Raw genomic sequence first — 224,670 nt, 5'->3', positions numbered from 1 at the left:
GTGTTCGACAATCGCTGAACGCTTGAGAAGCTACATTGCGTTTATGAATCCGTCAATGCCGGGTGAGGGTCTCTATGGCCGTTCAATTAAGGCAACTTGGCCTTTTATTGCAATGAGTATGGCGCTGAACGCAATGGACGATCGGAACTCATGTTGCAATGAGGTGCGAGTGAACGCATACTGCGAAGACCGACAGGGAGGGGCGAGTGCCGATGCCCGGGGGCAGACTCACCGGCGAGGACCGCCGGCTCATCGCCGAGGGACTGGCCGAAGGGCTCGGCTACACCGAGATCGGCCGACGCCTGGGGCGGCCCGCCTCGACCGTCATGCGGGAGGTCACCCGCAACGGCGGGCCGGAGGAGTACCGGGCGAGCCGGGCGCAGGAAGCCACGCGGCAACGCGCGCGCCGTCGGAGGCAGGACCGGCCTCCGACGTCGACCGTTCCCGCCGGCGGCGATGGGCGCGACCCCCAGCAGGTCCAGGAGTTCACGGAGTTCTTCACGGTCCTCGTCGAACAGCAGGGGCTGCCCAGGATGGCGGCCAGGGCGCTGACGTGCCTGTGCGTCACCGACTCCGGCACCCTCACCGCCGCCGACCTGGTCCAGCGCCTCCAGGTCAGCCCGGCGTCGGTATCACAGGCCGTCAACGTCCTGGAGCAGCAGGGAATCGTCCGGCGCGAGCGGGCACCCGGCGAGCGCCGCGAGCGCTACGTCATCGACGACGACATCTGGCTCCGCTCCGCCCTCGCCGCGATGCGGATGAACGGCGCCCTGATCACCGCATCGCAGCGCGGGGCGGAGATCCTCGGCGCCACCACCCCGGCCGGTGCCCGCTTCGGCGCCTCCGCGGAGTTCCTCCTCCTCATGAGCGAGGCCCTCCAGCAGGTAATGGACCGCTGGCGCCAGCGAACGGACGCCCGGAACGCTGAGCGGGAGCGGTGACCGGCCGGGGTCCTCCACCGGCCGGGCGGGAGTACCTCGCGTAACACAACGCCCGGTCTTCCTCATCTCCTCCTGGGGGCAGGCCGATTGACGGCCCGCCGACTCCGACGAGATGCGAGGGGACCGAACGATGAAGCGAATACTGCGCCGGGCGGCAGTGGCATTGGCGGTTGCCGCGGTGACGGCGCTGGCGGCCCCGCCCGCCCTGGCCGCGGACGGTCCGGACGCCTCGAACGCACCGGATGCGTCCGAGGCGGCCGTCGCCGGCGGATTCACTCCCGGCAAACTCCCCGTGTCAGGAGCGGTGTTGAGTTCCGGAGTGCAGCTGGACAGCCACACCACGTGGGCCACGGGCTACCAGGTCACCGTCACCGGACCGCACGTGCGCTTCACGCCCGTGGTCGTGAGCCACGACGACCGCCGGGGTAAGCAGTGGACGGAACTGCCTCTCCCTGCACCGGACTTCAAGATGCGCTCCAACACGATCGCCGGCAGCTCGACGCACGATGCCTGGGTGTTCGGCGACCGCGAGCCCACCACCGGTCGGATCCTCGCCGAGCACTGGGACGGCGCCCACTGGGCGTCCACCCCGATCGAGCCGCCGCCCGGTGAGCTCTACGACCTCAACCTTCTCGGGTCCTCGGCGCCGCGCCCCGACAGCGCCTGGGCCGTCGGTGCCGCGAGCATCGTCACCGGCCGCACCCCCGGCCCCAACGGCGGCACGATCATCAACACCCGCACCGCCGGGCTGATCGAGCACTGGGACGGCTCCGCCTGGCACCGCATGAGCGCCGACGGGATCGACGGCGACTGGTGGCTCAACTCCGTCACCGAGATCGCCCGCGACGACGTCTGGGCGGTGGGCAACACCGCCGCCCCCGACGACAAACCGGTGCTCCTGCACTACGACGGCCAGGCCTGGAGCCGCGTCGCCGCTCCCGCCTTCACCGGCCTGGCCGGCGAGTACCAGAGCGTCGCCGCGAGCGGGCCGAAGGACGTCTGGGTCGTCGGTCGTACCATCCTCGCCGACAAGGACCGCGGCCATCCGCTGGTCGCCCACTTCGACGGCCGCACCTGGACGACCGTCCAGGCCCCCGAAGGCGTCGCCGGCAAGCTGTGGTCGGTCACCGCCGTCCCCGGTGGCATGGCCACCGTCGGCTGGGACCCGAGCGGTGCTCAGGATCGCCCGATCGGCTTCCGCTACACCCACGGCCGCTGGCAGAACCTGGACCTCTCGGTGACCGGCTACGAGGACGTCTCCTACCTGGCCGTCGTCGCCGCCCCGGACAACCGCCTCACCGCCCTGGGCACCGGCAGCACGCCCAAGTCCCAGGACTACCAGCCCCTGGCCCTCACCGGCCGGGGCTGAGCGGAAGGGCGACACCGGGTAGCGGGGCCCGCCGAGCTTCCGTGAGCCGTTCACCTGGGAGTGCAGGAGGAGTGGGAAGTCGGCCTGTCCGACTTCCCACTCCTCTCGTTTTCACGGGCCGCTGTCAGTCCTCGATCGCGGTTCCTGGAGATGGCCGATGACCTGCTGAACGCGGGGGGTCTGCTGAGGCTCATCGCGGATGACGTGATGAAGGCCAAGGTCCGGATGAGTGAGCGGCACCCGGCATTCTCCAAGGCCTTCACGTCCGAGGAGGCCAAGGCCTTGGAGGTCCACGAGTACAGCATGTTCGCCATTCCTGGGCTGCTTCAGACCGCGTCGCACGCCCGGGCTCTGTATGAGGTGCGCAGGCCGTGGCTCTCCACTGAGCAGATCGACAAGTGGGTTGCCGCCAGATTGGGGCGTCAGGAGATTCTGGCCAAGTGGCCTATGTCATCGATCAGTTGGGTCGTGGACGAGAGCGTGCTTCGGCGCCCCCTCGGCGGATGGGATACGCATCAGGAGCAGTTGCGTCACCTGCTCAAGGTTGCGGAGATTCGAGGCTTGGAGCTGCAGATCATGCCCCTCGCCAAGGAGCAGAACGCGGGGATGGGCGGACCCTTCACGCTCCTCACTCCGCCCGGCCGCCATGTCTGAGCTGGCATGGTTCAAGAGCAGTTAAAGCACCAATGAGGGCGCCCAGTGCGTCGAGGTCGCCGAAACCCCCGGTGTCGTCCACGTGCGTGACTCCAAGGACAAGAGTGGTCCGCAGCTGGCCTTCGAGCTGGCCGCGTGGGAGGCGTTCGTGAAGTTCGCCGCCACCGCCGAGGTCTGATCGGATCTCCCTCAACGGCCCACCGTCTCCCCGGCGGCGGGCCGTTGGCGTACTTTCAGCCCGAAATGCCCTACCCTTCCGCCATGCTCTCTGTTGTAGTTGCCCCCTGGGCGGGCGAGGCGGAGCCGGTCTTCATGCGTGCGCCGGATGAACTGCACGACGCCGCGAGCACGATGAAGATCGCGGTGCTCGCCGCGCTCACCCGCAGCGGGGCGAACCTCGATGCCGAGGTGCCGGTGGTGAACCGGTTCGAGTCCGTCGTGGGCGGCGACTTCGGCAACGATCCCGACTGGGACAGCGATCCGCTGCCCTGGGAGCTCCTCGGTACCCATGTCCCACTCCGCCTGCTCGCCGAGCGGATGATCACCCACTCCTCGAACCTCGCCACCAACCTCTGCCTGGGCCGCACCGACCAGCGGGCCGTCGCCGAGGTGTGGCGCCAGGCGGGAGCCACCCACAGCGCGAGCCCGCGTGGGATCGAGGACTACGCGGCGCGCGCTGCGGGCATTCACAACCGGGTCAGCGCCCGCGATCTCGTGCGCCTCCTGCACTCGCTGGCCGACGAGCCGGAGCTGCTGGGGCTACTGGAGCGAAACGACTTCCGGGTGGACCTCGCCGCAGGTCTTCCGCCGGGCACCCGGATCGCGTTCAAGAACGGCTGGATCCCCGGCGCCCGCCACTGCGTCGGCCTGGTCCACCCCTACGACTGCCCGCCGTACCTGATCGCGGTCTGCTACACGGGCCCGCTCGCCTCCGGCGCGGACCGGGGTGACCCGGCGGCCCGCCTGCTGGCCCGCGTCTCGGCGGCGGTGTGGAAGCGCCGCGAGGAGATCACTCCTCGCTGATCGCGGGCATCGCTGCGCCGTCCGGGTTCCAGGCGGCCAGGAAGTCCGACTGTCGCGCCAGGTCCACGAGTTCGACCTGCGCGCCGATGCTGTCCAGCCGGTGATAGACGAAGGGGCGACCGTACGGGCAGCCCGAGAACGCCTCCGGGAACCCGGCCGCGTCGAGCCGAGCCGCGCCCGCCGTGACGTCCGAGGACCAGAAACCCAGGTGATGGAAGCGGGCCCCAGAGGCGTCACCCCAGGGCCCGCCCGCCGGCGCCTCGATCAGCTCGATGTACGGAGCGTCCCCGGCGGTGAACACGATCCGGTAGTCCCACTCGCCGATCCGCCCGGCCACCGGCTCGCGCCATTCCACCCCCGCCGCAGTGGTGAGGTCGGCCATGGCGACCGAGAGGTCGGGGACGGTGAAGCAGACGTGGTAGAAGGCGGTCATGATCGCCAGCCTGCAACGTGGTCCCGCGCAGGCACAACCCCGCGCGGGAACGGACACCGCCTCAGTACGGCTTGACCAACACGTGGGCCGCGCCGGGGATGCCGATCTTCAGCAGCTCGTCCTCCTCCGCCGTGGTAGGGCTGCCGGTCTCCTGCTTGAGGATCGCCCGGGACATCGCCTGTACCCACATGGCGCGCGGCCGGCGCCGCTCCTCCCAGACGGCGAGCGCGGCCGGGACGTCGGAGCCGGCCTCCAGGCTCTCGGCCAGCACCAGGGCGTCCTCGACGGCCATCGCGGCGCCCTGGGCGAGGTGCGGGGTGGAGGCGTGGGCGGCGTCACCGGCGAGGACGACGCGGCCGACGTGCCAGGGCTCCTCGACGGTGACCTGGGAGATGCGGGAGTAGACCACCGCGGCCGGGTCGGTGACCTGGGCGAGGGCCTCGGCGATCGGGCCGCCGAAGCCGGCCAGCCGCTCGCGGAGCTGCTCGTGGGCGGTCGCCGGGTCCGGGCGGAAGTCCTCGGCCTCGGCGAACACCGAGCCCAGGTACATGAGTTCCTCGCTGATCGGGGTGAGCAGGGCCTTTGCCCGGAGGTTTCCGGCGGACATCACCACGCCCTTGACCTCGGGCGAACGCGGCAGCGTGACACGCCAGTTGGCGAAGCCGGTGTACTCGGGGGCGTACTTCTCCCCGTACAGGTGCCGGCGCAGCGGCGAGCCGATGCCGTCGAAGCCGACGACCAGGTCGTAGCGGCCGCCGTGGCCGTCGGTGAGGGTGACGTCTACCCCGGAGCCGTCGTCGGTGAGCTCCGAGATGGACGTCCCGAAGCGGATGGTGGCGCCCGCCGAGGTGGCGGCGGCGGCCAGCACCCGGGCCAGGGCAGGGCGCGGTATTCCGTTGTTGGAGGGGGCGTCGCCCATCCGGGGCTGGGGGATCTGGGCGAGGGTGGTGCCGGCCGGGTCGCAGATGGTCAGCACCTCCCACCCGAAGCCGACGGCCAGGCACTCGTCGAGCACGCCGATCTCGCGCATCACGTGCAGGGCGTTGGAGGGCTGGATGATGCCCACGCCGAGGGCCTCCAGCCGGTCGCGCAGCTCGGCGACCTCGACGTGGTGGCCGCGCCGGGCGAGGGCGGTGGCCAGGGTGAGGCCGCCGATGCCGCCGCCGTGGACGAGGACGCGAAGGGGTGCGGTGGTCATGAAGGGGCACTCCAAGGGGGGTTGAGGCCGTCGGGTTCAGCCGCTGGGTTTCAGCCGTCGGGTTTTCAGCCGACGGGCGCGGCGGCGAGGTCCATCAGGTGGTCGACCAGGGCCAGCAGCAGGTCGCGGCCGAAGCCGCGCTCGCGCACGTCGCCGATCAGCATCGGCACCTGCGGGTCGAGGTCGAGGGCGGCCCGGATCTCCTCCTGGGTGCGGGTGTTGTGGCTGTGGAAGCAGTTGATCGCGACCACGAACGGGATGCCCCGGCTCTCGAAGAAGTCGATCGAGGCGAAGCTGGTGTCCAGCCGCCGGGTGTCGGCGATGACGATCCCGCCGAGCGCGCCGTTGACCAGGTCGTTCCACATGAACCAGAAACGCTCCTGCCCGGGCGTGCCGAACAGGTAGACCACCAGCTCGGGGCTGACGGTGATCCGGCCGAAGTCGAGGGCGACGGTGGTGGTGTCCTTCTGGTCGACGCCGGCCAGGTCGTCGACCCCGACACTGGCCGTGGTCAGGTACTCCTCGGTGCGCAGCGGCGCGACCTCGCTGACCGAGCCGACCAGGGTGGTCTTGCCGACGCCGAAGCCGCCCGCGATCAGGATCTTGACGGCGGCCGGGGCGGCGGCGGGCTCGTCGACGGAACTGCGGGAGTGGGGTGTCGCCATCGTTCAGAGTCTCCGGAGTCCTTCGCGTACGGCCGTGAGCAGGCCGAGGTCCACGCCCCCGGCGGCGCGGGCCACCGAGAGCGGCGCCCGCGCCTTCAGCAGGCCCTGGGCGACCAGGTCGCCCAGCAGGATCTTGGTGACCGAGACCGGGAGGTCCAGGCCGGCCGCCACCTCGGCGACGGCGGCCGGGCGCCGGCAGCGGTCGAGGATCAGCCGGTGCTCGGGCTGGAGGCCGCGGGCACCGGCGCGGCTGCCCCGCGCCAGGGCCGCGTCGGCCTCGGCCCCGGCGGTGGTGAGCACGGTGATCAGGGTGAGGTCGTCGCGCTCGGGTGCGGTGCGGCCACGGGTGATGGTGTACGGGCGCACCATGACGCCCGTCTCGTCCTCCGCGTCCGGATCCTCCAGTTCGCTCCAGTGCGGCACCCGGCCGCGCGCCCGGGCGTCCCCCTCGCCGCTGACCGGGCCACTGCCGTGGCGGCTGCCGTGGAGGGCGTCGCCGTGGGGAACGCCGCCGTACGGGTCCTCGCCGTAAGGGGCATCGGTGTACGGGCCCACCCGGGTCAGCCCCGGTTCCGGGAGGAGAAGGCGTCGAAGGAGGCCGGGGCGCCCCCGGCGCGGGCCGGGGTGGTGAGCTTCTGGCCGACCTGCTGCACCAGGGTGTGCATGGCGACGGACATCACCTCGGCGTCCACCTCCTGGGAGGCGACCACGGCCAGGTGGGTGCCCTGGGCGGCGGCGATGACGAACAGCCAGCACTCGGCGAGCTCGACGATCACCTGGTGCACGGGGCCGCCGTCGAACAGCTGGCCGACTCCCCGGGCGAGCGACTGCTGTCCGGTGGCCACGGCGGCGAGGCGCTCGGCGTCGGCCCGCTCGATGGTGCGGGAGTGGCTGACCACGAGGCCGTCGTCGGAGAGCAGGACGGCGTTGCGGGTGCCGGGCACCGAGTCGACGAGCCCGTCCAGCAGCCAGTCCAGGTCCTGGTGGGTGGCGGTCGTGCGGTTCATGGCTGGTCATCCGTTCGTGTGGTTCGGGGTTCCGCGGCCGGCAGCGCCCAGGGGGAGGGGGCGGACGCGGGGGCTGGGGGGCCGGCGGGCAGAGCGGGGGGAGCCGGCGGGGTGGCGGAGGCGGGCAGCGGGTGCTCGACGCTGTCCTGGGCCCGGGCCGCGCGGGACTGGCGCTGGAAGGCGCCGATGGTGGCGCCCGAGCGCCGGACGGGCCGCCCGTTCCCGGGCGGTACGGGCTGGTGGGACGGGCCGGCGGGCTGTCCGGCGGTCGGCTCGACCCACTGCTGGCGGGCCGGCGGCGGCACCCGCAGCTCGGCGGCCAGGCTGGCCTGCCGGACGCGCTGCGGCAGCGGCGGCTGCCCGCCCTCGACCGGGCTCAGCGGCACGGCGGAGGGGTACTCGCGTCCCCGGCGCCGCTCGGCCAGCCGGTAGTGGTCGGCCGGGCGGTACTGCTCGTCGGCGTACGGGGCCTCGGCCTCGGTGACCCGGGCGTAGGCGATGTCCGGGTAGGCCGGGGCGGGGGCGTCGGGGGCAGGAGCCGGTGCGGCGCCCGGGCCGGGCGGCGGGCCGGCCTGGGTGTTCGGGGCAGCGGGGACGGGCGGGCCGGCCGGGGTGCTCGGGACGCCGGGCGCGCCGTGGCCGGGCGGGGCGACCGCGTACACCGGGGGCGGGTCGGCGGGGGAGCTGTGCTGGATCGGCTGCTCGGCGAGGCCGGGCGGGTAGGGCTGCTGCTCCTGGTGGTACGCCGGGTCCTGGAACGCCTCGGCGACGCACTCCACCGGCCCGCCGTTCGCGACGGCCGTGCCGTTCGTGAGGGCACCGCCGTTCCCGACGGTGCCGCCGTTCACGAGGGCCCTGCCGCTTCCGAAGGCCTCGGCCTGCCCGAAGGCCTCCACCGGCGCGACCGGCGGTGCGAGCGGCCCCGTCGGCTGCGGCGCCTCGTCGGAGGCGGAGCGCACCGCCCGGCGCGAGCGGCGGACCAGCGGGATCGGTTCGGCGGGCGCGGCGTCCGGGAGCCCGGCGTCGCCGTCGATGACCAGTTCGTCCGGCACGAGTACGACGACCCGGGTGCCGCCGAAGGCCGACGGCCGGAACTCGATCTTCAGGCCGGTGAGCGCGGCGAGCCGGGCGACGACGTAGAAGCCGAGGCGGATGTCGTCGGCCCGGGCGAGCACGTCGGTGCGCGGCGGGCGGCTCATCAACTCGTTGGCCGCGTCGTACTGTTCCGGGTCCATGCCGAGGCCGCGGTCCTCGATCTCGACCGCGAGCCCGCGCCCGACCATGGCGGCCCGGACCTCGACCGGGGTGGGCGGCTTGGAGAAGGTGGTGGCGTTCTCCATCAGTTCGGCGAGCACGTGGGCCACCGGCCCGACGGCCCGTTCGGAGAGCCAGGGGTGGCCCTCGACGTCGATCACGATCCGCCGGTAGTCCTGCACCTCGCCCTGGGCGGAGCGCAGCACGTCCAGCAGCGGTACGGGCTTGCGCCAGCGCCGCTGCGGCTGGCCGCCGGCCATGATGACGAGGTTCTCCTCGTAGCGGCGCAGGCGGGCGGTGAGGTGGTCGAGGTCGAACAGGCCCTCCAGCACCTCCGGGTCCTCGTGCCTGCGCTCCAGTTCGTCGAGCTTGCGCAGCTGGCGGCCGATCAGCAGCTGGGTGCGGCGGGCGATGCGCTGGAGGAGGCGTTCGAAGCCGCGGTGCTGGTCGGCCTGCCGGACGGCGGCCTCCAGGGCGGCGGAGCGGGCCAGGTTGAGGGTCTGGCCGAGGCGGGCGAGTTCGTCGGTGCCGTTGCCGTGCTCGCCGGTGGTGACTTCCCGGCTCTCGGCCGCGGCGTCGACCTGCTCGCCGCGACCGAGGCGGTCGACCACCTCGGGCAGGGTGCGCTCCATCTCCTCGGCCTGGGTCTGGAGTTCCTTGATCCGGCGGCGCAGCGAGCGGCTGATCCGCCAGGAGGCGATGACGACGGCGACGACGGTGATCAGGCCGATGACGGCGGTCAGCACGACGCGGGTGAGCAGGTCGAGGATGGTTCCCTTGCCGACCTCGACGATGGCGCTGGTGCGGGTCTCGATCGCCTTGACCAGCTGCGGGTTGAGCTGGTCGACGGCCTGGCGCCACTGGTCCTGGGCGGCGGGCAGTCTGACGGTGCCGTTGGACTCGGCGGCGGTGGGCCGGGTGAGCTGCTGCTCGACGGCGGCCTTGGCCTGCCAGGCGGGGCCGTTCATCAGGTCGTGCCAGGCGGCCGCCTCGCCGTCGGGGACGTACGGGACGACCTGGACGGTGAACAGGTGGTCCTCGGCGCCGATCAGCTGCTGGACCTGCTGGTAGTCGGCGGTGCTGAGCCGGCCGCTGGGCCAGCCGCGGGCCAGCACGGCGTCCTCGCGGGCCAGCATCTCCTTGGCCCAGAAGGAGTTGACCAGGGTCTTGGACACCCAGGTGACCTCCCCCGCGTCGACGTGGCTGAGCGCGGTGAACAGCCGCAGGTCGACGGCGATCAGGTCGGTGTAGTAGGCGAAGACGGTCTGCTGGTCGACCGAGCCCCTGTCGACGGCGGCGCGCTGCTCGGCGAGCTTGCCCATCGCCTGCCGGGCCTCGGCGACGGCGCTGCGGACGTCGTCGGGGGCGTTCTCGGTGCTCTCCCCGGACAGGGCCTGGAACTGGCGGACCGCGTCGTCGGTCAACTGCCGCTGGTGGCGCAGCTGGTCGGTGTTGGCGCCGGGCCGGGCGAGCGCCTCGGCGCTGAGCCGGCGCTCCTCCTGGAGGTTGTAGTAGACGATGTTGGACGGCTGGCCGGCCTTCTGGGCGAGCATGCCCTGGGCGGCCTGGCGTTGGAAGTCGAAGACGGTGGCGCCGCTGGTGACGGCCCAGAGGGCGACCAGGGCGAGGCTGGGGACGACGGCCAGGACGAGCAGCGCCGACCGCAGGGACAGGCGTGGACGCCTGCGGGGGGCCTTCGGCGTCGGGGGCCGCCGATTCGCACGCGCGCGCAGAGCAGACTCCTTGGGGCTGGCGGCCGACCGGTGAAGGGCGGGCCGTCCGGGCACGGGCTTTTGACGATGCGATATTAGTCATACCGTGTGATTGGAGTGAAAGCCCGTTCGCCACCTCGGCCGCAATTGTGCACGGACCGGACACAATGTCACCCGCACGTTGACCGTTTGCGCCCGAAGCAACGGGGCTCCGCCCTGCCTGACGCAGTGTCGCTGCCGCCCGCGACCGCTGGATGGCAGCCGTGTGAAAACTGTGTGACGCTCCGTCGCCCGGCGGAGTCAGGGGCTGAGCAGCCGCGCCCGGGTCGACTCCAGCTCCGTCGCCAGTACCCGCCCGGCGGCCGCCGGATCACCGTCGTGGAGTGCCCGGACGAGCTCCGCGTGCGAGGCGTACCCCTGGTTCGGATCACCCTCCCGCAGTCCGAACAGGCCCACCAGCGCGACCAGATGCTCCCTCAGGACCGGGGCGAACTGGGCGAACAGGTCGTCCAGGACGGGGTTGTGGGCGGCGGCCACGATCGCCGTGTGCAGCGCGATGTCGGCGTCCACGAAGGCGGTGTCGTCCGCCCCGCCCGCCGCCAGGCGCGCGGCCAGTGCCGCGTCCACGGCGGCGAGGTCCGTCGCCGTGCGCCGCTCGGCCGCCAGTCGGGCCGCCTGCACCTCGACCATCGTGCGCACCTCGTAGACGTGCGCCAGCTCGGCGGCGCGCAGCCGGGTGGTCCAGTCCCCGGCGGCCGGGCGGTCGGCCGTCACGAACACCCCGGAACCCTGGCGGCTGTGCACCATCCCGGCCGCGGCGAGCGTGCGCAGCGCCTCCCGGACGGTCGAGCGCCCGACGCCCAGCTCCTTGGCGAGCGCCACCTCGCCGGGCAGCTTGCCGCCGACCGGCCACTCCCCGGCCCGGATCCGCTGCTCGATCAGGTCGGCGGCCTGTCCGGCGAGGGGGGAGGGGCGGAGCGGGGTCATCGTCGTCACCTGTCAGGTTGTCTGAGTACTTGTGGCGTGGTTACTCTACCCGCCATGCAGCCGTGGAGCGCACTCCTTCTTGGCGGCCGCAGCGGGGCGTGACCGGACCGGCACCCCGCTGCGGGGCGCCGTCCTGCCGGTCTCCGGTACTCCACCCGAGGACATCCCCATGCGGTTCCCGACCCTGCAAGCCCCCGCCGGCCCCGTCCCGGCCGACGCCCCCGCCTGGAACCCCCAGCGCGGCGGCGCCATGCCTTTCCACCGCTACCGCCCCGCCCACGAGCGGGTCCACGTTCCCGCGCTGCTGCGCCGCTGGCCCGGCCACCGGATCGAGCGGGCCCCCCTGTGGGTGCCCGTCGACCTGCGCGACGGCAACCAGGCGCTGGCCGAGCCGATGGACCCGGCGCGCAAGCAGCGGATGTTCGACCTCTTCCTGGCCATGGGCTTCAAGGAGATCGAGGTCGGCTACCCCTCCGCCAGCCGCACCGACTTCGACTTCGTCCGCCGGCTCGCCGAGCAGCCCGGGGCGGTTCCGGAGGACGTCACCGTCGTCGTCTTCACCGCCGCCCGCGCCGACCTCATCGACCGCACCTTCGAGGCCGTCGAGGGACTGCCGAACGTGGTCGTCCACCTCTACACCGCCACCGCGCCGCTGTGGCGGGACGTCGTCCTCGGCAAGGACCGGGACGAACTGCGGGCGCTGATCACGGCGGCGGCCGAGCGGATGGCCCGGCTGGGGGAGGGAAGGGACGGCCTGCGCTTCCAGTTCTCGCCCGAGGTGTTCAACCTGACCGAGCCGGACTACGTGCTGGAGGTCTGCAACGGCCTCACCGCGCTGTGGGACGCCGATCCCGACCGGCCGGTGATCCACAACCTGCCGGCCACCGTCGAGATCGCCACGCCCAACGTGTACGCCGACCAGATCGAGTACGTCGACCGGCACCTGGACCGGCGCGACGCGGTGATCCTCTCCGTCCACCCCCACAACGACCGGGGCACCGGTGTCGCCTGCGCCGAACTGGCGGTGCTGGCCGGCGCCCAGCGGGTCGAGGGCTGCCTGTTCGGCAACGGCGAGCGCACCGGCAACGTCGACCTGGTGACCCTGGCGCTCAACCTCCACACCCAGGGCGTCGACCCGATGCTCGACCTCTCCGACATCGACGAGATCCGGCGCACCGTCGAACACTGCAACCGGCTGCCGGTTCACGAGCGGCACCCGTACGCCGGCGACCTGGTGCACACCGCCTTCTCCGGCACCCACCAGGACGCCATCAAGAAGGGCTTCGCCCGGCACGCCGGTACCGCCGCCGAACTGGGCCTGCCCGAACGGGAGGCGCCCTGGTCGGTGCCGTACCTGCCGATCGACCCGGCCGACCTCGGGCGCGACTACGAGGCGGTGATCCGGGTCAACAGCCAGTCCGGCAAGGGCGGCATCGCCTACCTGCTGCAGACCGGCGCCGGGCTGGAACTGCCCCGGCGGCTGCAGATCGAGTTCGCCGGGGTGGTGCAGGAGACGACGGACGACAGCGGGCTGGAGATCACCGGCGAGGAGCTGTACGGGCTGTTCCGGGCCGAGTACCTGGACGCGGGGGCCGGGCGGGAGTGGCGGGTCGGCGACGACTGGGCCGAGGTGGACGGCCGCCGGGGCACCGGCGCCGGGCCGGTGGACGCGGTGGCGGCGGCGGTGGGGGCGGAGATCCTCTCCTTCAACGAGCATGCCGTCGGATCGGGGCCCGACGCGGTCGCGTACGTGGAGGCCCGGATCGGCGGCACCGTGGTCTGGGGCGCCGGGCGGGACGCCTCGGTGCTGACGGCGGGCGTCCGGGCGGTGCTGAGCGCCGCCGCGCGGGCGGGCGTCGGGCGGGCCGGAACCGACCGGGTCGCCGCCGGGCGGCTCACCTCCGGGCGCGGAAGGGCATGATGGGGCGATGAGTCCATCCCTTCCCGTGCGCAGCCTCGCGGTCGCCGAGGCGCTGGCGGCGGCCGGTGTCGCCGGTGAGATCGTCGTCCTTCCCGACTCCGCCCGGACGGCAGCCGAGGCCGCCGCCGCCCTCGGCTGCGAGGTCGGCGCGATCGCCAACAGCCTGGTGTTCAGCTGCGACGGCGAGCCGCTGCTGGTGATGACCAGCGGTGCCCATCGGGTCGACACCGCCTTCCTGGCCGGGCAGTTGGGTGCGGTCGAGATCACCCGGGCCTCCGCCGCCCAGGTCCGCGAGGCCACCGGCCAGGCCATCGGCGGCGTAGCCCCCACCGGTCACCCGGTTCCGCTGCGCACGGTCGTCGACACCGCGCTGCGGCAGTACGAGGTGCTGTGGGCGGCGGCCGGGCACCCGCACACCGTCGTGCCGATGACGTACGAGGAACTGCTGCGGGTCACCGGCGGCGTGCAGAGCACCGTCGTGTCGACGGACTGAGGGGCTCCGGCCGACGGCCCACCACCGGGATGCCGGCGGTGGGCCGTCGCGGGTTCCGGGCCGTCGTGGGTCCGGGGCCCGCCGTTGCGGGCCCGGGGGGCGTGGGTTCGGGACCGTGGTGGGTTCGGGGGCGCCCCCAGCGCGATTCGCCGTCCCAGGGACGCCGGGAACGCTAGAGGGACGCCGTCCGGCTCTCCTAGCGTCTCCTCTCGGCGGCCGGTGCGGTGGACGGACAACCTTCCCGTGCCCGTGCCTCCGCTCCCCTCTCCCGCACTCAGTCCCACCAGTGAGGAACCGCCATGAAACGCATCCCGGCCCTCGTCGCCGCGATGTTCGCCGCGCTGCTCGCGGCCGTGCTCGTCGCCCCCGCCGCCCAGGCCGCGAGCTGGCCGATCGTCCGCAACGGCGACCGCGGCGACAACGTGACCACGGTCCAGTACCTGCTGTCGGCCCGCGGCTTCGCGACCGGTGTCGACGGCGCCTTCGGTCCCGGTACCGAGGACAAGGTCAAGAGCTTCCAGAGCGCCAGCGGTCTGACCCCGGTGGACGGCGTCGTCGGCTCCGACACCTGGTCCAAGCTGATCGTCACCGTCCGCAGCGGCGACAACGGCGACGCCGTGAAGGCGCTCCAGGTGCAGCTCAACGCCCACGGCGCCGGCCTGGCCGTGGACGGCGCCTTCGGCCCCGGCACCGACTCCAAGGTGCGCAACTTCCAGCAGTCCGCCGGCCTGAACCCGGTCGACGGCATCGTCGGCCCGGCCACCTGGGGCGCCCTGCTCGGCGGCGGTGGCAGCACCGGTGGCTCCGGCGGTTCCGGTGGCGACACCCTGAGCCAGTCGCAGGCCGCCTCGATGCTCTCGTCCGCCGGGATCACCTGGTCCTCCTCGGGCAACTGCTCCGACCGCAACAGCAGCAGCTGCACCTCCTTCGACGGCATCCGCCGTGCCACGGTCGACGGCGCCATCAACCTGAAGCACGCCGTCGGCAGCTGCCCGCTGAACATCACCGGCGGCACCGAGACCGGCCACGCCAGCGGCACCTACAGCCACGGCACTGGCTACAAGATGGACTTCGCCATGATGAGCTGCCTCACCAACTACATCCACGGCACCTTCACCCACAGCGGCACCCGCGGTGACGGCGCCGACCTGTGGACCGCCCCCTCCGGCAACATCTACGCCAACGAGGGCAGCCACTGGGACGTCACCTTCATGAACTGACGCCGGCCGCGGCGAGCGGAACGCGAGGGCGGGGCCACCGGACACTCCCGGTGGCCCCGCCCCGTGCCGTTCCCGGGGAGCCGGGAGCCGGGAGCCGGGAGCCGGGAGCCGGGGAGCCGGGAGCTGGGAGCCGGGAGGCGGTCTGCCGCTACACGAAGTTGAACGTCTGGAAGTTCATGCGCTGTAGGTGATGCCGTTCAGGCTCTGCGGGGTGTCCCGGCCGGTCTCCGCGGCGCTCGCGGTGCCTGCGGCGGAGATGCCGAGCCCGGCGGCCGTGAGAACCGCGGTCGCGGTGGCGGCCACGATACGCCCGGTGCGACTGGTGCGGCCGGTACGACCGGTGCGGCCTCGGAGCAGGGTCGAGATGTTCAACGTTCCTCCTGAGGAGCGGAGTTGACTCGCGCCTGGCCCGCATGACGCTAGGGCCTTTGTCATGCACATTGAAGAGGAGGAGCACATTCCCCGGTGTGATCAGGATCATGGCCGCTTCGGGTGTCGACGACGGTCGCGGGCTCGTGGCCGAGATCCACGGCCACCGTCCCGTGCGAGGGGAACCGGCGGCAGGCAGTGGCGTCCGGAGGGTAAATCGGGAAGGCTCGGGGGCATGGTCTCGGTACTGCGGAACGTGGCGATCGACTGTGCGGACGCCTATGAGCTGGCCCGCTTCTGGAGCCGGGTGACCGGTCGTCCGCTGGGCCCGGGTGATGGGCCGGGGGACCGGGAGGTCGCGGTGGTGTTGGCGGAGGGACCGGTCCTGTACTTCAGCCAGGTGCCGGAGCCGAAAACGGTCAAGAACCGGGTCCACCTGTGCCTGCGGCCGGAGACCTCGCGGGAGGAGGAGGTGGAGCGGCTGCTGGGGCTCGGGGCCACGATGGTCAGCGATCTGCGGAACCCCGACGGCTCGGGGTGGGCGGTGCTCGCCGACCCGGAGGGCAACGAGTTCTGCGTGCTGCGCAGCGAGTCCGAACGGGCTGCGGTGCCGTCGTAGCGGTGCTGAGGGGGGCGCGGAACGGAGTGGGAAGTCGACCCGGCCGACTTCCCACTCCTCCCTCCTGACCCTCGTCCTCGGCCTGGGGGGCAGGCGCCGCCGGGTGGACTACCCGAGGTGGGCGGCCGGGTCGACGCCGGTCAGGTCGCGGCTGGCGTCCCACAGGCGGGCCGCGACGGTGGTGTCGGCGAGGTTGGCCCACACCGGTTCGCGGTGGGGCTCACCGCGCAGGCCGAAGGCGCGCGGGCCCCACAGCTGGCCGCCGCGTACGGCCGGGTCGAGCACCGCCCGGACGGCGGGCCAGGCGCCGGCGTGCTTGCCCTGGAGGAGCAGGGCGGCGGGCGCGGCGCCCAGGCGCGCGGCGGCGGTCTTCGTGTGGACCCCCGGCCGGGAGGGGGTGAGGGAGTCCAGCGCGCCGCCGGGGTGGACCACCACGCTCGCCACCGTGCTGCCGGCCGCGCGGAGGCGGCGGTCGAATTCGAGGCCGAAGTGCATCTGCGCGAGCTTGGAGCGCCCGTAGGTGCGCTTGGGCCGGTAGTCCCTGCGGGACTGCAGGTCGTCCAGGTCCAGGCGCTCGGACTTCGCGGCGAAGCTGCCCATGGTGATGACACGGGCCGCCGGGGCGGCGGACAGCAGCGGCATCAGCCAGTGGGTCAGCGCGAAGTGCCCGAGGTGGTTCGTGCCGAACATCAGCTCGTGACCGTCCCCGGTCTCCTGGCGCGGCGGGTCGTCGAGCGCGACACCCGCGTTGTGGACGACCGCGTCGAGGCGTTCGACCCCCAATGCGTCCGCCACCGTTCGCAGCGACCCGAGGTCGGCGACGTCCAGCCGTACGGCGCGCACCTGTGCGCCGGGCACGCGGGCCCGGATCGAGGCCATGGCGTTCTCGGCCTTCGCGGGGTTTCGGCTGCCGAGCACGACGGTCGCCCCGGTGGCAGCCAACTGCTCCGCGACGAAGTACCCGATCCCGGCGTTGCCGCCGGTGACCAGGACGACGCTGCCGTCGGCACGCGGCAGCCGTCGGACGTTCCAGGGCGAGGTGGGGGGTGCGGAGGACATGGTGGCGGGACTCCCTTGCTGGTCAGGCGGCAGCGACTGCCTATGGGCTGCGCGGAACCCATGATTTCGGCCTGCCGCCTGCACGTCGCTCACAGATCACTGCCAGTCCTGTCAGCGGCCCGGCATCCCACCGGCACGGCCGGGGCGCGCTCAGAACCAGTACGGTTCGCCGATGATCTCCGCGCCCGCCTGCGCGGCGAGCCAGGCCGCGTGTTCTTCCACGTAGGTGTGGAGGTAGAGGACGTGCTCGGGCATCCACGGGTGGTCCAGGTCGTCGGCCTCGTGGTGGGTGTTGACCTGGAGGCGGGCGTGTCTGCGGGTCCAGGACAGTCCGAGCTCGGGGGCTCCCGGCCACCACAGGTCGCTCCAGTGGACCTGCAGCCGGTCGTGGACGCGGAGCGCCGAGCTCACGGCGCTCCGCGCGTGGTGCCGACTGGGGAGTTCCAGATCGACGGTGTAGATGTCCGCGTACGGCAGGGGTGCGTCGCCCGGGGTTTCCGCATCCTTCCTGATCTGCTCGTGGACCTTCGCCTCGGGAACCGCCGCCAGCAACTGCCTGAGACGGGCCCGGCTCGGCACCCTGGCCCGGATCTCGGTGCCGCCGGAGGAGGCCACCTCTCCCACTGCGAGGAGTCGGTCGGCCACGGCGAACACCGCGTGGAGGTCGGGGGTGCGGAGCACGGGAAAGACGAGGTTGTGCGACATGGGCGTCAGTACTACCGCGAGGACTGTCGGCCCACATCTGGTTTTCTGGCAGCTGTCTTCACAGCGGCTGCGGTTACTGCGCCTGTAGTCACGACAGGTGCAGTAACCGCAGGGTGCCGTGACTGCAGGTGTAGTTACGACAGGTGTAGTTACGGCAGATGTAGTTACTGCCGGTGTAGTTACTGCGGGTGCAGGAATTACACCCGCAGGCCCGCCAGTTCCTCCGCCGACAGCGTCAGCCCGGCCGCCGCTGCCGAGTCGCGGATGGAGGTGGGCCGGCGCGCGCCGGGGATCGGCAGGACGGCCGGGGACTGCGCCAGGTGCCAGGCGAGGCAGACCTGCTGCGGGCTGACGCCTCGGGCACGGGCCAGGGCGTGGAACGGGGTGTCCGTCCTGGGTGCGCCGCTGCCGGGGTCGTCGACGGCGCTGAGCGAGATGCCGCCGAGCGGGCTCCAGGGCAGGAAGGTGAGGCCGAGGTCGGTGCACAGGTCGAGGGTGTCGCGGGTGGCCGTGTGCGCAGGGGAGAAACGGTTCTGCACGGACACCAGGTACTGGCCGAGGATCTCCCGTGCGGTGCGGATCTGCTCGCAGTCCACGTTGGAGAGGCCGACCATCCGGACGGTGCCCGCCTCGGCCAGCTCGCGCAGTGCGCCGACGGATTCGGCGAACGGGACGGCCGGGTCCGGCTTGTGCAACTGGTAGAGGTCGATCGCCTCGACGCCGAGTCGGACGGCCGAGGCCCGGGCCGCCCGGCGCAGGTGGCGCGGGTCGCCGTCGACCGTCCAGCTGCCGTCGCCGGGGCGGCCCCGGCCGCCCTTGGTCGCCACCAGGACGCCGTCCGCGTCGTGCCCGTAAGCCGCCAGGGCGCGGGCGATCAGGTGCTCGTTGTGGCCGACTTCGTCCGCGTGCCAGTGGTAGGAGTCGGCCGTGTCGATCAACGTCACGCCCGCGTCCAGGGCGGCGTGGACGGTGGCGATCGCCTGCGCCTCGTCGGGGCGGCCCTCGACGGACAGCGGCATCGCGCCGAGGCCGATCGCGCTGACGGTGCTGCCACCGATGACGCGGGTGAGGGCAGTTGTCGAGGTGGCGGTCATGCGCTGGCCTCCTTGACGGCCTGGGGAAGCCAGTCGGTGACGGCGGAGAAGCGGTAGCCCAGGCGGGCCGCCCGTCCGGTGTCCATGGCGTAGCAGCGGTCGAAGGAGAACGGCGAGGGCGCCTCGCCCCCTCCCGTGGTCAGCCGCGGCTCGGCGCCGGTGGCCCGGCCCACTGCCGCGCACAACTCCCGTACGTCCATCGGCCCTTGCGAGGCCGCGTTGACCGGTCCGGTGAAGTCGGCCTTGGCGGCCCAGGCCAGGAAGCGGGCGATCTCCGCCTCGTGGACGAAGGAAGCGCGCTGCGGTGCGGCGTGGACGGCCACCGGGATGCCGCGTCCGATCCGGTCCACGTAGTGGGCCAGCCGTCCGGTGAAGTCGGCGCCGCCGAGGACGTGCGCCGTACGGACGGTGGCGAGGTCGAAGGCTGCCTGCCGGGTGAGCAGTGCCTCCGCCTGGCGCTTGCCCTCGGCGTAGTGGTCGGCGACGAACTGAACGTCGTCCCAGAGAAGTTGCAGGTCCACCGGCTCGGCCGAGAGGTCGAGCTCCGGTTCCGCGAGAGGTGGGCCGCCGGGCTGGCCGAGGTGGGCGTACACCTCGACGGTGGAGGTGAGCACGTAGCGCGGGGTACGGCCGGCGAACACCCGGGCGGCGACGGCCGCCTGGACGGGCGTGTAGCAGACCTGGTCGACGACGGCGTCGAAGCGCCGGTCGGCGAGCGCGGCGCGCAGCGAGGCCTCGTCGTCGCGGTCGGCCCGCAGGTGGGTCACACCGTACGGGGCGGGGGTGGAGCCGCGGTTGAGGACGGTCACCGCCGCACCCGAGTCGCGGAGCTCCTCGACCACCCGTCTGCCGAAGTAGCGGCTCCCGCCGATCACACACACGTCCACGCCCTCGATCCCTTCCCATCGCCTGCCGGTGGGGTCAGCCTGCCCTGGTCCCGTCGTCAGCAGTAGTGTTGAGATCGAGGCATCATCATTAGGAGAACTATTGATCGACGTCCAGCGACTCGCGGTGCTGCGGGAGGTCTCCCGCCGGGGCAGCTTCAACCAGGCGGCCCTGGCGCTGCACTGCACCCCCTCTGCCGTCTCCCAGCAGGTCGCCGCGCTGGAACGAGGCCTCGGCGCGCCCGTGGTCGAGCGCTCGACCCGCGGCGTCACGCTCACCGACACCGGCCGGCTGCTGGTCGAGGCCGCTGACGCCATCGCCGCCGAACTCACCGACACCCAGCAGCGCATCGCCCGCCTGACGGCCGAGCGGACCACCCTGACCGTCGCCACCTTCGCCAGCGGCGGGCGCCGACTGCTGCCCGCAGCGCTCGCCCGGTTCGCCGCCGAACACCCGGAGGTCGAACTGACCATCCTGGAGGCGGAACCGGAGGAGAGCCTGCCCGCCGTCCGCGAGGGCCGCGCCGACCTCGCCCTCGCCTACCACCTCGAAGGCCCGCCGCCCGCCCGCCCCGGCGACCGCTCCGGGCTGGACTGGACGCGGCTCGGAGAGGACCCGCTGCGCGTCGTGCTGCCGCGCCACCACCCCGCCGCCGCCCGCTACCGGTCCCGGCCCGAGGCGCCGCACCTGGCCGAACTCGCCGACCAACGCTGGATCCTGGGATGCCGCAAGTCCGCCGACCAGCTCGCCCGGTACGCCGACCTGGCCGGCGTCGAGCTGCGGATCTCGTGCACGGCGACGGACTACGAGTTCGCCCAGTCCCTGGTCCGCGCCGGGATCGGCATCGCCCTGATCCCCGAGATCGGCCTGGCCCGGCATCCGGAACTGGTCGCCCTCCCGCTGGCCGAACCCAGCCCCCGCCGCTACCTCGGGCTGGCCCTCGCCCGGCGCCGCCGCGGACGGGTCGCCCGGCTGGCGGAGGAACTGGCGTCCCGGCTGGCCGGGGGAGCGGAAGAGGAGGCGAAGGCCGCGCCGGGCTCGGACGGCTCTGGCCCGACCGCCTGTTGATGGATCCACCCGCAGGGCCGATGGTAGGTACTTCGGGTACGTGGTACGTCAACAGGAGTGGCACATGGGCATATTCGGGCGGAAGAAGAAGCAGCCCGCCGGGCTCGACATCGGCGGCGGGACGCGCCTGCACATCGAGGCCTCGCCGCAGGAGATCAAGCGGATGGTCAAGGACCTGCGGGGCCGGGCCGAAGCAGGGGACGTCGAGGCGATGGCCGATCTCGGCCGGATGCTGGAGTACCAGGGCAAGGTGGAGGAGGCCATGCGGTGGCACCAGCAGGCCGCCGTCGCCGGCGACGTGGACTCGGCCGCCTGGCTCGCCGACCGGCTGCTCAAGAACGGGCAGATCACGACGGGCCTCGACTACCTGCGCCTCGCCGCCCGTGGCGGACACCTCTCGGCCACCTTCAACCTCGGTGCCATCCTGCTGAGCCAGGACGAGAACAGCGAGGAGGGCGCCCGCTGGATGCTGCGCGCCGCCGAAGCGGGTCACCAGAAGGCGATCGACCACCTCGGCATCGACATGGCGCAGGTCCGGGCCGCCCGCGAGGAGGTCGCCCGGGACGTCGCCAAGGCCGAGCAGGGCGACGCCGAGGCCGCGCACCGAGCGGCCTCGGTGCTTCTGGACCTCGGCGAGGTCGAGCAGGCCGAGTACCTGCTGGAGCTCGCCGCGAACGGCGGGATCGCCGACGCCGCCTGGGAGTTGGCCCTGCGGGTGCACGACCGCGGCGACACTCCGCGCGCCGTGGAACTGCTGGAACAGGCCGGCCGCAACGGGCGCCCCGGGGGTGCCAAGCTCGCCGGGATCTGGCTGTACACCGAGGGCGAACCGGCGGCCGCGGTCCCGCTGCTGCGCCGGGCCGTCGCAGAGGGGGAGGAACTGCTCACGCCGGTGCTCGGCGCTGCCCTCAGCGCCGCGGGCGACCTGGACGGCGCGGAGGCGGTGCTGCGCCCGGCGGCGGAGGCGGGCGACTGGCAGGCGCAGTACAACCTGCTGGCGGTCCTCCAGCAGCGGGCGGCGCGTACGGGCGGTGACCGGTCGACCGAGGAGATGTGGAGCCTGCTCTCACGGGCCACGGCCGGTCTGCACGCCCAGGCCCAGGAGCGGCTGGACGCCGGAGAGCCGCAGCGGGCCGCCGACCTGCTGCTGATCGGCGCCCGGGCGGGCGACCCGGCGGCGCAGCGCTCCCTGGGCGAGCTGCTGTTGGCGATCGACCCCAAGGACCCGGAGGGGCAGGAGTGGCTGCGGCGCTCGGGCGCACGGCGCTGACGGCGGCCGGAAAATCAGCAGGTCGGCCCGGCCGACTTCCTGCTCAACGGCCCCGACCCGCCGCGCCCGGAATCCGCTGGCCCGGCGCCCGCCCAGCCGCCAGACTTCCCGTCATGCAGGCGATCGACGAACACATCGAGGCCATGGCGGCCCGACTCGCGGACGTACCGGGCATGGTCGGCGTGATGCTCGGCGGAAGCCGGGCACGCGGGGAGCACCGGCCGGAGTCGGACTGGGACCTCGGCCTCTACTACCGCGGCGAGCCCGACCTCGCCGCGCTGCGGGCGCTCGCCGGGCCGGAGGTGGAGGTGGCCGGCCCTGGCGGCTGGGGGCCGTGGGTGAACGGCGGTGCGTGGCTGCGCATCGACGGGGTCGCCGTCGACTGGATCCTGCGCGACCTCGACCGGGTCGAGCGGGTGTGGGCGGACTGCCGGGCCGGCCGCTACGAGGTCGGCGTGCAGGCCGGTCACCCGCTGGGGTTCTGGTCGCCCTGCTACCCCGGCGAGGTCGCGCTCGGCCGCGTACTCGCCGACCCCGCGGGCGAGTTGGCGGCGCTCCAGGCACAGACCGCCCGGTATCCGGAGCCGCTGCGCGACGCCCTGACGGGTGGGGCGTGGGAGGCGGAGTTCCTGGTCGGCGTCGCGGCGAAGGGGGCGGCCCGGGGCGACACCCTGTACGTCTCGCTCTGCCTCTCCCGGGCGGTGGGCGTACTGGTGCAGGCGCTGTACGCGCGCGAGCGGCGCTGGTGCCTCAACGAGAAGGGAGCGCTGGCGATCGCCGGGCAACTTCCGGATGTGCCAGCCGATTTCGGTGATCGTGCGCGTCAACTGCTGGGCGCCACCGGGGAGACGCCGGGCGCACTGGCAGCGACGGTGGACCGGGCGCGGGTGCTGGTCGGTGAGGTGATGGCCGTCCTACGCGGATGACAACACGCGCTTTCCCCGCCGGTCTCACGCTGTAGCGCACGGGGGCCCTTGCCGCAAGGCCCCGGTCATGCCACACGATCGTCAACTCCAGGGCGGGGCCCGGCGAAGACGGGAGGAATGACGACATGTGAGTTCTGGCTGAGGAGCGGCGGGAGTGGGAAGTCGGCGCTACCGACTTCCCACTCCCGCAGCCCCCGCCGCGCGCCTCCACGGAACACCCGGACCAAGTGGCCAGGCGTCAGACCACGGGTGCGGTCGACGCGTCGGGCGACAGGTGTGGTCAGCCCGTCAGGAACTGCGCCCCGGAGTCCGGGACCTTGTTGCCGTTCCGGTCGAAGTACTCCCAGAGCCTGGCCGTCCTGCCCTCCGGCCGGGCCACCACCGCCTCGCGCAGCGGCGAGTCGGCCACCGTGACGAGCGGCGGCTCGGTGACCGTGCCGTCCGTCCAGGTCACCTTCACCCGGGCGATGTCGGGACCCAGGCTCAGCCCGACGATCTCACCCGGGGCCACCGTGTCACCCTTGCCCCGGGCGCCCAGCAGGCCGCCGCCGATGTACGTGCCGTCGCGCGGGCCCAGCTTGCCCGGCGCCGGGCTGGTGCCCGCGGCGTCGTGGCTCAGGCGCACCCCGTCCACCGTGAAGTAGGTGTTGACGACGTCGGAGTCGGGATCGTAGTACCGGTCGACGAACTCCTTCGTCGGCTTGCTGACCGCCGAGTCGTACGGGCTGCGCTCCTGCCACAGCGCCAGCGCCTGCTCGTACGCCCGCTCCCTCGGGGCCGTCGGCCACACGGCCCGCCACAGCTTCCACTGCTTGCCCTCGGGCGTGGTGCCCTCGCCGACCACCACCCGCACCGGGGTGAACGGGTCCCGTGCGGGCGGGGCGGCGGTCGTGGGAGTCGGGCTCACCGGGGCAGCCGCGGCCGTCGGCGGGCCGCCGGTGCCGGAGCCGTGACCGGGACCGGCCGGGACCAGCGGGTGGGAGACGGCCGGCCCGGGGCGCAGCTCGGAGACCGCCCCGCCCGCCAGCACCACCACCGAGGCCAGCGCCAGCGCGCCGACCACCGTCCGGCGGCGGCGCCGGATCCGCCGACCGCCCGCCAGGATGTCCGCCACCGGCGCCGGGCCGATCCTCGCGGTCGACGCCGCCTCGGCCAGGCCCAGCCCGACCCACAGGTCGGCGTCCCCGTTCGCGTTCGTGCTCATACCGCCCCTCCGATCTCGGTCCTGTCCTTCAGCTCCCCCAGAGCGGACACCTGTCGCAACCGCCCGATGCCCTTCGCCGCGTGGCTGCGCACCGCGCCCACCGAACAGCCCATCGCCGTGGCCGTCTGGCTGTCGCTCAGGTCCTCCCAGTACCGCAGCACCACCGCCTCCCGCTGGCGCGGCGGCAGGGTGGCGAGCGCGGCCAGCAGTGCCCCGCGCTGGTCGGACCGGGCGAAGCCGTCCTCCGACCCCGCCGTGTCCGGCACCGCGTCGACCAGCAGCTCCGGCGGCCGACGGCGCCAGCGGCGGGCGTGCTGGTTCACCAGGATCCGTCGCACGTAGGCGTACGGATCGTCCGCCCGGCGCACCTTCGACCAGGCCGCGCAGGCCTTCTCCGCCGCCGACTGCACCAGGTCCTCCGCCGCGTACTGTTCCCCGGCCAGCAGGAACGCCGTCCGTAGCAGCCGGGGCCAGGACGCGACGACGAACGTCTGGAACTCCTCGTCCCGAGCGCTCTTCGCTTCTCCCATGAGTACCTCCTCACCCACCCAGAGCCCGGACGGGGCCGGAAGCGCTTACTCCCCGGCGGCCTCCGGTCGGAAGAGGTCCAGGCCGCGGAGGTACCAGTCGTGCAGCGTCCCGTGCCCGTCCCGCGCCCGCCCGGCAGGCCGGAACCCGGCCCGACGGGCCACCGCGGCCGAAGCGGCGTTCTCCGGCTCCACCCGGATCACCGCCTCCCGCGCACCTACCCGCGCCCCGTACCCCGAGGCCAGCAGGACGGCCCGGGTTGCCAGGCCCCGGCCGCGCCACGGGGGATAGAGGCCGTAGGCGACGTTCACCTGGCCGGGGGCGAGGTCGGCGTGCCCGAACCGCAGGTCGATCGTCCCCGCCAGTACGCCGTTTCCGCCCTCCTCGTCCGCCCTGATCCCGAACGCGCGCAGCGGACCGTCCGCCTCCCACTGCTCGCGGCACTGCCGGAAGTACGCCGCGACGCCCTCCGGAGTGCTCGGGCCGCCGCTCAGCCACCGCACCAGCTCGTCATCCTCCCCGGCCAGGTGGGCCGCCGCGTCCTCCGGGCGCAGCGGGGACAGCGTGACCACTCCGTCGGACAGCTCCAGTTCGCGCATCCGGACATTCTCGGCGCGCCGCCGCCGGTCACGCCATCGGATTGCCGCCCGAACTGCCTCGCGGGCGACCGGCCTGGCTGGCTACCATCCACCGGGTGATCCTTTCTCATGATGATTCAGGAACCGGTCCGGCTGTTGTCCTGCTGCACTCCTCGGTGTGCGACCGGCGGATGTGGGACCCTCAGTGGCAGGCCCTCCTCGACGCCGGCCACCGCGTCGTCCGCTGCGACTTCCGCGGCTTCGGCGACACCCCGCTGCCCACCGGCCCCTACGGCGCCGCGGCTGACGTGCTCGCCCTCCTCGACCACCTGGGCATCGGAACCACCGCCCTGGTCGGCGCCTCGTACGGCGGCCGCATCGCCCTCACCGCGGCCGCCCTGCGCCCCCACGCGGTCACCGCACTCGCCCTGCTCTGCGCAGGCCGCCCGGGCCACGAACCCTCCGGAACCCTGCGCGCCTTCGGCGCCCAGGAGGACGAACTGCTGGAGGCGGGCGACATCGAGGCCGCCGTCGAACTCAACGTCCGCACCTGGCTCGGCCCGGAGGCCGACGAACCGACCCGCGACCACGTCCGGCGGATGCAGCGCCACAACTTCGACGTCCAGCTGGAGGCGACCGGCGGCCCGGAGAAGGAAGACGTCGACCTCACCCGGATCACCGCCCCCACCCTCGCCGTCTCGGGCGCCCACGACCTCCCGGACTTCCGCCACATCGCCGCCGGACTCCCCACCATCCTCCCCAACGCCCGCCACCTCGAACTCCCCTGGGCCGGCCACCTGCCCAACCTGGAACGGCCCGCCGAGGTGACCACCCTCCTCACGGACTTCCTCCGGGACCCGTCAGCGCGGGGCTGAGAGGCGCCAACGGAGCCGGCGCGTCGAGCCGGTCATCGCAGACCGCGAGTACGGCGACATCGACGCCTACGCCCGGGGCTTCCGCGCCGCCGGGGTGCGCGACCCGACGACGGCCGTCGTCGCCGGTGCAGGGCACTTGGCCCAGGAGGAGGAGCCCGCCGAAGTCTGGTCGACCGTCCGGGAGTTCGCCGTCAGCGGGCCCTGGAGGACTGCACGGTCGGGGAGGGTCGGGTACCAATCGGGGCCCCGGCGACTTCGGCCAGGCGGGACAAAGGCCGGACTCGAACGTGTGTCGGGCGCCATGATGGATGGGTGCACTTCACTTCGGAGACCAGTGCGGACGGCGTCTCGGAACGCCGCTTCGTCCATGACGGCGTGCCCGGCGTGCTCTGGCACCCGGCCGGATCGGCCCTCGGCGGGCGGCCGTTGGTGCTGCTCGGGCACGGTGGCGGGCAGCACAAGCTGGGGTCGCGGGACCGGGCCCAGGCGTGCGTGGCGCGGTACGGGTGGGCGGCGGTGGCTCTCGACGCGCCCGGGCACGGCGAGCGGGAGCGCACCGCGCAGGACGAGCGGTTCGCCACCGAGATCGGGGAGTTGCTGGCGGCCGGGCGGCCGATCAGTGCGTGGGTGGCGCGGCACACGGCGGCGCTCGCGGAGCGGGCCGTGCCCGAGTGGCGGGCGGTGCTGGACACTCTGGACGCCCTCGAGGGGCCGGGCAGGGGCCCCGGGCCCGTCGGGTACTGGGGGTTGTCGCTCGGGACGGTGATCGGCATCCCGCTCGCGGCGGCCGAACCGCGAATCCGGGCCGCCGTGTTCGGGCTGGCGGGCCATGCCTCGCTGCTGGAGCCGGCCGGGCGGGTGACCGTTCCGGTGGAGTTCGTCCTGCAGTGGGACGACGAACTCTCGTCGCGTGAGGCCGCGTTGGCACTGTACGGCGCGCTGGGCTCGCGGCAGAAGACGCTGCACGCCAATCCCGGGGGCCACCGGGCGGTGCCCGAGTTCGAGCTCGCCGCCTCGGAGCGCTTCCTGCTCGGGCACCTCGGTCGGACGGCTGCCGGGACCGAGGCCGGAGCGACCTCCCCTGCGGGCCCCGGAGCGACCCCCCACGCAGGGCCCGGGGCGGCCTGACCGGCCGCGTGGAGCCCCGTCCACGCATTCCGGTGCGATCGCACCCCGAAGAACTCACATTTCCGCCACATCGGCCCCGCGCCCCACAGCATTCCCGCGGCTTTCCCACGGCTCCGCGTGTCCGGATTGCCGGGATAGCCAGAATTTGTCGCGGATTACTTGGCATAGCCATATTCCGGCGCTTGTCTGCCGCGAGTAAAACTTCGCAAAGAATTGCCCTCTTCAGTCACTTCGCCGCGCCGTGGCTTCAACAGAATGTTGCAGCTCAGCGCCCACGTCGTGACTGTCGGTCGATTTGACGTAACGCCAGGTGCCCATCCCGTTTCCGAATCCGCAGGAGTACGGTTCCCCACGAATCGCCGAACGGGCTCCCGGGCAGTCTCCCGAGCCCCCTCGGCCGTACCGGGGAATTGGTGCGACGTATGGGCCGTATGGGTCAACAAAAGGGTGGGGGAGGGGCCCCGAAAAGGGCTTCCGCCGCCGCCCGTCCGATATCCGTCGAGTTAGTCGTCGAAGTCCTGCGCGATGGCGCCCAGGTCGATTTCATGCGGTCCACCGCGTACGGTTTCGGGCTGCGGCGGGACGCCGTCGAGGCCGGGCTGACCGGGTACAACGGGTGCCTGGTCGCGCTCGGGTGCGCGGTGCTCCTCGGCCCGGGCCACCCGGCGACGGTCGCGGTCGCGGTGCTCGGCGCCGTCGTCGCCGTGGTGGTGACCGCGGCACTCGGAGCCCTACTGGAAGGGCGCGGGCTGCCCGCGCTGACCGCGCCGTTCTGCCTGGTCGCGACGGCCGCCGCGGCCGCCACGGCCGCCGCGACCGTGCTGACCCCGGCGCTCGGCGCGAGCACCGCGCCGTTCGGCGGCCACGCCTTCACGTGGCCGTTCGTGCTGACCACCATGCTGTTCCTGGCCGCGGTACCGGTGATTCCCCGGCTGCGCCGGGTCTGATCCCGCAGGCGGCCGAACCCGGTATTCCGCCCCACGGTGGCCCAACTGATCTGCTTTTCATCGGACTTGCATTCCGTCGGTTTCTCGGAAAGGAGGAGTGGTTCCCGTGAATCTCTCCCCGCGTGAGATGGACAAGCTCTACATCTACGTCGTGGCCGATCTGGCCCGCAAACGCCGCGACCGCGGCGTCAGGCTCAACTACAGCGAGGCCTGCGCGCTGATCAGCGAGGCCATCATGGAGGGCGCCCGGGACGGCCGCACCGTCGCCGAGTGCATGGAGATCGGCAAGCAGGTCGTCAGCAACGCGGACGTCATGCCCGGCGTGCGCGAGATGCTGCCGCTGCTCCAGGTCGAGGCCGCGTTCCTGGACGGCACCAAGCTGGTCTCCTGCCACGACCCGGTCGGTGCCTGAGCGATGACCGCCCCCCAGCCTGCGGTGGTCGTCCTGGCCGGCGGGCACGAGAGTGACGGCGGCCGCGACCTGGTGGGCCTGGTCACCCCGAGCGGCGCGCCCGCCGGGCGCGGGCCGGTCGTCCACGCCGCGGCAGCCGCGGGCCGACCGCTCGCCGAAGCCGTCCGCTCGGCCCTGGCGGCCGGCGACGGACCGGTGTGCGTCGTACCGATGACCCTCGGACGGGACCCGAAGCTGGTCGCCGACACCGCCCGCGCCCTGCGCTGGCTCGCCGACGACGAGGGCCGCGGACGGCTCGCGCTCACCGCGCCCTTCGGCGCGGCCGAGCACCTGATCGGCTGGCTGCGCGCCGCCGCGGCCTCGGCCGGCGGCGGGGACGCCGTACTCGTCACCGCCCCGGCGGCCGGGCCGTTCGAGGACGCCGAACTGTTCCGGATCGCCCGGCTGGTCCGCCAGTACGGGCGGCACCGGTTGGTCGAGGTGGCCTTCGCGGGCGGCGACCCCGGCTCGGCCGAGGGCGCCGAACGCTGCCGACTGCTCGGCGCCGACCGGGTCACGGCCGTCCCGGCCTCCTTCGGCCCGGCCCTGCCGGCCGACCTGCGGGACAGCGACGTACGGGACGGCGGCCCGCTGCTGCGGCCGTCCGCGATCGCCGGCGTGGTCGCGGCCCGCACGGCGGCGGCGCTGCACCTGCTCGGCCACGGCGAGGACGGCATCCTGGCCGGCCTCGACGCCGAGCACGGCCACGGCTACGCCCACAGCCACGGCCCGGGCGGGGGCCACCACAGCGACGGCCACGGTCACGGTCACGGTCACAAACACAGTCACAGTCACAGTCACCCCCACACCCCCGCACACACCCCCCACTGAACCGGCAGAGAGGAAGGCCAGCCATGTCTGGTGGCGCCGCATACCTGTACGGCGACGACCCGGTGGAGATCAACGCCGGCCGAGCCAAGGCCACGATCACGGTCAGCAACACGGGCGACCGGGCGATCCAGGTCGGTTCCCACTACCACTTCTTCGAGGCCAACCGGGCCCTCGACTTCGACCGCAACGCCGCCTTCGGCAAGCACCTCGACATCCCGGCCGGCACCGCCGTCCGCTTCGAGCCCGGCGACACCAAGGACGTCACGCTCGCCGAGTTCGGCGGGCACCGCCGCCTGGTGGGCTTCAGCAACCTCGTGGACGGCGGCACCACGGCGCGGGACACCCGCGCCCGCGCCATCGACCGGGCGATCGCCCGCGGTTTCAAGGGCACCAACCTCGACCACAAGGACGACGAGCCCCGCGCGGGCTTCCGGAACGAAGGCGACCGCTGATGGCCATCCTGTCCCGCAAGCAGTACACCGACCTCTTCGGCCCCACCGTCGGCGACCGCTTCCACCTCGCGGACACCAACCTCGTGGTCGAGGTCGAGCAGGACTTCAACCAGGGCCACTACGGCGACGAGGCCGTCTACGGCGGCGGCAAGGGCATCCGCGACGGCATGGCCCAGGACCCGGCCGCCACCGCCGTCCAGGGCGCGCTCGACCTGGTCATCACCAACGTCGTCGTGATGGACCCGGTGCTCGGCGTCGTCAAGGGCGACATCGGCGTCAAGGACGGCTTCATCACCGCCGTCGGCAAGGCCGGCAACCCGCACACCCAGAGCGGGGTGCACCCGAAGCTGGTGATCGGCCCCGGCACCGAGGTGATCTCCGGCGAGCACCTGATCGCCACCGCCGGCGGCATCGACACCCACATCCACTTCATCGCCCCGCAGCAGGCGCAGGAGGCGCTGAGCAACGGCATCACCACCCTGATCGGCGGCGGCACCGGCCCGTCCGACGGCACGAACGGCACCACCTGTACGCCCGGGCCGTGGAACATCGGCCGGATGTACCAGGCCGTGGAGGACCTGCCGGTCAACGTCGGCCTGCTCGGCAAGGGCAACGGCTCGCTGCCGGGCGCGCTGCGCGAGCAGGTCGAGGCGGGCGTGTGCGGCCTCAAGGTGCACGAGGACTGGGGCAGCACCCCGGCCGCGATCGACAGCGCGCTCGGCGTCGCCGACGAGTACGACGTGCAGGTGGCCATCCACACCGACACCCTCAACGAGTCCGGCTTCTTCGAGGACACCCTGTCCGCGATCGACGGCCGCACCATCCACACCTTCCACACCGAGGGTGCGGGCGGCGGCCACGCCCCCGACATCATGCGGATCGCCGGCGAGCCCAACGTGCTGCCGTCCTCCACCAACCCGACCCTGCCCTACACCGTCAACTCGGTGGACGAACTGCTGGACATGGTGATGGTCTGCCACCACCTCAGCCACGACATCCCCGAGGACGTCTCCTTCGCCGACTCCCGGGTGCGCGCCGAGACCATCGCCGCCGAGACCGTGCTGCACGACGAGGGCGTCATCTCGATCTTCTCCTCCGACTCCCAGGCCATGGGCCGGATCGGGGAGTCCTTCACCCGTGCCTTCCAGACCGCCCACCACTGCAAGGAGCAGCGCGGCAAGCTGGCCGGCGACAGCGAGCGCAACGACAACTTCCGGGTGCTGCGCTACCTCGCCAAGCTCACCATCAACCCGGCGATCGCCTCCGGCACCGCCGAGCACATCGGCTCGCTGGAGCCCGGCAAGCTGGCCGACATCGTGCTCTGGCCGATCAACTCCTTCGGCGCCAAGCCCAAGATGGTCATCAAGGGCGGCATCATCAACTGGGCCCTGATGGGCGACCCGAACGCCTCGCTGCCCACCCCGCAGCCGGTCTACTACCGCCCGATGTACGGCGCGCTCGGCCGGGCCAGGCAGGCCACCCGGATCAGCTTCATGTCCCGGGCCGCCGTCGACCTCGGCGTTCCCGCCCAACTGGGACTGGAAAGCCGGGTGTTGCCGGTACGGCACTGCCGCTCGGTCGGCAAGCAGCACATGCTGCGCAACGACGCCCTGCCGAAGATCGCGGTCGACCCGGAGACGTACAAGGTCACCCTGGACGGCGAACCCGCCACCATCGAGCCGGCCCGCGAACTGCCGCTCAACCACCTGTTCTACCTGGCATGAGCAGCCCCACGGGAGACGGGCTGGACGCCCTGCTGGTCAGCCTCCAGCTGACCGACTCCGCCTTCCCCAGCGGCTTCTACACCCTCTCGCACGGCCTGGAGGGCTACGCCCAGGCGAAGGCCGTCACTCCCGACACCGTGCCCGAGCTGCTCGCCGACCTGCTGCGGCACAGCGTCGGACCGTCCGACGCGACGGCGCTGGCGCTGGCCCACCGGGCCGCGTCGGAGGGCGACTGGGAGCTGCTGGTCGAGATCGACCAGCGGCTGCACGCCACCAAGCTCAACCGCGAGCTGAGGCTCGCCGCCGCCCGGACCGGCCGCCAACTCCTGGACATCGCCCGGGAGTCGGTGGGCGGTGAGCCGCTGGAGCGGTACGCGGAACTGGTCGCCGACAAGCGCGCCCCCGGCTGCCAGGCGGTGGCCGCCGGGGTCGCGTACGCCTCGGCCGCCGTACCGGTCGAACAGGCCGTCGCCAGCGACCTGTTCGCCTTCTGCACCAGCTTCGTCGGCGCCGCGCTGCGGCTGCGGCTGACCGACCACCGCAGGGCGCAGGTCGTCCTGCGGGCCGCCGCCCCGGTGATCCGGGAGGTGGTGGCGGCCGCACTGGTACGGGAGTCGGCCGACCTCGGGGGCTGCGTACCGATCGCGGACGCGATGTCCGGGCGGCACGAGCGGGCCGAGGCCCGGCTGTTCGCGAGTTGAACACACCTACGATCGAAGGGAATCGCATGACCGACAACGTGCTCAGGGTGGGCATCGGCGGACCGGTCGGCTCGGGCAAGACGGCGCTGATCGAGGCGCTGGTGCCGGTGCTGATCGCGCGCGGCCACCGCCCGGCGGTCATCACCAACGACATCTACACCCAGGAGGACGCCCAGCACGTCCGCCGCACCCTTGCCGGGGTGCTCGACCCCGAGCGGGTGGTCGGCGTGGAGACCGGCGCCTGCCCGCACACCGCCGTGCGGGACGACCCGACGATGAACCTCGCCGCCGGGGCCGAGATGCTGGAGCGCTTCCCGGACGTCGACACCCTGCTGTTCGAGTCCGGCGGTGACAACCTCACCCTGACCTTCAGCCCGGTGCTGGTCGACCTCTTCCTGTTCGTCCTCGACACCGCCGAGGGCGAGAAGATGCCCCGCAAGCGCGGCCCGGGCATCACCGAGTCGGAGCTGCTGGTGATCAACAAGATCGACATCGCCCAGTACGTCCGGGCCGACCTCGGCATCATGGAGTCCGACGCCCGGCGGGTGCGCGAGGGCGGGCCGGTGGTGCTCACCAACTGCCTGACGGGGGAGGGGCTGGAGGACATCGCCACCTTCCTGGAGACCTTCCGGAAGGTCCCGGCGTGACGGCTCCACCGGTCGCCGAGCGGGCGGCTGCCGAGGCGGAGGCCGTCGCGGGCGAGCGGGAAGTGCCCCGGCTCGACCCCCGGCACTACGAGCCGGCCCGCGTCCCGCACCAGGTCCGCCGGTACGCCGGGACACCCGACACCCTCGCGGTCGGGCGCCCCGGCAAGGTCGGGCTGCTGGAGCTGGCCTTCGAGCGGATCGGCGGGCGCACCGAACTCACCGGCCACTACCAGAAGTCGCCGCTGCAGATCATGCGCCCGCTCTACTTCGACCCGGCCCGCCCCGACCTCGCCGTCACCCTGCTGATGTCCACCGGCGGCGGCATCCTCCAGGCCGACCGGCTGCGCACCGACATCCGCTGCGGCGCCGACACGGCCGTCCACCTGACCACCCAGGCGGCCACGAAGGTCTACCGGATGGAGCACGACTACGCGACCCAGCTGGTCAACCTGGAGGCCGGGCCGGGCGCCTACGTCGAGTACCTGCCCGAGCCGGTGATCCCCTTCGTCGACTCGCGCTTCTACCAGCGCACCGTCCTGACCGCGGACGCCGGGGCGACGGTGCTGGCCGGCGAGACCGTCCTGGCCGGCCGGCTGGCCAGGGGCGAGCGCAACGCCTACCGGGTGTTCGCCTCAGACCTCGAAGTGCGCCGCCCGGGCGGAGAGTTGGTCGCCCTCGACACGGTACGGCTGGAGCCCGCCGACGGCGGCGTGGCCGGCCGGGCCGTGCTCGGCGGGCACGACGTGATGTCCAGCCTGTACGTGCTCAGCCCGCTCGCCCCGGCGGCCCGGATCGCCGACGTGCTGCACGAGGCCCTGGCGGAGCGCGGGCTGCTGTACGGGGTCAGCGTGCTGCCGCAGGACAGCGGCGCCTGGCTGCGGCTGCTCGACTCCGACACCAGGGCCTGCGCGGCCGCACTGCGGGCGGCCTGGGAGGCGGTGCGGCGGCTGCTGATCGGGGCGCCGGCGCCCGACCTGCGGAAGACCTAGAGGCCCTTCTCCGCCAGTCGGGCGATCTGCCGGTGGCTGAGCTCGACCGTGCGGTTCATGTGCCGTAGCAGGAGAGCGAGTTCGTCCTCGCTGTCCTCGGCGAAGAGGCCGTCACAGGTGCCACCGGCGCCCAGGGCGGTGCCGTTCGGAACGGACCTCGCCACCGAGGTCCGACAGGGCACCGCCCTGCTCGACGCGGCGGCCGCCACCGGCGTGGGGCACGTGGTCTTCACCTCCGCCACCAACGCCGACCGCTCCACGGCCGCCCTGTACGCGGAGTCCGAGGACGGACCCTAGGCCTGTCGCTCGACGAACTTCCGCTGCCAGGGCGTCTCCACCGCGTGCCGGCTGTAGTGTTCCCGGACGTACGCGACCGCCTCCTTCGGCGGTACGCCGTCCAGCACCGCGATGCAGGCGAGCGCCGTACCGGTGCGGCCGCGGCCGCCCGCGCAGGCGAGTTCGACGCGTTCGGTGGCGCAACGTTCCCAGGCCTGGCGGAACGCGTCGGCCGCGTCCGCGCGGTCGGCGGGCAGTCGGAAGTCGGGCCAGCGCACCCACCGGCTGTCCCAGGGCAGCGGGCGCGGCGGGGCGGAACCGGTTCAGGATGCCACGTGCAGGCGCGTGGGGCCGGGCATCCCGGCCCGGTGGGCCAGGGCGGCCGCCTCGCCGCGCGAGCTGACGCCCAACTTGGCCAGGATGTTGGCGACATGGAACTTCACCGTGGACTCGCTGATGTGCAGCGCCGCGGCGATGTCCCGGTTGCGGCGGCCCTGCGCGAGCTGGTCGAGCACCTCCAGTTCCCGCGGCTGGAGTCCATCGAGGGGGTCGGTGGTGACGGTGGGCGAGCGCAGGCCGAGGGGCAGGTCGACGGTCACGGTGGTCCCCCAGCCGGGGACCGACTCGACGTCGTAGCGGCCGCCGAGGGCGGCGATCCGTTCGGCGGTGCGGTGGACGGTGAGGGCGTCGGCGGCGAGCAGGCCGAGGCCGTCGTCGCGCACCACCGCGCGCAGCTGGGAGTCCGCCGTGAACTGCCAACTCAGGTGCAGCCGGGTGGGCTTCTCCTGTTCCAGCATCAGCATCACGGCGACCCGGACGGCGTCCCGCGCGGTGTGGGCGGTGTCCGCGGGGACGGGCCGGGAGGCGTCCGCCGGGGGCGCGAGGTCGAGCCGGACCCGGGTGTGCCGCAGCAACGGGCGCAGTTCGCGGCCGAGCCGGGCGAAGGCGGCGTCGGCGGGTTCCTCGCTGAGGGCGCGGTCGAGGTCGGCCGCGTGGCGCAGGTCGAGCAGGGCGGTGACGGCGAGTTCGGTGGCGGCGCGGCGGGCGGAGGCGTCGTCCAGGTCGGCCGAGCGCAGCGGCGCCAGGACCGCGGTGAGTGCCGCGCTGTGGGTGCCGGTGAACTCGGCGATCGCCCGGGCACGGGCGTTGGCGGCGGCGCGGGAGACCGCCGCGCTGGTGGGTGAGGCGTCGGTGACGCGGTGGTCGGAGTGGGCGACCGCCAGCTCCCAGAACCGCTGGAGCAGGGTGAGCGCGCGCGGGTCCACCGGGTCGGCGTTCGCCCGGACCAGGACCAGGACGGCGCTGCCGCCGCTGCCCGGGCCGGTCGCCACGGTCACCACCACCGGCCGGAGGCCTCCGGCGAGTTCGGCCTCACCCTGCCAGGGGCCGGTCGCGGTCGCCCCGGCGGTGCGCTCGGCCAGCCGGGACAGGTCCAGGCCGGTGATCTGCTCGGCCAGCTCGGGCCGGCCGTGGGCGTGCGTGGGGGAGACCGTGCAGATGCCGTTGAGCTGCGCGATCACCTCGTACGGGACGAGGGTGGAGATCATTTCGCTGAGCGTGCGCAGGCAGTCCGGTCGGGGGGCGCGCAGCACCTCGAGGGCCCGCGCCAACGCGTCCTCGGGGCGGCCCCAGTGCTGCTGCCAGTTCTCGTCCATGGTGTCGACCCTAACCCCCGGCGCCCGACGGCGGCCCGTCCGTTCGGCCAGGTCGAACCGCCCGAAAGAACGGCGGAACGCCCGGCCGCGGCGCCGCAGTATGGAAGGCGTCGGAAGCAACCACCTCCCGGGACAACTCCCGGAAACCCCAAGGAATCCTGCCATGACCAAGGCGATCGCCTTTCCCCGGTACGGCGGCGCGGACGTGCTGCGCACCATCGACATCGAGCTGCCGGCCCCCGGCCCCGGCCAGGTCCGGGTCGCGGTCCGCGCGGTGGGCGTCAACCCGATCGACCGCAAGCAGCGCAGCGGCGAGCTGCACGCGCTCTTCCCGGCCGTCTTCCCCGCCGTCCCCGGCTACGAAGTGTCCGGCGTGGTGGAGGCCGTCGGCGCGGAGGTGACGGGCTTCGCGCCCGGCGACGAGGTGTTCGGCGGCCTGATGGGGGGCGGTTACGCCGAGCACGCGCTGCTCGACGCGGACATGCTGGCGCACAAGCCCGCCACGCTGAGCTGGGAGGAGGCCGCCGCGATCCCGGTGGCGGCCGAGACCAGCGAGCGGGTGCTGGACATCCTCGGCGTACGGCCGGGGGAGACCCTGCTGGTGCACGGTGCGGCCGGCGGGGTCGGCACCGTGCTGCTGCAGTTCGCCCGCGCGCGGCATCACCGTGGTCGGCACCGCGAGCGAGGCCAACCACGCCTACCTGCGCGAACTCGGCGCGATCCCGGTGACGTACGGCGAGGGCCTGGCCGAGCGGGTGCGGGCGGCCGCCCCGGACGGGGTGGACCGGGCGCTGGACGCGGTCGGGAAGGGGGACGTGCTGCCGCTGTCGATCGAGCTGACGGGCAGCGCGGAGCGGGTGCTGACGATCGCGGACTTCGCGAACGCCGCGCAGTACGGCGTCCGCTTCGACGGCAGCACCGACAAGGCCGAGGCGTACCACCGGCGTGCCTTCGCGGCCGCGCTCGCCCTGCACGGGGCGGGCGACCTGCGGCTGCCGCTGCACCGGGTGCTCCCGCTGGCGCAGGCGGCCGAGGCGCACCGGATCAGCGAGCAGGGGCACCTGCAGGGGAAGATCGTGCTGACCGTCTGACCCCGGCGCTGATGGCCGCTGGTCGTACGGGCTGACCACGCACCTCGCCGTCGAACGGGCGGGTCGCGGCATCCGGATCACCGCCGTCGCCCCCGGCACGACCGGCACGACCGGCACCGAACGGATCGCCCGGCTGCGGGAGGAGCCGGCAGGGCCCGAGTACCTGGAGGCGATCGAGAAGCTGCACCCGGTGAGCCGTCTCGGCGATCCGGCCGAGGTCGCCGCCGCCGTCCTCCTCCCGGCCTCCGGCGACGCCTCCTTCGTCACCGGGGTCGTCCTGCCGGTCGACGGCGGTTACTCGGCGCAGCGGCGGGACCGGTAGTGGCGGGACCGGTGCTGGAGGCCGTGGCCTGCCGGGCGAACAGCTCGACCAGGCCCGACACGCCGTCCGAGCCGTGTCCGGCCTCGACCGCACGGCGGGTGACGGCGAGGGCGGCGTCCAGGACGGTGGTGTCCAGGCCGCGGGCCCGGGCGGTGTGGGCCACGTGCGACAGTCCGGCCTCGGCGGAGGCCAGGCTGCTGTGGTCGCCCGGGTGGCGGCGTTCGTCAGCACGCCGGGCGAAGTCCTCGATCAGTGGCGGCAGGAGTTGGGGCAACCCCTGGGCGTACGGGGTGAGTTCGGTGCCGCTGATCCCCTCGGCGCGGGCCAGGGCGAGGGCGTGGACCAGGCCGTGCACGGTGGTCCAGAAGAGGTCCAGCAGGGCCGCGTCGAAGGCCGCCGCCCGTCCGGGGTCCGTGCCGACGTGACGCACGGTGCCCAGAGCGCGGAGCGTCGGCTCGTGGGCGGTGAAGGCCTCGGGGTCGCCGCTGAGCAGGACGGTGCCCTGCGGGCGGCCGATGGTCGGGGTGGGGGTGAGGATCGCGGCCTCGAGGAGGCGGAAGCCCCGGGCCCGGGCGTCGGCGGCGTTGGCCCGGGCGTCCTCGGGGGTGATCGAGGTGGCGTTGACGACGGTCCGGCCGCGCAGCGCCGCTCCGGCGGCGTCCAGCACTGCCCGGGCGGCCGACTGGTCGCGGACGCAGAGCAGGACGAGCGGGGAACCGGCCGCTGCGGCGGAACTCGCAGCCGAAGCCGCGGTGGCGGTCGCGGTCGTGGTCGCGGTCGCCACGGCCTCGGCGGCGCTCTCGGCGGGCCGGGCGCCCTGCGCGAGCAGCGCGCCGTCCCGGCCCGGTGTGCGGTTCCAGACGGTGACGTCGTGGCCGGCGGCCAGCAGCGCCCCGGCCAGAGCCCGGCCCATCGGACCCAGGCCGAGGACGGCAACGGCGTTATCGGAGAAGGGGGTTGGGAAAGAGGATTGGTTCGGCACGGCGGTTACGCTAGACCTTCACGCCGACGGCAGAGTCAAGCCAACCGAGCCCGTCGGCCGGTCGATCGGAGGTGCCGCGATGCGGATCGGAGAGCTCGCCCGGCGGACCGGGGTCACCCCGCGCGCCCTGCGCTACTACGAGGAGCAGGGCCTGCTCACCCCCGAGCGCCGCCCCAGCGGCTACCGCGAGTACGGCGACCGGGACGTGGACGCCGTCCACGGCATCCGCACCCTGCTCGCGGCCGGTCTCAACAGCGCCGCGATCGCCGAGATCCTCCCGGGCCTGCCGCTGCCCGGGCAGCGGCAGGCCGGCCCGACCTGCCCGGAACTGCTGGACGGCCTGGCCCGGGAGCGGGCCCGGATCACCCGTCAGATGGACGAGCTCGCCGCCGCCCGGGCGATCCTGGACGCCATCATGGGCGCGGAGGCGCCGAGCGAGGTGATCCGCACGCCCAGGGCGTGAGCCGAGGGGCGGAAAACCGCTGGCGTGCACCTCCAGGACGTGCTGAGGTGGCCGGATGGATCGTGATCACGTACTCGCCCTGTTCGACCAGCGGATCCGGCGCGACGCGCAGCCGGACGGCCCCGGCGTCCGCGTCGAGCGCGACGGCGCCGTGGTGCGCCAGGTGGGCGGGGAGCGCGCCTGGAACGGCATCGTCTGGTCCGCTCTGGACGAGGCCGGAGCGGACGCCGCTATCGCCGCCCAGGTGAGCCACTTCACCGAGCTGGGGCTGGAGTTCGAGTGGAAGACCTACGCCCATGACCGCCCCGCCGACCTCGGCCGGCGGCTGCTCGCGGCCGGGTTCACCGCCGAGCCGGACGAGGCGCTGATGATCGCCCGGATCGAGGACCTGCACACCGATCCGGTGCTGCCGGAGGGCGTCCGGCTGGAGTCGGTGGCCGACCCGGCCGGGGTGGACCTCGTGGTCGCGGCCCACGAGCAGGCCTTCGAGAGGCACATGCCCGGCCTGCGCGAGCGGATCCTCGACCACCTGCGGCACAGCTCGGACACGATCAGCCTGGTCGTCGCGATGGCCGGCGACCAGCCGGTCAGCGCCGCCCGGATGGAGCTGACGCCGGGCACCGGGTTCGCCGGCCTGTGGGGCGGCGGCACCGTCCCCGCCTGGCGCGGCCGGGGCATCTACCGCGCCCTGGTCGCCCACCGCGCCCGGCTCGCCGCCGAGCTCGGCTACGAGTACCTGCAGGTCGACGCGAGCGACCAGAGCCGCCCCATCCTCGAACGGCTCGGCTTCGCGCGGCTGAGCACCACCACGCCGTACGTGTACCGGCCCTGAGGGAGGCGGCATCCAGGGGCCCGGCCTCCTCCTCCGGGGCGGCAGACGGACCCGGGGCGCGGGCGCGGCTGCCACTAGGCTCTCGGCCGTGTGGAGACGAGCGGTTCAGGAGATCTTTCCCGAGGCGGGCTTCCGGGCGCCGGCGGCGGCGTCCGCGATCGCCGAAGCCGAGGAGCTGCTGGGGCGGAGGCTGCCCACCGACCTCGGGCAGGTGCTGCTCGAAAGCGACGGGGTGATCGGGCGCAGCTCGGTGGACACCGTCTGGACCGTGGAGCAGATCGTCGAGCAGAACCTGCTCTTCCGGTCCGACGAGTCCTTCGCCCGGCTGTACATGCCGTTGGACCCTTTCCTGTTCTTCGGGGACAACGGCGGCGGTGACCTGTTCGCCTTCGTGCAGAAGCCCGAACGGCCGGACGTCTTCGTGTGGGAGCACGAGAGCGACAGCCGCCGGTGGGTGGCCAACGATCTGCGGGACTACCTCGGCCGTTCGCTGCGCACCGGCGGGGACGACTGGTACCAGCGGTAGGCCGCCCGGCTCGCGGGAGCCTTCTACCCGCTCACCGACCGGGTCACCGCCTGGCGGACCGAGCGCCCCGCCGTCCTGCTGAACCACCTGCGCCGCGACCTGCTCACCCACGTCGGCCACCGGCTGGACGACGGCGCGGCGATGGTCGTGGTCGAGCGGCTCCCGTAGGAAGGCCGCGCCCGCAGAAGGCCGCTCCCCTGGCCCGGTGATCCGGACGATCAGCGCGAGCGGCAGCGCCGTCATCACGCGGGGATCGGGCCGCCAGGAGGGCGGGCGAACGTGCGGACGCGGCTCATCGGGACGCTGCCGGAGGGGCACCCCTCCTCTGTACACCGCGCGGGCGGTGGGACGCACCCCGAACGGTCCCGGGCCGGTCCCCTGGTCAGCCCTCCTCGCCGTAGCGGGCGAGGTAGGCGGCGAAGCGGGCGACGTCCTCGTCGGACCAGTCGGTGAAGCGGGTGGTGAAGGCCGTCCGGCGCTGCTCGTTGGCGTCCCGCAGCAGGCTGAGCCCGGCCTCGGTGGCGCGCAGGATCTGGCCCCGCTGGTCGTCCGGGTCGGCCTCGCGGCGCAGCAGGCCGAGCCGCTCCAGGGCGGTGACCTGGCGGCTGACGGTCGACTTGTCGAGCATGAAGTGCGCGGCCACGTCGGCGGCCCGGCAGCCGCCGCGCTCGGTGATCAGGTCGAGGATGCTGTAGGTGACCAGGGAGAGGTCGGGGTGCAGCTGGGAGGCCTTGTGCCGGGCACGGCGGGCGAAGGCGGTCAGCTCGCGCTGGATGGTGTCGATGGACGACTGGCGGCCGGGCACGGCGTTCCTACCTCCTTGGGGCTTGTCGGCTTCTTGCTGTGTTGCGTTGTTGCCTTGACGGCTTGTCGCGCCGTCTGTTGCGGGCTGTCGCCCGCAAATTTGTTGCACTATACAACGGATTTGCCCGGAGTGGCGCGCGGCCCCGCCGCTGCCCCACCGGCCGAGGGCGACGTGCCCGCCGACCGTTCCCGTTCGGCCCGCCAGGCGCGGGCCGCCGCGATCCGGCGGGTCGCACTCGGATGAGTGGCGAACAGTAGCTCAAGCACCCGCGGCGGGTCGACATCCGAGACGTTCACCACGGCCAGTCTGCGCTGCATCGCCATGAACTGCTCGGGGTCCCTGGTCAGTTCGAGCGCGTGCCGGTCCGCCCTGGCCTCGATCCGGCGGCTCACCGCGCACTGCACCGGGCCCGACAGGGCGCCGATCAGCGCCGCCAGCGCGGCCAGCAGCGGCAGCGCCCGGGGATCGGCCGCGTCGTCCGCCCCGGAGGCCGACAGCAGCGGGTGCCAGTCGGCCAGCAGGCCCAGCGCCGCCACCGCCACGGCGGCACCCACCGCCCCGAGCGCCGTGCCGACCGGCACGTCCCGGTGCTTGACGTGCCCCAGCTCGTGCGCCACCACCAGCTCCACCTCGCGCGGCTCGGCCGCCGACAGGAGGGTGTCGTACGCGACGATCCGGCGGGTCGCCCCGAACCCGGAGACGTAGGCGTTCAGCGCGGTGGTCCGCCGGGAGGCGTCCGCCACCAGGACGTCCCGGACCCGCACGGCGTCCCGCTCGGCCAGCGCCAGCAGGGCGGTGCGCAGCTCACCCTCGGGCATCGGCGAGAAGCGGTTGAACACCGGCTCGATCAGCAGCGGGTGGAGGAAGGACAGTGCGGCCGTCAGCAGCGCCGCCGCTCCGGCCGCCGGGAACCACCAGTGCCGCGGCGACCAGGCGGTGAGGGCGAACAGGCCCAGCACCAGCGGCAGGACGAGCAGCAGGGTCAGCGCGAGCGACCGCACGGCGTCCATCGCCCAGCCGGTCCAGCCCTGGGTCACCAGCCCGTACCGGGCCCGCACCGCGCGCGCCCCGGCGCCGAAGGGCAACTGCAGCGCCTGCCCCAACAGCACCAGCGCCGCGCCACCGGCCAGCACCTCGGCCGTCCGGGAGCCGCCGAACCAGCGGCCGGTCGCCGTCACCAGCGCGGCGCCGGCCGGGGTGAAGCCGAGCGCCAGGGGCAGGGCCAGGCCCGCCAGGCGGCCGCCGAGCGCCCACGGCAGCTGGGAGCGGCGCAGCGCGCGGCCGCGGGCACGCTCGGCGGGGGTGAAGTCGGCGGGGGTGAAGTCGGGGGCGGCGTCGGTGTCGGGCGTGTTCATCGGCGGGTGGACTCCGGCGAGGGGTGGTGGGCTCCGGGCGGGGAGCGGGGGAGGCGTCGCGGTTCAGCATGTCCTACCGCGCACGGTCCGTGCGCACTCCTCCTGCTCATTCCTCCGCCGGGTCGGTGGCGCTGTGGACGCCGGCGCGCAGCAGCTGGTGGCCGAGGTCGACCAGGGCGCGGCCCACCGCGAAGTCGTCGCCGACCGCAGGGGCCGGGGTGTCGCGGGGGTTGCGGCGGGACAGCGCGTCGCTGTGCAGGACCTTGCCGTCGGCGTCCAGCACGGCGTGCACCCGGGTGGTGTCCCGGTCCTCGACCACGTGCAGGCTGAGCTGCCAGTCCTTGGTGCGGACGGCCTGTGGAGCCTGCTCCCCGGTCGTGCTCGCGCCCGCGGTTGTGGTCACGGCCGCGCCTGTGGTCGCGGTGGTGCCTGCGGTCGAGGTGGTGCCTGTGGTTGCGGTGGCCGGGGGCGGAGGGGCGGAGGCCGTACCGTCGGTGCGGACGATCACCACCGGGCAGGCCCCGTGCACCGCGCAGCGGGTGGACACCGAGCCGAGCAGCGTCCGGGCGAAGGTGCCCCGGCCCCGGCTGCCCAGGACCAACAGGTCCGCGTCCTCGGCCGCCTCCAGCAACACCTGGGCGGCGTGGCCGAGGACCAGGCTCTCCCGGACGGCCACCGGGTGCTCCGGCCCGATGACGTCGTCGACCTCGGCGGTCAGCGTGCGGCGGGCGGCCTGCTCGAAGCCCTCGTCCACCATCGGCGCGAACCAGCCGTACAGCGACGGGTACTCCCAGGCGGCCACCGCGTGCACGACGGCCCCGGTGAGGACCGCCTGGCCGACCGCCCAGCGCAGCGCCGCCTTCGACGGCTCCGATCCGTCGATCCCGACCACGATCCGGCGTTCCAGGCCGGGGGTGGGTTGGTTGCTGGCCATCACGTGCCTCCTCCGGCGTCCAGGCGTGACCGCACACGCTGCCACCTCCTCTCCACGCTGCCGCGCCGCCCGGCCACGGCGCCAGGGACGCGGTGGCCGGGTGGGGGAGGGGATTGGGACGGGCGGGCCCGGTGGCGCGCGATGTTCGCGTCCAGCTTCGTCCCCGGCTTCGTCCCTGCCTCCGTGCCCGCCTCCTTGTTCGGCTTTGTGTCCGGAATGTTGCGGGTGCGGGCTCAAGTGGTGGCGATTCGGTGGCGTAGGCTGACCGCTCTTGCATCGACCTCCGGGGGGAACCACTCATGCGCCGTGCCGCGGCCGCCGTCGCCGTGTTCGTCGGGCTGACCGCCGTCGCCGCCTGCGGGCCGGACGACCCCGCGCCCGCCCCGGCGAAGTCCGCCCCGCCCGCCGCGGCGCCCGCCTCCTCCGCCGCACCCTCCGGTACCGCCGCCCCGGCCCCCACCAAGGGTGGCGCGCCCCGCCCGGACGGCACCATCACCGTCGCCTTCGCCGGGGACGTCCACTTCGAGGGCCGCACCCAGCCCCGGCTCACCGTCCAGTCGCCCGAGACGGCGCTGGGCCCGCTCTCCCGTACCCTCGCGGACGCCGACCTGTCCGTGCTCAACCTGGAGACCGCGATCACCGGGCGCGGCGCGCCGGAGCCGAAGACGTACACCTTCCGCACCACGCCCAAGGCGCTGTCCGTCCTCAAGGACTCCGGCGTCGACGTCGTCTCGATGGCCAACAACCACGCCGTCGACTTCGGCGCCGACGGCCTCGTCGACACCCTGGCCGCCAAGGACTCCTCGCCCATCCCGGTGCTCGGGGTCGGGCACAACGCCAAGGAGGCGTACGCCCCGTACGTGACGACCGTGCGCGGGGTGAAGGTCGCGGTGGTCGCCGCCAGCCAGGTCGAGGACATCACCAACCAGAAGTGGCGGGCCGGTGCCAACAAGCCCGGCATAGCCTCGGCGCTGGACGTCCCCGCGCTGGTCTCGGCGGTGCAGGCGGCCAAGCAGCAGGCCCCGGTGGTGCTCGTCTACCTGCACTGGGGCGAGGAGGGCAAGGCCTGTCCGACGGCCGCGCAGACCGCCATCGCCAAGAAGCTCGCCGCCGTCGGAGCCTCCGCGGTGGTCGGCACCCACGCCCACACCATGGTCGGCTCGGGCATGCTCGGCAACACCTACGTCGGCTACGGCTTCGGCAACTTCCTCTGGTACGGCACGTCCAACTACGCCTTCTCCAACGAGACCGGCGTCACCACCCTCACCCTCGCCGCCGACGGCAAGGTCACCGGGGAGGCCTTCGCCCCGGCCACCATCGACGACAAGGGCATCCCGGAGCCGGTCACCGGCGCCGCCGCCGAGGCCGCCCTCAAGCGCCGCGACGGCCTGCGCGGCTGCGCCGGTCTCACCCCGCCCCCGGCGGCGCACTGAGGCCGCCGTTACAGTCAACGGGTGAGTGAACACGAGGAACTGACCACTCGTCGGCTCTCCCTGAGCCGCCCGACCGAGGGCGACATCGACGCCCTCCTCGCCGTCCACCGGGACCCTGCCGCCTGCCGCCACAACCCCTCGGACGCCCTCGACACGCGGTCCGAGGCCGAGGACCGGTACGGCCGTTGGGACGCCCTCTGGCAGGCCCGGGGCTTCGGCTACTGGACGGTCCGTTCGCGCGGTGCCGTGCCCGTGCTCGGGTTCTGCGGCGTCAAGCCGATGGAACTGGCCGGCCGACCGGTTCTCAACCTCTTCTACCGCTTCGCCCCCGCCGCCTGGGGCCGTGGCTTCGCCGGTGAGGCCGCCACCGCCGTCGTCTCCTGGTCCGCCGCCCACGTCCCCGAACTGCCGCTGATCGCCCGCATCCGCCCCGACAACCTGCCCTCCCAACGCGTCGCCCTGCGGGCCGGCCTCCAGCGGGCCGAGCACCTGGACGGACCGGGGTACGACGGCTTCGACTGGATCTACACGGCCGGTGTCGTCGCCACTGGAACGTCACTTTGACCCGCCCAGTCGAGAGTCGCCGGCGCCCACACTTCGCCGTCCGGGTGAGCCCGCCGGCGCCCTCCTCACCCCGCGCCTGCCGGCCCGCACCGCCACCGACTGAGGCTCACCCCGCCCGGCCGGGCGCCACCACCGCCCGGCCGGACCACCACACCGACCCGAGCAGCATCGCACCGGGCGCGATCCCGGCCACCAGTGCGACCACGGCCGCGGCGGCCCCGCAGAACGCCAGCACCAGCCCGAGCGCCCCGCAGGCCGCCAGCCCGGCGCCGAGGGCGTGCATCGCGGGCCGCCGCCAGGCCACCGCGATCCCGAAGAAGTGCACCCCGACCACCAGGGCGATCCACCCCGCGGTCGCCTCCGGGGTGTGCAACACCTTGTTGATCACCGCCAACCCGGCGACGATCGCCACCACCTCGGCCATCACCACCAGCCAGTACCGACTCCCGAAGCTCGCACCCCCGGGCTCGCTCCCGGACTCGGCCACCTGCGGACGGCGCCGCCCGAGCAGCACCAGGGCGAGGAACGCCGCCACCCCGACCACCCGCAGCAGGACGGCGACCGCCGTGGGCAGCGCGCCCGCATTGGCCTCGATGAAGACGAGCCCGAAGCCCGAGCCGATGAGTCGGCCAAGTTGATCTCTGTTCATGGCGGTCACCATCCCAGCCGAATGTCCGTTCGGTCCAGCGGGATGGGCTGCTGATCGGCCGTTACTCTCGTACTTGTGGCAGGAGCACTGGAGGAGATCGCATGAATCCTGAGCACTACCGCCTTCTCGAAGAGGCCCGGCGCAGCCTCCCGGACGGCTTCAAGGTCGAGCTGTCCGGCGATGTCATCGTCATGCAGGCGTCGCCCTCCTCGATCCACCAGTTGAACCTTTCGATCGTGCAGCGCCAGTTCGACGTGCACTGCCCGGTCGGCTACTTCACGAGTGGAAATAGCGACCTCTCGTCGCCTGGGGTCGGCGCCGTTCGCAATCCGGACCTCACCTACCTGCCCGAGGACGTGATCGACCTGGCAGGACACAACATCCCTGCCGAGCTTGCGTTGATCGCAGTCGAGGTCGTGTCGCCGTCCAACCCCGACAACGACTGGTCGGGAAAGGTCCGCGACTACCCCCGCATGGGCTTTCCGCTCTACCTGATCATCGACCCACGGCAGAAGTCGGTCACCCTGTTCTCGGAGCCGAACCACGACCGCTACCACACCCGGACCGACCGGGAGTTCGGCGAGACGATCCACATCCCCGAACCGTTCGACTTCGATCTGGACCTGTCGCGCCTCGTCCCCTACCGGGACTGAGCCGCCTCAGTCGCTCGGCCAGAGGATGAGGTCGTCCAGCGGGTATCGGCGCGGCCGGTCGCCCAGTTCGGCGACGGCCGCGCGGATGCGGTGCAGATGGTCGACGGTGAGCTGGAGCGGGGGCTCGTCGGGCTGGTAGGTGGTGCGGATCGGGTAGTCGACGCCCGGGGTGCGGGTCATCTCGATGTGGCAGCCGAGGACGTGCGTCACCGGGCGGCTGTCGGCGAACGCGATCAGCCGTTCGACGGTGCGGCTGAAGGCGGGCCAGTCGTTGATGTAGAGCCGGCCCGGGTAGACGGTGTCGCCGGTGAGCAGGAAGCCGGTCCACGAGTCGTAGTAGGTGACCGCCGCCTCGTGGTGTCCCGGGGTGGCCAGGCATTCCAGTACCCGCCCGCCGCCGAGGTCGACCCGGGCGATGGTCTCGGCGTCCCGGTCGAAGCCGAAGTACGGCCAAGCGGAGGGCAGTTCGGCGCCGATCAGGGTCGTGGCGGGCCGGTCGGCGAACTGTCCGTCGGCCGCGATGTGGTCGCCGTGCGGGTGGGTGTGCAGCACCAGCAGTCGGTAGTCGTCCCGGGGGTTTCGGGCGAGCCAGTCCGCCATCAGGTTGTCGACGGTCGCACGCAACGGGAAGTACTCGGCCTCCGCCGTCGCCCCGGTGTCGATCAGGACGGCCCGCTCGGCCCCGAAGAGCAGGAACAGGAACGGCGCCTCGTAGTTGACCGCCTTGTTCTGCCGGAGGATGACGGTGTGCTCGTCGTACGCGTGGGCCTGGATGTCCGGGTCCGTGTTGTGCTTCGCGGACGGCGAGCCGTGGATCCACGGCACGCCCAGCGGACGGGCGATCGGTGTACCGGCAGCCATGACGTCTCCCTGGTGCGTCGTCTTGGCGGGCCGGGTACGGCGCACATCTCGTCCGGGGCCGGCGCCGGTGCGCTGCCACGGGGACGCTAGCACGAGCGGCGTAGAGGCTCGTATCGGAACCCCACGGCTCTACCGGTGGATTCAGCGGTCCAGAGGAGAAACCTCTCGGGCGAACTGGACGAAGTCGGTCCACGCCTCAGGGGTGAAGCAGAGCTGTGGCCCGGTCTTGTCCTTGGAGTCGCGGACGTGGACGGTGTCCGGGGCGAGGGCGATCTCGACGCAGGCGCCACCTTCGGTGCCGCTGTGGCTGGACTTGAACCAAGCCAGTTCGCTGTTCATAGATCCTCCGCCAGCTTTCCGATGAACTCCGCCGAGGCCTCGGGACTGAGGGCCCGCTGGAGGATCATCGCATGGCGTTGGCTCAGGAGGCTGACCTTTCCCGGGTCGGAATGGAGTAGCCCCATGGCCTGTCCTTCCTCATAGGCAAGTCGCTGATGCTCATCACTGTCGAGCAGGATGAACGGGCCGTTCAGTCCTGTGTGTGCGCCCGAGCCAGGTACGACCTGGATGACGATGTGGCGTGCTGAGCCCACAGCCAGGAGGTGAAGCAGTTGACACTTGTGGACGACCTCCGAAGCGAGCGGGTTTCGTAGCGCTGCTTCGCCGATGAGGAAGTTGAAGGACTTGGTCTGTGTCTTCAGCACTTCCTGACGTTCGAGACGCGCTGTGACGCGTTCCTCGATGGTGTCGTCATCGAGCGGAGGCCAGTTTGCGTGGAGTAGCGTTCTCGCCGTTTCTTCGGTCTGGAGAAGCCCAGGGATGAGCAAGGTCTCGTACCAGTGGATGACCACGGCCTCAGCCTCGTAGCGCATGTAGTCCTCGGCGAAGTGAGGGTACTTCTCCGGCTTGAGGAACTGCACTCCCGCTACCAGAATCCCCTTCGCGTCACACATTTCGTCCGCCACCTGCAACAGGTGCGGTGAGGGCTTCCGCCGTCCCGCCTCCATCGATCGCAGGCTCTCGTAGCTGTACCTGGCCTCTGCCGCCAGGTCCTCGCGGCTGACGCCGGCGCGCGCCCGCCACAACTTGATCTGGTTGCCGCAGTACTGCCACGACATCGGTGGCGGCGTGGCGGACGAGGACGCGTTCATCGCTGACCCCCCAAGGTCATCCGGTGTGGGCTCCCGACGTTAGGCGTCCGGCGGCTGGGGGGTGTGCGAATCGATCGAAACCGTCCATGTGGGTGAATCGGCTCCTCGCGGGGTCGGTCAGCCCGGCAGGTGGGCCGGCCCGTCGGCGAGCCCGCCGCGTCAGCAGGCGCAGTCGTGGCCGCCGTTGAGCTCGCGGTACTCGACGTCGTAGCCCCGCGCGGTGCGGGCGGCCGCCTCACCGTACGAGGCGGCGGACCGAGCCATCCCCAGCTTGATCGCTCACTCGTTCGAGTGGTTTCAAAGCCCCTGCCCACCGAGAGCCTCCCCCGCCCGTCGCGTTGTCAGTACCCCTCGCTACGTTCCTCGCATCGCTGGTCAGCAGGCGTTCCGCTGGCCGGCCGGTGATCAGAACGACGTTCCCCGGTGGGAGGAGTACGGCCGTGGCATGGGTGGAGACGGACGCGGGAGGGTACCGCGTCGCGCTCGACGAGGAGGGCAGGGTGGTGTGCCGCAACGCTGCGGGGCGCGCGCTCAAGTCCGTGCCGTCGAAGCTCGGTGACGACCCGGTGGTGACCCAGCTCAAGCAGCTCGCCGAGTGGCTGGCCGCGCACGAGCGGCGCTGCCAGGAGGACGTCGAGCGCTGGATGGTGCGCTCGCTGCCGGTGCCCGCCGCCGTGCTCGCCGCCGTCTGGCCGGACGAGGCCTGGCGGGCCGTCCTGCGCGATGTCGTGGTCACCGGTCCGGACGGCGCCGTCGCCGGCTTCCTGCGCGACGCGGACGCCGAGCGCGGCCTCGGCCTGGTCGACCTCGACGGCGACACCGTCCGCCTCACCGACGGCGAGGTCCTGATACCCCACCCGGTGCTGCTCCCGGACCTCGACGACCTGCGCGAGTTCGCCGTCGAGCTCGGCGTCTCCCAGCGGGTCCAGCAGCTCTACCGCGAGGTCTGGCACCGGCCCGACGAGCCGTCGGCCGGCACCGAGGTCACCACCTACGCCGGCGGCCGCTACCGCGAACTGCGCGAGCTGGTCGGGCGCTGCACCCGGCTCGGCTGCCGGGTCCGCGGCGGCTCCGCGGTCCAGCCGATCACCGAGGGCGGCCGCACCGTCGAGGCCCGGGTGTGGGTCGGCGACTACTACGAGTACGACGCCTGCGAGACGGGTGCGCTCAGCTGGGCCGGCCCCGACGGCCGCGCCCTGCCGCTCGCCGAGGTCGGGCCGGTCGCCTGGTCCGAGGGCATGAGGACGGCCGCCGCCCTGTACGCGGGCCGCACGATCGAAGGGGAGGAAGCCGCATGACCATCACCGTCCCGAACCAGGGCGCCACCACGCCCGAGGCACTGCTCGACGCCGGAGCCGTCCTCCCACCCGGCACGCTGCCCGGCGCCGGCCGCCCCGACAGCGCCGCCGACGTGCTGACCGCCCGCGGCTACGCCCACCCCGCCCTGGACGGCCGCCGGATCGTCCGGCTGGTGCCCGGTGCCCTCGGCCGCGCCGAGGACCTCGCCCTGGAGTTCCTCGGCCTCACCCCCGAGGGCGAGCCCGCCGAGGTCGGCCAGGTCCGCCAGGAGGCCCTCGGCTTTCCGGCCTGGGCGCTGGTCCACGACCCCGCCAACGGGCACCACGCGCTCGCCCTGGTCAAGGACCTGGAGCGGCTGGCCCGCCAGGCCCGCTCCAAGCCCGGCGCCGCCAAGGACGGCTTCGACGCGCTCGCCACCCGGCTCGGCCGCGCCGTGCCGCACTTCCTGCCCACCTTCTGCGAGGAGGTCGGTCGGATCTTCCTCGCCCACGACAACCGGACGTACGCCGCCGCCTGGTTCGGCAGGGCCCGTGAGGCCGAGCGCACCCACAACCTGGCCGTCGACGAGGAGCGGCTGCGCGCCGTTTTCCTGGAGTTCGCCCTGGCTGGCGCGCTCACCGTCAAGTCCCTGCGCCAGTACGTCAAGGAGCTCGCCCAGCGGCTCGACCCGCTGACCGCCTGGCAGCGCTTCCGCCAGCTGTGCACCGAGCGCTCCGCGGCCGGCATGGCCCCCTACGCCGGCGTCGCCGAGGACGCCCGCGCGCTGATCCGGGCCGCCGGGCTGGACCGCCCCGAGCACGAACGGGCGCTGCTCGCCGAGCTGCTGGACTCTCCGGCGGTCAACCGGGCGCCCGCGGCGTTCTGGAAGTCCTGGCACGGCGCACTGATCGACCTGGGCCGGCGCGAGGCCGCGGTCCGCACCCGCCTGCTGGAGCTGCTGCCCGACCCGGCCGCCTCCGGCACCGACTCCACCGCGTACGACACCGCCTGGCTGGCCGTCCTCGCCGAGACCGGCGCGGAGGAACTGCTCACCGGCGCCCGCCCCGAGGGCGCCGAACCCGCCGCCGCCTGGCTCCAGCGCTGGTGCCACCACCTCGGCCGCGGCTGGCGCAGCCGCCCCAGCTGCCCGGCCACCCTCGCCCTGGCCGGGCGGATGGCCGAACGGCTGCGCGCCGACGCCGTCCCGGTCGACCTGTTCACCGGCATCCGCGCCAGCCACACCCGACTCGACCTGCTGAACCTGCTGCTGGCCGCGGGCGTGCCGGTCGCCGACCCGCCGGCCGACCTGATGGGCTTCGACCTGCGCGAGTGGGTCGGCCAGAGCGGCCAGGGCGCGGACGCCCTCGCGGCCGTCGCCGCCGACGAGCGCTTCCGGCCGCTGCTGCGCCGCTCCGCCCCGTCCGCCTGGGACCCGGCCGTCCAGCGCGGGGCGGCCGTCCTGCCGCTGCTGGAGGAGCTGTTCACGGAGTGGGCCGAGGAGCGCGCCGACGAACTCGCCGCCGTCCGCGGCCTGGCCGGCGCCGACGACCTGGTCCGCTCGCTGACGCAGTTCCGCACCGCCATCCGCACGGTCGCCCCGGCCGCCGCCGAGCGGATCGCCGCGCTCGACGTCACCGGGCTGCTCACCCGCGCCCTCCGCGCCGGCATCCTGGACGAACTCGGCTGGCCCGCCCTGGAGGAGGCGCTTGGCAGGCTCGCCGACCCGCCCGCCCCCGACGCCCTCCCGGCGACCGCCCCCGGCCACCGCACCCGCGGCCTGAACGACCTGATCATCGAGGACGCCTGGCCGTACCTGATCCTCGCCCGCCGCGACCAGGCCCTCGTGGTCGGCCCGCAGGGCATCCTGCTGGAGCACACCCTGCGGGTGCCCCCGCTGCCGGGCGTCCGCAACCGGCCCCGGCTGCGGTTCGTCGACGGCGAACTCCTCGTCGTCTGGTCCGAGGCGGGGAAGCAGCAGGCGTACTGGTCCAACCGGCCGGACCGGACTTTCGAGCTGGAGGGCCGGACCATCGCCGGCTACCACTACGGCGACCGCCACCCGGAGGTCGCCTCCCTCCCGCTGCCCGGCGGCGGCCGCACCACCGGCACGCGCCCGCTGCACCCCGGCGACACCCGGCTGCCCGAGGAACACCCCGTTCTCGGCGACGGCACCGGCTACTGGACGCTGCGCCACGCGCCGGACGGCGGCCCCGTGCTGCGTGAACTCGACCCGGCCACCGGCACCCTGGGCCGCACCGCCGAACCGCCCGTGATCGCCGCCACCGCCGAGGCCGGCCCGCTCGTCCTCGGCAGCACCGGTCTGCTGCCGATGCAGCCCGGCCTGGCGGGCACCCCGCTCGGCACCGACGGCACCGTGCTCGGCAGCTGGGTCCGGCGCGACGCCGGACGCGCCGTCACCACCTTCACCGCCGACGGGCAGCGCATCGTGCTGCCGCTGAACGACCGCAACGACACCCACATCCTTCCGGTCGGCCGACTCGCCCTGCCCGGCGCGCAGGGCCCGGTGGTCAGCCGCACCGGCGAGTTCCTCGAACTCGGCCTGCCCGACCTCGCCGAACGCGCCGACCGCACCGCCGGGCTGCGCTCCTGCCGCGCGGGTGAACTCGCCGCCGCCGGCACCGCACTGGTCCCGCCGTACGACCACTGGCACTCCCTGCGGCCCCGCGACGAGGCCGGCTCCCGGGTGCTGCGTGCCCTGACTACCGACCAGGCCGCCCGACTGATCGACCTCGCCTGGCCCACCGACAGCGAACCCGTCCCGGCGGACGAACAGCGCTGGCTGACCGTGCAGGGGGTCCGGCGCCCGCTCGCCCAGCGCGGCGAGGCCCGCAACAGCCTGCCGGTCGAGGCGGTCGGCGCCGCCCTGCCCGGCATCACCCACCCGCTGCTGCTGGCCGGCGTCGCCGGGCTCGCCCGCGCCGCCGCCGACCTGCTCGACCGGACCGCCCGCTTCCTCCCGCAGCCCGACGCCGAACGGCCCACCAAGGCCGAGGCCGCCGAGTGGCGGCCCCCACACGGCCACGACCACGAACTGCGCGACGCCGTCGGCGCCGTGCTGCCCGGAATCGGCGGCTTCGGCGGCGGCTGGGGCAGCTCCGACCGCTGCTGGACGCTCAACAACCTGCGCGCCGTCAGCACCGTCCTCGCCGATCCGCCCGCCGCCGGCGGCGAAGGCTGGAGCACCCCGGCGACCGTCGCCGTGCACGGCGGGGACGCGAACCACGGCTGGCTGCACCTGCTCGGCCGGCTGGACGTCCTGGCCCACGCCGTTGCCGCGCCGCTCACCGACCCGGCCCACCGCTCCTCGCTGGTGCTGCTGCTCGGCGAGCTCACCAAGGGCCCGCTCGCCGACCGCGGCGCCACCCTGCGCGAGATCGTCCTCGCCGAACCGGCCGACCGCACCAACACGAGCCGGCCGGCCACCCACCGCCAGGGCGAGGTGCTGCGCCGCGGCGACCGCACCGTGATCATCCTGGGCCACCGCCGCCAGTACACCGACGGCACGGTGCACTGGCTCGCCGTCGACCACGACCCGAGCGGCGAGTTCGGCCCCGTCGCCCACTTCACCACCGTCGAGGAGCGCGGCACCGAGGAGCGGGTCGGCGCCGCCTGGACCGCCAAGTTCTGTCGGATCGCCGCCCTGCGCAAGGCCGTCCCATGGGACGCGGCCCGCGCTGCCGCCTTCGCCGGACTCACCGGCATCGGAACCACCCGCGCCACCCTGCTGCTCAGCCCGCCGCCCGGCCTCCTGCACTGGGGCAACGCCCAGGTGCCCGCCGAGTACGACCTCAAGCCCGCCGAGGTCAGGGCCGCCCAGAACTGGCTGCGCGGACACGACCACGACGGCATCGCCGACGTCTGGGCCGCCCTGCTGCCCACCGACGACCCGAAGCGGCTGTGGACCGACGGCCCCGACCTCGCCGCCGGCGCCGAGGCCTGGATCCGCCACTTCGGACGGCTCGTCACCCTTCCCGAAGAGGCCCAGGCCACCGTCCAGGGCGTCCCCATCACCACCATCGAGGCGGTGCTCAACCCCGGCCACACCCCCTGGCTGACCGGCACCACCACCTTCCGGCTCACCGGCGACGGCCACGGCACCCCCCAACTGGCGCCCGAGGACGCATCCGCCGTCCCCGCCTCCGGCGCGCTGGGCACCACCATCCGCGCCCTGCGCTGGCTGGCCTACCACCTGCCCGCCGACAGCCCGCTGCGACCGCTGATGCCCCGGGCCGCCACCGCGCTGCGCGAGCGGCTGGCCGATCCGGAGCTGCTGCTCGACCTCGACCTCGTCCGGACCGCCAAGGGCGCCTCGCTGGCCGCCGTGCTCCGCCCCCACTTCGGCCTGCCCGCCGAGGGCGGGGCCGACCCGGACGGCCTGGTCCGCTGCGGCCCGGCGCTGGTCCTCACCCCGTACCACGCCGAGTTCGAGCGGGTCTGGCTGCGCCCGGCCGCCCTCACCGGCCCGGACGACCCCCTGCTCGAACTGCTCGACGGGCTCTCCGACAGCTACTGGTTCGGCACCGAGCGGGCCGCGATCCAGTCCGTCCTGCGCGGCGAACCGGAGCGCCTGGCCGCCTCCGCCGCCGCGGTGACGGCCACCGGCGACGGGGCGGCCTGGCTGCAGAACCCCCAGCTGTCCGCCCCCGAGCTGGTCGCCGAAGTGGCCCGCACCCACGGCATCGGCGAGGACGCGGCCGCGCTCCACCTCCAACTGCTCGCACTGCCCGACCCGACCGACCGCAACACCGCCCGCTGGACGGGCTGGAAGCCCGCCCGGCTCAAGCGCGCCCGCGCCGAACTCGCCGCCGCGGGACTGGTGCTGGAGGCCAAACGGGCCCGGGCCGGCCGCAGTCTCTTCCTGCCCGGCGGCTGGCAGGAGGCCAAGTCGCCCGCCCTGCCGGTGGAGACCTGGAAGGCCGCCCTGTACGAACTGCCCACCCACCAGCCGGTGCTGCCGCACCTGCCCGTCCCCGAGCTGTTCGCCCTCGCGTGGCAGCGCACCGTCGACGGCGACGCCCCCGGCTACGAAGAGCTCCAGACCGGCAAGCGCAGGAAGGCCTGCCGATGACCGCCACCGAGACCCCCACGACCGCCGCGAACACCGTGACCGCCGCGAGGACCACGACCGCCGCAAACACCGCGACCGCGGAGCGGCAGATCGTCCCGCCCGAGGAGAAGCACGCCGCCGAACTGGAGTTCCTGGCCGCCCACGACAGCGGCCCGCGCCCGCCCGGCTGGCGCCTCACCCCGCGCGCCGTCGTCACCTTCGTCATGGGCAGCGGCGGTGAGAAGCTCAAGGCGGGGCGCCGCAGCCTGGTGATCGAGCCCAAGTTCGTCGGCGAGCGCGCCCTGGTCGAGCGCTGCGTCGTCACCCTCGCCGGGGAGCGCGGCCTGCTGCTCGTCGGCGAGCCCGGCACCGCCAAGTCGATGCTCTCCGAACTGCTCGCCGCCGCCGTCTGCGGCACCAGCGCGCTCACCGTCCAGGGCACCGCCGGCACCACCGAGGACCAGCTCAAGTACGGCTGGAACTACGCCCTGCTGCTCGCCAAGGGCCCCAGCCGCGAAGCCCTCGTTCCCTCCCCGGTGCTCACCGCGATGACCACCGGGGCCGTCGCCCGGGTCGAGGAGGTGACCCGCTGCCTGCCCGAGGTGCAGGACGCCCTGGTCTCCCTGCTCTCCGAACGGCGCATCGCCGTCCCCGAGTTGGCCGGCACCCCGGACGGGCAGCTGCACGCCGCCGCGGGCTTCACCCTGATCGCCACCGCCAACCTGCGGGACAAGGGCGTCAGCGAGATGTCCGCCGCCCTCAAGCGGCGGTTCAACTTCGAGACGGTCGGCCCGATCGGCAGCCTCGCCGCCGAGGTCGAACTGGTCCGCCGCCAGTCCACCACCGCCGTCGCCCGGGCCGGCGCCGGCTACGCCGTCGACGACGCGGTCCTGGAAGCGCTGGTCACCGCCTTCCGAGACCTGCGCACCGGCCGCTCCACCGAGGGCTGGGACGTCGAGCGCCCGTCCACCGTGATGAGCACCGCCGAGGCCGTCTCCGTGGCCACCGCACTCGGCGTCACCGCCGCCTACCTGCCCGACGGCGGTGACCTCCTCGGCCGCCTGCCTGGCCAACTCCTCGGCGTCGTCCGCAAGGACGACCCGGCGGACGCGGCCCGGCTGCTCGGCTACTGGGACGGCCCGGTCCGCCGCCGCGCCGAACAGGGCGCCGCGACCTGGCGCACCCTGTGGGACCTCCGCTCGGCGCTGGAGGCCTGACGATGACGAGCAGCGCGGTGAAGCCCACCCCGGACGGCCGCCTCGGGGCCGGCGGACAACCTGCCACCGACCTCGACGTCCGCGTCGAGACCGACCGGCTGGCCGGCTCCGGCACCGACCGTCCCGGGCCCTACCTGATCGGCGTGCGCCACCACGCGCCGTCCCTCAGCGCGGTCCTTCCCGCGCTGCTCGACGCCGCCCGTCCCGAGGTGGTCCTGGTCGAACTGCCCGCCGAGTTCCAGCCCTGGCTCGACCGGCTCGCCGACGAGGCCACCGAGGCCCCGGTCGCCCTGGCCGCCGCCCCGGCCGGTCCGGACGACTCCGGTCGGCTCGCCTTCTACCCGTTCGCCGATTTCTCCCCGGAGCTCGTCGCCCTGCGTTGGGCGCGGCGCAACGGCGTCGAGGCCATCGCCTGCGACCTGCCGCTCGCCCACCGTACCGCCCCAGGGGGCGCCGCCGGCGACGGTGCCCGCGATCATGGCCCGGCGGAAGGCACGGTGGAAGGCCCGGCGGCCCCCGGTGTGGCGGACGCCCTGCGCCACCGCCTCACCGGCCGCGACTGCGACGAGGACCTCTGGGACCGGCTGGTCGAGACCGCCGCCCCCGGCTCCACCCCGGAGGCCGTCCGGCGCGCTGCCCTCCTGGTCGGCTGGGCCCTGCGCCACGACGCCGAGACCGGCCCCGGCGTCGACCCGTACGACCTGCGCCGCGAGGCCTGGATGCGTGCCCGCATCCGGGCCGCCTCGGCCGGCGGGCGCCGGATCGCCGTGGTCGTCGGCTCCTTCCACGCCGCCGCCCTGCTGGACGGCCCGATCTCTCCGGAGGAACCGCCCGGCCCGGACGACCCCGGGCACGTCCTCTCGCTGATCCCGTACACCTACCCGCTGCTCGACGCCCGCTCCGGCTACCCGGCGGGCATCCGCGACCCGGAGTGGCAGCACACCGTCCTGGACGCCGGCGGAGACCCGGAGCGCCTCACCGAGGCGCTCACCGCCACCGCCGTCCGGATCTGCGCCGCCCTGCGCACCCAGGACCACCCCTCCGGTCCGGCCGACGCCCGGGAGATCGTCCGCCTCGCCGGTGACCTCGCCCGGTTGCGCGGCCACGCCGCCCCCGGCCGCGGCGAACTCGTCGAAGCCGTCCAGACCGTCCTCGCCCAGGGCGAACCCCTCGGCCGGGGGCGGGCCGTCGCCCGTGCGCTCGAACAGGTCCTGGTCGGCACCCGCACCGGGCGCCCCACCCCCGCCGCCCCGCGCAGCGGACTCGCCCCCGCCGTCGAAAACCTCCTCGCCGAGCTCGGCCTCCCCGGCCCCACCGAGCCGGGCCCGCGCGAACTGCGCCTCGACCCGCTGCGCAGCCCCCTCGACCGCCGCCGCGAGATCCTCCTCCACCGGCTCACGGCCTGCGGCGTCCCCTACGCCGAGCCCGTCGCCACCACCGGCCCGGGCGGCACCGAAACCCTCGGCACCCGCTGGCGCCTGCACTGGACCCCCACCGTCGCCGCCCTGCTCACCGTCGCCGGCACCCGCGGCGTCACCCCGGCCCAAGCCGCCGAGGGCAGCCTCCGCACCCGCCTCAGCGACGACCCCACGCCCCGCGAGATCATCGACGGCCTCACCGCCGCCGCCTCCTGCGCCCTCCCCGCCCTCACCACCACCCGCCTCACCCAACTCACCGCCACCCTCCCCACCACCGCAACCCTCCCCGACCTCCTCGACGCCCTCACCCTTCTCGACCGCCTCACCGCAGGCCACTTCCCCGGCCTCACCCCGGACACCCCGCCCCCACCACCCACCGGGGCAGCCGTCCCGAGCGTTCAAGGTGACGTCGGGCCGGGCGATCCCGAGCCTGCCGACGCGCTACCGCCCGTCGGTGTGGTCGTCCCGGGTGGCCGGGGTGATGCCGGGTCTGCCGCAGGTCTGCTGTCCGCCGGAGCGATCGGTTCGGGCAGTCCTGGCGATGCCGGACTGGTCACCGCGCTACCGCCCGCCACCGGGGCGCGGCCTTCCACCGATTCGCAGGTCGTGTCGTGTGAGGGAGGTCGAACGCCTCGTACCGGCACGGTTGTCAGGGAGCCCGCGGCCATCGTCTGCCCAATCGCTCCCGAGCCGTACCGCCCTGCCACCGCCCTCCCTGCTGCCGTGGAGCTGCTGACCGCCGCTGCGGTGCGGCAGGTGGAGGGGTTGGGTGGGTCGGACGATCCGGCGGATGCGCGGGCGCTGGTGGAGCTGGCGCGGCGGGCCGATCGGCTGGGCGGGGTGCGGCTGGGGTACGTGCTGGGCGAACTCGCGGAGCGGGGGAGTCCGTTGGTGCGGGGTGCGGCCGGAGCGGTGCGGGTGCTGCTCGGGCAGGAGCCGGCCGGGGTGTTCGGCGGCCGGGCCGCGTCCTGGGTGGACGGGGCGACCGACGTACGGGCGCGGCAGCTGCTCGGACGGGCGCTGGTCGGGTTGTTGACCGCGGCCGAGGGGCTGTTCGACAGCGCGCCCGAGGCGCTCGAACCCGTGCTGGAGCGGGTGACGTCACTGTCCGACTCCGCCTTCCTGGACCGGCTGCCCGCGCTGCGCGGCGGTTTCGACACGCTGAGCCCGGCGGCCCGCGACCGGCTGCTGGCCCTGGTCGAGGAGCGGCTCGGCACCCGTCTCGCCGCCCTGCCCGAGGCTGCCGATCCTGCCGTGGTGGCGAGTTGGGTGCGCGCGGACCTGGCCGCGCGCGCGGTTCTGGCCCGTCGCGGCCTGGCACCGCAGGCGACCCCGGACCCGGCCCCCACCCCTCAACCAGCACCCACACCCACACCCACCGCCCAGCCCCCGGGCACCGGACCGCACACCCTCACTCCCGCCGAGCGCTGGCGCCTGCTGTTGGGCCGTCCCGGCAGCGGCGGCCTGTCCGGTCGCAGCGCCCGACTCGCCACTGCGCTCGACGAGTTGTACGGCAGTGGACGCGGTGAGGGCTCCGGCCCGGGCCTGGGCGACCGGGGTGGACGCGAGGCGCCCTTCCCCGGAGTGCGCGAGTGGGCCGAGGAACTGGAGGCGCTGTTCGGCCCGGGTCTGCGGGAGGAGGTGCTGGCGGCCGCCGTCGCCCATGGCCGGACGGATGTCCTGGAGGCGATCGACCCGTCCGCCGTCCGCCCGTCGGTCGACCTGTTGCGGACGGTGCTGGACCATGCGGGCGGCCTGCCCGAGGCCCGGGTGGCGCGGCTGCGCCCGCTGGTGCGGCGGCTGGTGGACGAGTTGAGCCGCGAACTGGCGACCAGGCTGCGCCCCGCGCTGACCGGCATCAGCGTGCCGCGCCCGTCGCGGCGTCCGGGCGGCGGGCTGGACCTCCAGCGGACCATCCGGGCCAACCTCGCCACCGCCCGTCCGGCACCGGACGGCGTCGGCACCCTGATCGTGCCGGAGCGTCCGGTGTTCCGGACCAGGGCTCGGCAGGCCAACGACTGGCGGCTGATCCTGGTGGTGGACGTGTCGGGCTCGATGGAGGCCTCCACGGTCTGGGCGGCGCTCACCGCCGCGATCCTGGCCGGGGTGCCGTCGCTCACTACCCACTTCGTCGCCTTCTCCACCGGAGTCCTGGACCTGACGGAGCAGGTGGCGGATCCGCTGAGCCTGCTGCTGGAGGTGCGGGTCGGCGGCGGTACCAGCATCGCGACCGGGTTGCGCTACGCGCGCGAGCTGGTGACGGTGCCGTCGAGGACGTTGATCGCGGTGGTCAGCGACTTCGAGGAGGGCGGCCCGGTCAACGGGCTGCTAGCCCAGACCCGGGCACTGGTGGATTCCGGCGTGCACCTGCTCGGCTGCGCGGCATTGGACGACACCGGGACGGCCCGGTACTCGAAGTCGGTCGCGGGCCAGCTGGTCGCGGCCGGTATGCCCGTGGCGGCACTGAGCCCGCTGGAACTGGCCCGCTGGGTGGGGGAGAAGGTCCGATGAACGCGACGACGCAGGAGAACGGCTGGCCGGGCGTCCGGCCCGAGGTGGTCGCCGAGGTGGTGTCCGGGCTGAGCGCCCGGCTGCAGAAGCGGCTGGACGGCGCGGCGGCGAAGCTGGCCCAGCGGCCGCTGAGCCGGGAGGGTGACGAGTGGCGGGTGGGGGTGGACGAGGAGGCCCTGCTCGTCCTGCACGCCCCGGGCGGAGTGATCGCCGACCCGGCCTCCGTCCGCTGTGGCTGCCTGCTGGCTCCGGCCTGCGTCCACCGCGCCGCCGCCGTCACCCTCTGCCCGCTGGCGGAGGCGATCGAGGGCGGCGCCGAATCCTCCGATGCCGATGCCCCTCGAGTCGATGCCCCTCGAGCCGAGGGCCCCGAAACCCCGTCAGCGCCGGAACCCGTGCTCCGACCCGAACCCGCTGCCCTCACCCCGTCCGAACTCGCCGCCGCCCGGCACCTCCACCGGGCCGCCTGTGCCCTGCTGGCCGCCGGGGTGAGCGGCGCGGGCGCCGTCTCCCAGGCCGAGCTGCTGCGTGCCGCGCACCGGGCGCGCCTGGCGGGGCTGTATCGTCCGGCCGCGGCGGCGGTCACGGTGGTCACCAGGGTGCGCGCGGCGCGTTCCGGCGCGCCCGACCACCGGCTGGTGGACCTGGTGTCGGGCCTGCGCGAGTTGCTCGGCCTCACCGTGGCCCTGAGCGCGCCCGTCGATGCCTTCGGCGCCTCCGGCGCCCCCGAGCCCACCCCGCTCGGCGAGCTGCGAGGCAGCGCCCGCCAGGCCTATGCCGAGGAGGGCGGCCTGCGGCTGTACGGGCTGTTCGCCGAGCCGGTGCTGACCGCGACCCACGCCGGCGCGGTCAGCTGGGCGGTGGACGCCGGAGGCCGACTCAGCACCGTCGCCGAGGTGACCCCGCATGGTGACGCCGCGACCGCCGCCCCGCTGGCCGTCGGCGCGGGCAACCGTACGGTGCGGCTGGGCGATGCCGCGCTCAGCCACCGCGAGTTCAGCCGTGCCGGACTGGCGGTCCAGGGCGCGACGAGGTCGGCCGGCGGGCGGCTGGGTGCCGGGGCCTCGGTCCGGGCGGTCCGCGCGGCCGGGGCCGACTGGACGGCGGAGCCGGTGGACGGGCTGTGGTCCGAGCCGCCCGGTGCGCAGGTGGCGCGGGCCCTGGCGGCGCAGGAGCTGCCGTACGAGAGCCGCCCGGCCGGGAGTGACCTGCTCTTCCTGGACGTCACCCTGCTGGGCGCGGCCCCGACCGCGCCCGGCGGAGCCGCCCAACTGCTCGCCCGCGTCGCGGGGAGCGACCTGGTGATCGCGCTGCTCCCGGGGCACGAGCACCCGGACCTGGCCTTCCGGGCCAACCTCGCCCTGCTCGCCACCGCGCACGGCCTGCGGCTCCGGCTGATCGGCCGCCTGGAGCGGGCCGACCGCCCGCAACTGCGCCTGCTCGCGATCGGGACGCCCCCGGACGGCTCCGACCAGCCCGGGCCCGTCCGCCTCGCCCTCGCCGCCGACCGGGCGGGCCGGGCCAACCTCGGCCTGGAGCGCCTCCAGGCCGCCGACCTCCAGGCCCCCGCTCCCCGGGCCGACCACCCAGTCGGGCCCCTACCCGAGCTCCCCACCACACCTCCGGACGGTCCACCCGTGCACGTGCTCGCCCGCCGGGTGGCGCAGGCGGTGACCACCGGGCGCTCCGCCCTCGCCCCGAGCGCGGCCACGGCGGCGGCCGACCGGAGCCTGCTGCGCGTCGCCGGACTGTCCACCGCCGCCCAGCTCCTGGACGGCCTGCGGGCGGCCGCGGCGGACCATCGGCGGGATGTGTTCGGCCGGGTCGTCCCGGATGACCACGACGCCTTCGCCACGGCCTGGCTCGCCGCCGCCGTCTACACGGAGGCGCTGGCCACCGCGCTCTGCTACGCCGCCTGGGCAGCCGACGGAACAGCCACCGACCGCACCCGTCAGCCGGCGCGGATGTGAGCCGAAGTATTTGCAGAGACTGATAATCGGCGCAAACTGGCATACTTGTGGGAGAGGAGATACCAGAGGCGCACGGAGCAACACGAAGGGAAGGCGAGCCATGTCCATCCGCGACGACGCGGCCGAGGTCCGGTCCAGTGGCTGGCGGACGCTCGCCGCACTGCACGGGCTGATCGACGCCGCGTTGGAGAAGGCGCTCCAGGCGGAGCACAAGCTCTCGGTGGTCGAGTACACGGTGCTGGAGGCACTCTCCCGGCAGGACGGCTGGCACATGCGGATGCAGCAGCTGGCCCGCGCCGCGGCGCTGAGCAGCAGTGCGACCACCCGGCTGGTCAGCCGCCTGGAGGACCGCGGCCTGCTGGGGCGCTATCTCTGCGCGGACGACCGGCGGGGCATCTACACCGAGCTGACGCCGGCGGGCCGTGCCCTGCTGGAGGCCGCCCGCCCGGTGCACGACGCGACCCTGGAAGCGACCCTGACGCAGGCCGCCGAACTCCCCGAGCTGGCCCCGCTGGTGGACGCGCTCGCCGAGCTCGCCCCGGCGAAGGCACAGCCCCCGGTACCGGATTAACCGGATTAACCGAATTGGCGGTCCGGTACCGGGGTGCTGTGCCCTCGCCGATGCCGGGAGGCGGTGGCCCTCACCGCCGCCCGGCGGCCAGGGCGTCCCGGTGCACCCGGTCGAGCAGGGCGAGCAGCAGTTCCTTGCTGGACGCCCGCTCCCGGACGTCGCACAGCACCACCGGCACCTCCGGCCCGAGGTCGAGGGCGCGGCGGACGTCCTCCGGGGTGGCCTCCCGGCGGCCGTGGAAGCAGTTGACCCCGATGGCGAACGGGATTCCGCGCTGCTCGAAGAAGTCGACGGCGGCGAAGCTGGATTCGAGCCGCCGGGTGTCCGCGAGGACGATCGCGCCGAGGGCGCCGAGGGCGAGGTCGTCCCACATGAACCAGAACCGGAACTGCCCGGGCGTGCCGAAGAGGTAGAGCACCAGGTCCTCACGGACGGTGATCCGGCCGAAGTCCATCGCCACGGTGGTGGTGGACTTGTCCTGGACGCCTTCGAGGCTGTCGACCCCGATGCTGGCGCGGGTCATCCGCTCCTCGGTCTGCAGCGGTTCGATCTCACTGACCGAGCCGACCATGGTGGTCTTGCCGACGCCGAAGCCGCCGGCGACGAGGATCTTGACCGCGCCCGGCACCAGGCTCTGGGTCGTCACTTCGGGTCTCCTGGAAGGGAACTGGGAGTTTTACGAGGCGGGGAGGAGCGGGGCCGGGCCGTCGCCGTCCGTCAGAGCCGGCGGACACCCTCGATCACCGCCTGGATCAGCGAGATGTCCGGCGCCTCGGCGAGCTGGACCGGGGCCCGGGTGAGGATCAGCCGGGCCTCCGCCAGATCGTCCAGAAGCACCTTGACCACGCTCACCGGCAGGTCCATGCTGGCCGCGATCTCGGCGACGGCCAGCGGGCGTTCGCGGCACATGTCGAGGATCGCGGCCGGTTCGGGGGTCAACCGGCTGGTGTCGGCGCGCGGGTCGGCGGTGACCACCAGGGTGATGAGCGCGAAGCCGTCACGGACCGGGCCGGTGCGCCCGTTGGTGATCGCGTAGGGGCGGACCAGGTGGCCGGCGTCCTTGTCGTAGAACCAGCCCTCGTCGGCGTCGGCGGTGGTCACGCACCGCCACCCGCGCCGACCTGGCCCGCGTCGCTGCGCGGCGCCGCGGTGAGGTACTGGCCGACCTGCTTGACCAGCATGTTGATCTCGTAGGCCATCAGCCCGGCGTCCACCTGCTCGCTGGTGAGCACGGCGAGGCGGGCCCCCTGTCCGGCGGTGGTGACGAACAGGAACAGCTGGTCCATCTCGACGACGGTCTGCCGGACCCGCCCGCCGTTGAAGCGGTGCCCGGCGCCGCGGGCCAGGCTCTGCAGGCCGGAGGCGACGGCGGACAGGTGTTCGGCGTCGGCACGGTCGAGGCCCTGGGACATGCCGACCAGCAGGCCGTCCTCGGAGAGGACGATGGCGTGGCGGGTCTCGGGTACCCGCGCCACCAGCTGGTCCAGCAGCCAGTTGAGGTCGCGCTGGGTTTCGGTCTGCTGCTGCGTCATCACTGCTGTTCCTTGGCTTCCTGAACGGCGGAGGCTTCCGCGGCTTCCTCGGGGGCGGAGGCTGCGGCCGGCTGGGGGGCGATGGCGGGCGCGTCCGGTTCGGAACCGGCCGCGCGGGCGCTCCGGGTGCCGCGCTGGATGGCGGCCATGGTGGCGCGGGAGCGCGCCGGCGAGGGGGCGTCGGCCTCGCCGAACCGCGGGCCGCTCGGGGCGGCGTGGGCCCCGTGCGGCGCCGGAGTCCCGTGCGGCGCCGGGGCTCCGTACGGCGCTGCGGCTCCGTACGGCGAAGGCGGAGCGGCCGGATCCGATGGCGACGGGATCATGCCGCCGGGGGCGTTGGCCTCGCGGAGCTGCTCGGCGAGGCTGGCGTTGCGGACCCGCTGCGGCAGGACCCGCGGGGTGCGCAGTTCGCCGTCCGGGCCGTGCTCCACGTGGTCCTCCTGCGGGCGTTCGTGGGTGGGCGTCGACCGGTCGGCGGGAACCCCGTCGAACCCGGCGGCCGAGTCCGCGAGCGGCCCCGGCACGCCGCCGTGGACGCCGACGTCACCGGCGGCACCGGGCACCGGTCCGGCTACGAGCCCCGGTGCGAGTCCCGCCACGGGCTCCGCCGACGGATCGGTCGGCAGGTCGTAGGGACGCGGCAGCGCGGGCCGGGGGACCACCACGGCGCCGGGAAGGCCGGGGATCTCGGCGCCGACCGGCAGTCCGGCGTTCTCGGGAGCGGCCCCACCGGTCCCACCGTCCTGTCGCCCGAGCAGCTCGCCGATGGTCACCCCGCCGTCCTCCTCCCCGGAGGCGACGGAACCGGGGGCGACGTCCGCGGTCGTCCCGCCATCGGCAGCCGCAGCACCAGCCGCAGCCGCATCAGCGCCCGCAGCCGGTCCGGCCGATCCACCGCCGAGCAGCCCGCTGAGCACTCCCGACAGCGCGCCCGACAGTTCCTCGTCGACCTCGCCCAAGTCACCGTCCGACGGCCGTGGTTCCGACACCGGGGTGCGGGTGACCCGGGCGCCGGACGGCAGTCCGGGTACCGCGGCCGGGTGTTCGGCCTGCTCCAGCAGCACCGAGGGCACCAGGACCACGGCCCGGGTGCCGCCGTACGGCGAGGGCCGAAGGGTGACCTGGATGTCGTGCCGGGCGGCCAGCCGCGCGACGACGAACAGGCCGAGCCGCAGGTCGTCGCCGAGCGCGGAGACGTCCAGCTCGGGCGGGTTGGCCAGGTACTCGTTGAGCCGCTCGTACTCCTCCTCGGTCATGCCGAGGCCGCGGTCCTCCACCTCGACGGCCAGGCCCTTGGGGACCTCCTGGGCGGAGACCTGCACCTGGGTGTACGGCGGGGAGAAGGTGGTGCCGTTCTCGATCAGCTCGGCGACCAGGTGGATCACGTCGGCGACGGCCTGCCCGCTGAGGGAGGCGCGCGGCACGCCCTGGACGACGACCCGGGCGTAGTTCTCGGTTTCGGAGACGGCGCTGCGCAGCACGTTGACCATGGGCACGGCGTTGCGCCAGCGCCGGGCGGGCAGCGCGCCGCCGAGGATGACCAGGTTCTCGGCGTTGCGCCGCATCCGGGTGGCCAGGTGGTCGACCGCGAACAGTTCGCGCAGCAGCTCGGGTTCCTCGTGCTCGCGCTCCAGCGCGTCGAGCATGCTGATCTGGCGGTGGATCAGGATCTGGGTGCGGCGGGCGATGTTGAGGAAGACCTTCTTGGTCCCCTCGCGGCCCTGGGCCTGGTGGACGATGGCGGCGACGGCGGCCTGCCGGACGGCGGCCAGGCCGTCGGAGGTCTGCTGGACCTCGTCGCCGACCCGTCGCGAGGGCGTCCAGGTGGGCGGGGTGGGCACCGGCTCCCCGGCGCGCAGCCGCCCGACGACGTCGGGGATCTCCTGCTGGGCGAGCGCGAGGGTGTCGGTGCGCAGTACGGCCAGCCGGGCGGACAGGGCCCGGGCGGCCCGGACGCCGCGGATCAGGCTGACCAGCAGCACCACGGCGACGACGGCGGTGCCGGCCACCAGCGCGGTGCGGTTCCCGGCGTCGCGCAGCAGGTAGGCGGCGTAGCCCCAGGCGGCGGCGAGGCCCAGGCTGGGGACCAGAACGAGGGCGAGGAGCGAGCTGCGGAGGGAGCCGGACCGGCCGGCGCGGTGGCCCGTGCGGGGGGCCGATATGCCTGGCATCTGATTCCTTGTTGCAGGGCCGAGTTGCAGGCCGGGACTCGGGCCGAACGGCGGATCGGCCCGAGCGGACCGGACCGGGTTTCAGGGCGCCGAGGCCGGGGTCGCCGGACGGGGTGACGCGGTGTCACCGTCCGCGCGGGGTGCAGCACGGCCGCCGACGGCAGGAAACCTATCAGTCCCAGGTGGCCTCATCGCAACATCAACTGACGATATGTGAACGGGTGATGGCACCGCCGACCGGTTCCGACCGGAGTGTTCGCCAACGGAACGCCGCAGCTCAGTACAGGTGCCGTGAAGCGCGAACGGCTCCCGGGGAGGCCGGGCAGGCCTCTCCGGGAGCCGTCAGGAACAGGTCAAACCATCCAGGTCGGACCGTCGCTGTGCCGAAGGTTCGCCACCGCCCGGGCGGTGGTTCCTCCGCCGGATCAGCTCGCCGCGGAGAGCGGCACGACCCGGCCGTACCGCCGGTACCGGCCGTCCACCGCGGAGGCCGCGGAGGCCGCGGAGGCCGCGGACGCCGCAGACCCCGCGGAGGCCGCAGGAGCCACGGAGCCCGCGAAGCCCGTGGAGACCGTGGACGCCGCGGCGGCCCCGGACTCCAGCTGGTTCAGCTCGGTCCACGCCCAGCTCGTCAGGTCGGACAGCTCGTCCGACCACTGCTTGCCGTACGTGCCCGCCGCCACCTGTCCGAGCCGCAGCTTCTGCACGTCCGAGGTGCCGGCCGGGGCGTAGATGTGGGTGGCGTCCCGCAGGTAGCGGATGATGTTGTGCTCCTCCTGGGTGCCGCGCGCGGCGAAGATCTCCATCGCCTGGCGCGCCGAGTCCATCGCGTACTCGGTGTTGATGAGCTTGGCGTTCATCAGCTCGGCGTCGCAGGCCTTGCCGCGGTCGAGCAGGTGCGAGGCGTGGTACGCGGCCAACTTGGCGGTCATCAGCCGGGACTGCATCTCGCCGAGCTTGAGCGCGATGCTGTTCAGCTGGCCGATCGGCTTGCCGTAGAGCACCCGCTCCTCCGCGTAGCGCACGGTGTCCTCCACCACGGCGACGTGGATGCCGAGCGCGACGGCGCCGAGGTTGAGCCGGCCGTACAGGGTGGAGGAGGAGTACGCGACGTCGAGGCCCTGGCCCTCCTCGGCGAGCCGGTTGCCGACCGGGATCCGGCAGTCCTCGAAGACGAGCTCGCCGAAGCTGAAGCCGTGGAGGCCGCCCTGGGTGCCGACCGCGCCGGTGCGGAAGCCGGGCCGGTCGCTCTCGACGAGGAAGGCGGACAGGCCCTTGCTGCCCCGGTCGGTGCGGAAGACCACCCCGTGGACGTCGCCGATGTGCGAGTTGCCGACGAACACCTTGCGGCCGTTGAGCACGTACTCGTCGCCCTCGCGGCGGGCGGTGCCGGCCATGCCGAGCACGTGGCCGCCGGACTCCGGCTCGGTGACCGCGATCGTCGGCAAGCACTCGCCGGACGCGAACTTCGGCAGCCAGGCGCGCCGTTGGGCGTCGGAGCCGAAGTGGATGACCTTGGCGACACCGAGCTGTGAGGCCTGCGCCATCGCGCCCATCGCGCCGCTGACGCGGGCCAGCTCCTCCACGATGATCGTCTTGGCGAGGTGTCCCAGGCCCAGACCGCCGAACTCGCGCGGGATCGTGACACCGATCCAGCCCCGGCGGGCGATCTCCCGCGAGAGCTCGAACTCGATCTCCCGGTCGGCCTCCATTCTGGCCACCTGAGGACGTACCTCCTTCTCCGCGAACTCACGGACCTCCGCTCGGAGGCTCTCGTGTCGCTCGTCGGTGAAGTAGTCCATCGCCATGCTGGGTCCTCTCGTTCCGGTGGGTGTCGTGCCTCCGTTCACGCCGTAGATGCCGCTCCGGCCGCGCCCCCTGCGAGATGAGGGTGGGGGTGTGGAGGTGTGGCGGTGCCGATCGCGTCGAAGCCATCGGTGCATGCGGACCTTGGATCGGGTCTCCCGTGGGGCAGGGAAACTACCGTCCGTGTCTTCGGCAGGGCTCATTGTCATATGTGTACATGGGCTCCACACATAGTCGATCTTGGATTGGCGGAATTCGGCCCGTCACGCCGGCGACTGGTTTTGCGGGCGTGCCGGGTGGGGATTGACCTTGCCCCGCTTCTGCGCCCACCACGGGGTCGCTCACATGCCGCTTTGACTGTTCATCAGCAAGGAAGACGATCGGTCCCGGTAGCACCGCGACGCCCGGATGTCTGATTACATGTGCGCCATGACTGATGTGATGAGCACTCAAGGCCAGTTCCCGGGTGCTGCCGGGGAGTCCGAGCGGACCCGCAGGCTGCGCAGCCTGGGTCTCAACGAACCCTCCGCGGACGAGGCCTTCGACCGCTTCGCCCACCTGGCAGCCAGCATCACCCGCGCTCCCATCGCGATGGTCAACTTCATCAACGACGAGCGCCAGATGTTCCGGGGGCTCTACATCCCGCCAAACACCGCCGAAGTCGCGGCCGAAGAAGGCGCGTCGTGGGCGGATCGGGGCATCGCCTTCGACCTTCCCACCCGGCAGATGCCGATGAGCCACGGCTTCTGCCCGCACGTGGTCGCCCAGCGCTCGCCCCTCGCACTGGACGACATCCTCGCCTACCCCCGGTTCGCCGGGAACCCCGTCGTGGACGAACTGGGCGTCCGGGCCTACCTCGGAGCCCCGCTCGTCGACGACACCAACACCGTCATCGGCACCGTCTGCGTCCTCGACCGGGAACCCCGGCAGTGGGGGCGCGAGCGCCTGCGCGACATCCAGCACCTCGCCGAGGCGCTGCTGTCCGAGATCCGGCTGCGCGACAACCTGCTCGCCCAGCAGCAGGAGATGTTCGCGGCCTTCGACGGCTCCCCGTTCCCCATCATGCTGACCGACGGCCCCGGCCAGGAGATCCGCTACGCGAACGCCCAGCACGCCGACACCTTCGGCCCCCCGGTGGCGTACGGATCGATCGGCACGGCCTACCCGCAGCTCGGCGCGGCCGGCCTCCAGCAGGCCGTCTCGGAGGCGTACCACACCGGTCGCGCCACCGTCCTCAACGACGTCCGGATCCAGTCCGGCCGCCCCGAGGTACAGCGCATCCAGCAGATCTTCAGCTTCACCTGCACCCCGCTGCGGGTGGCGCGCACCGGCCAGGTCAACGGCGTCCTCACCGTCGGCATGGACGTCACCGCCCAGTCCCGCACCGAGGAGGAACTCGGCACGCTGGCCGCACTGCTGGTCGACCGGCTCCAGCAGAACGGCGCCGTCACGCCGACCGCTCGACCGGGTGCCGCCGGTGGGTCCGGACTCGTCCTGCCGAGCTGAGCGGCCGACCGTCGCCCGTGCGCGGCAGCGCGGCCCGCGGCCGCACCAGCCCTCCGCACCATCCGTACCGTCCACCACCGTGGCGGGGCGCCTCTCACCCCCGAGGAGAGGCTCCCCGCCACGCTGCCGTTCGGGGCCAGCGGCTCACGGCAGTTCACCCGCTGCTCCGGCTGCCCGCTGCTTCGGGCGCCCCGCTGCTCCGGCCGAGCGGGTGAACCGTCCGCCGCCCCCGCCCCTGCCGGACCCCGCGGCGGGCCGCCGGTGGTAGGCATGGGCCGCATGGACTGGATGGACTGGTTCGCCGCCCCCGACTACTGGCTGAGCCGACTGCTCGTCCAACGCCTGCTCGCCGGCCTCTACCTGATCGGATTCGTCGCCGCCGCCGCGCAGTTCCGGGCGCTCATCGGCACCGACGGCATGCTGCCGGTGCCCCGCTTCACCGCCCGGGTCCCCTTCCGTCGGTCGCCCGGGCTCTTCCACCTCCACTACAGCGACCGCTTCTTCGCCGCCGTCGCCTGGAGCGGCGCCGCGCTGTCCGCCGCCGTCGCGGCCGGGCTCGGCGACGCCGTCCCGCTCTGGGCCTCGATCCTGCTCTGGGCGGCGCTCTGGCTCCTCTACCTCTCCATCGTCAACGTCGGGCAGACCTGGTACTCCTTCGGCTGGGAGTCGCTGCTGCTCGAAGCGGGCTCCCTGGCCGTCTTCCTCGGCAACGCCGACACCGCGCCGCCCACCCCCGTGCTCTGGCTGATGCGCTGGCTGGTCTTCCGGGTCGAGTTCGGCGCCGGACTGATCAAACTCCGCGGCGACAGCTGCTGGCGCGACCTGACCTGCCTGCGCTACCACCACGAGACCCAGCCCATGCCCGGACCGCTCAGCTGGTTCTTCCACCACCTGCCCGATCCCCTGCACCGGGTCGAGGTGGCGGCCAACCACTTCGTCCAACTCGTCGTCCCGATCGGCCTGCTGCTCCCGCAACCGGTCGCGACCTACGCGGCCTGCGCCGTCGTCGCCACCCAGCTCTGGCTGATCGCGTCCGGCAACTTCGCCTGGCTCAACTGGCTGACCGTCGTCCTCGCCCTCGCCGCCGTCGAACCGGGCCGCCTCGGACTGCCCCGCCACGCCCACGACTTCCCCGGAGCCCCCGTCTGGTACCAGGTACTGGTGACCGCCGTGACCGCCGCCGTCCTGGTGCTCAGCTACTGGCCGGTGCGGAACATGCTCTCGCGCGGCCAGGTGATGAACCGCTCCTTCAACCGGCTGCACCTCGTCAACACCTACGGCGCCTTCGGCAGCGTAAACCGCCTCCGGCAGGAGGTCGTGGTCGAGGGCACCGACGAGGCCGTCCTCACCCCGCACACCGTCTGGCGCGAGTACGGCTTCAAGGGCAAACCCGGCGACGTGCGCCGCCTCCCGCGCCAGTACGCCCCCTACCACCTGCGGCTGGACTGGCTGATGTGGTTCGCCGGCATCTCCCCGGCCTACGCCCGCCCCTGGTTCCTGCCCTTTGTCGCCCGCTTGCTGACCGGCGACCGGGCGACCCTGCGGCTGCTGCGCCACAACCCCTTCCCCGACGCCCCACCGACCCACGTCCGGGCGACCCTCTACCTCTACCGGTTCACCGGATGGCGCGAACTACGGGAAACCGGCGCGTGGTGGAACCGCACGGCGCTCCACGAGTACCTCGCGCCGGTCGACCTGCCCACCCTCGGCCGGGCCGGCTTCCGTCCGCCGCTCGGCCGCCAGGCTCGCGGCGTCCGTGACGTCCCGCTGGACCGGCTGCGGCGGCGCCCACGCCCACCGCGGGCGGAGCGCCCTGGTGACCAGCCCGGCGAGCGGCCCGGCGGTCCGTCCGGCCACCCGTACGGACCAGCGCCGGACCACCCGGGCGGACCTCCCGGGTAGCGGCCAGGCGGGCGGTATGGCATACGACACCGGCCCTTCCGGCGGTGGGTGCGTGCAAGGCTCGAACGGGCACCCGTATTCTGGGCCTCCACAACCGGCAGCCCGACCGCGCGCCCCCGTGCCCCGCCCCCGGGGCAACCCCGCGCAACCGGTCCGCCGCCCCCTCGCCGCCAGCCCCGCCGTCGTCGCCCAGAACCGGACCTCACATGACAGTGCTTCACTCGCGCAACGCCGACGCAGCCGACCCGGCGGACGTCGCCGACGCCGCAGACGTCAAGGACCCCCAGGACGCCGCCGCGGAGCCCGACCTCCGCGAAGACCTCGGCCGCTACGCCGACCTCGGGGCCTTCACGCTCAGCGCCGACACCCACGCCTGGTACGCGGCCGTCGACACCGTCGCCACCCCCGAGGACGCCCGCGCCGCCTCCACCGCCCTCGCCGAACTTCGCGGCCGTGACCTTCACCAGACCTGGGAAGCCGTCACCGCCCTGGCCGCCGAGGCCAAGCTGGACGAGCCCGACACCGTCGCCAAGGCCGCGCTGCTGGTCGAGATGCTCCAACGCGTGCACCGCACCTCCGCCACCCTCAGCACCGCCGCGTACGACGCCGACCTCGTCGCTCTCGCCGCCGCCACCGCCGACAGCACCTGGCGCCGCGAGAACGGCGTCAAGCTCTCCTGGCTGCGCGCTCGCTCGCTGCGCAAGCAGGCCACCGCCCTCGCCCACGACCGTAAGGTCCGCCGCGAGGACCTGCACGAGGCGCTCACCTCCGCCGAGATCGAGCGCCGCGCCTGGGCCGCCCTCGCCCCTGCCGGCAGCCTCCCGAGCGTGCCCGCCGACGGTGACCTCGTCGACCGCACCGCCCAGGCCTTCGAGCCGATCAACACCGGCCTGCGCGGCCTCGCCTGGCTGCTGCCCGACCACGACCTGGACGGGCTCGCCTTCGCGGAACTGGCCGACCTGGTCGAGCGCCTGGCCGCCGACGAGGGCACCCTCTACCGCCTGCCGACGATCCGTGGCCTGCGCGCCACCCTCGAGGAGGCCGGCCTCGCCGACCTGCTCGCCGAACTCACCGCGGCGAAGGCCGACCGCCGCGCCGCCGAAGCCGCGTACGCGGCGCGCCAGGCGCTGGTGGCCGGGCAGCGGGACGGACTGGCGGCGGCGCCGGTCGTCGAGGACGCCGGGACCGCCGATGTCGAGGCCGAGGCCGCCGCGCGTCAGGCGCTGGCGGGCGGGCAGCGGGACGGGCTGACGGAGGAGCCGGTCGTCGAGGCCGTCGAGGCCGTCACCGAGGAGCCGGTCGCCGAGACGGCTGACGACGCCGAGGCCGAGGCTGAGACCGATGTCGAGGCGTCCGACGCCGAGCTGACCGACGCGGAGGCGGAGGCCGCCGCGCGTCAGGCGCTGGCGGGCGGGCAGTGGGACGGACTGACGGAGGAGACGCCGGTTTCGGTTACGGCTCCGGTCGAGGAAACCGCTGAGGCTGAGGCCGATGCCGAGGTCGTTGAGGCGGCGTCGGCATCGGGCGTCGATTCCGCCGGGACCGAGTCGGTTGTGGAGGAGGCGGTGACGGAGGAGGCCCCGGCTGCGGTGGTGTCCCTCCCGGCACCTTCCCCGGCCGCCGACGACCTGGTGGCCGCCGCGACCGCCGCGCTCGCCGAGGCTGCGGCTGCGGACGAGGTCGCGGTTGAGGCCGAAACGGCCGAGGCCGAGGAGCCCGCCGTCGAGGTCGAGGCCGAGGTCGAGGCCGTGACCGGCGCCGAGGTTGAGGCCGATGCGGAGGTCGAGCCGGAGGCCGTCGAGGCCGAGGTCGCGGTGGAAGCCCCTGCCGCTGAGGCTGTCGAGCCGGTGACCGACGCGGAAGCCGTCGAGGAGGCTCCGGCCGTGACGGTGGAGGAGCCCGTGGCCGCTGTCGAGGAGCCGGTCGTCGAGGATGCGGAGCCGGTCGAGGCAGTGACCGCCGAGGCTGAAGTTGAGGTCGAGGTCGAGGTTGAGGCCGCGGAGCCCGCCGCGGAACCCGAGGCCGTCGTCGAGGCCCCCGCCACCGAGCCGGAGCCCGAGCCCGCCGTCGAGGTCGAGGCCGAGGTCGAGGCCGTGACCGGCGCCGAGGTTGAGGCCGATGCGGAGGTCGAGCCGGAGGCCGTCGAGGCCGAGGTCGCGGTGGAAGCCCCTGCCGCTGAGGCTGTCGAGCCGGTGACCGACGCGGAAGCCGTCGAGGAGGCTCCGGCCGTGACGGTGGAGGAGCCCGTGACCGCTGTCGAGGAGCCGGTCGTCGAGGATGCGGAGCCGGTCGAGGCAGTGACCGCCGAGGCTGAAGTTGAGGTCGAGGTCGAGGTTAAGGCCGTCGTCGAGGCCCCCGCCACCGAGCCGGAGCCCGAGCCCGCCGCCGAGGCCCCCGTTGCAGCCGAGGAGCCCGCCGCCGAACAGCCCCTCGCTGAGACGCCCGTGGCCGAGGAGCCCGCCGGCCGTCCCGCGAAGCCGGACTTCACCCCCGGCCGCCCCGTGACCGCCTACTCCGGCGACGAACTGCTCGCCGTCGTCCGCTGGATCGACACCGACGGCACCGAGCGGAGCGACGAGGAGCTGCTCCGCGCGGCCATGAAGGAGCTGGGCTTCGCCCGTCTCGGGCCGCGGATCAAGGAGGCGCTGGGCGCCGCCGTCGCCGCCGCGCGCGGCTGACGCCCGGCCGACGGCCGTACGGAACAGGGCCCGGAACGCACTCGCGTCCCGGGCCCTGTGTCATGCGGCTGTGGAAGCCGCAGCGCACGGAAGCGTCAGCCGGCCTTGTTCCACGGCTGGCCGGCCATCAGCGCCTTCACGTTGGAGACGTACTTCGGGTTCGGGATGTCCAGGCTGCCGACGACCTCGCTCGTGGTCGGGTCGGTGACGGCGTTGTAGTGCACGTTGCCCGCGCCCGCGTTGTACGCCGAGATGACCAGGTCGAGCAGCGGGGTCTTGCCGGTGGCCGGGTCGGGGGAGAGGTCGTACTTGCCGCCGAAGGAGGAGTCGCCGTAGTAGGCGACCAGCCAGTCGAGCAGCTGGGTGCCGAGCTGGACGTTCCCGTTGAGCGTTTTGGGGTCGGAGTTGGTGCCGTACTTGCCGTTCATCCAGCTCACGGTGTTCTGCATGATCTGCATGGTGCCGATGCCGCCGTCGCAGGCGAGGATGCCGGACTGCCAGCCGCTCTCCTGCCAGGCGATGGCCTTGACCAGGTTGACCGGCAGCGACGGGAGCTTGTCGGTGCCGCCCGAGCTGAGGTTGAGCACCCGGGGCTGGCCGGCCGCCGCCGTGAGGGCGGCGCCCACGGTCGCCTTGGGATCGTCGGGCTGGGGCTTGCTGGGCTGGCAGCCGCTCTGCAGCGGGGGCACGTGCGGGACGGGCGGCGCGGGCGGCGGCGGGAGGGCCACGGCGCCGGGCTTGGCGGTGGGGACGGGCGCGGGAACGGCGGGCTTCTCGACCGGCGGCTGGGTGGTGGGTGCGGCGGCCGCGTTGCCGCCGCCGCTCTTGGCGTTTCCGCTCTGGGCGCCGGGCGTGGCCTTCGCCGACTTGCTCGGCCCGGCGCTCGGGCTGTGCGAGGAGCCGGCGGACGCCGAGTCGGTGGGCGCCGGGGTCGCGCTCGCGGACGGGCCGGCGCCGGCCGTCTCGCCGGGTGTGGCGCCGGCGGCCGTGAGCGTCGTGCTCGCCGCCGCGTTCGGGTGCTTGTCGGCGCTCTCGGTGCCGCAACCCGCCAGTACGGCGGTCGAGACGGCGACGGCGGAGACCAGTACGGTTGTCCGCCGGGTGGTGCTCAACTTCATGGTTCGTCCCCCCACTTGTCGCCGGGAGTCCCATCAGCCCGGCGAGTGGCGGTCATCCTACGATGTGGTCTCCCCGCCGAATGTGAACGGGTGGTCGATTGCCTGCCGGAGGACGGTCGGAGCGGTCACCAGGGAGGGGCCGTACCAGGTCAGGTGCCGTCCGTCGGCCAGCACGACCGGGATGCCGGGGAACGCCTCCGGGCCGTCCTCGGCGGTGAAGCGGTACGGCTCGTCGGGCAGCACCACCAGCTCCGGTCGGCTCGCCAGCAGTTCGGGCAGCGGCACGGTCGGGTAGCGCTCGGGGTGGTCGGCGTGGACCAGTCGCAGGCCGAGGCGGTGCAGCAGGTCCCCGGCGAAGGTGTCGCGGCCGAGCACCATCCACGGGCGGCGCCAGATCGGCACGATCGTCCGCGGGCCGTCCGCCGTCGGCCGTACGTCGCGCCAAGCCGCCTCCGCCCGGTCCAGCCAGGCCGGGCGCGGCAGCCGACAGGCGACGGTGAGCAGCCGGTCGAGCGAGCGGAAGGCGTCCTCCAGGGTGCGGATGTCGGTGACCCAGACCGGCACCCCGGCGGCCCGGAGCGCGTCGAGGTCGGGGCGGCGGTTCTCCTCGTCGTTGGCGATCACCAGGTCCGGGGCGAGCGCGAGGACGCCCGGCAGGTCCGGGTTCTTGGTGCCGCCGATCCGGGCCACGGCCAGGTCCGCGGGGTGGCTGCACCAGTTGGTGGCGCCGACCAGCAGACCGGGCGCGGTGGCGGCGACCGCTTCGGTCAGCGAGGGCACCAGCGAGACCACCCGGCGCGGCGGGAACGGACCGAGTGTTACCGGCAGGTCGAGATCGTCGCGCGGGTCGGTGGGGTCGGCCATCCGGCCACCCTATGCGGGCTGTGCCGCGCATGTCCGCTCCGCTGCGCCGCGCACGGGCGCTCCGCTGTGCCGAGTACGGGCGGTCGGGAAGGACCGGAAATCGCCGGGCGATCCCCGGGAACCGGGCGCGGACCCGGCCCGACTACCTGGTCCGGGTCCGCAGCGCGGGCCCACGGGCTACCCCGTCACGGTCGCCGACTGCGCGGGCAAGGAGACGACCATCGCCAAGGCCCCGACCAGGATCGTCACCAGCAACGCGGCGAGCCTGGAAATGCTGCTCCAACTCGGCGCGGGTGACCGGGCCGCACCGTCTACCGGCACTTGCGGCCGAGCGCGGGGCGCGTGCTGCTGGCCGGGCAGGACCTCGGGGCGCTGCGGCCCGCGCAGTCCGCCCGGCACATCGGCGCACTGCCCCAGGAGCGCGGCGGCGACTTCGAGTTGAGCGTGCGCGAGGTGGTGGCGATGGGCCGCACCCCGTACAAGCGGGCCTTCGCGGCCGACGACCCCGAGGACCACCGGATCACTGCGGAGGCCCTGCTCCGGGTCGGCATGGCCGACGCCGCCGAGCGCCGCTTCGCCCAACTGTCCGGCGGCGAACGGCAACGGGTGCTGCTCGCCCGGGCACTCGCCCAGCAGCCGGACGTCCTGGTGCTGGACGAGCCGACCAACCACCTGGACGTCCGGCACCAGGTCGAACTCCTCGCGCTGCTGCGGGAACAGCGCCGCACCACGCTGGTCGCGCTGCACGACCTCAACGCCGCCGCGTCGGTCTGCGACCGGCTGCACGTGCTGCACCGCGGCGCCCTGGTGGCCTCCGGGGCGCCGCGCGAGGTGCTGACCGCAGACCTCCTGGCCGAGGTGTTCGGCGTCCGCGCCGCGGTGGTCGAACACCCACTCACCGGCGACCCGTTGATCGCCTTCGACCACCGCTCCCCGGCGGGCGTCCCCGGGCAGCTCGGGTAATCCGGCGCGGGGGCGGCCCGGCCTCACCGGCTCTGCGGTACGGCGGCTCTGCGGCCCGGCCGCTCCGCAGCTCTGCGGCTCTGCGACTCAACGGCTTTCGTAGTGGCTCGGCCGGCCGTCCCGCTCCACCAGTCGGCCGAGCCGGGCGGCCTCCTCGTTGCGGAGCAACTCCCATCTGCCGTCCGGGCGGTGGAGCACCGCCGAGTGCCAGGGCGTCATCCAGGCGTCGGCGGCCGCCAGCAGTCGGATGCCGAACTTCGCCGCGCCGACCGGCTGCGGGTGGATGGACAGCCGCACCGCCCGCGGATGCTGCTCGCCGATCAACTCGCCCCAGGCCCGGCTGCGTTGGATCACCCCGTAGGCGCGGCGTCGGCACTCCCGCTGCAGGGCGGACCTGGTGCCGGGGAAGCCCGTGGTGTCCTCGGTGAGGAAGCGGGTGATGCCGCGGTAGAGCCGCAGCGTCTCCTGCTCGGTCAGCACCTGCTCGCGCAGTTCCTCGACGCTCGGCGCGTACCGCTCGTGCACCCGGGCGCGCTTCTCGTCGTACGGCAGCTCGCCGAGCACCGCCCGCAGGTCGAAGGTGTCGAGGTGGCGCAGGCCCTCGCGGTCGATCATCGCGGTCAACTCGTCCGAGTACGCGTCGATGTGGGGGTCGGCGACGTTGATCAGGTCGCCGAAGATGTGGCCGTCCGAGCAGATCAGGATCCGTGCGCCGGGCGGGTGGATCCGGCCTATCCGGGCGCACAGCTCGTCGAGGAAGGTCAGGGACAACCGTTCCCCCTCGTCGGGCAGGTGGCCGAGCACCTTCGCGGGGTTCGGCGACTTGCACGGAAACCCCGGCAGGGTGAAGACGACGGGCTCGCCCGCGTCGATGTAGCCCGCCAACTGGGCCAGCTGGAAGGGGAAGTGCTCCGGGCGAGCGTCGAACTCCGGGTCGGCGGCGCGGCGGTGCGGGAGCAGCAGTCCGAGGATGCGGGCGGCGAGCCGCTCCGTCGACCGCTGCTCGGGGGTGCTGGTGATGCCGGTGACGAAGGAGGCGGCGGGGGTGAGGGGGGCGGCGCCGACGGGCGGCATGATGGATCTCCTCCACGGATGGGCGGGCGTACGGGCTTCGGGCAGGCCGGAGCCGTGGGCGGCTGGCTGGCTAGTCGGGTGGCTGGGCTCAGTCGCGCCGGTCGTAGACCACCGGTAGCCGGTTGACGCCCCGGGCCAGGACGGCTGGGATCCAGGCGAGTTCGTCCAGGCCGTCACCGGGCGCGGTGGCCGGGCGCAGCCCGGGCAGCCGGGCGAGCAGGGTGCCCACGGCGATCTGGAGTTCGGCCCGCGCGAGGGCGGCGCCGGGGCAGTAGTGGATGCCGTGGCCGAAGGCGAGATGGGCGTTCGGCGTGCGGTCGAGGTCGAGGCGGTCGGCCTCGGGGAACTGCTCGTCGTCGCGGTTGGCGGCGCACAGCGAGGCGATGACCGAGTCGCCGACCGGAACGGTGGTGCCGAACAGGTCGCTGTCCTCGGCGAAGAAGCGCCAGGTGGTGAGCTCGAAAGCGGCGTCGTGGCGCAGCAGTTCCTCCACCGCCCGGGCCAGGCGGCCCGGTTCGTCGAGGCCCGCGCGCAGTTCGGCGAGCTGTTCGGGGTGGCGCAGGAGTGTGATCACCATGGTGGTGATCTGGTTGGTGACCGGCTCCTGCCCGGCGACCAGCAGCTGGAAGACGATCGAGTCGAGTTCCTCGCGGCTCAACCCGCCCGTGTCGTGGGCGGCGACGAGCCGGCCGAGCAGGTCCTCCCGCTCGTCCCAGCCGGGGGCGCGGTGGTCCTCGCGCTTGCGGGCGACCACCTCGGCGATGTACGTCTGCAGGCCGCGCAGCCGTGCCTCGTACGCCGGCCGCCCCGGGTCCCGGGGGCCGACCGGCTGGACCACCTTCCCCCAGTCGCGGTCGAAGCGGGCGGCCAACTCGGCGGGCAGACCGATGACTTCGGCCAGCACCCGGAAGGGGTAGTGGGCCGCGAAGCCCGCCACCGGGTCGGCGCCGCCGGTGGCGGGCAGCTCGTCCACCAGGGCGTCGGCGAGCTCCTGCAACCGCGGGCGCAGCGACTCCACCCGGCGCGGGGCGAAGGCGTCCAGCACCAGGCGGCGCATGGCGGTGTGCTTGGGCGGGTCCTGGTGCAGCAGGTGGACCTGGAGCTGGGAGTGCTGGGGCTCCGGCATGATCGAGGCGCGTCGGCGCCAGTTGTCGTTGCCCAGGGCGTGGTTCTTGCCGAGCCGGGGATCGTTGAGGGTCGCGTGGGCGGCCTGGTACCCGGTGACCAGCCAGGCGTGGATGCCGCTCGGGAACTCCACCCGGTGCACCGGCCCGGCCTCCCGCATCCGGCGGTAGAGGGGGTACGGGTCGGCCTTGTAGTCCGGGCCGTGCAGCGGGACGGGGTTCGGGATCCGGTCGTGGCCGTACGGGCAGCGCGGCGCCCCGGGCGCGGGCTCGGTCCGGGGCTCCGGCCCGGTCCCGGTCCCGGCCGTGGTCGTGGCGTCGGCCGTGGCCGTGGCCGTGGCCGTGGTCGTGGCGTCGGCTGGGGGCGGGGTGCGGACCGTGTTGGTCATGTGGTTCCTCCGAAGGGGGCGGGGGCGGGCGGGTCTCGGGCGACTGTCAGGTCTGCGGGCGGCGGTACCGGGCGAGCAGGACCACGGCGGTGGCCGCGACCAGGGCAGCCACGGCGATGCCGGCGTGAGTAGCGGCGCCGGGTCGGTCGCCGGCCACCGCGGCGGCGGTGCCCAGGGCCGGGCCGAGGGCGAAGCCCAGGCTGCGGGACAGCTGGACGGCGGAGCCGGCGGTGGCGAGCTTCCCGGGCGGAGAAGCGGTCATCACCAGCGCCTGGGTGGGGCCGCCGTTGAGGCCCATCCCGGCACCGGCCAGGGCTAGCCGCGCGGCGACGCCGAGGGTGGACCAGCCGGAGTCCACCGGGACGAGCAACGCCAGGCCGCAGGTGGTGACGACGGCACCGGTGAGTGCGGTCGGCCGGGCGCCCCAGCGGTCGGCCAGCCGGCCGCCGACCCGGCCGGCCAGCACCATGCCGAGCGGGAAGGCCAGCATGGTCAGCGCGGTGGCGGTGGCGCTCTCGCCGTGCGGGCCGCGCAGGTACTGGACGAGCAGGTACTGACAGGCCGCGAAGCCTGCGGCGAGCGCGAGCACCGAGGCGTTCACCCCGGCGGTCCCGGCGGCCCGCAGCACCTCGGCGACCGGCCGACCACCCGGGCGGCGCAGCCAGAGCAGCACCAGCGGCGCGGCGGGCAGCGCGAGCAGTAGCCACTGCGGGGCCTTCGGCGCCAGAGTGAGCCCGAGCAGGACGGCGGCGACCGCCGCGCCGATCAGGGCGGCCTCGCCCAGCGAACCCCGGTCGGGAAGGCGGAGCCCACCGCGTCGCGGCGCGTTCCGGTGCACGATCAGGACGGCGGCCAGACAGACCGGCAGCTTGACCAGGAAGATCGCCCGCCAGCCGAGGTGGTCCAGCAGTAGGCCGCCGACCACCGGGCCGGTGACGGCACCGAGCGGTCCCAGCGTTGCAGGCACGCTCATCGCCCGACCGCGCAGCTCCGGCCGGACGGAGGTCGCGGCCAGTACCGGCATGAGGACGAACAGGACGGCCCCGAAGGCCCCTTGCAACAACCGTGCCGCGATCAGCCAACTCGCCCACGGGGAAAGGGCGGCAAGCACGCTGCAGGTCGCGAAGCAGCTGACCGCAAGCAGAAGCGCGGACCGGGTGCCGACCTGGTCCAGCCACCGCCCTGCGGGCAACAGCAGGGCGACCAGGGGGAGTTAATAGCCGAGGACGGCCCACTGGGCGACCCCGGCGGAGACGTGCAGACCGGAGGACATGTCGGTGAGCGCCAGGTTCACCACGTTCATGTCGAGCATCGCGACGAACGAGAGCAGTCCGGCGGCCACGACCAGGCTCCATCGTTCGACCTGCTTCACCTGACCTGTCGTCGGGTCGGTGTGGTGCGAAGGTCCTTGCGTCCGCACGAACTTTCTCCGTTCCCCGCTGCTGCACCGAGCACCGCCTCGGCGGCGGTGTCCGGTACAGCAGTCGGGGGCGCGGGGGTCGTGGTTCCGAACATTTGGGGGAATTTTTCCGGACGAGCAACGAACAACTTTCAGCGAACGGATAACAGATGACAGATTTCGAAATCTGTCATCTGTTCGCTGACATCTGTCAGCTGTTATCCGTTCGCCGCCCGCCGCTCAGCAGGCCGCCGCGAGCTCCCCGGCCTCGGCTGCCCGCAGTCGCGCCATCAACTCCTCGCGCGCCCGGGCGACGCGGGAGCGGACGGTGCCGACCGGGCATCCGGCGACCTCGGCCGCCTCGGCGTAGGTCAGCCCGACCACCTGGGTCAGCACGAAGGCCTCCCGCCGCTGGGCGGGCACTCGTTCGAGCAGGTCCCCGAGGGCGATCCCGTCCTCGAACCCCGCCGTCGGGGTGCTGCTCTGCCGCTCCGCCGCCTCCTGCCAGTCGGGCAGCGCGGCGCAGCGCGGCCGGGCGGCGGCCATTCGGTAGCGGTCGATCACCGTGCGCCGGGCGATCGACAGTAGCCAGGTGCGGGCCGAGGACCGCCCGGCAAAGGCGGGGAGGCCGCGCAGTGCCCGCAGGAAGGTCTCCTGGGCGAGGTCGTCGGCGGACTGCACGTCGGTCAGGTGGGCGACGAAGCGCCAGACGTCCCGTTGGGTGGCCCGGACGAAGGCCTCGACGTCGGCGGCCCGGCCCGACCGGGCGGTCAGCGCGAGCGCCGTGAGCTGGTCGTCATCCACGGCGGCCTCCGACCTTGCCGCTCCCGATCCGGCGGGTCCTACAGCTCCCGCGGGTCCCGCAGGCCCTGCGGGACCCGGTGCCGGACGTGACCCGTCCGTTCCCGGCCGGGCAGCCGTGCGGGACGATGGCCGTATGAGATGCGCGCAGTTCCGTACCGCTCTGTCCGCCCGGCTCGACGGCGAACCGAGCGGCCTGCCCGGCACCCGGCTGGACAAGCACCTGGCGCGCTGCACCGGTTGCCGGGACTGGCTGGAACGCGCGGAACGACTGCGCGACCAGGTGTCGGCGGCCGCTGCGGACGGTCCGTCGGAGGCGTGGGCGGCCGGGCTGTCGGCCCGGCTGGGCGGGGACGCTGCGAGCGGTCGGGCGCCGGAGGGGCGGCAGACCGCCGAGCGGTAGGACGGTGGCGCCGGTGCTGACCGGTGCGCCGTCGAAGTGAGGCATGGGAAGGTCCCGAGGGGAGGGCTGGAGCGGCGCCGCGCACGGCGGCACCGCAGTCGTCCGTGGCCCCTGGCCGCGCGGCACACCGCACCTCCCGCGAGGGAGGCCGATGGACGCGGACGCGGACGAGGGCCGGAGCCCTGACTGCGCGGCGGCACGGCGCGCGACGGCACGGGGCGTGACGGCGCAGGGCAACGGCGGCGCGACAGGGCGACCTGCCCGACGCGAGGGTCCCGGAAGCGGCCGGAGTCCGGCCGGAGGGGGAGGAGCGCGGCGGGCGCGTCAGCAGGCGAGCGCGAGCGCCGGCGGCCCACGCCGGACGACGGCGTGCGTGAGCAGCACCGACCGGAGCGGCCGGGCCGGCCGGTCGGCGGGCCGGAAGGCGGCGGGCGGCCGGTACCCGAGGGGGCGGGCGAACAGCGTCAGCAGCGGGAGCAGCAGCGCTCCCGCGACCACCGTCCCGAGCGCGGCGAGCAGCTCGAAGACCCGGACCAGCGCGGCGTCACCGCGCCAGAGCAGCAGCGCGCAGGCGAGCGCCGCCAGGACGTGGGCGAGGGCCATCCCGGTCGACATGCCATGAGTCATTGCGCTGGACATCTGACCGGACATCCCGCCGGACATCTGGTGCGTCATCCCCGGGGGCATGCCCGGCATTCCAGCCGCCCCCGACAGGCCCATGTCCATGGCCACCCCGTCGACCGACCCGGCCGCCCCGTGGTGCATCCCCGCCATCGGCCGCAGGCTGCCGGCGGGCGGTGGGACGTCCGGGTCGATGCCCGCCATCCGCGCCAGCTCGACGGGCGAGAGCCCGCCGCCGGCCCGGTCCGGGTTGCAGAGCAGCAGGGCGGCCCAGTCCGGGGTGGCGAGCCGACCGAGACCGGAGCCCCCGCGGCCGGCCGCCCCGGCCTGTTGGAACAGCAGGTGCAGCGCGCTCTGCGCCGCGACCATCCAGACGCTGATCACACCGATTCCGCGCCGCGTTCCGGCCAGCAGCCAGGTCAGCCCGAGGACGGCCCCGAACGCGCCGAGCAGCACCGGGGGCGAGACCCCGGCCCCGGCCATGGCGACGTGCGCCGTGGCGGCCATCGCCACGCACAGCGCGGCGAAGACCGCGGCGCGCATCAGGCGGATCCGGTCGGTCATCACGATGGCACTCATCGTCGCACCCGCTGCGCCCCGGCCGTGCCGCACCCTCCGGTCATGGCCGGTTTCCGCCCGTGAGACCATGCCCGGCCGTCGGATCGGCCGATCAAACGGTTTTAGCTCGATTTCACCCGGTCGTCGAACCGGCTTGACACACGCGCCTTCCGCTCACTACATGTGCACACTCCAGCACGGAACGTACGTGTCGGAACGGATCCGATCGGAAGCAGGAGGCGCGGCCATGAACACTCCGACGGAGGTCCCCACCCCGACGGTGGGCCCCCCGGACCTCGCCGACCCCCGCTTCTGGCGGTTGCCGGCCCCCGCCCGCGCCGAGGCCTTCGCCGAGCTGCGCCGCAGGCCCGCCCCGGTCTACTTCGGTGACCGTGCCACCGGCCGAGGCTTCCACGCCCTGGTCCGGCACGCCGACGTGGTCGAGGCCAGCCGGACCCCCGCCGTCTTCCGCTCCGGCCCCGGCGTGACCACCCCGGAACCGCCCCGCTGGGTCCGGCTGCTGTTCGGCGACTCGATGGTCAACCTCGACGACCCCCGGCACGCCCAACTGCGCCGGATCGTCTCCAGGGCCTTCACCCCGCGCCTGCTCGGCCGGATCGAGGAGGACGTTCGCCGGATCGCCACCGCCCTGGTGGACGAGGTCGAACGCGACCGGCCCGAGGATTTCGTCGGCCCGGTCGCCGCCGAGCTCCCGTTCCAGGTGATCTGCTCCATGATGGGCATCCCCGAAGAGTCCCGCCGCACCATCCTCGGCCTGGTCAACCGCACCTCGGCGGGCACCGGGGTGGCCCGGACCCGACGCGGCCGACTCCGGGTGCCAGGGCGCGGGCTGGCGGCACTCGCCCGGATGCAGGGCATCGTCGCCGAGATCGGCCGCGAGCGCCGCCGCCGTCCCGCCGAGGACCTGATCTCCGCGCTGGTCACCGCCGACGTGGACGGCCGCCGGCTGACCGGCCGCGAACTGGGCGCGTTCTTCAGCCTGCTGCTGGTCGCCGGGGTCGAGACCACCCGCAACGCGCTCGCCCACGGCCTCCACCTGCTGACCGTCCACCCCGAGCAGCGCGCGCTGCTGCTCGCCGACCTGGACGGTCGGCTCGACGGGGCGGTGGACGAGATCGTCCGCCACGCCACCCCGATCGTGCAGTTCCGCCGGACCGTCGCCGTCGACCACGAGCTCGGCGGCCCGGGCGGTCCACTGCTGCGGGCGGGGGAGAAGGTCGCGCTGTACTACGGCTCGGCGAACCGGGACGAGACGGTCTTCCCCGACCCCGAGGCCTTCGACATCACCCGCACCCCCAACCCCCACCTCGGCTACGGCGGCGGCGGACCGCACTACTGCCTCGGCGCCCACCTGGCCCGGCAGGAGATGACGGTGCTGTTCCGCGAACTGTTCACGCGGCTGCCCGGGGCACGGTCGCTCGGCGAGCCGGTGCTCGTCCCGTCCAGCTTCGACCACCGGGTCCGCGCGCTGCGCTTCACCTTCTGAACCCCTCTGTACCGTCCCTGAGCCCCGCCCCGCCGCCCGTCGCCCATCCTCGGGGGCCGGTCCGTCAGGCGGGTTCCCAGACCGCGTGGTCGTGCGCGAAGAGCACCCGGCGCGGCGCGTGCTCCGCCACCCGGTCCAGCCAGGCCCGGTACCCGGGCAGCGGCGCGGCCACCCCCTCGCGCGCGGCCCGCCGGGCCAGCAGCGCCTGCCCGTACTCGGTGGCGAAGTCGTACGCCTGCCCGGCCAGCAGTACGGTGCAGTCGCCCAGCCGCTCGACCAGCATCGACTGGTGGCCGTCGGTGTGTCCGGGCGTGGGCAGCACCCGGACGCCCGGCCAGATCTCGGTCTCGCCGTCCAGCTCGCGGTACACGGCACCGGGGAAGTCGACCAGGGCGTCGATGGTGTAGTCGCCGCGCCGGGCGGTGGCCAGCTCGTTCGACTGGACGAGGACGGGAGTCCCGGCGAACAGCGGATTGCCGCCGCAGTGGTCGAAGTGCAGGTGGCAGTTGACCACCAGGTCGACGTCCGAGACCGAGACGCCGGCCGCGGCGAGCGCCTCCGGCAGCGGGCGGCGGACCGGGCGGTAGTGCGCCTCGGTCTCCGGCGAGCCCGCGCCGATCCCGGTGTCGAACAGCAGCAGCCCCTGCGGGCCGCGGACGAGGTACGCGAGCACCGGCTCCACCCGCGGCTCGGGGCCGCCCACCTCGGAGGCCGGCCGGACGAAGTAGCCCAGGTCGAGACGGCGGATCGTGTGCATGCTTCCCCCTTGTCACTCAGCCCCCGTGCGTCGGCCGAGGCGGCCGCTGCTCCGCACCCTAACCCGTCGGTCGAAGGGCGTCGGTGGGGCATCCGGCTGCCGGTCCGTCAGGCCTGCCGTGGCCTGCGGTCATCAGGGCAGGCCCGGGCGGCGTGCGGTCGGGCGGCGCGCGGCCCGATGCGTGAGCGGTTCGGGCGGTGGCCTGCGTCACGGCGAGCGGACCGGATGGGGAGCACAATGCCCGGCATGACCGAACGTCCGACACTGCCCGAGGTCGCGCCCGACGTCGCCCCCGAGCCCGCGCCCCGGCTGGAGCCCGCGCCCCGGCCCACGCCCGGCCCCGCCGACCGCCCAACCGCCGACGTCTGGGCCGCCCTCGGCGGACCGGCCGAGCTGCTGGACCGGGTGGGCTTCCACGGCCCGCCGGACGGCCTGCCCTCCGGCCTGCCGGTCCGACAGCTGGCCCGGGCCACCGTCGCCGCCTGCTCGCTGGCCGCCGCCGAACTCGCCGCGCACCGCAGCGGCGGGCCGGTTCCCGCGGTCCGGGTGGACGAGGGCGCGGTCGCCACCTCCTTCGTCAGCGAGCGGCACCTGGAGGTCGACGGCCGCAAGCCCGTCAGCTTCGCCCCCCTCTCCGGCTTCTGGCGCACCGCCGACGGTTGGGTCCGCACCCACGCCAACTACCCGCACCACCGCGCCCGGCTGCTCGCCGTCCTCGACCTCGCCCCCGACGCCGGGCCCGAGCAACTCGCCGGAGCGCTCGGCAAACTGCCGGCCGAGCAGGTCCAGGAGCGTGCGTACGCGGCGGGGGCGCTGGCTGTGGCGGTCGCGCCGGTGAGCGGGGACGTGCACCCCCTGATGGAGTGCCGGGAAGTCGGCGCCGCGCCCGTTCGTCCGCTGCCCGCGGCCCCGGTGGACCGGCCCGCCACCGGGATCCGGGTCCTCGACCTCAGCCGGGTGATCTCCGGACCGGTCGCCACCCGCACCCTCGCCCTGCTCGGCGCCGACGTGCTGCGGATCGACTCGCCCCGGCTGCCCGAGGCCGACGACGCCCACACCGACACCGGCTTCGGCAAGCGCTCCACCCGCCTGGACCTCGCCGACCCGGCCGACCGGGCCGCCTTCGAGGGCCTGCTCGACACCGCCGACGTGGTCGTCAGCGCCTATCGCCCAGGGGCGCTCGACGCCCACGGCCTCGCCCCCGACGCGTTGTTCGCCCGCCGCCCCGACCTGATCCTCGCCCAGCTCTGCGCCTGGGGCTGGACCGGTCCGCGGGCCGGGCGCCGCGGCTTCGACAGCCTGGTCCAGGCAGGCGTCGGCATCGCCGCGCACGAGGCGTCCCCCGACGGCCGGCCCGGGGCGCTGCCCGCCCAGGCCCTCGATCACGGCACCGGCTACCTCCTCGCCGCCGCCGTCCTGCGTGCCCTCACCGAACAGCGGACCCGCCGCCCCGGCGGCCGCCACCTGCGCTTCTCCCTGGCCGGCACGGCCTCCTGGCTGCTGCACGGCATCCGGCCCGAGCCGGCGGACGCGTCGGGCCCGGACAGTCGGCCGTACGACGCGTCTCACTGGCTCACCGAGACCGACTCGGCGTACGGGCGGTTGCGGTACGCCCTGCCGCCGATCGGCTACGACGGTGCGCCCGCCGACTGGGCTCGACCGCCCGGGCGTTGGGGGACGGACGCGCCGGTCTGGCTGTGAGCGGCCGGGGTGTGCGGCGGGCGTTGTCGGTGCGGTCCGGCAGCATCTGGGCATGACCGCCGCACACGCCACCGACTACACCTGGTTCGAACAGCGCTACCCCGTCCTCGGTGAGGCGTACTGCCTCACCCAGGTCGAGGGGATCGGCGCCGAGGAACTGCTGCGCCGCTTCGACGCCCCGGCCGGCCGGGAGGTGACCGGCCTGGACGCGGTGATCGCGGCGTGGGAGACCTTCGACGACGGGGAGGACGAGGAGGCCGAGGCCCTGTTCGACCTGGACGAGGACCGGCTCCTCGTCGCCGTCACCGAGCTCGACGGCTGGGCGCTGGCGATCGAGCCGTACGGCTACCTCGGCAGCCTGCACGACGTCATACCGAGGCTCGCCGAGGGCACCCGGCTGGTCTCGCACTTCCGCAACGCCAACGCGGTGGACCACTTCAACTGGTGGGAGCACGGCTCCTGCCGGCTGCAGTTCGAGCCGCTCTTCGCCGACCAGCGGCACGGCTCGGACGCCGACGCCCCCGGCATCGTCGGACTGCTGGCGGCCTGCGGCTTCCAGCCGGACGGCGGGCGCCACCCGCTGCACACCGAGGCGGCGTTCGCGCTCGCCGAGCGGCTGACCGACGTCCGCCTCGGACCGGAACGGCTGGAGGCCGCCACCTTCCGGCTCGGCTACGCTCCCCGGCCGTAGCAGGGGGCGGAGACCCGGGCGGTGACGGCCGCCGCGGCGTCGGCGCCGCGTTCAGACTCCGGAAGGGATCTGTTTCGCCCGTCCGCGCACCTGGAAGGCGGTCGCGATCTCGACCAAGCCGAGGATCACCAGCCAGCACCCGGCCAGCACGGTCAGCGCGGCGATCGAGCCGACCGGCCAGACCATCAGCAGCACGCCCGCGAGGGTGTTGGCCACACCTGCGAAGGCCTGCCAGCCGCGGGCGGGCATCAGCGGGTCGGAGATCGCGGCGGCGAGCTGGGTGATGCCGCGGAACAGCCAGCCGATCCCGATCCAGAGGGCGAGCAGCAGCAGCGACTGCGCCGCGCTGCGGAAGCAGAGCAGCCCGAGCAGCACGCTGATCGCGCCGCTGATGAAGGCCAGCACCCGTAGTGCGGTGGTGACGTGGGTGCCGAACGCGGCGACCAGCTGCACGACGCCGATGACCAGCAGGTAGAGGCCGAACAGTACGCCCACCACCAGCAGGGTTTCGCGCGGCCACACGAAGACGACGATCCCGAGGGCGAGCGAAGCCACGCCGGCGGCCAGCAGGACCTGCCAGGCGGCCTTGGCGAGCTGGCCGAGCGGACCCTGGACCGGGGTTCCTTCGGGGGTGATGATCGGAGGGGCCACGACGGCGTACTCCTCGGGTCGGGGGCGGAGAACGGACTCCAGCCTCTTCGCACCGTCTCCGGACCGCACGGCGGGTACGTCCGTTCGAGTCATCCCGGCTGCCGGAACGACATCCTCCGGCCACCTGTCGTCGATACCATCCGTCGGTATGACTTCTGAAGGGTGGGGGACCCCTCCGGTCGAGCCGATCAGCCAGCACTACATCGTCTGCGGGGGCAACGCACTGGCCCACCGGCTGGTCCTGGAACTCGTCGAGCACTACGAAGTCCCGGTCGTCGTCCTGGTCACCGACCGCACCCGCGACCACGCACCGCAGATCGAGCAGATCACGGGCGTGGCGGCCGTGGTCGAGTACCCGAACCTTACCGAGGAGGCGCTGCGGGCGGTGTCCATCGACACCGCGCGCGGCCTCGCCCTGGTCGAGGGCAGCGACCAGGACAACATCCATGCCGCGCTCAGCGCCCAGGGCCACAACCCGGACATCCGGATCGTCTTCCGGATGTTCAACCAGCGTCTGGGCGAGAACATCGAACGGCTGCTCAGGAACGGCGCCGCGCTGTCCGGTTCCGCCACCGCCGCCCCGGCCTTCGCCGCCGCCGCGCTCGGCCGGCCCAACTCGGTGGAGATCGACGGCCGTTACCTGCACATCGCGTTCGACGACGCCATCAGCTCGGACCGGATCTGCGTGGTCGCCGACCACATCGACCGGCAGGACCTCAGCAAGATCCGCCTGCTGCCGGAACAGGAAGGCGACTCGGCCCAGTTCGTCCGGCTCGCCCGGGAGTTCGGCGACGACGGACCGGTCCGGCAGGGCGGGTTGCGCCGCGCACCGGAGCCGGAGCCCGAAGCCGGGCCTGATTCCGAGGGCGAGCCCGAGCGCGGGCACGAGCCTGCGGTTGGGCCCGAGGTCGAGCCCGAGGTCGAGCCTGAGGTCGAGCGTGCGGTCGAGCCCGACCCCGGGGCCGAGCCCGAGGAGCCGCCGGGTGGGATCGCGGCGCTGCAGGCGCTGCGGATGGAGCCCCGGGAGCCGATCAGCTGGGCGCGGCGGCTGCGCTGGCGGGTGCTCGACACCATGCGCTTCCTCACCAACGCCCGGCTGCGGGTGGTACTGCTCATCGCGCTCGCCGCAGTGCTGATGGCCTTCGCCGTGCTCTGGTACCTCAACCGGGACTTCGGCTGGACCGTCTACATCTCACTGCTCGACCTGGCCGGCGCCGCCCAGCCCGACCAGCAGGCCGACATCGCCGCCGGGACCGGGACGGGCGGGCTCTGGCAACGGGTCGCCCAGGTGGTGATCACCATCTGCGGGATCACCTTCGCGCCGGTCGCCACCGCCATCGCGGTCGAGGTGCTCGGCTCCGGGCGGCGAGGGCTGCCGCGCAACCCGAGCGCGGGCACCCGGGACCACGTGATCGTGGTCGGACTCGGCAACGTCGGTACCCGGGTCGCCACCCAGCTGCACGAGATGGGGGTGCCGGTGGTCTGCATGGAGCGCGACCCGCAGGCCCGCGGCATCTCGGCCGTCCGGGCGCTCGGCATCCCGGTCGTGCTGGGCGACGGGCCGTTCGAGGAGCAGCTGCGCCGGGCCCGGCTGAAGCACAGCCGGGCGGTGATCGCGCTCAGCGGGGACGACGCCACCAACCTGGAGGCGGCGCTGGAGGCCCGCCACGGCAACCCCGACGTGCGGGTGGTGGTCCGGCTGTTCGACGACGACTTCGCCGGCCACTTCTACCGGACGCTGGACAACGCGGCCTCCCGCTCGGTCTCCTACCTGGCCGCGCCCGCCTTCGCCGCCGCCCTGATGGGCAGTGAGGTGCGCGGGACGCTGTCGGTGTTCCGGCACGTGCTGTTGATCGCCGAGCTGACGGTGGAGGACGGCAGCGGACTCATCGGCCTGAACCGGCACGACCTGGAGGACCCGGGCGGCGTACGGGTGATCGCCGCCCGCTTCGCCCGGAGCAACCAGCTGCACTGGGGCTTCGCGGACCGCACCCGGCGACTGGCCCCGGGCGACCGCATCGTGGTCGCCGCCACGCGGAGCGGCCTGGCCCGGCTGAACACGGTGCTGGTGGAGGAGGTCTGACGGAGGCGAGGAACGGCGGACGGGCAACGGATGCCGGCCGACGGATGGCAGCTGACAGAAAACAGATGACAGAAGACAGATGACAGCTGACAGATTTCATCATCTGAAATCTGTCAGCTGCCATCTGTCATCCGTCGCCCGTCAGCGGTTCTCGAACTTCGCCGCCCGCTTCTCGGCAAAGGCCGACATGCCCTCCTTCTGGTCCGCCGTGGCGAACACCGAGTGGAACAGCCGGCGCTCGAAGCGGACGCCCTCGGCGAGCGTGGTCTCGAAGGAGCGGTTGACGCTCTCCTTGAGCATGATCGCCGCCGGGGTGGACATCGCCGCGACGGTCTCGGCGGTGGCCAGTGCCTCGGCCAGCAGCTGGTCGGCCGGGACGATCCGGGCGACCAGGCCGGCCCGCTCCGCCTCCTCGGCGCCCATCATCCGGCCGGTCAGGCACAGGTCCATCGCCTTCGCCTTGCCGATCGCCCGGGTCAGCCGCTGCGAGCCACCGATGCCCGGAAGCACACCGAGCTTGATCTCCGGCTGCCCGAACTTCGCGGTGTCCGCGGCAAGCAGGATGTCGCACATCATCGCCAGCTCGCAGCCGCCGCCCAGCGCGAACCCGGCCACCGCCGCGACGACCGGCTTGCGCAGCGCGCCGATGCGGTCCCACGGGCCCAGCCAGTCGTCCAGGTAGACGTCCGGGAAGCGGTTGTCCTGCATCTCCTTGATGTCGGCGCCGGCCGCGAAGGCCTTCTCCGAACCGGTGATCACCAGACACCCGATCTCCGGGTCCCGGTCGAAGGCGGTGGCGGCGGCCACGACCTCGTTCATCAGCTGGGTGTTCAGCGCGTTGAGCGCCTTGGGCCGGTTGAGCGTGATCAGCCCGACCCGGCCCTTGCGCTCGACCAGGATCGTCTCGTAGGTCTCGGTCTCGGTCATCGCCGTTACTTCCAATCCGCTGCTCGGCCATTCCACTGCTCGGCGCCGCGCGGGCGCGCCCTGACCACCCAACGATCTACGACGCGCCCCGCCTCGCGCCAGTCTTGGTATGCGAGACGCCGGTCACCAGCCGGCTGTCCAGCCGGTCGCCGAAGCAGCGGGAAGGTCAGAACCGGACGCCGTGGCGCTCGGCCGCCAGCCGTACGGTCCCGGCCTTGACCTCCCCCCGGTGGGTCAGGGCGGTCAGCGCTGCGACGGTGACCGACTCGGCGTCCACGCCGAAGTGCCGCCGGGTCACCGCCCGGCTGTCCGAGAGGCCGAAGCCGTCGGTGCCCGGGGACGTCCAGTCCTGCGGGGCCCGGTCAGGCCAGGCCCAGCTCGTCGCCCTCACGCGGGGCGAGGAAGCGCGCGACGTCGGCCTCCGTCACGTCGCTCAGCGTACGCGGCGACCACTGCGGGCTGCGGTCCTTGTCGATCACCTGCGCGCGGATGCCCTCGATCAGGTCGCGGCCGTCCAGTGCGGCGCAGGAGATCCGGTACTCCTGGTCGAGCACCGCCTCCAGCGTGGTCAGCGCACGGGCGCGGCGCAGTGCAGCCAAGGTGACCTTGACGGCGGTCGGGGAGTTCCCGAGCACCAGCTCGGCGGACTCCTTCGCCTCCGGCACACCGGAGTTGAGCAGCCGCTCGACGATCTCCTCGACGGTGTCGGCCGCGTAGCAGGCGTCGATCCAGTCGCGCTGTCCGGCGAGTTCGGCGGGCGGCGCGGGCTCGGCGTGGGCGGCGACGGTCGCGGCCGGGTCGGAGCTGCGGGCGAGGGCGTCGAGCAGCTCGGAGACGCGCTCGGACGGGACGAAGTGGTCCGCGAAGCCGCACAGCAGGGCATCGCCGGGGCCCATCGAGGCGGAGGTGAGGCCGAGGTGGGTGCCCAACTCACCTGGGGCGTGGGCGAGCAGGCGGCTGCCGCCGACGTCCGGGACGAGGCCGATCCGGGTCTCGGGCATCGCGATCGTGGAGCGCTCGGTGACGATCCGCACCGCGCTGTGGGCGGACAGCCCGATGCCGCCGCCCATGGTGATGCCGTCCATCAGTGCCACGAAGGGCTTCGGGTAGCGGGCGATCAGGGCGTTCAGCCGGTACTCGTCGCGGAAGAAGGCGCGGGTGCCGGCCCCGCCGGCCCTGACCTCGTCGTGCATCGCGCGCAGGTCCGCGCCCGCGCACAGCCCGCGCTCACCGGCGCCGGTCAGGACGACGGCGCGCACCCGGCCGTCGGCGATCCATTCGTCCAGTGCCGCGCGGATGGTGGTGATCATGCCGTGGGTGAGCGAGTTGAGCGCCCGCGGGCGGTTCAGCACGATCCGTCCGAGACCGCCGTCGCCGTCCAGGACCGTCCGGACCTCCGCCACCTCTGCGCCCATCGGAACCGCTCCCGCTCCCTCGGTGATCTCGCCTTCCGCTGTCCACCGTACCGGGGCGGACCGGTGGTGGTGATCGCGAGGCCGGTGTGTGATCGCGGTCCCGCGCTCGGGCGGCGCGGTCGGGGTCCGTGGGCGTTCCTCGCCTCGGACGACGCGCTCTGGGCCACCGGGCGGGTCATCGACGCCACCGGCGGCGCGGGGCTGTAGGCGGCGGGAGTGGGAAAGCAGACAACAGCTGACAGATTTCAGATGATGAAATCTGTCAGCTGCTATCTGTCAGTTGTCACTTGTCGGCTCAGCCGTCAGCCGTCAGCCGTCAGCCGTCAGCCGTCGGTCACGAGCCACGAGCCATGAGGCGCTCCCTCAGCCCCGCACCTGGCCCGAGACCTCGCCGAACCCGACCACCACGCCGTCCGGCCCCGGGGCCGTTGCCGTGATGACGACCTCGTCGCCGTCCTCCAGGAAGGTCCGGGTCGTCCCGTCCGGAAGCTTGAGCGGCTCCTCGCCGTTCCAGGTCAGCTCGATCAGCGCACCGCGGGTGTCCGGCTCGGGCCCGCTGACCGTGCCCGAGGCGAAGAGGTCGCCGGTGCGCAGCGAGGCGCCGTTGACGGTCATGTGGGTCAGCTGCTGCTGCGCCGTCCAGTACATGCCGGCGAACGGCGGGCGCGAGACGAGGTGCCCGTTCAGCCGGACCTCCATCGCCAGGTCCAGGCCCCACGGCTCGCCGCCGCGGTCGTCCAGGTACGCGAGCGGCTCGACGTCGCGCTCCGGCGGAGAGACCCGGGCGTGCTGCAGGGCGTCCAGCGGCACGATCCACGGCGAGACCGAGGTCGCGAAGGACTTGCCCAGGAAGGGCCCGAGCGGCACGTACTCCCAGGCCTGGATGTCGCGCGCCGACCAGTCGTTGACCAGGCAGACGCCGAACACGTGCTCGCGGAAGTCGTCCAGTGTGACCGGTCGGCCCAGCTCGGACGGCACGCCGACGACGAAGCCGACCTCGGCCTCGATGTCCAGCCGACGCGACGGCCCGAAGCTCGGCACGGCGTCGGCGGGCGCCTTGCGCTGTCCGTGCGGCCGTACCACCGGGGTGCCGGACACCACCACCGTGCCCGCCCGGCCGTGGTAACCGATCGGCAGGTGCTTCCAGTTGGGGGTGAGCGGCTCCGAGCCCGGGCGGAAGATCCGGCCCAGGTTGGTGGCGTGGTGCTCGGAGGCGTAGAAGTCGACGTAGTCCGCGACCTCGAACGGCAGGTGCAGCTCGACCTCGCCCACCGGCACCAGCGCGGGCGAGATAGCCTCGCGGAAGGACTCGTCCGTCAGCCAGGTGGTGAGGTCGTTCCGTACCTGCGTCCAGACCGAACGCCCTGCCGCCATCAGCGGGTTGAGCGAGTCCGCGGCCAGCAGCGCCGACGCCGCGCCGGCCGCGCGGGCGGCCGCCCCGGCGTCCAGTACGAAGTCCCCGACGCGCACCCCGATCCGGCGCTGCCCGGGCCGGTCGGCCGCGGTGAAGACGCCGTACGGCAGGTTGTGCACGCCGAACGGCGAGTCCTGGGCGCTGGTGAGCCAGCTGCGGGGGGTGCTCAACGGTCCTCCTGGACAAGTGGACTGGGCGACAGCAGGCCGAGCGCGGCCAGGTCGTCCAGGGGTTCGGTGATGCTGCAGGTGCCGAACGCGGTGAACGAGTTGCGGATCACCGTGACCTGGTGCCCGCTCAGCGCGCGGACGGCCTTGGCCAGCACCTCGCCGTCGCGCTCGGCGAGCACCTCGGCGGCCGCGGCGCGGTCCGTCTCCTGTGCGGCCAGCAGCACGTTGAGGAAGCCGTGGTGCTCGAACCCGGTCTCAGGGTCGGTGTGCCGGGCGGCGTTGTGCAGCCCGGCCGTGCACTTGTACGGCAGGCCGCGCCGGGCGCAGCCGGTGAGGAAGGCGGCCAACTCGTCCTCGTCCGGGAACGCCTCCGCGACGACCCCGCCGGTGCGGAACTTCGCCCGGTAGGCGCTGTCGACGAGGACGTCCAGCGTCTCGTCCAGCCCGTCCCCGCGCAGGAGCTCGCGCGGCAGCTCGACGGCGGCGGGCACGTCCGGGGGCAGCAGCCGGTCCAGCTCGGCGACCGCCTCGGCAGTGTCCCGGGTGGCCAGCTCGACCCCGGCGAGCTCGAAGGGCGCGGTGGCGGTGAGCGCCGGCCCGAGCTCGGCGCTGCCCCCCGGCAGCACGAGCCCGACCCTGAGCGGCCCGGTGCCCTCCACCGCCGCGGCCAGCTCGCCCAACCGGCCCGCCCCGCAGAGGAGGGGGCCGACCGCGTCCGCGTACCAGGCTGTGCGGTGGGCGCGGTGCGCGGGCACCGCCTCGACGACCGGCAGGTTCCCGGGTGGGAACACCGCCGCGTCGTCGAAGAGCCCGCGGAACAGCTCCGGGACGGCGAAGTGACTCGCGGAGGTGCCCGCAGAGGTCTCCGCGGAGGGGACTGCGGGAGTGCCGGAGCTCATCGCCCGGGCCCCCGACCCGCCCACGTCCAGGCGTAGTTGGAGTCCTCGCTGGCCCGTCCGCCCTCGCCGAGCTCCAGCGGCCGGAAGGTGTCCACCATGACCGCCAGCTCGTCGAAGAAGTCCACGCCGATGCTGCGCTCGTACGCGCCCGGCTGCGGCCCGTGGGTGTGCCCGCCCGGGTGCAGCGAGATCGAGCCTTGGCCGATGCCCGAGCCCTTGCGGGCCGCGTAGTCGCCGCCGCAGTAGAACATGACCTCGTCGCTGTCCACGTTGGCGTGGTAGTACGGCACCGGGATGGACAGCGGGTGGTAATCCACCTTGCGCGGAACGAAGTTGCAGATCACGAAGCCGTTGCCCTCGAACACCTGGTGGGCCGGCGGCGGCTGGTGGATCCGGCCGGTGATCGGCTCGAAGTCCCGGATGTTGAAGGCGTACGGGTAGAGGCAGCCGTCCCAGCCGACCACGTCGAAGGGGTGGTGCGGCACGGTGTAGCGGGTGCCCGAAACGCCGTTCGGGCCGCGGTGCTTGACCAGTACGTCGACGTCCCCGGGGGAGTCGACCACGAGCGGCCCCACCGGTCCGCGGAGGTCGCGCTCGCAGTACGGCGCGTGCTCCAGCAGCTGCCCGTACTTGGACAGGTAGCGCTTGACCGGGGTGATGTGGCTGTTCGCCTCGATGCAGTAGGCGCGCAGCGGCTCGTCCCCGGCGGGCACCCAGCGGTGGGTGGTGGCGCGCGGAATGATCACGTAGTCGCCCTGACCGACCTCGATCGAGCCGAAGACCGTCTCGACCGTGCCCGAGCCGGACTCCACGTACACGCACTCGTCGCCGAGCCCGTTGCGGTACAGCTCACTGGGGGCCCCGGCGGCGACGTACGAGATCCGCACGTCGCCGTTGCCGAGGACCAGACGGCGGCTGCCCACGACGTCCGCGGACTTCCACTCCTGGTCCGCGAACAACTCGTGCAGCTTGAGGTGGCGGGGGAGCAGGGGATGGTTGGGCACCGTGGACTGGTCGGGCAGCTCCCAGGGCGCCGCGTTGACCACCGCCGAGGGGATGCCCCGGTGGTAGAGCAGCGACGAGTCGGAGGAGAAGCCCTCTTCGCCCATCAACTCCTCGTAGTACAGCCCGCCTTCGGGTGTGCGGTGCTGGGTGTGCCGCTTGGGCGGGATGCTGCCCAGCTGCCGGTAGTACGCCATCTCCGTGCTCCTCCTCGACCGTCCGTGAGCCGACCGTCCGTGAGCCGACCGTCCGTGAGCCGACCCGACTGTGGGCCGACCGCCCGTCAGGGTGTTCCGACGCTACAGGTTGCCGCGACGGTCCTGCTCACGCTCGATGGACTCGAACAGCGCCTTGAAGTTGCCCTTGCCGAAGCCCAGCGACCCGTGCCGCTCGATGAACTCGTAGAAGACGGTCGGACGGTCGCCGATCGGCTTGGTGAAGATCTGCAGCAGGTAACCGTCCTCGTCGCGGTCGACCAGGATGCCGCGCTTCTTCAGCTCCTCGATCGGCACCCGCACCTTGCCGATGCGCTCGCGCAGCTCCGGGTCGTCGTAGTAGGCGTCCGGGGTGTTGAGGAACTCCACGCCACGGGCGCGCAGCACGTCCACGGTGGTGAGGATGTCATTGGTGGCGAGCGCCATGTGCTGGCAGCCGGGGCCGGTGTAGAACTCCAGGTACTCGTCGATCTGGGACTTCTTCTTGGCGATGGCCGGCTCGTTGAGCGGGAACTTCACCCGGTGGTTGCCGCTGGCGACGACCTTGGACATCAGGGCGGAGTACTCGGTGGCGATGTCGTCGCCGACGAACTCGGCCATGTTCACGAAGCCCATGACCCGGTTGTAGAACTGGACCCACTCGTCCATCCGGCCCAGCTCGACGTTGCCCACGGCGTGGTCCAGGGCCTGGAACAGGCGCTTGGGGGAGCCCTCCGGGTGGGTGACGCCGCTCTTCGCGGCGACGTAGCCCGGCAGGTACGGGCCGTTGTAGCGCGAGCGGTCGATCAGGGTGTGGCGGGTCTCGCCGTAGGTGGCGATGGCCGCGCGGCGCACGGTGCCGTTCTCGTCCGAGACGTCGTTCGGCTCCTCCAGGACGGTGGCGCCGCTGGCGCGGGCGTGCTCGATGCACTTGTCGACGTCCGGGACCTCCAGGGCGAGGTCGACCACGCCGTCGCCGTGGCGGCGGTGGTGGTCCAGCAGCGGGCTGTCCGGCTGGACGCCGCCCTTGATCACGAAGCGGCAGGAGCCGGAGCGCAGCACGTAGGACTTGCGGTCGCGGCGGCCGGTCTCCGGGCCGGAGTAGGCGACCAGCTCCATGCCGAACACGACCTGGTAGAACTGGGCCGTCTGGGTGGCGTTGCCGACCACGAACACGACCGCGTCCTGGGCGGTGACCGGGAACGGGTCGGAGGCCTGGTCGTGCTCGACGAGACCGACCAGGCGGCGCAGCTGGTCGGCGTCGAGGCCGGCCTCGCGCTCCTCGGGGGTCAGCTCAAGGGCGTGGGACTGCGTGGTCATCGCTCGTTCCTCCACTCAGGGCCTCGGCGTTGAGGCTTCCGGGGGTTGCCGGGGGCTTTGGGGCTTCCGGTCGGATCGCGTGGATCGCTGCCGCACGGCGAACGGGTGGGCGGTGCGGTTGCGCAGAGCTTGCTCCTGTCGTGAGGGTTGGGCAACAGGTCGTTTTTTCACTGCTCAATGTGTACAAGCTGATCAGGAATTCCGGGTCTTGGCTGCACAGAATGTGCTGCCTCCGGGCGGTCGTCGCACGAAATCTGCGCAACCGGCGCAACCGGCGCAAGCGCCGCTACCGGCCGTCGGCGTCCCGACGGTCGGTGGCCGGGCCGGTGGTGGGCGAGCCGTCGGTGACCGGGAGGTGGCGCAGGAACCAGTCCCCGGCCAGCTCAGCGGCCTGGTCGAGGGTGCCCGGCTCCTCGAACAGGTGGCTCGCGTGCGGCACCACCGCCAGCTCGTTCGCGCCCCGCAGCCGGGCCCGCGCCTGCCGGTTGAGGTCGAGCACGGTGGTGTCCAGGGCGCCGACCACGAGCAGCGTCGGGGCGTCGACCCGGCCGAGGACGTCCGGCCCGGCGAGGTCCGGGCGTCCGCCCCGGGAGACCACGGCGCGCACCGCCGGGCCCAGCTCGGCGGCGGTGTACAGCGCGGCGGCCGCGCCGGTGCTGGCACCGAACAGGCCGAGCGGCAGCCCGCGCGCGCCGTCGGTGCGCTCCAGCTCCCGCGCGACGGCGGTCAGCCGGGAGCCGAGCAGGCCGACGTCGAACACCTTGCGCCGGTCCGGCTCCTCGGCCTCGGTGAGCAGGTCGAACAGCAGCGTGCCGAGCCCGGCCCGGTTCAGGTACCGGGCGACGTGCCGGTTGCGCGGGCTGTGCCGACCGCTGCCGCTGCCGTGCGCGAACACCACGATCCCGCGTGCCCCGGCCGGCACCGTCAGCCGGCCCGCCAGACGGACCCCGGCGACGGACAGCAGCAGCTCGCGGTCGACGCCGTCCGGTGGCTCCTCCTGCCGTCCGTTCCCGTGCCCGACCCGGCCCCGGGCCTCGGCCAGCAGCCGCAGCACCTCCTCGTCGCCGGTCTGCGAGAAGTCGGCGTAGAACTCGCCGATCGCGAAGAACGGCGACGGCGTGTCGACGCAGACCAGCTCGTCGGCGACCTCGCTGAGCCGGTCCGTCCAGTCCAGGGGAGCCACCGGTACGGCGAGCACCACCCGGGCCGCGCCGCGTGCCCGGACGATCCGGCAGGCCGCCTTGGCGGTGGAGCCGGTGGCGATGCCGTCGTCGACCACGACCACCGTGCGCCCGCGCAGGTCGGAGGCCGGACGGTCGCCGCGGTAGCGGCGGGCCCGGCGCGCCAGCTCGGTGCGCTCGCGCCCCTCCACCCGCGCCAACTGCTCGTCGCTGACCCCGGCGAGCCGCAGGACCTGCTCGTTCAGCACCCGGACGCCGTCCTCGCCGATCGCCCCCATGGCCAGCTCGGGCTGGTACGGCACACCGAGCTTGCGGATCACGCAGATGTCCAGCGGCGCGTCGAGCGCGGTCGCCACCTCGGCGGCCACCGGCACCCCGCCGCGGGGCAGGGCGACCACCACGGTGTCGGGGCCGGCGAGATGGGCGAGGCGGGCGGCCAGCCGGTGGCCCGCCTCGGTGCGGTCGGTGAAATGGGTTCCGGTGACGTGCATGACACGGCCTCCGAGTTCCACCGTACGCCGGTCGGGCGGGTCGGTCCCGGCGGGCCCGGCGGGCCGGCGTGCCTGGGCGCCTGCCGGGCCACGGCCCGGACGCACGTCGGGACGCCTCCCGGACGTGGTCCCGGGCCTTCTCGTCAAGGGCCGGGACGGCCGCGGACACGGAGACGTGGTCCGGGAGTGCCGGTCCGCCGACCGGCACTCCCGGGGTCTTGCCGGATCTACCGGACCTACGGCTGCATCTCGTACGAGCCCGAGAGCGCCTCGACCCGGGCCCACACCTTCGCGGCGCGCTCGGCGTCGGCCACCGGGCGGCGCACGTTCGCCAGCGCCCAGGCCGCCTGCTCCTCGGTGGTGGAGGCCTTGCCGTGCAGCTCGGTCGCGTGGGCGGAGAAGTCGCGGACCAGCGCGTCGAAGATCTGGTCCAGGACGTCCGCGTCCAGGCCGGTCAGCTCCGCCTGCTCCAGCACCAGCTGGCCGTAGACGATCAGCGCGAACAGCTGGCCGATCTCCAGCAGGAAGTCCAGGTCCGCCTGCTGCTCCTTGCTCGGCGCGTGCTTGAGCAGCAACTCGCAGAAGCCGTCCGCCTGTTCGCGGAAGCGGGCGACGTTCGCCAGCTGCGCGTGCCGGTCGTACGGGGCGCGCCAGTCGTGGAAGCGGATCGCGCCGAGGCCGCGGGCCGGGCCCTGGCGGAACAGGAAGGCGTCATCGGCGGCGTCCAGCCTGGTCGGCACCGGCGCGTAGTCGGCAGGTGCGAACAGGTAGTTGCCCATGAACTTGAGGATCAGCGCCAGGTTGACGTGGACGGTGCCCTCCAGCTTCGGCAGGCCGCGGATGTCCTTGGCGGCCTTGTCGAAGTAGGTGTCCGCCTCGAAGCCCTTGGCCGCGATGACGTCCCACATCAGGTCGATGACCTTCTCGCCCTCGGTGGTGACCTTCATCTTGGTCATCGGGTTGAAGAGCAGGTAGCGGCGGTCCTCGGGGGAGGCGGTGCGGAAGTAGTCCACGGCCCGCGCGCTGAACAGCTTCATCGCGACCAGGCGGGCGTACGCGTCGGTCAACTCGCGCCGCACGTGCGGGAAGTCGGTGACCTTGCGGCCGTACAGCACCCGGTTGTGGGCGTGCGTGACGGCCTCGTACATCGCGTGCTCGCAGATGCCGACCGAGGCGGTGCAGAGGTTGAACTTGCCGACGTTGACGGTGTTCAGTGCGGCGTCGAAGGCGGCCTGGCCGGTGTGCAGCACGTCCTCGGCCCGGACCGGGTAGTCCTCCAGGCGGAACTCGCTGACGTACATCTGGGCGTTCACCACGTTCTTGACCAGGTGGTACGCCTCGTGGCGGCTGTCGGCGGCGAAGAAGACGTAGCCCTCGGGGCCCTCGACGTCCGAGCGGCGGCCGAAGACCGAGACCAGGCCGGCCACGTTGCCGTTGCCGATGTAGTACTTGGAGCCGGTCGCGGTGAAGCCGCCCTCGCCGTCCGGGGTGAGGATCATGTCGGTGGAGTAGATGTCGGCGCCGTGGGTGCGCTCGGACAGGCCGAAGGCCATCACGTGGCCCTCGGCGAGCAGCTTGGCGGCGCGGGCGCGGACGGCCTCGTTCTCGCTCTGCCAGACCGGGCCGAGGCCCAGGATGGTGACCTGCCAGGTGTACCAGTAGCCGAGGCCGTAGAAGCCGAGGATCTCGTTCAGCTCGGCGATCCGCGCGGTGTCCCAGCGCTTGTCCGGGTCGGCCGCGGAGGGCGTCAGGAACTCCGCGAAGAGTCCTTCCCGGGCGGCGAATTCGAGGAAGTCGGCGTACCAGGCGCGGTCGATGTAGGTGTCGATGAGCGCCTTCTTGCCGCGGGACTCGAACCAGTCGACGGTCGCGCGCAGCAGTCGGCGGGTCGGCTCGTCGAACTGCGCGGGGTCGTAGGTGCGCGGGTTGAAGAGCATCAGGGGCTCCCTGGGGTCGAGGGTGTCGAGGGTGTTGAGGCGCCGGGCGCCGGGCGTCGGAGGCGTCAGGGCTGCCAGGGCACGGCGAAGCGGGTCGGCCGACGGGTTTCGGGCGAGCGGGGCTTCGGATGACGGAGTTCAGCGAACAGATGACAGAATTCAGCGTTCAGCCAACAGATTTCAGACTCTGTCACCTGACGTCTGTTCGCGGTCTCCCGTCCCCCGCCCCCGCCCGTCCGCGAGTCGGCGCAGAGTGGTGAGCACGTCGTCCAGCCAGGCGAGGTTCATCCGCTCGAACTCGATGCCGCCGCGCAGCACCACGTGCTGCAGCTCCTGCTGGACGTCCAGCGCGCCGAGGTCGGGGAAGTCCCGCTGCTCGCCGTGCAGGTAGCGGGCGAGCAGGGCGGAATGACTCTCGCGGTGCCGTTCGACCTCGGCGATCAGCACCGTCAGCGCGGCCGGGTCGTCGAAGGCGGCGGCCCGGATCTTGACCGCGAGTTCGTGCCGCACGGTCTCCGGCTCGACCGGTTCGCGCAGCCATTCGGCCAGCGCGGCCCGCCCGGGCCCGGCCGCCGAGTACACCTTCTTGTCCGGGCGGCCGTCCTGGGCGACCTCCTCTGCGGCGACCCAGCCGTCCGCCTCCATCCGCCGCAGCACCCGGTAGATCTGCTGGTGGGTGGCAGTCCAGAAGCGTCCGATGGAGCGGTCGAAGCGCCGGGCCAATTCGTACCCGGAGCCGGGCTGCTCCAGCAGCGAGACGAGGATCGCGTGCTCCAGTGCCATGCCCGCATCCTCCTATGCAACGAGTTGCATAGGCAACGTTCTCCCGGAGTGTTGAGACGCAGGTCACCGGCGTGATCGGATGGTTATCGGCCAATACGGACAATCGGGTGTAAAACCTTTGGGAAGGGCAGAATAGGTACGGGACGCGCCCCATTCCATGGTCCGGAACCACAGGAGGTGGTATCGGTGGCAACCCATCTGCCGACAGGCATGGAGCACCACCCGGACATCGTCGAACTCCGGGAACACTACGAGCGGGTCACCTCGACCCCCCGCGCCCAGGGCATCGAAGCCCTGGCCGTACTGGCCGGACTCTTCCTGGCGGCATCGCCTTGGATCGTCGGCTTCACCGCGTTCAGCACCCTGACCGTGACCTGCCTGATCGTCGGTCTGGCATACACGGCACTGATGGCCGGCTACGGGCCGGCCTACGAGCGCACCCACGCGCGGGCTTGGGCCGCCGCCGCGCTCGGTGTCTGGACGATCATCTCTCCCTGGGTCGTGTCCGGTTCCGTCGCGCACGGCAAGAACATCGTCACCTGCGTCATCGTCGGTGCGGTGATGTTCCTGCTCGGCCTCGCGGCGATCTCGATGGCCACGATCACGGCGAACGGGGCAGCGATGCGGCTCGGCCGGGCCGGCCGGGCTGACCGAACCGGCCGCGCAGGCCACGTCAAGGGCTGATCTTTCCGGTAGCCCGCGTCCGGGGCGCGGAGGGCACGTGTGCCCGCCGCGCCCCGGCACGCGTCGACACGTCCAGGGAAGTCCCGATAGGTACCGGGCCCGATAGGTACCGGGTTACGGATGCGTCATCCGCAGCACGTCCAGTGCCCGGTCCAACTGCTCCTCGGTGAGCTCGCCCCGCTCGACGTACCCGCGCTCCAGGACCACCTGACGGATCGTCTTCCGCTCGGCCAGCGCCTGCTTGGCGACCTTCGCCGCCTCCTCGTACCCGATGTACCGGTTCAGCGGCGTCACCACCGACGGCGAGGACTCCGCGTACTCGCGGGCCCGCTCGACGTTCGCGGTGATCCCGTCCACCGTACGGTCCGCCAGCAGCCGGGCACTGTTGGCCAGCAGCCGCACCGACTCCAGCACGTTGCGGGCGATCACCGGGAGCATCACGTTCAGCTCGAAGTTGCCGCTCGCGCCGGCCAGGGTCACCGTCGCGTCGTTGCCCACCACCTGGGCGGCGACCATCAGCACCACCTCGGGCAGCACCGGGTTCACCTTGCCCGGCATGATGGACGAACCCGGCTGCAGGTCCGGCAGGTTGATCTCGCCCAGGCCGGTGCGCGGGCCGGAGCCCATCCACCGCAGGTCGTTCGCGATCTTCGTGAACCCGACTGCCACCGTACGCAGTTGGCCGCTCAGCTCGACCAGCGCGTCCCGCGCGCCCTGCGCCTCGAAGTGGTCGCGGGCCTCGGTCAGCGGCAGTCCGGTGGTGCGGGCCACCTCCTCGATGACCGCCGCCGGGAAGCCGGGCGGGGTGTTGATGCCGGTGCCCACCGCCGTTCCGCCGAGCGGCAGTTCGGCGACCCGCGGGAGCGTGGCCAGCAGCCGTTCCCGCCCGTGCCGCACCTGCGCCGCGTAGCCGCCGAACTCCTGACCGAGGGTGACGGGCGTGGCGTCCATCAGGTGGGTGCGGCCCGACTTGACCACCTGCGCGAACTCGACGGACTTGCGCTCCAGCGCCTCCGCCAGGTGCTCCAGCGCCGGGATCAGGTCGTCGGTGACGGCGCCGGTGGCGGCGATGTGGATCGAGGACGGGAACACGTCGTTGGACGACTGGCTCGCGTTCACCTGGTCGTTCGGATGGACCGGCCGCCCCAGCCGCTCGCCGGCCAGGGTCGCGATCACCTCGTTGGCGTTCATGTTGGACGAGGTGCCCGAGCCGGTCTGGAACACGTCCACCGGGAACTGGTCGTCCCAACGGCCCTCCGCCACCTCCTCGGCCGCCGCCGCGATCGCCCCGGCCGTCTCCTCGTCCAGGACCCCGAGGCGGGCGTTCACCCGCGCCGCGGCAGCCTTGATCCGCGCCAGCGCGGCGATGTGCGCGCGCTCCAGCCGCTGACCGGACACCGGGAAGTTCTCCACCGCCCGCTGCGTCTGCGCCTGCCACTTCGCGGCGGCCGGCACCCGTACCTCACCCATCGAGTCGTGCTCGATCCGGTACTCCTGCGGCTTCTCCCGCTCGTCACCCATCGTGCGCTGCACCTCCTGTACGGGCCCGCTCGGCCCGGTCACGGGTCTTCCGATCACGACAGCCGCGCACGGGCCCCGGGTATTTCCACCGAGGCCGGCGATCCCCGATCCGGAGGACGCGCGGACCCCCGGTGCGGCGCGGTTACGGCCGGGGCAGCTCGGCGCGGACCAGCTCGCCCGGCTCGGTACCGGCCTGGGCGACCGTCGACCCGTCGGGCGCCCAGATCCCCGAGCCGCCCGAGCTGTCCGGGAACACGCCGGTGGGCCCGGCGGAGGTGGACAGCACGACCCAGACCCCGTGCGCGGTGGCTCGGTCCCGGCAGTGGCCGTCCCGGCGCTCGGCCTGCGTGGTGCCCGGGCCGTACAGGGTGGAGGCGACGTAGGCGTCGATGCCGAGCGGGGCGGTCTCCTCGGCGTGCGTCGGGTCGGCGACGTCGGCGCAGACCGCGAGGCCGAGCCGCAGGCCGTCCAGCTCCAGCACGACGGGCTTCTCGCCCGCGGTGAAGCGGTCGGGCTCGCCTTCACCGTGCAGGCGCATCTTCCGGTAGACGACGGCGGCGCCCTCGCCGGTGACCGCGACGGTGGCGATGGACTCGCTGCCGTCGGCCTCCGCGACCGGTGCGCCGACCAGCGCCAGGGCGCCGGTGGCGGCGCAGGCCTCGACCAGCGGCGCGAGCCGCGGGTCGGCCGGGTCGACGGCGGGGGCGGCCAGGTCGTAGCCGGTCAGCGACAGTTCGGGGAACACCACCAGGCGGGTCCCCGCCGCCCGGACGGCCTCGGCGTGCCGCTCCACGTTCACGGCCAGGGTGTCCGGTCGGCCGCGGTCGGCGCAGAGGGGCTGGGCGACCGTGACGGTCAGCGGCGTGGACGAGGGCATGGCGGGGCCTCCGGTCGGTGGGGGGCGGTGGTCAAGATCAACCTATGTGGCCGCCGAGGAGCCGGGCAAGCGTCGGTGACCCGGTCCCGGGTGCACTGGCCGACCGCCCCACCAGGCGCCACCACGGCGGCATGACCAGCGACGATGCCGCCACCGCCCGCTACGCGGAGGCCGCCCTCGCCGCACCCCGCCGAATCCGGCCCGGCCGCGCTTCAGCGGGAAAGCGGAGAGAGGTAGAGAGTGGACGGCTTTCAGTCGTTCGAGTGATGATCACCCGAACGAGTGAGATCCCGGCCGGATCGCTTCAAACGGTCGTGCGGCACTTCGTACGCTCCTCACCGGGTCGGGTGGACACCGACCGCCCCGGAGTGCCGCGGCCCGGCCCGGCCCGGGGAACCGACGCAGGGGGCGGACCGGATGACCACAGAACGCGACGACAGCCGTACGAACGGCCCGACCAGCCCGACCGGCGCGCCGGACCGCCGGGCGAGCGGCCGCGAGGCCGGACGGGCGCTGACCAGGCGACAACTGCTCGGCGCCTCCGCGGCGCTCGGCGGCGCGGCCTGGCTGCTGCGCGGCACCATCGGCCCGGACAGCGCGGAGGCCGCCACGCCGGTGCCGCCCGGCCTGCCCGCCGGCACCGAGCTCTACCAGCGGGTCTTCGAGAACTGGTCCGGTGAGATCCGCACCGACCAGCTGTGGACCTGCGCGCCGCGCACCCCCGAAGAGGTGCCGGCCCTCGCCGACTGGGCGCACGCCAACGGCTGGCGGCTGCGCGCCTCCGGCTACCGGCACACCTGGGCGCCGCTCACCGTCGCCAACGGGACCCCGGACAGCGCCCGCGTCCTGATCGTCGACACCAGCCGCTACCTCACCGCGATCACCGCCGACTCGCCCACCACCGTCCGGGCGCAGGCCGGCGCCGGCATGGAGGCGCTGCTCGCCCACCTGGCCGACCGCGGTCTCGGCCTGACGGCCTGCCCGGCGCCCGGCGACCTCACCGTCGGCGGCGTGCTCGCCATCGGCGGCCACGGCACCGCCGCCCCGGCGCACGGCGAACTGCGGCCGGACGGGCACGGCTACGGCTCGGTCAGCAACCAGGTGGTGCGGCTCACCGCGGTCGTCCTCGACCCGGCCACCGGCCGCTACGCGCTGCGCACCTTCGACCGCGCCGAGGCCGACAGCGCCGCCTTCCTGGTGCACCTGGGCCGGGCCTTCGTCACCGAGGTCGTGCTGCGCGCCGGGGCCGACCGACCGCTGCGCTGCGTCAGCCGACTGGACATCCCGGCGAGCGACCTGTTCGCCCGCCCCGGGACCGCCACAGGCGGTGGCGGGCTGCTCGGGGGACTGCTGGGCGGCGGTGACGGCCTGCGCACCCTCGCCGACTTCGTCGAGCGCGACGGCCGGGTCGAGGCGATCTGGTTCGCCTACACCGACTACCCGTGGCTCAAGACCTGGACCGTCAGTCCGACCAAGCCGCTCGCCGCCCGAGCCGTCGACCAGCCCTACAACTACCCGTTCTCGGACAGCGTTCCGGAGCCGGTCGCCCGGCTGGCCGGTCAAATCGTCTCCGGCGCCTGGGGATCGGCTCCGCTGTTCGGCCAACTCCAGTACCTCGTCGCCAAGGTGGCGCTCACCGGTGACCTCACCGACGTGCTGCTCTCCGGCGGGCTGCTGCGCGACCTGCTCTCCGGCGACCTGATCACCCACCTGCTCGCCGGCGGACTGCGCTCCGACCTCTGGGGACCCTCGCGCACCCTGCTGCAGTACGTGCGGCCCACCACGCTGCGGGTCACCGCCAACGGCTACGCGATCCTGACCAAGCGTGCCGACCTGCAGTGGGTGGTCAGCGAATTCGCCGCCTACTACCGGCAGTTGCTCGCCGAGTGCCAGGCGCGGGGCGAGTTCCCGGTGAACGGTGCGGTGGAGATCCGGGTCACCGGCCTCGACGACCCCTCCTACTCCGGGGTCCCCGGCGCCCGGCCCCCGCTGCTGTCCGCGCTGCGACCGCGGGCGGACCGGCCGGAGTGGGACACCGCGGTCTGGCTCGACGTCCTGGCCTTCCCCGGCACGCCCGGGCTGGAGCGCTTCGCCCGGGATCTGGAGCAGTGGCTGCTGCGCACCTTCGACGGCACCCGGGCGGGTATGCGGGTCGAGTGGTCCAAGGGGTGGGCCTACACCGCCGACGCGGCCTGGTCCGACCAGGACCTTATCGGCCGGGTCATTCCCGACAGTCTGCGCGCCGGGGGCGGTCCGGGCTGGGATGAGGCGGTCGCCGTACTGGACCGCTACGACCCGCACCGGGTGTTCGGGAATCCGTTCCTGGACGGGCTGTTGAAGTAGCGCGCTCCGGAGTGGAGGAGGGCGGCGAACAGATGTCAGCGAACAGGTTTCATCATCTGTTCGCTGACATCTGTTTTCTGTCCGCTGTTATCTGTCACCTGACGTCTGACGCTTCGCCCCCCGGCCCCCGGCCCCCGGCCCCCGCCCGGCCCCCGCCGCCCGCCATCCGGCGGCGCAGTGTCAGATGTGCTCCATCACGATCACCGCCAGGGTGTCCGCCGCCAGCGCACGGAACACGTGCGGGGCGTCGCCGGGGTAGCTGATGTAGTCGCCCGGGCCCAGTTCGACCGGCGCCTCGGTCGGACCGACCAGGGCCCGACCCGAGCCGATCATCACGTGCTCGACGGTGCCGGGCATGTGCGGGTCGGAGGCCCGGGTCTCGCCGGGCTGGGCCTCGATCCGGTAGATGTCGCGCCGGGCGTTCGGCGGGCAGGAGGAGAGCACGGTGGCCGCGTAGTTGGCCTGCTCGGAGTGGGTCACCGGGCCCTCCCCGGCCCGCAGCACCTTGACGGTCGGGCGCGGCGGGTCGACCAGTCGACTGAACGGCACGTTCAGCGCCACCCCGAGCGCCCAGAGCGTCTCGACGCTGGGGTTGCCCGCGCCCGACTCCAGCTGCGAGAGCGTCGACTTGGCGATGCCGGCGCGTCGGGCCAGCTCGGTCATCGACACTCCGCTGCGTTCGCGTTCGCGCCGGATGGACGCGGCGATCTGGCCGATCAGCTCCGCGCCGGAGCCGTTGGCTCCCTCGGGCCTGGCGGTCCGGTCACTCATGCTCGCCACTCACTCTTTCCCCAGGCTCCCTCGGTCGGCTTCCCGCTGCTGGTGCCGTTCATGCTGCCACGCCCGGCCATCCGGGTGTCGTCGCGATCGCCGCTCACCGTTCGGCCTACCGGTCGTTCCGTTCGCCTTGACGAACCCTGCCCTGCGGGTTCACTCTGATGGACATGCGTTCGCTGCTTCGAACACTGGAACATGCCACCCTCCGCGACATCGCCCTGGTGTGCGTCGCCGACGCGCTGGTCGGCGCCTCCTTCGGCGCGATCAGCGTGTCCGGCGGCCTGCCGCTGTGGGTGCCGATGGCGCTGTCCCTCCTGGTGTTCGCGGGCGGCTCGCAGTTCGCGGCCGTCGGCGTGGTGCTGTCCGGCGGGAGTGCGCTCGCGGCCGTCGCCACCGGACTGGTGCTCAACGCCCGGCTGCTGCCCTTCGGGTTCGCCGTCTCCGACGTGCTCCAAGGGCCCTGGTGGCGGCGGCTGTTGGGAGCGCAGCTGCTCACCGACGAGAGCGCGGCCTTCGCCCTGCAGCAGCACGACCCGCGGCGGCGCCGGGCAGCGTTCTGGATCTGCGGGGTCGCCCTGTTCGTGATCTGGAACCTCGCGGTCCTGCTCGGAGGCGTCGCGGGCGGGCTGATCGGCGACACCGACGTGCTCGGCCTGGACGCCGCCTTCCCGGCGGTGCTGCTCGCGCTGGTGCTGCCCTCGCTCAGGGACCGCGGTACGCGTACGGCGGCGCTGACGGGTGCGGCGGCGGCCGTCGCGGTCACCCCGTTCGTCCCGGCCGGGCTGCCGGTGCTGTTCGCCCTGGTCGGGCTGCTGTTCGCCGGACGGCCGGGGGCGACGCCGCACGCAGGGAAGGCGGGGAAGGCGGCCGGGACGGATCCGGCCGGGCCGGAGGCCGCCGTCTCGGCCGTGAAGCAGGAGGCCCGATGATGCCGCTGTACGCCGTACTGCTGCTGGCCGCCGGGACGTACGCCTACCGCGCGGCCGGACCGCTGCTGGGCCACCGGCTCGCACTCTCGGACCGGCTGCGGCACCTGCTGGCCGTCGCGGCGGCGGTGCTGCTGGTCGCTCTGGTGGCCACCGGCGCACTGACCCAGGGGCACGGCTTCGCCGGGTGGGCCCGACCGGCGGGCGTACTCGTTGCCGGGGTGCTCGCCTGGCGCCGGGCGCCGTTCCCGGCGGTGGTGGTCGCCGGTGCGGCGGCCACGGCGGTGCTGCGACTGTGCGGAGTGGGTTGAGACGACGGCGGGCGGCCAGCTGCCGTCACCCGGCACCCTTCAGCCGTTACGGCCGCCCGCCACGCGCCGCCCCCCGCCCGTGACTCGTGACCCGTCAGCCGTGACCTGTCACCCGTCCTCGGTCAGCCGCTCCGCCTGCACCTCGGGCCGCTTGCTGTCCCACAGCATCTCCCACACCTTGAACACGCAGTGGTAGTCCCGCATGCTGCCCTGCGAGATCAGCAGGTAGGTGTCCCCGTCCCGGAGGAGGGTCTGCCGCCGACTGTTCATCGGGTGCTCCGGCGTGTAGGTGGGGACGATCCTCCGCAGCTCCGCGACGGCCTCCTCGCGGGTGCCCTCGACCTCGCCGAGCACCTTGCTGCCCCAGGTCCGGTCCCTGCCGACGCCCACCGTCTCCTCGACGACCAAGGCCCAACGCGCCATGCTCCCCTCCCCGTTTCCGTTCCGGTTGTTCCGCCACCGCGCCACGCTCCCGCGTGGCACCACCGCATACCCCTACCCGACCAGCGACTTGAAGAAGATGGTGGTCGGCCGCAACGTGCCCATCGGGTCGGCCGCGTAGTCCGGCACCGTACCGACCCGGCTCCAGCCCGCCGCCTCGTACATCCGCTCGGCCGGGCTGCCCGTCTCGGTGTCCAGCACCAGCAGCCGGATCCCCGACGCCGCCGCCCGTTCCTCCAGTGCCGCCAGCAGCCGCCCGGCCAGCTGGTGCCCGCGGTCCGCCGGGTGCACCATCAGCTTGGCCACCTCTCCCCGGTGCCGGCCGTTCGCCGTCGCCGCCGGTCGCAGCTGCACCGTCCCGGCGAGCCGCCCGTCGTCCGCTGCCCGGGCCGTCCACACCAGCAGCCGTCCGGCCGCGAGCTCCGGGACGAGGGCCCGCCACCACGCCGAGGACTCCTCCGGCTCCAGCGGGGCCAGGAACCCGACCGAGGCGCCGCAGTTGACGGTATCCGCCAGCAGTCCGGCGAACTCCGCCACCGAACCGTCCAACTCCTCGGCGGTCAGCTCCTCGACCACATAGGCCGTGCTGGACATGTCGCCTTCCTCACTCGCTCCCGTCGGTCCCAGGCCGGGCGGGTTGCGGAATACTCGCCGGTGTCCCGCCGAGACTACAAGGAGCTTCAATGTCGAAGCCGACCCGGATCGACCCGTCCGACCTGCTCGCGGTCGGCGACCTCCTCTCCGACGAGGAGCGGCTGATCCGCGACACCGTCCGCCGGTTCACCGAGGAGCGGATCCGCCCGCACATCGGCGACTGGTTCGAGCGCGGCGTCTTCCCGGCCCGCGAACTCGCCCCCGAACTCGGCGCCCTCGGCGTGCTCGGCATGCACCTCGACGGTTACGGCTGCGCGGGCGCCGGCGCCGTGGCGTACGGGGCGGCCTGCATGGAGCTGGAGGCGGCCGACTCCGGGCTGCGCAGCTTCGTCTCGGTCCAGGGCTCGCTCGCGATGCGCTCGATCCACGCCTTCGGCTCGGAGGAGCAGAAGCAGCGTTGGCTGCCCGGCATGGCGGCCGGCCGGCTGATCGGCTGCTTCGGCCTCACCGAGCCCGACTTCGGCTCGGACCCGGCGAACATGCGCACCCGGGCGGTCCGCAAGGGCGGCAAGGGCGGCAAGGGCGGTGACTGGGTGCTGTCCGGCAGCAAGATGTGGATCACCAACGGCAGCATCTCCGACGTCGCCGTGGTCTGGGCGCAGACCGAGGACGGCGTGCGCGGCTTCCTGGTCGAGCGCGGCACCCGCGGCCTGACCGCGACCGACGTGCACGGCAAGCTCTCCCTGCGCGCCTCCGTCACCAGCGAGCTGGCCTTCGACGAGGTGGTGCTCCCCGCCGACGCCGTACTGCCCGGCGTCACCGGCCTGCGGGGCCCGCTCTCCTCGCTCAACGAGGCGCGCTACGGCATCCTCTGGGGCACCGTCGGTGCGGCCCGCGACTGCTACACCGCCGCCCTCGACTACGCCAGGACCCGGATCCAGTTCGACCGCCCGATCGCCGGCTTCCAGCTCACCCAGCAGAAGCTGGTCGAGATGATGCTGGAGGTCGAGAAGGCCTACCTGGTGGCGCTGCGGATCGGCCGGCTCAAGGAGCAGGGCGAGGCCCGCGCACCGCACATCAGCTTCGGCAAGCTCAACAACGTCCGCGCCGCGCTGGAGATCGCCCGCAGCGCCCGGACCGTCCTCGGGGCCAACGGCATCACCACCGAGTACCCGGTGCTGCGGCACGCCAACAACCTGGAGTCGGTGCTCACCTACGAGGGCACCAGCGAGATCCACACCCTCGTCCTCGGCGAGGCCATCACCGGCGAGGCGGCCTACCGCTGACGGCCCGCCCGGCCCCCTCGGCACGGTGACACCGAGCCGAGAGCGGGCCGAGAGCCGGCCGGGACCGGATCGGCGAAATCCGGTGGCCGGGCCCGTCGCGGCCCGGCTACCGTCCCTGCCATGACCAGCCAGTCCGTCCAGCCGCCGCCCCCGACCACCACCCTCTGGCGCCCCACCGGCCCGGAGGAGCTGGCCCTGGTCGAGGCGGCCGGCTGGCGCGCCTGGCCGCCCCGGCTGCCCGAGCAGCCGATCTTCTACCCCGTCCTCAACGAGGACTACGCGATCCGGATCGCCCGCGACTGGAACGTGCCCGCCTCCGGCGTCGGCTACGTCACCCGTTTCGAAGTGGAGACGGAGTTCGTCGCCCGCTACCCCGTGCAGCGGGCGGGTGGCCGGACGATCCTCGAACTCTGCGTGCCCGCCGACGAGCTGGCCGAGTTCAACCGACACATCGTGGGCCGCATCGAGGTCGTCCACGCGTTCCGGCCGGAGCGGTGAACGCGGTGCACGAGCCCGTCCTGCTCACCTCCGCCCAGGCGACCAGCACCACCGGCCTGCTCACCGCGGCCGCCACCCGGCGCGGGCTGGCCACCGCCGTGCTGACCGGCCCGGGCACGGTCGAGGAACTCACCGGGCGGCCCGTCCACTGGTACGGCGGGCCGCTCGCCGCCGCCCGGATCGCCGCGCCGCTCGGCCTCGCCCTGCTCGAACCCGAGGACGACTGGCTCGCCCGGCTGCCGGAGGAGTTCACCCGCCGCCGGATCGAACTCACCACCCTCGCCGAGGCCTGGACGCTGCGCCACCCGGCCTTCGTCAAACCGCCCGCCGACAAGTCGGTCCCGCCCGCGGTCTACCCGGACGGCTCCCGGCTGCCCCGCACCGGCGAGCGGATCGGCCCGGACACCCCCGTCCTGGTCAGCGAGCCGGTGACCTTCGCCGCCGAGTACCGGCTGTTCCTGCTCGACGGCGAAGTGCTCACCGGCAGCCGCTACGCGCGCTTCGGCCGGCTCGACCCGGCGCCGCTGACGGCAGCCGCCACCGCCTTCGCCCGCCGCCTGCTCGACGCCGTCGGGGACACCCTGCCCAGCGCCGTCGCCCTGGACGTCGGCCCGATCGCCGACCCGTACGACCCGGCCGAGCACTGGGCCGTGGTCGAGGCCAACCTGCCCTGGTTCGCCCACTGCTACGCCGCCGACCCGGACCGGGTCCTGGACATCGTGCTGCGCGCAGCCGGGCCGAGCGCCCAACTCGCCGGGCCGGACCGCCGTTTCGTCCGTACGCTCCGTACGATCGGCTGACGACGGGCGGGTGCCCGCGACCGGTCGGCCGCCCGACACCTCACGGACACCCGCCGTTCGACGGCCGGACGCCGAACGGTACGGCGGGCCGTGAAGCATGGCGCGGTCGGCAGCGCCCTCGGCGGGCGCGGCCGGGTGTGCACGACCGAAAGGAAGCCCCACCATGTCCGCAGCCCAGTGGCCCCGCCCCCGCGTGCTCGTCGTCGGGATCGACGGAGTCCGCCACGACTTCCTGGCGCAGGTGCCGATGCCGCGCCTCCGGGAGGTCGCCGAGGCCGGGTTCCTGGTGCCGGTCACCGTCGCGGAAACCACGCCCACCATGTCCGGGCCCTGCTGGGCCACCATCGTGACCGGCGTCGAGCCCGCCAAGCACGGCGTCTGGGGCAACCACCTGGGCGGCAACCGGCTGGACGTCTTCCCCGACTTCGCCACCCGCCTCAACCGCGGCGACCGCCGCCGCACCTTCGTCGCGGCCGGCTGGGACCCGCTGATGATCAACGAGTCCGGCGGCCCGCTCTTCCGTGCCCCCGGACGGCTCTCGTACATAGCCCCGGCCGAGGACACCCCCGAGGCCTGGGAGACCGTCGACGAGGAGGTCACCCGGGAGGCCGTCCACGTCCTCGGCACCGCCGACCCCGAGGCCTCCTTCGTCTACCTCGGCGCCGTGGACGAGACCGCCCACTTCCTCGGCTGCGGCGAGGAGTACCGCGCCGCGATGCGCACCGCCGACGAGCGCCTCGGCCGCCTGCTCGACGCCGTCCGCGGCCGGGCGACCCACGCCGAGGAGCAGTGGACCGTCATCGTGGTCACCGACCACGGCCACGTCGACGCCGGCGGCCACGGCGGCCGTACGGTCGAGGAGCGGACCGCCTGGGTCGCCTGCGCCGGACACGACATCCCGGCCAGCCCGCCCACCGGCGACATCCGCCACCCCGACGTCGCCGCCCAGGTGTACGCCTCGCTGCTGCGCCCGATCGACCCGCACTGGACCCTCGACGGCCGCCCCTTCCCGGTCGCCCGTCCGGTGCCCGCGGCCGTCTGACACGCGCTCTGTTTCCGCTCTCCGTGTCGTTCCTCCCGTACCACCCCTCCCGTCCCGCCGCTGCTCCGGGTGCAGCAGGCCGGGCTGCGGCGGAGCGCCGGTTGAGTCAGGCTCGATCGGGGCCCGGAGCGGACTCGGGACGGGGCGTGTCGCCGCGGGCGCCGTGACGGTACCTACCCCGGGGACCGGGGCCGCGGACATACGCCTGAAGGTGGAGACCGTACCCCGTGGGTTGGATGCAAGATCGCGACCTCGTGGTGACGCTCCGGCAGGGCGGACCGGGCCACGATGGTTACACCCGGCCGGCGGAGCGCTCCGCCAGCCGGGTCGCGGGAGGCCCGCGGACGCACCGGTAGCGGACGCACCGGTAACGGTCGCATCGGCAACGTACACGGAGAGGGCAGTCAGGCATGAAGGGCATCGTGAGCAAGGTCGCGCTGGGAGTCGCGGGCACCGGCATGGCCGTCGCCGTGGCAGCCGTGGCAATCGGCCCGCGGGTGTCCGAGTGGTACGACGGGCGCCACCAGGAACAGGCCTCGTACGACAGCGGCTCGCAGGCCAAGGCCGAGCGCCGCTCGGTGCCGGCCTGGCTGCCCGACAACGCCTCCTCGGTGAAGTACCTGATGTCCACCACGGGCGACGACCGGCTGCTGCGGGCGACGCTCCCCGAGGGCCGGCTGCCCGCCGGCTGCAGCACCGGGGTGTCGGGCCGGGGCCCGCACCCGCTGCCGGTCTCGCTCAAGGCGGGCTGGTTCCCGGAGGGCGTCGCGGCCAAGGCCGTCGGCACCTGCGGGCACTACAATGTGACGCTCACCGGCAACCAGCTCTACGCGTGGCAGGACGGCGCGACGCTGCAGGCGGCCCTGCGGGCCGAGCACGTCGCCAAGCACTGAGGGTGCTGATTCGGGCGCTGACCGCGGATCAGCCGTCCTGACCAGGGAACGAACGGCCCGCCGGGCACCGGAAGGTGCGGGCGGGCCGTCGTCGTACGCGTGCTGTGGATCGGCCGGTGGGCGGATCCGTCCCGCTGTGCCCCCGCCGTAGTCGGCGCCCACCGGGCTGCGATAGGACGGATCACGAACGAACACCACGTCACCGCGTCCGTGAGGAGACCCATGCCCGGCCCGACCGTCGGCCCTACCGACGACACGTCGACCGCTTCACCCCAAAACGCTTCCCCCCAGACAGCTTCGGCTCAGACCGCTGCCGCCGAGACCTCCTCGACCGCCGCCTCGGCCGGCGCCGCCCCCCTGGCCGGTTCCGGCCGGGCCACGATCGCCGTCCTCGGCGGCCTCGCCGCGCTCGGCCCGCTCACCACCGACCTCTACCTCCCCGGCCTGCCCGCGATCGCCGACGACCTGGTCGCCGAACCGGCCGCCGTGCAGCTCACCCTGACGTTCTCGATGTTCGGTGTCGCCGCCGGCCAACTGCTCTTCGGACCGCTCAGCGACCGCTTCGGACGCCGACCGCCGCTGCTCGTCGGACTGGCCGTCTACACCCTGTCCAGCGTGGTGTGCGTGGTCGCGCCGAACCTTCCCGTGCTGACCGCCGCCCGGTTCGTCCAGGGCGCGGCCGGGTCGGCGGGACTGGTCATCGGACGAGCCGTCGCCCGGGACCGCTTCCAGGGCGTCGCGATGCTGCGCTTCCTCGCCTCGATCGCGCTGATATCCGGGCTGGCTCCGATCCTCGCCCCGATCATCGGGGCGCAGTTGCTGCGGTTCACCTCCTGGCGCGGCACCTTCGGGGCGCTCACCGCGCTCGGACTGCTACTCACCCTGGCCGCGTTCGGAGCCCTGCGCGAGACGCTGCCACCGCGGGCCCGGAACGGTGGCGGGGTGGGCGCGGCGCTGCGTACGATCGGGCGGCTGCTGCGGCACCTGCCTTTCCTCGGGCTGGCGTTGACCAGCTCGCTGGCCTTCGGCGCGCTGTTCGGCTACATCAGCGGGTCGTCGACGGTGTTGCAGCACGTGTACCAGGTCTCGCCGCAGACCTACAGCCTGCTGTTCGGGCTGAACTCGGTGTCCATCGTGGTGATGACCCAGCTGAACGGGAGGGTGCTGGCACCGCGCTTCGCGGCACGGTCGCTGATGCTCGCCGGGCTCGGGGCAGCGGTTGCGGCCGGGGTGGCGCTGGTGCTGCTGACGGCGGTGTGGGACTTCGGGCTGGCCGGGTTCTGCCCGCCGCTGTTCGTGCTGATGGGCAGTCTCGGGGTGGTGCTGCCGAACACGGCGGCGCAGGCGCTGAGCCTGGTCGAGCCGCAGACGGCCGGGACGGCCTCGGCGCTGCTGGGGACGGGCAACTTCCTGTGCGGCGCGGTGGTGGCGCCGCTGAGCAGCCTCGGCGGTCGGCCGTCAGCGGTGCTGCTGGCGGTGGTGGTCCTTGGCTGCGGGATGCTGGCACTGACGGCGTACGTGACTCTGTGCCGGCCGGGGCGGCTTCGGGAGGCGGCGGGGTGAGGGTGACGGCCGCCTGACGACGAACGGATAACAGCCGTCAGATGATGAAATCTGTCAGCTGTTATCCGTCATCTGTTACCTGTCAGCTGTCAGCTGTCAGCTGACAGCTGACAGCTGTGATTCGTCGGCCCTCGGCCGTCACCGTCCTCAGGCGATCGAGAAGTCGTCCCCGTAGACGCTGCCCTGCCCGTACCAGCCGTGCAGGTACACGGTGACGGTGCCGGAGGAGCCGGTGGTGAAGGGGACGGACAGCTGGGTCCAGTTCGAGGAGTTGGTCCAGGTGCTGGCGGTGGCGCCGCCGCCGACGCCCAGATAGGCGTAGTTGCCCTGAACCCAACCGCTCAGGGTGTAGCTGGTGTTGGGCTTCAGTGTCACCGTCTGGGTGCACTCGCCGGTCTGGCTCGCGGAGGCCGCGGCCTGCAGCGCGTACGAGCCGGAGTGGACCGGGGTGGTCACCACGTTGCCGCCGCTCTGGCAGGTCCACGGGGCCAGGCTGCCGGTCTCCAGGCCGCCGTTGACCAGGCCGGTCGACGGGGTGGTGCCGGTGACGGTCAGCGAGTAGGTCGCGGTGTGGGTGCCGGAGGGTGCGGTGGCGGTCACCGTCAGCGGGTAGGTGCCCGCCGCGGCGGCCGAGGTGGTGGCGATGTTCAGGATCGCGCCGTTGCCCGCGGTGACGCTGCCCGGGGTGACGGTGGCGGTGACCCCGGCCGGAGCGCCGCTGACCGAGAGGCTGACGCTCTGCGCCGAGCCCGCCGTGACCGCCGTCGCGATGGCGGCCGAGGTCGACGAACCGGCCTTCACCGTTGCCGAGTTCGGGTTCACCGCGACCGAGAAGTCGTTGGTCACCGTCGAGCCGCTGGTGAACGGCGCGAAGCTGTGGGTGAAGTCCCAGGTGTTCTGGTTGATGCCGGAGCAGGAGTCGTCCCCGCCCTTGCCCGCACAGTTGCCGTTGTCACGCTGGAGCGCCCAGAAGGACAGCGTGTTGATGCCCTTCGAAACCGCCCAGTTGTACACGGTGGTGGCGTTGGCCACCGTGAAGGTCTCGGCCGCGCCGAAGTCGTCGATGCCGACCATCTCGGTGATGCCGATCGAACCCCACAGCTGCGCGGGGGTCTTCGACGGGTAGAGCCTGGCCAGCTGGTTGTACAGGCCCTGCGCCGAGGTCTGGGTGTCGGCCGCCATGTCGTGGGTGGCGTTGTCGTAGTAGTCGAAGGTCATCATGTTGACGACGTCGATCCGCGCGTTGTTGCTGACCGCGTTGCGCAGCACCGCGAGGCCGCTGTCGGCCAGCCCACTGGTGGTGGTCGGCAGCGTGTAGGAGAACTGGACGGTGCGCCCGCTGGCGGCGGCCCAGTCCTGGACGGTCTTGATCGCCTTGTTGCGGCGGTCGATGCCGGCCGTGTTGGTCAGCGAGTTGTCCTCGATGTCGAGGTCGATGCGGCTGATGTCGTAGGTGGTGATCAGGTTCTCGTAGGCGGCCGCGATCTGGCTGACGTCGGTGCAGCTGTCGGCCAGTTCGGTGCCGGTGTTGTCCGCGGTGTAGCCGCCGAAGGAGGGGATCACGTCCCCGCCGTTGGCGCGGATGGTGGCGATGTCGGCGCCGAAGGTCGAGGAGGAGACCGGCTTGGAGGTGTCGCCGTTCCAGTACGGGGTGCAGGAGCCCTTGGTGGCGGCCTGGAGGAAGGCCATCGTGAGGTACTTGGCGCCGGACTGTGCGGCCAGGGTGGCGGGGCTCTGGCCGGTCCAGGACTCGAAGTAGGGTGCGAAGACCCGGGTGGGGAGCGGGGTGGCGGCTTGGGCGGAGGCCGTCCCGGCGGCGACCAGACCGGCCGAGGCGACCAGCGTGGCGCAGGCCGTCAACGCGGCCTGGACGGTTCTGCGAAGACGCATGGATTCTCCAACAGACTTGGTGAGGAAGGACGTTGGGGAGGTGCTGGGCGGTCCGGGGTGTCGGCGGCCGTGTGGGGTCGGCCGCTCGGGCCCCGGTCCGGAGCGTTCGGTGCGGATAGAGGGGCGTGCGGAACCCACCGACTCGCGTGGAGGCGGGCGACGGTGCGAGCGTGCGCACGCTGTACGGAGCGGGGGTGGTGCGGAGCAGGGCAGGGCGGTGCCTCAGCCGCCGGTGGTCACACCCCCACAGTGCATCCCGGTCGGATCGACATGTTTATGTTTGGACTAGACCACTTGTCTGTCAAGGGTCCTAACTGTTCGTCAGCATACGGCCCCGGTCGCCGAAGGGAAGTGATCGGAGGCCGGGGCGCGGCGAAGCGGTGTGCTGCGGGCGGATGCTGCGGGCGGTCGGCCGGGGGTCCTCAGGCGGGGCGGCGGCGCAGGTCGCCGAGCGTCTCCTCGACCATCCGCAGGGCGGTGGTCTCCTGGTAGCAGCGCAGCGGTGCGAGCTTGCCGACGGCCCAGGTCAACCAGGTGTCGTCGCCGAGGAGTTCGGGGTGGTGCTCGCAGGAGACGTGCATGAGCATGAAGCGGAGCAGCAGGATGTGGCGGAAGGAGTACAGGGCGCGGTGGTGGGTGTAGTTCGCGCGCCAGTCCTCCTCCGGGTCGCGCAGTCTGGATCCCAGCTCGGCGCCCGCCCAGGGGTTGCTGGGGCGCAGGGTGAGGAGGGCGAAGGTCCTCGTGGCGGAGACGGGGTCGCAGGCGACCTGGAGGTGGATGCCCCGGAAGCGGCTCCAGGCGACCAGCTCAGGTTCCTCGCCGACGACGCGGTGCTCCATGCCCTCGGGGAGGAGGGCGAGATGGGCCTTGCGGGTGTGGTCGCCGATCACCCAGTGGTCGTCGGTGCGCACCAGCGGGCCGAGCTGCAACGGACGGGCGGCGTCGACGGTGGTCGGGGCGGTCCCGTCGACGCTCACGGTGGCTCCTCGGGGCAGGGTTCGGCGCACTGCCGACCAGTCTTCCCGGCTCACCTCCGCTGACGTTACCCGACTCCCGTCCCTCTCGTACGGGAGTTCGGTGAATCGTCGCCCGCGGACGCCGATGGCCGCGCACCCGGCGGGCGGGGCGCGGCCACGGCTGCCCGGCGCTCAGGACACCGGGCGGTTCGGGGATGCGGCGGAGGGCGTCAGCGCTGCGGTGGGCAGAGGGTGGCGCGCAGAGCGTCGTTGATCTTCGCGGCGGTGTCCGGACCGAAGCCCTGGGGGTGGTCGGGCGAGGTGAAGTGCTGCTCGGCGAGTTGGACCAGTTTCGCCGAGTCCTTGGGGAACTGGTACATCGCCTGGCACTGCTTGCGAGCCTGTTCCACCACCTGGTCGGGCTTGCCGCCGACGATCGCCGGGTCGACCGCGTTCAGGGCGGCGACGACCTTGCCGGTCAGGCCGGCGTCCGGCTTGGCGGGCAGTCCGGCGTCGGCGGGCGGGGCGGGCTTGGCCGGGCCTGACCCGTCCGTGCCGGGCGTCGAGGGGTCGGCCGGCGCGGACGTGCCGGGCGCGGTGGTCGCCGGAGTGGTCGAGCCGGGTGTGGCGCCGCCGGACGCGGTGGCGGCGGCGTCGGTGGGGGAGCCGGCCGCGGCGGTGACCTTGTTCGAGTTCGAAGCGGAGCTCGAAGCAGAGCCGGAACCGGAACTGGAGCAGGCAGCGAGGCTCACCGCGGCGAGTGCCGTGAGGGAGGCGGCGAGGAGACGAGTGCGCATGGCGCCACACTGTCATGTTCGCGGCGTGGAAGGGAAGGTCCCCTGCGGCGGGCGTGACGCGGCCCCGAACGCGGCGAACGGCGGTGCGCGGAGGACTCCTCTCCGCGCACCGCCGTCTGCTGCCCGCCCGGCTGCCGGCGAGTCGGTGCCCGCTGCCCGGCTGCCCGGTGTCCGCCGTGGGCGCTCCGGCCGTCAGGCGAGCCCGTTGGCCTTCAGCCAGTCCCTGGCCACCGTCGACGGGTCCTCCTTGTCGACCGAGACGCGCTTCATCAGCCCTGTCAGCCCCGCCGTGTCGAGCTTGGCCGACACCGCGTTGAGTGCCGCCGTCGCGGTGGCGTCCAGGCCCGCCTTGTTGACCAGCGGGGTGATGTTCTGCGCGCCGAAGACGTTCTTCGGGTCGCTCAGCGCGACGAGCTTGTACTGGACGATCTTCGGATCGGTGGTGAACACGTTGCCCACCTGGATGCTGCCGTCCTTGAGCGCGTTCGCGGTGGTGTCGGCGGTGGGCTTCCACTCCTTGAAGGTCAGCCCGTAGACGTCCTTGAACTGCTGCTCCCGGCGGGACTTGAACTCCGGAGGCCCGCCGATGGTGAACTCGCCCGCCTTGGCGGCCAGGTCGGAGATGCTCTTGAGGTTGTACTTGTCGGCGGTCTCCTGGGCGACGCTGAGCGAGTCCTTGTCCTCGGCGGGGGAGGAGTCGAGGACCGCCAGCGAGGAGGGCAGCGCCTTGGCCAGCGCCGCGTTCACGTCCTGAGTGGTGACGGCGGTGTTCTTGGCGTCCAGGTAGGCGAGCAGCGAGCCGTTGTACTCGGGCAGGACGGTCAGGTTGCCGCTCTGCAGCTGCCCGTAGATCACCTCACGGCTGCCGATGTTGAACTTCTCCTCGACGTTGACGCCCTTGGCCTTGAGCGCCTGCGAGTAGATCGAGCCCAGCAGGACGTTCTCCGGGAAGTTCGCCGAGCCGACGACCACCGTCCCGCCGGAGCCGCCTCCGGCGGTGGAACCGGCCCCGGAGGCCGCGGCGCTCGACCCGCCGCCGAGCGGGTTGCTGCTGCTCGCGGAGGAGCCGCAGGCGGTGGCGCCCAGGGCGAGCGCGGCGAGGGTGCCGAGGAGTACGGCGCGCCTGCTTCTGTTCATTGTCGACATGGTGACAGTTGTCCTTCCGGAACGGATGGGAGAGGAACGGCCTCAGCGGGCCCGGCGCTGGGCGCGCACCCCGGGCGGGAGCGCGAACCGGGCGAGCAGGGCGAAGAACAGCTGGGCACCGACCGCGAGCAGCACCACCAGCAGCGCACCGCCCACGGTCACCGCGTACTGCCGGGTGGCCAGCCCGTCGATGACGTAGCGGCCCAGGCCGCCCAGCCCGACGTAGGCGGCCACCGTGGCGGTGGCGATCACCTGGACGGTCGCGGTGCGGAAGCCGGCCAGCAGGGTCGGCGCGGCGGAGGGCAGGCAGACCTGGAGGAGCACCTGGGAATGGGTCAGCCCGATCCCGCGCGCCGCGTCCCGGACGTCCGGGTCGGTTCCGCGCACCCCCTCGACGGCCGCCACCAGCAGCGGCGGCGCCGCCAGCGCGACCAGTGGGAACAGCACGGCGGTGTCGCCGACCCCGGCGAGCAGCACCGCGAGCGTCACCAGGCCGAGGGTCGGCAGCGCACGGGCGGCCCCGGCGAGCGCGGTGACCACGTTGACGCCGCGCCCGGTGTAGCCGATCAGCAGCCCGAGCGGGACGGCGAGCAGCGCCGCGTAGAGCAGGGCCTCGCCGGAGAGCGTCAGGTGTTCGGAGACCCGGTGCAGGATCGAGTCCGGACCGCTGCGGTGGTCCGGGTCGGAGAAGAAGTCGCTCAGCCAGTTCAGCCAGTTCACGAGCCCGCCCCCTGTTCCCGGACGGCCCAGGGCGCTAGCAGCCGGCGGGCGGCCACCAGCAGCAGGTCGACCGCCAGCGCCAGGACGGCGATCAGCGTGATCCCGGCCACGATCGGGGTCGGGAAGGTGCGCTGGAAGCCGTCGACGAACAGGTAGCCGAGCCCGCCGCGCCCGACCAGCGCGCCGACGCTGGCCAGCGAGATGCTGGACACCGCGGCGACCCGCAGCCCGGCGATCAGGTACGGCACGGCGGCGGGCAGTTCGACGGCGGTCAGCCGGTGCCACGGCCCGTAGCCCATCGCGGTGGCGGCCTGCCGGACGGAGTCCGGGACGGCGCGCAGCCCGTCCACCGTGGTCGGCAGCAGGACGGCGAGGGCGTAGAAGGTGAGCGGGAACATCACCGTCGCCTGGGTGGCGAGCCCGGTGTACGGGATCAGCACCACGAAGACGGCCAGCGAGGGCAGCGCGTAGACGATGTTGAAGACGGCGGACAGCGGCTGGTACAGCCGGGGGAAGCGGGCACAGGCCAGCCCGAGCGGGACGGCCAGCAGCAGGCCGATGAGCACCGGGACCAGGGCGATCACCGCGTGGTCGGCGAGCAGGTTGCCGAGGTAGCCGAGGTGGTCGCCGATCCAGTACCAGCGGACGATCGGTTCATCGTCCACCGTCGGCTCCGTCCGCCGTGCCCACCACGTCGGCTCCGTCGGCCGTGCCCACCGTGTCGGCTCCGGCGGGGGTGCCCATCGCGTCGGCCGGGTCGGGCTTCCGTACGCTGACGGGCCCGCCGCCGGCCGGCGTGAGCGCGGCGAGGACGGCCTCGCGGCTCGCCGTGCCGATCGCCCGGCCGTCGGCGTCCAGCGCGACCGCGACCCCGGCGGGGGAGAGTACGGCGGCGTCCAGGGCGGCGCGCAGGGTGTCGGAGTCCGGGCGGTAGCCGGCCGACGGCTGCAGTTCGGCGGTGCCGGCGCTGCGGTCGATCCAGCCGATCGGACGGCGTTCGTCGTCCAGGGCCAACTCCCAGCCGCCGTAGCGGAGTCCGTCGTCGACCGGGCGCAGCTCGACCGCCTTCGCGGGCCGCAGGCCGAGGCCGCGCAGGCCCCGGTCGCGGCCGAGGAAGGCGGCCACACCGTCGTCGGCGGGGGAGGTCAGCAGGGTGTGCGGGTCGGCCAGCTGGGCGATCCGGCCGTGCTCGCGCAGCACCACGACCTGGTCGCCGAGCCGGACGGCCTCCTCGATGTCGTGGGTGACGAACAACACCGTCTTGTGCAGCTCGGACTGCAGCCGCAGCAGCTCCTCCTGGAGCCCGGCCCGCACCACCGGGTCGACGGCGCTGAAGGGTTCGTCCATCAGCAGCACCGGCGGGTCGGCGGCCAGCGCCCTGGCCACGCCGACCCGCTGCTGCTGGCCGCCGGACAGTTGGAACGGGTAGCGCTTGGCGGTTTCGGGCGCGAGCCCGACCAGTTCGAGCAGTTCGGCGGCCCGGGCACGGGCCTTCTTGCGGTCCCAGCCGAGCAGGTACGGGACGGTGGCGATGTTGTCGATCACCTTGCGGTGCGGGAAGAGCCCGGCCTGCTGGATCACGTACCCGATGCCTCGGCGCAGCTTGGCGGGCTCCAGCTCGGCGACGTCGGTGTCGTCCAGCAGCACCCGGCCCGAGGTGGGCTCGACCATCCGGTTGACCATGCGCAGCAGGGTGGTCTTGCCGCAGCCGGACGGCCCTACCAGGACGGTTATCCGACCGGTCGGGACCTCCAGGTCCAGGCCCTCGACCGCGACGGTGCCGTCGGGGTGGCGCTTGCCGACGCCCTCGAATCTGATCACGGAGTGTTTCCTCGTCAGGGCGCCCCGGGGAGGCGGCGCCTGTGTCTGTCGGTCGTTCGGCTCAATCTGAGCGTTCGCGTGTTCGGCTTGTTCGGTTGACGGCGGTTGCACCGCCCGGGCGTTCTTCCGCCCGCGTGGCTGCCCAGCTTGGGACCGGCGGAAACTCTGATCAGACTATGACCTGCATCATCTCCTGTCCCTGATTTACGGCCCGGCACGCGGTGTGACCCCGGCTCAGCCGCCGGAGCGGGCACTAACGGGTCGGCAGTCCCGCCGCCGCCCATCCGACGAATCCGCCGTCCAGGTCGGTCGCCCGGTGCAGGCCCAGTTCGCGCAGCGAGGCCGCGGCCAGACTGGAGGCGTAGCCCTCCGAGCAGACCACGATCACCTCGATGTCGTAGCCCGAGGCCTCGGGAATGCGGTGACTGCCCGTCGGGTCGAGCCGCCACTCCAGGACGTTGCGCTCGATGATCAGCGAGCCGGGGATCTCGCCCTCGGCCGCCCGCTGCGCCGCCGGACGGATGTCCACCAGCAGCGCGCCGTCCAGCTGGGCCTGGTACGCCTCCCGGGCGCGCGGGCGGTGGACGCCCTCACGGGCCCGCTCCACCAGGTCGTCGATCGTGGTCACCACTGTTCCGGTCCTTCCTCCGAGGTGCGGACGAGCCCGCCGGCCCGCAGGTCGTAGTGCGCCATCGAGCTGAGCGGGGGCGAGTAGGCGTGCAGGGTCACGGCCGGGCCGGAGGCGGTGTTGCGCACGTCGTGCACGTACTCCGGTCCGAAGGCGCGGGCGGTTCCGGCCGGGACCCGGCGGATCAGCAGGCCCTGGTCGGGCCCGCCGAGGGACAGCTCCTCCAACTCGCCGAGGGCGACGGCGAACGCGCCGCGCGAGCCGCCGTGGTCGTGGAAGCCGGTCGACTGGCCAGGCAGCCAGCTGATCAGCCAGACCTCGTGGTCGTCCTCGGCCACCAGCCGCTGGTACCAGCGCTCATCGGTGGAGAGCCGGACCAGGTGGATCCACTGCTCGGGCTGCTCGGCCAGCTCGCGGACGACGGTCCGCAGGGCGTTCGGACTGAGCGGGGCGTGTGGGGCGTCCGGAGTGAGCGGGCTGAGCGGGCTGAGCGGGCTGAGGGGGGCGTTCAGGGCGTTCGGGGCGTGGAGGCTGTGCGGTGGGGTCTCGGAGACGAGGTCCGGGCTCATGGGGCGTCCTCGGGTGCGGCGGGAACGTCGGCAGGGGTGCGCCCGGGCCGGTGGCGTGGCTGCGGAGCGACCGGTCGCGGCACGTACGGGTGCCGCCGGGCGGGCGGGGTTCAGAACTGCGAGTGCGGGTGCGCGGTACGGGCCCTGGCAGAGGTCACAGGGGGGTGCCGGCGGTGCGGAGCAAGGTCAACAGGCACAGATGGAACTCGCCTGGCGTCGCAGATCGACGTGCAGGCGGCAAACCAGAGTGGTGCCGGAGTCCATGCACCGGATCCTTTCCGAGCCGGTCGGACGAAGTCAAGCCGGGGCGCCCGCCTGTTGCGCCCTGTTAACTCCCGCGCGTCAACGCCCGACGTCGACCCCCGGCCCGCCCGCCGGCCCACCGCCCCGGCCCGACCGCGACGTGAAGCTCCGGCTCACCCCTCCGCAGGACGGCGCGGCACCGGCGGGCTGTCTGCCGACCGGTCGGACGGCGTCGGGGCCGAGCCCCCCGGCGGCTGCGCGGGGACGGGCGCGGCGTATCCGTCGGTGGCGGATCCGGCCCGGGCGGATCCGGCCGGGGCGGCCGCGAGGGCCTGCTCGATCACCGGTCCGGCCTGCTCACCCAGGTAGCGGCCGAGGGTCTGGTAGGCGTCGAACTGCTGGTGGTCGAACCACTGGTCACTGGTGCCGTCGTTCGGGAAGGCGCGGTTGGCCACCGCGTAGGAGTGCAGCTCGTAGGGCATGTCGGCGGTCAGTACCGCCTGGAGGACGATCAGCGTGCCGTACCGTTCGGAGTCCGGCTCACCGTCGACGGCCGGGTAGTGGATGTCCCCGGTGATCACGCCCCGGGCCGAGAGCCGGTCGGCGAGCTGGACCGCCAGCCCCTGCAAGGGCGTGCCGCCCGCGCCCCGGTCGGCGGTGGTGCCGCCCGGGATCAGCAGCTCCGGCTGGTGCAGGGTGATGACGATGCCCAGCTCCTCCCGGGCCAGGGTGATCGCGGCGGCCAGGTTGCCGGCGTAGCCGGAGTCCCCGCTGGCGTCGATGCTCACCGCCGTCCGCACCCGGTGCCGCAGCAGTTCGACCAGGCCGAGGTTCTCGTAGTGCCCGCCGTCGGTGGTGAGCAGGAAGCGGTCGTGCACGGGGAACCGGCCGGTCAGCTCCCGCAGTTGGTACGGGAGCCGGCGGACGGCGGGCTGCTCGGCGCGCCGCCAGTCCGGTGTGCCGGACCAGGACGGTCCGAGCTGGGCCGGGTTGGGCAGCCACGTCCCGAGCCGGGCGTTGGTCACCGCGAACAGCCCCTGGTACACCCGGGACTGGCGGCCCATCGCGGAGGAGAAGGCGGCGCCGGAGACGGCCATCGCCGACTGCACGGTGAGGTCCCGGGCGATGTGCCGGCGGGTGCGCCGCTCCAGCAGGTCGGTGCGCGCGTACCCGACGTCCGGACCGCCCACGTAGTCGTGGGAGAGCGAGAAGGAGACGGCCCGACGGCCGGGCGGCGTGCGGGAGTTGCCGGACAGGTTGGCCGCGGCCGAGAAGATCACCTGTGGGAAGTCGGGATGCCGGGCGGCGTAGTGGCTCAGCCAGGTCTGCTCCCGGTAGAAGTCGTACCGGCGGGCCAGCGTGCGGCCGCCCTCGGTGACCCGGCGTACGGCGAACGCCGAGGCCAGGCGCAGGCGGTAGAACGGGTGCAGGCTCATCCAGGTCTGGTCGAGGTTGAGCCCGACGGCGCCGAGCACCAGCGGCAGCAGCACCTGGACGGCCGGCGGCCAGGCGTACCCGGTGGCGACCGCCCAGCCGAGGGACAGCAGCGCGCCGGCCGTCAGCGTGGCGAGGGCGGCCCACACCACGAGGTACTGGGGGAGGTTGACGGTCAGCGCGCCGCCGAAGCGGCCCGCCCCGCGCAGCGCCCCGCCGAGGACGCCCACCCCCCGGCCGATCGCCCGGCGGTCGCGCCAGAGTATGCCGAGTAAGAGGGCGAGGTAGCTGAGCACCACCGTCAGACTGAGCCCGGCGCCGGTCAGCTGGGGTCCGGCCGCCAACGCCTGCTGGAGCCGGACCGCGCCCCAGGCCAGGCCCGGCACCGCCAGCACCCCGACGGCCAGCAGTCCGGCCAGCGAGAGCGCGGCGTAGTTGAGCCGGCGCAGGGCGCGCGGCAGCAGCGCGTGCCAGCCGAGCGGCGGGAAGGCAAGCAGCCACAGCAGCCAGCACCCGGCGGCGGCCGCCAGTGACGTGCCGAGGGCGGCCAACGCGGGTGTCCGGAACGCCAGGGAGCCCGGCACGGCGCCCGGGTGGCGCAGCCCCGCCGCCGCCAGGGCGCCCAGATCGGTGAGCGGGACGGCGTGGTAGAAGCGGCTGAGGCCGAGGCCGAGCACCAGGACGGCGGCCAGCAGCAGGGCCAGCGCGGAGAGCACGCCGCGCAGCAGCGTTCCGAGGGCGACCAGCCATTCGCCCGCGCCGTCGGCGATGTACTTGCTGTGCCTGCGGAGGTGGTCCTCCTCCGGGGAGCCGGGCTCCATCACGGTGTCGGCGGTCAGGCCCGAGACGGCGTGCACCGGACTGCCGGGGGCGGAGTCGCTGAGCGCGAGTTGCAGTGCGCCCACGGTGTAGCCGCCGCCCGAGACGGAGACCAGGTAGCGCGCGCGTTTCAGCCAGGGGCGCAGGGCCTGGAGCGCGCCGAGCGTGACGCAGGCCGAGCGGATGCCGCCGCCGGAGGCGCAGAAGCCCAGCTCGGCGGGCTCACGGCCGGGCGGCACCCGGCCCGCGTCGCGCCAGTGGGTGTGAGCGCCGGGGGCGTCGGCCGCCGGCGGTTCCTGCTGCGGTGCTCCGCGCGGCGGCCCGCCGTGTCGCGGGGCCACCGGCCACGGTGGGATCAGTGCCGGGCGCTGTGGGTCGGCGTCGTCGGCTTCGTCGGCGGATTTCGCGGCCGCCCGCCGGAGGCCGCGTACCGCCCGGGCGGCCGTCACGGCGAGCAGGCCTGCGGCGGCCACCCCGGCGGGCAGGAGCAGCAGCCGGGCGACGATGGCGAGCGCCGCCGCCACCGCGAAGGGCGCGTCGGAGCCGCCGTGGCCGAGCCCGAGGCGCAGCAGGACGTTCGCCCCGAGGTCGCAGGCCGCTGCGAGCAGCCCCGCGGCCCCGACCGCGAGCGCCGGGCCGAGCCGTAGCCGCCGCCCCAGCACGTAGCCGCCCAGCAGTGCGGCGGCCGCCAGCGTCAGTCCGTAGCCGGCGATCAGCCAGGGTTCGGCGCGCAGGGCGGCCCGGTAGGCCGCAGAGCGGTCGCCGACGACCGCCTCGGCGGACGCCCGGGAACCGGCCAGTTGCAGGGCGGTCAGGCCGGTCCGCGACACCGGCGACCGGCTCAGCAGGAGGCCGAGGGCGAGCGGCAGCAGGGCCGCGAGGGCGAGTACCAGGCCCGCCCAGGCGGGCAGCGCCGGTGGCCGGCCCGCCGGGCCGTCGCCCCCGGCCGACGGGGTCGTCCCGGCTGTCCCGGGCGTCCCGGCTGTCCTGGGCGTCCCGGGCGTCGCGTTCGGCGTCGATGTGCCCGTCGTCGCCGTGGTGTCCGCCGTACGCTCCTCGTGCCCCTCGACCGCTGCCATCCGTACACCCCCCGTTCGGCCCCGTACCGACCGTCGCTGCCTGGACCTGATCCGCGAAGTCGCGCCACAGGGACGTCAGATGACGGTCCGTTGGCGAGCCCAAGCGCGTTCTACCCTGCCGTGGCCGATTCCGCACCCTCGGGGTCCGCTTTCACTCGAATGAGTAAGGAGGTCACTTGCGGGGTAGATGAGCGTTTCATCCCGCACGGGACCGTCCGCGTGTCCGCTCGACGAGATCGCCCCAGACGCGTTTCCGCCAACGTATTGTCAGGCCACCGAGGACCGGCCTACCGTCTACAGATCGCTTTCTACGCACGTAGACCCATCACGTAGACCCCTGCGGTTCCCCGAGCGGACCCGCAGGGCGAGACCGCCCCGTCAACCCTCAGACCGCGGGCCCGACCGCACGGCCGGGACGCGGAGTTGCGGAGGTACCCATGTCGCAGATCGTCCGTGCCGCGCTCGTCCAGACCCGCTGGACCGGCGACCAGGAGAGCATGATCGCGCTCCACGAGCGGTACGCCCGCGAGGCCGCCGCCCAGGGCGCCGGGATCATCGGTTTCCAGGAGGTCTTCAACTCCCCGTACTTCTGTCAGGTCCAGGAGCCCGAGCACTACCGCTGGGCCGAGGCCGTCCCGGACGGCCCGACGGTGCGCCGGATGCAGGACCTCGCCCGTGAACTCGGCCTGGTGATCGTCGTGCCGGTCTACGAGGAGGAGCAGACCGGGGTGTACTACAACACCGCCGCGGTGATCGACGCGGACGGCAGCTACCTCGGCAAGTACCGCAAGCACCACATCCCGCAGGTCAAGGGCTTCTGGGAGAAGTACTACTTCAAGCCCGGCAACCTCGGCTGGCCCGTCTTCGACACCGCCGTCGGCAAGGTCGGCGTCTACATCTGCTACGACCGGCACTTCCCCGAGGGCTGGCGCGCCCTCGGCCTGGCCGGTGCGCAGATCGTCTACAACCCCTCCGCGACCAGCCGCGGCCTGTCCGCCTACCTGTGGCAGCTCGAACAGCCCGCCGCCGCCGTCGCCAACGAGTACTTCGTCGCCGCCATCAACCGGGTCGGCACCGAGGAGTACGGCGACAACGACTTCTACGGCACCTCCTACTTCGTCGACCCGCGCGGCCAGTTCGTCGGCGACGTCGCCTCCGGCAAGGAGGAGGAACTCGTCGTCCGAGACCTCGACCTCGGCCTGATCGAACAGGTCCGCCAGCAGTGGGCGTTCTACCGCGACCGCCGGCCCGACGCCTACGGACCGCTCGCCGAGGCCTGAGGAGCACCGCGATGACCACCCGCGACCCGCAGCAGCGCACCGTCGTCCGCGGCGGCCTCGTCATCACCGCCACCGACGAACTCCACGCCGACGTCCTGATCGAGGGCGAGCGCGTCGCCGCCCTGGCCGCCACCGGCAGTGCCGCCGCCGAGGCCTGGACCGCCGACACCGTCATCGACGCCACCGGCCACTACGTCATCCCGGGCGGCGTCGACGCCCACACCCACATGGAACTGCCGTTCGGCGGCACCGCGGCCTCCGACACCTTCGAGACCGGCACCCGCGCCGCCGCCTGGGGCGGCACCACCACCATCGTCGACTTCGCCGTCCAGCCCGTCGGCGGCGCGCTGCGTGAGGGCCTGGACGCCTGGCACGCGAAGGCCGAGGGCAACTGCGCGATCGACTACGCCTTCCACACCATCGTCTCGGACGTCAACGACGCCGTCCTCAAGGAGATGGACGCGCTGGTCGACTCCGGCGAGTCCACCTCCTTCAAGCTCTTCATGGCCTACCCCGGCGTCTTCTACAGCGACGACGGCCGCATCCTGCGGGCCATGCAGCGCGGGGCGGCCAACGGCGGGTTGATCATGATGCACGCCGAGAACGGCATCGCCATCGACGTCCTGGTCGAACAGGCCCTCGCCGCCGGGCACACCACTCCGCGCTTCCACGGCGAGGTCCGGCGTGAACTGCTGGAGGCCGAGGCCACCCACCGGGCGATCAAGCTCGCGCAGGTGGCGGGCAGCCCGCTCTACGTCGTGCACGTCTCCGCCGCCTCGGCGCTCGACGAACTCGCCCGGGCCCGCGACGCCGGGCTCAACGTCTTCGGCGAGACCTGCCCGCAGTACCTCTTCCTCTCCACCGACAACCTCGCCGAGCAGGGCGCGGACGGCTTCGAGGGCGCCAAGTACGTGTGCAGCACACCGCTCCGGCCACGCGAGCACCAGAAGGCGCTCTGGCGGGGCCTGCGCACCAACGACCTCCAGGTGGTCTCCACCGACCACTGCCCGTTCTGCTACGTCGGGCAGAAAGAACTCGGCCGCGGCGACTTCTCGAAGATCCCCAACGGGCTTCCGGGCGTGGAGAACCGGATGGACCTGCTGCACCAGGCCGTGGTGGACGGGCACATCAGCCGGCGCCGCTGGGTCGAGATCGCCTGCACCACCCCGGCCCGGATGTTCGGGCTGCACCCGCGCAAGGGCACCGTCGCGCCGGGCGCGGACGCCGACCTCGTCGTCTACGACCCCACCGCCGTGCAGACCGTCTCCGCCGCCACCCACCACATGAACGTGGACTACTCGGCCTACGAGGGCCGGCGACTCACCGGCCGGGCCCGGACGGTGCTCTCGCGCGGCACCGTGGTGCTGGACGGCGGCCGCTGGCTCGGTCGGGCCGGGCACGGCACCTTCCTACGCCGCGACACCTGCCAGTACCTGACCTGATCCCTCTCCCCGCGTTTCCCTTCCCGATCCGGGCCCGGGGCCCTGCCGCGCGCCGTGCGTGCCGGCCCCGGGTCCGCCCTCCCACCCCTCTCCCCGGAGCCACCCATGGACATCGGCCTCGTCCTGCAGACCGACCCGCCCGCCCGCCTGCTCATCGACCGGATGATCCGCGCCGAGCGGGCCGGGTTCAGCCACGGCTGGACCTTCGACTCCTGCGTGCTGTGGCAGGAGCCCTTCGTCATCTACAGCCGCATCCTCGCCGAGACCGAGCGCCTGACCGTCGGCCCGATGGTCACCAACCCGTCCACCCGCACCTGGGAGGTCACCGCCTCCCTGTTCGCCACGCTCAACGACATGTACGGCAACCGCACGGTCTGCGGCATCGGGCGCGGCGACTCCGCCATGCGGGTCGCCGGGCGCCGCCCCGCCACCCTCGACCGGCTCTCCCAAGCCATGCACGCCGTCAAGGAGTTGGCCGAAGGGCGCACCGTCGAGGTGGACGGCACCGAGATGCACCTGCCGTGGGTCGGCCCCGGCGCCTCGCTGCCGATCTGGATGGGTGCGTACGGGCCGAAGGCGCTGGCGCTGACCGGCCGCCAGGCGGACGGATTCATCCTGCAGTTGGCCGACCCGTACCTCACCGAGTACATGGTCAAGGCGGTCCGGAAGGCGGCCGTCGAGGCGGGCCGGGACCCGTCCTCGGTCGCCATCTGCGTGGCCGCGCCCGCGTACGTCACCGCGGACGACTCGCCGGCCGCGCTCGCCCACGCCCGCGAGCAGTGCCGCTGGTTCGGCGGGATGGTCGGCAACCACGTCGCCGACCTGGTCAGCCACTACGGCGAGCACTCCGACCTGGTGCCCGACGCGTTGACCGACTACATCAAGAACCGCCAGGGTTACGACTACAGCCACCACGGCCGGGCCGGGAACCCCGACACGGCGTTCGTCCCGGACGGGATCGTCGACCGCTTCTGCCTGATCGGGCCGGTGGAGACCCAGCGCGCCCGGCTCGCCGAGCTCCGTTCGCTCGGCGTCGACCAGTTCGCCGTCTACGCCATGCACGACGCCGTCGAGGCCACCATCGACGCGTACGGAACGGACGTCATCCCTCACCTCTGACACCCCCTGCGGCAGACGGGAGTCGCCCATGGCCGACACCGCGACCGGCGGCGGAAGACAGCGGCAGCACCCCGACGGCCGGGTCGAACTCGACCCGGCCGAGGGGGCGTTGCCGTCCAACGGCTTCACCAGTGACGACCTCCGGCCGGTCCCGGTGCGGCGGCGCACCTGGACCACCTACAACTTCCTCGCACTCTGGGTCGGCATGGCCCACAACATCCCGTCCTGGACGCTGGCTTCGGGCCTGGTCGCGATCGGCATGGACTGGAAGCAGGCGGTACTGACCATCGCGCTCGCCAACCTGATCGTGCTCGCGCCGATGCTGCTCACCGGGCACGCGGGCACCAAGTACGGCATCCCCTTCCCGGTGTTCGCCCGGGCCTCGTTCGGACTGCGCGGTGCCAACCTGCCCGCGCTCATCCGGGCGTCGGTGGCCTGCGCCTGGTTCGGCATCCAGACCTGGATCGGGGGCGAGGGGATCTTCCTTCTGGCGGGCAAGCTGTTCGGCGAATCCTGGCGCACCGCGACGGAGTTCGGCGGGTACCCGTGGACGCAGTGGGCCTCCTTCCTGCTGTTCTGGCTGGTCGAGATGGTCATCATCGCCCGGGGGATGGAGACGCTGCGGCGCTTCGAGAACTGGGCGGCGCCGTTCGTCATCGTCGGCGCGCTCGCCCTGCTGGGGTGGATCGCGGTCAAGGCGGGCGGGCTGGGGCCGCTGCTCGACCAGCCGTCCCGACTGGGCTGGGGCGGCGGGTTCTGGAAGGTCTTCTTCCCGTCGCTGATGGGGATGATCGGGTTCTGGTCCACGCTGTCGCTCAACATCCCCGACTTCACCCGCTTCGGCGGCAGCCAGCGGGCCCAGATCCGCGGCCAGGCGCTCGGCCTGCCGACGACGATGACGCTCTTCGCCCTGCTGTCCGTGCTGGTCACCTCCGGGTCGGAGGCGGTGTACGGCGAGCCGGTGTGGGACCCGATCAAGCTCGCCGCGAAGATGGAGAGCCCGGCGGCCGTCCTGTTCGCGCTGCTGACCGTCCTGGTCGCGACGCTGTCGGTGAACGTCGCCGCCAACGTCGTCTCACCGGCCTACGACCTGACCAACCTGGTGCCCCGGTTCATCAACTTCCGTACCGGGGCGCTGATCACCGGCGTGGTCGGGATCGCGATCCTCCCCTGGAAGCTGACCGCCGACCCGCACGTCTACATCTACGTCTGGCTGGGCGTGGTCGGCGGCCTGCTCGGAACGGTCGCCGGGGTGCTGATCGCCGACTACTGGGCGCTGCGCCGCACACGCCTTCAACTCGCCGACCTGTACCGCCCGTTCGGTGCCTACTGGTACGCGGCCGGCTGGAACTGGCGGGCGGTCGCCGCCCTGCTGGTCGGCGGCCTGCTGGCGGTCGGCGGCTCGTACTCCGGCGTCGACTCCCACGGCGCCGAACAGGGACCCTTCCCGGTCGACGGCATGATCCCCTTCCTCAAGCCCCTCGCCGACTACGGCTGGGCGGTCGGCTTCGCCTCGGCCTCGGTGGTGTACCTGGCGCTCAGCGGGCTGCCGGTGGCGGGCGGGGGTCGGCGAACACCTGACAGGTGACGGATGGCAAAGGTGCCGGGTGCGGTGAGTCGCGCGGACCAGAAGGGGGCGTCGAGCAGGACGGGCACGGTCGGAAGGACGGCACGTGCGGACCGGTCGGATTCGGGTGGCCGGATCGTGCCGCTCGGCCGGCCCGGTCGGAACCGGGCGGGTGGGAAGGGCGTCCTTCGGAGCAGGGCGCGCGGGACGGGGCCGTCGCGCCACGGACGGGAGGGAAGGGTCGGATGAGCATCATCGCGTGGATCGTGCTGGGTCTGGTGGCCGGAGCCCTGGCCAAGCTGCTGCTGCCGGGGCGGGACCCGGGCGGCCTGATCGTGACGACCCTGATCGGGATCGCCGGTTCCTTCGTCGGCGGCTGGATCGCGTCGCACTTCATGCACCGGTCGATCACGGCCCGCTTCTTCGACGGGCCGACCTGGGTGTCCGCGATCGGCGGTGCGCTGGTGCTGCTGATCGCCTACCGGCTGCTGTTCGGCAACTCGCGCCGCTGACAGCGGGGCCGGAGCGGTTCGACGGGCCGGTGCAACCGGGGGGATTCCAGGGGCCGGCCCGTCGGCGTGCCGCGGTCCGGCCGGGGCCTGGTCGCCAAGATCCGCCGGACGGGCCTCAGCGGGTGGGCCACGCCGCGGCGACCCAGCCGGGCAGGTCCTCGCAGGCGGTGAGCCAGGGGGCCGGGACGTCGGCGAGCCCGGTGCGGGCGGCGACCACGCCGGCGGCGATGGCGCAGGTGGTGTCCATGTCGCCCCAGCCCTCCAGGGTGTGCCAGATCGCCTCGGGCAGCGAGTCCAGGTGCCCGGCCGCAGACCAGAGGGCGAACGGGACGGTGTCCGGGGCCGAGATCAGCAGTCCCGAGCCGAGCACGGTGGCGGCGTGTCGGACGCTGGTGTGCTCCGGCAGCCGGGCGGCGATCCGCAGGCCGGAGCGTACGTCGCTGTCCGGCAGTCGGTCGGCGACCTCGGTGAGCAGTTCGGCGCGGCCGGGCGGACGCCCGCCCCGGCTCCGGGCGGCGAGCGCCGCGGCGAGCGCCACCGCCACCGACCCGGCCGTCGCCTCCGGGTGGAAGTGGGTGGCGAGCGCCTGGAGTTCGGCCTGCCGGGCGACCTCGGCGAGGTCCTCGGCGAACCAGGCGCCCAGCGGGGCGACCCGCATCGCGGCGCCGTTCCCGTACGAGCCCTGGCCCTCGAACTGGCCCGAGGTGATGGCGCGCCAGTCCCCGCCGGCGCCGATCGCGCGCAGCACCCGGTGCATGGAGGGGCCGTACTTGCGCTGGTACTCGCGGGCGTACTCGGCCGCGAACTCCCCGGCCAGCGCGTCCTGCCGGACCTCGCCGTGGACGGTGAGGTGGCGGACCAGGACGAGGGCCATCGCGGTGTCGTCCGTCCAGTGCCAGGGCGCGGGGCGGACCAGGCGGGCGGCCAGGTCGACGGGGGCCTCGTCGACGGGGGCGGAGAACCAGCGGTCGCCGAAGGCGTCGCCGAGCGCGAGCCCCCGCAGGCTGTCCAGGACCGGGCCGGTCGCACGCATGTCATCCTCCGATCGAGATCAACTGTGCGCGCAGTCTGCCGGAGATGCCGGGGCGCCGGCGACCGGAATACGCCCCGGCCGCCGACGCCCCGACGTGACGGCTGTGGCTCACTTGGCCTTCAGGCCGCCGAGGACGAGCTTCCAGACGGCCCTGAAACGCTCGTCCGCGGTCGGCTCGGCCCAGGTCGACGCGTAGGCGGGGTCGTGGAAGGGGGCGGTGGCGTCGAAGACCGCGCGGGCGGTGGTGAGGACGTGGGCGGGCTTGAACTCCCTGCCGTCCACGCCGTCCTGGAAGATCTCGGCGATCTGCGTGACCAGCGTGTCGATGTGCTCCTCGACGGTCCGGCTGTTCTCCTCGACCAGCACCATGTAGGTGGCGAACAGCTCCGGGTCGTCCAGCGCCTTCTTCCGCTTGGCCGCGAACAGCGTGGTCAGCCAGCGTTCGAGGCGCTCGGCGGCGCCGCCGGAGTCGTCCATGACGGCCTTCAGCTCGAAGTGCGCCTGGTCGAGCCAGCGCTGGGTGACCGCCTCGCGCAGGGCGGCCTTGCTGGGGAAGTGGCGGTAGACGCTGCTGTGGCTGACGCCGAGCTCCCGGGCGACGTCCACGACGGTGGCCTTGGCCGGGCCGAACCGCCGGAGGACTTCCTCCGCCGCGATCAGGATCTGTTCGGCGGTGAGTGCGGTGTCCGTGGTCACGGGGGCCGTCCTTAGGGTCGTGCGGTCGGGGGTGGCGCGGGGGATTTCCGCTGGTCGGCGGGGGCTCGGTCAGCTTGGGTCGGTCAGCGTTCGCTGTCCAGGCGCGCCATCTGCGCGGCAGCGTACCGGTCGCCGGCGGCGGCACCGGCGGGGACGGCCGCCTCGATGGCGGTGAGGTCGGCCGGGGTCAGGGTGACGTCCAGCGAGCCGAGCGCCTCGGCCAGCCGGTCCCGGCGGCGGGCGCCGACCAGCGGGACGACGTCCTCCCCGCGGGAGGCGACCCAGGCGATGGCCACCTGGGCCACGCTGGCCCCCTTGGCGTCGGCGACCTCGCGCAGCGCCTCGACCAGGGCGAGGTTGTGGGCCAGGTTGTCGCCCTGGAAGCGCGGGCTGTCGCCGCGGAAGTCGGTGCCGGCGAGCGGGCGGTCCGGGTTCCAGTGGCCGCTGAGCAGGCCGCGCGAGAGCACGCCGTACGCGGTGATGCCGATGCCCAGTTCGCGCGCGGCGGGCAGGATCTCGGCCTCGATCGAACGGGTGAGCAGCGAGTACTCGATCTGCAGGTCGCTGATCGGGTGGACGGCGGCGGCGCGACGCAGGGTGTCGGCGCCGACCTCGGAGAGGCCGATGTGGCGGACGTAGCCGGCCTTGACCAGGTCCGCGATGGCGCCGACGGTCTCCTCGATCGGGACCTTCGGGTCGAGCCGGGCCGGGCGGTAGACGTCGACGTGGTCGGTGCGCAGGCGGCGCAGGGTGTAGGCGAGCGCGCTCTTGGTGGCGGCCGGGCTGGAGTCGTAGCCGAGCCACTGGCCGTCCGGGCCGCGCTGGGCGCCGAACTTCACGCTGATCTGCACGCTCTCGCGGTCCCGGCCGCGCAGGGCCTCGTGGATCAGTAGCTCGTTGTGGCCCATGCCGTAGAAGTCACCGGTGTCGAGCAGGGTGATCCCGGCGTCGAGCGCGGCGTGGATGGTGGCGATGCTCTCGGCCTCGTCGGCGGGGCCGTAGAGGTCGGACATGCCCATGCAGCCGAGGCCGAGGGCGGAGGTGACCGGGCCGGAGGCGCCGAGGCGGCGCTGGGCGGGGCGGGGAGAGGTCGAGGCCATGGGAACTCCAGGGGCGGATGCGGCGCCGGGCGGCGGAGGGCGGTGTGACCCGGGTCTCACTATGGCATGACAGCGAACAGATTTCAAAATCTGTTCGCTGTCTTTTGTCATTTGTTCGCACCGGAGCTCTCAGCGGGGCGGGATCTCCACCCTGTCGCGGGCGGCCTCCGCCGCTTCCCGGGGGCTTCCGCCAGGCGTACGGCCCCGGCGAGCGCAGCAGGTGGGCCCGGGCGGGCGGCAGATTGCGCCACACCGTGCGCTCGCCCAGCCCGTAGGTGGCCTCGAAACGGCGTAGCAGTCGCACCACCGCCCGGTGGCGGGCGCCCCGGCGGGGGCCCGAGACGAGCGTGCGCGCCGTGCTGGTGCCGAGGTAGCCGAAGTAGGTCAGCTCGCCTCCGGGGGCCAGCAGCCGCAGGTAGAGGGCGAGGACCTGCCGGACCAGGGCCGGCTCGAAGTTGGTGAACGGCAGTCCCGACACGATCACGTCGTACCGCCCGGCGCCCCCTGGCTGTCCGGGCCCGGACCGTCGGCCGCCTCCGGTAGTTCCTCCACCCGGCACACCGACAGCCGCAGCCCGACCTCCGGGCGGCGGGCGGCCAGGACGGGGTCGTCACGCAGCCGCTCGGCGAACCGCGGGTTCGCCTCGACCACGTGCAGCCGGTCGCCCGGGCGCAGCACCCGGGCCAGCCGGCGGGTCACCACGCCCGTCCCGGCGCCGACCTCGAGCACCGAGATCGGGCGGTTCGGACGACTGGTGACCGAAACCACCAGGGCGTCGACCAGATCGGGCCCGCTCGGCGCCAGCGCGCCGGTGTCGTGGAAGGTGCGCAGCGCCTCGGTGAGGAACAGCAGGCGGTCCCCGCCGTACGGCGAGGGGTGCGAACTGCGGTTCTGAGCAAGGGAGCCGGAGCCCGGGCGGAGTTGTTCGGTCGTCATGGCGTCGACGCTAGGGAGACCGCGACGCCCCGGAACCGGCCGGTGAGCGGCGCAGACCCCCGACGAAAGTCGAGGGAGCGGCTGCCCGGGAGAAGGGGGCGAAGGGCCGGTGCCCGCCCGTAGCATCGAGCGAACGGACGCGAACGGATACGGGGGGCGGGAACGGATACGGGGACGCGAACGGACCCGAGCGGATACGGATACGGGGAAGCGAACGGGCGTGAACCGGCGTCAACGGACGGGTGGAAGCGGACGGGAGAGCTCGATGCGCACAGGCCTGCTCGGCTGGCACGGCCCGGACCACCGCCCCTGGGTCGACAGTCTGCTGCTGCTCGGCATCCTCGTGCTCACCGCCGAGGAGGGCCTCTTCCAGTGGCTGCACGCCGACGGGCCGCTGCGCCCGTACCGGATCGTGGTGGCCGCGCTCTCCGCGCTCTCCCTCCTGTTCGCCCGTCGCCACCCGGCCGCCTCGGCCGTCCTGCCGGTGCTCACCAGCAGTCTGTTCAACCGGGCCTTCCCCGGCCTGTTCGGCGTCGCCCCCCTCGCCTCCCTCGGCCGGACCGGTCCGGCGGTGGCCGCAGGTGCGGTCATCGTGCTGGCCAGTGCGGCCAGGGCCGACTCCCTGGTCGGCTGGGCGGGCACCACTGGGTCCCAACTCCTCCTCCAGGTCGCCGTGTTGTCCTTCGGTCTGTGGCTGCACGGTCGCCGGGCGCTGATCCGCGCCCTGCACGCCCAGGTCGAAAACCTGCGCCGGGAGCGGGAGTTGCGGGCCGAGCAGGCCCGGTCCGCCGAACGGGCCCGGATCGCCCGGGAGATGCACGACGTGCTGGCCCACCGGTTGAGCCTGCTGGTGCTGCACGCGGGCGTCGCCCACCCCGCCCGTGCGCGTCCCGGCGCCGGCCCTGTGCGACCTCTGGTGGGGCTCGGCGAACGGGTCGGCGCGCTCGGCGGGCACCTGGACGCGGGCCCGGACGCCGTCGGCGGCTTCCGGCTCTCCGCCCGGCTGCCCGCGCCGGACCGGCCGCGGCCCTCGCGCCCGACGGCCGCGAGGTCGGAGTCTCCGGGCCCGCGGGCTCCTCACCCACAGCCCTCTCAACCCCCGCAGCCGGAGGACGCCGCATGATCCGCACGATGGTGGTCGACGACGACGCGCTGGTGCGCCTCGGGCTGGTCGACCTCCTGGACCAGGACCCGGAGCTGACCGTGGTCGCCGATGCCGTCGACGGACTGCAGGCCGTCGAACTCGCCCGCGGGCACCGGATCGACGTCGCGCTGATGGACATCCGGATGCCCCGGCTCGACGGGATCGCCGCCACCCGCCGTCTGCGCCAACTCCCCGACGCGCCCCGGGTCATCGCGCTCACCACCTTCGACCTGGACGAGTACGTGTACCAGGCGCTCGCCGCCGGGGCGGACGGCTTCCTGCTCAAGGACACCCCGCCCGCCGAGATCGCCCGGGCCGTGCACGTGGTCGCCTCCGGGCAGGGGATGCTGCACCCGGCGGCCGCGCGACGGCTGATCGATCGGTACCACCGGGTCGGCGCGCGCCGGGCGGTGGCCGCCCGGAGCCGGATCGCCGGGCTCACCCCGCGCGAGGGCGACGTGCTGCGTGAACTCGCGGACGGGCTCTCCAACGCGGAGATCGCGGGCGTGCTGGGGATGCGGGAGAGCACCGTCAAGGCGCATGTCAGCCGGATCCTGACCGCGCTCGGCGTGGCCAACCGGGTCCAGGCCGCGCTGCTCGCACGCGATGCGGGGCTGGTCGGTGACGGCGGGTGACGGCGGGCGCTCGCGAGGGCAGGGCGGGGCGCAGCGTCGGACGGTGTTCACGCGGACGTTCCCCGGAGGACCGTTCGGCCCGTGCCGCGGGCTTCCCTGAGCCGCCGCGTGCCTCCGGTTGGTACCGCTCGCTGAGCCGATGTCACCCATCCGGCGTGGAAATGCCGTGCCTTGCCGGTTTGCGCTGCCGAACCCGGGCGGCGGGTCCATGGTGGAGATGGGCGTGATCCGGCGACCGCGCCCGCGCGCCGATCCAGGCCCGCGCGCCGACCGCCCGCCGCTTCCTCCGACGGGTGACGGAGGCCGGGGCCCGTACCGGCACGCTGGGACCAGGGCCACCTCGCAGGAAACCGAACGGTTCTTCTAGGCTCACATCTCGGCTTCCCTGCGGCGGTTCGGCCACTGCGCCCGCCGCGAGGAAGCCGCCGTGCACGGGGCTCCGGGCGGACCGGGGCACCGGATCGAGCGAGGAGGACGCAATGCCAAGCACGCCGCCCAGCCGTTCCACCGTACTTGGGCCAGACGGGCCGTTCCGACGGGCCGTCCGGCCTCCGGGCCGAGCGGTGCGGTCCGGCCGGGTCTGGTACCCGGGCGGGAGCGGTCGGCCGATCCGGCCGCTGAGTACCGGCTGCGGCCGCGGAGGCGAGCGTTGAGTCCCCAGATCGTCGGGTCGCCGGCCGCGTCGGGTGCTGCCGCGGAGCCCGATCGCGTACCCGTGACGGTCCCGGCCGCCCCCGACGGTGAAGCCCCGACCTCCGCTTCCGCTGCTGCCTCTGCTGCTACTGCCGCTGCCGGTGCCGCCGCGGGCCCAGCTGCCGCGTCGGCTGCGGGCGCCGTCGCCTCCGGCACCACCGCGGCGCTGCCCGGACTGCCGCAGGCGCTCAGTGCCCGGGCCCGCACGCTCGCGGGTGCCGTCCGGCGGCGCTGCGCGGACCTGGCCCGGATCGAGTCACCGAGCGGCGACGCGCCCCGACTCGACGCGCTCGCCGAGGAGTTGGCCGCCGGGTTCCGCGCTACGGGGGCCACCGCACGCCGTGAACCCGGGCCGGCCGGTGACCACCTGGTGATCGAGTGGCCGGGCCGGGACGAGTCCCTCCCGCACCTGCTGGTCGTCGGCCACCACGACACCGTCTGGCCGGTCGGCACGCTGGCGGACTGGCCGGTGGCGGAGCACGACGGGCGGCTCACCGGCCCCGGCGTGGTCGACATGAAGGGCGGACTCGCCGTCCTGGAGGGCGCGTTGGCGCTGCTCGCGGACCTGGAGCAGCGGCCGCACCGCAGCGTGCGGCTGGTCGTGGTGTCCGACGAGGAGGTCGGCAGCCCGGACGGGCGCCGCCTGGTCGAGCGCCAACTGCGCGGCGCGGCAGCCGTCCTGGGGCTGGAGCCGCCGCATCCGGACGGGCGGCTGAAGACCGCGCGGCGCGGCAGCACCCGGGTGCGCCTCACCGTCACCGGGCGGGAGGCCCATGCGGGCAACGACGCCCACGACGGGGTGTCCGCGGTGGACGAGCTCGTCGACCAGCTGGTGCTCGTCCGCGGACTCGCAGGCCAGCCCGGGACCGAGCTCAATGCCGGTCGGATCAGCGGGGGTTCGCGGGCCAACGTGGTCGCCGGACGGGCCGAGGCCGAGCTAGGGCTTCGGTTCTCCACCGTGGAGGCGCAGCGCCGCACGCTGGACAACCTCGCGCGGTTGACCGCGCTGCGGCCGGGTGCGCGGGTGCGCACGGAGGTGCTGTCCAGTCGGCCGGCCTGGCCCGAGCGGACCGGCAATCCGCTGCTGCGGCACGTGCGTTTGCTCGCGGCGGTGCTCGGGCAGCAGCTGGACGGCGCTCCGGCGGGCGGGGCCGGGGACACCAACCTGCCCGGGTCGCGCGGGCTGCCGACGCTGGACGGCTTCGGCGCGGTGGGTGCCGGTGCGCACGCCCGGCACGAGTACATCCGGCTGGACCAGCTCGCTCCGAGGATCGCCCTGCTCGCGGCGCTGCTCGCCGTTCCGCTGCCCCGGCTGCGGGATCGTGGGGAAGGGTGAGTGGGGCAGCCGGGCGGAGGGTGGCTGACGGCTGACGATGGATGGCTGACGGCTCGCAGTGACAGCTGGCAGAAAACAGAAGACAGTCAGCAGGTAACAGCGGACAGATAACAGCGGACAGATGACGGATAACAGCTGACAGATTTCAGATTCTGTCAGCTGTTATCCGTTTTCCCACTCCCTTGCCATCCCTCCGCTCCGCCGCGCAGAATGGTACCGACCGAACGGTCAGTCGGTTGGTGCCCGGCGTCACTGCACAGAGCCGGCGCAGGGACCAGGGCAGGAACACGAGAGGGGACCGTGGTGACAGCAGAGGTGGCCGAGGCGGTCCCGGCGCAGACGCCGGAGGACCGTTTCGACGCGGTGATCGCCGCCGAGCAGCGGATCGAGCCCAGGGATTGGATGCCCGACGCCTACCGGGCCACCCTGATCCGCCAGATCGCCCAGCACGCCCACTCCGAGATCATCGGCATGCAGCCCGAGGGCAACTGGCTCACCCGGGCCCCCTCCCTGCGCCGCAAGGCCATCCTGCTGGCCAAGGCCCAGGACGAGGCGGGGCACGGCCTCTACCTCTACGCGGCCGCCGAGACCCTCGGCGTCGACCGCGCCGAGCTCACCGAGAAGCTGATCAGCGGTCGCCAGAAGTACTCCTCGATCTTCAACTACCCCACCCTCACCTTCGCCGACGTCGGCGTGATCGGCTGGCTGGTGGACGGCGCCGCGATCTGCAACCAGGTCCCGCTCTGCCGCTGCAGCTACGGCCCGTACGCCCGCGCGATGGTGCGGATCTGCAAGGAGGAGTCCTTCCACCAGCGCCAGGGCTACGAGCTGCTGATGACCCTGATGCGCGGCACCGATGCCCAGCGCCGGATGGTCCAGGACGCGGTCGACCGCTGGTGGTGGCCGTCGCTGATGATGTTCGGCCCCTCGGACGCCGAGTCGCCGAACACCGCCCGCTCGATGGCCTGGCGGATCAAGCGCCACACCAACGACGAACTCCGTCAGCGCTTCGTCGACATGACCGTCCCCCAGGCCGAGCACCTGGGCGTCACCCTCCCCGACCCCGAACTGAGCTGGAACGAGGAGCGCGGCGGCTGGGACTTTGGCGAGCCCGACTGGTCCGAGCTGACCAGGGTCATCCACGGCCAGGGCCCGTGCAACGCCCAGCGAGTCGACCGCCGCCGGGCCGCCCACGAGGACGGCGCCTGGGTGCGCGAGGCGGCCGTCGCCTACGCGGCCAAGCGCGCCGCCGAACAGGCTGCGCCCGCCGAGCGGCCCACCCCCGAACAGGAGAACTGAACGTGACCGAGTCCAAGGCCGGCTGGCCGCTGTACGAGGTGTTCGTCCGCCCCCGGCGCGGCCTGAACCACGTCCACGTCGGCTCGCTGCACGCCTCCGACGACCGGATGGCCCTGCTCGCCGCCCGGGACCTGTACACCCGTCGCAACGAGGGCGTCAGCCTCTGGGTGGTCCGCTCGGACGCGATCACCGCCTCCACCCCGGACGAGCGCGACCCGTTCTTCGAGCCCAGCGGTGACAAGGTCTACCGCCACCCGACCTTCTACGACATCCCCGAGGATGTCCCGCACATCTGACGGGGGAGCCACCGTGCACGACCACACCACGTCCACCACCGAGGACGACCACGTCTACCTCAGCCTCGCCGGAGCCACCCCCGGCCCCGAGGGCGAGGGCCGCTGGGCGTACGGGACGGGCTTCGCCGACCCGCTGCTCGGCGTGGACACCGCCCTGCCCGCCGGCCTGGACGGCGCCGACCTCGCCGCCTACTGCCAGATGCTCGGCGACGACGCGCTGATCCTCGCGCAGCGACTGATCGAGTGGTGCACCCGGGCGCCCGAACTGGAGGAGGAGGTCGCGCTCGCCAACCTCGGCCTCGACCTGCTCGGCCAGGCCCGGCTGCTGCTCACCCGGGCCGGTCAGGCCGACGGCTCCGGCCGCACCGAGGACGACCTGGCGTACTGGCGGGAGGAGCACGAGTTCCGCAATGTCCGCCTGGTGGAGACCCCGAACGGCGACTTCGCGTACTCGATCGCCCGGCTGCTGCTGTTCTCCACCGCCCGCGGCGCACTGTACGAGGCGCTGGGCTCGCACCCCGACCCGGTGCTGGCCGCGGTCGCCGTCCGGGGCGTCAAGGAGCTGGCGTACCACCGCGAGTACGCCACCGCCTGGACCCTGCGGCTCGGCGACGGCACGCCGTACTCGGCGGAGCGGATGCAGGCAGGGCTGGACGCGGTCTGGCCGCTGCTGGAAGAGCTGTTCACCGCGCACCCGGTGGAGCTGCGGGCCGGCGTCGATCCGGCGCAGCTGCGCGAGCCGGTGCTGCGCGAGCTGGCCGCCGTGATCGCCGAGGCCGGGCTGACCGTGCCGGACGTCCCGCCGCTGGCCACCGTGCTGGGCCGGGCCGGCCGGGACGGGGTGCACACCGAGGCGCTCGGCCCGCTGCTCGCCGAGCTGCAGGTGCTGGCCCGCGCACACCCGGGGGCGACGTGGTGACGGGCACCGCCGGGACCATGGGCGCCGCTGGGACCGCTGGGACCGCCGGGAGCACCGGCACCGCCGGGACGGCCCGCGACCTGGCCTGGTCGGTCGCCGCGGCCGTCCCGGACCCGGAGCTGCCGATGCTCACCCTGGCCGACCTGGGCGTGTTGGCCGGGGTCGAGGTGGACGGCGGCAGCGGCGCGGTGACCGCCTGGCTGACCCCGACCTACTCGGGCTGCCCGGCCGTCGCCGAGATGGCCGCCGACGTCGACCGCCGACTGCGCGCCGCCGGGTACCCGGAGGTGCGGGTGCGGCTGCGGCTGGACCCGCCGTGGTCCACCGACCTGATCACCGCCGAGGGCCGCCGCAAGCTCGCCGAGGCGGGTATCGCCCCGCCGCGCCCGACCTCGGCCGTCGCGTCCACACCAGGGCCCGGGCCCGTCCCGCTCGCCCTCGGCCCCACCCGCACGGGAGCCGCGGCCCCCGTGCCCTGCCCGCACTGCGGCGGCACCGACACCGAGGAGCTGTCCCGCTTCGGTTCCACCGCCTGCAAGGCGCTCTGGCGCTGCCGCGCCTGCCGCGAGCCGTTCGAACGCGTCAAGGAGATCTGAGAATGCCCGCCGCCTCGCCCGCCTCCGCCGCCTCGCCCGCCGCAGCGACCGGTTCCGCGGTCTCCGCCGGTTCCGCGGCGTCCGCCGATCCCGCGGCTTCCACGGAGGCCGTCCGCCCGGCCCGCCGCCCGACCTTCCACTCGCTGCGGATCGAGCGGGTGGAGCGGCTGTGCGAGGACGCCGTGGCGGTGACCTTCGAGGTGCCGGAAGGCCTGGCAGCCGCGTACGCGTTCCGGCCCGGCCAGACCCTGACCCTGCGCAAGGTGGTGGACGGCACCGACGAGCGCCGCTCGTACTCGATCTGCGCCCCCGTCGGCGGCCCGCTGCGGATCGCCGTCCGCGAGGTGCCCGGCGGGCTGTTCTCGCGTTGGCTGGTGCGCGAGGCCCGGCCCGGCGAGGAGGTCGAGGTGCTGACCCCGTCCGGCCTGTTCACCCCCGAACTCGGCGTCCCCGCCGACCACGTGCTGCTCGCGGCCGGCTCCGGGATCACCCCGATGCTGTCGATCGCCGCCTCGGTGCTGGCCGCCGACCGCCGCTCGACCGTCACCCTGCTCTACGGCAACCGGCGCAGCGACACCGTGATGTTCGCGGACGAGCTGGCCGACCTGAAGGACCGCTACCTCGGCCGGTTCCAGCTGGTACACGTACTCTCCCGGGAGACCAGGGACGCCGAGCTGCTCAGCGGACGGCTGGACCCGGAGCGGGTTCGGGCGCTGCTGACAGCCCTGGTGGACGTCGGAGGCGTCGGCCACTGGTGGCTGTGCGGCCCGTTCGGCATGGTCGCCGGGGCGAAGGAGCTGCTCGCCGAACTGGAGGTGCCGGGCGAGCGGGTGCACCAGGAGCTGTTCCACGCCGAGGACGAGCCGCTCGCCGAGCGCGACGAGGACTGGGACCGAGGGGACCGCGCGGACGGCGGCACCGAGGACGCGCCCGGCGAGCGCAGCGAGGTCACGGTGGTCCTCGACGGTCGGGGCAGCACCCTCACCCTCCCGCGCGACCGCTCGATCCTGGACGGTGCCCAGCGCTCCCGGCCCGACCTGCCGTTCGCCTGCAAGGGCGGTGTCTGCGGCACCTGCCGGGCCCTGGTCACCGAAGGCGAGGTCGAGATGCGCCGCAACTTCGCGCTGGAGGAGAAGGAGCTGGCCGCCGGCTACGTCCTCACCTGCCAGGCCCGCCCGCTCACCGACCGGGTCACGGTCGACTACGACCGCTGACCTTCCGCGGACGACCGCCGGCCTTCCGCGGTTCAGACGGGGACGGGGATCGCGGCGCTTTCGGCCGCGGTCCCCGTCCCCGTGGGCCCGGTCGCCGTGGGCCCGGTGGCGGTCGGTTCGATCGCGGTGGGACCCGTCGTCGCGGTCTCCGTCGCCGGGTCCCCGAGCAGCTTGACCAGGTCGTTGACGGCGGCGCGGCCGGCCCGGTTGGCGCCGATGGTGCTGGCGGACGGGCCGTAGCCGACCAGGTGGACGCGCGGGTCGGCGGCGGCGCGGGTGCCGGTGAGTGCGATGCCGCCGCCGGGGGAGCGCAGGCCGAGCGGAGCGAGGTGGCCGACCTCGGGGCGGAAGCCGGTCGCCCAGACGATCGCGTCCACCGCCGACTCCTCGTCGCCCCAGGCCACCCCGTGCTCGGTGAGCCGGTCGAACATCGGCCGGCGGTGCAGCGCGCCCAGTTCCTGCGCCCGGCGGTAGGCCATGGAGGGGCCGAGGCCGGTCACGCTCACCACGCTGCGCACCGGCAGCCCCCGACGGACCCGCTCCTCGACCTTGGCGACCACCGCGCGACCGTACTCGGGGGTGAACGGGCCCTCGCGGTAGACGGGTTCGGAGCGGGTGACCCAGATCGTCTCGCCGACTGCCGCCACCTCCGACAGGACCTGGATCGCCGAGGCGCCGCCGCCCACCACCAGGACGCGCTTCCCGGCGAACTCCTCGGGGCCGCGGTACTCGGCGTAGTGCAGCTGGCGGCCCGCGAAGTGCCCCGGGTAGTGGGGGAGGAAGGGGCGGGTCCAGGTGCCGGTGGCGTTGATCAGCGCCCGGGTGGACCAGGTGCCGTGGTCGGTCTCGACCAGCAGCCGGGAATCGGGGCGCTCGGACTCGGCGCGTACGGTGCGAACCGCGACCGGGCGTACGACCGGGAGCGCGTGCCGGGCCTCGTACGCCGTGAAGTACCCCGGCACCACCTCGCGCGCGCGGGCCTCGGGGTCGGGCGCGGGGAGCTCGGCGTCCGGGAGGTCGTGGAAGCCGTGCACGGTGGCCATCCGCAGTGACGGCGAGCGGTGCGCCCAGGCGCCGCCGGGGGTGGCGTTGGCGTCGAGGACGACGAAGCCGCCGTCGACGCGCTCCCGGTAGGGGGCGAAGCCGCGACGGCCGAGGTGGTAGGCGGCGGACAGTCCCGCTTGTCCGGCGCCCACGACCAGGACGTCCACACGCCGCGGCCGGCCCGCCTGGTTGGTTGCACCGTAAACAGTCACGCCCACGAAACATCGGGGACCGGGTGGCTGTTCCCCGTGACGGGCGGGCCCCGGTGCCGACGTCCGCCGCCCAGGCCAGGTCGAAGCGCACCACCGGCGCCGCGTTGCCGCCACGGGCGGAGCCTCAGCCGATCGGGGAGATCACCGCGGCGGTGCCGTACGCACACACCTCGGTGCCGGCGTCCGCCGCCTCGGTCACGTCGAAGCGCATCATCAGGACGGCGTTGCCGCCGCGCGCCTTGGTCTGCTCGACCAGCCGCTGCATCGCCTCGTTGCGGCTCTCGACCAGGGTCTTCGTCAGGCCGCGCAGCTCGCCGCCGATCAGGGACTTCAGCCCGGCGCCGATCTGGCTGCCGATGTGCCGGCTGCGGACGGTCAGTCCGAAGACCTCGCCGATCACGTGGTCGACCCGGAAACCCGGGATGTCGTTGGTGGTCACGACCAGGACGTCGGCGTTCGGGCTCTGCCCGCCGCCGTACTCGTTGATGTCAGCCATGGGGCCCATCCTGCCGGGGTGGTGCGTCCGAGTGACAGAGGCGCGGCGGCGAGCTGGCCGAGAAGGTCTCGGGAAGCTGGTTCAGACCGGTGATCGGGCGGCGGAAAAGCCGTACCGTAGCTCCATGGGCGAGCGAAGCGATCATCCGCAGGGGCCGGGCGCGGCGGAGTACTCCGGCGCGCCGGAGATCGAGGCGACCGTGGTGCTGGGCCTGCGGATCACCGACTGGCCGGCGTTGCGCGCGGCCGCGATCAGGGCTGTCGAGGAACTGGACTTCGAGGGCATCGACCCGGCCGGCCAGCGCCGCGAACTGCTGCGCGAGGTCGCCGAGGACGCCAACGCGGCGCTGGGCGCGCTGCTGCACCCCGACCGGCTGGTCGCCGCGATCCCCGGCGTCGAGGCGATCGGGGGCACGCTGGAGATCAGCGTCACCGAGGACTTCACGCCGGACTTCGCCGAACTGTTCCCGCTGGACGGCGAGGACGAGGATGGCGGCGCGGGTGCGGACTGGACCCTCACCCCGCGCACCGCCTGCCTGCTGCACGCCCAGCTGCTCGGCCTGGCCGACGCCGCCTACGACGACCTCGACGAGCACGGGGACGACCCGGTCGTCGACGGCGAGGACGTGGACTGGACGGTCTTCGCCCGGCTGCCCCAGCGCACTTGGCGGCTCCACCGGGGCTGGCGGCGTGCGATGGCCCGTGCCTTCGACGACCTGGCCGACGACCTCGCCCTCGGCGAGTGGCCGCTGCCGCGCTGCCTCGCCGAGGAGATCGCGCTGCGGATGGCACTGGTGGACGCCCGGACGCTGCTCGGCTCCCAGCCCGAGTCGGTGGCCGACATGATGGGCGACCTGCCGGCCGACCTCTACGACTACGACTGGGACGGCTGCCACGACGAACTGTTCGGCGTGTACGGGCCCGACGACGGGGACCCGGAACTCGGCGCGGAGCAGCGCACCGAACTGCTGCTGGCGGCCACGCACCCCGAGGGGTGGTTCCTGATGTACGAGGACGCGGAGGAACGGGACCCGCAGCGCGGATACCGGCGCTGAACGGGCGTCGGGCCCTCCTGCGCCCCGAAGTCCGGGCGGGGTGGTGGGCGGGCGGTTAGGCTGCGGACATGTCCGATGTGTCTGGTGTGAGAGGTATGTCCGCGGGGGAGTCCGCGCAGCCGGGAGGGGGGCCGAGGGGGTCGGGGGACTCGGTGGAGCCCGGTTCGGACGAGCCGGCGCTGGGTCGGATCGAGCTGGGCCTGGAGGGCGTGCGGGCGGCGCAGCACGGGCGGACCGCCGAGGCGCGGGCCAGCTTCGAGGCCCTGTGGGAGGAACTGGGGGAACGGGACGTCTTCCACCGCTGCGTCCTGGCGCACTATCTGGCCGACCTGCAGGACGACCCCCGGGCCGAGTTGGAGTGGGACCGTCGGGCCCTCGCGGCGGCCGACTCGCTGACCGCCGAGCGGGCCGCGACGTACGAGTCCGCCCTCCAGGTGCGGGCGTTCTACCCCTCGCTGCACCTCAACCTGGCCTCCGACCACCTCAAGCTCGGAGAGCCCGACCTCGCGCGCGAACAGCTCGAACGGGCGGTGCGGAGCCTGGACGCCCTGCCGGTGGACGCGTACAGCGCGGGGATCCGGGCGGCGGTGGACGAGCTGCGGCAGCGGCTGCGCTGATTTACCGCCGTCGGGGTGGGGCGACGGCGTGGGGGCGGTGATGCGGGCGGTGGTGTGTGGGGGGCGGAGTGTGGGGGCGGAGTGGCCGGGGGTGGGCCGGGTCGGTGGGGGCGGGGCTGGCATGCTGGACGGGTGACTTCTCCGTTCGATGCCCCGGCCGCCGTTCCCGCCCCCACCGACGCACCCGACCCCGCGGACCGCGACGCGCTGCCCCAGTACGTGCTGCCGCTGGTCGTCCGGCTGGAGCGGGCCACGCCGCCGGGACGGACGGACGCGCTGGAGACCTCGGCACGGGCGGTGCTGACGCTGCTCGCCGATTCCCGGGTGACCGAGGTGGACGGGGAGTGGGCGGAGCGGGTCGCGGCCTGGGAGGATGCCCGGATCCGCAAGGTGGTTCGACGGGCCCGGGGCGGGGAGTGGCGCCGGGCCGGGGAGCTGCCCGGCATCACGGTGCGGGGCCGGGAGGCGGAGGTGCGGGTGTTCCCGCCGATCCCGTTGGACGGCTGGCCGAAGGAGCTGGCCAAGCTGCAGGTCTCCGGGACGGACCTGGAGGAGACCGCAGAGGTCGGCGAGCCCGGGCCGGGGCTGCCGGTGCTGTGGCTCAACCCGGACGTGGAGATGAGCGCGGGCAAGACGATGGCCCAGACCGGACACGCCGCGCAGCTCGCGTGGTGGCGGCTGGACGGGGCGCAGCGCAAGGAGTGGGCGGAGTCGGGCTTCGCGCTCGCGGTCCGCACGGCTGCGCCGGAGGCGTGGGAGGACCTGGTCCGCAGCGGGCTGCCGGTGGTCCAGGACGCGGGCTTCACGGAGATCGCGCCGGGCAGCTGCACGGTGATCGCGGAGCACCCGGCGCTGCGGTGACGGCCGGCTGCCGGGGTAACGGCTGACAGCTGACAACCAACAGATCACAGCGGACAGATGACAGATTTCGAAATCTGTCATCTGTCCGCTGTTCGTTGTTCGTTGTTCCCCCGCGCCCCGCCGTTGCCGAGCAGCCTGTCCCGCCCACGCCCCCGCCCGCTACCCGCCCGAGGCCTGGTAGCGCCGCATCGCCCGGAGGCCGCCGAACACCGCTGCGGCCGTCCAGAGCGCCATGATCAGCAGTCCCGTCCAGTGGCCGTAGTGGATACCCGCCTCCGTCTGGGTGCGCATGGCGTACAGCCCGGCCCGGTCGGGCAGGAACTGGCCGACCTCGCGGACGCCGGGGATCGCCGCCAGCCAGGTGGTGCCGAGGAACACCATCGGAGTGAGCAGGCCCAGCGCCACGCTGAAGTTGCCCAGCATGGCGGTCAGTCCGAGGCAGATCAGCACCATCATCGGGTGGTAGAGCACACCGGCCAGGAAGCTGCGGGCCAGCCCGGGGGTGGAGAAGTCCAGGCCGACGGTGGCGTCGACGGTGAGGAAGCAGCCGGCCGTGGAGGCCAGTCCCACCAGCAGGCCCAGCCCGGCGCCGAGCGAGACCTTGGCGCCGTACAGTCGGCCGCGCCGGGGCACGGCAGTGAGCGAGGTGCCGATCATCCGGGTGTTGAACTCCTGCCCCACCAGCAGGATCCCGAGGCAGGCCACGGCGACGTGTCCGAACAGCAGGCCGTAGTAGATCCCTCCGGCCGGGTCCTCGCCGGGAGTGTGGTCCTTCGCTCCGTAGGCCGCGTTGACGGCTGCGGTGACGCCGACGGTCAGCGCCACGGCGGTCAGCGGTGCCGCCCACTGCGAGGGCAGCGTGGAGAACTTGATCCGTTCCGCGCGCAGCGCGTTTCCGAGGCTCATGCCCATCTCTCCTTCGCTCAGGGTCACTTGGTGCGTCGTTGCATCGCGCGCAGTCCGCCGTACGCCGCCAGCGCCGTCCACAGCGCCATGATCGCCAGTCCGGTCCAGTGCCCGTACACGAGGTGCGGGTCGTCGGCGTAGTGCAGTGCGTACTGGCCGGCCCGGTCGGGGAGGAACTGGAACACCTCGCGCAGGCCGGGCACACCGCCGAGCAGCGGGGACAGCAGGAAGACGGTCGGGGTCAACAGGCCCATGGCGGCGGTGAGGTTGCCGAACAGCGCGGTCACCCCGAGGCAGAACACCACCAGGAACGCCGGGTACAGCACCCCGGCGGTGGCCGCGCGGGCGAAGGCCGGGCCGTGCCAGTCGGCGGGGACGGTGGCCGCGTACCCGGCGTAGGCGCCCGCGGTGCCGACCGCGCCCGCGCCGAGGCCGATCAGGGCGGCCAACGCCAGCTTGGCGCCGTACAGTCGGCCGAGCCGGGGGACGGCGGTTCGGGAGACGTCGATCATCCGGGTGTTGAACTCCTGCCCGATCAGCAGGACTCCGAAGGCGACCATGGCGGCCTGGCCGAAGTTGAGCCCGTAGAAGACGCCGACGCCGGGATCGTCGGTGAGGTTGCGGTCCTTGTCGCCGAGTGCCGCGCCTACGGCCGCGGTGGCCCCGACGGTGAGCAGTACGGAGAGCAGCGGCGTGACCCAGAGCGAGCGGAGGGTGGTGAGCTTGATCCGCTCGGCACGGAAGGCCTGCGGCACGGCGCTCATGCGGCGGCCTCGGCCCGGTACTCGACGCTGTCCGCCGTCATCCGCATGAACGCCTCCTCCAGGGAGTCCTGTTGGACCGCGATCTCGTACAGCACCACGCCGTTCGCGGCGGCCAGTGCGGCGATCCGCTCGGGTTCGGCGCCGGTCACCTCCCAGGCGCCACCCTCGGCCTCGACGGCGTCGAGGCCGTGACCGGGCCCGCCGAGCAGTGCGGCCAACTTGGCGGCGTCCACCGCCCGGACCCGGACCCTGGTACGGCCGTGGCGGTCGATGAACTCTGAGGTGGCGGCGTCGGCGAGCAGCCGGCCGCGGCCGATCACCACCAAGTGGTCGGCGGTGAGGGCCATTTCGGTCATCAGGTGGGAGGAGACCAGCACCGCCCGTCCCTCGGTGGCCAGTTCGCGCAGCAGGGTGCGGATCCAGCGGATGCCCTCCGGGTCCAGGCCGTTGACCGGTTCGTCCAGCAGCAGCACCGGCGGGTCGCCGAGCAGTGCGGCGGCCACTCCGAGGCGCTGGCGCATCCCGAGTGAGAAGCCCCTGATCCGCCGCCCGGCGACGTCCGCCAGCCCGACCTGGGCGAGCACCTCGCCGACCCGTCGCGCGGGCAGGCCGTTGCTCGCGGCGAGCCAGCGCAGGTGGCCCTGGGCCGTCCGTCCGCCGTGCAGGGCGTGGGCGTCCAGTAGTGCGCCCACCTGCCGTAGGGGCTCGGTGAGTTGGGCGTACGGGCGGCCGTTGACCAGGGCCTGCCCGGCGGTGGGGCGGTCCAGGCCGAGGACCAACCGCATGGTGGTGCTCTTCCCGGCGCCGTTCGGGCCGAGGAAGCCGGTCACCACGCCGGGCCGGACCTCGAACGACAGGGCGTCGACGACCCGCCGGCCGTCGTACTCCTTGGTCAGACCCTGGATCTCGATCACGGCCGCCTTCCCCTCCTGGTAGCTGGTCGCCGTCCGTGCTCCGGACGCTGGTTCCATTCGACCGGAAGGGACCGGGTGGGCGGATCCCGCCACAGCGGGGACCGGTCTCCCTCCCGGGAGGGAGACGACGACGATCCGGCGGGGGAGCCGGAGCGGCCCGCAGAGCTGGCAGGATGGAGCGGTGCCAAGAATGACCGCGTTCCGGATCCGGGGCCGAGTGACCACGATCCTCGCGCCGCTGGTGGCCGGTGCCAACTACGCCCGGCTGCTGCACCTGCTGGTCGGGTGGATCTTCGCGGGCGTCATCCTGATGATCTACCCGGGGACGTACCGGAAGGGCCTCGGCGAGATCCTGACGAACGCCGTCTCGCTGGACGTCGTGCTGCTAGCGCTGGTCGCCCTCATTCCGGCTGCGCGCCGCGCGGAGGGCGTGCAGGCACGGCTGCTGCTGGTGCCCGACCGCGAGGAGGACATCGGCGTCGAGCCCTCCGGCACCTGGGCTGACCGGCGTCGTACGGCGGGCTGGTTGATCGGGCGGGTGGTGCTCGGTTCGACGGTCGGCTTCGCGACGGTCTTCGGCCTCACGCCGGTCTTCGACCTGTTGACCGGTCCGCGCGCCCTGCGGTACCTTCCGCTCGTCCCGGTGTTGGCGCTCGGCTACGGCTGGCTGGTGGTCTGGGCAGGCCGTCTCCAACTCGCCATGGCGGTAAGGCTTCTGGGGCCATCCCCGGCGGATCGGTTGGCGGAGGCGGAGCTGCGGGCCGAACGGCTGCTGGAGCGGAACCGGTTGGCCCGCGAGCTGCACGACTCCATCGGCCACGCACTGACGGTGACGGTCCTCCAGGCCGGAGCGGCACGCGAGATCGCCGACCCGGCCTTCGCCGCCAAGGCGCTGGAGGTGATCGAGGAGACCGGGCGGCAGGCGATGGAGGACCTCGAACGCACCCTGGTCCTGCTGCGCGAGACCCCCGCGGGCGGCCCTTCGGCGGGCGGTACCTCGGCGGGCAGGACCTCGGGGAGCGGGGCGGCGACCGAGCAGCCCGGCATCGACCAGCTGCCCGCGTTGTTCGACACCGCCCGCGCCGCCGGCTGCCCGGTCGAGGCGAACATCGAGGTGCCAGCCGGAGCGCTGCCCGGGGTGCTCTCGCGCGAGTCCTACCGGATCGTCCAGGAGGGCGTCACCAACGCGCTCAAGTACGCGCCCGGCCAGCCGGTCGACGTCCAGGTCGCCGTCCGCGAAGGGCAGTTGGAACTGCGGTGCGCCAACCGCCTGGTGGCGGCGCCGGGTCGGGCCGGTGCCGGCCGCAAGGGCGGCAAGGGGCTCCGCGGCATCCGCGAGCGAGCCGTGCTGCTCGGCGGCGCGGCCTCGGCCGGACCGGCCGAATCCCCCGGACCGTCCGCCGAGGGCGGCGGGGAGTGGGTGCTCGACGTCCGGCTGCCCCTACGCTTGGGCTCGTGACGAATGATCTTGCAGACGGCGGCCGGACCGCAGGAGGCACGGGCGTGACCGACATCCTGCTCGCCGACGACGAGGAACTGGTCCGCGCCGGGATGCGGGCCGTCCTGGAGGCCCAGGGCGATCTGCGGGTGGTCGGCGAGGCGGCCGACGGCGCGCAGGCGGTGGCCCTGGCCCGCGCCCTGCGCCCGCACGTGGTGCTGATGGACGTCCGGATGCCCGTCCTGGACGGCCTGGCCGCCACCCGCGAACTGCTGCGCCCCGGCGCGCCGGGGGAGCGGCCGCCGCGGATCCTGGTCGTCACCACCTTCGAGAACGACGACTACGTCTACCAGGCGCTGCGCGCGGGCGCCGACGGCTTCCTGCTCAAGCGCTCCCGCCCGGCCGAGATCGCCCACGCCGTACGGCTGGCGGCGGCCGGCGAGTCGTTGCTGTTCCCGTCCGCGATCCGCCGCCTCGCCGCCGGGCACGGCAACCCCGCTGCCCGCGCGGCCCTGGACCGGGCGGCCCTGACCGGCCGCGAGGCCGAGGTGCTGCGGCTGATGGCGCGCGGGCTCAACAACGGGGAGATCGCCGAGCAACTGGTCCTCGGCGTGCAGACGGTGAAGACGCACGTCAGCAGTGTGCTGGCGAAGCTCGGCGCGCGGGACCGCACCCAGGCGGTGATCGCCGCGTACGAGTCGGGGTTCGTCGGGCCGTCGGAGGAGTAGGGCCGCTGGAGCAGTAGGGCCATCGGTCGGACGTTCCCGGCACATCGGGCGGTGCGGGTGGCTGCTGTGGCAGGCCCGGTCGTCAGGCCGGGTAGGCGTGGGTTTGGGTGGCCTTGACCGAGGCCCAGACCGCCGTGCCCGGTGCCAGTCCCAGTTCGGCGACGGCGGCCGGGGTGAGGTCGGCGGCCATCGGGAGGGCGCCGGAGAGTTCGGCGCGCACCTGGTCGCCGTGCAGGTCCAGGCCGGTGACCTCGGCCTGCCACAGGTTGCGGGCGCTGGACTGCGGCCGCTCCCGGTACAGGGTGACGGCGGAGGGCGGGAAGGCGACGAACGCCGGGCCGGACAGCTCCTCGGCGGTGGTCAGGACTGTCCCGTCCGGCAGGGTGACCCGGGTGCCCTCGGCCCGGCCCCGGTACAGGTTGAGGCCGACCAGGCGGGCGATGTAGTCCGTGCGCGGCCGGCGGGCGACCTCCGCCGGGCTGCCGGACTGCACCTCGTGGCCGTCCTCGATCACCACCAGCCGGTCGGCCAGCACCATCGCGTCCAGCGGGTCGTGCGTCACCAGCACCGCCACGGCCTCGAAATCGGCCAGATGACGGCGCAGTTGGGCCCGTACGTCGAGCCGGGTGCGGGCGTCCAGGGCGGCCAGCGGCTCGTCCAGCAGGAGCAGCCGGGGGCGGACGGCCAGGGCCCGGGCGAGTGCCACCCGCTGGGCCTGGCCGCCGGAGAGCCGGCCGGGGCGCACCGAGGCGTACTCGGCCAGGCCCATCCGTTCCAGCCACGCCGCCGCCTCGGCCCTGGCCTCGCGCCTGGGGCGGCCCTGGCAGCGCGGGCCGAAGGCGACGTTGTCGAGCGCGCTGAGGTGCGGGAAGAGCAGGTAGTCCTGGAAAACCACGCCGACCGGCCGCTGTTCGGCGGGGGTGTGCAGGCGCCGGGCCGGGTCCTCCAGGACTCGGCCGTCCAGCCTGAGGTGGCCGCCGGTGAGCGGGAGCAGGCCGGCCAGGGCGCGCAGGGCGGTGGACTTCCCGGCGCCGTTCGGGCCGAGCAGCGCCACCACCTCGCCGGGGGCGGCGGCGAGCGCCAGGTCGAGCGCGAAGGCGGCGCGGTCGACCCGGAGGCGGGCGTCGAGGGCGGCACCGGCGGTGGCAGCGGCCGTGACGGCGGGGGGTGTGCCGCCCGGGGCCGTGTCCGGGGTTGTGGTGCCCGGGGTGGTGGTGTCCGGGGTGGTGGGGCTCGTGCGGTGCGGGGAGTTCATCGGCTCGGCATCCTCGGTCACGGGGTCGACATCCAGCGGTCGCGCAGCCCGACGAGGACGGCGACGGAGACCACCAGCAGGACCAGCGACAGCGCGATCGCGGCCTCCGGGTCGGACTCCATGGCGAGGTAGACGGCCAGCGGCATGGTCTGGGTACGGCCCGGGAAGTTGCCCGCGAAGGTGATCGTCGCGCCGAACTCGCCGAGCGCCCGGGCCCAGGCGAGGACGGCCCCTGCGGCGATCCCCGGGGCGATCATCGGCAGGGTGACCCGGCGGAACGCGGTCAGCCGGGAGGCGCCCAGGGTCGCGGCGGCCTCCTCGAACCGGGGGTCGGCGGCCCGCAGTGCGCCCTCGACGCTGATCACCAGGAAGGGCATCGCCACGAAGGTCTCGGCGATCACCACCCCGGTGGTGGTGAAGGGCAGGGTGATGCCGAAGGCCGAGTCCAGCCAGGAGCCGACGATCCCGCGCCGCCCGAGCACCAGCAGCAGTGCCACACCGCCCACCACCGGCGGCAGCACCAGCGGCAGGGTGACCAGTGCCCGGATCAGCCGACGGCCGGGCAGTTCGGTACGGGCGAGCAGCCAGGCCAGCGGGACGCCGAGGACCAGTGAGACCCCGGTGGCGGCCGTCGCGCAGATCAGTGACAGCCGCAGGGCGTCCCAGACGGCGCTGCTGGTGAGCTGTTCGGACAGCCCGCTCCACGGCGCCCGGACCAGGAGCCCGATCAGCGGGAGGACCAGGAACGCCAGGCCGAGCAGTGCCGGGAGCAACAGCGTGACCGGGACGCGCTGCGAGCCCGGGTGGCGGCGTGTGCCCCGGAGACGCGTGCCCCTGCGGCGCGGTGGGGCCGTCGCGGGTCCGGCCGACGCCTCGTTGGCCCCGTCCGGGCCGGCCCCGGCGACACCGTCCCGGCCGGGGCCGGTGGTGCGGCTCCGGCCGCGTGCGGTGGTGCGGTCCTTCACGGCGCCTGGAAGCCCGCCGCGGTCAGCACCTGCTTGGCCTCGGGCGACTGGATGTAGGCGACGAAGGCGGCGGCGCCGTCCTTGTTCGGCGCCTTGGCGAGGGCGGCGATCGGGTAGTCGTTGACGGCCTTGTCGGCCTCGGGGAAGTCCACGCCGTCGATCTTCGCAGCATCGGCCCGTACATCGGTCCTGTACACCAGGGAGGCGTCGACCTCGCCGAGCTCGACCTTGGTCAGCGCTCCCTTGACGTCCTGCTCCAGGGTGACCGGGGTGAGGTCGAGGCCTGCGGCCTTCAGCGCGGTGAGGGCGGCGGCGCCGCAGGGCACCTCCTTCGCGCACAGCGCGACCTTCACGCCGGAGCCGGTGAGGTCCTTCAGGCCCGCGATGTGCTTGGGGTTGCCCTTGGGCACGGCGATGGTGAGGGTGTTCTTGACGAAGGTCTTCGGCGAGCCACTCGCACCGCCCCCGTCGGTGACGGTCTTCATGGTGGCCGGGCTGGCGGCGGCGAACACGTCCGCCGGGGCACCGGAGTTGATGCTGGTGGCCAGGGCGGAGCTGCCGCCGAAGTTGAAGGTGACCTTGGTACCCGGGTTCGCGGCCTCGAACTTCTTGCCGAGGTCGGTGAAGGTCTCCTTGAGCGAGGCGGCGGCGAACACGGTGATCGCGCCCTTGGCCTTCGGCGCGTTCCCGGTGCCGCCGTCGCCGCTCGCGGTGGCGGCGGTAGCTGCGGAGGAGACGGAGGAGGCGGAGCCGGAGGACTTGCCGCCGTTGCTGCCGCAGGCGGTGACCCCGACGCCGAGGGCGAGCGCCGCCGCGGTGGCGACGGCGAGTCTGCGGGTGGCGGTGGTGCGGGTGCTCATCGGTGCTTCCCCTCCAGGGTTCGCGCCGGACGGGGGCGCGAAGGCGTGGCCGCAGGTGCGGCCATTACAGCGATCATAGTGCCGCAGATGCGAGCACTAAATCCTCTGTCGCTTTGCACAGGCGGGGTGCGGCGGGAGCCTCGGAGCCGCTGTGCGAAGGCTCAAACGTGCACGGACGGTTCCGGTGCGGACCGCTGGGGGTCGTGCTGGGGCGGTGGTGGGATCGGGCGCTGGGGCCGGTGGTGGGGGCGGCGCTGGGATCGGTGTCGCGGGTGGTGCGAGGAGAGGTGCGAGAGGGCGCGGCCGTGGACCGCCGGAAAATCCGTCGCACCCGGGCAGGGGGAGAGGCCAGAGTGGGGGCAACCCGCAGGTGGAGCCGACCGTCGGCCGCCCGGGCCCAACGGTCGATCCACACGGATCCACGGGGAGGAGTCCGTCCATGTCCACGCTGAGAGTCACCGCCGAGAGTCTGGTCATCCTGGAGCACCCGAACGCCGATGCCCTGGAGCTGGCACAGGTCGGCCTCTACCGGGCGGTGGTCGCGAAGGGCGTGTACCGGACCGGTGACCACGCCGTCTACATCCCCGAACAGGCCGTCCTCCCGGACGGGTTGATCGACGAGCTCGGACTGACCGGCAAGCTGGCCGGCGGGGCGGCGAACCGGGTGAAGGCGGTGCGGCTGCGCGGAGAGCTGTCGCAGGGCATCGTGTGCCGGCCTGCCGCGCTCACCGGCACCGACCTGGCCGGTGCCGCCGAGCGGGGCGAGGACTTCGCCGAGCTGCTCGGGATCGTCAAGTGGCAGCCGCCGGTGCCGACTTCGATGAGCGGCGAGGTGGTCAGCGCGCCGGACCTGCTGCCCTGGGTGGACATCGAGAACCTCAAGCGCCACCCCGACGTCTTCGAGCCCGGTGAGCCCGTGGTGCTGACCGAGAAGCTGCACGGCAGCTGCTGCCTGGTCACCTACACCGCCGCCACCGGCGAGGTGAAGGTCTCCTCCAAGGGGATCGGCGCGCAGGGCCTGGCCCTGGTCGAGGACGAGCGCAACCTGTACTGGCGAGCCGTGCGCGCGTACGACCTCCCGGCGGTGGCGGCCCGGCTGGCCGAACGGCTGGGCGCCGAGCGGGTCGGCATCTTCGGCGAGGTGTTCGGCGAGGGCGTGCAGGACCTCACGTACGGCGCCTCCGCGCTTACCGATCGCCCCGGGTACGCCGCGTTCGACGTGTCGGCCGTGGTGGACGGGCAGCTGAGCTGGCTGCCGGCCGCCGAACTGCTCGAGGGCGAGCTGCCGTTGGTGCCCGAACTGTGGCGCGGGCCGTTCGACGCCAGCACGGTGCTGGCGTACGCGCAGGGCAGGGAGACTTACTCCGGGCGCGAACTCCACCTGCGCGAGGGCGTGGTGGTCCGGCCTGTGGTGGAGCGCTGGAGTCCGCTGCTCGGCGGACGGGCGATCGCCAAGGCGGTCAGCGACGCCTACCTGACCCGCAAGGGCGGCACCGAGTACGAGTGAGCGGCTTCCTCGGCTGAATACCCGTCAGTAAGGTTGGGGGTCACCACGCGCAGCCAGCGCCGAGGAAGTCCAGAAGGAGTGCCGATGGCCACCGCAGCCGCCGTACCCGGACCGGCCGGGAACCCCCTGGTCGGTTCGCTCTTCGACCTCACCCGCCGTCCGCTGCGCACCTACCTCGCGGCCCGGCGCGACCACGGGGACGTGGTGCGCTTCCTGGCCGGGCCGCCCGGGCTGCGCGTCGAGTTCTACGGGGTGTTCTCGCCGGAGGGCGTCCACCAGGTGCTGGGCAGCGAGGTGGCGAACTTCCGCAAGGAGAACAACTTCTACGACGAGCTGCGGACCAGCGTCGGCAACGGGCTGCTGACCAGCCAGGACGAGGTCTACCAGCGCCAGCGACGGCTCATCCAGCCGCTGTTCACCCGGCGCCGGGTGGACGGGTACGCGGACGCGCTCGCGCAGGAGGCGCAGGCGCTCGCCGAGCGCTGGCGGGCGGTGCCGGACGGGGTCGTGGACGCGGCGGAGGAGATGTCGCGGTTCGCGCTGCGCGCGGTCGCGCGGATCCTCTTCGGGGCCGACGTGGAGGAAGCGGTGGAGGTGGTGAACCGCAGCTTCCCGGCGGTCGGCGAGTACATCATGGAACGCGGCTTCGCGCCGGTCCGCCTCCCGCGGACCTGGCCGACGCCGGGCAACCGGCGCGGCCTCGCGGCGCAGCGGGCGCTGTACGAGGTGTGCGACCGGATCATCGCCGAGCGGGCCGCGCGCGGGGGCGGCGACGAGGACGCGGACGACCTGCTGACCCTGCTCGGGCGGGCGCGCGGCGAGGACGGCGAGCGGCTGGATCCGGCCGAACTCCGGGATCAGGTCCTGGTGTTCCTGCTCGCCGGGCACGAGACCACGGCCACCTCGCTGGCCTTCGCGCTGCACCTGCTGGCCAAGCACCCGGAGCAGCGCAAGCTCGCCCAGGAGGAGGCGCGGACCGTCCTGGCCGGGCGGGCGCCGACGGCGGCGGACCTGGAGCGGCTGCCCTACATCACCCGGGTGCTCAAGGAGGCGATGCGGCTCTTCCCGGCGGCGTCGCTGGTCGGGCGGCGGGCGGTCGAGGAGACGGTCATCGACGGGTACGTCATCCCGGCGGGGGCGCAGCTCGTGGTGGCGCCGCTGGTGACCCACCGGCACCCGGACCACTGGGCGGAGCCGGAGCGCTTCGACCCGGACCGGTTCCTGCCGGAGGCCGAGAAGGCGCGCCACCGGTACGCCTGGTTCCCGTTCGGGGGCGGGCCGCGGGCGTGCATCGGGCAGCACTTCTCGATGCTGGAGTCGGTGCTGACCCTCGGGGTACTGCTGCGGGACTTCGAGGTGGAGGTGGTGGACCGGCGGGTCGCGCTCGCGCAGGGGATCACCCTCCGGGCGGCGAGCGCGATGCGGGTGCGGGTTTCGCCGGTGGGGTGACGGAGGGGGACTGCGGGCTTCAGCGTCCGGGGTTCCGCGTTCAACTTTCAGATGACAGCTAACAGATGACAGAGTTCGAAATCTGTCATCTGTCATCTGTCATCTGTTCGTTGTTCGCCGTTCGCCGGCGGACGACCGGCTCCCCGGGCACACGACCGGGCCATTCGAACACATCGCCCCGGCTGCGTGTGCAGCTTTTCAGATCTTCGTCTGGGCGATTCCAGTCGCTCGATAGCGTCCCACGCACCCCAGGTCGGAAGCGCACATGCGCCACGCATATGCCTGCCGCATGCAGTCCGCCCGACCGGGGTGCCCGGGCGCACCGCTGACCGCCCCGGGCCCGACCGGTCGACCGGAGGTCCCATGGGCACCCTCAACCACTTCAGTTTCGGGTGGCTGACACCCGTCCTCTCGTACGCGATGGCCTGTGCCGGCGCCGCCCTCGGTCTGCGCTGCACCCTGCGCGGCCTGGCCGCCACCGGCGCCACCCGTCGGAACTGGCTGCTCACCGCCGCCGCCGCGATCGGCTGCGGCATCTGGACCATGCACTTCGTCGCCATGTTCGGCTTCGCCGTCGACGGCACCGAGCTCCGCTACAGCGTGCCGCTGACCGTCGTGAGCCTGCTGGTCGCGGTGCTGGTCACCGGCCTGGGCCTGACCGTGGTCTGCTACGGCCGGCACCGCGGCCTCGCCCTGCTGGGCGGCGGAGTCACCACCGGTGTCGGCGTCGCCGCGATGCACTACCTGGGCATGGCCGCCGTCCGCATGCACGGTGGGCTGCGCTACGACGCGGGAACGGTCGCGCTGTCCGTGCTGGTCGCGGTCGGCGCTGCCACCGCCGCACTCTGGGCCGCCGTCACCATCCGCAACGTGTACGCGGCCGCCGCCGCCTCGCTGGGCATGGGGCTCGCCGTCAGCTGCATGCACTACATCGGAATGGCCGCCGTCCACGTCCAGCTGGATCCCGCTCGTACCGACCTCGACGGGGTCAGTCCGATGGAGTTCGTCTTCCCGCTCGCCGTCGGCCTCGGCTCGTTCCTCTTCCTCGCCTCCGCCTTCGTCGCGCTCTCCCCGACCGCCCAGGAGCGGGCCGGTGGCCCGGCGGCGGGGGAACTGGCCGTCGAGGAGTTCCCCGTCCCGGCCGTCGGTCCGGAGGCCGACCTCCCGGGCGCGGCGCCCGCCGACCCGCACGGCCTCGACTCGTACGGACAGCACCCGTACGGACCGGACCCGTACGGCCACGACCGCGCCGCCTGAGCCCTGCGCCGCCTGAGCCCTGCGCCGCATGGGCCCCGTGCTGCCTGTCGGCCCGGCCAGCCCGAACCCCGTCTTCTACCCACGCCCCCACGCCCCTGCCCGAAAGGCCCCACACCCATGCGAGAAGACCGCGGTACCGCCCCCGGCGCCCGCCGGGGTGCCCATGCCGGACCGCCCGCCCGTCCACCGCGCCCCGGCCCCTGGTTGCGCGGGCTGCGTCCTCGGACCGTCCGCGCCCGGATCATCGCCCTGCTGATGGTGCCGGTCGTCTCCGTCATCGCCCTCTGGGGCTTCGCCACCGTCACCACGGCCCAGGGCGTCTGGGATCTGCTGCGTCTCCGCGACGCCCAGCGCACCCTGCTCACGCCCGTCGCGGACACGGTCGCCGACCTGCAGGCCGAGCGTGCGGCCGCCGGGCAGCTGCTGGCCGGGCCGGGTCTCGTCCCGGGGACCGTGCCCGCCGCAGGCCGGGAGAGTGCCCTGCGCGAGGCCGCGGCCGCCACCGACCGGGCGCTCGCCCCGCTGTTCCCCGACCCGCGCCACCCCGGCGAGGGCTACAACCGTGCCGACGCCCAGGGTCTGGGCGCCGACGCCGCCGCCCGGCTGGACGCCCTCGGCGAATCCCTCGCCGCCCTGCCCGGGCTGCGCGGCAGGGTGCTCGCCCGGAGCGTCGGCTGGCCCGAGGCGTACGCGGCGTACAGCGAGGCGGTGGACCGGGCGCTGGCCGTGTCCGGTGCCGTCGCGCCGCTGCAGGACGGTGGGGCCGGTGCCGACACCCGGGTGCTGCCGGACCTGGCCCGCTCCCGTGAACTCCTGGCCCGGGAGGACGCGTTGCTGCGCTCCGCCCAGCTCTCCGGCGGGCTCGGCGACGACCAGCTGCGCGAGTTCTCCGGTGTGGCGTTCGCCCGGCGTGAGTTCGAGCAGGGTGCGGTCGCCGACCTGGGATCCGCCGATCGGGACGCACTGCTCGCCCTGACCGCCGGGCCGGACCACCGAGAGCTGGTCGGCTACGAGGAGAAGGTCCGTACCGCCGCCGACGGCCGGGCCGCCGTCGCCGCGGTCCCGGCGGACCGGTGGGCGGTGGTGGCCGGGAACGTCACCGACGGGCTGCGCGGCGTAGAGGACCGGGCCGGACGGATCGCCGCCGAGCGCCAGAACCCCTATGCACTGGGCCTGTTCACTCCGGCCGGGATGGCCGTGCTGCTCGGTCTGCTCGGAGTGGTCGCCTCACTGGTGATCTCGGTGCAGATCGGCCGCGGCCTGGTCACCGAGCTGACCGGCCTGCGCAACGCGGCGCTCGACCTGGCGGGCCGCAAACTTCCTGCCACCTTCCGGAAGTTGCGCGCCGGGGAGGAGGTGGACATCGAGGCCGAGGCGCCTCGGCCGGTGGGTCGCGACGACGAGATCGGCCAGGTGCACCGGGCGCTCGGCACCGTGCAGCGGGCGGCCGTCACGGCGGCGGTGGAACGGGCCGAGGTGCTGTCCGGGGTGTCCGGGGTGTTCGTCAACCTCGCGCGCCGAAGCCAGGTCCTGGTGCACCGCCAGCTCACCCTGCTGGACACCATGGAGAGGCGGACCGAGGACCCGTCCGAGCTGGCCGACCTGTTCCGGCTGGACCACCTCACCACCCGCATGCGTCGCCACGCCGAGGGCCTGATCATCCTCTCCGGCGCCGCGCCCGGCCGGGCCTGGCGCCGGCCCGTCCCACTGGTGGACGTGGTGCGGGCGGCCGTTTCGGAGGTCGAGGAGTACGCCCGGGTCGAGGTGCACCCGCTGCCGCGCGCCGCCGTCGTCGGCCACGCCGTCGCCGACCTGACCCACCTGGTGGCCGAACTGGTCGAGAACGCCACCGGGTTCTCCCCGCCGCACACCCGGGTGCACATCCGCGGTGAACAGGTCGGCAACGGCTACGCGCTGGAGATCGAGGACCGCGGCCTCGGGATGGGCCCGGCCGCGCTCGCCGCCGCCAACCGGCGGATTGCCGCCGCCGAGCAGACCGACCTGTTCGACAGCGACCGGCTCGGCCTGTTCGTGGTCAGCCGGCTGGCCAGGCGGCACGACGTGCGGGTCTCGCTGGTGACCTCCGCGTACGGCGGCACCACCGCGGTGGTCCTGCTGCCCACCGAACTGCTGGCCGACGGGCGGGAGGGGCAGGGGCAAGGCTTCGAACTGCCAGCGGAGTTGGACGCCTCCTACGTGCCGGACGAGCCTGCCGGGGCCGCGGCTGCGGCTCCGGCTCCGGCTCTGACCTCGGCTTCTGCCCCGACCCCGGGTCCGGCTCCGACCCCGGCCGCAGCGCCGGTTCCGGCTCCGGCTCCGACTCCGGCTCCCGCTCCGACGCCGGGGCCGACGCCGGTTCCGGGACCCGCGGCGTGGCCTCAGTCCGGACCGGCCCCGGCCTTCCCGGCCGGCGGAGTGACGGAGATCGAGCTTCCGGCGGCGGGTGGGCCGTCGCCGGAGGGCGGGGCGCTGCTGCCCTTCGGCACCCGGGGCGGCGACCCCGGGCCGGTGCGCCGCACCCCCGTCCGGGCCTCGGGCGCCCGGACGGCCGGACCGGCTGCGGACGGGGGCCCGGGTGCCACCTCGCGTCCGCAGCCCGGTTCGCCGCCGCCGTACCGCACGGCAACCGCGGCACCGCCCGGCGAGCGGCAATCTGCAGACGCCCCTGAGGAGTTGCCGCGGCGGGTGCGCCAGGCGAGTCTCGTGCCGCAGCTGAGGGAGGCCCCGGCCGAAGCCGCCCCGCGCAGCCGTCGTACCGCCTCCGGCCGGGCCGGCGCGGGGCCCGCGACCCGCAGCCCGGAGGCGGCGCGGGCCGCGTTGTCCGCCTTCCAGAGCGGGTGGGCGCGCGGCCTGCGGCCCGACCGGCGGTTCGACGGGGGCCCCTCCGGCGGACCGGGCGACCGATTCGACCACCGCCCTGACCACCGACCCGACGACCCACTCGTCCACCGATTCGACCACCGATCCGGTGTCCGACCCGATTTCCGACCCGACGCCCGACCCGAAGGAGACCAGCCGTGATCGGCACCACCCACCGCACGGGGGAACTGAACTGGCTCCTCGACGAGTTGGCCCAGCGCGCCCCCGAGGTCCGCTTCGCCGTGATGCTCTCCGCCGACGGCCTGGCCATGGGCACCTCGGCCGGTCTGGAACGTGAGGACGGCGAGCACCTGGCCGCCGTCGCCTCCGGCTTCCACAGCCTCGCCAAGGGCGCCGGTCGGCACTTCGGCGCCGGTGAAGTCCGCCAGACACTGGTCGAGTTGGAAGGGGGCTACCTGCTGGTCGCGGCGGCCGGGGAGGGTACCTGCCTGGCCGTGTTCGCCACCGCCCGGGCCGATCTCGGGCTGATCGCCTACGAGATGGCCAGACTCGTCCGCCGGGTCGGCGAGCACCTGAGCGCCCCGCCCCGTACGGTGCACGGCGGGTGAGGACGGTGTCCCATCCGGACCGCCCGTACCGGTCGGAGCCCCCGTTCCATCCGTACCACCAGCGACATCCGGAGCATCCGCGGGCCGATCCCGGCCGACCGCCCCGGAACCCGCTCGCCGCCGCTCACCGGGCCCGCTGGTACGACGACGAGGCCGGGCCGCTGGTCCGCCCGTACGCCGTGACCGGGGGGCGGACCGGTGCCGGTGAGCAGCAGTTCGACCTGATCGCCGTGGTCGTGTCCGAGCTGCCGGACCCGGAGCTCTCTCCGGACGCGCCCGAGCCGCCGGTCGGCCCTGAACAGGCGCGCATCCTCGGCCTGTGCCGGGGCACGCCGCTGTCCGTGGCCGAACTGGCCGCCGACCTCGACCTGCCGGTGGGGGTCGTGCGGGTGCTGCTCGGCGACCTGCTGGCGGCCGGGCTCATCCGGGTCAGCCGCCCCGTCCCGCCCGCCCTGCTCCCCGACGAGCGCATCCTCCAGGAGGTCCTCCATGGGCTCCGTGCACTCTGACCACCCGTCCGACCGCTGGCCGTCCGATCCGGTGGATCCGGCCGACTCCGTGCTCGCGCTCAAGATCCTCGTGGCGGGCGGGTTCGGGGTCGGCAAGACGACGTTGGTCGGCGCCGTCAGCGAGATCCGCCCGCTGCGCACCGAGGAACGGCTGACCGAGGCCGGGCGCGAGGTGGACGACCTGGACGGAGTGGAGCGCAAGACCACCACCACGGTGGCCATGGACTTCGGCCGCATCACCATCCGCGAGGGACTGGCCCTCTACCTGTTCGGCACCCCGGGCCAGGACCGGTTCTGGTTCCTCTGGGACGAGCTGGCGCAGGGCGCGCTCGGGGCGGTGGTGCTTGCGGACACCCGCCGACTGACCGACTGCTTTCCGGCCGTCGACTTCTTCGAGCACCGCAGCATCCCGTTCGTCGTCGCGGTGAACCGTTTCGCCGGGACGAGCGAGTACGGCCCGGAGGAGGTCGCCCGCGCGCTGGACCTGGACCCCGGTACGCCGGTGGTGCTCTGCGACGCCCGGCAGCGCGCCTCCGGCAAGGAGGTGCTGATCAGCCTGGTCGAGCACGCCGGTCGGGTGCACGCGGCCCGGCTGCTGGCGGAGGTCTGACAGAGGACACACGACGGAGGGCATGCGACGGAGGACAGAAACGGATGACAGATGACAGCTGACAGATGACGGATTTCGAAATCTGTCAGCTGTCATCTGTTCGCCGCCGTTCCCGCGGCGCCGCGGGCGTTACCCGCTCAGCTGTGCCACTGGAACACGATCTTCGTCCAGGTCGACCCGGGGCAGTTGCCCCAGACCGCCCACGCGTCCGGCCGGGCGCCGATCCACAGTCCGACGGTGTAGCTGCCGTTGGCGCAGTAGGTGATCGTGCGCAGCTGGCCGGAGTAGACGTTGCAGTATCCCTCCCAGCGCCAACCGTAGTTGGCCGTGATGACGCAGTGGTAGGGCGCGGCGGCGACGTGGGGCGAGGCCGCCGCCGCGCTCGGGGTGATGGTCTGGTCGTCTGCCGGCGCCGCGGCGGCCGGCAGGGTGGCGGTCCCGAGCATGCCCAGGGCGGCCGCGGCGGCCATCCCGAACGTGGCGATCTTCCTGGTGATACAGCCTCGCATGGCGGTTCTCCTCGCTCGACGGTTCCCATCGGGTGGAATGCCCCCCGGTGGCCCCGGCCGGGGCGGTGTGGTCGACGGAGGGTGAATTCCCGCCTCCCGCCCCGCCGTTGACGAATTGCACACGAATGACTGCGCAGAGTAAGAGGACGACCTATGATGTGATCTGTGTCACACTATGTCCGGTTGGGGCTGGGGCCAGCCCCAACTGGGCGTTCGGAATGCCGATTTCCGGGGAGAACGGCATGGCGGAATGCAGCGGACGGTCTGCGGGCGAGCGGCGGAAGGACTTCGGTCCGGAGCCGACAGAAGCCCAGTCCACCGATTTCAACCGGATGTTCACGGCCTTGCTGCCCAGACTCCAGCAGGCGGCTGCGATGCTCACCGGCAGCCCGCTCGCGGCCGGCGACATCGTCCACGACGCGTACGTGCGGATCGCCCGCCGCCCCGAGCGCTTCCTCAGTCACCCGCAGCCGTACGCCTACGTGTTCACCACGATGACGAACATCCTGCGCGACCAGTGGCGCCGCGAGCGCCGCCGGGTGGCGCTGCCCGAGGTGCCCGAGCTGGCCGAGGCGGTGGAGCGCGGCCGCGCCGCGCTCGATCCGCCGCACGGCGGGACGGCCGAGCTCCAGGCGCGCTGGGAGGTGGTCCGGCTGCTCGGCTTCCTCACCGTCAAGCAGGCCCGCGCCGTGGTGCTGGTGGATCTCGACGGCTACTCCGTCGACGAGGCCGCCGAGCTGCTCGGCCTGCACCGCAGCACCCTGGCCGTCACCCGCCGCCGTGCCCACGGCCGACTGCGCGCCGTCCTGGAGCGCGAGCGACGGCACGACCCCTGACGACCGGAGCCCAGCTAGCGGAGACCGGAGACCAGCTACCGGCGACCGGCTACCGCCGGAGGTCGAGCCCCGACGCACCGAGCCGACGGCAAGTCGGCTGATGCGCGACCCCGGCCCGTACGCTGAAAATCGTGATCGCGTACGAGGACCACAGCCTCCGCGCCTTGGCCGAGGACGGCCGCTGGCCCGAGCTGCTCGCCGCCTACCGGCAGGGCCGGGCGGCCGCCGTCGTGCAGGCCGGGGAGCAGGCCGCGGTGGCCCTGACCGCGCCGCTCGGCCACCTGATCGCCTATGCGGCGCCGCCCGAACTGGCCGTCCGACTGTTCGACGCGGACGGTGGTGAGGGAACGGTCGCCGGGGTGGACGACCACGACGCCGGTCCGCTCTGGGAGGTGCTGGCGACCCGCCACTCCTGGCTGCGGCTGGCGCCGCTGCTCGGGCCGGCGCCGGTGCGCCGCCTGGTCGCCCACACCCGGGTGCTGCTCGGCGAGGACCTCTCGTACGGGGCCGAGCCCGATCCCGACGGCGTGCCGCTGAGTCTGGAGCCCTGGGAGAAGGCGGGCTGGGGCGAGGCCTCGCGGGTGCGCGAGTACCTGCCGGGCGGCGGAGCGCGCAGCGCGGTGCTGACCCTGCCGGCCAGCCGGGAGGGCCTGGGCGAGGTCGAACTGCCGAAGGCGGCGGCCCGGCCGGGCCGGCAGCGGGTCACCCGGGGCCTGGCCGAGCTGGCCGCGCTGGTGCCCTGGGCGGAGGTGGTCTGCGTCCGCGGCCCGGCCCCGCAGGCGGCCGCCGTGCTGGCCCGGGGGCGACGGGTGCTCGGCGGCTTCCTGCCGTTCGCGCTGGTCTATCCCGCCCTGGTGCAGGCCGCCGCGGTGGGCCGGACGCACGGTTGCGCGCACGGGCGGATGCGCCTGTGGCGCGCGCTGGGCGCGATGGCCGGCGCGAACGTTCCGGACCGCTCCGAGGTGGACGCCCTGGTGGCCCGGATGCGCTGCTTCACCTGGCAGGAGCCTGCCGCCGGGCTGCACCATCTGCACGTGGCGCTGGAGGATCCGGCCAGTGGGGTGGCCTGGGCGGTCAGCGGCTCGCAGGAGCTGTGAACAGCGGTCGGGCGGACGGGAGTCCTGGGCCGAGCGGGGAATTCCGGCCCAGGACTCCCCTGGTTGAACGGGAACCCCCGGCCCGGCGCCGTTTCCGGGGTTGGTGACAGGCGCCGGACCGAGGGAGTGCGGGAAGGGGTCGCTCAGCCGGCGGTCGTCGCTGCGGCCGGGACGGCCTCAGGTGCCGGGTCGGCTCCCGGCGCGGGATCGGCTCCCGGTGCGGGGTCGCTTTCCGGTCCGGGGCGGGCGGGGCCGTGGGCGTCGACCAGCGTCAGCTCGTCGAACGGCAGCTCGCCGTTCAGCACCCGGCCGGCCCGTTCGGCGTCCAGTTCGCCGGTCCAGTGCCCGATCAGCACGGTCGCGACGGCGTTGCCCGCGAAGTTGGTGAGCGCCCGGGCCTCCGACATGAAGCGGTCGATGCCGACGATCAGGCCGACCCCGTCCACCAGCGCAGGCTTGTGCGACTGCAGTCCGCCCGCGAGGGTGGCCAGCCCGGCGCCGGTGACCCCGGCCGCGCCCTTGCTCGCGATCACCATGAACACCAGCAGCGAGAGCTGCTCGCCGATCGACATCGGCTTGTCCATCGCCTCGGAGATGAAGATCGAGGACATGGTGAGGTAGATCGCGGTGCCGTCCAGGTTGAAGCTGTAGCCGGTCGGCACGGTGATGCCGACGACCGGGCGGCTGACGCCGAGGTGTTCCATCTTGGCGATCAGGCGGGGCAGCGCGCTCTCGGAGGAGGAGGTCGAGAGGATCAGCAGGAACTCGCGCCCGAGGTACTTGAGCAGCGCGAACACGTTGACCCCGGCGACCAGGCGCAGCAGTGCGCCGAGCACCACGACGACGAAGAGTACGCAGGTCACGTAGAAGCCGATCATGATCACGGCGAGGCTCTTCAGTGCGTCGACGCCGGTCGCCCCGACCACCGCGGCCATCGCCCCGAAGGCGCCGACCGGCGCCACCCACATGATCATCGACATGATCCGGAAGACCAGCCGCTGGAGGTGCTCGACCCCGCGCAGCACCGGGGCGCCGACCGGGCCCATCGCCTGCAGTGCGAAGCCGGCCAGCAGTGCGACCAGCAGGGTCTGCAGCACCTTGCCCTGGGTGAGGGCCGAGAACAGGGTGTCGGGGATCATCCCGAGCAGGAAGTCGGTGGTCGACTGGGCGCCGCCGGCGGCTGCCTGGGCGTGGCCGGACTTGGCGAGCGCGGCGGTCAGGTGCAGGCCGCCGCCGGGCTCCAGCAGGTTGCCGACGACCATGCCGATGGCCAGTGCGATGGTCGACATGACGAGGAAGTAGCCGATGGCCAGGCCGCCGACCTTGCCGACCTTCGCGGCCTTGGTGACCGAGCCGATGCCCAGCACGATGGTGCAGAAGATCACCGGGCTGATCATCATCTTGATCAGATTGACGAACCCGGTGCCGATCGGCTTCAGCTCCACGGCGAAGCCGGGGGCGGCCAGCCCGACCACCACGCCTGCGACCACCGCGGCGATCACCGCCAGATAGAGGTAGTGGGTCCGGTCCTTGCGTCTGGGTCCCCCCGCCGTGGCGGTCTCGGTGGTCGTCATCTGCGGCTCCTTCGCCCTGCAGTCCTGGCGGCCCCGGGTGGTGGGCCGCTCCGACTATGGGCTTCGGGCGTGACGGAGGTCACGTTTGCGTTCATAGAGTTCACGGCGCGACGGGAACGGGCGCGGCTCCGTGGGCGCGGTTCCGCCCCCCGTGGGCGCGCTCCGGCCCCTGGGGGGCGGCCCGGGCCGTGGTGCACACTGGGAGGCATGTCCGTGAGCACCGCCCCCACCCGCTCGCGTCACCGGTGGTTCCCCCTGCCGCACCGGCTGGTCCGCAGCCTGGCCGGGCAGCTGTTCGTCGTCCAGGTGGTCATCGTCGCCGCCGTGGTCGCGGGCGGCGCGGTGCTCGCGTACCTGTTCACCGCCGAGCGCACCGAGGACGCGGCCCGCCGCGAGGTCACCTCGGTCGCCCATGCCGTCGCCGACTCGCCCACCGTGCGCTCCGCCGTCGGCGGGCCCGACCCGACCGCGGTGCTCCAGCCGTACGTCGAGCAGGTGCGCCAGGACGCGGGGGTCTCCTTCATCACCGTCATGGACACCGACGGGGTGCGCTGGACCCACCCGCTGCCCGAGCAGATCGGCAAGCAGTACCTCGGGCACATCGACTGGGCGCTGGCCGGGCAGACCCGCAGTGAGACGTACACCGGCACGCTCGGCCCGTCCGTGCGGGTGGTCACCCCGGTCTGGGACGACCGGCACCGGGTGGTCGCGCTGGTCAGCGTGGGCCTGACGCTGGAGTCGATCTCCGCCCAGCTGAGCGGACCGTTGCTCGCCCTGGTCGGCGTCGCGGCGGGTGCCCTGGCCCTCGGCGGGCTGGGCACCTACCTCGCCAACTCCCGGCTGCGGCGGCACACCCACGGCATGGGGCCGGACGAACTCAGCCACCTGTACGAGTACCACCAGGCGACCCTGCACTCGGTGCGGGAGGGGCTGATCCTGCTCGACCGCGCGCACCGGGTGGTGCTGTGCAACGATGCCGCCCGCGAACTGCTCGGACTGGCAGGCGAGTTGGACGGCCGACCGGTGGACGGACTGGGGCTGCCCGAGGCGCTGGTGGCGGCCGTGCTCGGCGAGGTGCCGGCGCGGGACGAGGTGCACCTGACCGCCGAGCGGGTCGTGGTGCTCAACACCTCCACCATCGGCACCGGCCTCGGCCGGGTGGTGACCCTCCGCGATCACACGGAACTGCAGTCACTCAGCGGAGAGTTGGACTCGGTTCGCGGCTTCACCGAGGCGCTCGGCGCCCAGGCCCACGAGGCCGCCAACCGGCTGCACACCGTCGTCTCACTGATCGAACTCGGCCGCCACGAACAGGCGGTGGAGTTCGCCACGGCCGAACTCGCCCTAGCCCAGCAGCTGACCGACCGGGTGGTAGCGGCGGTCAGCGAGCCGGTGCTGGCCGCGCTGCTGCTCGGCAAGGCGGCCCAAGCCGCCGAGCGGGGCGTGGAGTTGACCCTCACCGAGGACAGCCGGATCGATGACGGGGTGCTGCCGCCCGGGCTCGCCCCCCGGGACCTGATCACCGTCCTCGGCAACCTGATCGACAACGCGGTGGACGCCGCGATCGCCGGGGCCGCGCACAGCCCGGTGGCGCCGGAGGTCACCGTCACCGCGCGGATCGAGGATCCGCGACGGGGTGACGGGGGTGGCGCCGGGGCTGGTGTCGTGGGTGGTGTCGGGGGAGCCGGGGAAGCCGGCCGGGGGGACGCCCGGGACGGCGCCTGCCTGCTGCTGCGGGTTGCCGACACCGGGGCGGGCATCGATCCGTCCGCCGTCGAGGACGTGTTCCGGCGCGGCTGGAGCACCAAGCAGGACGGCCGCGGGCACGGCCTCGGGCTGGCGCTGGTCGCCCAGGCCGCCCGGCGCAACGGCGGCACCGTCAAGGTCGGGCGCGAGCGGGGTGCGGTGCTCACCGTACGGCTGCCGCTGGCCGGCCGGGTGCGGGAGTGCGAAGGGGCCACGACGTGACCGGCGACGCGGCCGGGGCCCGCGGCGGAATCTCCGTCCTGGTCGTGGAGGACGACCCGGTGGCCGCGGCCGCGCACACCCTGTACGTCGAGCGCGAGCCTGGCTTCCGCGCCGTCGGCACCGTCCACAGCTGCGCGGACGCGCTGCGTTTCCTGGAGCGGGCGCGTGCGGCCGGGGCACCCGTCGACCTCACCCTGCTCGACCTCTACCTGCCGGACGGCCACGGCCTCCAGCTGTGCCGCACACTGCGCGCCGCCGGGCACGGGACCGACGTCATCGCGGTGACCTCGGCGCGTGACCTCGCGATGGTCCGGCAGGCGGTCTCGGCAGGGGTCGTGCAGTACCTGCTGAAACCGTTCAGCGCGGCCGCCCTGCACGACCGGCTGGAGCGCTACGCCCGCTACCGGGACAGCCTCGGGCGCACCGGCGAGGCGACCGGCCAGGACGAGGTGGACCAGGCGCTGGCCCTGCTCCGCACGCCCGAGCGCAGCTCGCTGCCCAAGGGACTGAGCGCGCCCACCCTGGACACCGTCGCCTCGGTGCTGCGGGAGGCCTCGACCGGGCTGTCCGCGGCGGCCGCCGGTGCCGCCGCCGGGGTGTCCCGGATCACCGCGCGGCGTTACCTCGAACACCTGGTGGACACCGGGCTGGCGGTCCGCGAGCCGCAGTACGGGAGCGTCGGGCGGCCGGAGCTCTGCTACCGGTGGAAGGGGCGGTGACCTGCCTGACGGGGTGACGTTCCGGACTGGTCGGGGCGGATCCGATTTCGGACTCGCCGGGGCGGATTCGGTCGGGAGTGGTCGGCGCCATGACCTTTCGGGGGGTCGGTCGTTGGGCTGGCCGAGGGGCGGCGCACACGGGTACGGCGGAGGTTCACTCGCTCGGGTGGTTCTGGGTGCCCCCGACCCGTTCCGCCAGGTCAAGAGCGATAAGGTTAGGCTTACCTAACTTCTTTTGGGGGTTCGCCTTGTCGCCTGCCGCCGTACCCGCCCGGGCCGTCTCCGGGGCCATCGCCACCGGGGCCACCGCCGCTGCGGCCCCGCCCCCCGGGGACGCCATCCTGCGCCGACAGTGCGTCCGTGAGTCCGCCGCCCGGACGTACGCCCGCTCCTTCCCGATCGTCCCGGTCCGGGCCCACGGCATGACCGTCGAGGGCGCCGACGGACGCCGCTACCTGGACTGCCTCTCCGGCGCCGGGACGCTCGCCCTCGGCCACAACCACCCCGTCGTGCTGGAAGCGATCCGCCGCACCCTCGACAGCGGTGCCCCGCTGCACCTGCTCGACCTCGCCACCGCCGAGAAGGACGACTTCACCAGCGCGCTGTTCGAGAACCTGCCCGCCGAGTTCGCCGCCCGCGCCCGGGTGCACTTCTGCGGACCGGCCGGCACGGACGCCGTCGAGGCCGCGCTCAAACTGATGCAGACCGCCACCGGACGGTCCGGTTCCCTGGCCTTCACCGGCGCCTACCACGGCATGACCGCCGGCGCACTCGCGCTCACCGGCAACGTCGCCGTCAAGGAGCCGCTGCCCGGCGGCGGCGAGGTGGTCCGGCTGCCCTACCCGTACGGCTACCGCTGCCCCTTCGGGGTCGGCGGCGAGACGGGCGCCCAACTCGGCGCGACCTACGTGGAACGGCTGCTGGACGACCCCTCGGGCGGGGTGGTGCCGCCCGCCGCGATGATCCTGGAGGCCGTCCAGGGCGAGGGCGGGGTCGTCCCCGCGCCGGACGGCTGGCTGCGCGAGATGCGCCGGATCACCGCCGAGCGCGGCATCCCGCTGATCGTGGACGAGGTGCAGACCGGCGTCGGCCGCACCGGCGCGATGTGGGCCGTCGAGCACAGCGGTATCGTCCCGGACGCGATGGTGCTCTCCAAGGCCATCGGCGGCAGTCTGCCGCTCGCCGTTGTGGTCTACTGCGAGGAATACGACGGCTGGCGCCCCGGCGCCCACACCGGCACCTTCCGCGGCAACACCCTCGCCATGGCCGCCGGCGCCGCCACCCTGCGGTACGTCGCCGCGCACGGACTGGCCGAGCGGGCCGCCGTGGCGGGGGCCCGGATGGCCGCCCGGCTGCGCGAGCTCGCCACGGAACTGCCGGCGATCGGCGACGTCCGCGGACGAGGGCTGATGATCGGGGTCGAACTGGTCGACCCGGCCGCCGAACCCGACGCCTGCGGCGCCCGGCCGGCCGATCCGGCGCTCGCCGTACGGGTCCGGGAGGCCTGCCTGGCGCGCGGGCTGATCGTCGAACTCGGCGGGCGGCACGACGCGGTGCTGCGGCTGCTGCCGCCGCTCACCATCACCGACGAGCAGGTCGCCGCGGTTCTGGAACGGCTGGCGGACGCGGTCGCGGCGGCTTCGAGGCCGGGGTCGGCGTCGGCGGTGGCTCCGTCGGCGTCCGCACCAGCCGCCCGGGAAGGCGCATGACCGACGACCCGTCCGGGCCGGTGCCCGAACTGCCCGGCGAGGAGGTCCCGTTGGACGCGCTCGCGGGCGGCGCCGGCGGGCCCGGATCGCTCGGCCCGCTGCTGGCCACCGTCCTCGACGCGCTGGAGGCCGGCACCGCCCTGCGCTCCGGGCCGCTGCCCGCCGGGAGCCCGGCCGAGATCGCCGCCCTGGTCGCGGAGGGGCTGTCCGGAACCCGCGGGCGCGGCGCCCTGGCCCGGCTCACCGAGCTGCTCGCCTACGGCGCCGCCGACCCGGCCGACCCGGCCTGCGCCGCCCACCTGCACTGCCCGCCGCTCGCCGTCGCGACCGCCGCCGACCTCGCGGTCAGCGCACTCAACCCCTCGCAGGACTCCTGGGACCAGGCCCCCGCCGCGACGGCCCTGGAGACCGCGCTGATCGCCGAACTCGCCGCGCTGGTCGGCTACGACCCGGCCCGGGCGGCCGGGGTGCTCACCTCCGGCGGCACCGAGTCCAACCTGATGGGCCTGATGCTGGCGCGCGACCAGAAGCTCGACGGCATCGTCGAGTTGGACGGGATCCCGGCGGGCGTACGGCCGTGCATCCTCGCCTCCGCGGCCGCGCACTTCTCCGTCCAGCGCTCGGCCGCCCTGCTCGGCCTCGGTGAACGGGCCGTGATCGCCGTCCCCGTCGACCGCCAACTCCGAATGTCCCCCGAGGAGTTGGAACGGGAGCTGGCCGAGGTCAGCTGGGCCGGGCGAACCCCCATCGCCGTCGTCGCCACCGCTGGCACCACCGACACCGGAGCGATCGACCCGCTCGACGCCGCCGCCGACCTGGCCGGACGCTACGGCGCCTGGCTGCACGTCGACGCCGCGTACGGTGGTGGCGCGCTGCTCTCCGACCGGCTCGCCCCGCTGCTCGACGGCATCGCCCGCGCCGACTCGGTCTCCCTCGACTGGCACAAGCTCGGCTGGCAGCCCGCGGCCGCCGGGGTCTTCCTGGTCCGACGGGCGGAGACGTACGTCTCGCTCGCCCGGCGCGCCGAGTACCTCAACCCGGTGGACGACGAGCAGGCCGGCTACCCCAGTCTGCTCGGTCGCTCACTGCGCACCACCCGGCGGGCCGACGCGTTCAAGCTCGCCGTCACCCTGCGCACCCTCGGTCGCGAGGGACTCGGGCGGCTGGTGGACACCTGCCACGAACTGGCGCTGGCGGCGGCCGCCGCCGTCCGCGCCGAACCCTCGCTCGAACTGCACTCCGAGCCGGTCCTCACCACGCTGCTGTTCCGCTACCGGCCGCCCGGGCCGGCGGACGAGGCCGCCGTGGACGAGCTGAACGGGCAGTTGCGCCGACTGCTGCTGCGCACCGGGCGCGCGGTGGTCGGGCGCACCGAGCTGCCGGGGGAGGGGGCGGGGCGGGTGCGGCTGAAGCTCACGCTGCTCAATCCGCACACGACGGTGGGGGAGGTGGGCGCGCTGCTGCGGGAGGTGGTCGGTGCGGGGCGCAAGGTCGCCGGGGAGCGGGCGGGGTAGGGCGGCGGGCCGTCGCCGGGGCGCCTGTCGCTGGGGAGCCCGTTGCCGGGCAGCCCGTCGTCGGGCAGTCCGTCGTCGGGCAGTCCGTCGTCGGGGCGGGCCCGCAACCGCCGCCGCCGTCGGCGTGCGGTTCGGGCAGGTCACGCGTTCAGCAGGATGCCGCGGGTGCGTTCCCACGTGTCGGGGTCGGCGGCGACCAGCAGACCGTCCACGCAGCCGGGGGCCTCGGGCTGGTAGGGGGTGCCGTCCAGGCGGGCCGCGACGCCGCCGGCCTCGGCGAGCAGGAGCGAGCCCGGGGCGTGGTCCCAGGGGAGGGTGCGCCAGTAGAAGATGAAGTCGGTGCGGCCCTCGACGACGTCCGGGTACTCGATCCCGGCGGCGCTGCGGCCGGGGGAGATCTCGCCGAAGGCCGAGCAGCCGGCCTCGAGGCGGTGGCGGTCGACCGGGTCGAGGAAGCGGCTCTTCAGGACGCCGGTGAGCTTCCCGGCGTCGGCCGGTGCCGGTGGGCGGGTGAGGCGTTCGCTGTCGCGCCAGGCGCCGGAGCCCAGCTCGGCGCGGTAGCCGGTCGCGGTGGCGGGCTGCCAGATCCACGAGGCGACCGTCCGGCCGGTGCGGACCAGGGAGCACATCACGGCGTAGTCGGGGCGTCCGGCGACGAAGTTGGAGGTGCCGTCCACCGGGTCGACCAGCCAGACGGCGGGCTCGTCGTGGATGGCGTCGGCGAGCGACGGATCGGCGGCCACCGCCTCCTCGCCGACCACCGGGACGGGGAGCAGCTCGTGCAGGCGGCGGGTGATGATCGCCTCGGCCTCGCGGTCGGCGATCGTGACGACCTCGCCGGGTGCCTTTTCCATCACCTCGCCGGCGGCCAATGCCCGGAAGCGCGGCTCCACCGCCTGGGCCGAAGCCTCGGCGAGTATTTCCGCCACCTTGTCCATCAGCACGCTCGCGCTCCCTTCGCCGTTACCACTTTCGCACGAGTGCGCGAATGGGGTGTCGACGGACTGGTGACAACAAACAGATTTCAGCGGACAGATAACAGATTTCGAAATCTGTTATCTGTCCGCTGAAATCTGAGATCTGAAATCTGTCAGCTGTTCGCCGTTCGGGGCCGGGGGTTCGTCGTCAGCCTCCGGTCCGGTTCGTCAGCCACCCAGGTAGTGGAATCCCGGGCGGGGGTGCATCAGGAACTCGTGGTGCGAGATGTTCCACGCGTACGCGCCGGCCATCGCGAACAGCACCCGGTCCCCCGCCCGCAGGCCGGCCGCGCCGGTCGCGGCCCGGGCGAGCACGTCCTTCGGGGTGCACAGCTGCCCGGCCAGGGTCGCCCGGCCGCTGCCGACGGCGGGGCGCGCCCAGGGGTGCGGCCAGGCGTCCACCGGCAGCACCGTGAAGGGCTGGGAGTGCCCGCGGGTCGCGGGGGTGCGCAGGTGGTGGGTGCCGCCGCGGACCACCACGAAGTCCTCGCCGTGGCTCCGCTTCACGTCGAGCACCTCGGTCGCGTACCAGCCGCAGTACGCGGTCAGTGCCCGCCCGGGCTCGATCCGCAGGACCAGCCCGGGGTGGGCGTCGAGGAGCTCGGCGAGGCCCTCGCCGAAGGCCGTCCAGTCGAAGCGCCGCGCGGGGTCGTCGTAGTCCACCGCCATGCCGCCGCCGATGTTGACCTCGGTGAGCGGGAAACCGGTGCGCTCGGCCAGCTCGGCGGACCAGGTGACGATCTGCTGGGCGACCGCCAACTGCTCCGCCGCCGCCAGCCCGCTGGCCAGGTGGGCGTGCACCCCGCGCAGACGCAGCTGTCGGCCGAGCGGACCGCCGTCGGTGAGCAGTCGGACGCACTCCTCGGCCCGGTCCGGGTCGAGCCCGAACGGGGTCGGGCGTCCACCCATGGCCAGCGGCACCGCGTCCAGGGCGTCGGTCACCACGGGCAGGTTGACCCGCAGCAGGACGTCCACCGCCGCCCCAGGCCGCTCCGCCAGCACGGCGGCGAGCCGGTGCAGCTCCTGCTCGCTCTCGACGTGCCAGCGGTGCACCCCGGCGTCCACGGCGGCGGCGATCTCGGCCGGGGTCTTGCCCGGCCCGCCGAAGGCCAGCGGCGCGTCCGGCACGGCGGCCCGCACGTGCGCCAACTCCCCGCCGCTGGAAACCTCGTAGCCGTCGACGGCGTCGCTTAGCGCGGTCAGCAGCGGCGCCTCCGGGTTGGCCTTGGCGGCGTAGTACAGCTCGACCCGCTCGGGCAGCGCGGCCCGGACGGTGGCGGCGTGCTCGCGCAGCGCGGCCAAGTCGTGGACATAGGAGGGAAGTTCGTCGGCCGCGAGCGAAGCGACCCGGCGGTGGACGGGGTTTCCGAGGGTGCTGTTCGCGGTGCTGTCCAGGGTGCTTTTCACAGCGCTGTTCACGGTGCTGTTCACGGTGGTGCTCATCGGGCGGCGCTCCCGGCGGGACGGTGGTGGGCGGTCATGCGGGTGGCCTCGGCGAGCACCGAGCCGGCCAGCGGGGAGGGCAGTCGGACGTATCCGGCCTCGCGGTCGGCCTTGCGCTCCCAGCGGGTCAGCAGGTTGGCCTTGGCGGGCAGTGGGACGCCGGCCAGCAGTGCCCGCAACCGGGGCGGGCGGCCGTGCGCGGCGGCGTACTCCTCCAGGGCGTCCCGGACGGCCTGCCAGAGCGCGCCCTCCAGCTCGGGGTGGCGGTCGGCGAGGGCGGCGAGCAGTTCGGCGACGTGGTTGACCAGCAGGCAGTAGACCACCCGGTCCCAACCGCGTTCGGCGTCGTACGTCATCGGGCCGGCCACCTCGGGAGGCAGGGCGGCCAGGATGTCGGCGTTCTGCTCGGGGACGAGCTTGGTTCCTTCGAGGTCGCGGAAGAGCACCTGTGCCGGACGTCCCTCGGCGTCCACGCCGATCAGCACGTTCTGCAGGTGCGGCTCCAGCACCACGCCGTGGTCGAAGTACGCGGCCAGCACCGGCGGGAGGAGCAGGCGCAGGTAATCGCGCCACCAGTCGAGCGCTGCCGCTCCGTCCGAACGCCCGCCCAGCAGGCGGGAGATGTGCGCCGAGCTGGTCGGGTGCTCGTCGGCGACGGCCGCGGCGAGCAGCGGGGTCACGCCGGGTCGCAGCAGGCCGCCGAACCCCTCGCGCAGGATCAGGCCGAAGCCCTCGTACAGCGCCCGGTCGGGGCGGCCGTCGGCGCCGGGCAGGGCGAGGGTGCGGAAGGCTGGCTCGCGCAGCATCGCCGCCCCGGGGAAGCGACGGGCGAGGTCGGTGAGCGCGGGGTCGAGCAGCCGGGTGAGTGCGACCGCGCCGGTGAGCTCGTAGGCGGCGTTCTTGCGCAGGCAATTGGTGATGCGGACGTTCAGACTGAACTTGAGGAAGGCGTCCGCGCCGTACAGGGTGCGCACCGAGGCGGTGGCGGCGAAGTCCTCGCCGCGCGGGCCGAGGTCGAGGACGTCCCCGCTGGCCAGCGCGGCGCGCAACAGCGGGTGGTCGCCGATGAGTTGGTACTGCCAGGGGTGGGCCGGCAGCAGCCGGTAGCCGTCCGGCACCTCGCCGAGGCCGTCCAGTACGGCGCCGGCGCGTTCCTCCAGGGACTCCTCGGCCAGCAGTTCGGCGCGGACGGCGAGGTGGCGCAGCGGGAAGGCCGCGCGGGACTCGGGCGCGTAGTCGCGCCAGTCGCCGCGGGCGGCGGAGCGGGACTTGGGAGCCGGGTGGAAGCGGTGGCCGAACAGCAATGCCTGCTCGGACTCCAGGTAGCGGTCCGCTCCGGGAGCCGGGCGTCCGGCCAGGCCCGCGCCGACGCCGTGATGGCTGGACGCCACCTGGTCGAGGAACTCCTCGTTCACCGTACCGGTGCGCAGCTCCAGTTCGTCCTGGGCGTACCCGGCCAGTTCGCGCCACCCCAACTCGCGCCAACCGTCGGGGGTTTCCTCGTGGACGGGGCCGGTGAAGCGGTGCGCGCCGAGCAGTGAGGTGCGGCGCAGCGCGACTCGCAGCAGGGTGCCGCGGCGCGGCAGGCGCAGCAGCAGCCGGCCGTCGTCGACGGCGGTCTGGTGCTCGGGCGCGGAGACCTCACGCAGCAGGCAGTTGAGCAGGGTGTGGGCCACCGCCTCGTCGGTGCCGGGGAGTTCGGCGGTCGCTTCGAGCGAAAGGGCGGCCGGGAGGGTGGTGGGGAGGGTGGTGGGCCGGGCGGTCATCGGGGGCTCCTACGGGTCAGGAGGGCGAGCAGGGCGGCGGCCAGTGCGGCGACGGTGCCGATCACGACCGGGGCGGCCGGGCCACTGCTGCCGTTGGCGAGCGCGGCGGCGAGTCCGGCGGCGACGGCACCGCACTTGGAGACGGTTTCGCGGGTGCCGAACATCCGGCCCGGCGCGCGGCCGCGGGCGGCTTCGGCGGCGAGGACGGCGAGGCAGACCAGGCCGAAGGTCATGCCGAGTCCGAGCACCGCCCGGGTGAGGGCGAAGGTGAGCAGGGAGTGGGCCGGGGCGTGGCCGGCCAGTCCGAGGGCGACCAGGGCGAAGCCCACGGCCAGTCCGGTCCGGGGGCGCGCCTCGACAGCGGAGTGCACCCGCCCGGCGCCGACCAGGTAGACCAGGTGCGGCAGTGCGAACAGGAGGCCCGCGACCGCGCCGTTGACGCCCGGCAACCGCTGCTGGACCAGGGTGATCAGGTACGGGAAGGAGATGATGGTGGCGAAGACGAAGGCGAACTCGAAGGTGTAGAGCAGCCTGAGCGAGCCCGGAGGGTCGGCCTCGGCCGCGTCGCGGCCGGTTCGGGCCGCGACCGGACGGACGGGCTCCGGAAGGAAGTTGAGCAGCACGGCGGCGGTCAGCGGCAGCACCGCCAACACCAGGTACTGCCGGTGCGGGTCGATCCACGGCGACAGCGTGCCGACCAGGATCGGCGCCGCGACCAGGGCGGCCCGGGCGCTGCCCTGCATCAGGGTCAGCGCCCTGGACAGCTGGGAGCCGTCCAGGGCTGCTGCGAGGTAGCCGTTGGTGGCGGAGAAGGTGCCGCCGAGGAATCCCTGGAAGACCAGCGCGACGGTGAAGGCGGGCAGGCTGTCGGCGGCCCCCGCGAGGAGGAAGGAGACGGCGAGGCCGAGTTGGGCGCGCAGCAGCAGCCGCTTCTGGCCGAAGCGGTCGGCCAGGCGGCCCCACAGGGGCGCGCCGAGGGCGGTGAAGACGGTCGGCACGATGTAGAGCAGACCGGCCCAGTGCCCGTCCCGGTCGCCGAGGCCCGGGAGGATCTCGGTCAGGTAGGGCGGCAGGCCCAGGGCGGCGAAGGAGGCGACGAAGTAGCAGGCCGCCACCGCGTGCACCTGGCGCCGGTCCAGCCCGACCGTTCCGGCCGTCCTCGGCAGCGGCTCGGCGGTCGTCATGAACCGCTTCCCGGCAGCAGGTAGTTGGGACCGTCGGTGTAGTGCTTGTTGATGTCGGCGGCGCCGCTGCGCTCCTTGCTCAGCAGGGTGCCGGCGCTCACCATGGCTTTGACCGGGAGCCGTTGGGCGTCCAGCAGGGCGGTGCGCAGCGGTCGCCCGGCCTCGCCGAGGCGGTCGACGGCCTCGGCGAGGGTGATGCGCAGTACCTCCAGGCTCCGATCCAGCGGCACCCGGCCGTGCGCGGCGAGGCCGAAGGCGAGCGAGGCGGTGCACAGATGGCCGGTGATCGTGGTGAACAGGTCGGTGAGCGCGCGGTCCTGTTCGCCGATAATCCTGGGATCCCGGAACTCGGCTGCCAGTGACGCCAGTTCGCCGATCCGGGTGGTGTTGATCCGCGGGCCGTCGTTGTCCTTGTAGAGCAGCCGCAGGCCGGATCCGTCCATGACCAGGGAGGTGTTCTGCTGGTGCGACTCCAGGGCGATGCCGTGGCGGAACAAGGTGGTCTGCCAGTCGACCAGCAGCCGCAGCAGCTCCTCGTACAGGGCGAGGACGGAGCCCCGGTGGAAACGGTCCGCCAGGTGGTCGATCACCAGTCGTCCGTCGGGGGCCTCGGCGAGCAGGGCGGCCAGCGGTACGGTGACGGACCCGTCCGGGCCGTCCGGGTAGCGGCGCAGCAGGACGGCGAGCAGCTCGTCGTCGGCGTGGGCGTAGCGCTGCTCGTCGGCGTGCAGCACCCGCCCGGTGAAACGCGGTTCGCGGGCGACCACGGCCTCCACCAGGCGCTGCCCGACCGCCCCGTTGACCAGGGTGACCGGCTTGATGGTGCGCCGGTTGCGAAGGCCCAGGGTCGCGGTGGCCAGCGGCAGCTTGAGGTGGCAGACCGGATCCTCGGCGACGGCGACGGTGCGCATGGACAGCGTCGGCAGCACGTCGAGGTACGGCTCGGGCGCGAGCACCGCGCCGGGGGCGATCCGGCTGAAGTCCTCACCCGCGGTGAGTGGATGGACCGGGAGGGTCAGGAACTCGCCCGGTGCGCCAAGCCGTACGCCTAGCTGTTCGGCGCTCGGCCACCAGGCGGGCAGCGGACCGTCACCGCGTACGGTCAGGTGTCCGGCCGGGACGGCGAGCCAGCGCAGCTTGAAGGTGGGGTGGAACTCGGGTGCGTAGGAGCGCAGTTGCGGCTCGGCCAGGCCGGAGCGGCCGCGTGCGGTCGGATAGACCGGGTGGTCCAGGAAGGCGGCCAGGGCCTCGAAGCCGAGCGAGGCGCGCGGACCGGTCCAGTCGGCCACGTCCTTGCCGTAGCGCTCGGCGAGCTCGGCGTGCACCTCGGGCCGCACCCGGTCGTGCAGTTCCATGGTGGTGAGGGTCTGCCGGCACTCCTCGGCGAAGGCCAGGTGGCCCGGGCGGTCCAGCGGGTCGGCGCGTTCCGCCAGGTGGGCGAGGACGGCGGGCAGGCCGGTGAGGCGGACGCCGTTCACCTCAAGCACCGGTAGCCGGGCGGCGTGGTCGGCCTGGAACCCGTCGGGGGCGACCGGGAGGGCGAGCGTGCCGTCGGTCAGCCAGGGGCCGTCGGGCCGCTGCTCCAGGACGCCGTTGGTGCGCAGGCCGAGCACGTCCTCGCGCAGCAGGGCGGACAGGACCCGCAGGGTCAGCCGGTCGGCGGCGGTTCCGTCCGAGGGCGCGATGCCGGGGGCGGTGCCGCGTGCGCTGCCGGGGGCGGTGGCCTCGGCCGGGGTCGGGGTCATGAGGCGATCTCCCAGCGGTTGGCGGCGATGAACTCCGCCACGGCGGCGTCCACCGCGCCCTGGTCCGGGCCGACCGCCCAGACGACGCCCAGGTAGTCGCGGTTGGTGCGGTAGAGCTCGTGGTGGGCGCCGAGTTCACGGACCGGGCGGTAGGAGAGCACGACGCCGTCGGCGCGCCGCTCGAAGTGCGGTTCGGGGGCGGCGGTCAGGGTGCCTGCCTGTTCGGCGCAGACGCGCTCGTGGCGGGCCCGCTGGTCGGTGCGTGCGCCGAGGTCGGCGGGCAGCGGTTCGCCGACATGGGTGCGCAGCACCAGCTCGAAGTAGGGGAGCCGGAGGATCTCGGCGAGCATCAGGTCGCACTGGTCGCCGATGGCACGGTAGTTGACCTCGATGAGGCGGGCGCGGCCGTCCGGCTGGAGGACGAACTCGGTGTGGCAGGCGCCGAGTCCGACGCCGAGGGCGTCGAGCTGGTCGAGTACCTGGTCGACCACCGGCCGGGGGTGCGCCGGGACGAAGGTCAGGACCTCCTCGATGAAGTCCGGGGGCGGGGAGAGCCGGGTGCGGAAGCCGCCGAGGACGTGCCGGTCACGGCCGTCGCCGAGGGTCTCCAGGGTGCACAGCTCGCCGTCCAGGAACTCCTCCACCACCAGCGTGGCGCCGGGGCGGCGGCGCTGGATCTCCCGGACCCGCCTGGCGAGTCCGGCGGCGTCGGCGACCAGGGTGACGTCCTCGCTGGCGACGCCCTCGCGAGGCTTGACGATGCACGGGAACGGCGGGGCGAGGCCGGCCGGGTCCTGCCCCGGCACCAGTTCGGCGGACCAGACCCGGTCCAGCCCGCACTCGGCGAGGTGGCGGCGCAGCTCGCCCTTGTTCTTCGCCCGCAGTGCGGCCTTCCAGTCCTTGCCGGGCAGACCGAAGTACTCGGCGACCAGCGCGGTCTGGGTCTGCAGATGGTCGCTGTTGCTGAACACCGCGGCAGGCGCGTGGTGTTGGGATATCAGCCCGATCACCTCGCGGAAGTCCTGGACGTCGCACTCCACCACCTCGCAGGCGAATTCCGCTTCGGAGTAGGCGCGTTGGTGGGCCTCGACGTGGTCGGTGAGAACGGTGACGTCGAGCCCGAGCCGGGCGGCGGCGGGTAGGAAGCCGAGGGTGACCGAGTCGGTGGGGTTGAGGGCGAGCAGGTAGAGCCGCATGGGAGTTCCTTGGGGGCGGGGTGGCGGACGAAGGACGGCGAACGGATAACAGATGACAGATGACAACTTTCGAACTCTGTTATCCGTTCGGTGTCAGTTGTTCGTTGTGCGTTGTTCGCTGCTCCTCCTCAGCCGAGGGCGGGCGAACAGCGGGCAACGGCTACTCGGGCGCGTCCACGCCCGCCGCCTTCGCGATGTCGACGAGCATCGCGTCCGCGGCCTGGACGCCGATGCCGGACATCCAGGTCTCGTCCGGCACGGTGAAGACCTTGCTGTCCTTGACGGCGTTCAGGCCCTGCCAGACCGGGGTCTGCTGGACCTCGCTCTCCTTGGTCTTGGACGGGTCGTCGGCGGTGGTGACGAACACCAGGTCGGCGTCGGCCTGGTTGATCTGCTCCGCGCTGACCTCGATGATGTTCTTGTCCACGTCCTGCGAGGTCGGGCGGGCCAGGCCCACGTCCTTGAGCACCACACCGCTGTAGGAGGCCTTGGCGTACAGGCGGGTCGGGCCGGCCACGAAGCGGACCACCGAGGCGGTCGGCATCTTCCCGTTGTACTTCGCCTTGATCGCCTCGCCCAGCTTGTGCGCCCGCTCCTCGTAGTCGGCGAGCGCCTTCTTCGCCTCGTCCTCCTTGCCGAGCGCCTGGGCGTACAGCGCCAGGTTCTCCTTCCACGGGAACCCGGTGGTCTCGGCCAGCACGGTCGGCGCGATCGCGTTCAGCTGGTCGTACACCTTGGCGTGCCGGACCTTGGAGGAGAGGATCAGGTCGGGCTTCAGGGAGGCGATCAGCTCCAGGTTCGGCTCGTTCATCGGGCCGACGTCCTTGGTGTCCTTGATCCTGTCCTTGAGGTAGTTCGGGAACCCGCCCTCGGTTTTCATGTGCGGGGACACCGCGCCGACCGGCGTGATGCCGAGCAGCGTGACGTCGTCCAGCTCTCCGCTGTCCAGCACCACGACGCGCTTGGGCTGCGACTTGATCTGGGCCGTCCCGGCGGCGTGCTTGACGCTGCGCGGGAACCCGGCGGCGGTGCCCGACGGGGCGGCGGAGGACGCGGAGCCCCCGCCCGACGTGGACGTGTCCCCGCTGCTGCCGCAGGCGGCGAGGAGCGTGGCGGAGAGCGTGACGGCGAGGACGGCGACGGGGAGTCGGCGGTTCATCGGGAATTCCTTGGATCGGGTCGAACGGGGGGATGGGAAAGGGGGGTTCACGCGGGAACGGAGGCGGAAGCAGCCGCGGAGGCGGGAGCAGTGGCAGAGGCGGAGGCGGGAGCAGCGGCCGCGGCCCGGGTGCGCGCCCGCGGCACGACCAGCGGCGTACCGGTCTCCGGGTCGGGCACCACCCGGCACGGCACGCCGAACACGGACTCCACCAGCTCGGCCGTCAGCACCTCGGTGGGCGGACCGGCCGCCGCGAGCCGCCCGTCCTTGAGCACCACCAGGTGGTCGGCGTACCGCGCGGCCTGCCCGAGGTCGTGCAGCACCATGACGACAGTGCGCCCGGCCTCGGCGTGGAGGTCGGCGACCAGGTCGAGCACGTCGAGCTGGTGGCGCAGGTCGAGGAAGGTGGTCGGTTCGTCGAGCAGCAGCAGGTCGGTCTCCTGGGCGAGCGCCAGCGCGATCCACACCCGCTGGCGCTGCCCGCCGGAGAGCCGGTCGACCTGCCGGTCGCGCAGTTCGGCGGTGCCGGTGCGGGTCAGCGCCTCCTCGACCGCGGCCTGGTCGGCCTTGGACCAAGGGCTGAGCATCCGCTGGTGGGGGTAGCGTCCGAGCCGCACCAGCGCCTCGACGGTGACCGCCTCGGGCGTGACCGGTTGCTGCGGCAGCAGGCCCATCCGCTTGGCCAGCGTCCGGGCGGGCATCCGGTGGATGTCGGCGCCGTCCAGGGTGACGGTGCCGGCGGCCGGGTCGAGCAGCCGGACGAGGCCGCGCAGCAGGGTCGACTTGCCGCAGGCGTTCGGTCCGACGATCGCGGTGACGGCGCCGCCGGGCAGTTCGAGGTCGAGGCCTTCGAGGATGGTGCGGTCGCCGTAGCGCAGCCCGAGGCTGTGGGCGGCGAGCCGGTTGACGTCGGTGGTGCTGGTCATCAGCTGCTCCTCTGGGGAAGCCGGCCCTGGCGGATCATCAGCACCAGGAGCCAGGGCGCGCCGAGGGTGGCGGTGACGGCACCGACCGGCAGGCCGTGGACGGGGATCACGTGGAGCACGAGGAGGTCGGCCGAGAGCAGCAGCACGGCGCCGGTGAGCGCGGTGAGGCCGAGCGTGCCGAGGGTGGGCGGCCCGGCGAGCAGCCGGACCAGGTGGGGCACGGCGAGCGCGACGAAGGCGACCGGCCCGGTGAGGGCGGCGGCCAGCGAGGCGAGCGTGATGGTGAGCAGCAGTAGCCAGAGCCGGTCCCGGGCGGGGTTCAGGCCGAGGCCGCCGGCCGAGTCGTCGCCGAGGTCGAGGACGGCGACCCGCCGCTGGCAGAGCAGCAGGGCCGCGGCGGTCAGCGCGATGGCGGTGCCGCCGATCCACACCTCGGTCCAGTTGCGTCCGTACAGCGAGCCGGTGGTCCACTGCATCGCGGAGGAGGCCAACTCGGCCGGGAACCGTACGATCATCAGGTTCACGGCGGCCGCCAGGCCCTGCTGGACCGCCAGGCCGACCAGGACCAGCCGGGTGACGGCCATCTTCGACCGCCAGGCGAAGCCGCCGAGCAGCATCGCGGCGAGCAGTCCGCCGCCGACGGCGGCCAGCGGGATCAGCTGCTGCGAGGCGCCGGTGGCGAGCATCAGCACCGCGCCGAAGGAGGCGCCGCCGGTGATGCCGATGGTGTCGGGGGCGGCCAGCGGGTTGCGGAAGAGTCGCTGGAGCATCGAGCCGGCCATCGCCAGTCCGGCGCCCGCGATCAGCGCGGACACCACTCGGGGTGCCCGGAACTGCTGCACCACCAGCACGTTGCCGGGCTCGCCCTGACCGAACAGGGCGCGCAGCGCGTCCCAGGCGGAGATGCTCACCTGGCCGGTGCCGAGCGCGACGCCGGTCAGCAGCACCAGCAGTGCGAGGGCGAGCAGTGACCAGGCGGCGGTCCGGGCCCGGCGACGGGTGATCGCGCCCGTCCGACGGGTCCGTGCGGTCGGCGCGGTCGGTGCGGTGAGCCTCGTCGGGTCGGTCGGCGCGGTCACTTGGCCACCTTCCGGGCCAGCACGGCGAGCAGCGGAGCGCCGAGGAAGGCGGTCACGATGCCCACCTCGATCTCGGAGGGCCGCACCACGAGCCGGCCGAGCACGTCGGCGGCGAGCAGCAGCAGCGGCCCGGTGATCAGACAGCCGGGCAGAAGCCAGCGGTGGTCGTTGCCGAGCAGCGGACGGACCAGGTGGGGTGCCGCCAGTCCGATGAACGCCACCGGTCCGGAGACGGCGACCGCGCTGCCCGCGAGCAGGACCACGGCCAGTCCGCCGACCACCCGGATCCGGGCCACCGGCACGCCCAGCGACTGGGCGGTCTCGTCACCCAGGGCCAGCGCGTTGAGCGCGGGCGAGATCGCGAAGGCGGCCACCAGGCCGAGGACCAGGAACGGCAGGACCGGGGTGAGGGTGTCCAGGTGCCGCCCGGCGATCGAGCCGGCCAGCCAGAAACGGGCCTCGTCCAGGGTGCGGTGACTGGCCAGCATCAGCGCGGAGGTCCAGGAGGTGAGCACCACGGTGAGCACGGTGCCGCCCAGCGCGAGCCGGACCGGGTCGAGGTCCCCGCCGCGCCGGGACATCGCGTACGCGGCGACGGCGGCGACGGCCGCCCCGGCGAAGGCGAACCAGACGTACTCGGCCGGGCGGGAGAGGTCCAGCGTGTAGATCGCGGCGACCACGGCCAGGCTCGCGCCGGCGTTGATGCCGAGGGTGATCGGTGAGGCCAGCGGGTTGCGGGTGACGCCCTGGGCGACCGCCCCGGCGACACCGAGCGCGGCGCCGACGGCCAGCCCGATGAGGGTGCGCGGGACCCGAAGGCCCGTCACCACGTCGGCGTCACCGCCATGGGCGGCACCGGTGAGGGCGTCGACGACGGTGGCCAGCGGGACGGATCGGGAGCCCAGCGCAAGGCTCAGGGCGGCGCACAGCACGAGCGCGCCCATACCGGCGACCAGCAGCAGGGGCCGCCGGACCGCCGAGGAACGAGGCGTGGCCGGGGTTGTCGCGGGCGGCGGTTCGGTTCTCAACACGAGTCGATATCTTAGGTTAGGTTTACCTAAGTTCGTCAAGGCGGGTTCGCCGGTCGAGGTGGATCGCCCGTTCCGGCGGAAGGGTGGTTGGTGCACACTCTGAGGCATTGTAAGGTGAGCCTCACCTTAATCGATCACTCGGAGTCGATCTCGGGAGCGCCGATGGTCCCCGGAACACCCCTGCCCGTCCTCTCCCGGCGGCGGCCCGTCGCCCTGACCGGCGACTACGAGCGGCTGCGCGGGCTCTGCCCGGCGCTCCGGCTGCGCCTGCTCGACCCCGCCGCGCCCGACCCGTCGGCTGCCGACGGCTGGTACTCCGGGGCCCAACTCGCCACCCACGAAGGGGCGCTGGCCGCCGCCCTGGCCGGCGAGGAGTCCCGGATCACCGCCGAGCACGGCCGCGCGCCGCGCCCGCACGTCACCGCCTCACGGCTGCTCCACCACTACGTCTGGTCGGTCTGCCTGCTCATCGCCGGCCCCTGGCACCTCGGCCGACGGGTCCCCGCCCTCGGCCTCGCCGACCTCTGGCTGCACGCCCCCACCGGCGAACTCGCACTGCGTCCGGGCGGGCACGTCACTCGCCCCGGCGAGGACGAACTGCGCGCCGAACTGCGGGCCGCCGTGGTCGGCCACCTGGAACCGGTGCTCGCCGCATTCGCCGGCCCGACCCGGCGCCGCGACCGGGCGCTCTGGGGCATGGTGACCGACGACCTCGCCTCCGCCGTCTGGTACCTCGGCCGGATGCTCGACACCCGGAGCCGGGTTGCCGAGGCCGGGGAGGCCGGGCGGCGAACGGCCGTCGAAGGGCTGGCCGTTGCGGAGGACGCCGCCGTTGCCGCCGCCGGAGCCCTGCTGCCCGGCGGCACCCTGCCGCTGCCCGGAGCGGCCGACTTCCGCCGGTTGCGCTCCCCGGACGGCCGCGACCACCACACCCGCACCCGGCTCGGCTGCTGCCTCTACTACGCCGTCAAGCCCGAGGCCCTCGCCTGCCTGACCTGCCCGCGCACCGGCGACGAGGAGCGGCTTCGGCGGTTCTGACGGCGGTGCCTTCTCTACACCCGGGCGTCTGCGCTGCTCCCGCCGATGCCGCTGCTCCCGCTGCTCCCGCTGTTCCCGTCGCTGCTGTCATGGCGCAGCACCGCGACGCCCCGCTCCAGGTCCACCCCGAAGTGCGGCGGCGCCCCGGCCTGCGTGTCGTCCCGGCGTGTCGCCTGCTCCCGCCGCTGCTCGACCTGGATCCGCTTGCCCGGGCTGAACAGCGCGTACAGCTCGTCCAGTCCACCGCCGCCGCCCACCCCGACCCCCGGCGAGCGTTCGTGACGGCGCGGTGAGGACTCCGACCGGAGCTGCCAACTCGCCAGCGCCACCAGCCCGATCACCGCCGCGACCACGCACCCGACACCCACGATGAACCCCATGTCCAGCCCAACGCCGCACGGTCGCCCGGGCGTTCCCGGATGTTCGGGCCCACCGGCTAGGCTGCCCGCGGACCCTAAGGAGAGCTCTCACCCATGACCGTGCGCGGAACCCTCGTGGACATCCCGACGGCGGACGGCACCGCCGACGCCTACCTCGCCCACCCCGACGACGGCCGCCCCCACCCCGGAGTGCTGCTGTACCAGGACGCCTTCGGCCTCCGGCCCCACCTCCAGGCCATGGCCGACCGGATCGCCGAGGCCGGGTACACCGTCCTCGTTCCCAACGCCTACTACCGCAAGGGCCGCGCGCCGCTGGTCGAACTGCCCGAGCTGATCGACGTCGAGCAGTGCGCCGAGATCTACGCCCAGCTCGGCCCGCTGCTCGTCACCGCCACCGCGCCGGACGTGGCCGCCCGCGACGCGGACGCCTACCTGGCCTGGTTCGACGGCTCCCCGCTGGTCAAGGACGGCCCGATCGGCGTCACCGGCTACTGCCTCGGTGCCTTCCTCGGCCTGCGCACCGCGACAAGCCACCCGGACCGGGTCGCCGCAGCCGCCTGCTTCCACGGCGGCCACCTCGCCACCGACCGCCCGGACAGCCCGCACCTGGACGCCCGACGGATCACCGCCGAGGTGTACTTCGGCCACGCCGACCGGGACGACGCGATGCCGCCCGCGCAGATCGCCCGGCTGAGCGAAGCCATGACCGCGGCCGGCGTACGCCACCGGGCGGAGGTGTACGAGGGTGCCGGGCACGGCTTCACCCAGGCCGACACCACGCGCTACGACGCAGTCGGCGACGCCCGGCACTGGACGGCGCTGTTCGACCTGCTGAAGCGCAGCCTTCCTGCGTAACACCGGGCGGGTACCGGTCTGTTGGGCCCCGTCCACGCCCCCGTAAAGTGGGGCCGGGGCCCGCAGGCGCGGCCGGGAGGCGACGCCGGTCATCCGGTCGCTCGGCCGCCCGGTCGCACCGGATCGGCGGCCCCCGTCGACGCAGCACCGGGGGGACCGAACATGCCGAACCAGGGGAACAGCCGAACCGGCCGCGCGGTGGGCGGCGTTCGGGAGCTCATCGCCGAGGCGCTGGCCGAGCGCACTCCGGGCGGGGTGCGGCCGGGCGAACTCGACCGTGGCGGACGGGCGTTGCGCTGGGTGGAGACGGGCCCGGGCGAGGGCGTGCCGATCGTCCTGGTCGCGGGCTGCGGCGAATCCTCGCTCACCTGGGCGCCGCTGCTGCCCGAACTCGCCGAGCTGGGGCGGGTCGTGGCGTACGATCGGGCCGGGCTCGGTGCCAGCGCACCTGACCGCGCCCCTCGCCTGACGCTGGATGCGCAGGTCGAGGACCTGGCTGCTCTGGTGCGGTACCTGGACGCCGGACCGGCCGTACTGGTCGGGCACAGCTGGGGTGGTCAGCTGGCCCAACTCCTCGCTCGGCAGCGGCCGGAGCTGGTGGCCGGTCTGGTCCTGGTGGACCCGGCGCACGAGGAGTTCAGCCCGCGCGCCATCGCTCTCGCCGAGGTCGCCCTGCTCCGGTTCTCGCTGCTCCGGACGGCGATCGCACCCACGGCACCCGACCGCGGCGACGCCCTCGCCCGGGCCGGCGCGGCGGCCGTCGCCCGCCCGTACCAGCGGCGGGCGGTGCTCGCCGAGCACCGGCTGACCGGTCGCGCCGTTCCGGCGCTGCGCCGTCGGCGGGCCGCCGCCCCGCTGCCCGAGGTGCCGGTCACCGTGCTGAGCGCGACCGAGGGACTGCCGCGCTCCCTGCGCGCCCGGTTCACCGCCGCGCAGGCGGGGATCGCGGCGGGGGCCGACCGGGGCGTCCACACCGTCGTGCCCGGTGCCGGCCACTACGTCCACGCCGACCGGCCGCACGTGGTCGCCGCGGCCGTCCGGGAGGTGTCCGCCCCCGCCCGAATCGCCCGGAACGCCGGACATTGAGCTTCAACAACCACCTGCACAAGGCCTGCTGGGCCTGCGGCACCCTCTGGCACACTGTGTGCCGACGACCCGACGGGGAAGGGTCATGACACCTGGGGGCGGGGCGGATGAGTAGCGCGGGCACTGTGCTCGGCGGGCGGTACACGCTGGTCGAGAAGATCGGCGGCGGGGGGATGGGCGCGGTCTGGCGGGCCGATGACGAGGTGCTGGCACGACCGGTCGCCGTCAAGATCCTCCGCGCGGACCTGTTCGAGGACGACACCGCCGTCCAGCGCTTCCGCCGCGAGGCCCAGCTGGTCGCCGCGATCGACCACCCGGGCATCGTGGACGTCCACGACTACGGCGAGAGCGGCGGCGGCAGCAGCGGCCACGGCGACGGCGGCGAGGACGGTGACGAGCGCTGCGCGTACATCGTGATGGACCTGATCGAGGGCCGTCCGCTGGACCGGGTGCTCAAGGACGACGGCCCGATGAGCGCCGAGCGCGCCCTCGGCCTGCTCGCCGACGCCCTGGACGCGCTGCACGCCGCCCACCGGCGCGGGATCGTGCACCGCGACCTCAAGCCCTCCAACCTGATGGTGCGCGAGGACGGCGGGGTGGTCATCACCGACTTCGGCATCGCCCGGGCCGTCGCCAGCACCAAGCTCACCGCACCGTACGCGATCATCGGCACCGCGGCCTACATGTCCCCCGAGCAGGCCTCGGGGGAGGCCACCGGCCCGGCCTCCGACCTCTACTCGATCGGCGTGGTCTGCTACGAGCTGCTGGTCGGGCGGGTCCCCTACCTGGGGGAGGGGCCGCTGCAGGTCGCGCTCAAGCACGTCAACCAGCCGGTGCCGGAACTGCCGGAGACCTTCCCGGCGGCGGTGCGGGCGCTGGTCGCCACCGCGTTGGCCAAACGGCCCGAGGACCGCTTCGCGAGCGCCGCCGGGATGGCGGCGGCGGCCCGCGTGGCGATCGGCCTGCCGGGGGCGCCGCGCAGGGCGGTGGACAGCGGGACGATCGACCTGCGGCCGGGGGCGGGAGCGGTGCCCGCGGGTGCGGGGACTCCGGGCGCGCCCGACCAGGTCGTGAAGGCGGACCCGCGGGCGGACACCGAGCCGGGCGGACGCCGCTCGCGCCGCGCCCTGCTGCTGCCGATCGTCGTCCCGGTCGTCATCTCGATGGGCACGGCGACCGCGCTGCTGATCGACCGCAGCCCCGGCAACTCCGCCGCGGCCGTGCCACCCGCCGCCCAGCCGACCGTGGTGGTGACCGTCCCGGCGGCCCCGAGCACCACCACCCCGGCCGCCACCACCCCCGCGTCCGCGAGTGCGCAGCCGACGGACACCCCCTCGGGCAATCCGGCCGCCGACCAGCCGTCCGGCGGCCAACTGCCCGCACCGGTAACGGCCCAGGGCGGGAACGGCGGGAACGGCGCGGCCCAGGGCCACGGCGGCGGGGCCTCGAACGGCGGCTCCTCGGGCGGTTCGAGCGGCGGCTCGAACGGTGGCTCCTCCGGCGGGCAGGCCAACCAGCCCGCGGGTGGGGGCGGTGCGGCGAACCAGCCACCGGGCCATCCCGGCAACTCCACCTCGCAGGGCGGCACTTCCAGCGGTTCGCCCTCCGGCGGCAACCCGCCCGCCCCGCAGTCCCCGGCCCGGCCGGCCTCCTGCGGCGGCGACAGTTGGACCCGCATCGTCAGTGTCCAGTACGGCCTGCCGATCGGTATGGCCAGCGACAGCCTCGCGGCCTCCACCCCGATCGTCCTGGGCGGGGCCTCGCAGTACGGCTGGGTGGTAACGCCCGGCAACTGGTACCAGTACAACGCCTGCAACGCCAACGGCCCCCAGCTCGTCCAGGTCTTCCAGAGCGACGCCGTGACGCTCAGCCCCGGCATGACCTTCCTGAACAACTGGACGGTACAGAAGACCGCCTCGGGGACCTACACGCTGGCGGCGGGTCAGAGCTGCATGACCGCCAACGGTGAGGGCCGCAACATCACCATGCAGACCTGCACCCCCGGTCTCAAGGCACAGGAGTGGCGGTTCCAGCAATGACACGGAACGACGGCGTGGTGCTGTACTGGCGTCCCCTGTGCACCTACTGCATGAAGCTGCGCTTCGGCCTGCTCTTCACCCGGCTCCGCTACAGCCGGCGCTTCACCCGGGTGAACATCTGGAAGGACCCGGACGCCGCCGCCTTCGTCCGCTCGGTCGCGGACGGTAACGAGACCGTCCCGACGGCAACCGTGGGCGGCCGTCCGATGGTGAACCCCTCGCTGCGCCAACTGCTGGACGCGGCAAGGCAATACAGCGAGTAAGCGCCCGCTCACCGGGCGGCCGGCGCTATCAGACGGCCGCCCGCCCGGGCAAGGGCGGGCGGTGGCGGGACCTCGCCACCCGGGCGTCAAGAGTGTGTATGGAAAGTTCTACAGAGATGTAAAAGTCGATCGGTCGATGATCGATTTCGATCGCCGGACCAGCGACCGGTGGTCGATCTGTCGTCAGCGCAGGCGGTCGGCCCTGGTTCGAGTGGGAACCCACTGCAAGTCCGGGTGGATTGCCCCGATTTGATCACCACTTGAATCACTTTACCTACTGGCGGGACCTGGCCAATAACTGAGGCAGACCTGTCAATTCACCTGCTGGATTGTCATGCTTCTGTACACCCCTCAGCGGTAGCCCCCCACCCCCACCCCTCGGTGGCGAGCCGCTCGACCGCACGGGGTTTCAGCACGTCAGCGCCCGTTCCGCCCCACAGGTGCCGACCCCGGCCCCCGGGACGCGGTGCGACCGCGCCCACACGCGGTTTCCCGGAAGGACTCGTACGTGAAGCGAAAGCTCGCCGCTGTCGCCGTACTCTCGGCCACGGCCATGTTGACCGGTGTCGTCCAGGTTGCCACCACCGCCCAGGCCGCCCCCGCGGCCCCCTCGCTGCAGGCGCAGGCCGCCCAGCAGCGCGAGGCCGTGCTCGCGGTGGCCAACGGCCAGTCCGCCCCGCTGGCCGGGGCGCTCGGCCTCGGCGGCCAGGAGAAGCTGGTGGCCAAGGACGCCGTCGTCGACAAGGACGGCACCCGGCACCTGCGCTTCGAGCGCACCTACGCCGGCCTGCCGGTCATCGGCGGCGACCTGGTCGTCCACCAGAAGGCCGACGGCGCGGTGAAGTCGGTCGACAAGGCGGTCTCCGCCCAGATCGCGCTGCCGAGCCTGACCCCGAAGATCCCGGCGGACAAGGCCGCCGCCCAGGCCTCCGGCGCGGTCAAGGCGACCGTCGGGCAGACCATCGACTCCGACGAGTCCCCGCTGGTCGACGTCCACCAGACCGGCCAGGCCCAGCTGGTCGTCTGGGCCACCGACGGCAAGCCGCGGCTGGCCTACCGGACCACCGTCGAGGGCACCCGCGCCGACGGCACCCCGAGCGCGCAGATCCTCGTGACCGACGCGGCCAACGGCCAGGTCCTCTCCACCCACGAGAAGATCGAGACCGCCGCCGGCACCGGCACCGGCATCTTCGTCGGCCAGGTCCCGCTCAACACCAACCAGAACGGCTCGCAGTTCGAGCTCAAGGACACCGGCCGTGGCGGCCAGTCCACCACCGACATGAGCAACGGCGAGTCCGGCAGCGGGTCGCTGTTCGCCAACACCAGCAACAGCTTCGGCGACGGCACCAACAACAACCGCGAATCCGCGGCCGTGGACGCCCAATTCGGTGCCGCCACCACCTGGGACTTCTACAAGAACACCTTCGGCCGCAACGGCATCCGCAACGACGGCGTCGGCGCCCTCAGCCGGGTGCACTACGGCTCCAACTACGTCAACGCGTTCTGGAGCGACGACTGCTTCTGCATGTCGTACGGCGACGGCAACAACAACAGCGCGCCGCTCACCGAGATCGACGTGGCCGGCCACGAGATGTCCCACGGCGTCACCGCGGCGACCGCCGCGCTGAACTACTCGGGCGAGTCCGGCGGCCTCAACGAGGCCACCTCGGACATCATGGGCACGATGGTCGAGTGGTACGCCAACCTGCCCTCCAACCCGCCGAACTACTGGATCGGCGAGCTGATCAACCTGCGTGGCGACGGCAGCCCGCTGCGCTACATGGACCAGCCGAGCAAGGACGGCTCGTCGGCGGACTACTGGGACCCGAACGTCGGCAACCTGGACGTGCACTACTCGTCCGGCGTGGCGAACCACTTCTTCTACCTGCTCTCCGAGGGCAGCGGCGCGAAGAGCATCAACGGGTTCGACTACAACAGCCCGACGGCCGACGGCTCTTCGCTCGCGGGCATCGGCCGGGACAAGGCCGCGCAGATCTGGTACCGCGCGCTGACCGTGTACTTCACCTCGACGACCGACTACGCGGGTGCCCGTGCGGCCACCCTCAGCGCGGCGTCGGACCTGTACGGCGCGAACAGCGCCGAGTACAACGCCGTCGCGGCCTCCTGGACCGCGGTCAACGTCAACTGACTCGGGCCCGAACCGGGTCGGGCCCGAGTTGGGCAGGGCCGCCCGGGACGCGCCCGAGCGGGGCCCGGTCGGACTGTGGGTGCCGAACGGCCGGGCGTGACGGCGGGGGCGACGGTGTGCGGACCACCGTCGCCCCCGCCGTCGTGTGTGCGGCGCTGTCCTGGTGGACCATCGGGGAGACCGAAGATCTCCTGGCAGTAGGCTTTCGCAGCGGGGACGTCTGCCACGAAGGGCGTGATGACTTCCAGTTCGTCCGGACCGGTGTGCACGGGTGGCCTCCAGTTGTCGTGGGGTACGCGCGAAGCCGGGATGGCTTGCCGGACTGACGTGCCATCAGATCACTTTGTCGCCATGGAGTTCCTGGGAGGCCAGTACGGCGTCGCCGTGCACGGCCGCCCAGGCGCCGAGGGCGCGGATCGGGTCGAGCAGGGCGGTGCCGGCCTCGGTCAGCGTGTAATCGACGCGGGGCGGGGCCTCGGCGTAACGGCGGCGCTCCACCAGGCCGTTGTACTCCAGCCGGCGCAGCGACTCGTTGAGCACCTTCGGGCTGAGGCCGCCGATCCGGTCCAGCAGGGATCGGGGGCGCATCGGGCCGCACTCGCCGAGGACGTACACCACCACGCTGTCCCAGCGGTTGGCGATCACCTCGAAGGCCAGCCGGGCACGGCAGTCCGCGGCGAACAGCCCGCCGCCCAGGTCGTGGTCCGCCCGGTTTTCGATGACGTCCTCGGTCCCCATGCGTCCATCCTGCCCGATCCGTTGCCTACCGGGCGGTGTGCATCGGCCCGTCTAGCGTCCGGAGCGCGACATCGGACGTGATGAGGAGTGGATGGACCATGCGGATCGGGATTCTCGGTACGGGCTCCATGGCGGCCGCGCTCGGCGGGGCCTGGGTGCGGGCCGGGCACGAGGTGCGGGTGGGCGGGCGTGACGTGGCGGCGGCCCGGAAACTCGCTGTGGGGATCGGGGCCGTGGGTGGTGGCGAGCCGACGGAAGCCGTGCGCTTCGGAGAGGCGGTGTTGGTCGCGCTGCCGGCGACGGCGGCGGTGCCGGTGGTCGGGTCACTGGCGGGTGAACTGGCCGGGCGGGTGCTGCTGGACTGCACCGTGCCGATGGCCCCGGGCGCGGACGGACCGGCCCTGACCACGGCAGGAGCCAGGGATTCCGTTGCCCGGCGGCTCGCCTCGGCGGCTCCGGCGGCACGGGTGGTGAAGGTGTTCGGCATCTGCCACGAGAGCATCTGGTCGCTGCCGCGGCCGAGCTTCGAGGGTGCGCCGCTCGGGGTGCCGTACTGTGCGGACGACCAGGGCGCCGGGGACCTGACCGCTGATCTGGTGGGCTCGATGGGCTGCGTGCCGGTGCACTGCGGCGGTCTCGACCGGGCAGGGCTGCTGGAGGCGGCGGCGGTGTTCGCGATCGGGGTGTGGTGGTCGGGCGGCGAGGCCCGGCACGTCTTCCCGTCTCCCGCGTTGGCGCCGGGGGCGGTGGACGACGCGGAGTAGAGGGCGGGTGGCGGAGCTCCGGTGACAGGCGACGAGTAACAACTAACAGATATCAGCTAACAGATGACAGATGACAGCGAACAGATGATGAACCCTGTCATCTGTCATCTGTCATCTGTCATCTGTCATCTGTTAGCTGTCCGCCGTCACGCCAGGTCCTTGCGGATCCGGTCCAGGATCAGCCCGGCACCGGTGTAGCCGATGCCGAGCATCCACAGGTCGTCGTCCACCTCGTACACCCGGCCGTTGCGGACGGCCTCCAGGTCCTTCCACAGCACGCCCTCGGTGATCCTGGTGCGGTCGGACTTCGACGCGTCCCCGTACACCGAGTAGAAGATGACGTCGGCCGCCGCCTGGTCCACCTGCTCCGGGCTGATCTCCAGCGAGAACCCGGACTTGTCCTGGTTGGCCGGGCGGCCGAGGCCGAGGTCCTTGAACAGCGAGCCGACGAAGGTGTCGTTGAGGTAGAGCCGGGTGGGCGCGCCTGCCAGGAAGCGCGCCATCTCGACCCGGGTGGACGCCGCCTTCGCCGGCCCGCCCAGCGCGGTGACCACGTCCCGCAGCTCCGTCCGGTACGTCGCGTCCACCGCCCCGGCCTCGCTCTGGCGGCCCATGGCCTCCGCGTGCAGTCGGACGTTCTCCTTCCAGGTCGGGCCGGTGGTCTTGGACAGCACCGTCGGCGCGATCTCGGACAGCTGGTCGTACCGCTTGTCGTCGCGGACCTGGTTGCTCAGGATGAGGTCCGGCCGCAGCGCCGCGATCGCCTCCAGGTTGGGCTGGCCGATCGTGCCGACCGCCTTCGTCCCGGCCAGCCGCTCGGCGGGCAGGTAGCCGGGGAACGGTGCGCCCTCGCTGACCGTCGTGGCGCCGACCGGGCTCAGTCCGAGGGTGACCACCGAGTCCAGGGCGTCGGTGTCCAGCGCCACCACCCGGCCGGCCCGGGCCGGTACGGCGCTCCTGCCGCGCGCGTGCTCGACCGTCCGGGTGCCGCCGGAGCCGGACGGGGCGCCGTCCGGTGCGGGGGAGCCGCTTCCGCAGGCGGCGATGGCCAGGCCCGGGGCGAGCCCCGCGGCGAGGCCGAGCGCTGCGCGGCGGCTGAGGGTTCGGGGCATCGGCGACTCCTCCAACGGACGGACACCTCCGCCGGCGGAGCAGTGGCCGCCGACGGCCGGACGGGGCCGCGGGAACCCTGCCCGCCCGGTGGCCCCGCTACGCCTCGGAGCCGTACTCCCGTCGCTGTCGCAGCAGTTCGGCGTACTCGGCCTGGACCCGGCGGTCCATCGCCAGGGTGAACTGGGCGTCGGCGACGGTGCGGGCGAGCGGCCGGACCCGCAGGATGCGCTCGGTGAGCCGGGCCGCCTCGCCGGGAGGCAGCGGGGTGTCGCCGGAGAGCGCGCTGAGCAGGTGCTCGCTGACCACCTCGATGAAGATCTCCGCGATGGCGTCGACGTACTCCCGGGTGCGACGGCTGGCGTCCAGGACGGCCGCGAGCGGGACGCCCTCGGCGACCAGCTCGGTGGTGGCGTCCATCAGCCGCCGGCTGACGTGGGTGATCCCGTCGTCCTCGATCGAGATGTAGCCCTGGGCGATCGCCTCGGCGGTGTTCTCCTCGGTGAGCTGGTCCCCGAAAGCGGTCTTCAGCTCCTCCCAGTCCAGCCGGACGGGGGTCTCGTCCGACCACGGGGCGACGATCGCGGCCTCCAGCCCGATCAGTCCGGCGACGTCCCGGCCGCTCTCGCCGGCGCCGATCAGTTCGGCGATCCCGCCCAGGGTGTGGCCGCGTTCGAGCAGTTCGCCGATCATCCGCAGCCGGGACAGGTGCTCCTCGCCGTACCAGGCGATCCGGCCCTCCTTGCGGGGCGGTTGGAGTAGTTTGCGCTCGCGGTAGAAGCGCAGGGTGCGAGTGGTGATCCCGGCCGCTTCGGCCAGTTCCTCCACCCGGTACTCGCGTTTTCTGTCGTCCGCGGCAGCTCTGACCTTGTCCACGGCGATCAGCATAGGTCCGGCACCTCGACGGGGGAGCCTCCGGGAACTCGGGGAACTGCCGGTGAATCCGGGCCGTCGTGCTTCTTCCATCCGGTGTCAGCAAGGGCTACCCTGCCAACCGTGCCAGTGATTACTGGCGCGATTGGCAGGGTTCCGGGGACGGTCCGGGAGGTTCCCGGACCGCGACCCCCGGAAGAGCGTGACGACCACCGCCCCACCCTTCAGAAGGAGGCCGCATGGCATCCAGCAGCAAGCGCCCCCGCTCCGGCGCGTCCGCAGCGACCGACCCAGGTGCTGCGACAGGCCCGGGCGCCGCGACAGGCCGGGGCGCTGCGGCGGACCCGGGCGCCGCGACCGGAACCGGCGCTGCGGCGGAGGCCGTACCGCACGTGCGGGTGGCGGTGATCGGCTCCGGGTTCGGCGGCCTCGGAGCGGCCGTCCGGCTTCGCCGCGCCGGGATCACCGACTTCGTCGTCCTGGAGCGCGCGGACTCCGTCGGCGGCACCTGGCGCGACAACAGCTATCCCGGCTGCGCCTGCGACGTGCCCTCGCACCTCTACTCCTTCTCCTTCGCGCCCAACCCCTACTGGCCGCGCAGCTTCTCCGGCCAGCCGGACATCCGCGCCTACCTGGAGAAGGTCGCCACCGTCTTCGGCCTCCGCCCGCACCTTCGCTTCAACACCGAGGTGCTGGAAGCGCGTTGGGAGAGTGAACAAATCCGCTGGCGGATCACCACCTCGGCCGGCCAGTGGACCGCCGACGCCGTGGTCTCCGCCGCCGGACCGCTCGCCGACCCGCAGATCCCCGACCTGCCCGGCCTCAGCACCTTCCCCGGCAAGGTGTTCCACTCCTCCCGCTGGGACCACGACTACGACCTGACCGGCAAGCGCGTCGCCGTGGTCGGCACCGGAGCCTCGGCCGCCCAGATCATCCCGTCGATCCAGCCGAAGGCCGGAAAGCTGACGGTCTTCCAGCGCACCCCGGCCTGGGTCCTGCCGCGCCGCGACCGGGAGATCACCCAGCTGGAGAAGTGGCTCCACGGCCGACTGCCGGTCACCGCCAAGATCCGCCGGGGCACCCTGTTCGCGCTCCGCGAGATCCAGGTGGACGCCTTCGTCCGCCGACCCGGACTGCTGCGCCTCGTCCAGCGACTCGCCGAACGCCACATCGCCCAGGGCATTGCCGACCCGGCACTGCGCGCCAAGCTCACCCCGGACTACCGGATCGGCTGCAAGCGGATCCTGCTCAGCAACACCTACTACCCGGCGCTCGCCGCCGCCAACACCGAGGTGGTCTCCTCGGGCCTGCGCGAGCTGCACGGCTCCACCCTGGTCGCGGCCGACGGCAGCGAGCACGAGGTGGACGCCATCGTCTTCGGCACCGGCTTCCACGTCACCGACATGCCCATCGGCGCCCGGGTGTTCGGGGTGAACGGGACGAGCCTGGCGGAGGAGTGGAAGGACGGCATGGAGGCGCTGCGCGGCTCCACCGTGCACGGCTTCCCCAACCTCTTCTTCGTGATCGGCCCCAACACCGGCCTCGGCAACAGCTCGATGATCCTCATGATCGAGTCCCAACTGAACTACATGATCGATGCGTTGACCACGCTCCACTCGGTCGGCGCCGCCGCCATACAGCCCACCGTCCGCGCCCAGCGGCAGTGGAACCTGGAACTGCAGCACCGGATGGACCGCACCGTCTGGACCACCGGCGGCTGCCGCAGCTGGTACCTGGACCCGAGTGGCAGGAACACCGTGCTCTGGCCCGGCTCCACGACCTCCTTCCGGCGCGCCACCCGCAAGGTCGACCTCGGCGAGTACGAGCTGATCATGGCCACCGCCCCGACCGCCGCCCGAACCGTCCAGGAGGCCAACGCATGAGTTCCGTCCAGCTTCCCGCGGATTACGTACCGCCCACGCCCGTCGAGGAGTTGGGCATCCGCTCGGCCGACGGCATCCGGCTGCACGTCGAGGTGCACGGCCGGCCCGGGGCGCCCACCGTGGTGCTCTCCCACGGCTGGACCTGCTCGACCGCGTTCTGGGCCCCGGTGATCCGCCAACTCGCCGACCGCTACCGGGTCGTGGTCTACGACCAGCGCGGCCACGGGCGCAGCGAGATCCCGCCCAGCCGCGCCCGGTACTCCACCCGGGCACTCGCCGAGGACCTGGCCACCGTGCTCGCCCGGACCGTTCCGGCGGGGGAGCGGGCGGTGCTGGCCGGGCACAGCATGGGCGGGATGACCATCATGGCCGCCGGTGGCCGACCCGAGGTCGCCGAGCGCACCGCCGCCAACGTCCTGATCTCCACCGGCCCGAGCGAGCTGGTCGCCGAGCTCACCGTCCTGTCGGACGTCGTCCGCGCCCCGGGCCTGCGGCGCTTCCTGCACCGGCGGCTGCTGCGCTCCCGGATGCCGCTCGGTCCTGTCTCGGCGGTCAGCCGGGCGGCGCTCAAGTACGCGACAATGGGGCCGAGTTCGCCGGCCGGTCAGGTCGAGGCGACGGCCCGGATCGTGCACGCCTGCCCCGCCGCGGTCCGCTTCCACTGGGCCGGAGTGCTCGACCGCCTGGACGTACGGGCCGGGCTCGGCCGGGTCACCGCCCCCACCGCCGTAGTGGTGGGCACCGCGGACCGGCTGACCCCGCCGGTGCACGCTCACCGGATCGTCGCCGAACTGGCGGACCCACAGGGGTTGTTGCTGCTCCCGGGGGTCGGGCACATGGCGCCGCTGGAGCGGCCGGTGGAGGTCGCCGCCGAAATCCACCGGATGGCCGCCGCGCACCTGACCGGTGCCGCTTCCGATGCCGCCTCCGCCGCCGCCTCGGCCGCTGCTTCCGTCGATGCTCCCGCTGCTGCTTCCGTCCCTGCTCCCGTCGCCGTGCCCGTCGTTGAGAGGACCACCGTCGCATGAGCGCCGTCCCGCCGTTGTCCGCGCAGGTCGTCGTCGTCACCGGGGCCGCCCGCGGGGTTGGCGCCTCGCTGGCCCGTAGGCTGGCCCGGCGCGGGGCCAAGGTCGCGCTGCTCGGCCTGGAGCCGGAGGAGCTGAAGGCCGTCGCGGCGCAGTGCGGCGCGGCCGCCACGGCGTGGGAGGTGGACGTCACCGACCTGGAGGCGCTCAGTGACACCGCCGACCGGATCAAGGAGCACTACGGTCGGATCGACACCGTGGTCGCCAATGCCGGGATCGCGATCGGCGGACCGCTGGCCGACAGCGACCACCGGGCGTTCAGCCGGGTGATCGAGGTCAACCTGCTCGGCAGCGTCGCCACCGCGCGGGCCTTCCTGCCGGCGCTCGTCGAGAGTCGCGGCTACCTGCTGCAGATCGCCTCGCTCGCCGCGCTGACGCCCGCACCGCTGATGAGCGCGTACTGCGCCAGCAAGTCCGGGGTGGAGGCCTTCGCCCACTCGATCCGCGCCGAGGTCGCCTATCAGGGGGTCAAGGTCGGGGTGGGGTACCTGAGTTGGACCGACACCGACATGGTGCGCGGCGCCGACGAGGACACCGTGCTGAAGCAGATGCGCGGCCGGCTGCCGTGGCCGGCCAACAAGACCTATCCGCTGGAGCCCGCGGTGGACCGGATCGTCGCCGGGATCGCCCGTCGGTCCGCCCATGTGTACGCCCAGGCCTGGCTGCGCGGGATGCAGCCGGTCCGGTGGTTGCTGCCGAGCCTGATCGCGGTGGTCGGCTCCCGTGACGTGGCCAAGCTCGCCCCGCAGCTCGCGGCCACCGCCGCCTCGCGACTGCGCGCAGTCGGGGCCGGCGGCGCCGCGGACACGGCGGCGCGCACGACCCGGTCGGGGGCGGACGGCTGACGGCTGACGGCGAACGGTTGACAGCTGACAGATGACAGATTTCGAAATCTGAAATCTGAAGTCTGTCAGCTGTTCCTTGTCAGTTGCCGGCGTCACCCGTCGCCCGTCACCCGTCCGCGATCCCCGCCAGCACCCGCAGAGCCCACGCCAACACCGGCAACGGGGGCGAGGCCAGCCCCACCCGCACCGCGGACGGCGTGCTCCGCGGATCCACCGCGAAGGCCGCCGCGGGTGTCACCGAAATCCCCGCCCGCGCCGCCGCGGCGACGAAGGCCTCCGCCCGCCAGCTGCCCGGCAGCTCCCACCACAGGTAGTACGAGCACGGGTCCGCCCGCAGCCGCTGCCCCGCGAGCGCCTCCCGGGCCAGTGCCTGCCGCGCCGCCGCGTCCGTCCGTTTCGCCGCCGTCACCGCGGCCAGCGTCCCGTCCGCGATCCAGCGCACCGCCGCCTCCAGCGCGAAGCCGCTCGGCGTCCACCCACCGGTCCGCAGCGCCCCCGCGACCCGTTCGCGCAGCCCGTCCGGGACGACCGCGAACCCGACGGTCAGTCCCGGCGCGAGCCGCTTGGACAGGCTGTCGACCAGCACCGTCCGCTCCGGCGCGAGCGCGGCGAGCGGCGCGAGCTCGGGACGCAGGAAGGACCAGATGGCGTCCTCGACCACCGGCAGGTCCAGTCGGCGCAGTTCCGCCGCCAGCGCGACCGCCCGCTCGGGCGGCAGACTGGTGCCGAGCGGGTTCTGCAGCCGGGGCTGGAGGTACACCGCGCTCAGCGGCGCCGTCCGGTGGGCCGCCGCGACGGCGTCGGGCCGCAGCCCGTGCTCGTCCACCGCGAGCGGCACCAGCCGGACACCCAGCCGCCCCGCCACCGCCTTGACCACCGGGTAGGTCAGCGCCTCGACCCCCAGCCGCTGTCCGGGCGCCACCAGCGCGGCGAGCGCCCCCGCGACGGCCTGCCGTCCGTTGCCCGCGAACAGCAGCCCCCGCGCCTCGACCTCCCAACCGCCCGTGCCCGCCGTCAGCAGCCCGGCGAAGGACTGCCGTGCGGCGTCCGTTCCGGCCGCGCCGACCGGTCGCAGCGCCTCCTCCAGCGCGTCCGCCCGCAGCAGGGGCGTCAGTGCGCCGGCCAGCAGTTCGGCCTGCCCGGGCGCGCTCGGGTAGTTGAGTTCCAGGTCGATCGGCGCGGTGGCCGGTTCGGCGAGGGCGATCCGCCCGTTCTCCCCGGACCGCCCCCCGGCCCGGACGAAGGTGCCCCGCCCGACCTCCCCGACGGTCAGCCCGCGCCGGACCAGTTCGCGGTAGACCCGGCCCGCCGTCGAGGCGGCGATGCCCCGCCGGCGGGCGAAGGCGCGTTGGGTGGGCAGCTGCTGGCCGGGCCGCAGCCGTCCGCTGGTGATGTCGGCGGCGACCTCGTCCGCGATCAGCCGGTAGTCGTCCATGGCGAACCAACCCCTCGTGCTCCCCGCATCGGGCGATTGCACCGAGTGCAAAGTCATCATTGCATCGAGATCACTCCGCACCCTAGCCTCGACGCATGGACGAGCTGATGAACATCACGGGCGCCCTGCACGCGGTGGACGGCCACGCGGTGCTCGGCATCGCCGCGGTGGCGCTGGGCATGGTGCTGTCACCGGGGCCGAACATGATCTACCTGGTCTCGCGCTCGATATCCCAGGGCCGCCGCGCCGGACTGGTGTCGCTGGCAGGCGTCGCCGCCGGGTTCCTGGTCTACCTGGTCGCGGTGACGGCCGGGGTGGCGGCGGTCTTCTCGGTGGTTCCCGTCCTCTACACCGTGATCAAGCTGGCCGGGGCCGGCTACCTGCTCTGGCTGGCCTGGAAGGCGGTCAAGCCCGGCGGCACGGCGATCTTCGCCCCTCAGGAACTGCCCCCGGACCCGCCGCGGCGCCTGTTCGCGATGGGCTTCCTGACCTGTCTGCTCAACCCCAAGATCGCCGTCATGTACATCTCGCTGCTGCCCCAGTTCGTGGTCCCCGAGCGGGGCCACATCGCGGTGCAGAGCCTGGTGCTCGGCCTGGTCCAGATCACGATCGCGGTCGGCATGAACGGCCTGATCGCGATGAGCGCGGGCAGCATCGCCGGCTTCCTCGGCCGCCGCCCGGTCTGGCTGCGTGTCCAGCGCTACGTGATGGGCACCGTCCTCGCCGGCCTCGCGGTGCGCATCGCCGCCGACCGCGCCAGGACGGTGGCGGCCTGAGAGCTGTCCCAGTCGGCCTACCAGGCCCAGGAGGCCTAGGAGACCCCGGCCGCCGCCGCCCGCAACACCTCGTACCCCGCTCGGACGAGGCGCCCGTCCGGTGCCGGTGCGGTGTTGGCGAGGACGGCGACGGCGGTCGGGCCCTCGGGCGAGAACCCCGCGAAGCTGGTGAACCCCCGGGTGCCGCCGGAGTGGAAGTACAGGTCGCGAACGCCCGAGCGGCGGTGCATCCAGACGAGGCCGAGCCGGTCCGTCGAGTGGGGCAGCCGCAGCCGTAGCCGCTGGACGTTCCGCAGGGCGGCGCCCAACTCGCCGCCCGTGCCCACGGCGTGGGCCCGCAGGTAGCGCAGCAGATCGGCCCCGGACGACCGCACGGCGCCCGCCCCCGGCAGTCCGGGGATGCGCCAGGGCGGTACCGGCCGTCCGCGGCGGTACCCGACGGCCAGGCCCGGGGCGTCCGGGGCGCACGTCGTGGAGCGCAGTCCGAGCGGTCCGCATACGCGTTCGGCGAGCAGCTCCCCGTACGGCAGTCCGCCACTCTCGGCGAGCAGGCGCCCGAGGAGGCCGACTCCGTAGTTGGAGTAGCAGTACCGACTACCGGGTCTGCCGCGCACCGTCGTTCGGGCCAGGCCGCGGCGCAACTGGTCCTCACCGTAGGTCGCGTACGGATTGGTGAACCAGGCGGGCGCGGCGCTGGCGAGCAGGCCCGGCGGCAGCCGGGGCAGCCCCGAGGTGTGGGTGGCCAGGTGCAGCAGTCGCACCGGGTCGGCCGAACGTACCTTCGCCGGGCGCCAGTTGGGTGGCAGGTGGTGCTCCAGCCGGTCGTCCAGGGCGAGTTCGCCCCGCGCGGCCATCTGCGCCAGCAGCAGTGCGGTGAAGGTCTTCGTCACCGAACCGAGTTCGAAGACGGTCTCCGGCGTGCACGGCGGCGCGACCGGTGCGAGGCCGAGCCGACCGTGGCACCGGACCTGTTCCCGGTCCCCGCGCGCGACGGCCACCGTGACGGCGGTCGCGTACGGCTCGGCTGCCCGCAGCGTCGCCGCGACCGCGGTGGCCAGTTCGCTCACGCGGGCGCCGGTGTGCCGCCGAGCGCGCGCGAGAGCGCGACGGTGGCCGCCACCACCCCGACGACGGCGGTGTGTTCGTGCTCGCGGAAGGTGTCCTCCGGGTCCTCGTGGACGGGCGTGACGGCGTCGCGCGGGATCAGTCCGTCCGGGTGCTGGAGCGCGGCCAGTGCCTCCCACCCGGTCCGGCCGGTGACCGGCTCGCCGATGCACGAGTCGACGATGAGCAACTCGCCCACGAGGTCCCACTCTCCGGTCTCCAGCCAGACGTCGAGCCAGACCGGCAGCCAGTCGCGCAGGTAGTCGCGCATCGGTTCGGGCAGGCAGTCGGGCCGGGAGCCCCAGTCGGTGAGGTGGAACACGGTGTGGGTGACCTGGTAGCCGATCACCCAGGTGATGGTCCACGGCTCGGGGCGGGCGCCGAGCCAGGTCGCCCGGGCCAGCGCGGGCCAGTCCGGCCGGTGTTCCAGTCCGGCGATCCGCCAGGCGTTGGCGAGGGCGAGTCGGCGGCTTCCCTGCATTTCGAGGGCGTGGACGGCCCGGAGCCGGCCGAGGGAGTTCAGCAGCTCCTCCAGGGCGGCGTGGCGGTAGCCCGCCCGGGCGAAGTGCGCGTAGGTCTCCAGCGGGTCGGTGATCGCGACGTGCCGCAGTTGTCGGTCGTAGAGGAGGTCGCCCCCGCGCAGTTGGGCCCAGGCGGTCTCGAGGAGTTCCCGCGCCGCCCGGGTGTCGCGCGGACCGGCGACCCCCTCCCGGAGCACCAGGGAGGCGGCCAGCGCGGTCTCGCAGAGCGGCTTGTAGACGTCGTCCGGATCGGCCAGGTCGATGACGGTGCTGTCCGTGAGCCGTCCCCTGCCGTCGGTGTAGTGCGCGTGCAACCAGGCCAGCGCCCGGGTGCCGAGCCGTTGGGCGACGGTGAGCACCTGGGTGTCGGTCATCGCGGACCAGCGTTCAACAGGCCGTGGGCGACGTCGAGTTCCAGCCGCATGCGAGCGCTGCCGGCGCCGACCAGGCGGATCCGTTCCAGGACGGGTTCGATCTCCAGCCGGACCGGACGGCCGTCGGCCCGGGCCCAGGCGAGCCAGCGGGCGAGTCGAACGGCGGTGGTGAGGTCGTTCCGGAGCATGGCGCGGGTCGCGCCCCGGGCGAGGCCCAGGGTGTGGGTGCGGGCGTCCTCGTGAACCGGCCCGTCCAGGCCGGGCAGTGCGAGTACGGACAACTGCGCCATCCGCACCGCCCAGGCCTGCCATCCGGCGGTTTCCGAACCGGGCGACGGCGCGGGGGGCGTGCGCGGCGGAGCGGCGGGCGACACGGCCGCCCCGAACGGCGTCCGGGCCAGCATCCGGTCGGCGGCCCAGTCCTGCCAGCCGATCGCCAGCGCGGCCTCCTCGGACCCGGCAGCCGGAGGAGGAAGGGTGCGCCGGGCCTCGACCAGCAGTTCGGCGGTGGGTCCGTCGGGTTCGGCCCCGGTGAGCAGTTGCGGGGCGAACAGGTCCGCGCCGAGCACCCGTACGGCGGCCAGCAGCGGGCGGGGCGCGGTGGTGTCACGGGCCGTGAGTGCGGCCGGGCCCCCGCCGTCCCGGAGGGCGTCGAGGGTCCGGCCCGCCACCTGCTCGACCGCTGCGGCGTACTCGTCGCGGAGTGACGTGTCGGCGAACGGCATGCGGAGGGTCCCTCCTTCGCACATCCGAGAAGCGGCACTGGGCGCGTGGCCCTGGGCGGAGCGGCCCGGCTACCGGGCCGGCTTCTCCTTGGGGGCCTTGGGCACCTTGGGAGAGAGGGCCAGCAGCCCGGTCAGCAGCAGCAGGCCTTGGGCCTCCGGCAGGTGCGTGGGCGCGTCGGACACGACGGCCTCGTCCTCCACCATCAGACTCGCGAGAGTCTCGGCCTCGGCCAGCGTCGCACTGCTCGACGCCGAGGCGGTTTCGGTCCGGAACTGAGTGAGCATCGGATCCGCCTCCTCACCTGGATCGCACCGCCCGGTGGGGCGATGCCTCGTCCGAGACTACGAGCACGATCGATTGCCTGCATCCGCAGCTGGCCGACCAGGTGAGCCGCCCGGGGTGTGGGCGTGGCCGCAGGGAGTCGGTACGGTCGGGGGCATGACCACAGCCTTGATCACCGGCGCGACCGCCGGCATCGGAGCCGCCTTCGCCGGCCGGCTCGCCCGCAGCGGCTACCGGCTCGTCCTGGTGGCCCGGGACACCGAGCGCCTGGAGCGCGCGAGCGCCGACCTGCACGCCCGGTACGGCACCGAGGTGGAGGTGCTGACCGCCGACCTCGCCACCGACGAGGGCATCGCCACCGTCGAAGCGCGGCTCGCCGACGCCGAGCGCCCGGTGGACCTCCTGATCAACAACGCCGGCTTCGGCAACAAGGGCGCCTTCGGGACCGTTCCGCTCCAGGACGAGCTGGACATGCTGAAGGTGCACGTCGAGGCTATTCTGCGGCTGACCACGGCCGCCCTCCCGGGAATGCGCGAGCGCGGCCGGGGTGCGATCGTGAACGTGGCCTCGGTGGCGGCCTTCCTGCCGCGCGGCACGTACGGGGCGAGCAAGGCGTGGGTGGTGAGCTTCACCCAGGGCGTACTGCGCGACCTCGGCGGGACGGGCGTGCGGATGATGGCGCTGTGCCCCGGATTCACCCGGACCGAGTTCCACCAGCGGGCGGGCATGGGCACCGGCAACATCCCGTCCTGGTCCTGGCTGTCGGCCGAGCGCGTGGTGAACGAGGCGATGCGCGACCTCGCCCGCGGCCGTTCGGTGTCCGTGCCGGGCAAGCGCTACAAGCTGGCCGTGGCGGTCGCCCGGGTGCTGCCGTCCGGCAAGCTCGGCGGCCTCTCCTCGAAGGCGGCGCGCACCTACCGGACGAACTGAGGCGCGTACCCGCCGGACGGGCTGGGGCGCAGCGGCGGTCGGGCCGGGGAGCGGCAGCGGGAATAGAGTCATCCTCACTATTAGCTTGCCTAACTATGAGCTAGTCTCGCTATGCTGAAACCCGACCGACCGCCATGCCCGCCGCTGCGCCCACGCCCCTGCGCGCCCGATCCAGGGAGGCCCGTTCTTGAGGCCCGCCGCCATCGACTGGACCCCGCCCGACCGCGCCGAGGGCGATCCCCGCCCACCGGCCCAGTGGCGGCGCATCCTCGCGCTGTTCCGCCCGTACCGGGGCCGCCTCACCACCGTCGGGCTGCTGGTCGCGGCCTCGGCCGTGGTGTCCGTCATCTCGCCGTTCCTGCTCAGGGCCGTGCTGGACACCGCCATCCCGCAGGGCCGCACCGGGCTGCTCAGCCTGCTCGTGCTCGGGATGATCCTCACCGCCGTGGTGAACAGCATCTTCAACGTGCTGCAGACGCTGATCTCCACCACCGTCGGCCAGCGGGTCATGCACGACCTGCGCACCTCCGTCTACGGCCACCTCCAACGGCAGTCGCTGGCCTTCTTCACCCGCACCCGCACCGGCGAGGTGCAGTCCCGGATCGCCAACGACATCGGCGGCATGCAGTCCACGGTGACCTCCACGGCGACCAGCCTGGTCTCCAACCTCACCGCGGTGATCGCCTCGATCGTGGCCATGGTCGCCCTCGACTGGCGGCTGACCGTCGTCTCGCTGCTCCTGCTCCCGCTGTTCGTCTGGATCAGCCGGCGGGTCGGCCGGGAGCGCAAGAAGATCACCACCGAGCGGCAGAAGCAGCTGGCCGCGATGAGCTCGGCCGTCCAGGAGTCGCTGTCGGTGAGCGGCATCCTGCTCGGCCGCACCATGGGCCGGTCCGACTCGCTCGCCCGCGAGTTCACCGAGCAGTCCGACCAGCTCGCCGACCTGGAGGTGCGGGCCAGCATGGCCGGGCGCTGGCGGATGAACACCATCATGATCGTGATGGCCGCGATGCCCGCGCTGATCTACTGGGCGGCCGGGCTGACCTCCGCCGCGGGCGCGCCGATCGTCTCGGTCGGCACCCTGGTCGCCTTCGTCACGCTCCAGCAGGGCCTGTTCCGCCCGACCGTCAGCCTGCTCTCCACCGGCGTGGACGTGCAGACCTCGCTCGCGCTCTTCCAGCGCATCTTCGAGTACCTCGACCTGCCGGTCGAGATCGCCGAACCGCCGAGGCCGGTCGGCCTGACCGACATCCGCGGCGAGGTCCGCTTCGAGGCCGTCGACTTCCGCTACGACCCCGAGCAGGAGCGCCCGACCCTGACCGGCGTCGAACTCAAGGTCCCGGCCGGGACCTCACTGGCCGTGGTCGGCGAGACCGGCTCGGGCAAGACCACCCTCAGCTACCTGGTGCCGCGGCTGTACGACGTCACGGGCGGCCGGGTCACCCTGGACGGCGTGGACGTGCGCGAGCTGTCCTTCGACACCCTGTCCCGCGCGGTCGGCGTGGTCTCCCAGGAGACCTACCTCTTCCACGCCTCGGTCGCCGACAACCTGCGGTTCGCCAAGCCCGGCGCCAGCGACGCCGAACTGGTCGAGGCCGCCCGGGCCGCGCAGATCCACGAGACCATCGCCGCCCTCCCGGACGGTTACGACACCCTGGTCGGCGAACGCGGCTACCGCTTCTCCGGCGGCGAGAAGCAGCGCCTCGCGCTCGCCCGCACCATTCTGCGCAACCCGCCGGTGCTCATCCTCGACGAGGCCACCAGCGCGCTCGACAACCGCACCGAACAGGCCGTCCAGCAGGCCGTGGACACCCTGGCCGCCGGCCGCACCACCATCACCATCGCGCACCGGCTGTCCACCGTCCGCTCCGCCGACCAGATCGCCGTGCTCGACCACGGTGAGGTGGTCGAACTCGGTACCCACGAGGAGCTGGTGGAGCTGGACGGCCGGTACGCGGCGCTGCTGCGCCGGGAGGCGCCGGAGGCCGCGGCCCTGTCGGCGGCCGCCCTCGGCCACGCGTGAGCCCGTCCGCCTCGGCCACGCGTGACTCCGTAGCCGTTGGCCGCGGACAAGCGGGCCGGCGGCCCGGCGGCCCGGCGGCCCGGCGGCCGTCGAGCGCAAGGTGACCGGTCCGAAGGGCGGTCAGGCCGCCTTCGGGATCTCGTTGTAGCTCTCCACGACCTCCTGGCCGGAGAGCCGCTGGATCGCCGCCATCACCTCGTCGGTCACCTGCCGACGGGCCTTCAGCGAACGGGCCTGCCCGTGCAGCTCGTCGAAGTGCAGCGGCTCGCCGAAGCGGACGGTCACCTTCTTGATCCGCGGGACGCGCTTGCCGATCGGCAGGATCTGCTCCGGGCCCTCCAGGGCCACCGGCACCACCGGAACGCCCGCGGTCAGCGCGAGCCAGGCGACGCCCGTCTTGCCCCGGTAGAGCCGGCCGTCCAGCGACCGGGTGCCCTCGGGGTAGATGCCGAAGGCCTTGCCGTCCTCCAGGATCTCCAGCGCCGACTCCAGCGAGGCCTGCGCGGAACGGTAGGTGCCGCGCTCGACCGGCACCGCGCCGATCGCCTCGAAGAAGCCCTTGGAGACCCGGCCCTTGAGCCCGGTGCCGGTGAAGTACTCGGCCTTGGCGAGGAAGTGGACCCGCCGCGGGGCGGTGAGCGGGATCACCACGCTGTCGATGAACGACAGGTGGTTGCTGGCCAGGATCACCCCGCCCTTGCGCGGCACGTTCTCGATGCCCTCGATGACCGGGCGCCAGATCCCCCGCGAAACGGGTTTCAGCACCAGCCTGGTGGCGAGGTCGAGCACGGTTTCCCTCCCTGGACGAACGACCGCCCGGGAGGCGCCCGGGTCAGCAATCAGACCCGCAGACTACGACACCCACCCCGGCGTGCGTCCACTCCCGGAGACCGTGGCGAACACCACGGGCGGGTAGGGTACGGCCGTCCGAACCGAGCAAGACCCCGCAGTACGCAGGAGGAAACGATGGAGAGCGTCGAGGCCATCAAGGAGATGTTCGACCGTTTCGACAAGAACGGCGACGGCAAGATCACCGCTGCCGAGTACGCGCTGGCCGCCAACGAGATGGGCGACCACAGCGTCACCATCTCGATGGCCGAGGCGCTGATCCACGCGATGGACACCCGTCACCAGGGCTTCCTGGACTTCGAGGAGTTCCTGGCCGCGCGTCAGCGCTGAGCCCGCGCGGACGGGGCCGGGTCCGCCCTGCCGGCGGCCCCGACCCCGTCCGTGGGCCCGTCCTCTACCGTGCCGGACCCATCGGGAACACCCGGCGCACCACCCGCTCCGCCGCGCCGCCGTCGTCCCAGACGCAGAACTTCGCCCGGAACCGCGCCCGGGCCCCCGGCTCCGGATCCCCCGCGCGCAGCGCCCGCGCCAGCCCGTCCACGTCCACCGTGACGGCGCCCGGCGGCTCCGCGAACAGGTCGAAGTAGACGCCGCGTTCGCGCTGGTACTCCTCCCAGTCCGGTGCGAATATCACCACCGGACGGTCCAGCACCGCGTAGTCGAACATCATCGACGAGTAGTCCGTCACCAGTGCGTCCGCCGCCAGGTAGAGGTCCTCCACGACCGGGTGCGTCGACACGTCCACGATCTCCGCCGCGTCCGCACCGGTCGTCAGGTCGCCCGGGCCGTCGGTGTGGAAGTAGTGGGTGCGCACCAGCAGCGTGAAGCGCGGGCCCAGCCGCCGGGCCAGCTCCGCCACGTCCAGCAGCGGCACGTAGCCGCCCTTGCCGCCGCGGTGCGTCGGTGCGTACAGCACCGCCGTGGTGCCGGGGCGCAGCCCGAACCGCTCGCGCATCGCCCGGACCTCCTCCGGGGTGGCGTTGGCCAGCCGGTCGTTGCGCGGGTAGCCGGTGTCCAGCATCTCGTACCGGCCGGGGAAGGCCCGGGAGAAGTGCTCGCTGGTGTGCGGGTTGGAGGAGACCAGGAAGTCCCAGCGGTCGATGGCCTCCTGGAGCCGGTCGAAGTCCATCCCCTCGGCGGCCTCGGGGCGGCCCCGCAGGTCCATGCCCATCGCCTTGAGCGGGGTGCCGTGCTGGGTCTGGACGTGCACCGTGCCCTGGCGCTTCGCCATCGTGCGCGGGAAGTTGACGTTGTTGACGAAGTACTTCGCGGTCGCCATCGCCTTGAGGTAGGCGGGAGTGTTGACGATCACGTACGGGACGCCGGGCGGCATGGCGTCGGCCTGCCGGCGGTTCTCCACCACCCACACGCCCCGGATCTGCGGGGCGAGTTCCTTGGCCTTCTCGTAGATCGCCGCCGGGTTGCACGCGTAACCCCGGTGCCAGTACGCGGCGTAGACCGCCAGGTGCTCGTCCAGCGGGAGCCGCCGGAAGGCGTTGTACGCGGTGAACCGGGCGCCGCTGCGCACGCCCTTCTTCACCGCGGGCGCCACCGCCCTCGCCCCGCGCTTGAGTTCGCGCGGCAGGCGGCCGGTGCGGCGCAGCTCGGCGTAGGCGATCCGGGCCCCGCGGGCGGCCAGCCGGTACTGCACGCCGCGCACCCCGCCGGGGAAGCGGTAGTCCGCGGGGCGGTGGCGCTCGAAGTGCAGGGCGATCCGGTGGAAGTAGTCCTTGCGCCGGGCGACGGGGACCAGCCCGGGGGTGTCGTAGACGTTCAGCGCCTGGCGGACGGTCCGGTCGAAGACCAGGGTGCGCAGCGACTCCGGGACGGGCCTGCCGGGGCGGTCGGAACGGTTGATGAAGGCGAAGATGGCGTCGTACTGGGCGAACACGTCGGCGTGCTTGGGGGAGGCGGTGGCGGTGATCGCGCCGTCCCGGCCGCGCCGGTAGAAGTAGCAGGGGCGGTCGAGGTAGCGCAGTCGCTCGGCGGCCAGCAGCGCGGGGTAGGTGACCGAGATGTCCTCGTAGTAGCCGCGGCCGAAGGCGACGCCGAGGCCCTCCAGGAATTCGCGGCGGAACACCTTGTTCCACACCGACATCACGGTCTGGAACAGCGCCGGGTGCTCGGCGAGGGTGCAGCCCTCGACCAGCGGGGAGCCGACCAGCACGTGCCGCCAGGGGTTGGGCTCGCTCCCGCCGTCCGGATAGACGTGGGTGAAGTCGGTGAGCAGCACGTCGGCGGGCACCTCGCGGCGGCGCTCCTGCGCCAGCTCGTCCAGGATCACGCCGACCGTCCGCTCGGGCAGCCAGTCGTCGCTGTCCACGAACCAGACGTACTCGCCGCGCACCTGCGGCAGGGCGGCGGCCCGGGCGCCACCGAGGCCCTGGTTCTCGGTGAGGTGCATCACGCGCAGCCGGGGGTCGCGGGCGGCGTAGGCGTCCAGGATCGCGCCGGAGCCGTCGGGGGAGAGGTCGTCGACCGCGATCACCTCGAAGCGGGTCTCGGCGGCGGGGGTCTCGCCGAGGATCGAGTCGAGGCAGCGCGGCAGGTACCGCTCCACGCCGTGGACCGGAAGCACGATGCTGAGGAGGAGGGACACGCTGGCCGAGTCTACCGATCCGCACGGCGCGACCTGCGGGGACGTCGGGCTGCGGAAGGCGGGCGGTGTGACCGGCGCGTGACGGGGCCCGGAACCGCCGGTGCCGGGCCCCGAGCGGGGCGGCACCGGCAGTCTGGTGGCGGCCCGGCCGACCCTCTACGGCCGGCCGCCGGTCCGGGCACCACGCGGGCCTGGCCACCGCAGCGTCGAGGTGACCGGGCAGTGGCCCGCAGGAGCCGGAGTCTTTCACCGAGTCGCGTCGTTCACGACTCGAACACGCGCATGGGTGCGGTGCGGGCACCTGGGCGTGTGCATCAGATATTGCTTGGAGGATTGGCGGGAGTCAATCCCTCGAATGCGTTCACTTCATGAAGTCGGATGAAGTCGGACGGTGACGCGGTGATCGCTTTGTCGACGTGACGGCTGTCCCCTATATGGGGAGCCGGGCGAGGAGCGGCGGGAGGGTGTCGGAAGGGCATCGGGGGAGGCGTGGGGAGGGGCGTCGGCAGCGGTTTCGTCGATACGGCTGCCGCACCGGCCGTCCGCTTCCGTGCGCCCGGCGCATGCCGCGGATGCGGGCGCCGGGTCCGCGCCTCCTGGTCCTGATGACGGACGGCTGGTCGTGCACCATCATTGATGCCTAGTCGTGATCGCCCGGGCGGCCCCTGGTGCATCGTCAGTTGACGTCGCACGGTACGGTGGCACAACACCAAGGACGGTTGCGCGAAGACCGTCCCTCACGGATAGTCTTCGCCTCACGGCCCTGGCGCCTCGTAGGGGTGGGAAAAACTGATGGAACACATGCAAGTGCGGACTCGGCCCCGTGTGCCGGCGATCCAGTGCGGTGTCGGCGCGACCGGCCGCAGGATCGACCGACACCTGGCCGTGCTCGGCGCGCCCGCGCTCTCGGCGGTGGACACCGCCGAGGCGCTCGGGCTGATAAGGGAGCTGACGCCGCGCGGCGCCGGCACCCCGGCGGCGGCTCGCCGCCGCCACACCCGTGTCTCGCTGCTGGCGCCGCTGCGTCGGCTGAGGCGGAGCCTCTTCGGCGGGCGCGGCTAACAGTCGGTCCCGGGGCCTGGCCCCCGGGTGCGGCCCGGGGCTCGGCGGCCGGACCGTGAGCGACCCGTCGGACCACCCGGTCCGTCGGGTCGTCGGCGTATCCGCGGCCCGGACCGCTGCTCCGGTCCGAACCCCTCACCCTACGCGAGCCCGACGCCCCGGCGCGGGCGGTCGGCGAGGCAGTACGCCCGACCCGCTGACCTGGGTCAGGATGGCGCCATGGCGGACAACAACCACTCCACGTCGGCCGGGTCCACCGGCTCCTTCCAGAGCACCACCCTGGAGATCACCACCGGCAACCGCGAGGTCGCGCTCGACATCACCGACCGCTGCGTCGCGTTCCTCAACGAGCGGGCCCCCGGGCGGGACGGGCTGCTCAACGTCTTCGTCCCGCACGCCACGGCCGGGATCGCCGTCCTGGAGACCGGCTCGGGCAGCGACGACGACTTCCTGGCGGTGCTGCGCGACCTGCTCCCGGCCGACGACCGCTGGCGCCACCGGCACGGCAGTCCCGGCCACGGACGGGACCACGTGGTGCCCGGCCTGGTCGCCCCGCACGCCACCCTGCCGGTGCTCGGCGGTCAACTGGCGCTCGGCGTCTGGCAGTCGGTGGTGCTGATCGACACCAACGGGGACAACCCGCGCCGCACCGTCCGGCTGTCCTTCCTCGGCTGAGCGGTGCCCCGGGTGTTTCCGGGGCGGGTGGTCCCGAGCCGCGCGGTTCTTGGCCGGGCGGTTCGGGTCAGCGGCCCGCGGCGACGTGGCCGGCCAGGGCGGCGAGGTAGCGTTCGATCGCCAGGTGCTGGCAGAGCAGCGCGACCGGTCGGCCCAGCCGGGCGTACCAGGCGGACAGCCGGGAGAACGCGGCGACCTCGAACCACACCTCGCCCTCGGCGTCCATCGACACCAGGAACGACTCCTCGCCGCACTCCGGATGGCCGGGCAGCGTCCCGTACGCGAAGCCGATCCGGTCCGGCTCGGCCACGGTCCACACCACTCGGCAGGGGATCACCAGCCGCGGCCACCGGCTGCCCGGCAGGCTCAGCCGCAGCAGCACGGTGGCTCCCTCCCGGGCGGGGCCGCCTGGGTACACGGCGAACCCGGTCCCCAGTTGGCTGCCCCACCCGAGCACGTACCGCCCGGCCCGCTCCAGCACCTCCGGCCCGTGCCCGAGGTGCACCCGCCGCCGCAGATGCGCGTACCCGTCCGGCAGCCGGCCGCGGCGGGTGGCCCCGACCTCGGGGTAGGTGGGCTCGGTGGCCCGGGCGGCCCGTAGTCGCTGTTGAAGATCGCCAACCATGGCGGCCACGGTAGTCGGGCGTTGGGGGAGCGCTTGGGGTGGGGCGCCTTGGGGTGGGGAGCCTTGAGATAAGGCGCCTTGCGGTGGGGCGGGGCCGGAGAGTAGGAAGGCGTCATGAGCGACAGCGCGACGAACGAGGCCGCTGCGAGCGCGAACGCTGCGGTCTGCGAGCCGGCGCCCACCGACTCGGCCGAGGCGGCGCTGCGCGAGGACCCGGCGGCGACCGGCCCGCGGGCCGACTGCGTGTTGTGCGGCGAGCCGACCGTGCTGCCCGCCGATCAGCCGGGCAGCACGCTGTGTCCGACCTGCGCCTGGCAGCAGGCCCAGCGGATCGCCTGTTCGGGCTGAGGGAACCGAGGGGCCTGAGCGTCTGAGGCGTCTGAAAGGTCCGACATGACCAACCGGACCGGCTCGAGCGGCGGCGAACCGGCGGTGCCCGCCGCCGCTACGCGTCCTCCCGTCCGGCCAGGGCGAGGGTGGAGCCGTGCCGCCCCTTGCGGACCAGTAGCTGCGCGGGGATGCGGCTGCGCAGATCGGCGACGTGGCTGACGATGCCGACCGCGCGGTCCCGCTCGCGCAGGCCGTCGAGGACGTCCATCACCTCCTCCAGGGACTGCTCGTCCAGGGTGCCGAAGCCCTCGTCGATGAACAGGGTGTCCAACGGCATTCCGCCCGCCTCGTCGGTGACCACGTCGGCCAGGCCGAGGGCGAGGGAGAGCGAGGCGAAGAAGCTCTCGCCGCCGGAGAGCGTCGCGGTGTCCCGCTCGGTGCCCGTCCAGGCGTCGACCACCCGCAGGGCCAGGCCGGAGCGCTTGTTGCCGGTGCCCCGGTCGTCACTGTGCACCAGGGTGTAGCGGCCCCCGGACATCCGGACCAGCCGATCGCTGGCCGCCGCCGCGACCTGTTCCAGCCGGGCCGCCAGGACGTACGACTCCAGGCGCATCCGCAGCCGGTTCTCGGTGGAGGTGCCGGCGGCCAGTGCGGCGAGCCGGTTGATCCGCCGGTAACGCTCCAGCGCCGGCGCCAGCTCGGCGGCGAGGGCGCCCAGCTGCCGCCCGATCTCGGCGAGTGCCGTGCAGCGTTCCTGGGCCGCCGACCGCGCCGCATGCGCCCGGCCGAGCCGGTCGGTGGCGGCGGAGAGCGCGGCCGCCGCGGCGGGCAGGTCGACCGGCGGACGGGCTGCGGCCTCGGCCAGTTCGGGCAGCGCGAGCTCGTGCCGGACGGCGGCCGACTCCGCGTGGTGCCGCTCCAGCCGGGCCTCCAGCCGTTCCCGTTCCTCGCGCGGCAGCAGTACCGCGAGCGCCGCCCCGGCGTCCGGGAAGCCCGCCGCGGCGGCGGCCCCGCCGAGTTCCTCCTCCGCCTCATCCAGCCGGGCCCGTGCCTCCGCCGCCGTCCGGGCGGCAGCGGCGGCAGCGGCGACGGCCTCGGCGAGCCCGGTCAGCGATGCGGCCCGGTCGGCCACCGAGGCCGCCTCGCCCCGGGCGGCCGCGACCCTGGCGGTCAGCGCCCGCTGCTCGTCGTCCAGCTTCGCCAGCCGGTCGGTGAGCACGGCGGCGCGCTCCCTGGCCTCATTGAGCTCCTCCAGTCGGCGGGCACGGTCCTCGGACAGTCGGGCGATCTCCTGCCCGACCCGGCCGAGCGCCTCGGCCTCCTGCAGCGCGGTGCGGTGCTCGTGCTCCAGCTCGGCGAGCGTTCGGGCCAGCACGTCCGCGCTCTCCGGCCCGGCCGCACCGGCGGCGGCCGCCTCGCGCACCCGCAGCGCGGTCAGTGCCTGGTCGGCCTCGCCCCAGAGCCGCTCGGCGGCGGCCTGGGCGCGGCCGGCCCGCTCCTCGTCCTCGGCGCTCACCCGGTCGCCCTCGGCGGCCTCGGCTGGTGCCGGATGCTCCGGTGAGCCGCAGACCCGGCAGGCCTCGTGCGGGCGCAGCTGCGCTGCCAACTCGGCGGCCATGCCCGCGAGGCGGCGGTCCCGCAGGTCCAGGCCGAACTCGCGGGCGTCCAGCGCGGCCGTGCGCAGCTCGGCGACCCTCGGTTCGGCGGCGGCAATCTCCGCCAGCAGACCGTCCCGCTCCCGGGCCGCGCCCAGGCGGGTGGTCAACTCGCGCCGCTGTCCGTCCAGTTGCTCGACCCGGGTGCTCGCCATCTGGGCCCGCGTCTGCTGCTGCTCCAACCGGGCCAGCTCGCCGTCGAACTCGGCCAGCCAGTCCTCGGCCTCCTCGGCCAGGTCCTCGGCGGCGCGCCGGTCCCGTGCCAGGGCGTGCTGCTCCCGGGCGAGTTCGGTACGGCGCCGCTCCTCCGCCCGGGCCGCCTCCAGCCGGACCACCTCGGCTCGCAGCCGCCGTTCCGCCTCGGCCAACTCGGCGGCGTCGGCTCCGGCCCCGGTCGGCAACTGCCCTCCGCCGTCCGTCCGGGCGAGTGCCTCCCGATGCCGCTGTTCCGCCGCCCGTGCCCGGTCGAGCGCCTCGGCGGCGCTCTCCCGCAGCCGCAGCGCGGCCTCCACGCCGACCGCCTCCTGCGCGGCCGCCAAGCGGTGACGGTCCCGAGCCGCGGCCTCTCCGAACCCGGCCAGCCGCTCGGCCTCGGCCAGCGCCTCCCGGTACCGGCGCTGTCGTCCGGCCAGCTCCTCGGCGGCCTCGCGCTCGTGCTGGGCCGTCCGCTGCGCCGCCTCGGCGCCCGCGAGCGCCGCCTCGGCGACGGCGAGCTGCTCGGCCGCGCCGCTGCGCAGGATCGCCGCCCAGCCGAGCACCCCGGCCGTCAGGTCCGCGTCGCCGTCCTCGGCCGGCACCCACTCCCCGGCGGGCTCGGCGGCGGGACCGGCCGCCTGCTCGGCCTTGCTGGCGAGGTCGCGCAGGCGGCGCCGACCGGAATGGACGGCGCTCTCCTGGGCGCGGCGCTGCTCGGCGAGCCAGGCCTCGACCAGCCCGTAGCGTTCGGTGTCGAACAGGCGGCGCAGCAGCTTGCCGCGCTCCTCCGAGTCGCCCTTGAGGAAGCGGGCGAAGTCGCCCTGGGGCAGCAGCACCACCTGGCAGAACTGCTCCCGGCTCATGCCGATCAGCCGGTGGATCTCCTCTCCGGCCTCCTGGTGCGACTTGCTGACCGGTCGCCAGCCGGGGGTGCCGTCGCCCGCGTCGGCGGCCCACTCGCGGAGCAGGGTCTGCGGGCGCTCGACGGTGGTGCCGGTGCCGACCTTCTTCGGCCGGCGCTGCTCCGGCAGCCGGGTGATGTGCAGCCGGCGTCCGCCCAGCGTCAGCTCCAGCTCCACCTGGGTCAGCCGTCCGGGGGCGGCGTGGTCGCTGCGCAGGCGGTTGGCCCGGCGGGCGTTCGGCGTCTCGCCGTACAGGGCGAAGCAGACCGCGTCCAGCACGCTGCTCTTGCCCGCGCCGGTTGCGCCGCGCAGCAGGAACAGGCCGCCGGCGGCGAGCGCGTCGAAGTCCACCGTCTCGCTGCCCGCGAACGGGCCGAAGGCGGTGACGGTGAGCTTGTGCAGCCTCATCGGGGCAGGTCCGCCTTCCGGTCGGCGCCCTCGCGGACGCGCTCGAAGCCCTCGCGCAGCCAGCCGAGCTCGTCCGGCTCCGGCTCGGCGCCGGGGCGGACGTGCCGCAGGAAGCCCTCGGCGATCTCCAGGTCGTCCCGGCCGCTGACCCGCGCCGCGTACGAGCGGGACGGCTCGGCCCCGCCGTCCTCGGGGTCGAACAGCAACTGGAGGGTGTGGGGGAAGCGGCGGCGCAGCTTCTCCATCGGCTCGCTCGGCCGGGCCGCGTCGGTGAGGGTGACCTGCACCCAGGACTGCTCGTGCTCGGCGTACGCCTCCTCGGTGAGCAGTGCCTCCAGCGTGCCGCGCAGGGTGGCGAGCGGGCGGGGCTGCGGGCAGTCGACCCGCTCGGCCGTCACCGAGCCGTCGGCCGCGAGGTCGACCAGCCACATGGTCTTGCGCTGGCGCGCCTCGGAGAAGGAGTAGGCGAGCGGGGAGCCGCTGTAGCGCAGGTGCGGGGCGAGGGTCTGGCAGCCGTGCAGGTGGCCGAGCGCGGCGTAGTAGACCCCGTCGAACACCGAGGCGGGCACGGCGGCGACCCCGCCGACCGCGATGTCCCGCTCGCTGTCGCTCGGCGCGCCGCCGGTGACGAAGGCGTGCGCCAGCACCACCGCCCTCGTCCCTTCGGGGCGCATCGCCAGATCGGCCCGGACCCGGTCCATCGCCGCGCCGAGGACCGCCGCGTGTCCGCCCTTGGCCAGCCCGAACCGTTCGCGGACCAGCGTCGGCTCCAGGTACGGCAGCCCGTACACCGCCACCGGCCCGTGCCGGTCCGCCAGCAGCACGGGCTCGGCGCACTCGCCCGGGTCCGTCCGCAGGTGGATCCCGGCCTGCCCGATCAGCCCGGCGCCGACCCCGAGGCGGCGGGCCGAGTCGTGGTTGCCGCTGATGAAGACCGTCGGCACGCCGAGGTCGGCCAGCCGGTGCAGCACGTCGTCGAAGAGCGCGACCGCGTCCAGGCCGGGCAGCGCCCGGTCGTACACGTCCCCGGCGACCAGCACGGCGTCCACGCCCTCGGACCGGACCACCGCCACCAGGTGGTCCAGGAAGGCGCGCTGGGCGTCGTGCAGGCTCTCCCGGTGGAACGAACGCCCGAGATGCCAGTCGGAGGTATGCAGCAGTCGCATGGTCCCCGACCCTAACGTCCGCCACGGACAATCCCGCCGGGCTCGGTGTTCACGCGGGTACCGGGGCCGGGGCTCAGGGTGCCGGAGCCCGGGGCGCCGGCGCCAGGGGGGCCGGGGCCCGGGGGAAGCCGGGGGGCGAGGGAAGCCGGGGGCGGGCCCGTCCTCGGGTTCAGCTGACGGGCCGTCGGCGGGGCGGGGTGCGAGGAGGGGCGCATTGTGTTCCTCGGAGGGCTGGGGCAGGTGTTCTGTGTGGACGGCGGGCCAACTTTGCCCCATCGGAGGGGGTGCCGAGCGCCGGTGTTCGATTACTTGGAGTGGATTGTCGGTGGCTCTGTGTATGTTCCGTGGCATCGGGGCTCCGGGAGTCGGGGCGGCCGATGTGGTTCGTTCGTGCTGTTTCGTGCTGGTCGAGTGAACGGGAGGAAACCCATGACTGCGCGGGAGTCGGTGTACGAGGTGTTGGGCGTCGTGGTGGTGCGGCGTGGGTCGATGCGGGAGGCGCAGGCGGTGCCGGCGCCGAGGGCGGCTCGGGCCCCGCGGGCGTCGTTGTTCGGCGGGCGGGGGCCCGGAGCCGGAGCCGGGGGTTTGCCGATTGGCGGG

The 224,670-nt window shown here is 73.5% G+C and carries 205 protein-coding genes, 5 pseudogenes and 1 riboswitch; of the genes and pseudogenes, 105 read left to right on the top strand and 105 right to left on the bottom strand.

Translation table 11 applies throughout. The features are described from left to right. Nucleotides 1-212: 212 nt before the first annotated feature. From HS99_RS48590 to HS99_RS31030, 5 genes and pseudogenes are all read left to right on the top strand, one after another. Nucleotides 213-941, top strand: coding sequence for a GbsR/MarR family transcriptional regulator (locus HS99_RS48590; protein ID WP_043388042.1), 729 nt, complete (start codon nt 213-215; stop codon nt 939-941). A 307-nt stretch (nt 942-1,248) separates the two neighbouring features. Next, nucleotides 1,249-2,310: a hypothetical protein gene (locus HS99_RS31045; RefSeq protein ID WP_141763848.1), complete on the top strand. Its 1,062-nt coding sequence runs from the start codon at nt 1,249-1,251 to the stop codon at nt 2,308-2,310. 150 nt (nt 2,311-2,460) lie between these two features. Further along, nucleotides 2,461-2,964 carry a DUF5753 domain-containing protein gene (locus tag HS99_RS31040; protein ID WP_141763847.1) on the top strand — a complete coding sequence of 168 codons (504 nt, stop codon included), beginning with the start codon at nt 2,461-2,463 and terminating at the stop codon, nt 2,962-2,964. Nucleotides 2,965-3,001: 37 nt separating this feature from the next. Next, nucleotides 3,002-3,142: pseudogene (locus HS99_RS31035) on the top strand (DUF397 domain-containing protein); the annotation flags it as partial. An 83-nt stretch (nt 3,143-3,225) separates the two neighbouring features. Next, nucleotides 3,226-3,987, top strand: a complete 762-nt coding sequence (locus HS99_RS31030; RefSeq protein WP_030551818.1) for a serine hydrolase — start codon at nt 3,226-3,228, stop codon at nt 3,985-3,987. On the opposite strand, the gene HS99_RS31025 is transcribed toward HS99_RS31030, so the two are convergent. The 7 genes from HS99_RS31025 to HS99_RS30995 all read right to left on the bottom strand — a co-directional run bounded on the left by HS99_RS31025 (nt 3,974) and on the right by HS99_RS30995 (nt 11,243). Continuing rightward, entirely contained in the window at nt 3,974-4,420 is a 447-nt protein-coding gene (locus HS99_RS31025) for a VOC family protein (protein ID WP_030280098.1), read from the bottom strand. The genes HS99_RS31030 and HS99_RS31025 overlap by 14 nt on opposite strands. A 61-nt stretch (nt 4,421-4,481) precedes the next feature. After that, nucleotides 4,482-5,618 (bottom strand): FAD-dependent monooxygenase, encoded by a 1,137-nt coding sequence (locus HS99_RS31020; RefSeq protein ID WP_030280099.1) that lies wholly within the window; start codon nt 5,616-5,618, stop codon nt 4,482-4,484. A gap of 65 nt (nt 5,619-5,683) precedes the next feature. Continuing rightward, nucleotides 5,684-6,283, bottom strand: a complete 600-nt coding sequence (locus tag HS99_RS31015) for a GTP-binding protein (RefSeq protein WP_046386597.1) — start codon at nt 6,281-6,283, stop codon at nt 5,684-5,686. 3 nt (nt 6,284-6,286) lie between these two features. Then, the gene (locus HS99_RS31010; protein ID WP_072654358.1) at nt 6,287-6,838 is read right to left on the bottom strand and encodes a DUF742 domain-containing protein; all 552 of its coding nucleotides are present in this window, start codon (nt 6,836-6,838) and stop codon (nt 6,287-6,289) included. Between the two features lie 5 nt (nt 6,839-6,843). Further along, nucleotides 6,844-7,290, bottom strand: a complete 447-nt coding sequence (locus tag HS99_RS31005; RefSeq protein WP_030280103.1) for a roadblock/LC7 domain-containing protein — start codon at nt 7,288-7,290, stop codon at nt 6,844-6,846. Beyond that, a complete protein-coding gene (locus HS99_RS31000) occupies nt 7,287-10,331 on the bottom strand; it encodes a sensor histidine kinase (protein ID WP_063737982.1) in 3,045 nt (1,014 codons plus the stop codon). The genes HS99_RS31005 and HS99_RS31000 overlap by 4 nt, the downstream gene beginning before the upstream one ends. A 225-nt stretch (nt 10,332-10,556) precedes the next feature. Beyond that, nucleotides 10,557-11,243, bottom strand: coding sequence for a FadR/GntR family transcriptional regulator (locus tag HS99_RS30995; protein ID WP_030551806.1), 687 nt, complete (start codon nt 11,241-11,243; stop codon nt 10,557-10,559). 169 nt (nt 11,244-11,412) lie between these two features. On the opposite strand from HS99_RS30995, the gene HS99_RS30990 reads away from it, so the two are divergent. From HS99_RS30990 to HS99_RS48580, 4 genes and pseudogenes are all read left to right on the top strand, one after another. Then, a complete protein-coding gene (locus tag HS99_RS30990) occupies nt 11,413-13,164 on the top strand; it encodes a 2-isopropylmalate synthase (RefSeq protein ID WP_050367113.1) in 1,752 nt (583 codons plus the stop codon). 7 nt (nt 13,165-13,171) lie between these two features. Then, nucleotides 13,172-13,657: a YbaK/EbsC family protein gene (locus tag HS99_RS30985; protein WP_030551802.1), complete on the top strand. Its 486-nt coding sequence runs from the start codon at nt 13,172-13,174 to the stop codon at nt 13,655-13,657. 299 nt (nt 13,658-13,956) lie between these two features. After that, nucleotides 13,957-14,226, top strand: a pseudogene (locus tag HS99_RS48585) (peptidoglycan-binding domain-containing protein); the annotation flags it as partial. Continuing rightward, on the top strand, nt 14,200-14,877 hold the full coding sequence (locus tag HS99_RS48580; RefSeq protein WP_370863321.1) for a peptidoglycan-binding domain-containing protein: 678 nt from the start codon (nt 14,200-14,202) through the stop codon (nt 14,875-14,877). The pseudogene HS99_RS48585 and the gene HS99_RS48580, both read left to right, overlap by 27 nt. Before the next feature lie 174 nt (nt 14,878-15,051). On the opposite strand, the gene HS99_RS30975 is transcribed toward HS99_RS48580, so the two are convergent. Beyond that, the gene (locus HS99_RS30975) at nt 15,052-15,249 is read right to left on the bottom strand and encodes a hypothetical protein (RefSeq protein WP_030280111.1); all 198 of its coding nucleotides are present in this window, start codon (nt 15,247-15,249) and stop codon (nt 15,052-15,054) included. Between the two features lie 232 nt (nt 15,250-15,481). Between HS99_RS30975 and HS99_RS44275 the strand changes: the two genes are divergently transcribed. After that, entirely contained in the window at nt 15,482-15,865 is a 384-nt protein-coding gene (locus HS99_RS44275) for a VOC family protein (protein ID WP_030551800.1), read from the top strand. Between the two features lie 108 nt (nt 15,866-15,973). Here HS99_RS44275 and HS99_RS30965 read toward each other — a convergent pair whose 3' ends face one another. The 4 genes from HS99_RS30965 to HS99_RS30950 form a co-directional block, all read right to left on the bottom strand. After that, nucleotides 15,974-16,924: an SDR family NAD(P)-dependent oxidoreductase gene (locus HS99_RS30965; protein WP_030280118.1), complete on the bottom strand. Its 951-nt coding sequence runs from the start codon at nt 16,922-16,924 to the stop codon at nt 15,974-15,976. Between the two features lie 150 nt (nt 16,925-17,074). Beyond that, nucleotides 17,075-17,629 (bottom strand): hypothetical protein, encoded by a 555-nt coding sequence (locus HS99_RS30960; RefSeq protein ID WP_030551798.1) that lies wholly within the window; start codon nt 17,627-17,629, stop codon nt 17,075-17,077. Nucleotides 17,630-17,826: 197 nt separating this feature from the next. Next, nucleotides 17,827-18,723 carry an aldo/keto reductase gene (locus tag HS99_RS30955; RefSeq protein ID WP_030551796.1) on the bottom strand — a complete coding sequence of 299 codons (897 nt, stop codon included), beginning with the start codon at nt 18,721-18,723 and terminating at the stop codon, nt 17,827-17,829. Beyond that, nucleotides 18,720-19,610 (bottom strand): NAD-dependent epimerase/dehydratase family protein, encoded by an 891-nt coding sequence (locus HS99_RS30950; RefSeq protein ID WP_030280128.1) that lies wholly within the window; start codon nt 19,608-19,610, stop codon nt 18,720-18,722. Before HS99_RS30950 ends, HS99_RS30955 begins: the two co-directional genes overlap by 4 nt. A gap of 100 nt (nt 19,611-19,710) precedes the next feature. Between HS99_RS30950 and HS99_RS30945 the strand changes: the two genes are divergently transcribed. The 3 genes from HS99_RS30945 to HS99_RS30935 all read left to right on the top strand — a co-directional run bounded on the left by HS99_RS30945 (nt 19,711) and on the right by HS99_RS30935 (nt 22,872). Further along, on the top strand, nt 19,711-20,676 hold the full coding sequence (locus HS99_RS30945) for a LysR family transcriptional regulator (protein ID WP_030551794.1): 966 nt from the start codon (nt 19,711-19,713) through the stop codon (nt 20,674-20,676). Nucleotides 20,677-20,740: 64 nt separating this feature from the next. Next, the gene (locus HS99_RS30940; protein ID WP_030551792.1) at nt 20,741-21,946 is read left to right on the top strand and encodes a tetratricopeptide repeat protein; all 1,206 of its coding nucleotides are present in this window, start codon (nt 20,741-20,743) and stop codon (nt 21,944-21,946) included. 113 nt (nt 21,947-22,059) lie between these two features. Further along, complete coding sequence (locus tag HS99_RS30935; protein ID WP_043388017.1) at nt 22,060-22,872, top strand: DUF4037 domain-containing protein; 813 nt, start codon at nt 22,060-22,062, stop codon at nt 22,870-22,872. 280 nt (nt 22,873-23,152) lie between these two features. On the opposite strand, the gene HS99_RS30930 is transcribed toward HS99_RS30935, so the two are convergent. From HS99_RS30930 to HS99_RS30920, 3 genes are read right to left on the bottom strand one after another with little or no spacing between them, the layout of a single operon-like run. After that, on the bottom strand, nt 23,153-24,076 hold the full coding sequence (locus tag HS99_RS30930; RefSeq protein WP_050366474.1) for a hypothetical protein: 924 nt from the start codon (nt 24,074-24,076) through the stop codon (nt 23,153-23,155). Next, nucleotides 24,073-24,606 (bottom strand): SigE family RNA polymerase sigma factor, encoded by a 534-nt coding sequence (locus HS99_RS30925; RefSeq protein WP_030280135.1) that lies wholly within the window; start codon nt 24,604-24,606, stop codon nt 24,073-24,075. Before HS99_RS30925 ends, HS99_RS30930 begins: the two co-directional genes overlap by 4 nt. A gap of 45 nt (nt 24,607-24,651) precedes the next feature. Beyond that, complete coding sequence (locus HS99_RS30920) at nt 24,652-25,203, bottom strand: GNAT family N-acetyltransferase (protein ID WP_043388019.1); 552 nt, start codon at nt 25,201-25,203, stop codon at nt 24,652-24,654. A 95-nt stretch (nt 25,204-25,298) separates the two neighbouring features. On the opposite strand from HS99_RS30920, the gene HS99_RS30915 reads away from it, so the two are divergent. The 10 genes from HS99_RS30915 (at nt 25,299) to HS99_RS30870 (ending at nt 33,927) form a co-directional block, all read left to right on the top strand. Further along, on the top strand, nt 25,299-26,057 hold the full coding sequence (locus HS99_RS30915; RefSeq protein WP_030551786.1) for an alpha/beta fold hydrolase: 759 nt from the start codon (nt 25,299-25,301) through the stop codon (nt 26,055-26,057). A 312-nt stretch (nt 26,058-26,369) separates the two neighbouring features. After that, on the top strand, nt 26,370-27,185 hold the full coding sequence (locus HS99_RS30910) for an alpha/beta fold hydrolase domain-containing protein (protein WP_046386037.1): 816 nt from the start codon (nt 26,370-26,372) through the stop codon (nt 27,183-27,185). A 545-nt stretch (nt 27,186-27,730) separates the two neighbouring features. Continuing rightward, on the top strand, nt 27,731-28,132 hold the full coding sequence (locus tag HS99_RS30905) for an urea transporter (protein ID WP_030551782.1): 402 nt from the start codon (nt 27,731-27,733) through the stop codon (nt 28,130-28,132). A 106-nt stretch (nt 28,133-28,238) separates the two neighbouring features. Further along, complete coding sequence (locus tag HS99_RS30900; RefSeq protein ID WP_030280142.1) at nt 28,239-28,544, top strand: urease subunit gamma; 306 nt, start codon at nt 28,239-28,241, stop codon at nt 28,542-28,544. Nucleotides 28,545-28,547: 3 nt separating this feature from the next. Then, complete coding sequence (locus tag HS99_RS30895; RefSeq protein WP_030551779.1) at nt 28,548-29,414, top strand: sirohydrochlorin chelatase; 867 nt, start codon at nt 28,548-28,550, stop codon at nt 29,412-29,414. A gap of 23 nt (nt 29,415-29,437) precedes the next feature. Next, nucleotides 29,438-29,866, top strand: coding sequence for an urease subunit beta (locus HS99_RS30890; protein ID WP_078867118.1), 429 nt, complete (start codon nt 29,438-29,440; stop codon nt 29,864-29,866). Beyond that, on the top strand, nt 29,866-31,590 hold the full coding sequence (gene ureC, locus HS99_RS30885; protein ID WP_030280145.1) for an urease subunit alpha: 1,725 nt from the start codon (nt 29,866-29,868) through the stop codon (nt 31,588-31,590). Before HS99_RS30890 ends, ureC begins: the two co-directional genes overlap by 1 nt. Then, complete coding sequence (locus tag HS99_RS30880) at nt 31,587-32,291, top strand: urease accessory protein UreF (protein WP_030551777.1); 705 nt, start codon at nt 31,587-31,589, stop codon at nt 32,289-32,291. Before ureC ends, HS99_RS30880 begins: the two co-directional genes overlap by 4 nt. Before the next feature lie 26 nt (nt 32,292-32,317). Next, the gene (gene ureG, locus HS99_RS30875; RefSeq protein ID WP_030551775.1) at nt 32,318-32,938 is read left to right on the top strand and encodes an urease accessory protein UreG; all 621 of its coding nucleotides are present in this window, start codon (nt 32,318-32,320) and stop codon (nt 32,936-32,938) included. Nucleotides 32,939-33,000: 62 nt separating this feature from the next. Further along, complete coding sequence (locus HS99_RS30870; RefSeq protein ID WP_030551773.1) at nt 33,001-33,927, top strand: urease accessory protein UreD; 927 nt, start codon at nt 33,001-33,003, stop codon at nt 33,925-33,927. On the opposite strand, the gene HS99_RS47200 is transcribed toward HS99_RS30870, so the two are convergent. Beyond that, nucleotides 33,924-34,091 carry a hypothetical protein gene (locus HS99_RS47200; protein ID WP_223885929.1) on the bottom strand — a complete coding sequence of 56 codons (168 nt, stop codon included), beginning with the start codon at nt 34,089-34,091 and terminating at the stop codon, nt 33,924-33,926. The genes HS99_RS30870 and HS99_RS47200 overlap by 4 nt on opposite strands. On the opposite strand from HS99_RS47200, the gene HS99_RS43640 reads away from it, so the two are divergent. Continuing rightward, nucleotides 34,066-34,224, top strand: coding sequence for an NmrA family NAD(P)-binding protein (locus HS99_RS43640; protein ID WP_223885928.1), 159 nt, complete (start codon nt 34,066-34,068; stop codon nt 34,222-34,224). The genes HS99_RS47200 and HS99_RS43640 overlap by 26 nt on opposite strands. Here HS99_RS43640 and HS99_RS30865 read toward each other — a convergent pair. Both HS99_RS30865 and HS99_RS47955 read right to left on the bottom strand, forming a co-directional pair. Then, nucleotides 34,221-34,523 (bottom strand): annotated as a pseudogene (locus tag HS99_RS30865) (protein-tyrosine phosphatase family protein); the annotation flags it as partial. The gene HS99_RS43640 and the pseudogene HS99_RS30865 overlap by 4 nt on opposite strands. Before the next feature lie 3 nt (nt 34,524-34,526). After that, nucleotides 34,527-35,858, bottom strand: coding sequence for a helix-turn-helix transcriptional regulator (locus HS99_RS47955; protein ID WP_046386036.1), 1,332 nt, complete (start codon nt 35,856-35,858; stop codon nt 34,527-34,529). 163 nt (nt 35,859-36,021) lie between these two features. Here HS99_RS47955 and HS99_RS30855 point away from each other — a divergent pair. Then, a pseudogene (locus tag HS99_RS30855) lies at nt 36,022-36,949 on the top strand (NADP-dependent oxidoreductase). A 31-nt stretch (nt 36,950-36,980) separates the two neighbouring features. After that, nucleotides 36,981-37,271: an SDR family oxidoreductase gene (locus HS99_RS41790; RefSeq protein ID WP_078938710.1), complete on the top strand. Its 291-nt coding sequence runs from the start codon at nt 36,981-36,983 to the stop codon at nt 37,269-37,271. Here the strand turns inward: HS99_RS41790 and HS99_RS30850 are convergent. Continuing rightward, nucleotides 37,213-38,253, bottom strand: coding sequence for an NAD(P)-dependent oxidoreductase (locus HS99_RS30850; RefSeq protein WP_267885516.1), 1,041 nt, complete (start codon nt 38,251-38,253; stop codon nt 37,213-37,215). The genes HS99_RS41790 and HS99_RS30850 overlap by 59 nt on opposite strands. A 79-nt stretch (nt 38,254-38,332) precedes the next feature. Here HS99_RS30850 and HS99_RS30845 point away from each other — a divergent pair, with 79 nt between their 5' ends. The 3 genes from HS99_RS30845 to HS99_RS30835 all read left to right on the top strand — a co-directional run bounded on the left by HS99_RS30845 (nt 38,333) and on the right by HS99_RS30835 (nt 40,074). Then, nucleotides 38,333-38,716, top strand: a complete 384-nt coding sequence (locus HS99_RS30845; protein ID WP_030280164.1) for a MerR family transcriptional regulator — start codon at nt 38,333-38,335, stop codon at nt 38,714-38,716. A gap of 55 nt (nt 38,717-38,771) precedes the next feature. Beyond that, nucleotides 38,772-39,548 (top strand): GNAT family N-acetyltransferase, encoded by a 777-nt coding sequence (locus HS99_RS30840; protein WP_030280166.1) that lies wholly within the window; start codon nt 38,772-38,774, stop codon nt 39,546-39,548. 88 nt (nt 39,549-39,636) lie between these two features. Further along, nucleotides 39,637-40,074 carry an SMI1/KNR4 family protein gene (locus HS99_RS30835; protein ID WP_030551765.1) on the top strand — a complete coding sequence of 146 codons (438 nt, stop codon included), beginning with the start codon at nt 39,637-39,639 and terminating at the stop codon, nt 40,072-40,074. Between the two features lie 382 nt (nt 40,075-40,456). Here HS99_RS30835 and HS99_RS30830 read toward each other — a convergent pair whose 3' ends face one another. From HS99_RS30830 to HS99_RS48210, 3 genes are all read right to left on the bottom strand, one after another. After that, nucleotides 40,457-40,879: a MarR family winged helix-turn-helix transcriptional regulator gene (locus HS99_RS30830; protein WP_030280170.1), complete on the bottom strand. Its 423-nt coding sequence runs from the start codon at nt 40,877-40,879 to the stop codon at nt 40,457-40,459. Nucleotides 40,880-40,986: 107 nt separating this feature from the next. After that, nucleotides 40,987-42,234: a M48 family metalloprotease gene (locus HS99_RS30825; RefSeq protein WP_078958639.1), complete on the bottom strand. Its 1,248-nt coding sequence runs from the start codon at nt 42,232-42,234 to the stop codon at nt 40,987-40,989. 106 nt (nt 42,235-42,340) lie between these two features. Next, a complete protein-coding gene (locus HS99_RS48210) occupies nt 42,341-43,168 on the bottom strand; it encodes a universal stress protein (protein WP_063737984.1) in 828 nt (275 codons plus the stop codon). Between the two features lie 299 nt (nt 43,169-43,467). Between HS99_RS48210 and HS99_RS30815 the strand changes: the two genes are divergently transcribed. Beyond that, nucleotides 43,468-44,601 (top strand): CapA family protein, encoded by a 1,134-nt coding sequence (locus HS99_RS30815; RefSeq protein ID WP_030280177.1) that lies wholly within the window; start codon nt 43,468-43,470, stop codon nt 44,599-44,601. 21 nt (nt 44,602-44,622) lie between these two features. Beyond that, a complete protein-coding gene (locus HS99_RS30810; protein ID WP_030280179.1) occupies nt 44,623-45,165 on the top strand; it encodes a GNAT family N-acetyltransferase in 543 nt (180 codons plus the stop codon). Between the two features lie 106 nt (nt 45,166-45,271). On the opposite strand, the gene HS99_RS45385 is transcribed toward HS99_RS30810, so the two are convergent. Beyond that, nucleotides 45,272-45,814, bottom strand: a complete 543-nt coding sequence (locus HS99_RS45385) for a hypothetical protein (protein WP_157846544.1) — start codon at nt 45,812-45,814, stop codon at nt 45,272-45,274. A gap of 101 nt (nt 45,815-45,915) precedes the next feature. On the opposite strand from HS99_RS45385, the gene HS99_RS30800 reads away from it, so the two are divergent. After that, a complete protein-coding gene (locus HS99_RS30800) occupies nt 45,916-46,467 on the top strand; it encodes a Uma2 family endonuclease (RefSeq protein ID WP_030280183.1) in 552 nt (183 codons plus the stop codon). Between the two features lie 6 nt (nt 46,468-46,473). Here HS99_RS30800 and HS99_RS30795 read toward each other — a convergent pair whose 3' ends face one another. The 3 genes from HS99_RS30795 to HS99_RS30785 form a co-directional block, all read right to left on the bottom strand. Then, nucleotides 46,474-47,328 (bottom strand): MBL fold metallo-hydrolase, encoded by an 855-nt coding sequence (locus tag HS99_RS30795; RefSeq protein ID WP_030551760.1) that lies wholly within the window; start codon nt 47,326-47,328, stop codon nt 46,474-46,476. Nucleotides 47,329-47,339: 11 nt separating this feature from the next. Beyond that, nucleotides 47,340-47,401, bottom strand: a riboswitch (guanidine-III (ykkC-III) riboswitch). Nucleotides 47,402-47,469: 68 nt separating this feature from the next. Next, a complete protein-coding gene (locus HS99_RS30790; protein ID WP_030280187.1) occupies nt 47,470-47,667 on the bottom strand; it encodes a DUF397 domain-containing protein in 198 nt (65 codons plus the stop codon). Continuing rightward, on the bottom strand, nt 47,664-48,446 hold the full coding sequence (locus HS99_RS30785) for a helix-turn-helix domain-containing protein (RefSeq protein WP_030551758.1): 783 nt from the start codon (nt 48,444-48,446) through the stop codon (nt 47,664-47,666). The genes HS99_RS30790 and HS99_RS30785 overlap by 4 nt, the downstream gene beginning before the upstream one ends. Before the next feature lie 473 nt (nt 48,447-48,919). On the opposite strand from HS99_RS30785, the gene HS99_RS30780 reads away from it, so the two are divergent. The 6 genes from HS99_RS30780 to HS99_RS30755 all read left to right on the top strand — a co-directional run bounded on the left by HS99_RS30780 (nt 48,920) and on the right by HS99_RS30755 (nt 62,512). Then, nucleotides 48,920-49,777, top strand: coding sequence for a DUF4132 domain-containing protein (locus HS99_RS30780; protein ID WP_030280191.1), 858 nt, complete (start codon nt 48,920-48,922; stop codon nt 49,775-49,777). Next, nucleotides 49,774-54,846, top strand: a complete 5,073-nt coding sequence (locus tag HS99_RS30775) for a hypothetical protein (protein ID WP_030551756.1) — start codon at nt 49,774-49,776, stop codon at nt 54,844-54,846. Before HS99_RS30780 ends, HS99_RS30775 begins: the two co-directional genes overlap by 4 nt. Continuing rightward, entirely contained in the window at nt 54,843-56,042 is a 1,200-nt protein-coding gene (locus HS99_RS30770) for an ATP-binding protein (RefSeq protein WP_030551754.1), read from the top strand. Before HS99_RS30775 ends, HS99_RS30770 begins: the two co-directional genes overlap by 4 nt. A gap of 2 nt (nt 56,043-56,044) precedes the next feature. Continuing rightward, nucleotides 56,045-59,971 (top strand): vWA domain-containing protein, encoded by a 3,927-nt coding sequence (locus HS99_RS30765; RefSeq protein ID WP_063737985.1) that lies wholly within the window; start codon nt 56,045-56,047, stop codon nt 59,969-59,971. Beyond that, the gene (locus HS99_RS30760) at nt 59,968-61,941 is read left to right on the top strand and encodes a hypothetical protein (protein ID WP_030551752.1); all 1,974 of its coding nucleotides are present in this window, start codon (nt 59,968-59,970) and stop codon (nt 61,939-61,941) included. Before HS99_RS30765 ends, HS99_RS30760 begins: the two co-directional genes overlap by 4 nt. A gap of 100 nt (nt 61,942-62,041) precedes the next feature. After that, nucleotides 62,042-62,512 (top strand): MarR family winged helix-turn-helix transcriptional regulator, encoded by a 471-nt coding sequence (locus HS99_RS30755; protein ID WP_030551750.1) that lies wholly within the window; start codon nt 62,042-62,044, stop codon nt 62,510-62,512. Nucleotides 62,513-62,582: 70 nt separating this feature from the next. On the opposite strand, the gene HS99_RS30750 is transcribed toward HS99_RS30755, so the two are convergent. From HS99_RS30750 to HS99_RS30730, 5 genes are all read right to left on the bottom strand, one after another. Further along, nucleotides 62,583-63,158: a GTP-binding protein gene (locus HS99_RS30750; protein ID WP_030280204.1), complete on the bottom strand. Its 576-nt coding sequence runs from the start codon at nt 63,156-63,158 to the stop codon at nt 62,583-62,585. Between the two features lie 71 nt (nt 63,159-63,229). Continuing rightward, on the bottom strand, nt 63,230-63,613 hold the full coding sequence (locus HS99_RS30745) for a DUF742 domain-containing protein (RefSeq protein WP_030280206.1): 384 nt from the start codon (nt 63,611-63,613) through the stop codon (nt 63,230-63,232). After that, entirely contained in the window at nt 63,610-64,044 is a 435-nt protein-coding gene (locus tag HS99_RS30740; protein WP_030280208.1) for a roadblock/LC7 domain-containing protein, read from the bottom strand. The genes HS99_RS30745 and HS99_RS30740 overlap by 4 nt, the downstream gene beginning before the upstream one ends. Continuing rightward, complete coding sequence (locus tag HS99_RS30735; protein ID WP_050366473.1) at nt 64,044-66,215, bottom strand: sensor histidine kinase; 2,172 nt, start codon at nt 66,213-66,215, stop codon at nt 64,044-64,046. The genes HS99_RS30740 and HS99_RS30735 overlap by 1 nt, the downstream gene beginning before the upstream one ends. Nucleotides 66,216-66,640: 425 nt before the next feature. After that, the gene (locus HS99_RS30730; RefSeq protein WP_063737986.1) at nt 66,641-68,023 is read right to left on the bottom strand and encodes an acyl-CoA dehydrogenase family protein; all 1,383 of its coding nucleotides are present in this window, start codon (nt 68,021-68,023) and stop codon (nt 66,641-66,643) included. A 427-nt stretch (nt 68,024-68,450) separates the two neighbouring features. On the opposite strand from HS99_RS30730, the gene HS99_RS30725 reads away from it, so the two are divergent. The 3 genes from HS99_RS30725 (at nt 68,451) to HS99_RS45380 (ending at nt 74,107) form a co-directional block, all read left to right on the top strand. Further along, complete coding sequence (locus HS99_RS30725; protein WP_046386579.1) at nt 68,451-69,527, top strand: GAF domain-containing protein; 1,077 nt, start codon at nt 68,451-68,453, stop codon at nt 69,525-69,527. A 288-nt stretch (nt 69,528-69,815) separates the two neighbouring features. Further along, nucleotides 69,816-71,429, top strand: a complete 1,614-nt coding sequence (locus HS99_RS30720) for a lipase maturation factor family protein (protein WP_078938886.1) — start codon at nt 69,816-69,818, stop codon at nt 71,427-71,429. A gap of 206 nt (nt 71,430-71,635) precedes the next feature. After that, complete coding sequence (locus HS99_RS45380; RefSeq protein ID WP_063737988.1) at nt 71,636-74,107, top strand: hypothetical protein; 2,472 nt, start codon at nt 71,636-71,638, stop codon at nt 74,105-74,107. A 95-nt stretch (nt 74,108-74,202) separates the two neighbouring features. On the opposite strand, the gene HS99_RS30710 is transcribed toward HS99_RS45380, so the two are convergent. Together HS99_RS30710 and HS99_RS30705 are read right to left on the bottom strand one after the other, a co-directional pair. After that, nucleotides 74,203-75,225, bottom strand: a complete 1,023-nt coding sequence (locus HS99_RS30710; protein ID WP_050366470.1) for a transglycosylase SLT domain-containing protein — start codon at nt 75,223-75,225, stop codon at nt 74,203-74,205. Nucleotides 75,226-75,282: 57 nt separating this feature from the next. Continuing rightward, nucleotides 75,283-76,089, bottom strand: coding sequence for a helical backbone metal receptor (locus HS99_RS30705; protein WP_157846545.1), 807 nt, complete (start codon nt 76,087-76,089; stop codon nt 75,283-75,285). Nucleotides 76,090-76,392: 303 nt separating this feature from the next. Here HS99_RS30705 and HS99_RS30700 point away from each other — a divergent pair. Then, nucleotides 76,393-77,052, top strand: a pseudogene (locus tag HS99_RS30700) (ABC transporter ATP-binding protein); the annotation flags it as partial. 87 nt (nt 77,053-77,139) lie between these two features. Here HS99_RS30700 and HS99_RS30695 read toward each other — a convergent pair. The 5 genes from HS99_RS30695 to HS99_RS30680 form a co-directional block, all read right to left on the bottom strand. Continuing rightward, a complete protein-coding gene (locus HS99_RS30695) occupies nt 77,140-78,126 on the bottom strand; it encodes an L-tyrosine/L-tryptophan isonitrile synthase family protein (protein ID WP_050366469.1) in 987 nt (328 codons plus the stop codon). Between the two features lie 88 nt (nt 78,127-78,214). Continuing rightward, nucleotides 78,215-79,639 (bottom strand): cytochrome P450 family protein, encoded by a 1,425-nt coding sequence (locus HS99_RS30690; protein ID WP_078939109.1) that lies wholly within the window; start codon nt 79,637-79,639, stop codon nt 78,215-78,217. A 46-nt stretch (nt 79,640-79,685) separates the two neighbouring features. After that, nucleotides 79,686-80,831: an MFS transporter gene (locus HS99_RS30685; RefSeq protein WP_232543098.1), complete on the bottom strand. Its 1,146-nt coding sequence runs from the start codon at nt 80,829-80,831 to the stop codon at nt 79,686-79,688. Between the two features lie 21 nt (nt 80,832-80,852). After that, complete coding sequence (locus tag HS99_RS47175; RefSeq protein WP_232543099.1) at nt 80,853-81,011, bottom strand: hypothetical protein; 159 nt, start codon at nt 81,009-81,011, stop codon at nt 80,853-80,855. A 267-nt stretch (nt 81,012-81,278) separates the two neighbouring features. After that, a complete protein-coding gene (locus HS99_RS30680) occupies nt 81,279-81,842 on the bottom strand; it encodes a sigma-70 family RNA polymerase sigma factor (protein WP_033349202.1) in 564 nt (187 codons plus the stop codon). A gap of 133 nt (nt 81,843-81,975) precedes the next feature. Between HS99_RS30680 and HS99_RS30675 the strand changes: the two genes are divergently transcribed. Beyond that, nucleotides 81,976-82,242 carry a zf-HC2 domain-containing protein gene (locus tag HS99_RS30675; RefSeq protein WP_043388024.1) on the top strand — a complete coding sequence of 89 codons (267 nt, stop codon included), beginning with the start codon at nt 81,976-81,978 and terminating at the stop codon, nt 82,240-82,242. 324 nt (nt 82,243-82,566) lie between these two features. Here HS99_RS30675 and HS99_RS30670 read toward each other — a convergent pair whose 3' ends face one another. Then, the gene (locus HS99_RS30670) at nt 82,567-83,442 is read right to left on the bottom strand and encodes a hypothetical protein (RefSeq protein WP_030597519.1); all 876 of its coding nucleotides are present in this window, start codon (nt 83,440-83,442) and stop codon (nt 82,567-82,569) included. Between the two features lie 226 nt (nt 83,443-83,668). Between HS99_RS30670 and HS99_RS30665 the strand changes: the two genes are divergently transcribed. Next, nucleotides 83,669-84,928 carry a cytochrome P450 gene (locus HS99_RS30665; RefSeq protein WP_030280227.1) on the top strand — a complete coding sequence of 420 codons (1,260 nt, stop codon included), beginning with the start codon at nt 83,669-83,671 and terminating at the stop codon, nt 84,926-84,928. A 64-nt stretch (nt 84,929-84,992) separates the two neighbouring features. On the opposite strand, the gene HS99_RS30660 is transcribed toward HS99_RS30665, so the two are convergent. Further along, nucleotides 84,993-85,685 carry an N-acyl homoserine lactonase family protein gene (locus tag HS99_RS30660; protein WP_030280228.1) on the bottom strand — a complete coding sequence of 231 codons (693 nt, stop codon included), beginning with the start codon at nt 85,683-85,685 and terminating at the stop codon, nt 84,993-84,995. 246 nt (nt 85,686-85,931) lie between these two features. Between HS99_RS30660 and HS99_RS30655 the strand changes: the two genes are divergently transcribed. Together HS99_RS30655 and HS99_RS30650 are read left to right on the top strand one after the other, a co-directional pair. After that, nucleotides 85,932-87,386, top strand: a complete 1,455-nt coding sequence (locus HS99_RS30655; RefSeq protein WP_078958643.1) for a CoA transferase — start codon at nt 85,932-85,934, stop codon at nt 87,384-87,386. A 52-nt stretch (nt 87,387-87,438) separates the two neighbouring features. Continuing rightward, nucleotides 87,439-88,077: a DUF6461 domain-containing protein gene (locus tag HS99_RS30650; protein WP_030280232.1), complete on the top strand. Its 639-nt coding sequence runs from the start codon at nt 87,439-87,441 to the stop codon at nt 88,075-88,077. 51 nt (nt 88,078-88,128) lie between these two features. Here HS99_RS30650 and HS99_RS30645 read toward each other — a convergent pair whose 3' ends face one another. Continuing rightward, nucleotides 88,129-88,728, bottom strand: coding sequence for an HdeD family acid-resistance protein (locus HS99_RS30645; RefSeq protein WP_046386650.1), 600 nt, complete (start codon nt 88,726-88,728; stop codon nt 88,129-88,131). 148 nt (nt 88,729-88,876) lie between these two features. Between HS99_RS30645 and HS99_RS30640 the strand changes: the two genes are divergently transcribed. Continuing rightward, the gene (locus tag HS99_RS30640) at nt 88,877-90,811 is read left to right on the top strand and encodes an NAD-binding protein (protein ID WP_030551725.1); all 1,935 of its coding nucleotides are present in this window, start codon (nt 88,877-88,879) and stop codon (nt 90,809-90,811) included. Nucleotides 90,812-90,952: 141 nt separating this feature from the next. Here the strand turns inward: HS99_RS30640 and HS99_RS30635 are convergent, their stop codons facing one another. From HS99_RS30635 to HS99_RS30590, 10 genes are all read right to left on the bottom strand, one after another. Further along, complete coding sequence (locus HS99_RS30635; protein WP_030280238.1) at nt 90,953-91,738, bottom strand: enoyl-CoA hydratase; 786 nt, start codon at nt 91,736-91,738, stop codon at nt 90,953-90,955. A 166-nt stretch (nt 91,739-91,904) separates the two neighbouring features. Continuing rightward, nucleotides 91,905-92,129: a hypothetical protein gene (locus tag HS99_RS30630; RefSeq protein WP_030280240.1), complete on the bottom strand. Its 225-nt coding sequence runs from the start codon at nt 92,127-92,129 to the stop codon at nt 91,905-91,907. Beyond that, on the bottom strand, nt 92,101-93,153 hold the full coding sequence (locus HS99_RS30625; RefSeq protein WP_030280242.1) for an enoyl-CoA hydratase/isomerase family protein: 1,053 nt from the start codon (nt 93,151-93,153) through the stop codon (nt 92,101-92,103). Before HS99_RS30625 ends, HS99_RS30630 begins: the two co-directional genes overlap by 29 nt. Nucleotides 93,154-93,516: 363 nt before the next feature. After that, nucleotides 93,517-94,737 carry a fumarylacetoacetase gene (fahA, locus tag HS99_RS30620; RefSeq protein WP_030280244.1) on the bottom strand — a complete coding sequence of 407 codons (1,221 nt, stop codon included), beginning with the start codon at nt 94,735-94,737 and terminating at the stop codon, nt 93,517-93,519. Continuing rightward, a complete protein-coding gene (locus HS99_RS30615) occupies nt 94,734-95,636 on the bottom strand; it encodes a hypothetical protein (RefSeq protein ID WP_232543100.1) in 903 nt (300 codons plus the stop codon). Before HS99_RS30615 ends, fahA begins: the two co-directional genes overlap by 4 nt. Next, nucleotides 95,633-96,835 (bottom strand): homogentisate 1,2-dioxygenase, encoded by a 1,203-nt coding sequence (locus tag HS99_RS30610; RefSeq protein WP_030280248.1) that lies wholly within the window; start codon nt 96,833-96,835, stop codon nt 95,633-95,635. Before HS99_RS30610 ends, HS99_RS30615 begins: the two co-directional genes overlap by 4 nt. Nucleotides 96,836-96,937: 102 nt before the next feature. Further along, nucleotides 96,938-98,152 carry a 4-hydroxyphenylpyruvate dioxygenase gene (gene hppD / locus HS99_RS30605; protein ID WP_030280251.1) on the bottom strand — a complete coding sequence of 405 codons (1,215 nt, stop codon included), beginning with the start codon at nt 98,150-98,152 and terminating at the stop codon, nt 96,938-96,940. 286 nt (nt 98,153-98,438) lie between these two features. Further along, nucleotides 98,439-99,824, bottom strand: a complete 1,386-nt coding sequence (locus HS99_RS30600) for a phosphoribosyltransferase (protein ID WP_046386651.1) — start codon at nt 99,822-99,824, stop codon at nt 98,439-98,441. Nucleotides 99,825-100,060: 236 nt separating this feature from the next. Then, nucleotides 100,061-101,761 (bottom strand): acyl-CoA dehydrogenase family protein, encoded by a 1,701-nt coding sequence (locus tag HS99_RS30595; RefSeq protein ID WP_030280256.1) that lies wholly within the window; start codon nt 101,759-101,761, stop codon nt 100,061-100,063. A 180-nt stretch (nt 101,762-101,941) separates the two neighbouring features. Then, nucleotides 101,942-102,544: a PadR family transcriptional regulator gene (locus HS99_RS30590; RefSeq protein WP_046386652.1), complete on the bottom strand. Its 603-nt coding sequence runs from the start codon at nt 102,542-102,544 to the stop codon at nt 101,942-101,944. Between the two features lie 186 nt (nt 102,545-102,730). Between HS99_RS30590 and HS99_RS30585 the strand changes: the two genes are divergently transcribed. Next, the gene (locus HS99_RS30585; RefSeq protein ID WP_223885924.1) at nt 102,731-103,228 is read left to right on the top strand and encodes an SPW repeat protein; all 498 of its coding nucleotides are present in this window, start codon (nt 102,731-102,733) and stop codon (nt 103,226-103,228) included. 114 nt (nt 103,229-103,342) lie between these two features. On the opposite strand, the gene HS99_RS30580 is transcribed toward HS99_RS30585, so the two are convergent. Both HS99_RS30580 and HS99_RS30575 read right to left on the bottom strand, forming a co-directional pair. Then, entirely contained in the window at nt 103,343-104,749 is a 1,407-nt protein-coding gene (locus tag HS99_RS30580; RefSeq protein ID WP_030280262.1) for a class II fumarate hydratase, read from the bottom strand. 142 nt (nt 104,750-104,891) lie between these two features. After that, nucleotides 104,892-105,626 carry a carbon-nitrogen hydrolase family protein gene (locus HS99_RS30575; RefSeq protein WP_030551716.1) on the bottom strand — a complete coding sequence of 245 codons (735 nt, stop codon included), beginning with the start codon at nt 105,624-105,626 and terminating at the stop codon, nt 104,892-104,894. Between the two features lie 417 nt (nt 105,627-106,043). On the opposite strand from HS99_RS30575, the gene HS99_RS30570 reads away from it, so the two are divergent. Next, nucleotides 106,044-107,969 (top strand): cholesterol oxidase substrate-binding domain-containing protein, encoded by a 1,926-nt coding sequence (locus HS99_RS30570; RefSeq protein ID WP_078938907.1) that lies wholly within the window; start codon nt 106,044-106,046, stop codon nt 107,967-107,969. A gap of 180 nt (nt 107,970-108,149) precedes the next feature. On the opposite strand, the gene HS99_RS30565 is transcribed toward HS99_RS30570, so the two are convergent. Beyond that, nucleotides 108,150-108,740 (bottom strand): helix-turn-helix domain-containing protein, encoded by a 591-nt coding sequence (locus HS99_RS30565; protein WP_078656555.1) that lies wholly within the window; start codon nt 108,738-108,740, stop codon nt 108,150-108,152. Nucleotides 108,741-108,913: 173 nt separating this feature from the next. On the opposite strand from HS99_RS30565, the gene HS99_RS30560 reads away from it, so the two are divergent. Both HS99_RS30560 and HS99_RS30555 read left to right on the top strand, forming a co-directional pair. After that, nucleotides 108,914-109,675 carry an AzlC family ABC transporter permease gene (locus tag HS99_RS30560; protein WP_037828589.1) on the top strand — a complete coding sequence of 254 codons (762 nt, stop codon included), beginning with the start codon at nt 108,914-108,916 and terminating at the stop codon, nt 109,673-109,675. Further along, nucleotides 109,675-109,983, top strand: a complete 309-nt coding sequence (locus HS99_RS30555) for an AzlD domain-containing protein (RefSeq protein ID WP_370863320.1) — start codon at nt 109,675-109,677, stop codon at nt 109,981-109,983. The genes HS99_RS30560 and HS99_RS30555 overlap by 1 nt, the downstream gene beginning before the upstream one ends. A 108-nt stretch (nt 109,984-110,091) precedes the next feature. On the opposite strand, the gene HS99_RS30550 is transcribed toward HS99_RS30555, so the two are convergent. Then, entirely contained in the window at nt 110,092-110,406 is a 315-nt protein-coding gene (locus HS99_RS30550; protein WP_051746656.1) for a hypothetical protein, read from the bottom strand. 72 nt (nt 110,407-110,478) lie between these two features. Continuing rightward, complete coding sequence (locus tag HS99_RS30545; protein ID WP_030551710.1) at nt 110,479-111,018, bottom strand: GNAT family N-acetyltransferase; 540 nt, start codon at nt 111,016-111,018, stop codon at nt 110,479-110,481. 89 nt (nt 111,019-111,107) lie between these two features. On the opposite strand from HS99_RS30545, the gene HS99_RS30540 reads away from it, so the two are divergent. The 6 genes from HS99_RS30540 (at nt 111,108) to HS99_RS30515 (ending at nt 117,100) form a co-directional block, all read left to right on the top strand. Then, complete coding sequence (locus tag HS99_RS30540) at nt 111,108-112,304, top strand: acyl-CoA dehydrogenase family protein (protein ID WP_030551708.1); 1,197 nt, start codon at nt 111,108-111,110, stop codon at nt 112,302-112,304. A gap of 120 nt (nt 112,305-112,424) precedes the next feature. Beyond that, entirely contained in the window at nt 112,425-112,802 is a 378-nt protein-coding gene (locus tag HS99_RS30535) for a hypothetical protein (RefSeq protein WP_030551706.1), read from the top strand. A gap of 5 nt (nt 112,803-112,807) precedes the next feature. Beyond that, nucleotides 112,808-113,602, top strand: coding sequence for an ATP-grasp domain-containing protein (locus HS99_RS30530; RefSeq protein ID WP_223885923.1), 795 nt, complete (start codon nt 112,808-112,810; stop codon nt 113,600-113,602). Between the two features lie 163 nt (nt 113,603-113,765). Further along, nucleotides 113,766-114,644 (top strand): alkaline phosphatase family protein, encoded by an 879-nt coding sequence (locus tag HS99_RS30525; protein ID WP_043388026.1) that lies wholly within the window; start codon nt 113,766-113,768, stop codon nt 114,642-114,644. 410 nt (nt 114,645-115,054) lie between these two features. Next, nucleotides 115,055-115,537: a hypothetical protein gene (locus HS99_RS30520; protein ID WP_046385746.1), complete on the top strand. Its 483-nt coding sequence runs from the start codon at nt 115,055-115,057 to the stop codon at nt 115,535-115,537. A gap of 222 nt (nt 115,538-115,759) precedes the next feature. Beyond that, a complete protein-coding gene (locus HS99_RS30515) occupies nt 115,760-117,100 on the top strand; it encodes a multidrug effflux MFS transporter (protein WP_030551702.1) in 1,341 nt (446 codons plus the stop codon). A gap of 147 nt (nt 117,101-117,247) precedes the next feature. Here HS99_RS30515 and HS99_RS30510 read toward each other — a convergent pair whose 3' ends face one another. The 11 genes from HS99_RS30510 to HS99_RS30465 form a co-directional block, all read right to left on the bottom strand. After that, nucleotides 117,248-118,990, bottom strand: coding sequence for a glycosyl hydrolase family 18 protein (locus HS99_RS30510; RefSeq protein ID WP_043388028.1), 1,743 nt, complete (start codon nt 118,988-118,990; stop codon nt 117,248-117,250). Nucleotides 118,991-119,412: 422 nt separating this feature from the next. Next, nucleotides 119,413-119,967 carry a hypothetical protein gene (locus HS99_RS30505; RefSeq protein ID WP_030551698.1) on the bottom strand — a complete coding sequence of 185 codons (555 nt, stop codon included), beginning with the start codon at nt 119,965-119,967 and terminating at the stop codon, nt 119,413-119,415. 209 nt (nt 119,968-120,176) lie between these two features. After that, nucleotides 120,177-120,743: a hypothetical protein gene (locus HS99_RS41780; protein ID WP_079151546.1), complete on the bottom strand. Its 567-nt coding sequence runs from the start codon at nt 120,741-120,743 to the stop codon at nt 120,177-120,179. A gap of 192 nt (nt 120,744-120,935) precedes the next feature. Continuing rightward, nucleotides 120,936-121,880 carry an ABC transporter substrate-binding protein gene (locus tag HS99_RS30495; protein WP_030280297.1) on the bottom strand — a complete coding sequence of 315 codons (945 nt, stop codon included), beginning with the start codon at nt 121,878-121,880 and terminating at the stop codon, nt 120,936-120,938. 51 nt (nt 121,881-121,931) lie between these two features. After that, complete coding sequence (locus HS99_RS30490) at nt 121,932-122,609, bottom strand: ABC transporter permease (protein ID WP_030280299.1); 678 nt, start codon at nt 122,607-122,609, stop codon at nt 121,932-121,934. Beyond that, the gene (locus HS99_RS30485) at nt 122,606-123,274 is read right to left on the bottom strand and encodes an ABC transporter permease (protein WP_030280301.1); all 669 of its coding nucleotides are present in this window, start codon (nt 123,272-123,274) and stop codon (nt 122,606-122,608) included. The genes HS99_RS30490 and HS99_RS30485 overlap by 4 nt, the downstream gene beginning before the upstream one ends. Further along, nucleotides 123,264-124,430: an ABC transporter ATP-binding protein gene (locus tag HS99_RS30480; protein WP_078938588.1), complete on the bottom strand. Its 1,167-nt coding sequence runs from the start codon at nt 124,428-124,430 to the stop codon at nt 123,264-123,266. Before HS99_RS30480 ends, HS99_RS30485 begins: the two co-directional genes overlap by 11 nt. 253 nt (nt 124,431-124,683) lie before the next feature. Further along, nucleotides 124,684-125,061, bottom strand: coding sequence for a rhodanese-like domain-containing protein (locus tag HS99_RS30475; protein WP_030280305.1), 378 nt, complete (start codon nt 125,059-125,061; stop codon nt 124,684-124,686). After that, on the bottom strand, nt 125,055-125,627 hold the full coding sequence (locus HS99_RS30470; RefSeq protein ID WP_078938587.1) for a cysteine dioxygenase: 573 nt from the start codon (nt 125,625-125,627) through the stop codon (nt 125,055-125,057). The genes HS99_RS30475 and HS99_RS30470 overlap by 7 nt, the downstream gene beginning before the upstream one ends. 186 nt (nt 125,628-125,813) lie before the next feature. Then, entirely contained in the window at nt 125,814-125,891 is a 78-nt protein-coding gene (locus HS99_RS48575; protein ID WP_101948289.1) for a putative leader peptide, read from the bottom strand. 152 nt (nt 125,892-126,043) lie between these two features. Beyond that, nucleotides 126,044-129,202, bottom strand: a complete 3,159-nt coding sequence (locus HS99_RS30465; protein WP_050366465.1) for a hypothetical protein — start codon at nt 129,200-129,202, stop codon at nt 126,044-126,046. 437 nt (nt 129,203-129,639) lie between these two features. Between HS99_RS30465 and HS99_RS30460 the strand changes: the two genes are divergently transcribed. The 5 genes from HS99_RS30460 to HS99_RS30440 all read left to right on the top strand — a co-directional run bounded on the left by HS99_RS30460 (nt 129,640) and on the right by HS99_RS30440 (nt 135,122). Next, complete coding sequence (locus HS99_RS30460) at nt 129,640-130,482, top strand: nitrilase-related carbon-nitrogen hydrolase (RefSeq protein WP_030551687.1); 843 nt, start codon at nt 129,640-129,642, stop codon at nt 130,480-130,482. Between the two features lie 11 nt (nt 130,483-130,493). After that, nucleotides 130,494-131,924, top strand: coding sequence for a dihydropyrimidinase (gene hydA, locus HS99_RS30455; protein ID WP_030280313.1), 1,431 nt, complete (start codon nt 130,494-130,496; stop codon nt 131,922-131,924). A 105-nt stretch (nt 131,925-132,029) separates the two neighbouring features. Continuing rightward, on the top strand, nt 132,030-133,043 hold the full coding sequence (locus HS99_RS30450) for a TIGR03842 family LLM class F420-dependent oxidoreductase (RefSeq protein ID WP_030280315.1): 1,014 nt from the start codon (nt 132,030-132,032) through the stop codon (nt 133,041-133,043). A gap of 28 nt (nt 133,044-133,071) precedes the next feature. After that, on the top strand, nt 133,072-134,631 hold the full coding sequence (locus HS99_RS30445; protein ID WP_046387334.1) for an NCS1 family nucleobase:cation symporter-1: 1,560 nt from the start codon (nt 133,072-133,074) through the stop codon (nt 134,629-134,631). 224 nt (nt 134,632-134,855) lie between these two features. Further along, the gene (locus HS99_RS30440; RefSeq protein WP_030280319.1) at nt 134,856-135,122 is read left to right on the top strand and encodes a GlsB/YeaQ/YmgE family stress response membrane protein; all 267 of its coding nucleotides are present in this window, start codon (nt 134,856-134,858) and stop codon (nt 135,120-135,122) included. Nucleotides 135,123-135,237: 115 nt separating this feature from the next. On the opposite strand, the gene HS99_RS30435 is transcribed toward HS99_RS30440, so the two are convergent. The 4 genes from HS99_RS30435 to HS99_RS45960 form a co-directional block, all read right to left on the bottom strand. Beyond that, on the bottom strand, nt 135,238-136,155 hold the full coding sequence (locus tag HS99_RS30435) for an ADP-ribosylglycohydrolase family protein (RefSeq protein ID WP_030551683.1): 918 nt from the start codon (nt 136,153-136,155) through the stop codon (nt 135,238-135,240). Nucleotides 136,156-136,263: 108 nt separating this feature from the next. Continuing rightward, nucleotides 136,264-136,851, bottom strand: coding sequence for a TetR/AcrR family transcriptional regulator (locus HS99_RS30430; protein WP_030280323.1), 588 nt, complete (start codon nt 136,849-136,851; stop codon nt 136,264-136,266). An 83-nt stretch (nt 136,852-136,934) separates the two neighbouring features. Continuing rightward, on the bottom strand, nt 136,935-137,951 hold the full coding sequence (locus tag HS99_RS30425; RefSeq protein ID WP_030551681.1) for an aldo/keto reductase: 1,017 nt from the start codon (nt 137,949-137,951) through the stop codon (nt 136,935-136,937). A 480-nt stretch (nt 137,952-138,431) separates the two neighbouring features. Beyond that, a complete protein-coding gene (locus tag HS99_RS45960; RefSeq protein WP_063737989.1) occupies nt 138,432-138,887 on the bottom strand; it encodes a class I SAM-dependent methyltransferase in 456 nt (151 codons plus the stop codon). 265 nt (nt 138,888-139,152) lie between these two features. On the opposite strand from HS99_RS45960, the gene HS99_RS30415 reads away from it, so the two are divergent. The 8 genes from HS99_RS30415 to paaE all read left to right on the top strand — a co-directional run bounded on the left by HS99_RS30415 (nt 139,153) and on the right by paaE (nt 147,019). Continuing rightward, nucleotides 139,153-140,010, top strand: coding sequence for a histidine kinase (locus tag HS99_RS30415; protein WP_050366464.1), 858 nt, complete (start codon nt 139,153-139,155; stop codon nt 140,008-140,010). Next, complete coding sequence (locus tag HS99_RS30410) at nt 140,007-140,666, top strand: response regulator (protein ID WP_030551673.1); 660 nt, start codon at nt 140,007-140,009, stop codon at nt 140,664-140,666. The genes HS99_RS30415 and HS99_RS30410 overlap by 4 nt, the downstream gene beginning before the upstream one ends. 715 nt (nt 140,667-141,381) lie before the next feature. Continuing rightward, complete coding sequence (locus tag HS99_RS30405) at nt 141,382-142,695, top strand: M20 family metallopeptidase (RefSeq protein ID WP_198429373.1); 1,314 nt, start codon at nt 141,382-141,384, stop codon at nt 142,693-142,695. 210 nt (nt 142,696-142,905) lie between these two features. Next, nucleotides 142,906-143,994: a 1,2-phenylacetyl-CoA epoxidase subunit PaaA gene (gene paaA, locus HS99_RS30400; protein ID WP_078938671.1), complete on the top strand. Its 1,089-nt coding sequence runs from the start codon at nt 142,906-142,908 to the stop codon at nt 143,992-143,994. 2 nt (nt 143,995-143,996) lie between these two features. Further along, a complete protein-coding gene (paaB, locus tag HS99_RS30395; protein ID WP_030234269.1) occupies nt 143,997-144,290 on the top strand; it encodes a 1,2-phenylacetyl-CoA epoxidase subunit PaaB in 294 nt (97 codons plus the stop codon). Next, nucleotides 144,274-145,209 carry a 1,2-phenylacetyl-CoA epoxidase subunit PaaC gene (gene paaC, locus HS99_RS30390; RefSeq protein ID WP_078867124.1) on the top strand — a complete coding sequence of 312 codons (936 nt, stop codon included), beginning with the start codon at nt 144,274-144,276 and terminating at the stop codon, nt 145,207-145,209. Before paaB ends, paaC begins: the two co-directional genes overlap by 17 nt. 17 nt (nt 145,210-145,226) lie before the next feature. Beyond that, entirely contained in the window at nt 145,227-145,805 is a 579-nt protein-coding gene (paaD, locus tag HS99_RS30385; protein ID WP_046385925.1) for a 1,2-phenylacetyl-CoA epoxidase subunit PaaD, read from the top strand. Between the two features lie 2 nt (nt 145,806-145,807). Further along, the gene (gene paaE / locus HS99_RS30380) at nt 145,808-147,019 is read left to right on the top strand and encodes a 1,2-phenylacetyl-CoA epoxidase subunit PaaE (RefSeq protein ID WP_030280346.1); all 1,212 of its coding nucleotides are present in this window, start codon (nt 145,808-145,810) and stop codon (nt 147,017-147,019) included. A gap of 32 nt (nt 147,020-147,051) precedes the next feature. Here the strand turns inward: paaE and HS99_RS30375 are convergent, their stop codons facing one another. Both HS99_RS30375 and HS99_RS30370 read right to left on the bottom strand, forming a co-directional pair. Beyond that, nucleotides 147,052-148,215, bottom strand: coding sequence for an NAD(P)-binding domain-containing protein (locus HS99_RS30375; RefSeq protein ID WP_232790662.1), 1,164 nt, complete (start codon nt 148,213-148,215; stop codon nt 147,052-147,054). A 184-nt stretch (nt 148,216-148,399) separates the two neighbouring features. Continuing rightward, nucleotides 148,400-148,771 (bottom strand): YbjQ family protein, encoded by a 372-nt coding sequence (locus tag HS99_RS30370; protein WP_030280351.1) that lies wholly within the window; start codon nt 148,769-148,771, stop codon nt 148,400-148,402. A gap of 124 nt (nt 148,772-148,895) precedes the next feature. Here HS99_RS30370 and HS99_RS30365 point away from each other — a divergent pair, with 124 nt between their 5' ends. The 3 genes from HS99_RS30365 to HS99_RS30355 all read left to right on the top strand — a co-directional run bounded on the left by HS99_RS30365 (nt 148,896) and on the right by HS99_RS30355 (nt 151,303). Further along, a complete protein-coding gene (locus tag HS99_RS30365) occupies nt 148,896-149,825 on the top strand; it encodes a hypothetical protein (RefSeq protein WP_030280352.1) in 930 nt (309 codons plus the stop codon). 152 nt (nt 149,826-149,977) lie between these two features. Next, nucleotides 149,978-150,442 (top strand): hypothetical protein, encoded by a 465-nt coding sequence (locus tag HS99_RS30360; RefSeq protein ID WP_094742887.1) that lies wholly within the window; start codon nt 149,978-149,980, stop codon nt 150,440-150,442. A gap of 132 nt (nt 150,443-150,574) precedes the next feature. After that, nucleotides 150,575-151,303: an aminoacyl-tRNA hydrolase gene (locus HS99_RS30355; protein ID WP_030283165.1), complete on the top strand. Its 729-nt coding sequence runs from the start codon at nt 150,575-150,577 to the stop codon at nt 151,301-151,303. 159 nt (nt 151,304-151,462) lie between these two features. Here the strand turns inward: HS99_RS30355 and HS99_RS30350 are convergent, their stop codons facing one another. From HS99_RS30350 to HS99_RS30340, 3 genes are read right to left on the bottom strand one after another with little or no spacing between them, the layout of a single operon-like run. After that, entirely contained in the window at nt 151,463-152,209 is a 747-nt protein-coding gene (locus HS99_RS30350; protein ID WP_050366463.1) for an ABC-2 transporter permease family protein, read from the bottom strand. A gap of 23 nt (nt 152,210-152,232) precedes the next feature. Beyond that, nucleotides 152,233-152,973 (bottom strand): ABC transporter permease, encoded by a 741-nt coding sequence (locus HS99_RS45375; RefSeq protein WP_050366462.1) that lies wholly within the window; start codon nt 152,971-152,973, stop codon nt 152,233-152,235. Then, nucleotides 152,970-153,887 (bottom strand): ABC transporter ATP-binding protein, encoded by a 918-nt coding sequence (locus HS99_RS30340; RefSeq protein WP_030552280.1) that lies wholly within the window; start codon nt 153,885-153,887, stop codon nt 152,970-152,972. The genes HS99_RS45375 and HS99_RS30340 overlap by 4 nt, the downstream gene beginning before the upstream one ends. Before the next feature lie 217 nt (nt 153,888-154,104). Between HS99_RS30340 and HS99_RS30335 the strand changes: the two genes are divergently transcribed. Together HS99_RS30335 and HS99_RS30330 are read left to right on the top strand one after the other, a co-directional pair. Next, the gene (locus HS99_RS30335; RefSeq protein WP_030552278.1) at nt 154,105-155,346 is read left to right on the top strand and encodes a sensor histidine kinase; all 1,242 of its coding nucleotides are present in this window, start codon (nt 154,105-154,107) and stop codon (nt 155,344-155,346) included. Nucleotides 155,347-155,390: 44 nt separating this feature from the next. After that, nucleotides 155,391-156,053: a response regulator transcription factor gene (locus HS99_RS30330; RefSeq protein ID WP_030283158.1), complete on the top strand. Its 663-nt coding sequence runs from the start codon at nt 155,391-155,393 to the stop codon at nt 156,051-156,053. An 82-nt stretch (nt 156,054-156,135) separates the two neighbouring features. Here the strand turns inward: HS99_RS30330 and HS99_RS30325 are convergent, their stop codons facing one another. From HS99_RS30325 to modA, 3 genes are read right to left on the bottom strand one after another with little or no spacing between them, the layout of a single operon-like run. Further along, the gene (locus HS99_RS30325) at nt 156,136-157,308 is read right to left on the bottom strand and encodes an ABC transporter ATP-binding protein (RefSeq protein WP_078938850.1); all 1,173 of its coding nucleotides are present in this window, start codon (nt 157,306-157,308) and stop codon (nt 156,136-156,138) included. A gap of 17 nt (nt 157,309-157,325) precedes the next feature. After that, the gene (locus HS99_RS30320; protein WP_078938849.1) at nt 157,326-158,273 is read right to left on the bottom strand and encodes an ABC transporter permease; all 948 of its coding nucleotides are present in this window, start codon (nt 158,271-158,273) and stop codon (nt 157,326-157,328) included. Then, nucleotides 158,270-159,133, bottom strand: coding sequence for a molybdate ABC transporter substrate-binding protein (gene modA / locus HS99_RS30315; protein ID WP_030283152.1), 864 nt, complete (start codon nt 159,131-159,133; stop codon nt 158,270-158,272). The genes HS99_RS30320 and modA overlap by 4 nt, the downstream gene beginning before the upstream one ends. Before the next feature lie 439 nt (nt 159,134-159,572). Here modA and HS99_RS30310 point away from each other — a divergent pair, with 439 nt between their 5' ends. From HS99_RS30310 to HS99_RS30280, 7 genes are all read left to right on the top strand, one after another. Beyond that, the gene (locus HS99_RS30310) at nt 159,573-160,640 is read left to right on the top strand and encodes an RNA ligase (ATP) (RefSeq protein ID WP_030552271.1); all 1,068 of its coding nucleotides are present in this window, start codon (nt 159,573-159,575) and stop codon (nt 160,638-160,640) included. Nucleotides 160,641-160,724: 84 nt separating this feature from the next. Then, nucleotides 160,725-162,089 (top strand): cytochrome P450, encoded by a 1,365-nt coding sequence (locus tag HS99_RS30305; protein ID WP_030552269.1) that lies wholly within the window; start codon nt 160,725-160,727, stop codon nt 162,087-162,089. Nucleotides 162,090-162,452: 363 nt separating this feature from the next. After that, the gene (locus HS99_RS30300) at nt 162,453-163,346 is read left to right on the top strand and encodes an MHYT domain-containing protein (protein WP_078867267.1); all 894 of its coding nucleotides are present in this window, start codon (nt 162,453-162,455) and stop codon (nt 163,344-163,346) included. Nucleotides 163,347-163,463: 117 nt separating this feature from the next. After that, nucleotides 163,464-166,367 carry a sensor histidine kinase gene (locus tag HS99_RS30295; protein ID WP_078958669.1) on the top strand — a complete coding sequence of 968 codons (2,904 nt, stop codon included), beginning with the start codon at nt 163,464-163,466 and terminating at the stop codon, nt 166,365-166,367. Further along, nucleotides 166,364-166,774, top strand: a complete 411-nt coding sequence (locus HS99_RS30290) for a roadblock/LC7 domain-containing protein (protein WP_030283140.1) — start codon at nt 166,364-166,366, stop codon at nt 166,772-166,774. Before HS99_RS30295 ends, HS99_RS30290 begins: the two co-directional genes overlap by 4 nt. 161 nt (nt 166,775-166,935) lie before the next feature. Further along, entirely contained in the window at nt 166,936-167,283 is a 348-nt protein-coding gene (locus HS99_RS30285) for a DUF742 domain-containing protein (protein ID WP_046386261.1), read from the top strand. After that, nucleotides 167,264-167,893 (top strand): GTP-binding protein, encoded by a 630-nt coding sequence (locus tag HS99_RS30280; RefSeq protein WP_078867265.1) that lies wholly within the window; start codon nt 167,264-167,266, stop codon nt 167,891-167,893. Before HS99_RS30285 ends, HS99_RS30280 begins: the two co-directional genes overlap by 20 nt. Before the next feature lie 137 nt (nt 167,894-168,030). On the opposite strand, the gene HS99_RS30275 is transcribed toward HS99_RS30280, so the two are convergent. Then, a complete protein-coding gene (locus HS99_RS30275) occupies nt 168,031-168,402 on the bottom strand; it encodes a hypothetical protein (RefSeq protein ID WP_030283134.1) in 372 nt (123 codons plus the stop codon). Between the two features lie 242 nt (nt 168,403-168,644). Here HS99_RS30275 and HS99_RS30270 point away from each other — a divergent pair, with 242 nt between their 5' ends. After that, nucleotides 168,645-169,238, top strand: coding sequence for an RNA polymerase sigma factor (locus HS99_RS30270; RefSeq protein ID WP_078867264.1), 594 nt, complete (start codon nt 168,645-168,647; stop codon nt 169,236-169,238). A gap of 131 nt (nt 169,239-169,369) precedes the next feature. Next, nucleotides 169,370-170,335, top strand: a complete 966-nt coding sequence (locus HS99_RS30265; RefSeq protein ID WP_030283132.1) for a hypothetical protein — start codon at nt 169,370-169,372, stop codon at nt 170,333-170,335. Nucleotides 170,336-170,478: 143 nt separating this feature from the next. Here HS99_RS30265 and HS99_RS30260 read toward each other — a convergent pair whose 3' ends face one another. After that, complete coding sequence (locus HS99_RS30260; protein ID WP_046386260.1) at nt 170,479-171,909, bottom strand: cation:dicarboxylate symporter family transporter; 1,431 nt, start codon at nt 171,907-171,909, stop codon at nt 170,479-170,481. A gap of 207 nt (nt 171,910-172,116) precedes the next feature. Here HS99_RS30260 and HS99_RS30255 point away from each other — a divergent pair, with 207 nt between their 5' ends. The 4 genes from HS99_RS30255 to HS99_RS30240 all read left to right on the top strand — a co-directional run bounded on the left by HS99_RS30255 (nt 172,117) and on the right by HS99_RS30240 (nt 177,819). Beyond that, on the top strand, nt 172,117-173,877 hold the full coding sequence (locus tag HS99_RS30255; RefSeq protein WP_050366457.1) for a sensor histidine kinase: 1,761 nt from the start codon (nt 172,117-172,119) through the stop codon (nt 173,875-173,877). Beyond that, nucleotides 173,874-174,596, top strand: coding sequence for a response regulator (locus HS99_RS30250; protein ID WP_046387322.1), 723 nt, complete (start codon nt 173,874-173,876; stop codon nt 174,594-174,596). Before HS99_RS30255 ends, HS99_RS30250 begins: the two co-directional genes overlap by 4 nt. Nucleotides 174,597-174,886: 290 nt before the next feature. Further along, nucleotides 174,887-176,305 (top strand): diaminobutyrate--2-oxoglutarate transaminase, encoded by a 1,419-nt coding sequence (locus HS99_RS30245; RefSeq protein ID WP_030552260.1) that lies wholly within the window; start codon nt 174,887-174,889, stop codon nt 176,303-176,305. Continuing rightward, nucleotides 176,302-177,819 (top strand): pyridoxal phosphate-dependent decarboxylase family protein, encoded by a 1,518-nt coding sequence (locus HS99_RS30240; RefSeq protein WP_078867262.1) that lies wholly within the window; start codon nt 176,302-176,304, stop codon nt 177,817-177,819. Before HS99_RS30245 ends, HS99_RS30240 begins: the two co-directional genes overlap by 4 nt. A 140-nt stretch (nt 177,820-177,959) precedes the next feature. On the opposite strand, the gene HS99_RS30235 is transcribed toward HS99_RS30240, so the two are convergent. The 10 genes from HS99_RS30235 to HS99_RS30190 form a co-directional block, all read right to left on the bottom strand. Then, nucleotides 177,960-178,757 carry an inositol monophosphatase family protein gene (locus tag HS99_RS30235; protein ID WP_030283122.1) on the bottom strand — a complete coding sequence of 266 codons (798 nt, stop codon included), beginning with the start codon at nt 178,755-178,757 and terminating at the stop codon, nt 177,960-177,962. Between the two features lie 207 nt (nt 178,758-178,964). Then, entirely contained in the window at nt 178,965-180,239 is a 1,275-nt protein-coding gene (locus HS99_RS30230) for a type III PLP-dependent enzyme (protein ID WP_078867261.1), read from the bottom strand. After that, nucleotides 180,236-182,005 (bottom strand): IucA/IucC family protein, encoded by a 1,770-nt coding sequence (locus tag HS99_RS30225; protein ID WP_078958668.1) that lies wholly within the window; start codon nt 182,003-182,005, stop codon nt 180,236-180,238. Before HS99_RS30225 ends, HS99_RS30230 begins: the two co-directional genes overlap by 4 nt. After that, complete coding sequence (locus HS99_RS30220; protein WP_030552256.1) at nt 182,002-183,189, bottom strand: MFS transporter; 1,188 nt, start codon at nt 183,187-183,189, stop codon at nt 182,002-182,004. Before HS99_RS30220 ends, HS99_RS30225 begins: the two co-directional genes overlap by 4 nt. Then, nucleotides 183,186-184,934 (bottom strand): IucA/IucC family protein, encoded by a 1,749-nt coding sequence (locus HS99_RS30215; RefSeq protein WP_050366456.1) that lies wholly within the window; start codon nt 184,932-184,934, stop codon nt 183,186-183,188. Before HS99_RS30215 ends, HS99_RS30220 begins: the two co-directional genes overlap by 4 nt. Continuing rightward, complete coding sequence (locus HS99_RS30210; protein ID WP_030552252.1) at nt 184,931-186,130, bottom strand: ATP-grasp domain-containing protein; 1,200 nt, start codon at nt 186,128-186,130, stop codon at nt 184,931-184,933. The genes HS99_RS30215 and HS99_RS30210 overlap by 4 nt, the downstream gene beginning before the upstream one ends. Nucleotides 186,131-186,290: 160 nt before the next feature. After that, entirely contained in the window at nt 186,291-187,289 is a 999-nt protein-coding gene (locus tag HS99_RS30205; RefSeq protein WP_030283109.1) for an ABC transporter substrate-binding protein, read from the bottom strand. Between the two features lie 47 nt (nt 187,290-187,336). Beyond that, nucleotides 187,337-188,215, bottom strand: coding sequence for an ABC transporter ATP-binding protein (locus HS99_RS30200; RefSeq protein ID WP_046387175.1), 879 nt, complete (start codon nt 188,213-188,215; stop codon nt 187,337-187,339). Continuing rightward, nucleotides 188,215-189,294: a FecCD family ABC transporter permease gene (locus HS99_RS30195; protein WP_030283105.1), complete on the bottom strand. Its 1,080-nt coding sequence runs from the start codon at nt 189,292-189,294 to the stop codon at nt 188,215-188,217. Before HS99_RS30195 ends, HS99_RS30200 begins: the two co-directional genes overlap by 1 nt. Then, complete coding sequence (locus HS99_RS30190; RefSeq protein ID WP_046387176.1) at nt 189,291-190,238, bottom strand: FecCD family ABC transporter permease; 948 nt, start codon at nt 190,236-190,238, stop codon at nt 189,291-189,293. Before HS99_RS30190 ends, HS99_RS30195 begins: the two co-directional genes overlap by 4 nt. Nucleotides 190,239-190,487: 249 nt before the next feature. Between HS99_RS30190 and HS99_RS30185 the strand changes: the two genes are divergently transcribed. Continuing rightward, nucleotides 190,488-191,363: a hypothetical protein gene (locus HS99_RS30185; RefSeq protein WP_050366455.1), complete on the top strand. Its 876-nt coding sequence runs from the start codon at nt 190,488-190,490 to the stop codon at nt 191,361-191,363. A gap of 14 nt (nt 191,364-191,377) precedes the next feature. Here HS99_RS30185 and HS99_RS30180 read toward each other — a convergent pair whose 3' ends face one another. Beyond that, a complete protein-coding gene (locus tag HS99_RS30180) occupies nt 191,378-191,743 on the bottom strand; it encodes a DUF6191 domain-containing protein (protein WP_037829286.1) in 366 nt (121 codons plus the stop codon). Between the two features lie 93 nt (nt 191,744-191,836). Between HS99_RS30180 and HS99_RS30175 the strand changes: the two genes are divergently transcribed. From HS99_RS30175 to HS99_RS30155, 5 genes are all read left to right on the top strand, one after another. Further along, complete coding sequence (locus HS99_RS30175) at nt 191,837-192,598, top strand: dienelactone hydrolase family protein (RefSeq protein WP_030283099.1); 762 nt, start codon at nt 191,837-191,839, stop codon at nt 192,596-192,598. Between the two features lie 162 nt (nt 192,599-192,760). Beyond that, a complete protein-coding gene (locus HS99_RS30170) occupies nt 192,761-193,684 on the top strand; it encodes an alpha/beta fold hydrolase (RefSeq protein WP_050366454.1) in 924 nt (307 codons plus the stop codon). 107 nt (nt 193,685-193,791) lie between these two features. Then, complete coding sequence (locus HS99_RS47945) at nt 193,792-195,723, top strand: serine/threonine protein kinase (RefSeq protein ID WP_078867258.1); 1,932 nt, start codon at nt 193,792-193,794, stop codon at nt 195,721-195,723. Then, the gene (locus HS99_RS30160) at nt 195,720-195,986 is read left to right on the top strand and encodes a glutaredoxin domain-containing protein (protein ID WP_030283093.1); all 267 of its coding nucleotides are present in this window, start codon (nt 195,720-195,722) and stop codon (nt 195,984-195,986) included. The genes HS99_RS47945 and HS99_RS30160 overlap by 4 nt, the downstream gene beginning before the upstream one ends. Nucleotides 195,987-196,539: 553 nt before the next feature. Further along, on the top strand, nt 196,540-198,135 hold the full coding sequence (locus HS99_RS30155; protein ID WP_078867269.1) for a M4 family metallopeptidase: 1,596 nt from the start codon (nt 196,540-196,542) through the stop codon (nt 198,133-198,135). Nucleotides 198,136-198,468: 333 nt separating this feature from the next. On the opposite strand, the gene HS99_RS30150 is transcribed toward HS99_RS30155, so the two are convergent. Next, nucleotides 198,469-198,873, bottom strand: coding sequence for a winged helix-turn-helix transcriptional regulator (locus HS99_RS30150; RefSeq protein ID WP_046387088.1), 405 nt, complete (start codon nt 198,871-198,873; stop codon nt 198,469-198,471). A gap of 98 nt (nt 198,874-198,971) precedes the next feature. Between HS99_RS30150 and HS99_RS30145 the strand changes: the two genes are divergently transcribed. Continuing rightward, complete coding sequence (locus tag HS99_RS30145) at nt 198,972-199,637, top strand: NADPH-dependent F420 reductase (RefSeq protein ID WP_030283088.1); 666 nt, start codon at nt 198,972-198,974, stop codon at nt 199,635-199,637. A gap of 146 nt (nt 199,638-199,783) precedes the next feature. On the opposite strand, the gene HS99_RS30140 is transcribed toward HS99_RS30145, so the two are convergent. Both HS99_RS30140 and HS99_RS30135 read right to left on the bottom strand, forming a co-directional pair. Continuing rightward, on the bottom strand, nt 199,784-200,749 hold the full coding sequence (locus HS99_RS30140; RefSeq protein ID WP_030552247.1) for an ABC transporter substrate-binding protein: 966 nt from the start codon (nt 200,747-200,749) through the stop codon (nt 199,784-199,786). A gap of 97 nt (nt 200,750-200,846) precedes the next feature. After that, nucleotides 200,847-201,635, bottom strand: coding sequence for a MerR family transcriptional regulator (locus HS99_RS30135; RefSeq protein ID WP_046386456.1), 789 nt, complete (start codon nt 201,633-201,635; stop codon nt 200,847-200,849). A 224-nt stretch (nt 201,636-201,859) separates the two neighbouring features. Here HS99_RS30135 and HS99_RS30130 point away from each other — a divergent pair, with 224 nt between their 5' ends. Genes HS99_RS30130 through HS99_RS30120 form a run of 3 tightly spaced genes read left to right on the top strand, consistent with a single transcriptional unit; the run spans nt 201,860 to nt 205,433 of the window. Next, the gene (locus HS99_RS30130) at nt 201,860-203,503 is read left to right on the top strand and encodes a flavin-containing monooxygenase (RefSeq protein ID WP_078938845.1); all 1,644 of its coding nucleotides are present in this window, start codon (nt 201,860-201,862) and stop codon (nt 203,501-203,503) included. Next, the gene (locus tag HS99_RS30125; protein WP_030552240.1) at nt 203,500-204,531 is read left to right on the top strand and encodes an alpha/beta fold hydrolase; all 1,032 of its coding nucleotides are present in this window, start codon (nt 203,500-203,502) and stop codon (nt 204,529-204,531) included. The genes HS99_RS30130 and HS99_RS30125 overlap by 4 nt, the downstream gene beginning before the upstream one ends. Then, complete coding sequence (locus HS99_RS30120) at nt 204,528-205,433, top strand: SDR family oxidoreductase (protein ID WP_030283080.1); 906 nt, start codon at nt 204,528-204,530, stop codon at nt 205,431-205,433. Before HS99_RS30125 ends, HS99_RS30120 begins: the two co-directional genes overlap by 4 nt. A gap of 106 nt (nt 205,434-205,539) precedes the next feature. Here HS99_RS30120 and HS99_RS30115 read toward each other — a convergent pair whose 3' ends face one another. After that, on the bottom strand, nt 205,540-206,868 hold the full coding sequence (locus HS99_RS30115) for an aminotransferase-like domain-containing protein (protein ID WP_030552238.1): 1,329 nt from the start codon (nt 206,866-206,868) through the stop codon (nt 205,540-205,542). 95 nt (nt 206,869-206,963) lie between these two features. On the opposite strand from HS99_RS30115, the gene HS99_RS30110 reads away from it, so the two are divergent. Then, nucleotides 206,964-207,644 carry a LysE family translocator gene (locus HS99_RS30110; protein WP_232543102.1) on the top strand — a complete coding sequence of 227 codons (681 nt, stop codon included), beginning with the start codon at nt 206,964-206,966 and terminating at the stop codon, nt 207,642-207,644. 35 nt (nt 207,645-207,679) lie between these two features. Here the strand turns inward: HS99_RS30110 and HS99_RS30105 are convergent, their stop codons facing one another. From HS99_RS30105 to HS99_RS30090, 4 genes are all read right to left on the bottom strand, one after another. Further along, a complete protein-coding gene (locus tag HS99_RS30105) occupies nt 207,680-208,711 on the bottom strand; it encodes a serine hydrolase domain-containing protein (RefSeq protein ID WP_046385913.1) in 1,032 nt (343 codons plus the stop codon). Beyond that, on the bottom strand, nt 208,708-209,643 hold the full coding sequence (locus HS99_RS30100; protein WP_030552232.1) for a DUF6895 family protein: 936 nt from the start codon (nt 209,641-209,643) through the stop codon (nt 208,708-208,710). The genes HS99_RS30105 and HS99_RS30100 overlap by 4 nt, the downstream gene beginning before the upstream one ends. Continuing rightward, nucleotides 209,640-210,368 carry a hypothetical protein gene (locus HS99_RS30095; protein WP_043388458.1) on the bottom strand — a complete coding sequence of 243 codons (729 nt, stop codon included), beginning with the start codon at nt 210,366-210,368 and terminating at the stop codon, nt 209,640-209,642. The genes HS99_RS30100 and HS99_RS30095 overlap by 4 nt, the downstream gene beginning before the upstream one ends. Before the next feature lie 69 nt (nt 210,369-210,437). Beyond that, complete coding sequence (locus tag HS99_RS30090) at nt 210,438-210,653, bottom strand: hypothetical protein (RefSeq protein WP_030552228.1); 216 nt, start codon at nt 210,651-210,653, stop codon at nt 210,438-210,440. A gap of 154 nt (nt 210,654-210,807) precedes the next feature. Between HS99_RS30090 and HS99_RS30085 the strand changes: the two genes are divergently transcribed. Together HS99_RS30085 and HS99_RS30080 are read left to right on the top strand one after the other, a co-directional pair. Further along, complete coding sequence (locus tag HS99_RS30085) at nt 210,808-211,581, top strand: SDR family NAD(P)-dependent oxidoreductase (protein WP_030552226.1); 774 nt, start codon at nt 210,808-210,810, stop codon at nt 211,579-211,581. Nucleotides 211,582-211,768: 187 nt separating this feature from the next. Next, nucleotides 211,769-213,604 (top strand): ABC transporter ATP-binding protein, encoded by a 1,836-nt coding sequence (locus tag HS99_RS30080; RefSeq protein WP_030283067.1) that lies wholly within the window; start codon nt 211,769-211,771, stop codon nt 213,602-213,604. A 120-nt stretch (nt 213,605-213,724) separates the two neighbouring features. Here the strand turns inward: HS99_RS30080 and HS99_RS30075 are convergent, their stop codons facing one another. After that, entirely contained in the window at nt 213,725-214,393 is a 669-nt protein-coding gene (locus HS99_RS30075; RefSeq protein ID WP_030283064.1) for a lysophospholipid acyltransferase family protein, read from the bottom strand. A gap of 177 nt (nt 214,394-214,570) precedes the next feature. On the opposite strand from HS99_RS30075, the gene HS99_RS30070 reads away from it, so the two are divergent. Further along, nucleotides 214,571-214,783: an EF-hand domain-containing protein gene (locus HS99_RS30070; protein WP_030283062.1), complete on the top strand. Its 213-nt coding sequence runs from the start codon at nt 214,571-214,573 to the stop codon at nt 214,781-214,783. Between the two features lie 64 nt (nt 214,784-214,847). Here the strand turns inward: HS99_RS30070 and HS99_RS30065 are convergent, their stop codons facing one another. Next, the gene (locus HS99_RS30065) at nt 214,848-217,052 is read right to left on the bottom strand and encodes a bifunctional glycosyltransferase/CDP-glycerol:glycerophosphate glycerophosphotransferase (RefSeq protein ID WP_030552224.1); all 2,205 of its coding nucleotides are present in this window, start codon (nt 217,050-217,052) and stop codon (nt 214,848-214,850) included. Nucleotides 217,053-217,844: 792 nt separating this feature from the next. Here HS99_RS30065 and HS99_RS30060 point away from each other — a divergent pair. Further along, entirely contained in the window at nt 217,845-218,114 is a 270-nt protein-coding gene (locus HS99_RS30060; protein ID WP_072654281.1) for a hypothetical protein, read from the top strand. A gap of 219 nt (nt 218,115-218,333) precedes the next feature. Next, nucleotides 218,334-218,789, top strand: coding sequence for a YjbQ family protein (locus HS99_RS30055; RefSeq protein WP_046385912.1), 456 nt, complete (start codon nt 218,334-218,336; stop codon nt 218,787-218,789). Between the two features lie 67 nt (nt 218,790-218,856). On the opposite strand, the gene HS99_RS30050 is transcribed toward HS99_RS30055, so the two are convergent. Beyond that, entirely contained in the window at nt 218,857-219,414 is a 558-nt protein-coding gene (locus HS99_RS30050) for a DUF1990 domain-containing protein (protein WP_030283054.1), read from the bottom strand. A 114-nt stretch (nt 219,415-219,528) separates the two neighbouring features. On the opposite strand from HS99_RS30050, the gene HS99_RS30045 reads away from it, so the two are divergent. Further along, nucleotides 219,529-219,762: a hypothetical protein gene (locus tag HS99_RS30045; RefSeq protein WP_033351891.1), complete on the top strand. Its 234-nt coding sequence runs from the start codon at nt 219,529-219,531 to the stop codon at nt 219,760-219,762. Between the two features lie 97 nt (nt 219,763-219,859). Here HS99_RS30045 and HS99_RS30040 read toward each other — a convergent pair whose 3' ends face one another. Together HS99_RS30040 and HS99_RS30035 are read right to left on the bottom strand one after the other, a co-directional pair. After that, nucleotides 219,860-222,904, bottom strand: coding sequence for an AAA family ATPase (locus HS99_RS30040; protein ID WP_030552222.1), 3,045 nt, complete (start codon nt 222,902-222,904; stop codon nt 219,860-219,862). Next, nucleotides 222,901-224,070 carry an exonuclease SbcCD subunit D gene (locus HS99_RS30035; protein ID WP_030552220.1) on the bottom strand — a complete coding sequence of 390 codons (1,170 nt, stop codon included), beginning with the start codon at nt 224,068-224,070 and terminating at the stop codon, nt 222,901-222,903. The genes HS99_RS30040 and HS99_RS30035 overlap by 4 nt, the downstream gene beginning before the upstream one ends. Between the last annotated feature and the right edge of the window lie 600 nt (nt 224,071-224,670).

The organism is Kitasatospora aureofaciens, from assembly GCF_001188955.3.
Classification (GTDB): domain Bacteria; phylum Actinomycetota; class Actinomycetes; order Streptomycetales; family Streptomycetaceae; genus Kitasatospora; species Kitasatospora aureofaciens.
This window is presented reverse-complemented; position numbering and strand designations above follow the sequence as displayed.

Excerpts from the sequence above, each read along its gene's own strand:
- HS99_RS48590 (WP_043388042.1), top strand. The coding sequence starts at position 213 with ATGCCCGGGGGCAGACTCACCGGCGAGGACCGCCGGCTCATCGCCGAG.
- HS99_RS31040 (WP_141763847.1), top strand. The coding sequence starts at position 2,461 with ATGGCCGATGACCTGCTGAACGCGGGGGGTCTGCTGAGGCTCATCGCG.
- HS99_RS31030 (WP_030551818.1), top strand. The coding sequence starts at position 3,226 with ATGCTCTCTGTTGTAGTTGCCCCCTGGGCGGGCGAGGCGGAGCCGGTC.
- HS99_RS31025 (WP_030280098.1), bottom strand. The coding sequence starts at position 4,420 with ATGACCGCCTTCTACCACGTCTGCTTCACCGTCCCCGACCTCTCGGTC.
- HS99_RS31020 (WP_030280099.1), bottom strand. The coding sequence starts at position 5,618 with ATGACCACCGCACCCCTTCGCGTCCTCGTCCACGGCGGCGGCATCGGC.
- HS99_RS31015 (WP_046386597.1), bottom strand. The coding sequence starts at position 6,283 with ATGGCGACACCCCACTCCCGCAGTTCCGTCGACGAGCCCGCCGCCGCC.
- HS99_RS31005 (WP_030280103.1), bottom strand. The coding sequence starts at position 7,290 with ATGAACCGCACGACCGCCACCCACCAGGACCTGGACTGGCTGCTGGAC.
- HS99_RS30995 (WP_030551806.1), bottom strand. The coding sequence starts at position 11,243 with ATGACCCCGCTCCGCCCCTCCCCCCTCGCCGGACAGGCCGCCGACCTG.
- HS99_RS30990 (WP_050367113.1), top strand. The coding sequence starts at position 11,413 with ATGCGGTTCCCGACCCTGCAAGCCCCCGCCGGCCCCGTCCCGGCCGAC.
- HS99_RS30985 (WP_030551802.1), top strand. The coding sequence starts at position 13,172 with ATGAGTCCATCCCTTCCCGTGCGCAGCCTCGCGGTCGCCGAGGCGCTG.
- HS99_RS44275 (WP_030551800.1), top strand. The coding sequence starts at position 15,482 with ATGGTCTCGGTACTGCGGAACGTGGCGATCGACTGTGCGGACGCCTAT.
- HS99_RS30965 (WP_030280118.1), bottom strand. The coding sequence starts at position 16,924 with ATGTCCTCCGCACCCCCCACCTCGCCCTGGAACGTCCGACGGCTGCCG.
- HS99_RS30960 (WP_030551798.1), bottom strand. The coding sequence starts at position 17,629 with ATGTCGCACAACCTCGTCTTTCCCGTGCTCCGCACCCCCGACCTCCAC.
- HS99_RS30955 (WP_030551796.1), bottom strand. The coding sequence starts at position 18,723 with ATGACCGCCACCTCGACAACTGCCCTCACCCGCGTCATCGGTGGCAGC.
- HS99_RS30940 (WP_030551792.1), top strand. The coding sequence starts at position 20,741 with ATGGGCATATTCGGGCGGAAGAAGAAGCAGCCCGCCGGGCTCGACATC.
- HS99_RS30935 (WP_043388017.1), top strand. The coding sequence starts at position 22,060 with ATGCAGGCGATCGACGAACACATCGAGGCCATGGCGGCCCGACTCGCG.
- HS99_RS30930 (WP_050366474.1), bottom strand. The coding sequence starts at position 24,076 with ATGAGCACGAACGCGAACGGGGACGCCGACCTGTGGGTCGGGCTGGGC.
- HS99_RS30925 (WP_030280135.1), bottom strand. The coding sequence starts at position 24,606 with ATGGGAGAAGCGAAGAGCGCTCGGGACGAGGAGTTCCAGACGTTCGTC.
- HS99_RS30920 (WP_043388019.1), bottom strand. The coding sequence starts at position 25,203 with ATGCGCGAACTGGAGCTGTCCGACGGAGTGGTCACGCTGTCCCCGCTG.
- HS99_RS30905 (WP_030551782.1), top strand. The coding sequence starts at position 27,731 with ATGCGGTCCACCGCGTACGGTTTCGGGCTGCGGCGGGACGCCGTCGAG.
- HS99_RS30895 (WP_030551779.1), top strand. The coding sequence starts at position 28,548 with ATGACCGCCCCCCAGCCTGCGGTGGTCGTCCTGGCCGGCGGGCACGAG.
- HS99_RS30890 (WP_078867118.1), top strand. The coding sequence starts at position 29,438 with ATGTCTGGTGGCGCCGCATACCTGTACGGCGACGACCCGGTGGAGATC.
- ureC (WP_030280145.1), top strand. The coding sequence starts at position 29,866 with ATGGCCATCCTGTCCCGCAAGCAGTACACCGACCTCTTCGGCCCCACC.
- HS99_RS30880 (WP_030551777.1), top strand. The coding sequence starts at position 31,587 with ATGAGCAGCCCCACGGGAGACGGGCTGGACGCCCTGCTGGTCAGCCTC.
- ureG (WP_030551775.1), top strand. The coding sequence starts at position 32,318 with ATGACCGACAACGTGCTCAGGGTGGGCATCGGCGGACCGGTCGGCTCG.
- HS99_RS47955 (WP_046386036.1), bottom strand. The coding sequence starts at position 35,858 with ATGGACGAGAACTGGCAGCAGCACTGGGGCCGCCCCGAGGACGCGTTG.
- HS99_RS30845 (WP_030280164.1), top strand. The coding sequence starts at position 38,333 with ATGCGGATCGGAGAGCTCGCCCGGCGGACCGGGGTCACCCCGCGCGCC.
- HS99_RS30840 (WP_030280166.1), top strand. The coding sequence starts at position 38,772 with ATGGATCGTGATCACGTACTCGCCCTGTTCGACCAGCGGATCCGGCGC.
- HS99_RS30825 (WP_078958639.1), bottom strand. The coding sequence starts at position 42,234 with ATGAACACGCCCGACACCGACGCCGCCCCCGACTTCACCCCCGCCGAC.
- HS99_RS48210 (WP_063737984.1), bottom strand. The coding sequence starts at position 43,168 with ATGGCCAGCAACCAACCCACCCCCGGCCTGGAACGCCGGATCGTGGTC.
- HS99_RS30815 (WP_030280177.1), top strand. The coding sequence starts at position 43,468 with ATGCGCCGTGCCGCGGCCGCCGTCGCCGTGTTCGTCGGGCTGACCGCC.
- HS99_RS45385 (WP_157846544.1), bottom strand. The coding sequence starts at position 45,814 with ATGAACAGAGATCAACTTGGCCGACTCATCGGCTCGGGCTTCGGGCTC.
- HS99_RS30800 (WP_030280183.1), top strand. The coding sequence starts at position 45,916 with ATGAATCCTGAGCACTACCGCCTTCTCGAAGAGGCCCGGCGCAGCCTC.
- HS99_RS30795 (WP_030551760.1), bottom strand. The coding sequence starts at position 47,328 with ATGGCTGCCGGTACACCGATCGCCCGTCCGCTGGGCGTGCCGTGGATC.
- HS99_RS30790 (WP_030280187.1), bottom strand. The coding sequence starts at position 47,667 with ATGAACAGCGAACTGGCTTGGTTCAAGTCCAGCCACAGCGGCACCGAA.
- HS99_RS30785 (WP_030551758.1), bottom strand. The coding sequence starts at position 48,446 with ATGTCGTGGCAGTACTGCGGCAACCAGATCAAGTTGTGGCGGGCGCGC.
- HS99_RS30775 (WP_030551756.1), top strand. The coding sequence starts at position 49,774 with ATGACCATCACCGTCCCGAACCAGGGCGCCACCACGCCCGAGGCACTG.
- HS99_RS30770 (WP_030551754.1), top strand. The coding sequence starts at position 54,843 with ATGACCGCCACCGAGACCCCCACGACCGCCGCGAACACCGTGACCGCC.
- HS99_RS30765 (WP_063737985.1), top strand. The coding sequence starts at position 56,045 with ATGACGAGCAGCGCGGTGAAGCCCACCCCGGACGGCCGCCTCGGGGCC.
- HS99_RS30760 (WP_030551752.1), top strand. The coding sequence starts at position 59,968 with ATGAACGCGACGACGCAGGAGAACGGCTGGCCGGGCGTCCGGCCCGAG.
- HS99_RS30755 (WP_030551750.1), top strand. The coding sequence starts at position 62,042 with ATGTCCATCCGCGACGACGCGGCCGAGGTCCGGTCCAGTGGCTGGCGG.
- HS99_RS30740 (WP_030280208.1), bottom strand. The coding sequence starts at position 64,044 with ATGACGCAGCAGCAGACCGAAACCCAGCGCGACCTCAACTGGCTGCTG.
- HS99_RS30735 (WP_050366473.1), bottom strand. The coding sequence starts at position 66,215 with ATGCCAGGCATATCGGCCCCCCGCACGGGCCACCGCGCCGGCCGGTCC.
- HS99_RS30730 (WP_063737986.1), bottom strand. The coding sequence starts at position 68,023 with ATGGCGATGGACTACTTCACCGACGAGCGACACGAGAGCCTCCGAGCG.
- HS99_RS30725 (WP_046386579.1), top strand. The coding sequence starts at position 68,451 with ATGACTGATGTGATGAGCACTCAAGGCCAGTTCCCGGGTGCTGCCGGG.
- HS99_RS30720 (WP_078938886.1), top strand. The coding sequence starts at position 69,816 with ATGGACTGGTTCGCCGCCCCCGACTACTGGCTGAGCCGACTGCTCGTC.
- HS99_RS45380 (WP_063737988.1), top strand. The coding sequence starts at position 71,636 with ATGACAGTGCTTCACTCGCGCAACGCCGACGCAGCCGACCCGGCGGAC.
- HS99_RS30710 (WP_050366470.1), bottom strand. The coding sequence starts at position 75,225 with ATGAAGTTGAGCACCACCCGGCGGACAACCGTACTGGTCTCCGCCGTC.
- HS99_RS30705 (WP_157846545.1), bottom strand. The coding sequence starts at position 76,089 with ATGGCCGACCCCACCGACCCGCGCGACGATCTCGACCTGCCGGTAACA.
- HS99_RS30695 (WP_050366469.1), bottom strand. The coding sequence starts at position 78,126 with ATGCCGCCCGTCGGCGCCGCCCCCCTCACCCCCGCCGCCTCCTTCGTC.
- HS99_RS30690 (WP_078939109.1), bottom strand. The coding sequence starts at position 79,639 with ATGACCAACACGGTCCGCACCCCGCCCCCAGCCGACGCCACGACCACG.
- HS99_RS30675 (WP_043388024.1), top strand. The coding sequence starts at position 81,976 with ATGAGATGCGCGCAGTTCCGTACCGCTCTGTCCGCCCGGCTCGACGGC.
- HS99_RS30670 (WP_030597519.1), bottom strand. The coding sequence starts at position 83,442 with ATGAGTGCCATCGTGATGACCGACCGGATCCGCCTGATGCGCGCCGCG.
- HS99_RS30665 (WP_030280227.1), top strand. The coding sequence starts at position 83,669 with ATGAACACTCCGACGGAGGTCCCCACCCCGACGGTGGGCCCCCCGGAC.
- HS99_RS30660 (WP_030280228.1), bottom strand. The coding sequence starts at position 85,685 with ATGCACACGATCCGCCGTCTCGACCTGGGCTACTTCGTCCGGCCGGCC.
- HS99_RS30655 (WP_078958643.1), top strand. The coding sequence starts at position 85,932 with ATGACCGAACGTCCGACACTGCCCGAGGTCGCGCCCGACGTCGCCCCC.
- HS99_RS30650 (WP_030280232.1), top strand. The coding sequence starts at position 87,439 with ATGACCGCCGCACACGCCACCGACTACACCTGGTTCGAACAGCGCTAC.
- HS99_RS30640 (WP_030551725.1), top strand. The coding sequence starts at position 88,877 with ATGACTTCTGAAGGGTGGGGGACCCCTCCGGTCGAGCCGATCAGCCAG.
- HS99_RS30635 (WP_030280238.1), bottom strand. The coding sequence starts at position 91,738 with ATGACCGAGACCGAGACCTACGAGACGATCCTGGTCGAGCGCAAGGGC.
- HS99_RS30625 (WP_030280242.1), bottom strand. The coding sequence starts at position 93,153 with ATGGGCGCAGAGGTGGCGGAGGTCCGGACGGTCCTGGACGGCGACGGC.
- HS99_RS30615 (WP_232543100.1), bottom strand. The coding sequence starts at position 95,636 with ATGAGCTCCGGCACTCCCGCAGTCCCCTCCGCGGAGACCTCTGCGGGC.
- HS99_RS30610 (WP_030280248.1), bottom strand. The coding sequence starts at position 96,835 with ATGGCGTACTACCGGCAGCTGGGCAGCATCCCGCCCAAGCGGCACACC.
- hppD (WP_030280251.1), bottom strand. The coding sequence starts at position 98,152 with ATGACCACGCAGTCCCACGCCCTTGAGCTGACCCCCGAGGAGCGCGAG.
- HS99_RS30600 (WP_046386651.1), bottom strand. The coding sequence starts at position 99,824 with ATGCACGTCACCGGAACCCATTTCACCGACCGCACCGAGGCGGGCCAC.
- HS99_RS30595 (WP_030280256.1), bottom strand. The coding sequence starts at position 101,761 with ATGCTCTTCAACCCGCGCACCTACGACCCCGCGCAGTTCGACGAGCCG.
- HS99_RS30590 (WP_046386652.1), bottom strand. The coding sequence starts at position 102,544 with ATGGCACTGGAGCACGCGATCCTCGTCTCGCTGCTGGAGCAGCCCGGC.
- HS99_RS30580 (WP_030280262.1), bottom strand. The coding sequence starts at position 104,749 with ATGGGTGACGAGCGGGAGAAGCCGCAGGAGTACCGGATCGAGCACGAC.
- HS99_RS30575 (WP_030551716.1), bottom strand. The coding sequence starts at position 105,626 with ATGCCCTCGTCCACGCCGCTGACCGTCACGGTCGCCCAGCCCCTCTGC.
- HS99_RS30570 (WP_078938907.1), top strand. The coding sequence starts at position 106,044 with ATGACCACAGAACGCGACGACAGCCGTACGAACGGCCCGACCAGCCCG.
- HS99_RS30565 (WP_078656555.1), bottom strand. The coding sequence starts at position 108,740 with ATGAGTGACCGGACCGCCAGGCCCGAGGGAGCCAACGGCTCCGGCGCG.
- HS99_RS30560 (WP_037828589.1), top strand. The coding sequence starts at position 108,914 with ATGCGTTCGCTGCTTCGAACACTGGAACATGCCACCCTCCGCGACATC.
- HS99_RS30555 (WP_370863320.1), top strand. The coding sequence starts at position 109,675 with ATGCCGCTGTACGCCGTACTGCTGCTGGCCGCCGGGACGTACGCCTAC.
- HS99_RS30550 (WP_051746656.1), bottom strand. The coding sequence starts at position 110,406 with ATGGCGCGTTGGGCCTTGGTCGTCGAGGAGACGGTGGGCGTCGGCAGG.
- HS99_RS30545 (WP_030551710.1), bottom strand. The coding sequence starts at position 111,018 with ATGTCCAGCACGGCCTATGTGGTCGAGGAGCTGACCGCCGAGGAGTTG.
- HS99_RS30540 (WP_030551708.1), top strand. The coding sequence starts at position 111,108 with ATGTCGAAGCCGACCCGGATCGACCCGTCCGACCTGCTCGCGGTCGGC.
- HS99_RS30535 (WP_030551706.1), top strand. The coding sequence starts at position 112,425 with ATGACCAGCCAGTCCGTCCAGCCGCCGCCCCCGACCACCACCCTCTGG.
- HS99_RS30525 (WP_043388026.1), top strand. The coding sequence starts at position 113,766 with ATGTCCGCAGCCCAGTGGCCCCGCCCCCGCGTGCTCGTCGTCGGGATC.
- HS99_RS30520 (WP_046385746.1), top strand. The coding sequence starts at position 115,055 with ATGAAGGGCATCGTGAGCAAGGTCGCGCTGGGAGTCGCGGGCACCGGC.
- HS99_RS30515 (WP_030551702.1), top strand. The coding sequence starts at position 115,760 with ATGCCCGGCCCGACCGTCGGCCCTACCGACGACACGTCGACCGCTTCA.
- HS99_RS30510 (WP_043388028.1), bottom strand. The coding sequence starts at position 118,990 with ATGCGTCTTCGCAGAACCGTCCAGGCCGCGTTGACGGCCTGCGCCACG.
- HS99_RS41780 (WP_079151546.1), bottom strand. The coding sequence starts at position 120,743 with ATGCGCACTCGTCTCCTCGCCGCCTCCCTCACGGCACTCGCCGCGGTG.
- HS99_RS30495 (WP_030280297.1), bottom strand. The coding sequence starts at position 121,880 with ATGAACAGAAGCAGGCGCGCCGTACTCCTCGGCACCCTCGCCGCGCTC.
- HS99_RS30470 (WP_078938587.1), bottom strand. The coding sequence starts at position 125,627 with ATGAGCCCGGACCTCGTCTCCGAGACCCCACCGCACAGCCTCCACGCC.
- HS99_RS48575 (WP_101948289.1), bottom strand. The coding sequence starts at position 125,891 with ATGGACTCCGGCACCACTCTGGTTTGCCGCCTGCACGTCGATCTGCGA.
- HS99_RS30465 (WP_050366465.1), bottom strand. The coding sequence starts at position 129,202 with ATGGCAGCGGTCGAGGGGCACGAGGAGCGTACGGCGGACACCACGGCG.
- HS99_RS30460 (WP_030551687.1), top strand. The coding sequence starts at position 129,640 with ATGTCGCAGATCGTCCGTGCCGCGCTCGTCCAGACCCGCTGGACCGGC.
- hydA (WP_030280313.1), top strand. The coding sequence starts at position 130,494 with ATGACCACCCGCGACCCGCAGCAGCGCACCGTCGTCCGCGGCGGCCTC.
- HS99_RS30450 (WP_030280315.1), top strand. The coding sequence starts at position 132,030 with ATGGACATCGGCCTCGTCCTGCAGACCGACCCGCCCGCCCGCCTGCTC.
- HS99_RS30445 (WP_046387334.1), top strand. The coding sequence starts at position 133,072 with ATGGCCGACACCGCGACCGGCGGCGGAAGACAGCGGCAGCACCCCGAC.
- HS99_RS30440 (WP_030280319.1), top strand. The coding sequence starts at position 134,856 with ATGAGCATCATCGCGTGGATCGTGCTGGGTCTGGTGGCCGGAGCCCTG.
- HS99_RS30435 (WP_030551683.1), bottom strand. The coding sequence starts at position 136,155 with ATGCGTGCGACCGGCCCGGTCCTGGACAGCCTGCGGGGGCTCGCGCTC.
- HS99_RS30425 (WP_030551681.1), bottom strand. The coding sequence starts at position 137,951 with ATGGCCTCGACCTCTCCCCGCCCCGCCCAGCGCCGCCTCGGCGCCTCC.
- HS99_RS45960 (WP_063737989.1), bottom strand. The coding sequence starts at position 138,887 with ATGACGACCGAACAACTCCGCCCGGGCTCCGGCTCCCTTGCTCAGAAC.
- HS99_RS30415 (WP_050366464.1), top strand. The coding sequence starts at position 139,153 with ATGCGCACAGGCCTGCTCGGCTGGCACGGCCCGGACCACCGCCCCTGG.
- HS99_RS30410 (WP_030551673.1), top strand. The coding sequence starts at position 140,007 with ATGATCCGCACGATGGTGGTCGACGACGACGCGCTGGTGCGCCTCGGG.
- paaA (WP_078938671.1), top strand. The coding sequence starts at position 142,906 with ATGGTACCGACCGAACGGTCAGTCGGTTGGTGCCCGGCGTCACTGCAC.
- paaC (WP_078867124.1), top strand. The coding sequence starts at position 144,274 with ATGTCCCGCACATCTGACGGGGGAGCCACCGTGCACGACCACACCACG.
- paaD (WP_046385925.1), top strand. The coding sequence starts at position 145,227 with ATGGGCGCCGCTGGGACCGCTGGGACCGCCGGGAGCACCGGCACCGCC.
- paaE (WP_030280346.1), top strand. The coding sequence starts at position 145,808 with ATGCCCGCCGCCTCGCCCGCCTCCGCCGCCTCGCCCGCCGCAGCGACC.
- HS99_RS30370 (WP_030280351.1), bottom strand. The coding sequence starts at position 148,771 with ATGGCTGACATCAACGAGTACGGCGGCGGGCAGAGCCCGAACGCCGAC.
- HS99_RS30365 (WP_030280352.1), top strand. The coding sequence starts at position 148,896 with ATGGGCGAGCGAAGCGATCATCCGCAGGGGCCGGGCGCGGCGGAGTAC.
- HS99_RS30350 (WP_050366463.1), bottom strand. The coding sequence starts at position 152,209 with ATGAGCCTCGGAAACGCGCTGCGCGCGGAACGGATCAAGTTCTCCACG.
- HS99_RS45375 (WP_050366462.1), bottom strand. The coding sequence starts at position 152,973 with ATGAGCGCCGTGCCGCAGGCCTTCCGTGCCGAGCGGATCAAGCTCACC.
- HS99_RS30325 (WP_078938850.1), bottom strand. The coding sequence starts at position 157,308 with ATGAACTCCCCGCACCGCACGAGCCCCACCACCCCGGACACCACCACC.
- modA (WP_030283152.1), bottom strand. The coding sequence starts at position 159,133 with ATGAGCACCCGCACCACCGCCACCCGCAGACTCGCCGTCGCCACCGCG.
- HS99_RS30310 (WP_030552271.1), top strand. The coding sequence starts at position 159,573 with ATGTCCACGCTGAGAGTCACCGCCGAGAGTCTGGTCATCCTGGAGCAC.
- HS99_RS30305 (WP_030552269.1), top strand. The coding sequence starts at position 160,725 with ATGGCCACCGCAGCCGCCGTACCCGGACCGGCCGGGAACCCCCTGGTC.
- HS99_RS30300 (WP_078867267.1), top strand. The coding sequence starts at position 162,453 with ATGGGCACCCTCAACCACTTCAGTTTCGGGTGGCTGACACCCGTCCTC.
- HS99_RS30295 (WP_078958669.1), top strand. The coding sequence starts at position 163,464 with ATGCGAGAAGACCGCGGTACCGCCCCCGGCGCCCGCCGGGGTGCCCAT.
- HS99_RS30280 (WP_078867265.1), top strand. The coding sequence starts at position 167,264 with ATGGGCTCCGTGCACTCTGACCACCCGTCCGACCGCTGGCCGTCCGAT.
- HS99_RS30275 (WP_030283134.1), bottom strand. The coding sequence starts at position 168,402 with ATGCGAGGCTGTATCACCAGGAAGATCGCCACGTTCGGGATGGCCGCC.
- HS99_RS30270 (WP_078867264.1), top strand. The coding sequence starts at position 168,645 with ATGGCGGAATGCAGCGGACGGTCTGCGGGCGAGCGGCGGAAGGACTTC.
- HS99_RS30260 (WP_046386260.1), bottom strand. The coding sequence starts at position 171,909 with ATGACGACCACCGAGACCGCCACGGCGGGGGGACCCAGACGCAAGGAC.
- HS99_RS30255 (WP_050366457.1), top strand. The coding sequence starts at position 172,117 with ATGTCCGTGAGCACCGCCCCCACCCGCTCGCGTCACCGGTGGTTCCCC.
- HS99_RS30240 (WP_078867262.1), top strand. The coding sequence starts at position 176,302 with ATGACCGACGACCCGTCCGGGCCGGTGCCCGAACTGCCCGGCGAGGAG.
- HS99_RS30235 (WP_030283122.1), bottom strand. The coding sequence starts at position 178,757 with ATGGACAAGGTGGCGGAAATACTCGCCGAGGCTTCGGCCCAGGCGGTG.
- HS99_RS30230 (WP_078867261.1), bottom strand. The coding sequence starts at position 180,239 with ATGAGCACCACCGTGAACAGCACCGTGAACAGCGCTGTGAAAAGCACC.
- HS99_RS30225 (WP_078958668.1), bottom strand. The coding sequence starts at position 182,005 with ATGACCGCCCGGCCCACCACCCTCCCCACCACCCTCCCGGCCGCCCTT.
- HS99_RS30220 (WP_030552256.1), bottom strand. The coding sequence starts at position 183,189 with ATGACGACCGCCGAGCCGCTGCCGAGGACGGCCGGAACGGTCGGGCTG.
- HS99_RS30215 (WP_050366456.1), bottom strand. The coding sequence starts at position 184,934 with ATGACCCCGACCCCGGCCGAGGCCACCGCCCCCGGCAGCGCACGCGGC.
- HS99_RS30210 (WP_030552252.1), bottom strand. The coding sequence starts at position 186,130 with ATGCGGCTCTACCTGCTCGCCCTCAACCCCACCGACTCGGTCACCCTC.
- HS99_RS30205 (WP_030283109.1), bottom strand. The coding sequence starts at position 187,289 with ATGAACCGCCGACTCCCCGTCGCCGTCCTCGCCGTCACGCTCTCCGCC.
- HS99_RS30200 (WP_046387175.1), bottom strand. The coding sequence starts at position 188,215 with ATGACCAGCACCACCGACGTCAACCGGCTCGCCGCCCACAGCCTCGGG.
- HS99_RS30190 (WP_046387176.1), bottom strand. The coding sequence starts at position 190,238 with ATGGGCGCGCTCGTGCTGTGCGCCGCCCTGAGCCTTGCGCTGGGCTCC.
- HS99_RS30185 (WP_050366455.1), top strand. The coding sequence starts at position 190,488 with ATGGTCCCCGGAACACCCCTGCCCGTCCTCTCCCGGCGGCGGCCCGTC.
- HS99_RS30180 (WP_037829286.1), bottom strand. The coding sequence starts at position 191,743 with ATGGGGTTCATCGTGGGTGTCGGGTGCGTGGTCGCGGCGGTGATCGGG.
- HS99_RS30175 (WP_030283099.1), top strand. The coding sequence starts at position 191,837 with ATGACCGTGCGCGGAACCCTCGTGGACATCCCGACGGCGGACGGCACC.
- HS99_RS30170 (WP_050366454.1), top strand. The coding sequence starts at position 192,761 with ATGCCGAACCAGGGGAACAGCCGAACCGGCCGCGCGGTGGGCGGCGTT.
- HS99_RS47945 (WP_078867258.1), top strand. The coding sequence starts at position 193,792 with ATGAGTAGCGCGGGCACTGTGCTCGGCGGGCGGTACACGCTGGTCGAG.
- HS99_RS30160 (WP_030283093.1), top strand. The coding sequence starts at position 195,720 with ATGACACGGAACGACGGCGTGGTGCTGTACTGGCGTCCCCTGTGCACC.
- HS99_RS30155 (WP_078867269.1), top strand. The coding sequence starts at position 196,540 with ATGTTGACCGGTGTCGTCCAGGTTGCCACCACCGCCCAGGCCGCCCCC.
- HS99_RS30150 (WP_046387088.1), bottom strand. The coding sequence starts at position 198,873 with ATGGGGACCGAGGACGTCATCGAAAACCGGGCGGACCACGACCTGGGC.
- HS99_RS30145 (WP_030283088.1), top strand. The coding sequence starts at position 198,972 with ATGCGGATCGGGATTCTCGGTACGGGCTCCATGGCGGCCGCGCTCGGC.
- HS99_RS30140 (WP_030552247.1), bottom strand. The coding sequence starts at position 200,749 with ATGCCCCGAACCCTCAGCCGCCGCGCAGCGCTCGGCCTCGCCGCGGGG.
- HS99_RS30135 (WP_046386456.1), bottom strand. The coding sequence starts at position 201,635 with ATGCTGATCGCCGTGGACAAGGTCAGAGCTGCCGCGGACGACAGAAAA.
- HS99_RS30130 (WP_078938845.1), top strand. The coding sequence starts at position 201,860 with ATGGCATCCAGCAGCAAGCGCCCCCGCTCCGGCGCGTCCGCAGCGACC.
- HS99_RS30125 (WP_030552240.1), top strand. The coding sequence starts at position 203,500 with ATGAGTTCCGTCCAGCTTCCCGCGGATTACGTACCGCCCACGCCCGTC.
- HS99_RS30120 (WP_030283080.1), top strand. The coding sequence starts at position 204,528 with ATGAGCGCCGTCCCGCCGTTGTCCGCGCAGGTCGTCGTCGTCACCGGG.
- HS99_RS30115 (WP_030552238.1), bottom strand. The coding sequence starts at position 206,868 with ATGGACGACTACCGGCTGATCGCGGACGAGGTCGCCGCCGACATCACC.
- HS99_RS30110 (WP_232543102.1), top strand. The coding sequence starts at position 206,964 with ATGGACGAGCTGATGAACATCACGGGCGCCCTGCACGCGGTGGACGGC.
- HS99_RS30100 (WP_030552232.1), bottom strand. The coding sequence starts at position 209,643 with ATGACCGACACCCAGGTGCTCACCGTCGCCCAACGGCTCGGCACCCGG.
- HS99_RS30095 (WP_043388458.1), bottom strand. The coding sequence starts at position 210,368 with ATGCCGTTCGCCGACACGTCACTCCGCGACGAGTACGCCGCAGCGGTC.
- HS99_RS30090 (WP_030552228.1), bottom strand. The coding sequence starts at position 210,653 with ATGCTCACTCAGTTCCGGACCGAAACCGCCTCGGCGTCGAGCAGTGCG.
- HS99_RS30085 (WP_030552226.1), top strand. The coding sequence starts at position 210,808 with ATGACCACAGCCTTGATCACCGGCGCGACCGCCGGCATCGGAGCCGCC.
- HS99_RS30070 (WP_030283062.1), top strand. The coding sequence starts at position 214,571 with ATGGAGAGCGTCGAGGCCATCAAGGAGATGTTCGACCGTTTCGACAAG.
- HS99_RS30060 (WP_072654281.1), top strand. The coding sequence starts at position 217,845 with ATGGAACACATGCAAGTGCGGACTCGGCCCCGTGTGCCGGCGATCCAG.
- HS99_RS30055 (WP_046385912.1), top strand. The coding sequence starts at position 218,334 with ATGGCGGACAACAACCACTCCACGTCGGCCGGGTCCACCGGCTCCTTC.
- HS99_RS30050 (WP_030283054.1), bottom strand. The coding sequence starts at position 219,414 with ATGGTTGGCGATCTTCAACAGCGACTACGGGCCGCCCGGGCCACCGAG.
- HS99_RS30045 (WP_033351891.1), top strand. The coding sequence starts at position 219,529 with ATGAGCGACAGCGCGACGAACGAGGCCGCTGCGAGCGCGAACGCTGCG.
- HS99_RS30040 (WP_030552222.1), bottom strand. The coding sequence starts at position 222,904 with ATGAGGCTGCACAAGCTCACCGTCACCGCCTTCGGCCCGTTCGCGGGC.
- HS99_RS30035 (WP_030552220.1), bottom strand. The coding sequence starts at position 224,070 with ATGCGACTGCTGCATACCTCCGACTGGCATCTCGGGCGTTCGTTCCAC.